The 221942-nt window shown below is 72.3% G+C and carries 213 protein-coding genes, 6 tRNA genes and 4 pseudogenes (1 of these 223 running past the window's edge); 79 read left to right on the top strand and 144 right to left on the bottom strand.

Features of this window, described 5'->3' with window-relative positions:
* Positions 1 to 1229 carry the 5' portion of a DAK2 domain-containing protein gene (locus tag K8Z49_RS42855; protein WP_412516847.1) on the bottom strand. 373 nt of this gene lie to the left of the window's left edge, so 1229 of the gene's 1602 nt are visible here — the first part of the coding sequence; the start codon lies at positions 1227 to 1229; the stop codon falls past the left edge of the window.
* Positions 1230 to 1429: 200 nt separating this feature from the next.
* On the opposite strand from K8Z49_RS42855, the gene rpmB reads away from it, so the two are divergent.
* Positions 1430 to 1624: a 50S ribosomal protein L28 gene (gene rpmB, locus K8Z49_RS42850; RefSeq protein WP_021600139.1), complete on the top strand. Its 195-nt coding sequence runs from the start codon at positions 1430 to 1432 to the stop codon at positions 1622 to 1624.
* Between the two features lie 112 nt (positions 1625 to 1736).
* Here rpmB and thiD read toward each other — a convergent pair whose 3' ends face one another.
* The 3 genes from thiD to K8Z49_RS42835 all read right to left on the bottom strand — a co-directional run bounded on the left by thiD (position 1737) and on the right by K8Z49_RS42835 (position 4467).
* The gene (gene thiD / locus K8Z49_RS42845; protein WP_024935321.1) at positions 1737 to 2540 is read right to left on the bottom strand and encodes a bifunctional hydroxymethylpyrimidine kinase/phosphomethylpyrimidine kinase; all 804 of its coding nucleotides are present in this window, start codon (positions 2538 to 2540) and stop codon (positions 1737 to 1739) included.
* Positions 2541 to 2578: 38 nt separating this feature from the next.
* Positions 2579 to 3448, bottom strand: a complete 870-nt coding sequence (locus K8Z49_RS42840; RefSeq protein ID WP_075019622.1) for a cellulose binding domain-containing protein — start codon at positions 3446 to 3448, stop codon at positions 2579 to 2581.
* A 101-nt stretch (positions 3449 to 3549) separates the two neighbouring features.
* Positions 3550 to 4467 (bottom strand): thiamine-phosphate kinase, encoded by a 918-nt coding sequence (locus K8Z49_RS42835; protein WP_075019621.1) that lies wholly within the window; start codon positions 4465 to 4467, stop codon positions 3550 to 3552.
* Between the two features lie 133 nt (positions 4468 to 4600).
* On the opposite strand from K8Z49_RS42835, the gene K8Z49_RS42830 reads away from it, so the two are divergent.
* The 3 genes from K8Z49_RS42830 (at position 4601) to K8Z49_RS42820 (ending at position 7493) form a co-directional block, all read left to right on the top strand.
* Positions 4601 to 4834, top strand: a complete 234-nt coding sequence (locus tag K8Z49_RS42830) for an Lrp/AsnC family transcriptional regulator (protein ID WP_021600577.1) — start codon at positions 4601 to 4603, stop codon at positions 4832 to 4834.
* Between the two features lie 46 nt (positions 4835 to 4880).
* On the top strand, positions 4881 to 5375 hold the full coding sequence (locus tag K8Z49_RS42825) for a DUF3515 domain-containing protein (RefSeq protein WP_024935323.1): 495 nt from the start codon (positions 4881 to 4883) through the stop codon (positions 5373 to 5375).
* A 207-nt stretch (positions 5376 to 5582) separates the two neighbouring features.
* The gene (locus tag K8Z49_RS42820) at positions 5583 to 7493 is read left to right on the top strand and encodes an AMP-dependent synthetase/ligase (RefSeq protein WP_412516846.1); all 1911 of its coding nucleotides are present in this window, start codon (positions 5583 to 5585) and stop codon (positions 7491 to 7493) included.
* A gap of 16 nt (positions 7494 to 7509) precedes the next feature.
* Here the strand turns inward: K8Z49_RS42820 and K8Z49_RS42815 are convergent, their stop codons facing one another.
* Positions 7510 to 8535: an AraC family transcriptional regulator gene (locus tag K8Z49_RS42815; RefSeq protein WP_075019619.1), complete on the bottom strand. Its 1026-nt coding sequence runs from the start codon at positions 8533 to 8535 to the stop codon at positions 7510 to 7512.
* 121 nt (positions 8536 to 8656) lie between these two features.
* Between K8Z49_RS42815 and K8Z49_RS42810 the strand changes: the two genes are divergently transcribed.
* From K8Z49_RS42810 to K8Z49_RS42790, 5 genes are read left to right on the top strand one after another with little or no spacing between them, the layout of a single operon-like run.
* Positions 8657 to 9496 (top strand): MaoC/PaaZ C-terminal domain-containing protein, encoded by an 840-nt coding sequence (locus K8Z49_RS42810; RefSeq protein ID WP_412516845.1) that lies wholly within the window; start codon positions 8657 to 8659, stop codon positions 9494 to 9496.
* 26 nt (positions 9497 to 9522) lie between these two features.
* Positions 9523 to 10725, top strand: coding sequence for a lipid-transfer protein (locus tag K8Z49_RS42805; RefSeq protein WP_412516844.1), 1203 nt, complete (start codon positions 9523 to 9525; stop codon positions 10723 to 10725).
* 23 nt (positions 10726 to 10748) lie between these two features.
* Positions 10749 to 12344 (top strand): nitrilase-related carbon-nitrogen hydrolase, encoded by a 1596-nt coding sequence (locus tag K8Z49_RS42800; RefSeq protein WP_412516843.1) that lies wholly within the window; start codon positions 10749 to 10751, stop codon positions 12342 to 12344.
* Between the two features lie 38 nt (positions 12345 to 12382).
* Positions 12383 to 13213, top strand: a complete 831-nt coding sequence (locus tag K8Z49_RS42795) for an SDR family NAD(P)-dependent oxidoreductase (RefSeq protein WP_412516842.1) — start codon at positions 12383 to 12385, stop codon at positions 13211 to 13213.
* A complete protein-coding gene (locus tag K8Z49_RS42790) occupies positions 13210 to 14352 on the top strand; it encodes a CaiB/BaiF CoA transferase family protein (protein WP_021595875.1) in 1143 nt (380 codons plus the stop codon). The genes K8Z49_RS42795 and K8Z49_RS42790 overlap by 4 nt, the downstream gene beginning before the upstream one ends.
* On the opposite strand, the gene K8Z49_RS42785 is transcribed toward K8Z49_RS42790, so the two are convergent.
* Genes K8Z49_RS42785 through K8Z49_RS42760 form a run of 6 tightly spaced genes read right to left on the bottom strand, consistent with a single transcriptional unit; the run spans position 14316 to position 19073 of the window.
* The gene (locus tag K8Z49_RS42785; protein WP_218163543.1) at positions 14316 to 14870 is read right to left on the bottom strand and encodes a nuclear transport factor 2 family protein; all 555 of its coding nucleotides are present in this window, start codon (positions 14868 to 14870) and stop codon (positions 14316 to 14318) included. The two genes, K8Z49_RS42790 and K8Z49_RS42785, sit on opposite strands and share 37 nt — an antisense overlap.
* Positions 14867 to 15061, bottom strand: a complete 195-nt coding sequence (locus K8Z49_RS42780; RefSeq protein WP_021595873.1) for a ferredoxin — start codon at positions 15059 to 15061, stop codon at positions 14867 to 14869. Before K8Z49_RS42780 ends, K8Z49_RS42785 begins: the two co-directional genes overlap by 4 nt.
* Positions 15058 to 16503: a cytochrome P450 gene (locus tag K8Z49_RS42775; protein ID WP_075019616.1), complete on the bottom strand. Its 1446-nt coding sequence runs from the start codon at positions 16501 to 16503 to the stop codon at positions 15058 to 15060. The genes K8Z49_RS42780 and K8Z49_RS42775 overlap by 4 nt, the downstream gene beginning before the upstream one ends.
* Positions 16500 to 17279: an SDR family oxidoreductase gene (locus tag K8Z49_RS42770; RefSeq protein ID WP_021595871.1), complete on the bottom strand. Its 780-nt coding sequence runs from the start codon at positions 17277 to 17279 to the stop codon at positions 16500 to 16502. The genes K8Z49_RS42775 and K8Z49_RS42770 overlap by 4 nt, the downstream gene beginning before the upstream one ends.
* On the bottom strand, positions 17279 to 18475 hold the full coding sequence (locus K8Z49_RS42765; protein WP_412516841.1) for a cytochrome P450: 1197 nt from the start codon (positions 18473 to 18475) through the stop codon (positions 17279 to 17281). Before K8Z49_RS42765 ends, K8Z49_RS42770 begins: the two co-directional genes overlap by 1 nt.
* A gap of 10 nt (positions 18476 to 18485) precedes the next feature.
* Complete coding sequence (locus tag K8Z49_RS42760; RefSeq protein ID WP_021595869.1) at positions 18486 to 19073, bottom strand: TetR/AcrR family transcriptional regulator; 588 nt, start codon at positions 19071 to 19073, stop codon at positions 18486 to 18488.
* 84 nt (positions 19074 to 19157) lie between these two features.
* On the opposite strand from K8Z49_RS42760, the gene K8Z49_RS42755 reads away from it, so the two are divergent.
* On the top strand, positions 19158 to 20801 hold the full coding sequence (locus tag K8Z49_RS42755) for a serine/threonine-protein kinase (RefSeq protein WP_412516840.1): 1644 nt from the start codon (positions 19158 to 19160) through the stop codon (positions 20799 to 20801).
* A gap of 8 nt (positions 20802 to 20809) precedes the next feature.
* Here the strand turns inward: K8Z49_RS42755 and K8Z49_RS42750 are convergent.
* From K8Z49_RS42750 to K8Z49_RS42730, 5 genes are all read right to left on the bottom strand, one after another.
* Positions 20810 to 20893 (bottom strand) — tRNA-Tyr (locus tag K8Z49_RS42750).
* 26 nt (positions 20894 to 20919) lie between these two features.
* Positions 20920 to 20992, bottom strand: a tRNA-Leu gene (locus K8Z49_RS42745).
* 5 nt (positions 20993 to 20997) lie between these two features.
* A tRNA-Leu gene (locus K8Z49_RS42740) sits at positions 20998 to 21071 on the bottom strand.
* A gap of 228 nt (positions 21072 to 21299) precedes the next feature.
* Positions 21300 to 22754, bottom strand: coding sequence for a protein kinase domain-containing protein (locus K8Z49_RS42735; protein WP_021595867.1), 1455 nt, complete (start codon positions 22752 to 22754; stop codon positions 21300 to 21302).
* A 127-nt stretch (positions 22755 to 22881) separates the two neighbouring features.
* Positions 22882 to 23457, bottom strand: coding sequence for a TetR/AcrR family transcriptional regulator (locus K8Z49_RS42730; RefSeq protein WP_111833535.1), 576 nt, complete (start codon positions 23455 to 23457; stop codon positions 22882 to 22884).
* Between the two features lie 77 nt (positions 23458 to 23534).
* Between K8Z49_RS42730 and K8Z49_RS42725 the strand changes: the two genes are divergently transcribed.
* The 5 genes from K8Z49_RS42725 to K8Z49_RS42705 all read left to right on the top strand — a co-directional run bounded on the left by K8Z49_RS42725 (position 23535) and on the right by K8Z49_RS42705 (position 27755).
* Positions 23535 to 24248, top strand: a complete 714-nt coding sequence (locus K8Z49_RS42725; protein ID WP_412516839.1) for an enoyl-CoA hydratase-related protein — start codon at positions 23535 to 23537, stop codon at positions 24246 to 24248.
* Positions 24249 to 24333: 85 nt separating this feature from the next.
* A complete protein-coding gene (locus tag K8Z49_RS42720) occupies positions 24334 to 25794 on the top strand; it encodes an aldehyde dehydrogenase (RefSeq protein ID WP_412516838.1) in 1461 nt (486 codons plus the stop codon).
* Positions 25791 to 26525, top strand: coding sequence for an SDR family oxidoreductase (locus tag K8Z49_RS42715; RefSeq protein ID WP_021595863.1), 735 nt, complete (start codon positions 25791 to 25793; stop codon positions 26523 to 26525). The genes K8Z49_RS42720 and K8Z49_RS42715 overlap by 4 nt, the downstream gene beginning before the upstream one ends.
* A complete protein-coding gene (locus tag K8Z49_RS42710) occupies positions 26522 to 27361 on the top strand; it encodes an NAD(P)-dependent oxidoreductase (RefSeq protein WP_412516837.1) in 840 nt (279 codons plus the stop codon). Before K8Z49_RS42715 ends, K8Z49_RS42710 begins: the two co-directional genes overlap by 4 nt.
* Positions 27354 to 27755 carry a carboxymuconolactone decarboxylase family protein gene (locus tag K8Z49_RS42705; protein WP_111833532.1) on the top strand — a complete coding sequence of 134 codons (402 nt, stop codon included), beginning with the start codon at positions 27354 to 27356 and terminating at the stop codon, positions 27753 to 27755. The genes K8Z49_RS42710 and K8Z49_RS42705 overlap by 8 nt, the downstream gene beginning before the upstream one ends.
* Here K8Z49_RS42705 and K8Z49_RS42700 read toward each other — a convergent pair.
* A complete protein-coding gene (locus K8Z49_RS42700) occupies positions 27752 to 28324 on the bottom strand; it encodes an acetamidase/formamidase family protein (RefSeq protein WP_111833531.1) in 573 nt (190 codons plus the stop codon). The two genes, K8Z49_RS42705 and K8Z49_RS42700, sit on opposite strands and share 4 nt — an antisense overlap.
* A gap of 162 nt (positions 28325 to 28486) precedes the next feature.
* On the opposite strand from K8Z49_RS42700, the gene K8Z49_RS42695 reads away from it, so the two are divergent.
* Positions 28487 to 30337: a beta-propeller domain-containing protein gene (locus K8Z49_RS42695; protein WP_412516836.1), complete on the top strand. Its 1851-nt coding sequence runs from the start codon at positions 28487 to 28489 to the stop codon at positions 30335 to 30337.
* Between the two features lie 28 nt (positions 30338 to 30365).
* Here K8Z49_RS42695 and K8Z49_RS42690 read toward each other — a convergent pair whose 3' ends face one another.
* Genes K8Z49_RS42690 through K8Z49_RS42680 form a run of 3 tightly spaced genes read right to left on the bottom strand, consistent with a single transcriptional unit; the run spans position 30366 to position 33399 of the window.
* A complete protein-coding gene (locus K8Z49_RS42690; RefSeq protein ID WP_075019608.1) occupies positions 30366 to 31487 on the bottom strand; it encodes a D-alanine--D-alanine ligase family protein in 1122 nt (373 codons plus the stop codon).
* A gap of 56 nt (positions 31488 to 31543) precedes the next feature.
* On the bottom strand, positions 31544 to 32533 hold the full coding sequence (locus K8Z49_RS42685) for an NAD(P)H-dependent glycerol-3-phosphate dehydrogenase (RefSeq protein ID WP_033331832.1): 990 nt from the start codon (positions 32531 to 32533) through the stop codon (positions 31544 to 31546).
* Between the two features lie 17 nt (positions 32534 to 32550).
* Positions 32551 to 33399 carry a lysophospholipid acyltransferase family protein gene (locus tag K8Z49_RS42680; RefSeq protein WP_024935332.1) on the bottom strand — a complete coding sequence of 283 codons (849 nt, stop codon included), beginning with the start codon at positions 33397 to 33399 and terminating at the stop codon, positions 32551 to 32553.
* A gap of 140 nt (positions 33400 to 33539) precedes the next feature.
* Here K8Z49_RS42680 and cofC point away from each other — a divergent pair, with 140 nt between their 5' ends.
* Positions 33540 to 34217, top strand: coding sequence for a 2-phospho-L-lactate guanylyltransferase (cofC, locus tag K8Z49_RS42675; RefSeq protein WP_083597140.1), 678 nt, complete (start codon positions 33540 to 33542; stop codon positions 34215 to 34217).
* A gap of 10 nt (positions 34218 to 34227) precedes the next feature.
* Positions 34228 to 34431, top strand: a complete 204-nt coding sequence (locus K8Z49_RS42670; RefSeq protein WP_021598707.1) for a hypothetical protein — start codon at positions 34228 to 34230, stop codon at positions 34429 to 34431.
* A 69-nt stretch (positions 34432 to 34500) separates the two neighbouring features.
* Here K8Z49_RS42670 and K8Z49_RS42665 read toward each other — a convergent pair whose 3' ends face one another.
* The 4 genes from K8Z49_RS42665 to leuC all read right to left on the bottom strand — a co-directional run bounded on the left by K8Z49_RS42665 (position 34501) and on the right by leuC (position 37349).
* Positions 34501 to 34779 (bottom strand): HU family DNA-binding protein, encoded by a 279-nt coding sequence (locus tag K8Z49_RS42665; RefSeq protein ID WP_021598708.1) that lies wholly within the window; start codon positions 34777 to 34779, stop codon positions 34501 to 34503.
* A 158-nt stretch (positions 34780 to 34937) separates the two neighbouring features.
* On the bottom strand, positions 34938 to 35162 hold the full coding sequence (locus tag K8Z49_RS42660; protein ID WP_235206418.1) for a hypothetical protein: 225 nt from the start codon (positions 35160 to 35162) through the stop codon (positions 34938 to 34940).
* A 143-nt stretch (positions 35163 to 35305) separates the two neighbouring features.
* Entirely contained in the window at positions 35306 to 35893 is a 588-nt protein-coding gene (leuD, locus tag K8Z49_RS42655; RefSeq protein WP_021598710.1) for a 3-isopropylmalate dehydratase small subunit, read from the bottom strand.
* Between the two features lie 10 nt (positions 35894 to 35903).
* Positions 35904 to 37349, bottom strand: coding sequence for a 3-isopropylmalate dehydratase large subunit (gene leuC / locus K8Z49_RS42650; protein WP_021598711.1), 1446 nt, complete (start codon positions 37347 to 37349; stop codon positions 35904 to 35906).
* A 115-nt stretch (positions 37350 to 37464) separates the two neighbouring features.
* Here leuC and K8Z49_RS42645 point away from each other — a divergent pair, with 115 nt between their 5' ends.
* The 5 genes from K8Z49_RS42645 (at position 37465) to K8Z49_RS42625 (ending at position 41999) form a co-directional block, all read left to right on the top strand.
* On the top strand, positions 37465 to 38184 hold the full coding sequence (locus K8Z49_RS42645; protein WP_021598712.1) for an IclR family transcriptional regulator: 720 nt from the start codon (positions 37465 to 37467) through the stop codon (positions 38182 to 38184).
* Between the two features lie 24 nt (positions 38185 to 38208).
* Complete coding sequence (locus K8Z49_RS42640; RefSeq protein WP_412516835.1) at positions 38209 to 40551, top strand: glycoside hydrolase family 3 protein; 2343 nt, start codon at positions 38209 to 38211, stop codon at positions 40549 to 40551.
* Positions 40552 to 40610: 59 nt separating this feature from the next.
* Positions 40611 to 41240, top strand: a complete 630-nt coding sequence (locus tag K8Z49_RS42635; protein WP_412516834.1) for a MerR family transcriptional regulator — start codon at positions 40611 to 40613, stop codon at positions 41238 to 41240.
* A 62-nt stretch (positions 41241 to 41302) separates the two neighbouring features.
* Positions 41303 to 41692 (top strand): YidH family protein, encoded by a 390-nt coding sequence (locus K8Z49_RS42630; RefSeq protein WP_021598715.1) that lies wholly within the window; start codon positions 41303 to 41305, stop codon positions 41690 to 41692.
* A gap of 7 nt (positions 41693 to 41699) precedes the next feature.
* Positions 41700 to 41999: a DUF202 domain-containing protein gene (locus K8Z49_RS42625; RefSeq protein WP_021598716.1), complete on the top strand. Its 300-nt coding sequence runs from the start codon at positions 41700 to 41702 to the stop codon at positions 41997 to 41999.
* Between the two features lie 31 nt (positions 42000 to 42030).
* Here K8Z49_RS42625 and K8Z49_RS42620 read toward each other — a convergent pair whose 3' ends face one another.
* Positions 42031 to 42942 (bottom strand): LysR family transcriptional regulator, encoded by a 912-nt coding sequence (locus K8Z49_RS42620; RefSeq protein WP_412516833.1) that lies wholly within the window; start codon positions 42940 to 42942, stop codon positions 42031 to 42033.
* Positions 42943 to 42979: 37 nt separating this feature from the next.
* Here K8Z49_RS42620 and K8Z49_RS42615 point away from each other — a divergent pair, with 37 nt between their 5' ends.
* The 4 genes from K8Z49_RS42615 (at position 42980) to K8Z49_RS42600 (ending at position 46065) form a co-directional block, all read left to right on the top strand.
* Entirely contained in the window at positions 42980 to 43801 is an 822-nt protein-coding gene (locus K8Z49_RS42615; RefSeq protein ID WP_412516832.1) for an S-adenosyl-l-methionine hydroxide adenosyltransferase family protein, read from the top strand.
* A gap of 26 nt (positions 43802 to 43827) precedes the next feature.
* Positions 43828 to 44226, top strand: a complete 399-nt coding sequence (locus K8Z49_RS42610; protein WP_177287600.1) for an NUDIX hydrolase — start codon at positions 43828 to 43830, stop codon at positions 44224 to 44226.
* 43 nt (positions 44227 to 44269) lie between these two features.
* Positions 44270 to 45202, top strand: coding sequence for a hypothetical protein (locus tag K8Z49_RS42605; protein ID WP_412516831.1), 933 nt, complete (start codon positions 44270 to 44272; stop codon positions 45200 to 45202).
* Between the two features lie 128 nt (positions 45203 to 45330).
* Positions 45331 to 46065 (top strand): alternative oxidase, encoded by a 735-nt coding sequence (locus tag K8Z49_RS42600; RefSeq protein ID WP_024935338.1) that lies wholly within the window; start codon positions 45331 to 45333, stop codon positions 46063 to 46065.
* On the opposite strand, the gene K8Z49_RS42595 is transcribed toward K8Z49_RS42600, so the two are convergent.
* The 10 genes from K8Z49_RS42595 to K8Z49_RS42550 form a co-directional block, all read right to left on the bottom strand.
* On the bottom strand, positions 46046 to 46456 hold the full coding sequence (locus tag K8Z49_RS42595) for a MarR family winged helix-turn-helix transcriptional regulator (protein ID WP_021596650.1): 411 nt from the start codon (positions 46454 to 46456) through the stop codon (positions 46046 to 46048). The genes K8Z49_RS42600 and K8Z49_RS42595 overlap by 20 nt on opposite strands.
* 46 nt (positions 46457 to 46502) lie before the next feature.
* Positions 46503 to 47867 (bottom strand): NADH-quinone oxidoreductase subunit N, encoded by a 1365-nt coding sequence (locus K8Z49_RS42590; protein WP_412516830.1) that lies wholly within the window; start codon positions 47865 to 47867, stop codon positions 46503 to 46505.
* A complete protein-coding gene (locus K8Z49_RS42585) occupies positions 47867 to 49354 on the bottom strand; it encodes a complex I subunit 4 family protein (protein ID WP_021596652.1) in 1488 nt (495 codons plus the stop codon). Before K8Z49_RS42585 ends, K8Z49_RS42590 begins: the two co-directional genes overlap by 1 nt.
* Before the next feature lie 5 nt (positions 49355 to 49359).
* Positions 49360 to 50946 carry a proton-conducting transporter membrane subunit gene (locus K8Z49_RS42580; protein WP_412516829.1) on the bottom strand — a complete coding sequence of 529 codons (1587 nt, stop codon included), beginning with the start codon at positions 50944 to 50946 and terminating at the stop codon, positions 49360 to 49362.
* A 52-nt stretch (positions 50947 to 50998) separates the two neighbouring features.
* On the bottom strand, positions 50999 to 51304 hold the full coding sequence (gene nuoK, locus K8Z49_RS42575) for an NADH-quinone oxidoreductase subunit NuoK (RefSeq protein ID WP_021596654.1): 306 nt from the start codon (positions 51302 to 51304) through the stop codon (positions 50999 to 51001).
* Positions 51294 to 51800, bottom strand: coding sequence for an NADH-quinone oxidoreductase subunit J (locus tag K8Z49_RS42570; RefSeq protein WP_111831777.1), 507 nt, complete (start codon positions 51798 to 51800; stop codon positions 51294 to 51296). The genes nuoK and K8Z49_RS42570 overlap by 11 nt, the downstream gene beginning before the upstream one ends.
* Positions 51801 to 51809: 9 nt before the next feature.
* On the bottom strand, positions 51810 to 52673 hold the full coding sequence (locus tag K8Z49_RS42565; RefSeq protein ID WP_021596656.1) for a complex I subunit 1 family protein: 864 nt from the start codon (positions 52671 to 52673) through the stop codon (positions 51810 to 51812).
* Complete coding sequence (locus tag K8Z49_RS42560) at positions 52666 to 53532, bottom strand: hypothetical protein (protein ID WP_111831779.1); 867 nt, start codon at positions 53530 to 53532, stop codon at positions 52666 to 52668. Before K8Z49_RS42560 ends, K8Z49_RS42565 begins: the two co-directional genes overlap by 8 nt.
* On the bottom strand, positions 53523 to 53867 hold the full coding sequence (locus K8Z49_RS42555) for an NADH-quinone oxidoreductase subunit A (protein ID WP_075019599.1): 345 nt from the start codon (positions 53865 to 53867) through the stop codon (positions 53523 to 53525). The genes K8Z49_RS42560 and K8Z49_RS42555 overlap by 10 nt, the downstream gene beginning before the upstream one ends.
* A gap of 80 nt (positions 53868 to 53947) precedes the next feature.
* On the bottom strand, positions 53948 to 54394 hold the full coding sequence (locus K8Z49_RS42550) for a helix-turn-helix transcriptional regulator (protein ID WP_021596659.1): 447 nt from the start codon (positions 54392 to 54394) through the stop codon (positions 53948 to 53950).
* Between the two features lie 192 nt (positions 54395 to 54586).
* On the opposite strand from K8Z49_RS42550, the gene K8Z49_RS42545 reads away from it, so the two are divergent.
* The 3 genes from K8Z49_RS42545 (at position 54587) to K8Z49_RS42535 (ending at position 57779) form a co-directional block, all read left to right on the top strand.
* A complete protein-coding gene (locus K8Z49_RS42545; RefSeq protein ID WP_021596660.1) occupies positions 54587 to 55147 on the top strand; it encodes an ArsR/SmtB family transcription factor in 561 nt (186 codons plus the stop codon).
* Positions 55148 to 55260: 113 nt separating this feature from the next.
* Positions 55261 to 57297: an MMPL family transporter gene (locus tag K8Z49_RS42540; protein ID WP_412516828.1), complete on the top strand. Its 2037-nt coding sequence runs from the start codon at positions 55261 to 55263 to the stop codon at positions 57295 to 57297.
* The gene (locus K8Z49_RS42535) at positions 57294 to 57779 is read left to right on the top strand and encodes a hypothetical protein (RefSeq protein ID WP_412516827.1); all 486 of its coding nucleotides are present in this window, start codon (positions 57294 to 57296) and stop codon (positions 57777 to 57779) included. The genes K8Z49_RS42540 and K8Z49_RS42535 overlap by 4 nt, the downstream gene beginning before the upstream one ends.
* A 45-nt stretch (positions 57780 to 57824) precedes the next feature.
* Here K8Z49_RS42535 and K8Z49_RS42530 read toward each other — a convergent pair.
* The 10 genes from K8Z49_RS42530 to K8Z49_RS42485 all read right to left on the bottom strand — a co-directional run bounded on the left by K8Z49_RS42530 (position 57825) and on the right by K8Z49_RS42485 (position 63208).
* Positions 57825 to 57900: transfer RNA gene (locus K8Z49_RS42530), tRNA-Glu, on the bottom strand.
* Positions 57901 to 58185: 285 nt separating this feature from the next.
* A tRNA-Glu gene (locus K8Z49_RS42525) sits at positions 58186 to 58258 on the bottom strand.
* A gap of 24 nt (positions 58259 to 58282) precedes the next feature.
* Positions 58283 to 58354, bottom strand: a tRNA-Gln gene (locus K8Z49_RS42520).
* Between the two features lie 103 nt (positions 58355 to 58457).
* Positions 58458 to 59093: a DUF2461 domain-containing protein gene (locus K8Z49_RS42515; protein ID WP_024935341.1), complete on the bottom strand. Its 636-nt coding sequence runs from the start codon at positions 59091 to 59093 to the stop codon at positions 58458 to 58460.
* Between the two features lie 11 nt (positions 59094 to 59104).
* Complete coding sequence (locus K8Z49_RS42510; RefSeq protein WP_024935342.1) at positions 59105 to 59872, bottom strand: fumarylacetoacetate hydrolase family protein; 768 nt, start codon at positions 59870 to 59872, stop codon at positions 59105 to 59107.
* Between the two features lie 22 nt (positions 59873 to 59894).
* Positions 59895 to 61409: a cellulose binding domain-containing protein gene (locus K8Z49_RS42505; RefSeq protein ID WP_412516826.1), complete on the bottom strand. Its 1515-nt coding sequence runs from the start codon at positions 61407 to 61409 to the stop codon at positions 59895 to 59897.
* Positions 61410 to 61490: 81 nt separating this feature from the next.
* A complete protein-coding gene (locus K8Z49_RS42500; protein ID WP_075019595.1) occupies positions 61491 to 61859 on the bottom strand; it encodes a hypothetical protein in 369 nt (122 codons plus the stop codon).
* 183 nt (positions 61860 to 62042) lie between these two features.
* Positions 62043 to 62432 (bottom strand): DUF6292 family protein, encoded by a 390-nt coding sequence (locus K8Z49_RS42495; protein ID WP_075019594.1) that lies wholly within the window; start codon positions 62430 to 62432, stop codon positions 62043 to 62045.
* 165 nt (positions 62433 to 62597) lie between these two features.
* Positions 62598 to 62951, bottom strand: a complete 354-nt coding sequence (locus K8Z49_RS42490; protein WP_111831785.1) for a hypothetical protein — start codon at positions 62949 to 62951, stop codon at positions 62598 to 62600.
* A 44-nt stretch (positions 62952 to 62995) separates the two neighbouring features.
* A complete protein-coding gene (locus tag K8Z49_RS42485; protein ID WP_021596766.1) occupies positions 62996 to 63208 on the bottom strand; it encodes a hypothetical protein in 213 nt (70 codons plus the stop codon).
* Between the two features lie 245 nt (positions 63209 to 63453).
* Here K8Z49_RS42485 and K8Z49_RS42480 point away from each other — a divergent pair, with 245 nt between their 5' ends.
* The 3 genes from K8Z49_RS42480 to K8Z49_RS42470 all read left to right on the top strand — a co-directional run bounded on the left by K8Z49_RS42480 (position 63454) and on the right by K8Z49_RS42470 (position 65956).
* Positions 63454 to 64341: a GntR family transcriptional regulator gene (locus K8Z49_RS42480; protein WP_021596765.1), complete on the top strand. Its 888-nt coding sequence runs from the start codon at positions 63454 to 63456 to the stop codon at positions 64339 to 64341.
* Between the two features lie 129 nt (positions 64342 to 64470).
* Positions 64471 to 65091, top strand: coding sequence for a GNAT family N-acetyltransferase (locus tag K8Z49_RS42475; protein ID WP_143118253.1), 621 nt, complete (start codon positions 64471 to 64473; stop codon positions 65089 to 65091).
* A 31-nt stretch (positions 65092 to 65122) separates the two neighbouring features.
* On the top strand, positions 65123 to 65956 hold the full coding sequence (locus K8Z49_RS42470; RefSeq protein WP_111831786.1) for a GntR family transcriptional regulator: 834 nt from the start codon (positions 65123 to 65125) through the stop codon (positions 65954 to 65956).
* A gap of 41 nt (positions 65957 to 65997) precedes the next feature.
* Here the strand turns inward: K8Z49_RS42470 and K8Z49_RS42465 are convergent, their stop codons facing one another.
* Positions 65998 to 66288 carry a hypothetical protein gene (locus K8Z49_RS42465; RefSeq protein ID WP_021596762.1) on the bottom strand — a complete coding sequence of 97 codons (291 nt, stop codon included), beginning with the start codon at positions 66286 to 66288 and terminating at the stop codon, positions 65998 to 66000.
* Between the two features lie 341 nt (positions 66289 to 66629).
* Here K8Z49_RS42465 and K8Z49_RS42460 point away from each other — a divergent pair, with 341 nt between their 5' ends.
* Positions 66630 to 67940: a cyclic nucleotide-binding domain-containing protein gene (locus K8Z49_RS42460; RefSeq protein ID WP_021596761.1), complete on the top strand. Its 1311-nt coding sequence runs from the start codon at positions 66630 to 66632 to the stop codon at positions 67938 to 67940.
* Positions 67941 to 67943: 3 nt separating this feature from the next.
* Here the strand turns inward: K8Z49_RS42460 and K8Z49_RS42455 are convergent, their stop codons facing one another.
* The 11 genes from K8Z49_RS42455 to K8Z49_RS42405 all read right to left on the bottom strand — a co-directional run bounded on the left by K8Z49_RS42455 (position 67944) and on the right by K8Z49_RS42405 (position 81662).
* Positions 67944 to 68225: a GNAT family N-acetyltransferase gene (locus K8Z49_RS42455; RefSeq protein ID WP_021596760.1), complete on the bottom strand. Its 282-nt coding sequence runs from the start codon at positions 68223 to 68225 to the stop codon at positions 67944 to 67946.
* 58 nt (positions 68226 to 68283) lie between these two features.
* The gene (gene cimA, locus K8Z49_RS42450; RefSeq protein WP_021596759.1) at positions 68284 to 69861 is read right to left on the bottom strand and encodes a citramalate synthase; all 1578 of its coding nucleotides are present in this window, start codon (positions 69859 to 69861) and stop codon (positions 68284 to 68286) included.
* 234 nt (positions 69862 to 70095) lie between these two features.
* Complete coding sequence (locus K8Z49_RS42445) at positions 70096 to 71199, bottom strand: branched-chain amino acid aminotransferase (protein WP_083597134.1); 1104 nt, start codon at positions 71197 to 71199, stop codon at positions 70096 to 70098.
* A 164-nt stretch (positions 71200 to 71363) separates the two neighbouring features.
* Complete coding sequence (locus K8Z49_RS42440; protein WP_021596757.1) at positions 71364 to 72413, bottom strand: 3-isopropylmalate dehydrogenase; 1050 nt, start codon at positions 72411 to 72413, stop codon at positions 71364 to 71366.
* Positions 72414 to 72451: 38 nt separating this feature from the next.
* On the bottom strand, positions 72452 to 73129 hold the full coding sequence (locus K8Z49_RS42435; protein ID WP_412516825.1) for a (2Fe-2S)-binding protein: 678 nt from the start codon (positions 73127 to 73129) through the stop codon (positions 72452 to 72454).
* Between the two features lie 898 nt (positions 73130 to 74027).
* A complete protein-coding gene (gene serA, locus K8Z49_RS42430) occupies positions 74028 to 75617 on the bottom strand; it encodes a phosphoglycerate dehydrogenase (RefSeq protein WP_021596753.1) in 1590 nt (529 codons plus the stop codon).
* A gap of 155 nt (positions 75618 to 75772) precedes the next feature.
* Positions 75773 to 76411: a hypothetical protein gene (locus K8Z49_RS42425; RefSeq protein ID WP_021596752.1), complete on the bottom strand. Its 639-nt coding sequence runs from the start codon at positions 76409 to 76411 to the stop codon at positions 75773 to 75775.
* Positions 76412 to 76767: 356 nt separating this feature from the next.
* Positions 76768 to 78294 (bottom strand): DUF2079 domain-containing protein, encoded by a 1527-nt coding sequence (locus tag K8Z49_RS42420; RefSeq protein WP_146877478.1) that lies wholly within the window; start codon positions 78292 to 78294, stop codon positions 76768 to 76770.
* 94 nt (positions 78295 to 78388) lie between these two features.
* Complete coding sequence (locus tag K8Z49_RS42415) at positions 78389 to 80365, bottom strand: ABC transporter permease (RefSeq protein ID WP_412516824.1); 1977 nt, start codon at positions 80363 to 80365, stop codon at positions 78389 to 78391.
* A complete protein-coding gene (locus K8Z49_RS42410) occupies positions 80362 to 81078 on the bottom strand; it encodes an ABC transporter ATP-binding protein (RefSeq protein ID WP_412516823.1) in 717 nt (238 codons plus the stop codon). Before K8Z49_RS42410 ends, K8Z49_RS42415 begins: the two co-directional genes overlap by 4 nt.
* Entirely contained in the window at positions 81075 to 81662 is a 588-nt protein-coding gene (locus K8Z49_RS42405) for a PadR family transcriptional regulator (protein ID WP_412516822.1), read from the bottom strand. The genes K8Z49_RS42410 and K8Z49_RS42405 overlap by 4 nt, the downstream gene beginning before the upstream one ends.
* A gap of 140 nt (positions 81663 to 81802) precedes the next feature.
* Here K8Z49_RS42405 and K8Z49_RS42400 point away from each other — a divergent pair, with 140 nt between their 5' ends.
* A complete protein-coding gene (locus K8Z49_RS42400) occupies positions 81803 to 82591 on the top strand; it encodes a hypothetical protein (RefSeq protein WP_021595478.1) in 789 nt (262 codons plus the stop codon).
* A gap of 115 nt (positions 82592 to 82706) precedes the next feature.
* On the opposite strand, the gene ilvC is transcribed toward K8Z49_RS42400, so the two are convergent.
* The 4 genes and pseudogenes from ilvC to K8Z49_RS42380 all read right to left on the bottom strand — a co-directional run bounded on the left by ilvC (position 82707) and on the right by K8Z49_RS42380 (position 89107).
* The gene (gene ilvC, locus K8Z49_RS42395; RefSeq protein WP_021595477.1) at positions 82707 to 83690 is read right to left on the bottom strand and encodes a ketol-acid reductoisomerase; all 984 of its coding nucleotides are present in this window, start codon (positions 83688 to 83690) and stop codon (positions 82707 to 82709) included.
* Between the two features lie 73 nt (positions 83691 to 83763).
* Positions 83764 to 84288, bottom strand: coding sequence for an acetolactate synthase small subunit (gene ilvN / locus K8Z49_RS42390; protein WP_021595476.1), 525 nt, complete (start codon positions 84286 to 84288; stop codon positions 83764 to 83766).
* Positions 84289 to 84293: 5 nt separating this feature from the next.
* Positions 84294 to 86060 (bottom strand): annotated as a pseudogene (locus tag K8Z49_RS42385) (acetolactate synthase large subunit); the annotation flags it as partial.
* A 218-nt stretch (positions 86061 to 86278) separates the two neighbouring features.
* On the bottom strand, positions 86279 to 89107 hold the full coding sequence (locus K8Z49_RS42380) for a putative bifunctional diguanylate cyclase/phosphodiesterase (protein ID WP_412516821.1): 2829 nt from the start codon (positions 89105 to 89107) through the stop codon (positions 86279 to 86281).
* Between the two features lie 408 nt (positions 89108 to 89515).
* Here K8Z49_RS42380 and K8Z49_RS42375 point away from each other — a divergent pair, with 408 nt between their 5' ends.
* On the top strand, positions 89516 to 90634 hold the full coding sequence (locus K8Z49_RS42375; RefSeq protein WP_021595473.1) for a PQQ-dependent sugar dehydrogenase: 1119 nt from the start codon (positions 89516 to 89518) through the stop codon (positions 90632 to 90634).
* A gap of 40 nt (positions 90635 to 90674) precedes the next feature.
* Here K8Z49_RS42375 and gatB read toward each other — a convergent pair whose 3' ends face one another.
* The 6 genes and pseudogenes from gatB to gatC form a co-directional block, all read right to left on the bottom strand.
* Positions 90675 to 92159 (bottom strand): Asp-tRNA(Asn)/Glu-tRNA(Gln) amidotransferase subunit GatB, encoded by a 1485-nt coding sequence (gene gatB / locus K8Z49_RS42370; protein ID WP_021595472.1) that lies wholly within the window; start codon positions 92157 to 92159, stop codon positions 90675 to 90677.
* Positions 92160 to 92173: 14 nt separating this feature from the next.
* Positions 92174 to 92776 carry a DUF4276 family protein gene (locus K8Z49_RS42365; protein WP_021595471.1) on the bottom strand — a complete coding sequence of 201 codons (603 nt, stop codon included), beginning with the start codon at positions 92774 to 92776 and terminating at the stop codon, positions 92174 to 92176.
* The gene (locus tag K8Z49_RS42360; RefSeq protein WP_412521279.1) at positions 92773 to 93504 is read right to left on the bottom strand and encodes an AAA family ATPase; all 732 of its coding nucleotides are present in this window, start codon (positions 93502 to 93504) and stop codon (positions 92773 to 92775) included. The genes K8Z49_RS42365 and K8Z49_RS42360 overlap by 4 nt, the downstream gene beginning before the upstream one ends.
* Positions 93505 to 93867: 363 nt before the next feature.
* Positions 93868 to 93939, bottom strand: a pseudogene (locus tag K8Z49_RS42355) (hypothetical protein); the annotation flags it as partial.
* A 25-nt stretch (positions 93940 to 93964) separates the two neighbouring features.
* Positions 93965 to 95443 carry an Asp-tRNA(Asn)/Glu-tRNA(Gln) amidotransferase subunit GatA gene (gatA, locus tag K8Z49_RS42350; protein WP_111832291.1) on the bottom strand — a complete coding sequence of 493 codons (1479 nt, stop codon included), beginning with the start codon at positions 95441 to 95443 and terminating at the stop codon, positions 93965 to 93967.
* A gap of 102 nt (positions 95444 to 95545) precedes the next feature.
* Positions 95546 to 95893 carry an Asp-tRNA(Asn)/Glu-tRNA(Gln) amidotransferase subunit GatC gene (gene gatC / locus K8Z49_RS42345; RefSeq protein WP_412516820.1) on the bottom strand — a complete coding sequence of 116 codons (348 nt, stop codon included), beginning with the start codon at positions 95891 to 95893 and terminating at the stop codon, positions 95546 to 95548.
* A gap of 198 nt (positions 95894 to 96091) precedes the next feature.
* On the opposite strand from gatC, the gene K8Z49_RS42340 reads away from it, so the two are divergent.
* Positions 96092 to 96343, top strand: a complete 252-nt coding sequence (locus tag K8Z49_RS42340; protein ID WP_021595467.1) for a DUF6458 family protein — start codon at positions 96092 to 96094, stop codon at positions 96341 to 96343.
* Positions 96344 to 96449: 106 nt separating this feature from the next.
* Here K8Z49_RS42340 and K8Z49_RS42335 read toward each other — a convergent pair whose 3' ends face one another.
* The 5 genes from K8Z49_RS42335 to mnmA all read right to left on the bottom strand — a co-directional run bounded on the left by K8Z49_RS42335 (position 96450) and on the right by mnmA (position 104157).
* Entirely contained in the window at positions 96450 to 98558 is a 2109-nt protein-coding gene (locus K8Z49_RS42335) for a putative bifunctional diguanylate cyclase/phosphodiesterase (protein ID WP_412516819.1), read from the bottom strand.
* Between the two features lie 257 nt (positions 98559 to 98815).
* Positions 98816 to 100975 carry an NAD-dependent DNA ligase LigA gene (gene ligA, locus K8Z49_RS42330; protein ID WP_372506062.1) on the bottom strand — a complete coding sequence of 720 codons (2160 nt, stop codon included), beginning with the start codon at positions 100973 to 100975 and terminating at the stop codon, positions 98816 to 98818.
* A gap of 58 nt (positions 100976 to 101033) precedes the next feature.
* Positions 101034 to 102035, bottom strand: a complete 1002-nt coding sequence (locus K8Z49_RS42325; protein WP_024935349.1) for a methionine synthase — start codon at positions 102033 to 102035, stop codon at positions 101034 to 101036.
* Between the two features lie 24 nt (positions 102036 to 102059).
* Positions 102060 to 102878 carry an LLM class F420-dependent oxidoreductase gene (locus K8Z49_RS42320; protein WP_024935350.1) on the bottom strand — a complete coding sequence of 273 codons (819 nt, stop codon included), beginning with the start codon at positions 102876 to 102878 and terminating at the stop codon, positions 102060 to 102062.
* A 148-nt stretch (positions 102879 to 103026) separates the two neighbouring features.
* On the bottom strand, positions 103027 to 104157 hold the full coding sequence (mnmA, locus tag K8Z49_RS42315) for a tRNA 2-thiouridine(34) synthase MnmA (RefSeq protein WP_024935351.1): 1131 nt from the start codon (positions 104155 to 104157) through the stop codon (positions 103027 to 103029).
* 67 nt (positions 104158 to 104224) lie between these two features.
* Between mnmA and K8Z49_RS42310 the strand changes: the two genes are divergently transcribed.
* Positions 104225 to 105328, top strand: a complete 1104-nt coding sequence (locus K8Z49_RS42310) for a DUF695 domain-containing protein (RefSeq protein ID WP_412516818.1) — start codon at positions 104225 to 104227, stop codon at positions 105326 to 105328.
* Here K8Z49_RS42310 and K8Z49_RS42305 read toward each other — a convergent pair.
* A complete protein-coding gene (locus tag K8Z49_RS42305; RefSeq protein ID WP_021599089.1) occupies positions 105316 to 106140 on the bottom strand; it encodes a DUF1206 domain-containing protein in 825 nt (274 codons plus the stop codon). The two genes, K8Z49_RS42310 and K8Z49_RS42305, sit on opposite strands and share 13 nt — an antisense overlap.
* A gap of 55 nt (positions 106141 to 106195) precedes the next feature.
* Entirely contained in the window at positions 106196 to 107371 is a 1176-nt protein-coding gene (locus K8Z49_RS42300; RefSeq protein WP_024935352.1) for a cysteine desulfurase family protein, read from the bottom strand.
* A gap of 165 nt (positions 107372 to 107536) precedes the next feature.
* On the opposite strand from K8Z49_RS42300, the gene K8Z49_RS42295 reads away from it, so the two are divergent.
* The 3 genes from K8Z49_RS42295 to K8Z49_RS42285 all read left to right on the top strand — a co-directional run bounded on the left by K8Z49_RS42295 (position 107537) and on the right by K8Z49_RS42285 (position 111272).
* The gene (locus K8Z49_RS42295) at positions 107537 to 108070 is read left to right on the top strand and encodes a TetR/AcrR family transcriptional regulator (protein WP_021599087.1); all 534 of its coding nucleotides are present in this window, start codon (positions 107537 to 107539) and stop codon (positions 108068 to 108070) included.
* A 120-nt stretch (positions 108071 to 108190) separates the two neighbouring features.
* Entirely contained in the window at positions 108191 to 109408 is a 1218-nt protein-coding gene (locus K8Z49_RS42290; protein WP_075019581.1) for an MFS transporter, read from the top strand.
* 55 nt (positions 109409 to 109463) lie between these two features.
* The gene (locus tag K8Z49_RS42285; protein WP_412516817.1) at positions 109464 to 111272 is read left to right on the top strand and encodes a serine/threonine-protein kinase; all 1809 of its coding nucleotides are present in this window, start codon (positions 109464 to 109466) and stop codon (positions 111270 to 111272) included.
* A gap of 48 nt (positions 111273 to 111320) precedes the next feature.
* Here the strand turns inward: K8Z49_RS42285 and K8Z49_RS42280 are convergent, their stop codons facing one another.
* The 8 genes from K8Z49_RS42280 to K8Z49_RS42245 all read right to left on the bottom strand — a co-directional run bounded on the left by K8Z49_RS42280 (position 111321) and on the right by K8Z49_RS42245 (position 120155).
* Positions 111321 to 112271, bottom strand: a complete 951-nt coding sequence (locus K8Z49_RS42280) for an electron transfer flavoprotein subunit alpha/FixB family protein (RefSeq protein WP_412516816.1) — start codon at positions 112269 to 112271, stop codon at positions 111321 to 111323.
* Between the two features lie 23 nt (positions 112272 to 112294).
* On the bottom strand, positions 112295 to 113074 hold the full coding sequence (locus tag K8Z49_RS42275) for an electron transfer flavoprotein subunit beta/FixA family protein (RefSeq protein ID WP_021599673.1): 780 nt from the start codon (positions 113072 to 113074) through the stop codon (positions 112295 to 112297).
* 196 nt (positions 113075 to 113270) lie between these two features.
* The gene (locus tag K8Z49_RS42270) at positions 113271 to 114599 is read right to left on the bottom strand and encodes a hypothetical protein (protein ID WP_412516815.1); all 1329 of its coding nucleotides are present in this window, start codon (positions 114597 to 114599) and stop codon (positions 113271 to 113273) included.
* 62 nt (positions 114600 to 114661) lie between these two features.
* Positions 114662 to 116572 (bottom strand): serine/threonine-protein kinase, encoded by a 1911-nt coding sequence (locus K8Z49_RS42265; RefSeq protein ID WP_412516814.1) that lies wholly within the window; start codon positions 116570 to 116572, stop codon positions 114662 to 114664.
* 52 nt (positions 116573 to 116624) lie between these two features.
* Positions 116625 to 117428, bottom strand: a complete 804-nt coding sequence (locus K8Z49_RS42260) for a serine/threonine-protein kinase (RefSeq protein WP_111831794.1) — start codon at positions 117426 to 117428, stop codon at positions 116625 to 116627.
* 65 nt (positions 117429 to 117493) lie between these two features.
* Positions 117494 to 118444, bottom strand: coding sequence for an acyl-ACP desaturase (locus tag K8Z49_RS42255; protein WP_021596127.1), 951 nt, complete (start codon positions 118442 to 118444; stop codon positions 117494 to 117496).
* Between the two features lie 211 nt (positions 118445 to 118655).
* Positions 118656 to 119423 (bottom strand): SDR family NAD(P)-dependent oxidoreductase, encoded by a 768-nt coding sequence (locus tag K8Z49_RS42250; protein ID WP_021596126.1) that lies wholly within the window; start codon positions 119421 to 119423, stop codon positions 118656 to 118658.
* Between the two features lie 66 nt (positions 119424 to 119489).
* Positions 119490 to 120155: an NADPH-dependent F420 reductase gene (locus K8Z49_RS42245; RefSeq protein ID WP_412516813.1), complete on the bottom strand. Its 666-nt coding sequence runs from the start codon at positions 120153 to 120155 to the stop codon at positions 119490 to 119492.
* 97 nt (positions 120156 to 120252) lie between these two features.
* On the opposite strand from K8Z49_RS42245, the gene K8Z49_RS42240 reads away from it, so the two are divergent.
* A complete protein-coding gene (locus K8Z49_RS42240) occupies positions 120253 to 120657 on the top strand; it encodes a winged helix-turn-helix transcriptional regulator (RefSeq protein WP_024936684.1) in 405 nt (134 codons plus the stop codon).
* A gap of 12 nt (positions 120658 to 120669) precedes the next feature.
* On the opposite strand, the gene K8Z49_RS42235 is transcribed toward K8Z49_RS42240, so the two are convergent.
* The gene (locus K8Z49_RS42235) at positions 120670 to 121452 is read right to left on the bottom strand and encodes an enoyl-CoA hydratase/isomerase family protein (RefSeq protein ID WP_021596123.1); all 783 of its coding nucleotides are present in this window, start codon (positions 121450 to 121452) and stop codon (positions 120670 to 120672) included.
* A 176-nt stretch (positions 121453 to 121628) separates the two neighbouring features.
* On the opposite strand from K8Z49_RS42235, the gene K8Z49_RS42230 reads away from it, so the two are divergent.
* Positions 121629 to 124658, top strand: coding sequence for a DEAD/DEAH box helicase (locus tag K8Z49_RS42230; RefSeq protein WP_412516812.1), 3030 nt, complete (start codon positions 121629 to 121631; stop codon positions 124656 to 124658).
* A complete protein-coding gene (locus K8Z49_RS42225) occupies positions 124658 to 125449 on the top strand; it encodes an SWIM zinc finger family protein (RefSeq protein ID WP_021596121.1) in 792 nt (263 codons plus the stop codon). The genes K8Z49_RS42230 and K8Z49_RS42225 overlap by 1 nt, the downstream gene beginning before the upstream one ends.
* Here the strand turns inward: K8Z49_RS42225 and K8Z49_RS42220 are convergent.
* Complete coding sequence (locus K8Z49_RS42220; protein ID WP_244938686.1) at positions 125446 to 126627, bottom strand: sensor histidine kinase; 1182 nt, start codon at positions 126625 to 126627, stop codon at positions 125446 to 125448. The two genes, K8Z49_RS42225 and K8Z49_RS42220, sit on opposite strands and share 4 nt — an antisense overlap.
* Before the next feature lie 156 nt (positions 126628 to 126783).
* Between K8Z49_RS42220 and K8Z49_RS42215 the strand changes: the two genes are divergently transcribed.
* Both K8Z49_RS42215 and K8Z49_RS42210 read left to right on the top strand, forming a co-directional pair.
* Positions 126784 to 127041 carry a helix-turn-helix transcriptional regulator gene (locus K8Z49_RS42215; protein WP_200871999.1) on the top strand — a complete coding sequence of 86 codons (258 nt, stop codon included), beginning with the start codon at positions 126784 to 126786 and terminating at the stop codon, positions 127039 to 127041.
* The gene (locus K8Z49_RS42210; RefSeq protein ID WP_021596118.1) at positions 127038 to 127631 is read left to right on the top strand and encodes a hypothetical protein; all 594 of its coding nucleotides are present in this window, start codon (positions 127038 to 127040) and stop codon (positions 127629 to 127631) included. The genes K8Z49_RS42215 and K8Z49_RS42210 overlap by 4 nt, the downstream gene beginning before the upstream one ends.
* Here the strand turns inward: K8Z49_RS42210 and glgP are convergent.
* On the bottom strand, positions 127628 to 130231 hold the full coding sequence (gene glgP / locus K8Z49_RS42205; RefSeq protein ID WP_021596117.1) for an alpha-glucan family phosphorylase: 2604 nt from the start codon (positions 130229 to 130231) through the stop codon (positions 127628 to 127630). The two genes, K8Z49_RS42210 and glgP, sit on opposite strands and share 4 nt — an antisense overlap.
* A gap of 309 nt (positions 130232 to 130540) precedes the next feature.
* Here glgP and K8Z49_RS42200 point away from each other — a divergent pair, with 309 nt between their 5' ends.
* From K8Z49_RS42200 to K8Z49_RS42190, 3 genes are all read left to right on the top strand, one after another.
* A complete protein-coding gene (locus tag K8Z49_RS42200; RefSeq protein ID WP_412516811.1) occupies positions 130541 to 132559 on the top strand; it encodes an alpha-1,4-glucan--maltose-1-phosphate maltosyltransferase in 2019 nt (672 codons plus the stop codon).
* 98 nt (positions 132560 to 132657) lie between these two features.
* A complete protein-coding gene (gene treS, locus K8Z49_RS42195) occupies positions 132658 to 134409 on the top strand; it encodes a maltose alpha-D-glucosyltransferase (protein WP_412521276.1) in 1752 nt (583 codons plus the stop codon).
* Positions 134406 to 135869: a maltokinase N-terminal cap-like domain-containing protein gene (locus K8Z49_RS42190; protein WP_412516810.1), complete on the top strand. Its 1464-nt coding sequence runs from the start codon at positions 134406 to 134408 to the stop codon at positions 135867 to 135869. Before treS ends, K8Z49_RS42190 begins: the two co-directional genes overlap by 4 nt.
* A gap of 12 nt (positions 135870 to 135881) precedes the next feature.
* On the opposite strand, the gene K8Z49_RS42185 is transcribed toward K8Z49_RS42190, so the two are convergent.
* Complete coding sequence (locus tag K8Z49_RS42185; RefSeq protein WP_024935902.1) at positions 135882 to 136640, bottom strand: GntR family transcriptional regulator; 759 nt, start codon at positions 136638 to 136640, stop codon at positions 135882 to 135884.
* Between the two features lie 224 nt (positions 136641 to 136864).
* Here K8Z49_RS42185 and K8Z49_RS42180 point away from each other — a divergent pair, with 224 nt between their 5' ends.
* The 3 genes from K8Z49_RS42180 (at position 136865) to K8Z49_RS42170 (ending at position 140059) form a co-directional block, all read left to right on the top strand.
* Positions 136865 to 137080, top strand: a complete 216-nt coding sequence (locus tag K8Z49_RS42180; RefSeq protein ID WP_075022077.1) for a hypothetical protein — start codon at positions 136865 to 136867, stop codon at positions 137078 to 137080.
* Positions 137081 to 137458: 378 nt separating this feature from the next.
* Positions 137459 to 139687: a 1,4-alpha-glucan branching protein GlgB gene (gene glgB, locus K8Z49_RS42175; protein WP_412516809.1), complete on the top strand. Its 2229-nt coding sequence runs from the start codon at positions 137459 to 137461 to the stop codon at positions 139685 to 139687.
* Positions 139688 to 139696: 9 nt separating this feature from the next.
* On the top strand, positions 139697 to 140059 hold the full coding sequence (locus K8Z49_RS42170; RefSeq protein WP_021598651.1) for an ACT domain-containing protein: 363 nt from the start codon (positions 139697 to 139699) through the stop codon (positions 140057 to 140059).
* A gap of 7 nt (positions 140060 to 140066) precedes the next feature.
* On the opposite strand, the gene K8Z49_RS42165 is transcribed toward K8Z49_RS42170, so the two are convergent.
* The gene (locus tag K8Z49_RS42165) at positions 140067 to 140924 is read right to left on the bottom strand and encodes an NUDIX domain-containing protein (protein WP_075022079.1); all 858 of its coding nucleotides are present in this window, start codon (positions 140922 to 140924) and stop codon (positions 140067 to 140069) included.
* 96 nt (positions 140925 to 141020) lie between these two features.
* Here K8Z49_RS42165 and sppA point away from each other — a divergent pair, with 96 nt between their 5' ends.
* Both sppA and K8Z49_RS42155 read left to right on the top strand, forming a co-directional pair.
* Positions 141021 to 142724 (top strand): signal peptide peptidase SppA, encoded by a 1704-nt coding sequence (gene sppA, locus K8Z49_RS42160; RefSeq protein WP_412516808.1) that lies wholly within the window; start codon positions 141021 to 141023, stop codon positions 142722 to 142724.
* Positions 142709 to 143203: a flavin reductase family protein gene (locus tag K8Z49_RS42155; protein WP_024935901.1), complete on the top strand. Its 495-nt coding sequence runs from the start codon at positions 142709 to 142711 to the stop codon at positions 143201 to 143203. Before sppA ends, K8Z49_RS42155 begins: the two co-directional genes overlap by 16 nt.
* Before the next feature lie 173 nt (positions 143204 to 143376).
* On the opposite strand, the gene K8Z49_RS42150 is transcribed toward K8Z49_RS42155, so the two are convergent.
* The gene (locus K8Z49_RS42150) at positions 143377 to 144207 is read right to left on the bottom strand and encodes an SDR family oxidoreductase (RefSeq protein WP_412516807.1); all 831 of its coding nucleotides are present in this window, start codon (positions 144205 to 144207) and stop codon (positions 143377 to 143379) included.
* 54 nt (positions 144208 to 144261) lie between these two features.
* Positions 144262 to 145881 (bottom strand): long-chain-fatty-acid--CoA ligase, encoded by a 1620-nt coding sequence (locus K8Z49_RS42145; protein WP_412516806.1) that lies wholly within the window; start codon positions 145879 to 145881, stop codon positions 144262 to 144264.
* A gap of 180 nt (positions 145882 to 146061) precedes the next feature.
* Here K8Z49_RS42145 and K8Z49_RS42140 point away from each other — a divergent pair, with 180 nt between their 5' ends.
* A complete protein-coding gene (locus K8Z49_RS42140; protein ID WP_412516805.1) occupies positions 146062 to 146952 on the top strand; it encodes a TIGR03619 family F420-dependent LLM class oxidoreductase in 891 nt (296 codons plus the stop codon).
* A gap of 68 nt (positions 146953 to 147020) precedes the next feature.
* On the opposite strand, the gene K8Z49_RS42135 is transcribed toward K8Z49_RS42140, so the two are convergent.
* Positions 147021 to 148397, bottom strand: coding sequence for an MFS transporter (locus K8Z49_RS42135; RefSeq protein ID WP_412516804.1), 1377 nt, complete (start codon positions 148395 to 148397; stop codon positions 147021 to 147023).
* Positions 148398 to 148729: 332 nt separating this feature from the next.
* Between K8Z49_RS42135 and K8Z49_RS42130 the strand changes: the two genes are divergently transcribed.
* Entirely contained in the window at positions 148730 to 149944 is a 1215-nt protein-coding gene (locus K8Z49_RS42130) for an MFS transporter (RefSeq protein WP_152564060.1), read from the top strand.
* 31 nt (positions 149945 to 149975) lie between these two features.
* Here the strand turns inward: K8Z49_RS42130 and K8Z49_RS42125 are convergent, their stop codons facing one another.
* Both K8Z49_RS42125 and K8Z49_RS42120 read right to left on the bottom strand, forming a co-directional pair.
* Positions 149976 to 150941: an LLM class F420-dependent oxidoreductase gene (locus K8Z49_RS42125; RefSeq protein ID WP_021595615.1), complete on the bottom strand. Its 966-nt coding sequence runs from the start codon at positions 150939 to 150941 to the stop codon at positions 149976 to 149978.
* Complete coding sequence (locus K8Z49_RS42120) at positions 150938 to 151477, bottom strand: nuclear transport factor 2 family protein (RefSeq protein WP_021595614.1); 540 nt, start codon at positions 151475 to 151477, stop codon at positions 150938 to 150940. The genes K8Z49_RS42125 and K8Z49_RS42120 overlap by 4 nt, the downstream gene beginning before the upstream one ends.
* A gap of 177 nt (positions 151478 to 151654) precedes the next feature.
* On the opposite strand from K8Z49_RS42120, the gene K8Z49_RS42115 reads away from it, so the two are divergent.
* From K8Z49_RS42115 to K8Z49_RS42100, 4 genes are all read left to right on the top strand, one after another.
* Positions 151655 to 152455 (top strand): SDR family NAD(P)-dependent oxidoreductase, encoded by an 801-nt coding sequence (locus K8Z49_RS42115; RefSeq protein WP_412516803.1) that lies wholly within the window; start codon positions 151655 to 151657, stop codon positions 152453 to 152455.
* Between the two features lie 73 nt (positions 152456 to 152528).
* Positions 152529 to 153491, top strand: a complete 963-nt coding sequence (locus tag K8Z49_RS42110; RefSeq protein WP_412516802.1) for an alpha/beta hydrolase — start codon at positions 152529 to 152531, stop codon at positions 153489 to 153491.
* A 34-nt stretch (positions 153492 to 153525) separates the two neighbouring features.
* Complete coding sequence (locus tag K8Z49_RS42105) at positions 153526 to 154290, top strand: SDR family oxidoreductase (protein WP_412516801.1); 765 nt, start codon at positions 153526 to 153528, stop codon at positions 154288 to 154290.
* A 292-nt stretch (positions 154291 to 154582) separates the two neighbouring features.
* On the top strand, positions 154583 to 155980 hold the full coding sequence (locus tag K8Z49_RS42100) for a mycothione reductase (RefSeq protein WP_412516800.1): 1398 nt from the start codon (positions 154583 to 154585) through the stop codon (positions 155978 to 155980).
* 64 nt (positions 155981 to 156044) lie between these two features.
* On the opposite strand, the gene K8Z49_RS42095 is transcribed toward K8Z49_RS42100, so the two are convergent.
* From K8Z49_RS42095 to K8Z49_RS42085, 3 genes are read right to left on the bottom strand one after another with little or no spacing between them, the layout of a single operon-like run.
* Entirely contained in the window at positions 156045 to 156875 is an 831-nt protein-coding gene (locus K8Z49_RS42095) for a maleylpyruvate isomerase family mycothiol-dependent enzyme (RefSeq protein WP_021595609.1), read from the bottom strand.
* Positions 156872 to 157663 (bottom strand): DsbA family oxidoreductase, encoded by a 792-nt coding sequence (locus tag K8Z49_RS42090; protein ID WP_021595608.1) that lies wholly within the window; start codon positions 157661 to 157663, stop codon positions 156872 to 156874. The genes K8Z49_RS42095 and K8Z49_RS42090 overlap by 4 nt, the downstream gene beginning before the upstream one ends.
* Positions 157660 to 158523: a fumarylacetoacetate hydrolase family protein gene (locus K8Z49_RS42085; protein WP_024935896.1), complete on the bottom strand. Its 864-nt coding sequence runs from the start codon at positions 158521 to 158523 to the stop codon at positions 157660 to 157662. Before K8Z49_RS42085 ends, K8Z49_RS42090 begins: the two co-directional genes overlap by 4 nt.
* 366 nt (positions 158524 to 158889) lie before the next feature.
* On the opposite strand from K8Z49_RS42085, the gene K8Z49_RS42080 reads away from it, so the two are divergent.
* Complete coding sequence (locus K8Z49_RS42080) at positions 158890 to 159669, top strand: GntR family transcriptional regulator (protein ID WP_412516799.1); 780 nt, start codon at positions 158890 to 158892, stop codon at positions 159667 to 159669.
* A 36-nt stretch (positions 159670 to 159705) separates the two neighbouring features.
* On the opposite strand, the gene K8Z49_RS42075 is transcribed toward K8Z49_RS42080, so the two are convergent.
* A complete protein-coding gene (locus K8Z49_RS42075) occupies positions 159706 to 160494 on the bottom strand; it encodes an SDR family NAD(P)-dependent oxidoreductase (RefSeq protein WP_021595605.1) in 789 nt (262 codons plus the stop codon).
* Positions 160495 to 160531: 37 nt separating this feature from the next.
* Positions 160532 to 161365 (bottom strand): SDR family NAD(P)-dependent oxidoreductase, encoded by an 834-nt coding sequence (locus K8Z49_RS42070; protein WP_412516798.1) that lies wholly within the window; start codon positions 161363 to 161365, stop codon positions 160532 to 160534.
* A 159-nt stretch (positions 161366 to 161524) separates the two neighbouring features.
* Here K8Z49_RS42070 and K8Z49_RS42065 point away from each other — a divergent pair, with 159 nt between their 5' ends.
* Both K8Z49_RS42065 and K8Z49_RS42060 read left to right on the top strand, forming a co-directional pair.
* A complete protein-coding gene (locus K8Z49_RS42065; RefSeq protein ID WP_412516797.1) occupies positions 161525 to 162055 on the top strand; it encodes a nuclear transport factor 2 family protein in 531 nt (176 codons plus the stop codon).
* 144 nt (positions 162056 to 162199) lie between these two features.
* On the top strand, positions 162200 to 162994 hold the full coding sequence (locus K8Z49_RS42060) for an alpha/beta fold hydrolase (RefSeq protein ID WP_024935894.1): 795 nt from the start codon (positions 162200 to 162202) through the stop codon (positions 162992 to 162994).
* 56 nt (positions 162995 to 163050) lie between these two features.
* Here the strand turns inward: K8Z49_RS42060 and K8Z49_RS42055 are convergent, their stop codons facing one another.
* The 14 genes and pseudogenes from K8Z49_RS42055 to hutH all read right to left on the bottom strand — a co-directional run bounded on the left by K8Z49_RS42055 (position 163051) and on the right by hutH (position 177174).
* Complete coding sequence (locus K8Z49_RS42055; protein ID WP_021595600.1) at positions 163051 to 163587, bottom strand: ferritin-like domain-containing protein; 537 nt, start codon at positions 163585 to 163587, stop codon at positions 163051 to 163053.
* 18 nt (positions 163588 to 163605) lie between these two features.
* On the bottom strand, positions 163606 to 164772 hold the full coding sequence (gene hutI / locus K8Z49_RS42050) for an imidazolonepropionase (RefSeq protein ID WP_412516796.1): 1167 nt from the start codon (positions 164770 to 164772) through the stop codon (positions 163606 to 163608).
* A gap of 34 nt (positions 164773 to 164806) precedes the next feature.
* The gene (locus K8Z49_RS42045) at positions 164807 to 165133 is read right to left on the bottom strand and encodes a hypothetical protein (RefSeq protein ID WP_024935893.1); all 327 of its coding nucleotides are present in this window, start codon (positions 165131 to 165133) and stop codon (positions 164807 to 164809) included.
* A 194-nt stretch (positions 165134 to 165327) separates the two neighbouring features.
* Positions 165328 to 165633 (bottom strand): hypothetical protein, encoded by a 306-nt coding sequence (locus K8Z49_RS42040; RefSeq protein WP_021600005.1) that lies wholly within the window; start codon positions 165631 to 165633, stop codon positions 165328 to 165330.
* A gap of 29 nt (positions 165634 to 165662) precedes the next feature.
* Positions 165663 to 166007 carry a hypothetical protein gene (locus K8Z49_RS42035; protein ID WP_021600004.1) on the bottom strand — a complete coding sequence of 115 codons (345 nt, stop codon included), beginning with the start codon at positions 166005 to 166007 and terminating at the stop codon, positions 165663 to 165665.
* 8 nt (positions 166008 to 166015) lie between these two features.
* Positions 166016 to 166591 (bottom strand): hypothetical protein, encoded by a 576-nt coding sequence (locus K8Z49_RS42030; protein WP_024935891.1) that lies wholly within the window; start codon positions 166589 to 166591, stop codon positions 166016 to 166018.
* Between the two features lie 79 nt (positions 166592 to 166670).
* Positions 166671 to 166979, bottom strand: a complete 309-nt coding sequence (locus K8Z49_RS42025) for a twin-arginine translocation signal domain-containing protein (protein ID WP_021600002.1) — start codon at positions 166977 to 166979, stop codon at positions 166671 to 166673.
* The gene (locus tag K8Z49_RS42020) at positions 166976 to 167536 is read right to left on the bottom strand and encodes a hypothetical protein (RefSeq protein ID WP_021600001.1); all 561 of its coding nucleotides are present in this window, start codon (positions 167534 to 167536) and stop codon (positions 166976 to 166978) included. Before K8Z49_RS42020 ends, K8Z49_RS42025 begins: the two co-directional genes overlap by 4 nt.
* 16 nt (positions 167537 to 167552) lie before the next feature.
* Positions 167553 to 168089 carry a MauE/DoxX family redox-associated membrane protein gene (locus K8Z49_RS42015; protein WP_021600000.1) on the bottom strand — a complete coding sequence of 179 codons (537 nt, stop codon included), beginning with the start codon at positions 168087 to 168089 and terminating at the stop codon, positions 167553 to 167555.
* 120 nt (positions 168090 to 168209) lie between these two features.
* Complete coding sequence (locus tag K8Z49_RS42010) at positions 168210 to 170933, bottom strand: AAA family ATPase (RefSeq protein WP_412516795.1); 2724 nt, start codon at positions 170931 to 170933, stop codon at positions 168210 to 168212.
* Positions 170934 to 171316: 383 nt separating this feature from the next.
* The gene (locus tag K8Z49_RS42005; protein ID WP_412516794.1) at positions 171317 to 172702 is read right to left on the bottom strand and encodes a formimidoylglutamate deiminase; all 1386 of its coding nucleotides are present in this window, start codon (positions 172700 to 172702) and stop codon (positions 171317 to 171319) included.
* A gap of 10 nt (positions 172703 to 172712) precedes the next feature.
* Positions 172713 to 173912: an allantoate amidohydrolase gene (locus tag K8Z49_RS42000; RefSeq protein WP_412516793.1), complete on the bottom strand. Its 1200-nt coding sequence runs from the start codon at positions 173910 to 173912 to the stop codon at positions 172713 to 172715.
* A 51-nt stretch (positions 173913 to 173963) separates the two neighbouring features.
* Positions 173964 to 175618: pseudogene (hutU, locus tag K8Z49_RS41995) on the bottom strand (urocanate hydratase).
* Positions 175619 to 175629: 11 nt separating this feature from the next.
* On the bottom strand, positions 175630 to 177174 hold the full coding sequence (gene hutH, locus K8Z49_RS41990; RefSeq protein ID WP_021596696.1) for a histidine ammonia-lyase: 1545 nt from the start codon (positions 177172 to 177174) through the stop codon (positions 175630 to 175632).
* Positions 177175 to 177266: 92 nt separating this feature from the next.
* On the opposite strand from hutH, the gene K8Z49_RS41985 reads away from it, so the two are divergent.
* Positions 177267 to 178031 carry an IclR family transcriptional regulator gene (locus K8Z49_RS41985; protein WP_075022086.1) on the top strand — a complete coding sequence of 255 codons (765 nt, stop codon included), beginning with the start codon at positions 177267 to 177269 and terminating at the stop codon, positions 178029 to 178031.
* Positions 178032 to 178148: 117 nt separating this feature from the next.
* Positions 178149 to 178727, top strand: a complete 579-nt coding sequence (locus tag K8Z49_RS41980; protein WP_021596698.1) for a dihydrofolate reductase family protein — start codon at positions 178149 to 178151, stop codon at positions 178725 to 178727.
* Here the strand turns inward: K8Z49_RS41980 and K8Z49_RS41975 are convergent.
* Positions 178703 to 179803, bottom strand: a complete 1101-nt coding sequence (locus K8Z49_RS41975; protein ID WP_412516792.1) for an SDR family oxidoreductase — start codon at positions 179801 to 179803, stop codon at positions 178703 to 178705. The genes K8Z49_RS41980 and K8Z49_RS41975 overlap by 25 nt on opposite strands.
* Positions 179804 to 179870: 67 nt before the next feature.
* On the opposite strand from K8Z49_RS41975, the gene K8Z49_RS41970 reads away from it, so the two are divergent.
* The gene (locus K8Z49_RS41970; RefSeq protein WP_111831815.1) at positions 179871 to 180443 is read left to right on the top strand and encodes a dihydrofolate reductase family protein; all 573 of its coding nucleotides are present in this window, start codon (positions 179871 to 179873) and stop codon (positions 180441 to 180443) included.
* 7 nt (positions 180444 to 180450) lie between these two features.
* Here the strand turns inward: K8Z49_RS41970 and K8Z49_RS41965 are convergent, their stop codons facing one another.
* Complete coding sequence (locus K8Z49_RS41965; RefSeq protein WP_412516791.1) at positions 180451 to 180879, bottom strand: ATP-binding protein; 429 nt, start codon at positions 180877 to 180879, stop codon at positions 180451 to 180453.
* A 333-nt stretch (positions 180880 to 181212) separates the two neighbouring features.
* On the opposite strand from K8Z49_RS41965, the gene K8Z49_RS41960 reads away from it, so the two are divergent.
* Positions 181213 to 181926 (top strand): helix-turn-helix domain-containing protein, encoded by a 714-nt coding sequence (locus K8Z49_RS41960; protein WP_412516790.1) that lies wholly within the window; start codon positions 181213 to 181215, stop codon positions 181924 to 181926.
* A 117-nt stretch (positions 181927 to 182043) separates the two neighbouring features.
* A complete protein-coding gene (locus K8Z49_RS41955) occupies positions 182044 to 183528 on the top strand; it encodes a recombinase family protein (RefSeq protein ID WP_412516789.1) in 1485 nt (494 codons plus the stop codon).
* Positions 183529 to 183583: 55 nt separating this feature from the next.
* Here K8Z49_RS41955 and K8Z49_RS41950 read toward each other — a convergent pair whose 3' ends face one another.
* The 8 genes from K8Z49_RS41950 to K8Z49_RS41915 all read right to left on the bottom strand — a co-directional run bounded on the left by K8Z49_RS41950 (position 183584) and on the right by K8Z49_RS41915 (position 187840).
* A complete protein-coding gene (locus tag K8Z49_RS41950) occupies positions 183584 to 183754 on the bottom strand; it encodes a helix-turn-helix domain-containing protein (protein WP_412516788.1) in 171 nt (56 codons plus the stop codon).
* Positions 183755 to 183877: 123 nt separating this feature from the next.
* On the bottom strand, positions 183878 to 184282 hold the full coding sequence (locus K8Z49_RS41945; RefSeq protein ID WP_412516787.1) for a hypothetical protein: 405 nt from the start codon (positions 184280 to 184282) through the stop codon (positions 183878 to 183880).
* The gene (locus K8Z49_RS41940) at positions 184279 to 185088 is read right to left on the bottom strand and encodes a phosphotransferase (RefSeq protein WP_412516786.1); all 810 of its coding nucleotides are present in this window, start codon (positions 185086 to 185088) and stop codon (positions 184279 to 184281) included. The genes K8Z49_RS41945 and K8Z49_RS41940 overlap by 4 nt, the downstream gene beginning before the upstream one ends.
* Positions 185089 to 185102: 14 nt before the next feature.
* Complete coding sequence (locus K8Z49_RS41935) at positions 185103 to 185639, bottom strand: hypothetical protein (RefSeq protein ID WP_412516785.1); 537 nt, start codon at positions 185637 to 185639, stop codon at positions 185103 to 185105.
* A 137-nt stretch (positions 185640 to 185776) separates the two neighbouring features.
* Complete coding sequence (locus K8Z49_RS41930) at positions 185777 to 186172, bottom strand: ATP-binding protein (protein ID WP_412516784.1); 396 nt, start codon at positions 186170 to 186172, stop codon at positions 185777 to 185779.
* 88 nt (positions 186173 to 186260) lie between these two features.
* A complete protein-coding gene (locus K8Z49_RS41925; RefSeq protein ID WP_412521274.1) occupies positions 186261 to 187142 on the bottom strand; it encodes a helix-turn-helix domain-containing protein in 882 nt (293 codons plus the stop codon).
* Positions 187111 to 187629, bottom strand: a complete 519-nt coding sequence (locus K8Z49_RS41920) for a DUF6879 family protein (protein WP_412516783.1) — start codon at positions 187627 to 187629, stop codon at positions 187111 to 187113. Before K8Z49_RS41920 ends, K8Z49_RS41925 begins: the two co-directional genes overlap by 32 nt.
* Complete coding sequence (locus K8Z49_RS41915) at positions 187604 to 187840, bottom strand: hypothetical protein (protein ID WP_412516782.1); 237 nt, start codon at positions 187838 to 187840, stop codon at positions 187604 to 187606. Before K8Z49_RS41915 ends, K8Z49_RS41920 begins: the two co-directional genes overlap by 26 nt.
* A gap of 1548 nt (positions 187841 to 189388) precedes the next feature.
* On the opposite strand from K8Z49_RS41915, the gene K8Z49_RS41910 reads away from it, so the two are divergent.
* From K8Z49_RS41910 to K8Z49_RS41895, 4 genes and pseudogenes are all read left to right on the top strand, one after another.
* A complete protein-coding gene (locus K8Z49_RS41910; RefSeq protein WP_412516781.1) occupies positions 189389 to 189685 on the top strand; it encodes a hypothetical protein in 297 nt (98 codons plus the stop codon).
* Between the two features lie 673 nt (positions 189686 to 190358).
* A pseudogene (locus K8Z49_RS41905) lies at positions 190359 to 190505 on the top strand (AAA family ATPase); the annotation flags it as partial.
* A gap of 328 nt (positions 190506 to 190833) precedes the next feature.
* Positions 190834 to 191028 carry a DUF397 domain-containing protein gene (locus tag K8Z49_RS41900; RefSeq protein ID WP_412516780.1) on the top strand — a complete coding sequence of 65 codons (195 nt, stop codon included), beginning with the start codon at positions 190834 to 190836 and terminating at the stop codon, positions 191026 to 191028.
* Positions 191029 to 191050: 22 nt separating this feature from the next.
* Complete coding sequence (locus K8Z49_RS41895) at positions 191051 to 191239, top strand: DUF397 domain-containing protein (protein WP_412516779.1); 189 nt, start codon at positions 191051 to 191053, stop codon at positions 191237 to 191239.
* Here the strand turns inward: K8Z49_RS41895 and K8Z49_RS41890 are convergent.
* The 10 genes from K8Z49_RS41890 to K8Z49_RS41845 all read right to left on the bottom strand — a co-directional run bounded on the left by K8Z49_RS41890 (position 191236) and on the right by K8Z49_RS41845 (position 201093).
* The gene (locus K8Z49_RS41890; RefSeq protein WP_021596704.1) at positions 191236 to 192012 is read right to left on the bottom strand and encodes a maleylpyruvate isomerase family mycothiol-dependent enzyme; all 777 of its coding nucleotides are present in this window, start codon (positions 192010 to 192012) and stop codon (positions 191236 to 191238) included. The two genes, K8Z49_RS41895 and K8Z49_RS41890, sit on opposite strands and share 4 nt — an antisense overlap.
* Before the next feature lie 156 nt (positions 192013 to 192168).
* Positions 192169 to 194709: an FtsX-like permease family protein gene (locus K8Z49_RS41885; RefSeq protein WP_412516778.1), complete on the bottom strand. Its 2541-nt coding sequence runs from the start codon at positions 194707 to 194709 to the stop codon at positions 192169 to 192171.
* A 3-nt stretch (positions 194710 to 194712) separates the two neighbouring features.
* The gene (locus K8Z49_RS41880; protein WP_220126752.1) at positions 194713 to 195462 is read right to left on the bottom strand and encodes an ABC transporter ATP-binding protein; all 750 of its coding nucleotides are present in this window, start codon (positions 195460 to 195462) and stop codon (positions 194713 to 194715) included.
* A 12-nt stretch (positions 195463 to 195474) separates the two neighbouring features.
* Complete coding sequence (locus tag K8Z49_RS41875; RefSeq protein ID WP_021598029.1) at positions 195475 to 195735, bottom strand: hypothetical protein; 261 nt, start codon at positions 195733 to 195735, stop codon at positions 195475 to 195477.
* The gene (locus K8Z49_RS41870) at positions 195728 to 196090 is read right to left on the bottom strand and encodes an ArsR/SmtB family transcription factor (RefSeq protein ID WP_235206483.1); all 363 of its coding nucleotides are present in this window, start codon (positions 196088 to 196090) and stop codon (positions 195728 to 195730) included. Before K8Z49_RS41870 ends, K8Z49_RS41875 begins: the two co-directional genes overlap by 8 nt.
* Before the next feature lie 84 nt (positions 196091 to 196174).
* Positions 196175 to 197605, bottom strand: coding sequence for a rifampin monooxygenase (rox, locus tag K8Z49_RS41865; RefSeq protein ID WP_412516777.1), 1431 nt, complete (start codon positions 197603 to 197605; stop codon positions 196175 to 196177).
* A gap of 171 nt (positions 197606 to 197776) precedes the next feature.
* On the bottom strand, positions 197777 to 198454 hold the full coding sequence (locus K8Z49_RS41860; RefSeq protein ID WP_412521272.1) for a serine hydrolase: 678 nt from the start codon (positions 198452 to 198454) through the stop codon (positions 197777 to 197779).
* 82 nt (positions 198455 to 198536) lie between these two features.
* Positions 198537 to 199133: a gamma carbonic anhydrase family protein gene (locus tag K8Z49_RS41855; RefSeq protein ID WP_024935885.1), complete on the bottom strand. Its 597-nt coding sequence runs from the start codon at positions 199131 to 199133 to the stop codon at positions 198537 to 198539.
* 42 nt (positions 199134 to 199175) lie between these two features.
* Positions 199176 to 200234 carry a class I SAM-dependent methyltransferase gene (locus K8Z49_RS41850; RefSeq protein WP_021598024.1) on the bottom strand — a complete coding sequence of 353 codons (1059 nt, stop codon included), beginning with the start codon at positions 200232 to 200234 and terminating at the stop codon, positions 199176 to 199178.
* 97 nt (positions 200235 to 200331) lie between these two features.
* The gene (locus K8Z49_RS41845) at positions 200332 to 201093 is read right to left on the bottom strand and encodes an AfsR/SARP family transcriptional regulator (protein ID WP_412516776.1); all 762 of its coding nucleotides are present in this window, start codon (positions 201091 to 201093) and stop codon (positions 200332 to 200334) included.
* 60 nt (positions 201094 to 201153) lie between these two features.
* Here K8Z49_RS41845 and K8Z49_RS41840 point away from each other — a divergent pair, with 60 nt between their 5' ends.
* The gene (locus K8Z49_RS41840) at positions 201154 to 201318 is read left to right on the top strand and encodes a DUF1059 domain-containing protein (protein WP_021598022.1); all 165 of its coding nucleotides are present in this window, start codon (positions 201154 to 201156) and stop codon (positions 201316 to 201318) included.
* Positions 201319 to 201616: 298 nt separating this feature from the next.
* Positions 201617 to 202504 carry an endonuclease/exonuclease/phosphatase family protein gene (locus K8Z49_RS41835; protein ID WP_181663320.1) on the top strand — a complete coding sequence of 296 codons (888 nt, stop codon included), beginning with the start codon at positions 201617 to 201619 and terminating at the stop codon, positions 202502 to 202504.
* Positions 202505 to 202507: 3 nt separating this feature from the next.
* On the opposite strand, the gene K8Z49_RS41830 is transcribed toward K8Z49_RS41835, so the two are convergent.
* The 5 genes from K8Z49_RS41830 to K8Z49_RS41810 form a co-directional block, all read right to left on the bottom strand.
* Positions 202508 to 203347, bottom strand: a complete 840-nt coding sequence (locus K8Z49_RS41830; RefSeq protein WP_075022099.1) for an alpha/beta fold hydrolase — start codon at positions 203345 to 203347, stop codon at positions 202508 to 202510.
* A 130-nt stretch (positions 203348 to 203477) separates the two neighbouring features.
* Positions 203478 to 204401: an ABC transporter substrate-binding protein gene (locus K8Z49_RS41825; protein ID WP_021598019.1), complete on the bottom strand. Its 924-nt coding sequence runs from the start codon at positions 204399 to 204401 to the stop codon at positions 203478 to 203480.
* 16 nt (positions 204402 to 204417) lie between these two features.
* Complete coding sequence (locus K8Z49_RS41820) at positions 204418 to 205104, bottom strand: ABC transporter permease (RefSeq protein ID WP_021598018.1); 687 nt, start codon at positions 205102 to 205104, stop codon at positions 204418 to 204420.
* The gene (locus K8Z49_RS41815) at positions 205101 to 205748 is read right to left on the bottom strand and encodes an ABC transporter permease (RefSeq protein ID WP_021598017.1); all 648 of its coding nucleotides are present in this window, start codon (positions 205746 to 205748) and stop codon (positions 205101 to 205103) included. The genes K8Z49_RS41820 and K8Z49_RS41815 overlap by 4 nt, the downstream gene beginning before the upstream one ends.
* Positions 205748 to 206932, bottom strand: coding sequence for an ABC transporter ATP-binding protein (locus tag K8Z49_RS41810; protein WP_412516775.1), 1185 nt, complete (start codon positions 206930 to 206932; stop codon positions 205748 to 205750). Before K8Z49_RS41810 ends, K8Z49_RS41815 begins: the two co-directional genes overlap by 1 nt.
* 159 nt (positions 206933 to 207091) lie before the next feature.
* On the opposite strand from K8Z49_RS41810, the gene K8Z49_RS41805 reads away from it, so the two are divergent.
* Positions 207092 to 208555 (top strand): aromatic amino acid ammonia-lyase, encoded by a 1464-nt coding sequence (locus tag K8Z49_RS41805; protein WP_024935882.1) that lies wholly within the window; start codon positions 207092 to 207094, stop codon positions 208553 to 208555.
* Positions 208556 to 208558: 3 nt separating this feature from the next.
* Here K8Z49_RS41805 and K8Z49_RS41800 read toward each other — a convergent pair whose 3' ends face one another.
* Positions 208559 to 209572: a LacI family DNA-binding transcriptional regulator gene (locus tag K8Z49_RS41800; protein ID WP_412516774.1), complete on the bottom strand. Its 1014-nt coding sequence runs from the start codon at positions 209570 to 209572 to the stop codon at positions 208559 to 208561.
* A gap of 180 nt (positions 209573 to 209752) precedes the next feature.
* On the opposite strand from K8Z49_RS41800, the gene K8Z49_RS41795 reads away from it, so the two are divergent.
* Positions 209753 to 210277, top strand: coding sequence for a cysteine dioxygenase (locus tag K8Z49_RS41795; RefSeq protein ID WP_412516773.1), 525 nt, complete (start codon positions 209753 to 209755; stop codon positions 210275 to 210277).
* Positions 210278 to 210386: 109 nt separating this feature from the next.
* On the opposite strand, the gene K8Z49_RS41790 is transcribed toward K8Z49_RS41795, so the two are convergent.
* On the bottom strand, positions 210387 to 211610 hold the full coding sequence (locus K8Z49_RS41790) for a hypothetical protein (RefSeq protein WP_146877482.1): 1224 nt from the start codon (positions 211608 to 211610) through the stop codon (positions 210387 to 210389).
* Positions 211525 to 212676 carry an acyltransferase family protein gene (locus K8Z49_RS41785; protein ID WP_412516772.1) on the bottom strand — a complete coding sequence of 384 codons (1152 nt, stop codon included), beginning with the start codon at positions 212674 to 212676 and terminating at the stop codon, positions 211525 to 211527. Before K8Z49_RS41785 ends, K8Z49_RS41790 begins: the two co-directional genes overlap by 86 nt.
* 146 nt (positions 212677 to 212822) lie before the next feature.
* Between K8Z49_RS41785 and K8Z49_RS41780 the strand changes: the two genes are divergently transcribed.
* Positions 212823 to 213590, top strand: coding sequence for an SGNH/GDSL hydrolase family protein (locus tag K8Z49_RS41780; RefSeq protein WP_412516771.1), 768 nt, complete (start codon positions 212823 to 212825; stop codon positions 213588 to 213590).
* 39 nt (positions 213591 to 213629) lie between these two features.
* On the opposite strand, the gene egtD is transcribed toward K8Z49_RS41780, so the two are convergent.
* From egtD to egtA, 4 genes are read right to left on the bottom strand one after another with little or no spacing between them, the layout of a single operon-like run.
* On the bottom strand, positions 213630 to 214586 hold the full coding sequence (gene egtD / locus K8Z49_RS41775; RefSeq protein ID WP_021598049.1) for an L-histidine N(alpha)-methyltransferase: 957 nt from the start codon (positions 214584 to 214586) through the stop codon (positions 213630 to 213632).
* 11 nt (positions 214587 to 214597) lie between these two features.
* On the bottom strand, positions 214598 to 215335 hold the full coding sequence (egtC, locus tag K8Z49_RS41770; RefSeq protein WP_412516770.1) for an ergothioneine biosynthesis protein EgtC: 738 nt from the start codon (positions 215333 to 215335) through the stop codon (positions 214598 to 214600).
* Positions 215336 to 216670, bottom strand: coding sequence for an ergothioneine biosynthesis protein EgtB (gene egtB, locus K8Z49_RS41765; RefSeq protein WP_250361043.1), 1335 nt, complete (start codon positions 216668 to 216670; stop codon positions 215336 to 215338).
* Positions 216667 to 217866: an ergothioneine biosynthesis glutamate--cysteine ligase EgtA gene (gene egtA, locus K8Z49_RS41760; protein ID WP_075022105.1), complete on the bottom strand. Its 1200-nt coding sequence runs from the start codon at positions 217864 to 217866 to the stop codon at positions 216667 to 216669. Before egtA ends, egtB begins: the two co-directional genes overlap by 4 nt.
* A 263-nt stretch (positions 217867 to 218129) precedes the next feature.
* On the opposite strand from egtA, the gene K8Z49_RS41755 reads away from it, so the two are divergent.
* Entirely contained in the window at positions 218130 to 219380 is a 1251-nt protein-coding gene (locus K8Z49_RS41755; protein ID WP_412516769.1) for an RNA polymerase sigma factor, read from the top strand.
* Positions 219381 to 219484: 104 nt separating this feature from the next.
* Here K8Z49_RS41755 and K8Z49_RS41750 read toward each other — a convergent pair whose 3' ends face one another.
* Positions 219485 to 221098, bottom strand: a complete 1614-nt coding sequence (locus K8Z49_RS41750; RefSeq protein WP_024935878.1) for an MFS transporter — start codon at positions 221096 to 221098, stop codon at positions 219485 to 219487.
* 150 nt (positions 221099 to 221248) lie between these two features.
* Between K8Z49_RS41750 and K8Z49_RS41745 the strand changes: the two genes are divergently transcribed.
* The gene (locus tag K8Z49_RS41745) at positions 221249 to 221920 is read left to right on the top strand and encodes a TetR family transcriptional regulator (RefSeq protein ID WP_021594231.1); all 672 of its coding nucleotides are present in this window, start codon (positions 221249 to 221251) and stop codon (positions 221918 to 221920) included.
* The last annotated feature ends 22 nt before the right edge of the window (positions 221921 to 221942 follow it).

The following is a 221942-nucleotide window of genomic DNA, read 5'->3' as shown; positions in this document are numbered from 1 at the left end:
TCGTGCACCGCGAGCGCCGCCATGCCCTGGACGGACGCCTTGGTCGGCACCACGGCGATCCGCGCCCCGCCGTCCCGCGCGCGCTCGGCGGCGGCCTCGGCGAGCGACAGGACCTCCGGCTCGTTCGGCAGGACGGCCACCTCGTCGCCCGCCGCGAGGATCGCCGCCGCCAGCACCGCGAGCGGCGGGACGCCGCCGGACTCGCGCCGCACGACCCGGGCGCCGCACTCCTCGAACAGCGCGGCCAGCCCGTCGGCGGCGGTCACGGCGATCACCGCGCGGCCGGTGTGCGGCGCGTGCGGCTCCCCGGCGCCGGCGTGCAGGCAGGTGACGCGGATCCGGTGCGGGCGCCCCGCCGCCATGCCCGCCTCGATCGCCGCGCCGGCGTCGTCCACGTGGACGTGGACGTTCCACAGCCCGTCGCCGCCGACCACGACGAGCGAGTCGCCGAGGCCGTCGAGGCTCTCCCGCAGCGGGTGGACGGCGTCGTCGGAGGCGTCCAGCAGGTACATGACCTCGTAGCCGGGGCCCGGCGGCTCGGGCCGCTCCTCCGCGGGGGCGGGCGCCGCGGCGGAGCGGGCCGGAACTTCGTACCGCTCGGGGTACTCCTCGGTGACCACGGCGGCGAGGGCGTCGAGCACCACGCAGAGCCCGGCCGCGCCCGCGTCGACGACGCCGCTGCGGGCGAGCACCTCCAGCTGGCCGGTGGTCATGCGCAGCGCCCGCCGGGCGCCCGCCGAGGCCTCCCGCGCGGCCCCGGCCAGCCCGGTGTTCCGCGCGCAGGACGAGGCGGCCTCGGCGAGCACGCTCAGGATCGTCCCCTCGACGGGGTGCTCGACGGCGCCGCGGGCCAGGCCGGAGGCGTGGCCCAGGGCCCGCGCGAGCGCGGCGCCGTCCGGCGGTTCCTCCAGCGGGCCGAGGACGTCCGCGAGCCCCCGGAACACCTGGCTGAGGATCACGCCCGAGTTGCCCCGGGCGCCGAGCAGCGCCCCCTGGGCGAGCGCCCGCCACGTCCGGTGGCCGGCCGCGCCCTCCGGCAGCTCGTCGAGCGCGTCCGCCGCCGCGACGACGGTCAGGTGCAGGTTGGTCCCCGTGTCGCCGTCCGGGACGGGGAACACGTTGAGGGCGTCGATCTCGGCCCGGGTGCGGCCGAGCGCGTCCGCCGCCAGCCTGCACCACCGCCGCACCGCACCGCCGTCGAGGACGGCGCTTCGATCAGAGTGGCCCACAGCGCTCCTTTCCCGCGGCGCAAGCTTCGCACGCCGCACGGGATGCCCGGTCGATTCGCCTAGCCGACGGGCTGTCGGCTACTCTGATCCATGCGCCTCGTCCGAGGCGCTCATCAGTGAGCGCCCATGATGCCCGGTTCGCCCGCGGCGGCACCGGGCGGCGCTCCGGTTCAGAGCATCGACACCACTTGGAGTTTCCCGTGGCTTCCGTCTGCGACGTCTGCGGCAAGGGACCCGGTTTCGGCATGCGCGTCTCCCACTCGCACCGCCGCACCCCGCGCCGCTGGAACCCCAACATCCAGCGCGTGCGCGCCGTCGTGAACGGCACCACCAAGCGGATCAACGCCTGCACCTCCTGCATCAAGGCCGGCAAGATCGTCAAGCCGACGGTCTGATCGCGCCGCCGAGCGGGTAGGGGTCACCCCCGGCACGGTCCACGAGGGCTTCGGCCGGCTCATCGGAGATGTCCGATGAGCCGGCTTTCTGCGTCCAGGGGCGATCGCGTTCTCAGGACCGGTGGCGCCAGGCGTGGTCGACGGGGCCGATGCCGGCGCCGAGCGGGAAGCCCGCCGCGATCGCGCCCGTCACGTACTCCTTCGCCTTCGCCACCGCGCCCGGGACGTCCTCGCCCAGCGCCAGGTGGGACGCGATGGCGGACGCGAGCGTGCAGCCCGTCCCGTGCGTGTGCCGGTTGTCGTGCCGGGGCGCGGTGAAGCGGTGCTCGCGCTCCCCGTCGAACAGCAGGTCGGTGGGATCGCCCGGCAGGTGGCCGCCCTTGATCAGGACCCAGGCGGGGCCGAGCGCCTTGACGGCCTCGGCGGCCTCGCGCAGCCCGGCCTCGTCCACCACCTTGACGCCGGTGAGCTGCTCGACCTCGTACAGGTTCGGCGTGACGACGGTCGCGGCCGGCAGCAGGGCCGTCCGGACGGCGTCCACGGCGTCCGGGGCGAGCAGCGAGTCGCCGTGCTTGGACACGCCCACCGGGTCGACGACGGCGGGGGCGTCCGACGCGGCCAGCGCCTCGGCGACGGTCTCGACCAGAACGGTGGACGCGAGCATGCCGGTCTTGAGCGCGTGGACGCCGATGTCGGACAGCACCGAGTCGAGCTGGGCGCGGACCGCCTCGGGCGGCAGCTCCCAGTAGCCCTGGACGCCGAGGGAGTTCTGCGCGGTGACGGCGGCGACGACGCTCATCCCGTGCACGCCCTGGGCGAGCATGGTCTTCAGGTCCGCCTGGATGCCGGCGCCGCCGCCGGAGTCGGAGCCCGCGATGGTGAGCACGAGGGGAGGGGCCTTCGGAGCGCGCGTCATGCCGTCCACTTTATGGCGATCCGGCGGGAGCGGCGATCTCAGACGAGCGTGCAGGGCAGCCGGTTCAGCACGCAGGCGGACGGCGTGGACGCCGTGCCGCGCGCGGTGAACACGATCCGCACCGTGGCACCGGGCGCGATGGCGGTACGGCCCCGGACGAAGGGGGTGGTCCCGCCCCGGACGACGGTGGCGCCGCTGACGGCGGTGACGGTGGCGTTCGGGATCTTGAAGGCGAGGGCCCACGCCGCGACGGGCTGGCGTCCCTTGTTGGCGATGGTGGCGGTGGCCTTGAAGCCGCCCGGTGTCCGGGACGCGACGCGGAAGGCGACGATGAGGCCGTCGGGGCGGTCGCCGCGGCTGGCGCGCTCGCCGGGGCCGCGCTGGGAGACCTGGCTGTCGCGCGGGTCGGTCTGCGTCGTGCGGGGGGAGCCGCCGGCGAAGTTGAGGGAGATCTGCTGGGTGCTCAGCGCGTAGGAGACGATCCCCACCGCGATGACGAGCGCGACGATCGGGAGCAGAGGGAGCGGGAGCACGGAGACGAACCTGGTCCAGCCGCGCCCGCCGGGGGCGCCGGGGGCGCCGGACGTGTCCGCCTGCTCCGGCGGATCGGGGGGTTCGCGCGGCTGCTCGGGGAGCGTCGTGCCCGGGGCGCCCGGGTAGTCGCCGGGATAGTCCCCCGGGAGCGGCTCGAACCGGAACGGGCCGGGCGGGTCGTGGCGGCGGTCGGCGACCGGTCGCGCTCCCCGGCGGGCCTGGTCGTTCGGCTCCACGACGACCCGGTCGTCGGTCGGTCCGGAGAAGGCGTCGTAGGTGGGGTCGACCGGAGCCCCGTAGTACGAACCCCGGGGCGTGCCGGCGCCCCGTGGGGGTTCGTCGTCCGGTTGCTCAAACCTGGAGTGTCGTCCCATCCCATCCCTCTTCGATCACAGGATGTATACCAAACCCGTACCAAACATGCCTACCGGATGCGTCAACGCACACGGCTGTACGCGCTGGGTGCACGACGCGTTCAGGTGGGGAAGTGGTCCCACGCGCCGGCGGGCGGCTCGCGGCCGTCCACCCGCACGCCGGCCCCTTTCACCACGTCACCGATCCGCGTCCACGACGCCGGCAGGGCGGACGGCGGGAACGTCGCGGCGAACGCGTGGTCCTCGCCGCCGGTGAGGACGTGCCGCAGCCCGTCCGGCCCGAGGATCTCCGGGACGGGCACGGCCGCCGAGTCTATGTCGATGCGGACACCGCTCGCGTCCGCGATGTGGCCGAGGTCCTGGACGAGCCCGTCGCTCACGTCGAGCAGCGCGGTGGCGCCGTGGGCCCGCGCCTCGTCCCCGGCCGCGTAGGGAGGCTCCGGACGGCGGTGGGCCGCCAGCAGCTCCTCCGGGACGTCCTCGCCGGCGCCGAGCAGCGCCAGCCCGGCGGAGGCGAACCCGAGCCGCCCCCGCAGCGCCACGACGTCGCCCGGACGCGCCCCGGACCGGGTCAGCGGCGCCGCGCCGCCAAGGTCGCCGAGCGCGGTGACGGCGAGGGTGATCTCCGGCGCCCCGGCGACGTCGCCGCCCGCGACGGACGCGCCCGCCGCGCGGCACTCGTCGGCGAGGCCGTCGTAGAGCCGCCCGGCCCAGGCGGCGCCGGTGCCGGGCGGCGCGGCGAACCCGACGAGCAGCGCGGTCGGTCGGGCGCCCATCGCGACGACGTCGGCGAGGTTCTGCGCGGCGGCCTTGCGCCCGATGTCGTAGGGGCCGGACCAGTCGCGGCGGAAGTGCCGGCCCTCCACGAGCAGGTCGGTGGTGGCGACGACGCGCCCGTCCGGCGCCGCGATCACCGCCGCGTCGTCGCCCGGCCCGAGAAGGACCTGCGGGCCCTGGGGCAGCCGCCGGGTCAGCAGGCCGATCAGCCCGAACTCGCCCAGCTCCCCGATGGTGCCCATCCGCCGCCTTCTCCCCGTTTCACATGTTTCCCACCGGTCTCACCGGGCACGCCGTACCCCGGCCGCCCGCGGCGGCGCGTAACACGATACGGTGAACCGTCCGACGGTTGATTCTCCGCCCGGGGAGGACGTGATGGTGCAGGCCTACATCCTCATCCAGACCGAAGTCGGGAAGGCCGCCGAGGTGGCCAGTCACATCTCCGGCATATCGGGCGTCACGCTGGCGGAGGACGTCACGGGGCCCTACGACGTGATCGTCCGGGCGGAGGCGCGCAACGTCGACGAGCTGGGCAAGCTCGTCGTGGCGCAGATCCAGGCGGTCGAGGGAATCACGCGCACGCTCACGTGCCCGATCGTCCACATCTGAGAGGCGCGCGGAGCGGAGCACGGGCGGAGTGGAGAGCGCCGTACAGATGCCCTCGAAGGGTCCGGGCCGGCGTCCCGGCAACGGGCGCGCGGCACGGCTCGCCCCGGCCCTGATCGGCGCCGCGCTGCTGGCCGCGGCCTGCGGCGACGGGGCGGTGCAGGTCCCGGTCCCGAGTCCGGACACCGCGACGAGCCGGCTGTGCGCGGGGCTGCGGTTGCCCGAGAAGGTGCACGGCGAGAAGCGCCGCGACACCTCCCCGAGCTCGCCGCTGACCGCGGCCTGGGGCTCTCCCGCGATCGCGCTGCGCTGCGGCGTGCCGCGGCCCGCCACGTTGAAGCCCACCTCGGAGCTGGTGACGATCAACGGGATCGACTGGTTCGGCATGCCCGCCGACCGGCCGGTCACGTTCACCGCGGTCGGCCGGCAGGCCTACGTCGAGGTGACGGTACCGCCCAAGTACAACCCGGCCGGCGACGTGCTCATCGAACTGGGCCCGGCGATCAGATCGACGATCCCGGCCAAGCCCGAGGGCCAGATCTGATCACGGCCCCGCCCGCCCTCCGGCCCTGCCCGTGCCCCGGTGGATGGCGCGCCGCCCGGCCGCCGTGCGCGCGAGGGTCCCGCGATCCGCGCGGCACGGTCCTCGGCAGGCCGGCGGCGGCCGATCCACGATGGCGGGCGTCCGGGCGGTCGAGGCGGGCCCCGGCAGGGAGCCAGGACAACCCGGGGATGAGGAGCCAGCTCGCCCATGGAATCCAGAGACGTCCCGGAGTCGGTGCGGAGCCTCGCCGAACTCTTCCAGCGCACGGCCGGAGCGCGGGCCGGGCAGGTCGCCCTTCGCTCTTCGGACGGCGCCGTGGAGCTCACCTGGCGGGAGTACGCCGAGCGTGTGCGGCGGATCGCCGGCGGCCTCGCCTCGCTCGGCGTCCGCCATGGGGACACGGTGGCGCTCATGCTCACCAACCGTCCCGAATTCCATCTCGTGGACACGGCCGCGCTGCACCTCGGCGCCACGCCCTTCTCGGTCTACAACACGAGCCCGCCGTCGCAGATCGCCCACCTGTTCTCCAACGCCGGCAACCGGGTCGTGGTGACCGAGCGGCAGTGGGTGCCGGCGGTCCGCGCCGCGGGCGGGGCGGTGGAGCACGTCGTCTGCGTCGACGGCGCGGCCGAGGGCGCGCTGACGCTGGCCGACCTCGAAGACCGGACTCCGGAGTCGTTCGACTTCGAGGCCCGCTGGCGGGCGGTGGGCCCCGAGGACCTGGTCACCCTGATCTACACCTCCGGGACGACGGGGCCGCCGAAGGGCGTCGAGGTGGAGCACCGCGCGATCCTCGCGTGCCTGCGCAGCGGCCTCGCGCTCCCCCACGTGGGTGCGGGCGCACGGGCCGGGCGCCTGGTCTCCTACCTTCCGGACGCGCACGTGGCCAACCGGTACTTCAGCCACTACCTGGCGATGGCCGGCGGCTCCTCGATCACCACCGTGGCCGACCTGAAGAGCGTGGCCCAGGTGCTGCCCGCGGTTCGGCCGACCGTCTTCCTCGGCGTCCCGGCCTTCTGGTACCGGATCCAGGCCGCGCTCACCCAGGCGATCGACGCGCAGGGCGGCCCGCGCCGGCGCCTCGCCGGCTGGGCCGTCCGCGTCGGCCGCGAGGCCGCGGACCGGCGGGCCTCCGGCCGCGCGCTCCCGGCCCGCCTGGCGGTCCGGCGGGCCGCCGCGGACCGGCTGGTGCTGCGGCGGCTCCGGGCCCGGATCGGCCTGGACGGGGCGGACGCGGTCATCACCGGTTCCGCCCCGATCGCCGCCGACGCCGTCCGGTTCTTCCAGTCGCTCGGCATCGAGCTGTGCGAGGGGTGGGCGATGTCGGAGTCATCCGCGGCCGGGGCGATCAACCTTCCGGGCGGAATACGGCCCGGGACGGTCGGCCGGCCGATGCGGGACGTCGAGGTGCGGGTGGCGGCCGACGGGGAGCTGCTGCTCCGCGCGCCGACGCTGATGCGGGGCTACCGCGGGGACAAGGAGCGGACGGCCGAGGCGATCGACGCGGACGGCTGGCTGCACACCGGCGACGTGGGCACGGTCGACGCCGACGGGTACGTCACGATCGTCGACCGCAAGAAGGACCTGATCGTCAACACCTCGGGCAAGAACATGTCGCCGGCCAACATCGAGAACGCCGTGCTGGCCTCCTGCCCGCCGGTCGGCTCGGTGATCGCGGTCGGCGACCGCCGCCCCTACGTGGTCGCGCTGATCACCCTCGACCCCGTCGCCGCGCGGGCCTTCGCCGACGCGCGCGGCATCGCCGGCGGCGAGGACGTCGCGGTGCTCGCCCGCGCCCCCGAGATGCGCGCGGCCGTCGAGGCGGGGGTCGCGCGCGCGAACGCGACGCTGTCGCGGGTCGAGCAGATCAAGGACTTCCAGATCCTGCCGGAGACGTGGACCCCGGGCGGCGCGGAACTGACTCCGACGAACAAGCTGCGGCGGCGGGCGATCGCCGACCGGTACGCGGAGGAGATCGAGGCCCTCTACCGGCGGGAACGGCGGCCGGACCGGTTCCCGGAGCGGAGCTCCAGCGGAGCGGAGGGAGCCGGACCGGCCTGCTCTTCCGGGGGGTGTGGGGGGTCGTCCCCCCACAGGAAACCGGACCGGACCCGCTGACGACGCCGGCCCGCCGTCACTCCGTGGCGGGCGTCCGCGGGCGCCCGCCACCGGGGCGGTACGCGCCGGGCGGCTGCCCGGTCCACCGGCGGAACGCGCGGCGGAACGCGCTCGCCTCCGAGAACCCCAGCCGCCTCGCCAGATCCTCGACGGACTCCTCGCCGCGGGTCAGGCTGGCGATGGCGGCCTCCCGCAGCAGGTCCTCCTTGAGCTGGCCGATCGAGGTGTGCTCGGCGCGCAGCAGCCTGCGCAGGTGCTGGGTGCTCACGTTGAGCCGCGCGGCGATGTCGTCCGGCGCCGGCCAGTGCCCGCTCAGCCCGCGGGCGAGGATCGCGCGCACCTGGTCCGCGGTGGACGATCCGTAGTCGCGGGTCGCGAGCCACACGTGCGGCTGGTCGGCGAGGTAGTCCGCGAGCTGCTGCTCGTCCCGCACCAGCGGCGCGGTCAGCAGCTCGCGGTCGAAGGCCAGCACCAGCCCGCCGGCGTCGAACCGCGGGTGCCGGCCGAACACGGTCTCGTAGTCCGCGGCGTACGCGGGGGACGGCCAGGGCAGGCGCAGCTCGCGCAGGGCGATCCGCCGCCCGACGAGCCAGCCGAGGACCCGGTGCACCACCGTGGCGAGGAGCTCGGCGCCCAGATGATCGGGATCGTCCAGCCGGCCGACGTCGATCTCCACCTCGACGAGCGCGGCACCGGCCGTCACCCGCAGCCGGGGCGTGCCCAGCACCTCGCCGGCCTCGGCCAGCCGCTGCAGCGCCGCCCGCAGGTCCGGGACGTGGATCACCGAGCGCATCATGAGCTGGAACGCGCCCAGGGGCACGGGCGGTCCCAGCCCGAACAGCTCGTCCCCGGTCAGGATCCACAGCTCCTGGGTCAGCTCCCCGACCTGGGAGATCGTCACGGCGGCACCGCCGGACGGGTCCGCGACGCTCGCGGGCAGGCCCGCGCGCCGCAGCAGCGACGCCGCGTCCAGGCCCTGCCGCTCGCCGACGCGCACCAGCCGCCGGGCCATGTCCCCCGCCGGCGCCGACCTGCTGCTCACGGACGCACCCTAGCGCCCGGACCGGCGGCCGCCGAGCCGCGGGCCGCGTGCGCGCGGCGGTCACGGAACGTGCGAGGCACGGTGCTCGGCCGGACGGGCGGAGATCCGTAGCTTCGCCGGTATGTTCCACACGCAGAAGGTCGGAGTCTGGAGCGACCCCGTCGAGTTCGCGGTGACGGCGGAGCGCACGGTCGCCTACGCCGAGGCCACCAACGACCCCATCGCCGCGCATCGTGACGGCACTCTGGCGCCTCCCGTGTTCGCCGTCGTCCCGGGCTTCTCCGTCATGGCGCGGCGGACGCTGGCCGCGGCACCGGAATCGGCGGCCGGCCGGATCCTGCACGGCCGGCACGATCTGCGGATCCACCGTCCGATCGTGCCCGGCGACGTGCTCAGCACTCGCGCGCAGGTCGTCGGCGTCCACGCGCGGAGCTCCGGTGTGGTGGTGACCACGCTGGTGGAGACGCGGGACGCGGCGGCGGAACCGGTCAACGAGCAGCACTTCACCGGCTTCTTCCGCGGCGCGCGGCACACCGGCGGGGACGCCGGGCGCACGGCTCCCGACCACGGCCCGGCCGGCGACGCGCCCGGCCGGACGCCCGACGCCACCGTGGTCCAGAAGTTCGACGACGACCAGACCTTCCGCTACGCGGAGGCGTCCGGGGACACCATGCCCGTCCACCTCGACGAGGATTTCGCCCGCCGGGCGGGCCTGCCGGGGATCATCGTCCACGGCCTCTGCACGATGGCCTTCACGTGCCACGCCCTGATCGGGCACGCCGCGCCCGGCGACCCGGCCCGGCTGCGGCGGCTGGCCGTGCGGTTCAGCGCTCCGGCGCGTCCCGGCCAGACGATCACCACGACCGTGTGGACGTCCGGGACCGACCGGTACTCCTTCGAGACGGCCGGCGACGACGGCACGCCCGTGATCACCGACGGCCACGCCGAGTTCACCGCCTGACGGACCGCACGCGGAAGGAGATTCCCATGTCACGCAAGGTCTTCGTCATCGGCGTCGGAATGACGAGGTTCGAGAAGCCCGGCCGCCGCGAGGGCTGGGACTACCCGGCGATGGTCGCCGAGTCCGGGTCGGCGGCGCTGGCGGACGCCGGCGTCACGTTCGCCGACGTCGGAGAGGTGTACGCCGGATACGTCTACGGCGACTCCACCAGCGGCCAGCGGGCCGTCTACGAGCTGGGCATGACCGGTGTGCCGGTCGTCAACGTGAACAACAACTGCGCCACCGGATCGTCGGCGCTGTGGCTGGCCGCCCGCGCCGTCGCCGGCGGGCTCGCCGGCTGCGCGCTCGCGGTCGGGTTCGAGCGGATGTCGCCGGGATCGCTCTCGGAGGTCTGGACGGACCGGGCCCGCCCGCTGGAGCGGCACATCGGCGCGCTGGCCGAGCTGCGCGGGCCGGGCGCTCCGATGGCGCCGTGGATGTTCGCCGCGGCCGGCCTGGAGCACATGGAGCGGTACGGCACGACCGCCGAGCAGTTCGCGCGGATCGCGCAGAAGAACCACAAGCATTCGGTGAACAACCCCTACGCCCAGTTCCGGCGCGAGTTCACCCTCGACGAGATCTTGAGCGCGCCGGCCGTCGTCGAGCCGCTCACCAGGCTTCAGTGCTCCCCGACTTCGGACGGGTCGGCGGCGGCGGTGCTGGCCGACGAGGAGTTCGTCGACCGCCACGGCCTCGCCGGCCGGGCGGTCGAGATCGTGGGGCAGTCCGTCGTGACCGACCTGGAGAGCACCTTCGACGGCACCGCCGCCGCGATCGTCGGGGCGCACATGAGCCGGGCCGCGGCCAGGCAGGTCTACGAGCAGGCGGGGATCGGCCCGGACGATGTGGACGTCATCGAGCTGCACGACTGCTTCTCCACCAACGAGCTGCTCACCTACGAGGCCCTCGGGCTGTGCGCGCCCGGCGAGGGCGGCAAGCTCGTCGACGCCGGGGAGACGACCTACGGCGGCACCTGGGTGGTCAACCCGTCCGGCGGCCTGATCTCCAAGGGCCACCCGCTGGGCGCGACGGGACTCGCGCAGTGCGCGGAGCTGACCTGGCAGCTGCGCGGCACGGCCGGCCTCCGCCAGGTCCCCGCGGCCGCGTCCCGGACGGGTGTCGCGCTCGCGCACAACATCGGCCTCGGCGGCGCCGCCGTCGTCACCGCGTACCGGCCCGCCGAGCGGTGAGCTCCGCACCCCCGGGAGGAATGATGAGCAGCAGCACGACCGGCACCGAGCCGGGACCCGGTGCCGCCGGGCAGCCGGCGCCATCGCGTCAGCACAAGGACCAGGGCTCCGGACGGCGAGGCTCCGGACACCGTCTCCCCCGGGAGCGCCGCCGGTACCTCTGGCTGGCCCTCGGGCTGCTCCTGCAGCTCTTCGCCGTCGGCGGCCGCTGGGATCTGGCCATGGCCGCCTGGGTCTTCCAGATCTTCCTGCTCAGGTTCCTGCGGACCGGCCGCCCGGCGACCGGCCTGCCGCTGATCTGGCTGGTGGGCGTCGCCGGAGGGCTGTTCTGGGTGGTGCAGCTCGCCGTGCCGCTGACCTTCCTGACGTTCATCGGCGTGCTCAGCCTCGCGTCCGGCTGCCTCGTTCCCTTCGCGGTGGACCGCTTCGTGTCGCCGAGGCTGGGACCGCTCGGGCGGCTGCTCGCGTTCCCGGCCGCGCTGACCGCGACCGCCTTCCTGCTCGGCACCTACAACCCGTTCGGCACCGCCTACGGGCTGCTCGCGGTCACGCAGCACGCGAACCTGGCGCTGCTCCAGGTGCTGTCCGCCGCCGGGCCGTACGCGATCTCGTTCCTCATCGGCGTCACCGCCACCGCCGCGAACCACCTGTGGGAGCACGGCGTGTCCTGGCACGCCGCGAGGCCCGCCTTCGCGGTGGCCGCCCTGCTCGGCCTGGTGCTCGTGGGCGGGCAGGCGCGGCTCGCGTTCTTCCCCGCCTCGACCGCGCCCACCGTCCGCGTCGCGGGGATCAACCCGAGCAAGGCGACGCTGGCGGAGGCCGAGCGGCGGATCGGCACGGACATCGGCGACCACGAGGCCGTCTCCCGGGTCGACGCGGCGAAGGTGCGCGCCGCGGCCGACGTGCTCACCGCGCAGCTGTTCGCCGACGCGCGGAGCGCGGCCCGGTCGGGCGCGAAGATCGTCTTCTGGTCGGAGAACGCGCAGCGGCTGCGGTCCGCCGACGAGCCGGCGTTCCTCGCCAAGGCCGCCGAGCTGGCCGGGCAGGAGCACATCTACCTCAGCGTCGCCGCGAACGTCTATCTGCCGGACGCCCCCTACGGCCGGGATCAGACGGTGCTCTTCGGCCCCGACGGCACCAGACTGTGGACGTACCAGAAGCGCCACCCCATCCCCGGGCTGGAACCCTACAAGGCCGGCACCGGGCCGGCTCCCGTGGTCGAGACGCCGTACGGCCGCCTGTCCAACGTCATCTGCTACGACGCGGACTTCCCGGCCATGATGCACGTCGACGCCGACATCATGCTCGTCCCCGGCGGCGACTGGCCGGAGATGGGCCGCATCCACACCCAGATGGCGAGCCTGCGGGCGATCGAGAACGGCTACGCCCTGGTCCGGCAGGACTTCAACGGCTCGTCCCAGGCGTTCGACCACCAGGGCAACGTCCTGGCGCAGCAGGACACCACGCCCGGCGACAACGCCCCCTGGATCGTGGACGTCCCCACGCGCGGCGCGACGACTCCGTACCGCCTCATCGGCGACGTCTTCGCCTGGCTGTGCGCGGCGGCGACCCTCGCCGCCATCGGATTCGCCGTCCGCCGCCCGCGCCCCCGCGGCTGAAGCCGGGCCCGCCACCTCATTACACGAAAAGGAACACCATGGGAAAGCTCGACGGGCGCACCGCGCTCGTGACCGGCGCCGGACGCGGGATCGGCCGGGAGATCGCGCTCAAGCTGGCCGCCGACGGGGCCGGCGTCGTCGTCAACGACCTGGACGGCGAGCCGGCCGCGCAGACCGTCAAGGAGGTGGAGGCGCGCGGCGGGGCCGCGGTCGCCTGCCCCGGCAGCGTCACCGGTACCGGCTTCGCCCAGCGGTTCGTGACCACGGCCGTCGACGCCTTCGGCGGGGTCGACATCATCGTCAACAACGCCGGCTACACGTGGGACTCGGTCATCCAGAAGATGACCGACGAGCAGTGGGACGCCATGCTCGGCGTGCACCTGACCGCGCCCTTCCGCATCCTGCGCGCGGCCCAGCCGGTCATCGCCGCGGCGGTGCGCCGGGAACGGGAGGCCGGGGAGACGGCCGCCTGCCGCAAGGTCGTCAACGTCTCGTCGGTCGCCGGTCTCGGCGGCAACGCCGGGCAGCTCAACTACGCGGCGGCCAAGGCCGGCGTCACCGGGATGACCAGGACGCTCGCCAAGGAGTGGGGCCGGTACAACGTCACGGTCAACACGGTGGCGTTCGGCTTCATCCGCACCCGGCTGACCGAGGCGGCGGCCGGCGAGGGCGGCACCATCGAGGTCGAGGGCCGCAGCGTCAAGGTCGGCGTCAACCCCGGGCTGCTGGCGGCGGCGGAGCAGATGATCCCCCTCGGCCGCACCGGAACGCCCGAGGAGGCCGCCGGCGCGGTGTACCTGCTCTGCACGCCCGAATCCGACTACGTCAGCGGCCAGACCCTCGTCTGCGGCGGCGGGATGACCCTGTGAGAGGGGACGGACCGCGCGGCCCGCTGGCCGGGATCCGGGTGGTCGAGCTGGCCGGCATCGGGCCGTGCCCGTTCGCCGGGATGATCCTGGCCGAGATGGGCGCCGACGTTATCCGCGTCGACCGTCCCGCCCGGGGCGTCCTGGACGCGGCCGAGCCGGCCGCCGACCTGCCGGGCCGGGGCAAGCGGTCGATCGTGCTCGATCTGAAGCGCCCGGAGGCCGTCGCGGCGCTGCTGGACCTCTGCGACACGGCCGACGTGCTGCTGGAGGGCTTCCGCCCCGGGGTGGCCGAGCGCCTCGGCCTCGGGCCGGACCGGCTGCGCGCCCGCAACGCCCGCCTCGTCTACGGCCGGATGACCGGCTGGGGGCAGGACGGCCCCGACGCCGCGACGGCGGGCCACGACATCGCCTACATCGCCCCGACGGGCGCGCTGCACGCCATCGGCGCGGCGGGCGGCGCGCCCGCGATCCCCCTCAACCTCGTCGGCGATCTCGGCGGCGGCGCGGCCTACCTGGTGATGGGCGTCCTCGCGGCCGTGCTCGAAGCGCGCTCCACCGGCCGCGGCCAGGTGGTGGACGCGGCCATCGTCGACGGGACGGTCCACCTGCTCGGGATCGTGCACGGCCTGCTGGCCGACGGCCGGTGGAGCGACGAGCGCGGGACGAACCTGCTCGACGGCGGCGCGCCCTTCTACGCCGTCTACCGGACGCTGGACGGGGAGCACATGGCCGTCGGGGCGCTGGAGCCGCAGTTCTTCGCCGCCTTCGTCCACCTGCTCGGCGTCGACGTCGACCCCGCCGACCAGGCGGACCGCGGCCGCTGGGGCGACATGCGCGCGGCGTTCGCCGCGGCCTTCGCCACCCGCACCCGGCGGGAGTGGACGGAGGTCTTCGCGGGCAGCGATGCCTGCGTGGCGCCGGTGCTGTCCCTGCGCGAGGCCGCCGGTCACCCGCACCTCGCCGAGCGGCGCTGCCTGGTCGAGGTCGACGGCGTCCTGCAGTCCATGCCGGCCCCGCGCTTCTCGCGCCATCCCCGCACGGCCCCCGCCCCGGCACCGGCGGTCGGGCAGCACACCGCGGAGGTGATCCCCGCGGATGCCGCTCACCAGATCGGGACGGGACTCTCCCCGCGCGGGTAGTAGCCGGGGACCGGCTCGCCGGCGGCGGCCCGCTCCAGCCGCCGCTTCATCCCGTCCGACAGCACGTCCGCCTTCATCATCTCGACGAACACCGACGTGACGTTGCCGAGGTCGAACCAGTCGCGCTGCCAGGACCACCGCCGGTTCCCCGCGTACCGGAACCACGAGCCGCCGATGCCGAGCACCTCGTACGGCGTCCCGTCGGGGCGGCGGGCGTCGGCGACCTGCTTCCAGAAGCCGACGACCTCGCCCTTGACCTCGTCGATCAGGATGCTCTGGTACGGGTAGGTCCAGCCGTCCAGGCCGCCCATCTCCGACCCGAGCGCGAGGTCGCGGATCTCGTCCCGGCCGACGGCCATGAAGTCCTGGTCGGGGCCGATGTTCCAGCCGTAGGTGGCGTCCTCGGTGTAGAGGTCGGCGAGCGGGCGCCAGTCGCCCGCCTCCTCGCAGCGGCGGTTCTCGGCCAGCCAGTGCTCGACCATCGCGTCGAGCTCTTCGCGCGGGAACGAGGGCATCATGTCTCCAGCAGTCTGAGGGCCCGGGTGGGGCAGTAGCGGACGGCGGCGGTCACCTCGGCGCGCAGGTCGTCCGCCGGCTCGGCGTCGAGGACCCGCACCTTGCCTCTGGGCGGCACCTCGAAGACGTCGGGCGCCTCCAGCTCGCACATGGCGTGTCCCTGGCACAGGTCCAGGTCGGCCTCGATCCTCACCGGCGCCCTTCCTTTCCGGGGGGCGCCCCCCAGGCCCCCGACCCGACGATCCTCGCTTCGCTGCGGTCATCGGTCCTCCGGCGGTACCTGGCCGCGCACGGCTGGGCGAGCTGGACGACCATCTTGGAGTGGTCGTTGCGGTAGGTCTCCGGCGGCTGCGCGGGCTCGAACTCCCAGTCCCGCAGCAGCACCGAGAAGATCGCCTTGAGCTGCATCATCGCGAAGTTCGCGCCGACGCAGCGGTGCCGCCCGGCGCCGAACGGCACCCACGTCCAGCGGTTGAGCAGGTCCTCCTCGCGGGGCGCGGCGTAGCGCTCGGGGTGGAAGGCGTCCGGGTCCGGGAAGTCGGACTCGATCCGGTTGGAGACGGCGAGGCTGCAGCCGACCATCGTGCCCGCCGGGATGCGGTGGCCGAGCACCTCCTGGTCGGACTGCGCGACCCGCAGCAGCAGGATCAGCGGCGGGTGCAGCCGCAGCGCCTCCTTGATCGCCGACTCCAGCTTCGGGATGGCGCGCAGCGCCTGGAACGACACCTCGCGGCCGTCGGCGTACAGCTCGTCCAGCTCGCGGACGACGCCGTCCAGCACGTCCGGGTGGCGGAGCAGCTCGATCAGCGTCCAGGCGGCGGTGCCGGACGTGGTGTGGTGACCGGCGAACATCATCGAGATGAACATGCCGGTGACCTGGTCGGCGTCGAACTTCAGCGTCCCGTCGGCGTCCTTGATCGACATCAGGACGTCGAGGAGGTCGCGGTCCTCCTTGGGCGGCTGTGTTTCACCCCCATGGCTACGCCCCGCCGCCCCCCGGGGCGGCCGGCCGTCCATGATGCCCTGGACGAGCCCGACGAGCGCCGCGCGGGCCGCGTCCCGCCGCCGGAAGCTCTCGATGTCGGCGTAGGGGTCGACGTAGGCGATGGCGTCGGTGCCGCGTTCGAGGTCGTGGTACAGGTCGGCGAACCGGCGGTCGAGCTGCTCGCGGAACTTGCGGCCGATCAGGCACGCGGACGAGGTGTAGATAGTCAGCTCGGCGAAGAAGTCGAGCAGGTCGATCTCGCCCTCGTCGCCCCAGCCGGCCACCATCCGGTCGACCTCGGCGGCGATCGTCGCGGCGTGCCCCTTCAGGTACGAGCCCTTGAGCGCCTGGTTGTGCAGGGCCTCGCGGCGCTGCTCGGGGGTGGCGTCGAACACCACGCCCTCCCCGAAGATCGGCGTCATGAAGGGGTAGGCCTCGGCCTGGTCGAGCTCCTCGTCGGGGGCGCGGAAGAAGAACTCGTTGGCCTCGGCGCCCGACAGCAGCACCACGCGCCGCCCGGCCAGGACGAACTCGCCGACGCCGCCGCACTCGTCCCGGACGCGGCGCATCAGCCCGATCGGATCGCGGCGCAGCTCCTCCAGGTGGTCGGGCCCGCCCGACACGACGCGCGGCTCCACCAGAGCGGTCATGATTCCTCCAAGGGGGCTTCGGGCTGTACTTCGACGAGCCGGAGATGGGCGCCGCGCGGGGTCGCGACGACCGCGGCGACGGCGGCGGCGACGTCGGACGGGCGCAGGAAGTACGGGTGCCGGGCGTGGCCCCACGTCACCCAGTCCTCCAGGACGGCCCCGGTCGTCTCGGCGTCCCAGGTCATGCCCATGCCGGTCGCGGTGGGTCCGGGCCGGACGATGGACGCCCGCACCCCCGTCCCCTCCAGCTCCATCTGCATGGTGCGGGCCATGCCCTCCACGCCGCTCTTGGCCGCGACGTAGGCGCCCGTCCAGGAGCGCGGGGCGGGGACGGTGTCGGAGGAGATGAACACGATGTCGCCGCGGCGCCGCGCCACCATCCGCGGGACGAAGTGCGACACGAGGCGGTGCGCGCCGACGAGGTGGACCTGCGTCTGCGCGAGGAAGTCTTCGGAGTCGATCTCGTGGAGGCGTCCGGCGGCCAGGTCGCCGGCGCTGGACACGACGACCTCGACCGGCCCGAGCGCGTCCTGCGCGGCGGAGGCGAACGCCTTGACCGAGTCGGAGTCGCCGACGTCCAGCGGGTGGGCGAACGCCTCTCCCCCGCCGGCCCGGATCGTCGCGGCCAGCTCCTCGCACTTCTCCAGGCGCCGCGCGCCGAGCGCGACCGGATGCCCGGCCATCGCCAGGGCGGTGGCGGTCGCGGCGCCGATCCCGGACGACGCGCCGGTCACCACGGCGGGCCGCCGCTCGGGATGGGGATCGAACCGGGGCACTAGCGCACCTCCACACGGACGGGCAGCGAGGCGAAACCGCGGACGTTCACCGAGTGCACCCGCTCGGCGCCGCCGTGGTCGACCTCGTAGGACGAGACGCGCCGCACCAGCTCGGCCAGCGCGATGCGGGCCTCCAGCCGGGCCAGGTTGGCGCCGAGGCAGAAGTGCCGCCCGCCGCCGAAGCTGACGAGCCGGGAGGTGTCGCGGTCGAGGTCGTAGGTGTCGGCGTCCTCGAAGGCGCGGGGGTCGCGGTTGGCCGACCCGACGAGCAGCAGCATCCGGTCGCCCGCGGGCACCCGCTTCCCGTGCAGCTCGACGTCCTTGACGACCTTGCGGGCGAGCATCTGGCTGGAGGTGTCGTAGCGGAGCGTCTCCTCCACCCAGTCGTCCACGCGGGCCGGGTCGCGGAGCGGCCTGGCGGCCTGGTCCGGGTTCAGCGACCCCCAGTACAGCGCGTTGGCCAGCAGCTTGGTGGTGGTCTCGTTCCCGGCGACCACCATCAGGAACAGGAACGCGATGACCTCGGTGTCGTCCAGCCGGTCGCCGCCGACCTCGGCCTCCAGCAGCGCGGACGTCAGGTCGTCCGCCGGCCTGCGGCGGCGTTCGGCCACCATGTCCTGGTAGTAGCCGGCGAGGGTGAGCGCCGCGTCCATCCCGGCGGGCGGGACGTCGTTCAGCCCCTCCTCCCGGTGGACGACGGTGTCGGCGAGCCGCCGCACCTCCGCCCGGTCCGCCTCGGGGACGCCCATCATCTCGGAGATGACGTCCATGGGCAGCAGCCCGGCGAAGTCGGCGACGAAGTCGAACTCGCGCTTGTCCAGAGCCGGTTCCAGGTGGCGCCGGGTCAGCACCAGGATGCCGTCGCCCATCTCCTTCACGCGCCGCGGGGTGAAGCCCTTGGACACCAGCGCCCGCATGCGCGTGTGGCGCGGCGGGTCGAGGGCCAGGAACGACATCGTCCGGCTCGCGTGCGGGCCCCAGGCGCTCGGTTCGACCGAGACGCCGTGGGAGTTGGAGAACGTGGCGTGGTCGCGGAACGCCGCCGCGACGTCGGCGTGCCGGGACAGCGCCCAGAAGCCGATCTCGTCGTTGCGGTACAGGGGCGCCTCCTCGCGGAGACGCGCGTAGAGGGGGTAGGGGTCCTCGTGGACCGCGTAGTCGAACGGGCTGTAGGAGACCTGCTCAGCAGGGTCCACGGCCGTCACCTCACTCGGGGGGTCCGGGCAGGATGAGCTCCGCCATCTCGGCGAGCCGGTCGGCCATGCGGGCATAGGACGTGTAGCCCATGCCCGCGTGCACCAGCGCGCCGGTGTAGGCCAGTTCCAGCGCGCCGAGGATCCTCGGGTCGTCGTGGTCGCGCAGCGCCGCGCGGAGCCGCTCGCGGATGGCGACGCCGATCCGCTCCCGCAGCTCCCGGACGTCGGGGTCGGTGCCGAGCAGCGCGGTGGTGCACGCCGCCGCCAGCTCCGGCTCGTCCGACACCAGCAGCGCGATCTCGCGCAGCGTCTCCACCACGCGTTCGAGCAGCGTCCCGTCCGCCTCCACCGGGGGCAGGGCGCTCAGCCGGCGCCAGAACACCTCGGTGATCAGGTGGTTCTTGGACGCGAAGTAGGTGTAGGCGGTGGCCGGGGCCACTCCGGCGCGCCGGGCCACGTTGCGGACGGTCAGCCCGTCGTAACCGGCCTCGCCGACCTCCACCACGGCGGCGTCGGTCAGCCGCCGCACCGTGTCGGCCTGCCGCTCGGTGAGGCGGCGGCGGGTGGGCTCGGTCGTCAGCTGCTGTTTCCCGGACACGTGTCCAGACATTAGTTCAGAAACGACCCGTTGGCAACAACCGGGGTGCTGGGCAAGGCTGTGCGCATGGAAAGGCTGTGCGGCATGGATCCGTTACTACCGGACGACCCGGACCAGGTCGGCGGCTACCGGCTGCTGGGCCGGCTCGGCGGCGGCGGCATGGGGCAGGTGTTCCTCGGCCGCTCCGCGGGCGGCCGTCCCGTCGCCGTGAAGATGGTGCGCCCCGAGTTCGGCGCCGACCCCGGCTTCCGGCGCCGTTTCAAGATCGAGGTTGAGGCCGCGCGCCGGGTGGGCGGCTTCTACACCGCCCAGGTCGTCGACGCCGATCCGGACGCCGAGCGGCCGTGGCTCGTCACCGCCTACGTCCCCGGCCCGTCGCTGGCGGCGGCGGTCAAGGCGCACGGCCCCCTGCCGGTCCCGGCGGTGCGGGTCCTCGGCGCCGGGCTGGCCGAGGGGCTCGCGGCCGTGCACGCGTGCGGGCTCGTGCACCGCGATCTCAAGCCGGCCAACGTGATCCTCGCGCCGGATGGACCGCGCGTCATCGACTTCGGCATCGCGCGCGCCCTGGAGTCGGCGCCCGTGACGGCGACGGGCGCGACCACCGGCACCCCGGCGTTCATGTCGCCGGAGCAGGCCCGCGGCGCCTCCGGCATCGGCCCGGCGAGCGATGTGTTCTCGCTCGGCGCCGTGCTGGCGTACGCCGCCGCGGGCCGCCCGCCGTTCGGGACGGGTCCGGCCCCCGCACTGCTGTACCGGATCGTCGGCGAGGAGCCCGACCTCGCGGCCGTGCCCGCACCGCTGCGCGACCTGGTCGCCGGATGCCTGGCCAAGGACCCGGCGGACCGTCCCGGTGTTGCGGAGGTGCTGAGCCGCTGCGCCGCCGGCGGTCCGGAGCGCGGCGGCGGCTGGCTTCCCGACGAGGTCGCCGCCATGGCCGCGACCGCGGCCGACCTCGACGCCGCCCCCGCCCCTGCCGCGCCCATGGGGCGGCCCGCTCCGCGGGAGTCCGCGGGCCGGGCCGGACGCGGATGGCTCCTCCCGGGCGCGAGCGCGCTGGCCCTCCTGGTGCTCCTCGCCGCCGGGGTGGCGGCGGCCCTCGTCCTGGACGGGCAGGGCGGGAAGGCCGCGTCGAAGTCCCCGGCGGCGGCATCCGCCGGCGGCACGCCCTCCTCTCCGGCGGGCGGCGCGTCCTCGCAGATGGTGGGACGGATCGACGACCCCGAGGCCGGGCTGTCGTACGCCCGGCTCGGCCGGCCGTGGGTGGCGGCCCCCGCGAACTGGCTCGGGGACGGCGGGTTCACCGCGGGGCAGATCGCCCCCGTGCAGGAACCGGTCAACGGGGCGAGCTTCAACGCCACGAGCCTCTCCCGGCCGGCGCTCCCCGACGAGAGCGAGGGCTATCCGGCGGCGGTGGAACCGCGGACGGTCGCCGACCGCGTCGAGGCGCGGATGCTCCGGGAGATGTTCACGGTCCAGCACTCGATCACCGCGCTGCCGTCGGGGCGGCGGCGGACGGCCGACGGGAGGGAGGCCTGGCTCCGGAAGATCCGGCTGGACTTCCCGCAGGCACGGGCGAACGGCTGGCGGGTCTCGTCCGCCGTCCTGGCGATCCTGGTCGTCCACCGCGGCGCCGGCGAGGAGCCGGGCGTGCTGATGGTGTCCCTGCCGGACGCGTTCACGGCGCAGGGCGACCTGGAGGCGGTGCTCGGCTCCGTCCGGACGCTCTGACGGCGAGGTGGGGCGGGTGGGATTCGAACCCACTCAGTCCGAGACACCTGGGTTACAGCCAGGCCCGACTCTCCGAGCGTCGGCGCCGCCCCTCGTGCGGGCCGGGCGGCCCGCGTCGTACCTCCGGAGGGATTCGAACCCCCATCACACGGCACCTCATGCCGCTGTCTCTACCGTTGGACTACGGAGGCAGGCGTGCGGCTCCCGGGATTCGAACCCGGATCATCCACTTCCTGAGAGTGGCCTCTCTACCGGTTGGAGTAGAGCCGCGAGAAGATCGCGAGGGTGGCGTCACTCGCGGCGGCTCGGCCGAGGGTCTCTAGGAGACGGGATACCGGCCGGGGCGGGCGTGCGACGCCGAGGGCAGTCGAAGTCGATACTGCTCCAGAGCCATGGCCGGTCCTCCTCTCACTGCTCCGTCTTGGACGGGCTGACGTCGTCTACGGTGCCATCGATCATGGGGCGCCGCAACGTGTTTTCCGATCAGGTGTTCTCCGATCAGGGCTCGTCCGGCAGCGCCGCGCCGAAGGCGATCAGCGCCCAGAGCGCGACCATGATCCAGCCGAGGGCGATGCCGGTCACCGCGAGCCCCAGCCCGCGTTCGCCGGACCGCCGCAGCCGGACCCACGCCATGTGCCCGGCGACGATCGCGGGGATGGACGGCAGCCCGCACGTGATCAGCCCCACCGCGCCCATGGAGACCGCGTAGATCGCCAGGCTGTTCACGGGCGGCTTGGCGTGCGGGTGGTACCCGCCCGCGTACTGGTGGTGCGCCGCCGGATGCCCCTGGTATGCCGCCGCCTGCTGCTGCGGGTAGGTGGACGGGCGGGCGGCGATCGCGTCGGCGTAGCGGTTCCAGGTCTCCGCCTCGGCGGTCCGCCCCTGCCCGTTGAGCAGCGCGGCGAGGTTGCGCATGGCGGCCGGGTCGCCGGCCTGCGCGGCCTGCCGGTACTGCCGCTCGACGAGCGCCTCCGCCTCCCCCGCGGCGAGCGGCGAGGCCGGAGGCGGGACGATCGAGGACGTCTGCGGGCCGCGGGACTGCGCGGACGGCCGGGCGGGCGCCTGCTGGGCGGACTGGGACTGCTGGGACGGCGCCTGCGCGCGCTCCCGGACGGGCTCCCGCGCGGACGTCCGGGACCGGTCGGGCTGCTGGCGGACGCCGCTGGAGATGAGGCCGTCCAGCAGCGACTGGGCGGACGGCCTGCGCGCCGGGTCCTTGGCCAGCGCCGCCCGGACGGCGCCGAGCAGCGTCCCGTCCAGGCCGCTCAGGTCGGGCTCGCCGCTGACGATCTGGTGGATGATCGCCGGGATCGAGTTGCCCCCGAAGCAGGGCCCGCCCTTCGCGGCGAACGCCACGGTCGCGCCCCAGGCGAACACGTCGGACGCCGGGGTCGCGCCGCGCCCGTCCAGCTGCTCGGGGGCCATGAAGGCGGGGGTGCCGACGATGCCGCCGGTCGCGGTGAGGCGCGTCCCGTCCAGGGAGCGGGCGATGCCGAAGTCGATGACGCGCGGGCCGAACGTGGACAGCAGCACGTTGGCGGGCTTCAGGTCGCGGTGCACGACGCCCGCGTCGTGGATGGCGGTCAGCGCGGTCGCGATGCCGACCGCGACGGCCTCCAGATCCGCGCCGCGCAGCGGCCCCTCCTTGACCACGTTGGCGTCGAGGCTCGGCCCGTTGACGAACTCGGTCACCAGGTAGGGCGGCTCGGCGGCGGGGTCGGCGTCCAGGACGGGCGCCGTGCAGAACGGCCGGACCCGCTGCGCCGCCGCGACCTCCGCCTGGAACCGCGCCCGGTACTGGCGGTCGGCGGCGAACTCCCGCCGGATCACCTTGATGGCGACCTTGCGCCCGGAGGTGTCCAGCCCCGCGTACACGGTGCCCATGCCGCCCTCGCCGAGGCGGTCCACGACCCGGTAGGGGCCGATGCGCTCCGGCAGGTCGGGGTGAGGCACGGACGCTCTCCTCGGGACGGGAAACAGGCTCCATAAGCCTGGCATATCCGGACGCCTCGCGCGGCCACCGGCGGCGATCATTCCGGCGCGGTGGACGGCGGCGACCTTGACCCGCTGGAACGGCATGTCAGGAGAGCTCGGCCCGCAGCGTCCCCGCCACGACCTCCGCGGTGACCTTCAGCGGACGGACGTCGTGCGCCGCCCGGCTGAGCACGAGCGCGCCCTCGAACGCGCTGAGCACGTACGTCGCCAGATCTCCGGCGCGCCGCTCGGCGATCCCGGCCCCGCGCAGCCGCCCCGCGACCGACGCCTCCCACGAGGCGAACACCTCCGCGCACGCGTGCCGCAGCGGCTCGCTCGTGCTGGCGGCCTCCAGCGCGACCGTCGCGATCGGGCACCCGTCCGCCCAGTCCGACTTCCGCAGCGCGTCCACGCTCAGCTGGAAGAAGTCGCGCACCGACTGCACGACGTCCTGCTCGGTGCGCTCGAAGACGAGGTCGAACAAGCGCAGGTACCGGTCACCCGAATGCCGGACGGCCTCGGCCCCCAGCTGCTCCTTCCCGCCCGGGAAGAAGTGGTACAGCGATCCCCACGGCGCCTCGCCCGCCGCGGTGATCTGCTTGAGCCCCGTCCCGGCGTACCCCTGCTCCCGGAACAGCTGCGCACCGGCCTCCAGCAGCCGGGTCCGTGTGTCGCGCGTCATCCCGCCACCCTAGCCATTGCCCTTACTAGATCGATCTATCTAGTCTATGACGACCGATCTAGATAGCGAGGACGCCCATGACCGTGCGCACCGAACGCCGAGGCCCCGTCGAGATCATCACGCTCGACCGCCCGTCCCGCCGCAACGCCGTGGACGCCCCCACGGCGCGCCGGCTGGCCGGGGCCGTCCGCGACTTCCTGTCGGGCGACGCCGCGGTCGCCGTCCTGACCGGCGCGGACGGTACGTTCTGCGCGGGCAACGACCTCAAGGCGATGGCCGCCGGCGAGTTCCCCGCCCCCAGCCTTGTCGGCCCGCCCCCGATGGCGGTGACGCGCACCCGCCCGTCCAAGCCGGTGATCGCCGCGATCGAGGGCTACTGCTTCGGCGGCGGGTTCGAGCTGGCCCTCTGGTGCGACCTCCGCGTCGCCTCCGAGACCGCCGAGTTCGGCCTGCTCAACTTCGAGCACGGACTCCCGTCCCTGGACGGCGCCACCGTCCGCCTTCCCCGCCTGATCGGCCAGTCCCGCGCCCTGGACGTCCTCCTGACGGCCCGCCGCGTCCCGGCCCGGGAAGCCGCCGCCTGGGGCCTGGTCACCACCCTCACCCCGCCCGGCGACGCCCTGGGAACGGCCCTGGCCCTGGCCGGACGGGTGGCGGCCCTCCCCCAGCCCGCCCTCCGGGCCGCCCGGACCTCGCTGCGAACCCAGTCCCCGCTGCCCGAACACGAAGCCCTGATGAACGAGGCGGTCCTCGCCCTGACGTCGCCGCCCCCGTCCGCCGAGCGCGCCTGAGTCGCCCGGCGAGCTCGCCCCCGACGTACGAATTCGCCTGATCGGTCCTTGCGCTCCACCCGGGCCTGAACTGTAGTCTGGACACGTGTCCAGAACAACCGATCGCTTGCTTCTGCTGGACGGGCGGCTCGTCCCCGGGACGGGCGGCGCCTTCGAGACGATCAATCCCGCCACCGAGGAGGTGCTCGGCACCGCCGCCGACGCCACCGCCGCCGACCTGGACCGCGCGATCGGGGCGGCCCGGCGCGCTTTCGACGAGACCTCGTGGTCGTGCGACCACGCCTTCCGGGCCCGGTGCCTGCGGCAGCTCCGGGACGGGCTGCGGCGCCGCGCGGACGAGCTGCGCGAACTCACGATCGAGGAGGTGGGCGCGCCCCGGTTCCTGACGTTCGGCGCCCAGCTCGACGCGCCCGTCGACGATCTGGGCTGGTTCGCCGACCTGGTCGAGGGCTACGCCTGGGAACGCGACCTCGGCCGCGCCGAGCCGATGGGGATGCCGAGCCACCGGCGGGTGCGGCGGGAGGCCGCGGGCGTCGTCGGCGCCATCACGCCGTGGAACTTCCCGCACCAGATCAACCTCGCCAAGCTGGGCCCCGCGCTCGCGGCGGGCAACACCGTGGTCCTGAAGCCGGCGCCCGACACGCCCTGGTGCGCGGCCGTCCTCGGTGAGGTCATCGCGGCGGAGACCGACATCCCGCCGGGCGTGGTGAACGTGGTGACCTCGTCCGATCACGAGCTGGGCGCGCGGCTCAGCCGGGACCCGCGGGTGGACCTGGTGTCGTTCACCGGGTCCACGGCGACCGGGCGGGACGTGATGGCGAGCGCCGCCGCGACGCTCAAGAGGGTGTTCCTGGAGCTCGGCGGCAAGTCGGCGTTCATCGTGCTGGACGACGCCGACCTGCGGTCCGCGTGCGCGTACGCGGCGTTCTCGGGCGTCGCCCACGCCGGGCAGGGCTGCGCGATCACGACCCGGATCCTCGTCCCGCGCGACCGGTACGACGAGGCCGTCGAGGTGACGGCGGGCACGCTGGCGAAGCTCGGCGTCGGCGACCCCCAGGACGACCGGACGATCTGCGGCCCGGTGATATCGGCGCGGCAGCGCATGCGCGTCGAGGGCTATCTGGAGCTGGCCGCGAAGGAGGGCGGCGCGTTCGCCTGCGGCGGCGGCCGTCCGGAGGGCCGCGACCGGGGCTTCTGGATCGAGCCGACGCTGATCACCGGGCTGGCCAACGACTGCCGGACCGCGCGCGAGGAGATCTTCGGGCCGGTGCTGGTGATCCTGCCGCACGACGGCGACGACGACGCCGTGCGGATCGCGAACGACTCGCCGTACGGGCTGTCGGGCGCGGTGCACGGCGGCGACGCCGAGCGGGCCCGCGGGGTCGCGCGGCGGCTCCGCACCGGCACCGTCAGCGTGAACGGCGGCGTCTGGTACGGCGCGGACGTCCCGTTCGGCGGCTACAAGCAGTCGGGCATCGGCCGCGAGATGGGCGTGGCCGGCTTCGAGGAGTATCTGGAGACCCAGGCGATCGCGGAGGGCTTGTGAGGTTCGAGGGAAGGGTCGCGGTCGTCACCGGGGCCGCGCAGGGGATCGGCGAGGCGTACGCGCGGGCGCTGGCGTCCGAGGGCGCGCGCGTGGTCGTCGCGGACGTGGACGAGCGCGGCCAGGGCGTCGCCGACGACATCAAGGGCCTGTTCGTGCGGACGGACGTCTCCGACCCCGCGTCCGTGGAGGCCATGGCGGCGGCGGCCAAGGAGCGGTTCGGCGGGATCGACCACCTCGTCAACAACGCCGCCATCTTCGGCACGATGAAACTGGACTTCCTCTTCACCGTCGCATGGGACTACTACAAGAAGTTCATGTCGGTGAACATGGACGGCGCGCTGCTGTGCGCGCGCGCCTGCTACCCGCACATGCAGGAGCGCGGGGGCGGCTCCATCGTCAACCAGTCGTCCACGGCTGCGTGGCAGTACTCCGGCTTTTACGGGCTGGCGAAGGTCGGGGTCAACGGGCTCACCCAGCAGCTCGCGCACGAGCTGGGCGGCATGAACATCCGCGTGAACGCGATCGCGCCCGGACCGATCGACACCGAGGCGAACCGCGCCGTCGTCCCGGGCGACATGTCGCAGAAGATCGTCCAGGACAAGATGGCCCTCAAGCGGATGGGCTCCCCCGAAGACCTGGTCGGCGCGTGCCTGTTCCTCCTGTCGGACGAGGCCGCATGGATAACGGGCCAGATCGTGAACGTGGACGGCGGCGAGGTGTTCCGCTCATGAGGGTGGGGTTCATCGGGCTCGGCCGGATGGGCGCGCCGATGGCCGGTCACCTGGCCGGCGGGGAGCTGGTCGTGTACGACGCGCGGGCCGAGGCGATGGCGCCGCTGGTGAAGGCGGGGGCGCGGGCGGCGAAGGGCGTCGCCGACGTGGCCGCGCACGCGGACCTGGTCTCGATCATGGTCCGGGACGACGCCCAGGTGACCGAGGTCGGCGAGGAGGCGATCGCGAGCGCCCGTCCGGGCACGGTCCTCGCGATCCACTCGACGATCCGCGCGGGGACCGCCGAGGATCTCGCCGCGCGGGCCCGGCGGTACGGGATCGAGGTGGTGGACGCGCCGGTCAGCGGCGGGTTCATGGGCGCGAGCGCGGGCAGCCTCGCGGTGATGGCCGGCGGCACGGACGAGGCGTTCGAGCGCTGCCGCGGACCGTTCGGCGCGTGGGCGGACCTCATCCTGCACATGGGCCCGGTCGGCGCGGGCACCCGGACGAAGCTGGCCCGCAACATGCTGCACTTCATCTCGTTCACGGCCGCCGCCGAGGCGCAGCGGCTGGCGGAGGCGTCCGGGGTGTCGCTGCGCAAGCTCGGCCGGGTCGTCCGGCACACCGACGCGATCACCGGCGGGGCGGGCTCGATCATGCTGCGTCCGACGACCGCGCCCCTGAAGCCGGACGACGACCTGTACGAGATCCTCAGCCACACCCGGGACCTCGGCGAGAAAGACCTGTCGCTCGCCCTGGAACTGGCCGAGGAGCTGGGGGTGGACGTTCCGCTGGCGCGCATCGCCCTCGAACGGTTCGGCGCCGGGCTCGGGCTGGAGGGTGAGGGCGATGAGTGAGGATGATCTCCCCGCGGAGGGCAGGGACGAGCGTCGCGAACGCGGGCTGGAGATGATGCGGCAGGTCTACGGCTGGGAGATCGGGGACGCGCCCGGCGAGTTCTTCGGCATCACCGTCGACCACCTCTTCGGCGACATCTGGACGCGTCCCGGCCTGACCATGCGCGACCGGCGGCTCCTCCTGCTCGGCGTCCTGGCCGGTCAGGGGCTGAACGACGTCCTCGACATCCAGATCCCGGCGGCGCTGGCCAACGGGGAGCTGGCACCGGACGAGCTGCGCGAGATCGGCATCTTCCTGACCCACTACATCGGCTGGCCCCTCGGTTCCCGGCTGAGCGTCCAGATCGACACGCTGATCGCCAAGCACGAGAGGCGCGCGCGGAAGGAGGGTTAGGCGACGCTCGGGGACGGGTCGGGCATCAGCATCGGCCCGGTCACGCGGAACCGCTCGACGCCGCGGCGGGTGAGGTTGACGCGCAGGTCGATCCAGCCGGGCGCCGCCGCGCCGTCGCAGCCGTCGCCGCCGCGCGCGGGGAAGTGCAGGTCGCCGGCGGACAGCTTGGCGCCGCGCACGCGCACCGGCAGCAGGACGCGCGAGCCGGCGGACAGCGGCGCGATGCGGCAGCCGCCGACGTCGCGTCCCCGGGCGCCGGCGGGCAGCGCGACGGGGTCGGACGGCGCGCAGCCGATGATGCCCGGGTGGCCGCCGGTGTCGTGCGCGCCGCCGGTCCGGCCGACGCCGAGCACGTCCACGACGATCACGTCGCCGGGCTCGGCGCCGACGACCACGAGCGGGCCGCACAGCAGGACGCCGTCGCCGGGACCGCGGCCGGGGCACTCCATCCGGACGGAGCCGCCGGTGATGACCTCCGCGACGCCCGGCAGGTCGGGGTGCCAGTGGTCGTGGCCGGGCACGTCCCGGCTGCCGGGGTCGTGGAGGTCGAACATGGCGGGTGAGGGCATGGGAGGGCGTTCCTTCCGGTCGGGTTCGGTCCGTGGTCCGATCGTGCCGGTCGGCTGTTTCCGGACGATTTCAGCGTTCTGACGGCCGCGTTAGCCAGAGATCACCGGAAAATCGGAGGGAATCCGCGGGAACCCGGGCGGCGATGCGAGCGTCTAAGGCCCATGCGTGGTCGCATCCTCGTACCGGCCGCGACGATGCTCCTGCTGGCCGGGTGCTCGGGTTCTCCGGAGCCCCCCGGACGGCCGGCCCCCGCATCGCCGGTACGCCTCGTCGCCTATGACGGCTGCGGCAAGCTCCTCGACGAGTTGCGCAAGGCCACGGTCGACAGGGTGGGCCCGACCGGGCTGGACGGCATGCCCGTCCTCCCCGCCGACGGGACCTGGGCGCTGGGGAAGGTCCCGGGCGGCGCCGAGTCGCGGGCCCAGGGCCAGGCTCCACCCCATTCCACCACCAACTCCCACGAGGCGGGCGCGGACGAGCCCGACCTCGTGAAGACGGACGGCCGCCGGATCATCGCGCTCGCGGACGGACGGCTCAGGGTCATCGACCCGGCGACCCGCAAGGTGGCGCACTCGCTGGAACTGCCGGGCGAGACCCGGTACGGCAACGGGCAACTGCTCCTCAGCGGCGATCGCGTGCTGGTGATGAGCCGGCAGCAGCGGGCCATCCCGCTCGACCGGCCGGGGCCGGGCGCCGGCCCGCTGCCCGTGCCGGAGCAGCTGATGCGGCTGACCCTGGTCGACGTGGCGGGCGCGCCGAAGATCATCGGTTCGATGACGTCCACCGCCGACTACCTGGACGCCCGCCAGAGCGGCTCGACGGTCCGGGTCGTGGTGCGGTCGCGCCCGCGCATCGACTTCCCCGGCAGGGGCGACGCGGACAAGGCCACCTCGGAGAACAGGAACGCCGTCTGGGCCGCCCCGCTGGAAGCCTGGCTGCCCGCCTTCGAAACGGACGCCGGCCAGACCTACCGGGCGCCGTGCGACCAGGTCAGCCGCCCGTCCGCGTATGCCGGTTCCTCGATGCTGACCATGCTGACGTTCGATCTGTCGAAGGGCCTGGGCGATCCGCAGCCGATCGCGGTGACCGCGGAGGGATCGACGGTCTACGGCAACGGCAAGAGCCTGTACGTCACCGGCACTCCCCCGCAGCCGTTCACGCGGTCGCCGCAGAAGAGAGTGCAGCCGCGCACGGACATCTACAAGTTCGACGTCAGTGGCGCGGGCCGTCCCCGCTACGTGGCGTCAGGCTCGGTGAAGGGCTCCCTGCTCAACCAGTACTCGATGTCGGAGCACGAGGGGAACCTGCGGATCGCCACGACGACCAGCCGGCCGGTGCCAGGCGACAGGTCGTCCCAGAGTTCGGTGTACGTCCTCGCACAGCGGAACGCGTCGCTCACCGAGATCGGGCGCGTCGACGGGCTCGGCAAGGGAGAGCGAATCCACTCGGTCCGGTTCATCGGCGCCGGGGCCTACGTCGTCACGTTCCGGCAGACCGACCCGCTGTACACGCTCGATCTGAAGGATCCGCGGCGCCCGCGCCTCACCGGCGAACTCAAGATCACCGGCTACTCGGCCTACCTGCACCCCACGGCGGACGGGAGACTCCTCGGCGTCGGGCAGGACGCGGACACCTCCGGCCGGACGAGCGGCCTCCAGATCTCCCTGTTCGACGTCTCCGGCGAACCGCGGCGGGTCGGAGCCCACAAGCTCCCCGGCACGAGCTCCCGGGCGGAGTTCGACCCGCACGCCTTCCTGTACTGGCCGGAGACCGGGCTGACGGTCGTCCCCGTGCTGCGGCCCGGCCGCGGGGCGGCCGAGGCCCTCGTCCTCAAGGTCGCCGGAACCCGCATCACCGAGACCGGCACGGTCCGCCATCCCGGGAAGACCGGCCGCAACGGCGTCGACCGCTCCCTGCTCGTGGGCGGAACCCTCTGGACGTTCTCCGACGGCGGAGCGCACGCCACCGACGCGTCCACCCTCAAGGGCGGCGACTGGCTGCCGTACGGCTGACGTTCAGCCTGCACTTTCAGCCCGACGTTCAGCGCAGCCCCGTGGACCGCCGCAGCGCCGTCTGGATCAGCCGGTCGACCAGCGCCGGGTAGTCCAGCCCGGTCGCCGCCCACATCTGCGGGAACGCCGACGCCGGGGTGAAGCCGGGCATCGTGTTGATCTCGTTGAGGATCCACCGGCCGTCGGGCGTGTGGAAGAAGTCGACCCGGGCGAGGCCCTCGCAGTCGAGCGCGTCGAACGCCTGCACCGCGATGCGGCGGACCTCCTCGATCGCGGCGGGCGGCAGGTCCGGCGGGATCGCCATGGTGGTGGAGCCGTCGAGGTACTTGGTCTCGAAGTCGTAGAAGTCGTGGCCGCCCGCCATCAGCACCTCGGCGGGCAGGCTCGCCTCGGCGGGGCCGTCGTCCACGCCCTGCAGGACGCCGCACTCGATCTCGCGGCCCTCGACCGCCGCCTCCACGATGACCTTGGGGTCGTGCTCGCGGGCCGCCTCGACCGCGGCCTCCAGCCCGGCCTCGTCGGTCACGCGGGTGATGCCCATGCTGGACCCGGCGCGGGCCGGCTTGACGAACACCGGGGTCCCGGCGGCCAGGCCCAGCTCCTTGATCTCGTCGATCTTGCGCTTGCGCTCGCGCCGCCACTCCCGGTCGCCGACCAGGACGTACGGGCCGACGGGCAGGCCGCGCGCCTGCCAGACGAGCTTCATGAACCCCTTGTCCATGCCGACCGCGCTGGCCAGCACCCCGGCGCCGACGTAGCGGATCCCGGCGAGGTCGAGCAGGCCCTGGATCGTGCCGTCCTCGCCGTAGGGGCCGTGCAGGAGCGGCAGGACGACGTCGACGTCGCCGAGGGTCGAGGGCACCTTGCCCGGCTCGACCACCATCAGGCCGCGGCTCTCGGGGTCGAACGGCAGCGCCAGGACGCCGCCCTCGCCGGTCACCTCCGGGAGCCGGCCGTCCTCGATCGCGAGCCGCAGGTCCGCGGGCGGGAGCACCCAGCGCCCGTCGCGGGCGATGCCGACCGGCACCACCTCGTACCGGTCCCGGTCGATGGCGGCCATGACGGCGCCCGCGGTGACGCAGGAGATCGCGTGCTCGGAGCTGCGCCCGCCGAAGACCACGGCCACGCGGATCCTAGAAACCTGGGACATGAGGCCCGACCCTACCGGTGATCAGCCCGCGCGGGCCACGAGCGCGGCGATCATGGTCACACTCCGTACCGCTCCGGCTTCGGGGACCGCGAGATCAGCGAGATCGCCGCCTCCTTGATCGGCATGCCGTGGTGCAGGACCGCGGTGACCGCCTCGGTGATCGGCATCTCGACGTTGTGCTTGCGGGCCAGCTCCAGCACCGCCTCGGACGACTTGACGCCCTCCGCGGTCTGCTTGGTGGCGGCGATGACCTCGTCGAGGGTCATCCCGCGGCCGAGGTTCTCGCCGAACGTCCGGTTCCGCGACAGCGGCGACATGCACGTCCCGACGAGGTCGCCCATCCCGGCGAGCCCGGCGAAGGTGTGCTCGTCCGCGCCGAGCGCGGCGCCCAGCCGGGCGATCTCGGCGAGCCCGCGCGTCATCAGCACCGCCTGGGTGCTCGCGCCGAACCCGAGCCCGACCGACATGCCCACGCACAGCGCGACGATGTTCTTCACCGCGCCGCCCAGCTCGCAGCCGACCACGTCGGTGGAGGTGTAGACGCGGAAGTACGGGGTCATGGTCGCGGCCTGCAGGCGCACCGCGGCGTCCTCGTCCACGCAGGCGGCGACGGCCGCGCCGGGCTCCCCGCCGGCGATCTCCCGGGCGAGGTTGGGGCCGCCGAAGACGGCGACGCGCTCCTCCGGGACGTCGGCGACCTCGCAGATCACCTCCGACATCCGCTTGGACGTCCCGATCTCGACGCCCTTCATCAGGCTGACGAGCACGGCCTCCGCGGGGAGCAGCGGCACCCAGCCGGCGAGGTTCTGCCGGAGCGTCTGCGCCGGGACGGCCAGCGCGACGAAGTCGGCGCCCTTGAGGGCCTCGGCCGGGTCCAGCGTGGCGCGGACGGCCTCCGGGATCGGGACCCCGGGCAGGTAGTCGGGGTTCTCGTGCCGCTCGTTGATCGACTCGACGACCTCGGGGCGGCGGCCCCACAGGACGACGTCGCCGCCCGCGTCGTGCAGCAGGCGGGTGACCGTCGTCCCCCAGGATCCGGCGCCCATCACCGCGGTACGGAAGGTCACGAGTCGGCCGCCTTCGGCTCCGCGGCCCGCCGCCCGCCGGACTCCGCCTCGGCCGGCGGCGCGGGCTCGGGGACCGCGGGCCCGGCGGCGGCGCCGCGGCGCTCTTCGAGCACCCTGTGGTGGTCGTAGCGCTCCGCGGGCGGCTCCTCGCCGCGCAGCTCGCCGAGCAGCCCGGTGATCGCGGTCATGATGTCGTCGGTGGCGGCCCGCAGCGTCTCCCGGTCGAGCGGGCGCCCCTCGTACTCCGACAGGTCGACCGGCGGCCCGGCGATCACCTTCATCGTCTTGCGGGGCAGCGGATGGAAGCCCTTCTTCAGGCTGCCCGCCAGCCCCTTCTGCTCGCCCTTCTTGTACGGCATGAGCTCGTGCGCGCCCCAGCTCGCCACGGGGACGACCTTGGCGCCGGTCGTCAGCGCCATCCGCGCGACCCCGGTCTGCCCGGTCATCGGCCACAGCTCGGGGTCACGGGTGCAGCTGCCCTCCGGGTAGAACATCAGGCACTCGCCGTCCAGCAGCGCCTTCTCGGCGTCCTCGAGGGCGAGGGCCGCGTCGGCGCGGTCGCGGTAGACGGGGATCTGGCCGGTGCCGCGCAGCACGCCGCCGATGAACCTCACGTCGAACAGCGTGGACTTGGCCAGGTAGACCGGGTAGCGGCCCGCCTCGTAGACGAAGTGCGCGAGCGCGAGAGGGTCGGATTCGGAGATGTGGTTGGCGGCGATGATGACGCCGCCCTTCCCGGGCACGTTGCCGCGCCCGCGCCAGTCCCGCTTGAGCAGCCCGAACAGCAGCGGGCGCAGGATGACGATCGTGAGCCTGCGCCATGCCGGCGAATACGCGTGGCCCATCCGCGCTCCCTGCGAGGTGACGGCCCCCCGCGCGCCCCGCTTCCCTTCGCTCATAAGACGCCCCCTCCTCTATCCGTCCCCCGGGTGAACGTGGGGTGTCCTCAAGTGTCGCGGTTGCGTGCGCATAGTGTCGAGTTGCCATGTCTACACCAGCACCGTCCATGCCGGCGCCCGGCACGCCCTCCCTCCGGTGGTCGCTCATCGTCCCCGTGAAGGTCCTCGCCAAGGCCAAGACCCGCATGTCCGCGGCCGCGGGCCCGCACCGGGAGGCGCTCGCGCTCGCGGTGGCGGCCGACACGGTCGCCGCGGCGCTGCGCTGCGACCGGGTCCGCGGCGTGATCGTCGTCACCGACGACCCCCTTCCCGCCGCCGAGCTGGCCGCGCTCGGCGCCACGATCGTGCCGGACGTCCCGGACGCGGGCCTGAACCCGGCCCTGGTCCACGGCGCGGGCCGGGGCCGCGAGCTGGCCCCCGACGCGGGGGTCGGGGCGCTGTCGGCCGACCTGCCCGCGCTGCGGCCGGGCGAGCTCGGCCGCGTCCTCGACGCCGCCGGGGCCGTGCCGGAGGCGTTCGTCCCGGACGCGGCCGGTGTCGGCACGACGCTGTACACGGCCCGGCCGGGCGTCCCGTTCTCCCCCGCGTTCGGCGGCGAGTCGCGGGCCGCGCACCGCGCCCGCGGCGCCCGCGAGATCGCGCTGCCCGGGACCGACAGCGTCCGCCGCGACGTCGACACCCCCGGCGACCTCCGCGCCGCCCTGGCCCTCGGCGCCGGCCCCCGCACCACCGAGGTCGCGTCCCGGCTGCCGTCGTTGGCCTAGAGTTCCGGTCATGCAGGGGACGGTGAAGGCGTTCGACGCGGAGACGCGGACCGGGAGCGTGCTGCTCGACGACGGGACGGAGCTGCCGTTCGACGCGGACGCGTTCGCCGCGGGCGGGCTGCGGCTGCTGCGGTTCGGCCAGCGGGTGAACCTCGCGACGGACGGGGACCGGGTCACGGTGGTGACCCTGTCGACCTTCCCGCTCCCGTCCTGACCGGCCCGAACAAAGCGGCAGCGCCCGGGACCGGCTTTTGGCACGGTCCCGAGCGCTGGCGCGGTGCGGCTACTTCTTGCCGGCCACCAGGTTCTTGAAGTCGGCGCCCGCCTTGAACTTCGGCACGGACGTCGCGGGAACCTCGATGGTCTTGCCCGTTGCGGGGTTGCGGGCCGTACGGGCAGGCCGGTCGGCCTTCTCGAACGAACCGAACCCGGTGATGGCGACCTTGTCGCCCTTGGCGACGGCGTTCTGGATCGCCTCCAGGATGGCGTCGACGGCCTCGGCTGCGGCCTTCTTGCTGCCCAGCCGGTCAGAGATGGCGTCGACCAGCTCACGCTTGTTCATGGGTTACTCCTCTAGTTCCCCCCTTGCCCGAACGAAACTAAGGGACCCTCAGCAAGGACACAATCACCTGCACGCACGAGTTGGCGTGTCGCTGGCGTTTTTGTCGGCCTCGCCCCCGTCTCGCCGGGCGACCGGACCGGATCCGGTCACTGCGCACGCTAACCGACGTCGGGGCCGTCTTGAAAATCGGCGAGGAACGCGTCCAGCCTGCGGGCGGCCAGTTCGGCGTCCCGTTTCGCCAGATCGGTGATCGCCAGCAGGTGCCGGATGAGCCGCTGCCGGTCCTGCGGAGGGAGCGGCGCCACGGCCCGGTGAGCGTCACGCAACTGCCGCGCGAGCCGAGTCAGAGCCGGATCGTCCCACTCCGGCCCGGCCCAAGGCACGGTGCCCAATTGGCTTCCCCCATACGGTCGGACGTCCCTGCACACTAAGGTAATTGTCCCTGTGTGGCGTCCACGTCCGCTTACCAGGGGTCGCCGAAGGCCCGGCCCACCGGTTCGGACGGGCCGGGCCTGGTGGGCGGCGCCTACGCGGTGGTGGGGAGGAGCGGGTTGCGGGCGGACTCGAACTCGGTGATGGCGTCGGCGTGGCGGAGGGTCAGGCCGATGTCGTCCAGGCCCTCCATGAGCCGCCAGCGGGTGTAGTCGTCGATCTCGAAGGAGGCGACGTCGGCGCCCCAGCGGACCTCGCGCTTCTCCAGGTCGACGGTGATCTCCAGGGCGGGGTCCTTCTCGGCCGCGTCCTGCAGCGCCTCGACCTGCTCGTCGGTGAGGACGACCGGCAGCAGCCCCATCTTGGTGGAGTTGTTGCGGAAGATGTCGCCGAAGCGCGAGGCGATCACGACGCGGAAGCCGTACTGCTGCAGCGCCCAGACGGCGTGCTCGCGGGACGATCCGGTGCCGAAGTCGGGTCCGGCCACGAGGATCCCGGCACCCTCGTACTGGGGCCGGTTGAGGACGAAGTCCGGGTCCTCCCGCCAGGCGGAGAACAGGCCCTTGTCGAACCCGGTGCGGCTGACCTGCTTCAGCCACACGGCGGGGATGATCTGGTCGGTGTCGACGTTGCTGCGGCGCAGCGGCACCGCGCGCCCGGTGTAGGTGGTGAACGCTTCCATCGCGATGTCCTTACAGGTCGGCGGGGGCAGTCAGGCGGCCGGTGACTGCGGTGGCGGCGGCGACGGCGGGCGACACCAGGTGGGTGCGGCCGCCGGGTCCCTGCCGGCCCTCGAAGTTGCGGTTGGACGTGGAGGCGCTGCGCTCGCCGGGCGTGAGCTTGTCGGGGTTCATCGCCAGGCACATCGAGCAGCCCGCCTCGCGCCACTCGGCGCCGGACGCGGAGATGACCGCGTCGAGGCCCTCCTCCTCGGCCTGCTTCTTGACCTTCATCGAGCCGGGGACGACGAGCATCCGGACGCCGTCGGCGACCCTGCGGCCCTTGAGGACGCCCGCGACGGCGCGCAGGTCCTCGATGCGGCCGTTGGTGCAGGAGCCGACGAAGACGGTGTCGACCTCGATGTCGCGCAGCCGCGTCCCGGCGGTGAGGCCCATGTACTCCAGCGCCCGCTCGGCGTTCTGCCGCTTGACCGGGTCGTCGATGGACGCCGGGTCCGGGACGGACTCGGCGAGCGGCAGCCCCTGGCCCGGGTTGGTGCCCCACGTGACGAACGGCGTCAGCTCGGACGCGTCGATCACGACCTCCTTGTCGAAGACCGCGTCGTCGTCGGTGCGCAGGGACGTCCAGTACTCGACGGCCTTGTCCCACTCCTCGGCGTTCTCATTCTGGGGGGACGACCCCCCAGACCCCCCGGCAACAGCGTGTGAGGGCGCGTGCGGACGGCCCTTGAGGTACTCGAACGTGGTCTCGTCCGGAGCGATCATCCCGGCGCGGGCGCCGGCCTCGATGGACATGTTGCAGACCGTCATGCGACCTTCCATCGACAGCGACCGCACGGCCTCGCCGCGGTACTCGATGATGTGGCCCTGGCCGCCGCCGGTGCCGATCCGCGCGATGATCGCCAGGATGAGGTCCTTGGCGGTGACGCCCTCGGGCAGCGCGCCGTTCACGGTCACGGCCATCGTCTTCGGCTGGATCTGCGGCAGCGTCTGGGTGGCGAGGACGTGCTCGACCTCGCTGGTGCCGATGCCGAAGGCGAGCGCGCCGAACGCGCCGTGCGTGGAGGTGTGCGAGTCGCCGCACACGACGGTCATGCCGGGCTGGGTGAGGCCGAGCTGCGGGCCGATGACGTGCACGATGCCCTGGCCGTCGTCGCCCATCGGGTGCAGCCGGATCCCGAAGTCGGAGCAGTTCTTGCGGAGCGTCTCGACCTGGGTGCGCGACACCGGGTCGGCGATCGGCTTGAGCAGGTCCGTGGTCGGGACGTTGTGGTCCTCGGTGGCGATCGTGAGGTCGGGGCGGCGGACCTGGCGGCCGGCCATCCGCAGCCCGTCGAACGCCTGCGGGCTGGTGACCTCGTGGACCAGGTGCAGGTCGATGTAGAGGAGGTCCGGCTCACCCTCGGCTCGCCGTACGACGTGCGCGTCGTACACCTTCTCGGCCAGTGTTCGGCCCATCACCTTCACCTCACCTGTAATGATCGTCGGCGCGCCGCCCGCGGTCCGGGCGGCGCACCCGTGGTCCCTGTGACCTCGACTTGCATCTCAAATTACGAGACGGCAATATCAAGACATGGACAACTCTAGCGGAGTCGGCGTACTTGACAAAGCGGTTCTCGTCCTGAACGCGCTGGAGGCCGGCCCGGCCTCGCTCGCCCAGCTCGTCCAGACGACCGGGCTGGCCCGCCCCACCGCCCACCGGCTGGCCGTCGCGCTGGAGCACCACCGCCTCGTGCACCGCGACACGCAGGGGCGGTTCATCCTCGGGCCCCGGCTCGCCGAGCTGGCGGTCGCGGCGGGCGAGGACCGGCTGCTCGCCATCGCGCAGCCCATCCTGGCCCAGCTGCGCGACCTGACCGGCGAGAGCGCGTCGCTGTTCCGCCGCCAGGGGGACGTCCGGGTCTGCGTGGCCGCCGCCGAGCGCACCAGCGGCCTGCGCGACACGATCCCGGTGGGCGCCGCGCTCCCGATGACGGCCGGCTCGGCCGCGCAGGTCCTGCTGGCCTGGGAGGAGCCCGACCGGCTGCACCGCGGGCTGCGCGGCGCCAAGTTCGAGGCCACGACGCTCGCCTCCGTCCGGCGCCGGGGCTGGGCGCAGAGCGTCGGGGAGCGCGAGCAGGGCGTCGGCTCGGTCTCGGCGCCGGTCCGCGGCGCCGGCGGGCGGGTGATCGCCGCCGTCTCGGTGTCGGGCCCCCTCGAACGCCTGACCCGCTCCCCCGGCCGCCTGCACGCCGGGCCCGTCGCCGCCGCGGCGGAGAAGATCTCCGAGGGGATGCGCCGCACGGCGTCCTGACCGCCCCCGGCATAGGCTCGGCGGATGGACGACTCCCGCCTGCGCGCCCGTCTCGCGGACCTCAGCCTTGAGGAGAAGGTCCACCTCCTCACCGGCGACGGATTCTGGACGCTGCGCCCGCTGCCGAAGATCGGGCTGCGGCGGATCGTGATGTCGGACGGTCCGAGCGGCGTCCGCGGCACCGCCTGGGACGAGCGCGCGCCGAGCCTGCTGTTCCCGAACCCGTCCGCGCTCGCGGCGACGTGGGACCCGGCGCTCGCGGAGCGCGTCGGGCGGCTCAACGGCGCCCAGGCGCGCGACAAGGGCGTGCACGTCCAGCTCGCGCCGACGGTCAACCTGCACCGGACGCCGCTCGGCGGGCGGCACTTCGAGAACTACTCCGAGGACCCGCTGCTCACCGCCCGCATCGGCGCAGCGTTCGTCCGGGGCGTCCAGTCGGCGGGCGTCGCGGCGACGGTCAAGCATTTCGTCGGCAACGACTCCGAGACCGCCCGGAGGTCCTACGACGCGCGCATCGGCGACGACGCGCTCGATGAGCTGTACCTGCGCCCGTTCGAGGAGGCGGTGCGGGCCGGCGCCTGGGCGGTGATGGCCGCGTACAACGGGGTCAACGGCGCGTCCATGACCGAGAACCGGCCGCTGCTGACCGGCGTGCTGAAGGAGCGCTGGGGGTTCGACGGCGTGGTCGTCTCGGACTGGACGGCGATCCGCTCGACCGCGCCGAGCGCGAACGCGGGCATGGACCTGGAGATGCCGGGCCTGCCGCGGAGCCCGTGGCGGGCCAGGCTCGTCGCCGCCGTCCGGGACGGCGAGGTCGCCGAAGCCCTGATCGACGACAAGGTCCTGCGGGTCCTGCGGCTGGCCGCGCGGGTCGGCGCGCTCGACGGGTTCCCCGAGCCGCCCCCGGTGACGACGCCTCCCGATGCCCGCGACCGGCTGCGTGAGGTGGCTGTCAGGGCGGCCGTGCTGCTTCGGAACGAAGACGGGGCGCTGCCTCTGAACTCGCCGCGCAGGATCGCCGTCCTCGGCCCGAACGCCGTCCGGTTCAGCGCCCAGGGCGGCGGCAGCGCGCACGTCGAACCCGCCCGCGTCGTGACCCCGGTCGAGGGCCTCCGGCGGGCGCTCGGGGACGGCACGGAGCTGGTGGTCCGGGCGGGCGTCCACTCGCATACGCGCCTGGCTCCCCTGCCGCTCGGCCTGACGGCCGATCCGGAGACGGGCGAACCCGGCGTCCGCCTGGACTTCCTCGACGGCGACGACGTGCTGCTCGTCTCCGAGCACCGCATGGCCACGCGCTTCGTGCTCCTCGGCGGTGTGCCCGAGGGCACGGCGCGGATCGTCCTCCGCGCGCGGGTGACGCCGGCCGCGGACGGCGTCCAGACGTTCGCGGTCACCGGGACCGGCGAGTACGAGCTGCGGGTGGGCGAGGCGACCACGGCGGTCACGCTGTCCCTCGACGGCGGCGATCCCGTGGAGGGGATGCTGCGCCCGCCGGAGCACCGCGTGGAGGCGGACCTGCCTGCGGGAGTGCCCGTGCCGGTGGAGCTGCGCCATTCCCGCGCCCCCAGCCGGTTCGGGGCGTCGTTCGGCCTCGGCTACCACGAGCCGCACCCGTCCGAGGACGAGGAACTCGCCGCGGCCGTGGCCGCCGCCCGGGACGCCGACGCCGCGGTCGTGGTCGTCGGGACGAACGACGAGGTGGAGAGCGAGGGCTTCGACCGGACGTCCCTCGCCCTCCCCGGCCGCCAGGACGAGCTGGTCTCCGCCGTCGCCGCCGCCAACCCCCGCACGATCGTCGTCGTCAACGCGGGCGCGCCGGTGCTGATGCCGTGGCGGGACGAGGTCGCGGCCGTCCTGTGGGCATGGCTGCCAGGGCAGGAGGGCGGCGACGCGATCGCCGACGTCCTCACCGGCGCCGCCGAGCCCGGCGGGCGGCTGCCGACGACGCTCCCCGCGTCCGAGGACGGCGTCCTGTCCCCGATCCCGTCCGAGGACGGCACTCTCGACTACGCGGAGGGCACCGTGATCGGCTACCGGCACTACACGCCCGCGCAGGTCGCCTACCCGTTCGGGCATGGGCTGGGCTACACGACGTGGGACTACGAGTCGCTCGCGTTCTCGGGCGATGTCGCGGAGGTGACGGTCCGCAACACAGGGAGCAGGGCCGGCCGGGAGGTCGTCCAGCTCTACGCGCTGTACGGCGGGGCGGTGCGGCTCGCGGGCTTCGCCGTCGCCGAGGCCGCGGCCGGCGCCTCGGTCACGGTCGCGATCACGCCGGACGAGCGGCTGCCCGCCCCGCGCGCCTTCCGGGCGGGCCGTTCGGCGGCGGACCTCCAAACCAGCACAACTTGGACAGACCTGGGATAACGCCGGTCGCAGGCGCTCTGACCTCGCTACCTTTGACCCCGCGTCAAGGGGGTGCCACGGTGCAGATCTCCGAGCTCAGCGATCGAAGCGGGCTCACGGTCCAGACGATCAAGTTCTACATCCGGGAGGGACTGCTGCCGAAGGGCTCGGCGGTGAGCGCGACCCGCGCCGAGTACGACGGCCGCCACCTGGAGCGGCTCCGGCTGATCAGCGCGCTGCGCGAGGTCGGCGACCTCCCGGTGGCGGCGATCCAGCAGATCATCGAGGCCGTCGAGGACGACCGCGCCGGCCTGCACGACCTCGTCGCCACCGCCCAGCACGCGATCGGCCCGCACGCCACCGCCCCGCACGACCCGCACTGGCGCGCCGCCCGCGAGGACGTGGACGCGCTCGTCCGCGAGCTCGGCTGGACGGTCGGCGAGCACGCCCCGGCCCGCGACCTGCTCGCGCACACGTTCGTGGCGCTGCGCCGCCTCGGCTTCCCGATCACGCTCAAGGACCTGCGCCCCTACGTGAGCGCCGCACGGGAGATCTCCGAGCACGAGGCCGGCCGGGTCGCCGAGGGCACGCCCCGGGCCCGGACCGTCCACACGCTGATCGTCTCCACCGTCCTGTACGAGCAGGTCTTCACCGCCCTGCACCGGCTCGCCCTGGAGGACGCCTCGGCCCGCCGCTTCGGCCGCCCCTGACCCCTTCCTACCAGGCATTTCCGAGGAATTGGGTGTGTTTTCGTCGCCTATGATGGACGGCGATGACCGCGACCCAGCCCCCGGACCCCGCCGGCGGCAGGTGGACCGACCGCCTGCTCGCCGAAGGCAGCGACCCCGATCCGCGCTTCACCCTCGCCAACGAGCGCACGTTCCTGGCGTGGATCCGGACGGCCCTGGCGCTGATCGCGGCGGGGGTCGGCCTCTCCCTCGCCGGTGACCTGATCGACGCGCCGCTGCGCGTCGGCGTCGCCGCCGGCTTCGCCGCGGCGGGCGCCGCCGTGGCGGCCCTGGCGTTCCGCCGCTGGCTGCGCACCGAACGCGCCCTGCGCCGGTCCGAGACCCTCCCGCCGCCGGTCCTGGCCCCGGTCATCTCCTACGGCCTGGCGGTCGCCGCGGTCGTCCTGCTCGGCGCCCTGCTGGCCACCCGGTGACCGGCCGGTGAGACTGCGGGACCCGGGAGCGCAGCCCGAGCGGACCTCGCTGGCCTGGTCCCGCACGACGCTCTCGCTGATCGCCGCGGGCCTGCTGTGCGTCCGGCTCGCCCCCTCGACGGCGGCGGCGGCCGGCGCGGCGGCCGTCGTCTGCGGCAGTGCCGCGCTGATGCTCCGCCGCAACCGGACCGGTTTCCGCGCCCGCCGCGGCCTTCCGGAGGGCGGCGCGGCCGACCCGGTCTCGGTCCTGATCGCGACGGGGCTGACGATCCTGCTGGCCGCGGTCGCCGTCCTCTTCACCCTCTGAGTTCACCCTCTGAGGCCGTGCCGCCGGGCCCCTACGGCCGCAGATCGCCCGCGACGTCCCCCAGGTCCGCCAGGAACGCGGTGACGGCCGGGGACCTGCGCGCGTGCCGTCCCACCGCCGCGTAGACCGTCCGCCGCGGCCGCCCGGCCGAGACGGCGCGCAGCACCACCCCGTCCCGCGCCATCGCGGTGGCGGCCAGCGCCGGGACGAGCGTGACGCCGAACCCCTCCGCGACCAGGCCCAGCTTGGAGACCCACGCGGCGACCCGCAGCGGCGTCTGCGGGACGAACCCGGCGGTCTCGCAGCGGGCGCGCAGCGCGGCGATCGCCGCCGGGTCGTCGGCCACGATCCACGGCTCGCCGGCCAGGTCGGCCAGCCGGATCCGCTCCCGCGCGGCGAGCCGGTGGCCGTCCGGCAGCGCGACGAGCAGGACGTCCTCCAGCAGGGTCACCAGGTCGTCGGCGGCGATCGAGGGGATCTTGTGCGTGCTGACCAGCGCGACGTCGAGGTCGCCGGCCTCCAGCATCGGCAGCAGCCGCTCCGTCGTGCCCTCGCGCAGCAGCGGCCGGACGCCCGGATGGCGGGCCCGGAACCGGGCGAGGGCGCGCGGGACGAGCACGACGTTCGCGGTGGGGAACGCGCCGAGCCGCAGCGTCCCGGTGTCGAGGCGGCGCAGCCCGTCGAGCGCGCGGGCGGTGTCGGCGAGCCGGTCGAGGAGGCCGCGCGCGTGCGGCAGCAGGTACTCCGCGGCCGGGGTCGGGCGGACGCCCCGGGCCCCGCGCGCGAACAGCTCCACCCCGCACACGTCCTCCAGCGCCGCGATCTGCCGGGAGACGGCCGACTGCGTGTACCCCTCGGCGGCAGCGGCGGCGGTGAACGAGCCGAGGTCGGCGACGGCGACGAACGTCCGCAGCAGGACGGGATCGAGGGCTTCGGCGCGCACGCTCCGGAGCATACGGGCACGTCGATAGCATCGCCGCATGCCCGGGAGCCGGCCCTTCGTCAGCCTCGCCACCGACTTCGGCGCGGCGTACACCGCGATCTGCGCGGGCGTCGTCCACACCATCGCCCCGGCGGCGACGGTGCTCGTGCTCAGCGACGAGATCACGCCGTTCGACGTCCGCGAGGGCGCGATGCTGCTGCGGCAGGCGCTGCCGTACTTCCCGGTGGGCGTGCACGTCGGCATCGTCGACCCGGGCGTCGGCACGCCGCGGCTGCCCCTCGCGATCGAGACCGGGCGCGGGGACGTCCTGGTCGGGCCCGACAACGGCCTGCTCGTCCCGGCCGCCGGGAGGCTCGGCGGCGTCGTGCGCGCGCACGCCCTGGAGAACCCCGCCTACCGGCTGCCGGAGGTGTCGGCCTCGTTCCACGGCCGCGATATCTTCTCCCCCGCCGCCGCGCACATCGCCGCCGGGGCCGACGTCGCCGAGCTCGGCGCGCGGGCGGAGCCGCTGCCGCTGGACGTCCCGCCGCCGGCGGTGGGCGACGGGGAGCTGACCGTCCCGGTGCTCTACACCGACCGCTTCGGCAGCCTCGTCCTCGGCGCCGAGCGCGGCGACCTGGCGGCGGCGTTCGGCGAGCTGCCGCCGGGAACCCCGCTGGACATCGCCTGGGACGACCCCGCCCCCGGAGGCGTCCGGGTCACGTTCGAGGAGACCTTCGGCGGCGTCGCGCCGGGCGACCCGCTGGTGTGGATCGACTCGTCCGGCTGGGTGGGCCTGGCCGTGAACCAGGGCTCGGCCGCCACCGCCCTCGGTCTCGGCGGTGTGCGGACCCTCACCCTGCGCGCGATCTCCCCATGACGCCCGCGTGGGGGACACTGATCACCGTGGAAGATCTCGATGTCGTCGCTTGGATCCAGGTGTCGGACGGCCGGATGCTCGCGGTCCGCGCGCGGGGACGCGACCTGCTCTACCTCCCCGGCGGTAAGCGCGAACCGGGCGAGGACGACTGGTCGGCACTGTCCCGGGAGATCCGCGAGGAGCTGGATCTCGAACTCGACCGGACGTCCTTCCGGGAGCTCGGCGTCGTCCGGGCCCCGGCGCACGACCAGCCCGACTTCGTCCACGTGCGCATGGCATGCTTCACGGCCGCTTTCCGGGGCGCGATGGCGGCGACCGGCGAGGTGGACGAGTACGTCTACGTGAGCCGGGGGGAGCGGCACCTGCTCGCCCCGGCGGCGCGGGCCGCGCTGGACCTCGCCGCGCGGCACGGCCTGCTCGCCTGACACCGACCTTCGGCGCGGCGTCGACTACGACACCGAGCGCGAGGTGTGGAAGCCCGCGTACGTCCGGCGCGAGATGCGGGCGATCCGCCGCGACCTGCACTGCAACGCGGTCATCATCCTCGGCTCCGACCTGCGGCGCCTCATGCTCGCGGCGCGCTGCGCGGCGGACGAGGGGATGTTCGTGTGGCTGGAGGCGCGCCAGTTCGACCGGGACGCCCGGACGACGCTGCGGTTCCTCGCGTCCGTCGCCCGCGAGGCCGAACGGCTCCGCCGCGCGCATCCCGGCGTCGGCATCTCGGTCGGCTGCGAGCTGACCATCTTCATGGCGGGGCTCGTGCCCGGCGAGGACTGGATGGAGCGGGGCGCGAACCTCGGCACTCCGGCGGCCGCCGGCTACAACGAGCGGCTGAACGCATTCCTCCGGCGGGCGCTCACGACCGTCCGGCCGCTGTTCGGCGGACGCCTGACCTACACGTCCGGCGAGTGGGAGGAGGTGGACTGGCGCGGCTTCGACGTGGTCGGCGTCGACCTCTACCGGGACGAGTCGAACGAGGCGACCTACGCCCGGAACGTCCGCGCCCTGCACCGGTTCGGCAAGCCCGTCGTCATCACCGAGTTCGGCTGCTGCACCTACCGGGGCGCGGGCGACCGCGGCGGCATGGGGTTCGACATCGTGGACTGGACGCGGAACCCGCCCGTCGTCCCGCCGGGGTACGTCCGGGACGAACAGGAGCAGGCCCGCTACATCTCCGAGCTGCTGGACCTCTACGAGGCCGAAAGGCTGCACGGCGCGTTCGCCTACAACTTCATCGACCCCGGTGCCCCGTACTCGCCCGACCCGGGCCAGGACCTCGACATGGCGGGGTTCTCCCTGGTCAAGGTGCTTCCGCCGGACTCGGGCCTCGGCTACGAGCAGACCGGGCACTTCGCGCCGAAACTCGCGTTCCGCACGCTCGCCCGCCGGTACGCCCCTTAGACGGTCTCAGGGTCGCCCTTACTCCCCGGGCGGTACCGGAGGCGCCGGCCGATGATCGGGGCGCTGTAGGGGAGGTGTCGCTCGGCGGCGGATGCCCGGGCACGGACCGTGCACCCAGCATCTTCCCCATGACGAACACGACGCAGACCCTCACCCGCCCCGACGCCCCCGTCCACGCCGGCCCGCCGAAGCTCACGCCGCTGGAGCTGCGCGCCGCCCAGATCGAGACCCTCGAAAGCCCGCGGCTGAAGTACGGGCTGCTCGCCCGGATGCTGTTCAAGCAGATGGACCTGGTCTACGGCCGCGAGCGCACGCTCGTGAAGTTCACGATGCTGGAGTTCATCGCCCGCGTCCCGTACCAGGCGTGGGAGCGCATGGGCTACCTCTCGCTGTCGCGGCACCGCCGCCGCTCGGCGCTCGCCAAGCGCGTGTACGAGCGGATCGTCGAGACGCGCGAGGAGCAGGACAACGAGCAGTGGCACCTGCTGATCCTGCAGGACCTCGTCCAGCGGGACGGCGTGAAGCAGTCGTTCCTGCTGCACCGGCTGGCACCGTGGCTCGTGGCGTTCTTCTACTACCACGTGTCGTGGCTGCTGTTCCTGGTGCGGCCCGAGCTGAGCTACCGGCTCAACGCCGACTTCGAGGACCACGCCGAGCACGAGTACATGTCCTACGTGGCGGAGCATCCCGAGCTGGAGCACGTGGCCGCCCCCACGACGTACGCCGGGGAGTACGGCCGGTACGACACCGTGGCGGACCTGCTCCGCCAGATCGGCCACGACGAGCGGATCCACAAGCTCGACAGCCTGGTGAACATGCGGGCGCCCCGCTTCCAGGACGCGCCTACGCCAGCTCCTCGATGATCTTCTCCAGGGCGGTGCGGACGTGACGCCGCTCCTCCTCCGACAGCGCGGCGGCGACTCGCTCCTCGAGCCGCCGCCGCGCCTCTTCGACGGGTTCCCGCGCCCGCAGGGCCTTGCCGGTGAGGTACAGCCGGACCAGCCGGGCGTCGGCCGGGTCGCGCCGCCGCACCACGAGGCCGGCGGCCTCCATCCGGGTGGCGGTGTTGACGATCGTCGGGGTGGTCAGGCCGAGCCGCGCGGCGACCTCGCCGGGCGTGAGGCCGTCCCGCTCCCACAGGGCCTCCAGGACGAGGTTCTGCCCGACGCGCACCCCGTGCTCGCTCATCGCCGCGTCCGAGGCGGCCCGCAGCAGCTTGTCCGCCCGGGCCAGCAGCCTCACCAGGTCGTCCATGCCGAATCCTCCAGGTCGTCCGGCTCCCCGGGGTCACCATTCCCGATCAGGGCAGAACAAGGCCGCTGCCGATGCCGAGGGCCACCGAGGCCAGGGCGGCGGTCACGGCGACCGCGGACGCCCCGCGCGCCGGGCGCGCCCGGCGCGCCGGCCGCCGGAACAGCGGGACGATCCAGCGCAGGTAGTAGAAGACGCTCGCGACCGTGTTCACGGCCGCGACCGCGGCGAGCCAGACGTGGCCGCCGTCGACGGCCGCGCCGAACATCAGGACCTTCCCGACGAACACGGCGGTCGGCGGCGTGCCGACGAACCCGAGGAGGCAGACGACGAGGGACAGGCCGAGGAGGGGGGAGCCGCGCATCAGCCCGGCGTAGCCGCCCAGGTCGTCCCGGCCGGTGGCCAGGACGACCGCGAAGGCGCCCACGTTCGTCACCGCGTAGGCGCCGAGGTAGTAGAGCAGCGCGGGCTGGGCCAGGTCGCTGCGGTCCGCCATGGCGACCGGGACGAGGAGGTAGCCCGCCTGGGCGACGGTCGAGTACGCCAGCAGCCGCCGGACGTTGTCCTGCGCGAAGGCGGCGAGGTTGCCGAGCGTCATCGTGGCCGCCGCGACGACCGCGAGGAGCACGGGCCGGCCGTCCGGCAGGGTCTCGGCTCCGAACCGGTAGAGGGCGGCCAGCGCGCCGATCTTCGGGACGGTCGTGACGTAGGCGGCGACGGCCGGCGGGGCGCCCTCGGTGACGTCCGGCACCCAGAAGTGGCCGGGGACGGCGCCCGCCTTGAACAGCAGCCCCGCGAGCAGCGCGACGAGACCCGCCGCGACCGCCGCCGGGGGCGCCTCCGCCAGCCCGGCCCGCAGCACCGGATACGCCGTGCCGCGCCCCACCCCGGACAGCAGCGTCACCCCGCCGAGCATGAGCACGCCGAGCAGCGCGCCCATCAGGTAGTACTTGAGCGCGGCCTCGGTCCCGGCCGCGTCCTTGCCGAACCCGGCGAGCGCGTAGGCGGGCAGGCTCGCCAGCAGGTACGCGGCGACCACCACGAGCAGGTCGGCCGAAGCGCCCAGCACCATCGTCCCGAGCGCCGACAGCAGGATCAGGACGTAGTGCTCGCTCTCCCTCGGATGCCCGCGCACCCGCCCGGCGGCGAGCACCACGACCGGCAGCGTCGAGCCGAGCACGGCGATCCGGGTGACGTGCGTGATCGGGTCGACGGCGAAGGAGCCGAAGGCCATCAGGTCGGCGCCGGCCACCGCGACCACGGAGGCGGCCAGGCCCGCGGCGAGCCCCGCCGCGCAGACGACCGCGACGCGCCGCTGCCGGGCGCGGGGCAGGAACATCCCGTAGACCAGCCCGAGGACGGCGGCGGCGAGCACGCACAGCTCGGGGGCGAGGTCGGCGGGGTTCTCGTTCATCACCGTCCCACCAGCGCGACGACGGCCGCCGACAGCGGCTCGATCGTGTCGAGCAGCACGCGCGGCGCGACGCCGATCAGCACCGAGAGGGCCAGCAGCGGGGCGAGCGCCGCCAGCTCGGGCCACCGCACGTCGCCGACCAGCGGGGTCAGCTCGCCGGGCGGCCCGAGGACGGCCCGGTGCAGGACGCGCAGGAACAGCGCGGCCGTGATCAGGATGCCGAGCACGGCGAGGGCGCCGGTGACCGCCGTCGCCGCCGCGCCGCCGCCGATCGTCCCGGCGAAGATCTGGAACTCGGCGATGAACCCGGACAGGCCCGGCAGCCCGAGCGAGGCGAACGCGGCCAGCCCGGTCAGCCAGGCGAGCACGGGGGCACCTCCGGCGATGCCGCCGAACTGTCCGAGGTCGTAGCTTCCGGCGCGGTCGTACAGCACCCCGCACAGCAGGAACAGCGCGCCGGTGACGAGGCCGTGGCTGACCATCTGCGTGACCGCGCCGGTCACGGCGAGCCGCCGGGCGTCCGCGCCGCCGGACGCGTACCCCGCCGCGCCCAGGGCCAGGACGATGTACCCCATGTGGTTCACGGACGTGTACGCGACGAGCCGCTTCACGTTCTCCTGCGCGAGCGCCACCAGCGCCCCGTACAGAACGCTCACCAGGCCGACGACCAGCGCCACGAGGGCGTAGCGCCGCCACGCGTCGGGGAGCATCGGCATGGCGATCCGGACGAGCCCGTACGTGCCCATCTTCAGCATGACCCCCGCGAGGATCGCCGACCCGGCGGCGGGCGCGTCGGTGTGCGCGGGAGGCAGCCAGGTGTGGAACGGGACGACCGGCGTCTTGATCCCGAGCCCGATGCCGATGGCGAGGAGCGTCAGGCCGGCCAGGCCCGGCGACCCCTCCAGGGGAGGCGTGCGGGCCAGCTCGACCATGTCGAACGTGTTCGGGTCGGCGCCCAGGTAGAGGCCGATGAAGCCCAGCAGCAGGACGAGTGAGCCCAGAAACGTGTACAGGAAGAACTTCAGCGCCGACCGTGATCGGTCGCCGTGCCCCCACAGCAGGATCACGAAGTACATGCCGGCGATCGACAGGTCGAAGAAGACGAAGAACAGCAGGAGGTCGAGCGCCGCGAACAACCCCAGGCACACCGTTTCCAGGAACAGGAAAAGGATCGCGAACGCCCGCACCCGGTGCTCCTGCCGCAGCGAGTACACCGCGCAGGCCGCGAACAGGACGGCGGTGAGCGCCAGCAGCGGCAGCGACAGGCCGTCCACGCCGACGTGGTAGCCGGCCCGGACGGACGGGATCCACCGCACGTCCGTCTCGGACGAGACCCCGGCGCGGGTCCCGTGCACCGCCCACAGGCCGGCGACGAGCGCGACCTCGACGACGCAGGCGCCGATCCATACCCAGGGCACCGCGCGTCGCGGGACGGCGGGGAGCGCGCACGCGACCGCCAGCGGCAGGAAGATGACCAGCGTCAGCATCCCGCTCACCCGGCCAGCAGCGCGACGACGACGAGCACCGCGAGCACCACCGCGGCCTGGGCGTAGTACAGGTGGACCTGCCCGGTCTGAGGCCGCCGTGCCAGCGCGGCCAGGACCCGGGCCGCGGACCCGACCGCGCCGACCAGCCCGTCCACGCGGAACTCGACGCGACGCCCGGCGAGCCCGGCCAGGACTCGCCCGCCCCGCGCGGTCCCGCGCACCGCGCCGTCCACGACGCGGTCGTCGAACCGGGCCAGCGCCCGCGCCGCCGCGAAAGCGGGACGGACCACGCCCACCGTGACGGCCCGCTCCAGATACAGCCAGTCCAGCGCCCATGCAGGTTCAGGAACCCGCCGGGCCGCCACCACCCCGGCGACCGTCACCAGCGCGAGCGCACCGGAGAGGACGACGACCCACGGTTCGGGCCCGGCCTCGCCCGCCGCCCCCAGCATGCGCCGCCAGCCGTCCGCCACGGCCGGAACACCGAGGACGCCCAGGGAGGCCGCCGCGACCGCCAGCGCCACCAGCGGCACCCGCTCCACGGTCCGCACCCGCGGACCCTCGGACGGACGCAGCAGCATCACCAGGGCCTTGCCCGCGTACACGGCCGACAGCACGGACGCCGCGAGGCCGGCCGCGAGCAGTCCACCCGACCGCTCCACGGCGCCGCCCAGCACCTCGTCCTTCGTCACCCACAACGACAGGGGCGGGACGCCGGCCAGCGCGAGCGCCCCCACGCCGAACGCGACATCGACCACCCGATCGCGCCGGGCCCACATACCGGCGCAGAGAAAGAGCAGGCTCTTCACGGCCGCGTGCGCGACGAGCTGGGCCGCGCCGGCCCCCACCGCCCCGGCACCGGCCGCCAGCACCATGAAGCCGATCTGCGCACACGTGGACGCCGCGAGGAGCTGCTTGAGGTCGCGCTCCGCCACCGCGACGGCCCCCAGGACCAGCGCGGTCAGCGCGCCCGCCCAGCTCACCAGGCCGGCGGCCCAGCCGGTCGCGGCCAGCAGCGGATGCAGCCGCATCAGCAGGTACGCGCCGGCGGCGACCATCGTGGCCGAGTGCAGCAGCGCCGACACCTGGCTCGGGCCCGCCATCGCCCGGGACAGCCAGAACGAGAAGGGCAGCTGCGCCGACTTCCCCAGCGCGGCGACGACGACACCGGCCGCGACGAGGTCCCGCCAGGGATCCCCGGCGCCGGCGAGGTCGCCGAACCGCAGCGAACGCGCTCCGGCCACGGCGAAACCCGCCGCCGCGTAGAGGCCGAGGTCGGCGGCCCGCGTGGTCAGGAAGGCGACGTTCGCGGACCGCACCCGGTCCGCCTCCGGCCACGCGTGGCCGATGAGCGCGTACGACGTCGCGCCCATGACCTCCCAGCCCATCAGCAACAGGAGCAGATCGGTCGCGGTGACCGTCACCGCCATCGCCGCCGCGAACAGCAGCATCAGCAGGTGGAACCGGGCCCCGAACCCCTCCCCCGCCGCGTGGACGAGCACCGCCGCCAGGACGACGGCCAGGGTCACCAACAGCACGGCGGAGAGCCCGTCCACCGCCAAGCCACCCGGCCACCCCGGAAGCACGTTCACCTCGAATCTCCCTGTGGGGGGACGACCCCCCACACCCCCCGGTTCGCTCCGCTCATCCCTGGAGATCCCCGGCGTCATCCGTCATATCGACGTCACGCGCCCGGAACAGGGCGGTGACGACGGCGAAGCCCATCGCCATCTCCAGGGCCATCACCGTGATCGCGACGAGCACCAGGACCTGCCCGTCCGCCCTGCCGGGCGACACCCAGTACCAGAACCCGGCCGCCGCGACCACCACGCCGTTGACCATGAGTTCGATGCCCATCATCAGCATCACGATCGACTGCTGGGACAGCGCCCCGAACAGCCCGACGCAGAACAGCGCGGCGGCGAGCAGCAGGAACGTCTCAAGCGTCATCGCCGTACCGTCCCCGGTGCGCGGCCAGCACCACGGTCGCGATCATGGTGGCCAGGATGGCGACGCCGATCACCATCATGACGAGCATCGCCGGCCCCATGATCGCCTCGCCGAGCGCGACGGCCGGATCGGGCGGCGGCCGTCCCTCCCGCTGCGGCCACGGCACCGTGAAAACCCCGGCCGCCAGCGCCGCGAACGCGGTCCCGGCGATGGCGAGGGCGCCGCGCGTGTTGTGCCGCATCGCCATCGGCATGAGCCCGGCCGGGTTCATCATGAACATGATCATGAAGACGGCCATCACCAGCATCTCCATGATCATCATGAGCACGACCAGCACGCCGAGATAGCGCAGGCCGATCAGCAGCAGCTCGCCCCCGGCGCACAGGAACGACGCCAGCAGCGCGAACGTCGCGCGGGCCATCGAGTCCACGACGAACACGGCGACGCCGGATCCCACGGCGGCGACGGCGAGCACCCAGAACGCGACGGCCTCCACGGCCCCTCCTCACACGACGACGATCGCGACGACGAGCATCTGCAGCACGGCGGCGGGGATCAGGACCGTCCAGGCCGCGGTCATCGCGCGGTCCATGCGCAGTACGGGCAGGTGCCTGCGCGTCCACACCAGGAGGGCGAGGACGGCGCACGCCTTCAGCAGCGACCACAGCCACGCCGGCAGCAGCGGACCGGACCCGCCGCCGAGGAACAGCGGCACGGCGACGGCCGCGGCCACCGTCAGCAGCCCGTACCGTCCCGCCAGGAAGACGAGCCGGTCGGGTCCGGACAGCTCGGCCAGGACGCCCCCGGCCACGTCGCCGCCGGCGGGGTGGCCGAACGGCCCCCAGAACGCCATCGCCGCCGCCGACACCAGGTAGACGGCGAACGCGACCGGCATCCACACCGCGAACCACAGCCCGTCCTGCGCGTCGCCGATCACCCGCAGGTCCAGCGAGTGGGCGCCGAGCGCCGCGGTGATGAGCGCGAACATGTGCGGCAGCTCGTACGCGAGCCCCTGCGCGAGGAACCGGTACCCGCCGACCAGCCCGAACGCCGCGTTGACGCCCCACCCCGCCAGCCACACCGACGCCCAGGCCACGACCTCCATCGCGTTGAACCAGACGACGCCGACGCTCGTCCCGACCGCCGCGCTCCCGCCGAGCGGCACGACGAGGGCCGCGAGCGCCGCCGCCACCGGCAGCGAGATCACCCCGATCCTGGTCAGCAGCACATCGGACTCGGCGGTGACACGCCGCTGCGAGGTCAGCAGGCGCGCCGCCTCGCGGAACGGCTCGGCAGGACGTCCCGCGAGCGCGCCGTTCAGCGAGGCCGCCGCGAGCGCGAGCACCCCGAGCACGAGGACCTCAGCCATCGGCGCCCGCCCCGAGATCCGGATCGAGGCTCGCGACGATCAGCCGTGCCTGAGCCAGCTCGGCCCCTTCCAGCAGCGACGGCATGGCCTCCAGCACCTCGCCCCAGGGAGCGCGAGGCGGGCAGGGGCGCCCTTCCAGGGACGCGCCGATCTCCCGCAGCCACCCGTCCAGCCGGCGCTGCACGTCGCCGACGCCTCGCGTCATCCACCGCAGGGCCCACGAGCGCCGGACCTTCCGCGCGAACGCGGCGAACCGCCTCGCCAGCGCATCGCCGGGCGCGCCCCTCAACGCCTCGTCCCGCAGGACGGCCGCGCGGTCCGCGGCCGCCTCCCATCCCGCGACGCGCAACAGCCGCGACACGCTGTCGAGACGCCCGGCCGCCTCCCGCTCCTCCGTCCAGAACGTCCCGCCGCCCGTGTCGACGGCGGTGACCTCGGCGGCCTGGACGACGTCCCCCTGCAACACCAGGTCGACCCGCAGCCCCGCGGGCCAGTACGGCAGGACGGGACCGAGCGGGACGTGCAGGACGTCCAGCCGTAACCCGTCCCGGTCGTCCGCCCGATCGGCCATGCCGGCGTCCAGGTCCAACGCCTCCCGAGAACCGCCGGCGACCCCCTCCAGGTCGGACGGCGAGGCGAGGACCCGCGGCTCGGGCATGTCCCGCCACACGACATCGATGGCGCCGGCCAGCGCGGGGCCGGGATTCCCGCACACCACGAGCATCCCCGTCTCCCCCGGCGACAGCGCGGGGCGCCACCCCCGCGACCGGAGCGCGCCCTCGGCCGCGAGCCGGTCCCGCGTCCCGTCCGCCGCCTGCACGACGAGGGGGCGCGGGGCCGCGAACCGGCTCAGGCCCACCGCAGCGCCCCCTCCCGCCAGGCGTACAGGACGCCGACCAGCAGCAGCGCCAGGAAGACGAACATCTCCACGACCGCCTTGACGCCGATCGACGCGACGACGAGCGCCCACGGGTACATGAAGACCATCTCCATGTCGAAGGCGAGGAAGATCATCGCGACCGTGTACCAGCGCACGTGGTACCGCGACAGCGCGTGCTCCGCCGGCCGCGCCCCCGACAGGAACGGCCCGCTCTCGAACTCCTTGGGCGCCGTCACGAACGAGACGGCGTAGACCCCCGCCACGACGGCCCCCACCAGCCCGAGGACCGAGAGGACGACGGCGTACGGAGGCATTGCCCCTCCGGGGTACGGGTGGACCGGGCGCTAGTCCGCCTCTACCTGATCAGCCCGTGATCGAAACATCGCCGGCGCGGTCAGGCGTGCCGCTCGCGGTCCGCCTCGGCGGCGGCGAGGATCATCTCGTCCACGACCCAGCGCGCCTCCGGGGACAGGTCCACGAGGGCGCGCAGCACCTCGGGCCGGATGATGCCGTGCTCGACGTCCCGGCGCAGCGCCTTCAGCGTCAGATCGTCGCCGATCGGGTCGGACTCGCTGGAGAAGCCGAAGTAGCCGATCGGCACGCCGAAGAACGTGGCGAGTGCCGTCAGCGTCTTCAGCTGCGGGTTCTCCTGCCGGCCGGTGCGCAGCTTCCACACGGTGGTGGACGAGATGTCCTCGCCGGTGGCCCGCGCGATGGCGGCGGCCGTCTCGACGTTGTTGCGCGGCGGCCGGTCCTCCGCCGGCCACAGGTTCTGGATCAGCCACTCGACCTTCTCGGCGAGCGACGCCCCGGGCGGCACTTCCTCGGCTCGGCGCTGCATTCGGCTCCCTCCCCCGTCACCAGTGATTTAAGTTGACCACATTCGCGTTCGTCAGCCAAGGACATGAACCGTGGCGCCGGGACCACAGGGGTAGTCCGGGTCCGGCTCTCAGGTCGCAGGCCCCTCATCCCCTGCGGTGAACTTTGCCATGAGGCATTGCAAAGAGGCTTTGCAACTCTTAGCGTCCCTCCCATGAAGGAGCAACCGGTCCCGGAGGTGATCACCGATCCGCGGCAGGTGCGGCTGCTCGCGCACCCGCTGCGGCAGCGGATCGCCGAGATCATGAGGCGCGGGCCCGTCTCGTCCACCACGCTCGCCCGCGAGCTGGGCGAGAGCACCGGCTCGACGAGCTACCACCTGCGGCAGCTCGCCAAGTACGGGTTCGTCGAGGAGGTCCCGGAGCTCGCGCGCGGACGGGAGCGCTGGTGGCGGGCGGTGCCCGGCGACCGGCGGCTGCCCCCGTACGGCGAGCAGTCACCGGGCATGCGCGAGGCGGTGGAGGAGCTGACCCGGCTGGAGTTCGCGAACGAGCTGGAGATGCTCACGCGCTACATGCGGGAACGCGACGGGATGGGCCCCTGGGCGGACGCCCTGCTCTTCTCGTTCTCCACCATCACGCTCACGCCGGAGCAGGTGCGCCCCTTCTTCGAGGAGTACATCGCGCTCCTCTACCGCTACAAGCGCGCCGACGGCGACCCGCCGCCGGACGCGCGGACCCTGCACGCCAGATTCCTGGCGTTCCCGGAGGTCTGAAGCCCGGACCGCCGAGTTGCCCCTCGGCGGCCCGGGCGGGCGGAAGCCCGCATCACCACGCCGAACGGCGTGTTCTCACGCAACGCGAACCCCCACGGAAAGGAGAGCACCTCATGCTGCTCTCACGCAAACGGCATCTGCTGAAATGGGCGGTGCTGCTGTTCTGGGTCGCGGTCACGGCCGTGGCCGTCCCGCTCGCGAGCCGGCTGCCGGACGTCGTCCAGGCGAACTCCTCCGCGGAGCTGCCGCGCGGCGCCCAGTCGACCCAGGCCGACGAGCTGGCGTCCCGGTTCCCGGACGGCGAGCTGGCGCCGGGCATCATCGCCTACGTCCGCCCGTCCGGCATCACCCCGGCCGACCGCGCCAAGGCCGAGGCCGACCGGCGGGCCCTCGCGCCGGTCGCCGCCGGGACGATCGCGCCGGCGGCCCCGTCCCGCGACGGCAGGGCGCTCATGCTGACCGTCCCGCTGCGGGACGGCGACACGCTGTCCGACCAGGCCGGCAAGCTCCGCGACCGGTCGCGCGTGGACGCGCCGCCGGGCCTCGACATCCACCTGACCGGCCGGGCCGGTGCCGCGCTGGACGTCGGGGACGCGTTCGAGAAGGTCGACAAGCGCGTCCTGCTCGCCACGATCGTCCTGGTCACCGCCGTCCTGCTGGTCACCTACCGCAGCCCCGTCCTGTGGCTGCTGCCCATCGTGAACGCGGCGATCGCGCTCCAGGTCAGCGGCGCCGCCGTCTACCTCCTCGGCGAGCACGCCGGGCTCTACGTCGCGGACGGGACGTCCACCATCCTCAACGCGCTCGTCTTCGGGATCTCCACCGACTACGCGCTGCTCCTGCTCGCCCGCTACCGGGAGGAGCTCCGCCGCCACGAGGACCGGCACCGGGCGATGGCGGCCGCCCTCCGCCGCGCGGCCGCCCCGATCACCGCGTCCGCCGCGACGGTGTCGCTCGGCCTGCTGTGCCTGCTCGCGGCCCGCATGGGCTTCAACTACGCGCTCGGCCCGATCGGCGCCCTGGGCGTCATCGGCGGCCTGGTCGTCGTGATGTCCCTGCTCCCCGCCCTGCTCGTCATCCTCGGCCGCTGGGTCTTCTGGCCCCGCATCCCCCGCCACGGCGACCCGGCCCCCACCCGCGGCCTGTGGGACCGGATCGGCCACCGCGTCGCCGCCCGCCCCCGCCTGGTCTGGGTCGGCGGCCTGGCCGTCCTCGCCGCCCTCGCCGCGGGCTGCCTCGGCATCAACACGGGCCTGGACCGCGCCCACTTCCTCACCACGACGCCCAGCTCGACGATCGGCGAACGCGTTCTCGCCGAGCACTACCCGGGCGGGCAGGGCCGCCCGCTCCAGGTCATCGCGGAGGACCCGGCACCCGTGGCCGCCGCCCTCCGGCAGCACCCCGGCGTCGCCCGCGTGGGAGAGCCTCAGCCCTCGACCGACGGCCGGCTGGCCAGGCTCGACGTCGTCCTGACCTCGCCACCCGACAGCGAGGCGGCGAAGGACACCGTCCGCGACCTCCGGCGCACCATCCCGGACGCGACGATCGGGGCGGGCACCGCCAGCGCGATCGACCTCGCCGACGCGCAGTCACATGACCGCCGCGTGGTGATCCCGCTGATCCTGGGAGTCGTCCTGCTCATCCTGGTCGCGCTGCTCCGCGCACTCGTCGCGCCCCTGCTGGTGATCGGCACGGTCGTCGCGTCCTACTTCGCCGCGCTCGGCACCGCCTGGCTGCTGTTCGAGTACGCCTTCGGGTTCCCCGCGGTCGACATCCAGGTCGCCCTCATGGGCTTCCTGTTCATGGTGGCGCTCGGGGTCGACTACAACCTGTTCCTCGTCTCACGCATCCGCGAGGAGGTCGCCGGTGCGGGCCACCACGCCGGCGTCCTGCGCGGCCTGGGCCTCACCGGCGGCGTGATCTCCAGCGCCGGCCTCGTCCTCGCCGCGACGTTCGGCGTCCTCGGCCTCATGCCGGTCACGATGATGGTGCAGATCGGCGTCCTGGTCTCCCTGGGCGTCCTGCTGGACACCTTCTTCGTCCGCTCGGTCATCGTCCCGGCCCTCGCCCTGGACACGGGCACCCGCTTCTGGTGGCCCGCCCGCCGCGGGACCGGTCCCGCGCGAAGCTGGGACACTGACGTCCCATGACCCACAACCCCACACGAACCCGGGCCGCCGTCGCCGGCCTCGCGCTGGCACTGGCCTGCGCCGGCTGCGGCGGCTCCGGCGGCTCCGGCGACTCCGGCGACTCCGGCGACTCCGCGGAGGCGACGTCACCGCCCGCCGGCACCACCGACGCCGCACAGAGCCCGGCACCGTCCCCGACCTTCCCGAAGGCCGCGGACGGGACGAAGGCGAGCGCCTGCCGCGATGGGCGGTGCGAGATCCTGGTCACCAAGCGGACGAAGATCCCCATCGACCGCCGTTTCGGCCTCGCCACCCTCTCCTTCGCCCCCACCGATCTGACCTGGCGGTACACCTATCCGAACGGTGGAAGCGGAAGCATGAAGTTCCTGGAGCCGCCCTACACCGGTTCGGTGGCGGGCCCGACCGCCAAGCAGGGCCTGAGCCTCCGCGTGGTCGCCAGCGACGGCTCCAAGGCCGTCATCTCCCTGTCCCCCGGCAGCTGAGCGACAAAAAAACCGCAGATCGCCGATGACGGCGTCTGCGGTGCGTGGTACCCCCGAGCGGATTCGAACCGCCGTTACCGCCTTGAGAGGGCGGCGTCCTAGGCCACTAGACGACGGGGGCCGGACTATGAACCCCAGCGATCTCCCGCCCGGGCGCCCCCCACCTTACCGGTCCCCGACCCCCACCTCGACCCGATTTTCGGAAGGCACACAAAACCCCAAAACCGGAAAGGAACAACGAAAAAACGAAACTCGGACGTCGCAGAGAAAGCCCTCTATGCGTACGCCTCAGCCCACGTTCGGGCGAAGCCCGAACAGCCGGGGGTTCCAGGGGGTCGCCCCCTGGGAAGACACTGCGGGCCCGGCGAAATCGAGCAAAGCTCGATAAGCACACCGACCCGCCCCGTACCCCCGAGCGGATTCGAACCGCCGTTACCGCCTTGAGAGGGCGGCGTCCTAGGCCACTAGACGACGGGGGCGTGGTCCGCGTGAGGCGGACGCAGCTGGGGTACCAGGACTCGAACCTAGACTAAGTGAACCAGAATCACTCGTGCTGCCGATTACACCATACCCCAGTGAGGTACGGGCTCCCGGGCCGTCTCCGGCCTGGTCGCTCGCGCCTCGATGAGAATACAGGACCTTGGGAGAAGGGCCAAAACGATTGGTGGCGCGGCGTGGTCACCGGGTGAAGTCGGGCGGCCCGATGTGCTCGCGGCCCCAGTCGACGAGGGGGCGCAGGCGCCGCCAGGACGTTCGCACCCGGGCGGCCACCTCCTCGGCGTCGGCCATCCAGGGGTCGGCGGGCCAGCCCTCGTGGGCGTAGAGGGAGCGGTGCCGGAGCAGGTCGAGCCGCGGATGGTCCGGAGGCGTGCCGCGGGGCCGGGTCTTGAGCCGGTCGCCCGCGATCTCCATGCCGGCGCCGCGGAGGTCGTCCACGATGGCCTGGAGCTCGGCCCCGTCGGTGTCGGAGCCGGCGGCTTCGCGGTAGCGGCGTAGCTGGTCCGGGGTCGGCGCGTACATGCCCCCGGCGACCATGAGGCCGTCCGCGTCGACCTGGAGGTAGAAGCCCTCACTCGTGTGGCCGCCCTGATGGGTCTTGTACGGCGACTTGTCCTTGCTGAACCGCACGTCCCGGTACGGGCGGAAGAGTTTGACCGCGCCGAACTCGTCCTCCAGCACGGCGCACAGCTCGATCAGCGGTTCGCGCACGTGCCGCTCGTAGACGTCCTTGTGGGACGTCCAGTAAGACTTGCTGTTGTCGGCCTGGAGGCCCTCGTAGAACGAGAACGCCTCGTCGGTGAAGCCGGCGGACACCACTGGCCTCCTCAGTCGCGGGCGATGACCCGGTTGGTGAGGCCGCCGATGCCCTCGACGGTGACCGTCACCTCGTCGCCGATCTCCAGCGGGCCGACGCCGGCCGGGGTGCCGGTGAGGATGACGTCGCCGGGCAGCAGCGTCATGACCTGGCTGACGTACTCGACCAGCGCCGGCACGTCGTGCAGCAGCAGGGACGTGCGGGCCTCCTGCCGGACCTCCCCGTTGACGGTCGTGGAGATCGCCAGGTCGCCGGGGTCGGCCTCGGTCTCGATCCACGGGCCGATCGGGCAGAACGTGTCGAAGCCCTTGGCCCGCGTCCACTGCCCGTCCTTCTTCTGCAGGTCGCGGGCGGTGACGTCGTTGGCGCAGGTGTAGCCGAGGATGACCTCGGCGGCGCGGGACGCCGGCACCTCGCGGCACATCCGGCCGATGACCACGGCGAGCTCGCCCTCGTGGTCGACGCGCTCGGTGAGCTTGCGCGGGTAGGTGATCGCCTCTCCCGGGCCGATCACGGCGGTGGACGGCTTGGAGAACAGCACCGGCTCCGCGGGCGGCTCGTCCCCGCCCATCTCGCGGACGTGGTCGGCGTAGTTCTTCCCGATCGCGATGATCTTGCTGGGCAGGATCGGGGCGAGCAGCCGGACGTCGGCGAGCGGGAGGCGCTGCCCGGTGAAGGTCAGCTCACCGAACGGGTGCGCCGCGATGACGGCGATGGTGTTCTCCTCCACCACTCCGAAGGACATGCCCTCGTCGGTGGAGAACCTGGCGATACGCATGGTCGAGAGCCTAGTACGGCGCTCAGAAGCCGCACGCCTTGCCGTTCAGCTTGCAGCTCTTCGGGGTGGACGCGGGACCGGCCGCGCCGAACTGGACGTCCCACGTGGCGCCCGGCGGGATCGCGGGCGCGCCCTCCAGGTTCCTGATCTCGACGGTCGAGCCGCCGTGCACCAGCCGCGCGCCCCAGATGTTCTTCACGTCCGCCCGCGGCGCCTGGAACGTCAGCTTCCACGTCTTCATGGGCTTGCTCGTGCGGTTCGTGATGACCATCTTGCCCTCGAAGTACCCCTCGTCCTGCTGGACGAGCTGGTAGGTGATGCCCTTGCCCTTGACCAGCGGGCCGATCGGCGCGGTGGTCACCGGGGGCGAACCGGGCTGCGGGGACCCGGGCCGGCCGGGCTGCTGCCCGCCGGGCGGCTGCGCGGACGGTCCGCCGCTCGGCGGCGCCGCGGGCGACCCGCTGGGCGCGGGCCCGCCGGGCGACGCCGGACCCGTGCCGCCGCCTTCGGACGCCGGGGTGCTCGCCGCCGGGGAGGTCTTCCCGCCGGCCTTCCCCTCGGTCTCCGAGCCCCGGTTGACCAGCAGCATCGCGACCGCGGCGATGGCGAGGACCACCACCGTGGCGACCAGCGCGATCACGATCAGCGTGCGGCCGGAGCGTGACGGGGACGACCCGCCGGGCAGTCCGCCGGACGGCGAGACGGCGGGCGTCGGCAGCGGCGGGACGGGCGGCTGGGGCGGCGGAGGCGTCCCCTGCGCGGACGGCGGGGTCCCGGGCATGGCGTAGGCGAACGCCGGGCCCTGCTCGCCGGGGTTCGTGCGCTCTCCCTCCGAGGAGAACTGCTCGGTCCAGGGCGCCTCGGCGGGCGCCGGCTGCTCGTGCGCCACCGGCTGCCCGACCGGCGGCTGCTCGGGCGCGGGCGCATGCCCGTGCGCGAACGCCTGGTCGGGGGCGGTCGCCTCCTCGGGGGCGGGCGCCTGCTCGGGTGCCGGCGCCTGCGCCTGCTCGGGGACGGGCGCCTGCGCGTACTCCGGCACCGGGATGGAGCTGAACTCGAACGCCACCGCCTCGCCGTGAAGCGGGACGTCAGGAGCCGGCACGGCGGGCTGCTCCACCGGGACATCGGCCACGGTGACGGGGGCCTCCTCCTCGGGCGCCTCGGGCTCGTCCGGCGTCACCTCGACGAACGTGACCTCCGCGCCACCGGACGGGAGGTCCTGGTAGGTCGCGTCCTCGACGGCGTCCTGGAAGGTCTCTTCGGGATCGTCGACCGGATCGTCCTGGTAGGTCGCCCCCGGGTCGCCCAGGTAGGCCGCCTCTGGGCCGTCCACGTAGGTCGTCTCCGGGTCGTCCTCGGGGTCGTCGGACGGAAGTTCCCGGAAGGTCACGCCGGCGAGGTCGTCCACGGGCCCGTCCACGACGGTCGCGTCGGCTCCCGGGGCCGTGTCCTCGGGCGCACCGGATTTGCCGGGAACGCGGAACTCGGCGGTCGTCTTGTGGTCCGGGGGAACGTACCCGGGCTCCTCGCCGCTCAACTCGGCCACCTTCCACTGTCGTCGATCTCATGGAGTCCGACGACGGGCGCGGCGGTTCGGTTCACGCCCGGCCGGAAGGCGTCATCCCGCCGGGGACGGTTCGAACCCGCGGCGCGCGGCCTGCCGCAGCTGCCGGTTGAGCATGTCGGTGATCAGCTCGATGGCGTCCGGGGTGGTGGCGGCCTGGGCGCCGCTGAGCCAGCGGGCGGCCTCGGCCAGCAGGTCGTCGGCGGAGTCGGCGGCGCCCGCGTCGGCCAGCCGGCCGAGCACGGCGCCGAGGCGGAGCGCGGCGTCGGCGCGGCCGGCCTCGGCGGCCCGCCGGTACCAGCCGGCGGCCTGCTCCAGATCGTCCTCGCGCTCGTACATCTCGCCGAGGCCGAAGGCGATGTCCGCCCAGGTCCCGTCCGTCGGACGCCCGAGGTCCTCGGGGCTCCAGGGGCGGACAGGCATAGGATCACTCCGGCAGGTCGGTTCGTCGGAACGCGGCACGCGGAAACCTCGCACGTGCCGTGCAGATCCTCATAGTGGATCCTCCACCAGAAATCCGCCACCCGTTTCGCCACTTTTGGCGGATTTTCTCCGTAGCAGCGCCGCTACGCACGGAAAGGTCCTCGTTCTTTCGAACGAACGACCTCAGACCGTGTACCGGACGAGCTCGTCCTCGAACCCGTCATGACCCGCGGCGAAGGACCGCAGAGAAGCCGGCGCGCCCTCGCCGCCCCGCTCCAGCAGCCCGGGAACGGACCTCGGGTCGGGCAGGACGGAGTCCCCGAGCCGGACGGGGTCGCGCAGTACGGTGCGGACGCCGGGTTCCCCGGAGACGAACTCGCCGAGCACGAAGCCCTCGGACTCGTTCCACACCAGGGCCCGCAGCCCGAGGACGAAGGTGGCGTCCCGCGGATCGGACGGATCGAGCCAGACGTTCGAGAGCGGCACCCCGCGCGCCTGCAGCGCGTCGCCGACGCGGGTGACGTACCCGCGGGTGACGTCGACGAAGGGGTCCGGGTGAGGCAGGGGTCGCATACGGCCGATCACTGGTCATCCCTCTCTTCGGTCACTAGAAGTATGAGGGAAAAGATCCGTTATGTCCCGTTTCTGGGCGGAGAAATCCGCCTGAAGGCAGGCCAAACTCCCCCTTTGGCCACATACCTCCCTTCAGTCTCCCCGGACTCCCCCGTCCTACGGTCGTCAGGGTGCCGCGCTCGCGGCGGCCGGCCGGAGCCGGAGACGTGGAAGCGGCGCGGCCGGCGCGTACCGGGGCACGATCACCGCGGCGCAGGCGCCCGCGCAGAAGATCGCGGTCAGCCGGGCCGGCGCGCCGGCCCGGCGGCCCAGCTCGGCCGTGAGCAGCAGGACCGCGATCCCGCCGACCACGGCGCCGGGCCGCGGCTCGCGCTCCGCACGGGGCTCGGCGGCCGGGGTGAGCACGAGACGCGGATGGGCACGCTCGGTCGGCTCCTCAACCGCGGCGGTGCGCTCCCGGCCGTCGGCGGCCGTCGGGTACGGGACGCCCGGCGCCGGGTCCATCAGGCTGTCTTCCACGTCGAACTCCTTGGGTCAGCGGCGCGCTCGGCGGCGACCGGAGATCATGCGCCCGTCCGCACGGGCCGGACCGGCGGCGTCCTGTCCGCCGGCACCGAGACGTTGACCAGCGGGCCCCGCCGGCCGACCGCCGGCGACGGCGCCGCCATCCGGCTGCGGAACTGCAGGTCCCTCGTGCGGTAGCCCATCAGGGCGACGTAGAGCGCCAGGGTCAGGAACAGTGCCGCGGGACCGAAGATCCACAGAGCGACCATCATGGTGAACCCTCCTCCGAGTGTTCGCGGTATCCCTTACATCCCGAACATCCTGCTGGTAGAGTTGTCCGAGTTCTCAACCGGTCGACTTGTACCAACAAGTTCCCTCACTCAACTTGTTACCATTCCTAGAGATTGCAAACACGTTGGGCGGGAACTACTTGTTCAAGAGTTAAGTCCGGTTCGATGTACGTTGCTTGTCCGGCTCAGCGGTACCAGTCGAGCGGACAGGGAGGGGAGCGGTTCGGATGGCTCGCACGACGCCCGCCCGGTGGCGCGACATAGCCGATGACCTGCTCCGCCGCATCGAGTCGGGCGACCTCGCCCCCGGCGAGGGGACGGCCGGCCGGCGGCGCCTCCCCGCCGAGAAGGAGCTCGAAGCGCACTACAAGGCGTCCCGCAACACCGTCCGCGACGCGCTGTCCTGGCTGCAGCAGCAGGGATACGTCGTGTCCCAGCAGGGCAAGGGGACCTTCGTCGTCGGCCGGCCCAACATCGTCCACGTGACGCTCTCCGCGGTGGCGCTGGGCCTCGCACCGGGCAGCGGTTCGGGCGAGTGGTACAACCGGGACGCCTTCATCCCCGTGCACCGCGACGTCACGGTGTCGCAGGTCAAGGTGGAGGTCCAGGAGGGCACCAAGGTCATCGCCCGGTACCTGCAGTCCGACCCCGGCGCCGAGCTCATCTCCCGGCACCAGGAGATCTTCCTCGACGACCGCCCGTGGGCGCTGCAGACCTCGTTCTACCCGCTCGACTTCGCCACCGGCGGCGCGTCGCGGCTCCTCTCGCCGCGCGACATCCCCGAGGGCGCGGTCGCCTACCTGGGCGAGACGCTCGGCTACAGCGAGGTCGGCTTCCACGACGAGATCAAGGTCCGCGTCCCGGACGAGAACGAGAAGCGGTTCTTCGGCCTCGGCGACTCCGCGGCCGACGTCGTCTTCGAGACGGTCCGGACCGCCTACTCCCCTGACGGCAAGGCGTTCCGCCTCACCGTGACGGTCTGGCCCGCCGACCGGACACGGCTCCACTACAACGACGGAAAGGTACCCGAAGACGTCCTCAGGGCGCCCGGTCTGGCGCCGGCCGAGGACACTCCGCACGAATCCCCACCGGACGACGGCGCCGGAAGCGGATAGATCGCCGCCGCCCCGACCACGGCGGCAGTCTCACACCTATCCACACGCCCCCCTTCCCGACCGGCTCGGAGCCTCGGCTCCCGGCGGCCAGGAGGCGGGGGCTCGGTTTTTTCTCGGAGTCAGGAGCACGTGGACACACCAACCATGGCCCGCCAGCGCAGCCGGGCCCGCCACGCCGGTCACCACATCCGCCTCGCTCGTCCGGACGAACTGCGGGACGTCCTCGACCTCATCGACCACGCCGCCCGCTGGCTGCGGGAGGAGAAGAACACCACGCAGTGGGCCCGCCCATGGCCGAGCGAGGACGACCGCACCAAACGCGTGTACGAGGCCCTCCTCAACAAGGAGACCTGGCTCCTGTTCGACGGCGAGCTCGCGATCGGCACCGTCTCCATCCGGCTGATCGGCCACGAGGAGCTCTGGACGCCGGAGGAACGCCGGACCGAGGCCGTCTACCTCCACCGCCTGGTCATCCACCGCGACTACGCCGGCCGCGGCCTCGGCGCCGAACTGATCGACTGGGCGGGACGCAAGGGCGCGTCCCGGCAGAAGAACGCGGAACTGATCAGGATCGACGTCTGGACCGACAACACCGAGCTCCACGCCTACTACCGCCGCCAGGGCTTCCAGGACGTCGCGATCCGCAAGACCAGCGACAACACCCCGTCAGGCGCCCTCTTCCAGAAACCCCTACCATCCCGGACACCCACAAGGCACCATCACATCATCGAACAGATCCACCTCCGCTGACCCCGCCCCCCGCCGCCGAGAAGGGAACGTCATGGCAGGCAGGGTCTCCAAGTACTCCGAGATCGCCTCCGACCTCAGAGCCAAGATCGACAACGGGACGCTCGGCCCTGGCGTCCAGCTGCCGACGGAGAAAGAACTGGCGGACAGCTGGGGGGTGTCACCCAACACGATCAAGAAGGCCGTCAACGAGCTCCGCCAGGAAGGCCTCGTCGAGACCGTCCCACAGAAGGGCAGCTTCGTCGCCGAGCCCGCCGCGCCCTTCGTCATCACCCTGAACCACACGGACCTGGGCGAGGGGAACGCGCTCGGACGCGGATTCGGCGGCGGCGAGGGCAAGGCGTTCGTGGCCGAGGCGCAGCGCCAGGGCCATCGGACGCATTCGTCGAAGCCCGAAGTCCAGGTCGAGGACGCCGACAGCGCGCAGATGGAGGCGCTCGGGATCAAGCCCGTCCCGCCGGACTCACCTCAGAAGCCGCAGGTGGTACGCCGCTCCCAGGAGCGGTTCGTGGACGGCAAGCCGAACTCGCTCCAGCACTCCTACTTCAAGCTCGAACTCGCGATCCAGGCTCAGGCGCTCCTCAAGTCCGTCGACATCGAAGAGGGGACCGTGGCCTATCTGCAGAGCCGCGGCCATGAGCAGACCGGCTACGAGGACGAGTTCGACGCGCGCCCTCCGAGGGACGAGGAGCTGAGGTTCTTCGGACTCTCCCGAGGCAGCCTCGCCGTCATCGAACACAAACGCACCGCATACGACCAGAACGGTGAGCCCTTCCGCCTCACCATCACCGTCTACAAGCCCGGCACCAACAAGATCCGATTCATAGCCGGAGACGTCCCCGAAACGGTCTGGCAACACGATTCCTGACCTCGTCTCACCAGCACCCACGTGCCCGGTCTCGGTGAGGGTCAGACGAAGCGGACGAGCATGAGGTCGGAGTCGGGGGTCTTGCGCCAGTAGACGGCGCCGGGTTCGCGGGACATGTTCTCGATCTCGCCGGCGATGATCAGGGCGCGGTTGATGCAGTCGGTCTTGTTGTAGCCGGTCTGCTCCTGGAGGCGCTGGAGGGCCTGGACGGCCTTGCCGGTCAGGTTGATGGTCACGCGCTCGTTCTGCGGAACGGCCTCGGCGCGGTGGCTCGGGGCGGCCGGGTCCCGGCCGGTGCCCGGCGCGTCGGAGGCTGCTCGGTTGTTCGTCATGAGCGCTTTCTCCCATCCCGGGGGGCGTGAAGCCCGGTCCGCCGTGCGGGCCGGGATCCGCCGGTCAGGCGATCGTGCGGTCCTTCGTCAGCAAACCCATGCCCCGCATACAGGGGGTACGGGGGAGGTTCCCTCGGTTCGTGCTCCGGAAACCTCCGATGCTCAGCATCGCATCACTCTCGCCATCAGGATACGTAATCGTCACCGTGTTTTGTACAGCCTTCGTATGGCTTTTATATGCATATCGTCCTACCTTGGTCGTGGGGAGACGTGGGGCATGACCAACGCCGGGAGCGGGACGGCGACAGATCGCCGTGCCTTCCCGGGGGAAGGACGACTCCGTGAGCACGAACCGCTGGGTGGCGCGGGCGCGGAGGCGGGTCGCCTCGAACGCCGGCACCGGCGCCATGGACGCCCGCGTCACCGTCCCCGTGACGCTCCTGTCGGTGACCCTGGGGTACGCGCTGGGCGGCTCGGTGAGCGCCGCGATCACCGGCTTCCTGACGTTCCTGTCCTGCCTCGCCGTGAGCGTGACGAACGCCCTCGTCCAGTACCTGCGGTCCGGGACGTTGCACGAGACGTCCGGTCCCCCGCCGGGGGCGGGGGCCGCACTGCCGGCGGTGCCGTTCGCCAGGGAAGTCGTACCGGACGGCGCGGAGACGTTCTGGGACGCGCTGACCGCCGGCGAGCGGCACGCCCTCATCGCGCGGGCGCGCGGGCACGTGTACCGGAAGGAGGAGGTGCTGTGCCGGGAGGGCGGCCGGGCGGGCGAGGTCGTCGTGATCCTGTCCGGCTGGACGCGGGTCTGGGTGCGGGAGGGCGCCGAGCAGCGGATCGTCGCGTTCCGGGGCGCCGGGGAGCTGGTCGGCGAGCGGGCGGCGCTGACCGTGCGGGACCGGTCCGCGACCGTGACGGCGGAGAGCGACGTCCAGGCGCTGAGGATCGGCGCGCAGGACTTCGCGGCCTTCCTGGACGGCAGCCCCCGGGTCCGGGCCGTCCTCGAACAGCAGGTCTACCGGCGGCAGGTCGAGCGGCTCGGCCCGCCCGAGCTGCCGCAGGGAGCGCTCGGAAACTGCTCGATCCTCATCACCGACATCACCGGGTTCAGCTCGCCGGTGCGCACCGACGCCGACCGCGGGTACGTGCTGGACGCCATGTACGACCTGATGGGCGAGGCGTTCGGGGCGTCCGCGCTCGACCTGTCGCACCTGTACCAGGAGGACCGCGGCGACGGGGCGCTGGTGATCGTGCCGGCGACGACGCCGACGGAGGCGGTCGTGGACCCGATGGTGGCGCACCTGGCGGCGGCGCTGCGGCGGCACAACCGGCGCGCCGCCGAGGCCACCCGGCTGCAGCTGCGGGCCGCGCTGCACGTCGGTCCCGTGCGGCGCGGCCCGAAGGGCGTGGCCGGCGGCGCCATCATCACCACCCGCCGGATGGTGGACGCGCCCGCGGTGAAGCGGCGGGTCGCCGAGACGGGCGCCGACCTGGCCTTCGTCGCGTCCGACTTCGTGTTCGACACGGTGATCACGCCCGCGCCGGGCCTGGTCGACCCGGCCCGCTACACGCGGGTCCGGGTGCGGGTGAAGGAGACCTCGGCGTGGGCGTGGCTGATGCTGGAGGGCGGCAAGTCGCGGCTCAGGGCGGTGTAGCCGTCAGGACCGGACGAGGTCCTGGTAGTCGGGGTGCCTGCCGATCCACTTCTTGATGAAGGGGCACAGCGGGACGGCCGACAGCCCCTTCGCGCGGACGTCGTCCAGCGCGCCCCGGGCCAGGGAGCCGCCCACGCCCTTGCCCTCGAACGCGGGGTCGACCTCGGTGTGGGTGAAGACGACGGCGCCCTCGCCCCGCTCGTACTCGGCGAACCCGGCGAGTTCCCCGTCGAGCCTGATCTCGTAGCGGCTCTTCCCGGCATTGTCGGTGATCTCGGTGCTCATGCCCCGATAATGCCCGGCGGCCCCGGGAGATTCCCGATGCGGGGGACGGGCCCGCCGGTCAGCCCGCCTCGTATCCGGCGCGCAGCAGGCAGTAGGTGACGGCCTCCTCCAGGGCCTGCCAGGACGCGGCGATGACGTTGTCCTCGACGCCGACCGTCCCCCATTCGCGCTCGCCGTCGCTGGACTCGACCAGCACCCTCGTCCGGGCGTCGGTGCCGTGCGCCCCCTCCAGGATGCGGACCTTGTAGTCGACCAGCTCCAGCCGCGCCAGCTCCGGGTAGAGGCGGCCGAGCGCGATCCGCAGCGCGTTGTCGAGCGCGTTGACGGGGCCGTTGCCCTCGCCGGTCGCGATGATCCGCTCGCCCTTGGCGTGCAGCTTGACGGTGGCCTCGCTGACCATGGAGCCGTCGGGACGGCGCTCCACGATCGACCGCCACGACTCGACCTCGAAGTGCCGCTGCCGGACGCCGGTCAGCTCCTCGCGCAGGAGCAGTTCGAAGGAGGCGTCCGCGGCCTCGAAGGTGTAGCCGGTGGACTCCAGCTCCTTCACCTTGCCGACGACCGCCTTGGCCTTCTCGCCGGACAGGTCGTAGCCGAGCTCGCGGCCCTTCAGCTCGACGGACGCCCGCCCGGCCATGCTCGACACCAGCATCCGCATGTCGTTGCCGACGGCGGCCGGGTCGATGTGCTGGTACAGGTCCGGGTCGACCTTGACGGCGGACGCGTGCAGCCCCGCCTTGTGCGCGAACGCCGACACGCCCACGTACGGCTGCTGCGAGCTGGGCGCGACGTTGGTGACCTCGGAGACGGCGTGCGCGATCCGGGTCATCTCGCCGAGCTGCGCGTCCGACACGAGGCTCATGCCCCGCTTGAGCTGCAGGTTCCCGACGACCGTGAACAGGTTGGCGTTGCCGCTGCGCTCGCCGTACCCGTTCGCGCAGCCCTGGACGTGGGTGGCCCCGGCCCTCACCGCGGCCAGCGTGTTCGCGACGGCGCAGCCGGAGTCGTCGTGGCAGTGGATCCCGACCCGGACCCCGTACCCGACGACCTCGTGGACGACCTCGGCCAGCTCGTCCGGCAGCATCCCGCCGTTGGTGTCGCAGAGCGCGACGACGTCCGCGCCCGCCTCGGCGGCGGTGCGGACGGCCTCCAGCGCGTAGGCGCGGTTGGCCTTGTGGCCGTCGAAGAAGTGCTCGGCGTCCAGGAAGACTCGTTGGCCCTCCGCACGCAGGTGGGAGACCGTGTCGCGGATCATCGCGAGGTTCTCCTCCAGCGTCGTGCGGAGGGCCAGCTCGACGTGCCTGTCGTGACTCTTGGCGACCAGGGTCACGACGGGCGCGCCGGAGTCGCGCAGGGCGGCCACCTGGGGGTCGTCGGCGGCCTTCACCCCGGCCCGGCGGGTCGCGCCGAACGCGGTGAGCTGCGCGTGCCTCAGGTCGAGCTCTGTTCGAGCCCGCCTGAAGAACTCGGTGTCCTTGGGGTTGGCGCCCGGCCAGCCGCCCTCGATGAAGCCGATGCCCAGGTCGTCCAGGTGCCGCGCGATGGCGAGCTTGTCGGGCACGGAGAGGTTCAGCCCCTCCTGCTGCGACCCGTCGCGCAGGGTGGTGTCGTAGACGTGGAACGCGTCGCCTTGCATGTGAGGAACCCCCAGAGGGATCAGCCAGGGCACAAAAAAGACCCCTCACGGACGTGAGAGGTCTGCGCGCCGGCGATGTCCCGTTAGCTGCCGGCGCGCCAGCCGATAATCACGAGGCTGTGGCGCATGATGCGCACAGTCTGCCACACGGTTCGCGGGCGTGGGACATCGGTCTCGGATGCTGAGACGGTGCGGCCCCGGCGCGGTCTGCGCCGGGGCCCGCGAACACCCAGGTCAGACGATTTTGTGGACCCATCCGTACGGGTCGGGACGCGTGCCGTACTGGATGCCGACCAGCTCCTGGCGGAGCCGCATCGACACCTCGCCGGGCTCGCCGTCCCCGATCGTCCACTCCCGGTCCCGGCCCCGGACCCGGCCGACCGGGCTGATGATCGCGGCGGTGCCGCAGCCGAACACCTCGGTGATCTCGCCGGACGTGCAGCCGGCCTGCCACTCGTCGATGCTGATCTTGCCCTCCTCGGCGGGGACGCCGAGGTCGGGCGCCAGCTTGAGCATGGAGTCGCGGGTCACGCCGGCGAGCAGCGTGCCGGTGAGCGCGGGCGTGAGCAGCCGGGCCCCCGCGCCGGACCCGTAGACGAACATCAGGTTCATCGAGCCGACCTCCTCGACCCAGCGGTGCTCCACCGCGTCGAGCCAGACGACCTGGTCGCAGCCCTGCGCGACGGCCTCGGCCTGGCCGGCGAAGGACGCGGCGTAGTTGCCGCCGAACTTGGCCTCGCCGGTGCCGCCGGGCGCGGCGCGCGTGTAGTCCTGCGACAGCCAGACCGAGACGGGCTTGACGCCGCGCGGGTAGTACAGGCCGGACGGGGACGCGATGACCATGAAGAGGAACTCGCTCGCCGGGCTGTTGACGCCGAGCGCCCGGGTCGTGGCGAACATGAAGGGCCGCAGGTAGAGGCTGTGCCCCTCGGCGTCGGGGACCCAGTCCTTGTCGGTCCGGACGAGGAGCTCGATCGCGTCGACGAACAACTGCTCGGGGATCTCCGGCATCGCCATCCGGTGCGCGGACCGGTTCATCCGCGCCGCGTTCATGTACGGCCTGAAGGTGACGATCGAGCCGTCCGGCTGCTTGTAGGCCTTGAGACCCTCGAAGAGCTCCTGGGCGTAGTGGAACACCTGGGAGGCCGGGTCCATCGGGATCGGCCCGTACGGTTCGAGCCTGGCCTCGTGCCAGCCCCGCTCCGCCGAGTACCTGATCGTGATCATGTGATCGGTGAAGTGCCGGCCGAAGCCGGGATCGGCCAGGATCCGCGCGCGCTCGGCGGCGGTCGCGGGCCGCTCGGTGCGCGTGATCTCGAACTCCAGGGTGTCGCTCATCGCGGTTCGTCCTCTCGCGGATCGCCCAGGCGGCCCCATCGCCGCATCGGCTTCCTAGTCCCTATTGTCATACTTCGTCTAGACCTGCTCCTCCGTGCGCGGCGCATACGGATGACCGGGCGCGCCGCGAGGGCACGCCCGGTCTGGCCGGAGGCGGCGTGCCCCTAGCCGGATACTCGCTTCGCGATCGCGTCGCCGATCTGGGACGTGGTCCGGGCGCCGAGGGCGGCGCGCTCGGCCAGGTCGTCGGAGACGGCCTGCTCGACGCGGCGGGCGGCCTCACCCTCGCCGACGTGATCGAGCAGCATGGCGACGGACAGGATCGTGGCGGTCGGGTCGGCCTTGCCCTGCCCGGCGATGTCGGGCGCGCTGCCGTGCACCGGCTCGAACATCGACGGCGCGGTGCGGTCTGGGTTGACGTTGCCGGACGCGGCGAGCCCGATACCGCCCGCGATCGCCGCGCCGATGTCGGTGATGATGTCGCCGAACAGGTTGTCGGTGACGATCACGTCGAACCGCCCCGGCTGGCTGACGAAGAACATCGTGGCCGCGTCGACATGCACATAGTCCGTCGTGACCTGCGGATACTCCGCTCCGACCCGCTTCAGCGTCCGCTGGTAGAGGTCACCGGCGAAGGTCAGGACGTTGTCCTTGTGGACGAGTGTGAGCTTCTTGCGGGGCCGGGACGCGGCGACGTCGAACGCGTACCGGATGACCCGCTCCACGCCGTAGGCGGTGTTGACGCTCTCCTGCGTGGCGACCTCGTGCGGCGTGCCCTTCCGCAGCACACCGCCGACGCCGGTGTACGGCCCCTCGGTGCCCTCCCGGACCACGACCATGTCGATGTCGTCGGTCGTCACCCCGGCCAGCGGCGTCGCGACACCCGGGAAGAGCTTCACCGGGCGCAGGTTGACGTAGTGGTCGAGCTCGAACCGGGCCCGCAGCAGCAGGCCCCGCTCCAGCGTCCCGCTCGGCACGCTGGGGTCGCCGACGGCGCCGAGCAGGATGACCTCCTGCTCGCGCAGCTCCTCCAGGACCGAGTCGGGCAGCGTCTCCCCCGTCCGGTGCCAGCGGGCGGCGCCCAGGTCGTAGGCGGTCTGCTCGAAGGCCAGGTCACCGGACACGGCGTCGAGGACCTTCAGTCCCTCGGCGACCACCTCGGGGCCGATCCCGTCCCCCGGGATGACGGCCAGACGAATGCTGCGCGAAGCCATGCGCGCACTCTACTGCAAACGTCTCAGTGCTTGGGCTCTCATCTCACATTTCGGGCAAGCCCGCAATCTCCGCACATTCCACCACCCGGCACCCGGTAGTACAGGCAGCAGTTGTTCCGGACGAACCCGCCGGCCCCGAACTCCCCCGCACCGGCGAGCGGCCCCCGCCCGAGCAGCTCACGCACCAGCGCCACACGACCATCGGGCCCGACGTTCAAACTCCCCGCGAGCGCCGACGCGGCGTTCCCCCACAACAAGCCGTCCGCAAGGCCGACGAACCCCAGCATCACCTCACGCAGAGGCCGCAACTGCCCGTCCACGACCACCCGCTCGACAAGCCCGACAGCCTCCCCCACAGACCCGACCCGCCACCCACGCGGCTCATCGAGCCCCAACTCGATCGCTTCCCCTGCCGCCCACCGCCAGCGCAGCCCACCCAAGTCGGGGACGATCCCCCGAGCCGCCGCCGCGACGACCGGCGACCACAATCGAGCCGCAAGCCCCTGGAACACCAGCGAAGCGGCCACCCGCCGCTCCCCCGTCCCCAGTTTCTCGGCGTAGTCGTCCGTCAACGCCGCCAGCAGCGCCCAGTCCCCAGGAAAAGCACCCCACCCAGCCCCGCCCGCCGGAGAAGTGCCGACATCAAAGTAAGGCCCGATCCGAGCAACGTCCCGCAAAACCCCCACGACCTCGGCCGCCCCGACCTCAAGCGCCATCCCCCCAGTCTCGCACCACGACCTCACCCACCCCGAACCAAACGGCCGCCGGGAACCGAGGTCGATCGCCCAGTCGGCGAACTTGACGACGTGCAGGTCGTGCTGCGGGAGATGCAAACATGACCCGCTCGCACGACAAGCGAGCCGCGAACGGGCCGCCGTAGGCCGCCGTAAGGAGACAGGAGGGCCCGCGACGGTCCGACGCGACGTTCTAGGGCGAGCTCGTGGCCCCACCAGTTCAGCATCGAAAACCGCGACGACCGGGAGGAGCCGTGCGCGCAGGCATCAGCCATTGCCGCAACCACGCAACGACCTCAACGGTCGCGATCGCGTCCGAAGGCAGGGGCGAGCGAAGCGAGACCCTGATCGCGCAGCGAGCCGCTAGGCGAGTCGGATGCGATGCCAGCGATCGCCCGCAGTGCCCGACGATGGAGGGCCGTCAAGGCCCGAAGGAGGAGGGCACTGCAATGAACACAGCAGGGCCGCTAGGCCCGAAGGAGGAGAAAAAAGCAATTCAGTCCGCCCGCCGGTCCAGGGCCGTTTGCAGGGCTCGGGCGGCTTCTTCCTGGGCGTCGTCGTCGGCGGGCGTGTTGGTCCAGGTGTCGTTCATGAGGTTGCTCCTGAGTCGCTGGGCTTCGGCCAGAGGGGCGCGGCCGGGATGCCGTGGTTCGCACGGTCCGGGCGCGGCATCGGACTCACGGCCAGGCAGGGCCTCCGCAGCGGGTGCCGGCCTGCCGATGATCAGGCCCCGCTGCGGCAGCGAAGGATTTCCACGAAGCGCCGCATGACTACCTGTGAGATTACCTCCGCCTCCGCGGGGTGTCCCGACCCGTGGCAGATAATCTCACTATCCGAGATGATCGCGGGCGGGCGTCCGGGACGCCCGCCCGGGTTCCGGTCAGCCTTCGAGGTCGACGCGGCGGCCCATGTCGGCACCGACCTCGCGGGTGATGGCGTCGACGAGCTGGGGCGGGATGGCCGAGTCGACGGTCAGCGCGATCAGCGCCTTGCCGCCCTTGGCGTCCCGGCCGACCTGCATGCCGGCGATGTTGACCTGCTCGTCGCCGAGCAGCTTGCCGACCGCGCCGACGATGCCGGGGCGGTCGACGTAGGAGAAGAACGCCATGTGCTCGGTCGGCACGAGCTCCATGTCGTAGCCGTTGATCTCGACGATCCGCTCGGCGTGCTTCGGGCCGGTGAGCGTGCCGGACACCGACACGACGCCGCCGTCGGCCATCGTGCCGCGGACCTGCACGACGTTGCGCCAGTCGGGGCTGTCCTCGCTGGTGGTGAGGGTGACCTCGACGCCGCGGTCGCGGGCCAGCAGCGGCGCGTTGACGAAGGTCACCGCCTCCTCGATGACGTCCACGAACACGCCCTTGAGGGCGGCGAGCTCCAGGACCTTCACGTCGTGCTCGGCGATCTCGCCGCGGACGACGACGTCGAGGCGCACGGGGACGCCCCCGGCGAGGGAGGTGAAGATGCGGCCGAGCTTCTCGGCGAGCGGCAGGCCGGGCTTGACGTCCTCGGCGACCGCGCCGCCCTGCACGTTCACGGCGTCCGGGACGAACTCGCCGGACAGCGCGAGCTTCACCGAGCGGGCGACCTGGGTGCCCGCCTTCTCCTGCGCCTCGTGGGTGCTGGCGCCGAGGTGCGGGGTGACGACGACGCTGTCGTGGTGGAACAGGGGGCTCTCGGTGCACGGCTCGGTGCTGAACACGTCGATGCCGGCGCCGGCGACGCGGCCGTCCTTGAGCGCGAGGTCGAGGGCCGCCTCGTCGACGATCCCGCCGCGGGCGGCGTTGACGATCCGCACCGTGGGCTTGACCTGCTGGAGCTCGCGGTCGCCGATGAGGCCGAGGGTCTCGGGCGTCTTCGGCAGGTGGACGGTGATGAAGTCGCTCTCGCGGAGCAGCTCCTCCAGCGTGACGAGCTTCACGCCGAGCTGCGCGGCGCGGGCGGCCTGCACGTAGGGGTCGAACGCGATGACGTTCATGTCGAAGGCGGCGAGGCGCTGGGCGACGAGGACGCCGATCCGGCCGAGGCCGAGGACGCCGACGGTCTTGCCCTGCAGCTCGACGCCGGTGTACTTGGACCGCTTCCACTCGCCCTGCTTGAGGGCGGCGTGGCCCTGCGGAACGTTCCGCGCGGTGGCGAGGAGCAGCGCGATCGCGTGCTCGGCGGCGGTGACGATGTTGGACGTGGGCGCGTTGACGACCATGACGCCGGCCTTGGTGGCGGCCTCCACGTCGACGTTGTCGAGGCCGACGCCGGCGCGGGCGACGACGCGGAGCCTCCCGGCGTGCCGGAACACCTCCGCGGTGACCTTGGTGGCGCTGCGCACGATCAGCGCGTCGACGTCGGCGACGGCGGGCAGCAGCCGCTCTTTGTCTCCGCCGTCGACGTGGCGGACATCGAAGTCGGCTTCCAGCACGGCGATGCCGGCCGGGGAGAGTTCTTCTGCGACGAGGACGACGGGCTTGCTCAAGGAAACAGTCCTTCGGAAGTGGATGTTCGTGTGATCTGCAGGTGAAGTCGCGAGTCACCTCGTCGTGCCCTCGCCCCGTCGGCGAGTCTATAACCCGCAGGCGACCGGGGTTCGCGGCGGGGAAACACCCACCGGTAACTCCGATATGTCGTGTGTCACGCGGCGTTCGGCTCGGGCACCGACGCCAGCACGGACGCGACCCGCTCGGCGTCGCGGACGTGCACGTGCGGGACGTCCACGAACACCCGCAGCGGCCCCGCCGGCAGCCCCAGCTCGTCCGCGACCTGCGTCTGCACCTCGCGCAGCGGGATGTACATCAGGTAGGCCCGGTGGACGTTCTGCGACCGGAACATCGCGGTCATGATGAGCCGGTAGCCGCGGATGCGGAACGACAGCGCGGTGAGGGCCGGCAGCCCGTCGGCCGGCTCCCCCGGGATCGTCAGTGAGATCCAGGCGCTCGTCGTCCACGGCCGGGCGCGCAGCAGGTCCACCACCCAGCGGACCTGGTCGTGGCCGTCCAGGTCGTGCAGCCGCGGCCAGTACCGCCCGCGGACGACGCTGCGGGTGCGCTCCTGCGCGCGCCGGACGAGCCGCGCCCGGTCACCGTGCTCGCGCAGGATCGGGTCCTCCCAGCTGAGCGAGGCGACCTCGAACAGCAGCGGCGGGCCCTCGATGATGGGCCCGCCGTCCTCCAGCCCGGCCTCGCCGGCCGTCCAGACGTGCCGCAGCACGCCGATCCACGCCTGCCCGCACGTCTCCCAGCGCCGGACGTCCTTGTCCTCTCCCGCCGGCATGTCACGGCTCCTCGCAATTCGTTCCCCGGCCCGCCGCCCGGACCCGGGAATTACCTGCCCGCCGCATTGCCGCCCCGGCAATGAATTCCCGCCCGTCTCCGGCCGGTGACCTTCCGTTGTCGTCGATCGGCCTCACACCGTCCATGCGCTCGCCCCAAGGCCCGCTCCGGCGGCGGCAACGTGAGTGTTCGCGCAGGTTCTCCCGCACCTGCCGCGGCCGTCACGGCTTTCTTCAAGTATCCGCTAAAGTACCCGAAAACGACAGGGATATTTATCCCCGGGGCATCTTCACCGGCATTCTGACCTGTGCGCCGATGATCGGTCACTGGACATTGTCCAAACGATCGCGATAAGTCTCACCAGGGGTCGGGGACGTCCCGGTAGAGCACGATGTACCCGTCCTGCCGGAAGACCTCCGCGTAGCCCTCCGCCTTCAGCTCCGCCACCCGCAGGCGCTGCTCGGCGGGCGAGCCGAAGGGGAACTCCAGCCGTCCGATGTAGGCGATCACCCAGGGCGCGCCGTGCGACCGGTCGTCCCAGAGCAGCACGCGGGCGCGGGACGTCAGCGCCGGGCCGACGCCGTTGGCCGCCTCGACGAGCGCGCCGTCCGGGATCTTCGAGGCCGCCGCCGAGGCCGCCCGCGCCCGCTCGTTCTGCCGCCACAGCGCCGGGTCGGCCAGGTGCCGGTAGGCGAAGAACGGCACGCAGGCGAGCACCGCGGCGAGCACCCCGGCCATCGGCAGCACGGACGGGAGCCGCCCCGCGGCCGGGACCCTGCCGCGCAGCCGGGCCGCGCCGTCGGCCGCCGCCAGGACGAGCACCCCGATGATGAACGCGTTGTAGTGGTAGTGCGGCTCCCACCAGTTGCTGAAGCCGCTGGCGAGCATCCGCTCGGCGAGGAGCGGGACGGCGGTCAGGGTCAGCGGGGAGGCCAGCGGCAGCAGGAGCAGCGGCAGGACGACCAGGGCCATCGTGAGGAGCTTCCGCGGCGGGGTGCCGAGGACGGTCACGACGTCCCACGGGTGGGTGAGCGCGTGCGCGGCGGCGTGCGGCAGGTCGGGGCCGAGGGAGCCGTACGCCCAGTAGTAGTCGTTGTCCCCGCCTAGCGCGGCGATGAGCAGGCGGGAGCAGACCCAGGTGGCGGCCAGGCCGACCGCGAGGTAGGCGAGGCCCTCCCGGCGGTCGGCGGGAGCCAGCAGGTCGCGCAGGGTCCGGCGCTCCCGCAGGTCGGGACGGGCCAGCAGGTAGAGGCCGAAGCCGGCGAGCAGCAGCCCCATGTCCTCCTTGACCAGCAGCAGGAGGCACGCGGCCAGCGCGGCCTGCCCCCGCCGTCCCGCGTCGTGCCGCTCGACCATCAGCGCAGACAGCAGCGGCACGAAGGCGACCTCGTGGAAGTCGAACGCGAGCGCCTCCGCGATCGGCCACGACAGCGCGTAGGCGCCGGCGGCGCAGTACGCGGCGCCGGCGCCGAGCCTCCGCTCGGTGTAGCGCCAGATCGGCGGGACGGCGAGCGCCAGCAGGACGGCCTGCGCGACGAGCAGGGTCTCCGGGCCGTCGTGGATCCAGTAGAGGGGCGCGAGGAGCGCCAGGATCGGGGAGAAGTGGTCGCCGAGGATGGAGAAGTCCGGGCCGAAGTCGTTGTGGACGCCCTTGACCATGGCGACCGGCAGGTCGAACCGGCTGTAGGAGCGGATCGCCTGGTCGAAGATCACCAGGTCGTAGCTGCCGCTCCGGAAGGCGTGCAGCCGCATCAGCGAGTACGCCGCGTACAGCAGCGCGCTCGCCGCGACCAGCGCCGCGAGCGCGGCGCCGCGCCGGTCCGGACCCTCGTGGTCCGCGGGGGCCGCGCCCGCCGGCCCCTCCACCGCAACCGCCTCAGCCACGCGCCGGACGCTACCACCGGCGCCGGCGCGCGGCCGATCCGCCCGCCGCGCGTTTACCAAGATCCGCCGCGGGTTTCGTCGGGCGGGGCGGGTCTCAGGACAGGACGCGGCGCCCCATGGGGAGCCGGGAGCGGGTCACGGCCCCCGCGAAGCAGGCCGCGACGAGCGGGATCCCGAGGCCGATCGCCAGCAGGAGCAGCCAGGGGACGTCGACGATCGCCCCGTGGGCCGGGATGCCGACGTCCCCCGCGCTCTCGGTGAGCGGCCGCGTCACCGCGAGGCCGGGCACGAGCCCGCCCGCGAGGCCGAGCCAGCAGCCGAGCACCGTGATGAACGCGGCCTGGCCCATCGTCAGCAGCCGGCGGGTGCGCGGCCGGGCGCCGACCGCCGCGAGCGTCGCGACGTCGGGACGCGCGTCCGCGGCCGCCAGGCTCGTCGCGATCAGCGAGGCGCCGAGGGCGAGGACGGCCGCGGCCGCGCCGAGCAGCAGGGTGGGCTTGTCGTAGGAGTCGGTGAAGCCCCGCTCGACGTAGACCAGGTCGTCGTAAGGGGTGGAGGCGGCCAGCGTCTTCTCCAGCTTCGCCTGCTCGGCCGGGGTGACGCGGTGGTCGGCGCGGTCGATGCCGTACGCCTCCGTCCGGACGGTGGTGTCCGCCCGCTCGGCGACCCGCTCCGCGACCTCGGGCGGCACGATCGCCGCCACGTGGGGGTCGCCCTCGACCGCGACGGCCGGGAGGTCCTTGACCGTTCCCGCCGTGTGCTCCTGGTCGTCGGCCCAGTAGCTGATCGTGGCGGTGACCTTCCCGCCGGCGGGCGGACGCGTCCCGAACAGGACGATCTTTCCCTCGGCCAGCGCCGCCGCCACCGCGGGATCGTCGCGGCCGAGCAGCATCCGGGCCTCCCGCGCACCGCCGACCACGTTGTCCACGATGTTGAAGCCGGACATCTCGTCCTCGTCGGGGGTGAAGGCCACGCTCTTGCACCGCGACGGGTCGGGGTCCATGCAGGTGGAGCCCTCCCCGGGCAGCGCGCGCAGCGTGACGAGGGGCACGCCGGGCAGGGCGTCCCGGAGCGCCGGGGCGACCGCGTCCGCCTTCTCGACCGGAGGCCTGATCATCGTCGCTCCCATGGGCAGCTCCGCCCGGTAGTCCAACTGCTCCTGCCGGAAGTCGCTGGCGCCCCCGATGGCCAGCGCGGTGATCCCGGCGACGGCCGCGGTGATCGCGGCGATGGCGGGTGCGGTGCGGGCCCGGTTGCGGGCCCCGTCCCGGACCGCGAGACGCAGCGGCAGCGGGAGCCGGTGCGCGAGCCGCCCGGTCGCCCCGACGAGCCACGGGCAGGCGACGACGAGCCCGATGATGATCGCGGCGGCGCCGAACGCGGCGCCGAACTCGTGCAGCACACGGACGCCCGCCAGCGACCCCGCGACGCCCGCGACGACGAGCAGGCCGCCGACGACGGGCCAGCCCCGGCGGGCGCGGCCGGGCGGCTCGCGGCGCCCGGCGAGGGCGGCGACGACGTCCATCCGGGCGGCCTGCCGGGCGGGGATCAGGGCGGCGAGCAGCCCGGTGACCAGGCCGAGCAGCGCCGTCACGGCGACCGCGGACCACGGCACCCGGAACGGGCCGAACGGCTCGGCGCCGTTCGCCTCGGCGACCCGTATGATGACCGCCGCGGCGGCGACCCCGAGTGCGGTCCCGGCGACGGCGGCGATGCCGCCGAGCAGCAGGCCGCTCGCCAGGACGACGGCGCGCAGATGCCGGCCGGCGCCGCCCGACGCCGCGACGAGCGCGAGCTCGCGGCGCCGCCGCCGCACGTCGACGACGAGCGCGGGGCCGGCGAGCAGGACGACCTGGAGGACGGCCATCGCGACGATCATCGCCAGGATCGCCGACTCGGCGGGGGCGGACGTCGCCTCGACGCCGGTCTCGCTCGCGGTCTTCCTGATCACGGCCAGGGCGACCACGACGCAGACCGGCAGCCCGATCATGCACAGCACCAGCGCGGTGCGGCCCTTCGCGCGCAGCGCGTCCTGCCGGGCCATGCGCAGTGCGAAGGCGTAGCGGTTCACGTCGTCTCCTGGAGAAGGGTCTCGGGGCCGGACGGGGCCGGCGTGGCGTCGACGATCCGGCCGTCGCGCAGGAAGACGATCCGGTCGGCCCAGGCGGCGTGCCGGGACTCGTGCGTGACCATCAGGCAGGACGCGCCCGCGTCGCAGCGGCCGCGCAGGACGCGCATGACGTCCTCGCCGGTGTGGCTGTCGAGCGCCCCGGTCGGCTCGTCGGCGAGGACGAGCCGGCGTTCGCCGACCAGCGCGCGGGCGATGGCGACGCGCTGCTGCTGGCCGCCGGACATCTCGTCCGGGAACCGCCCGGCCAGGTCCTCGACGCCGACCTCGGAGAGCGCCCGCCGCGCCTCCTGGCGGGCCTGCCGCGCGCGGACGCCGTCCAGCTCGCGCGGCAGCATGACGTTCTCGGCCGCGGTGAGGCTCGGGATGAGGTTGAGGTCCTGGAAGACGTAGCCGACGTGGCCGCGGCGCAGGGCCGACCGGCCGGCGGGTCCGAGCGGGCCGAGGTCGGTCCCGGCCACGACGATCTGGCCGGAGGTGGGGGTGTCCAGGCCCCCGGCGAGCGTCAGCAGGGTCGACTTGCCGGAGCCGGACGGGCCCATCACGGCGACGAACTCGCCCGCGGCGACGTCCAGGCTCACCTCGCGGAGCGCGTGGACGAGGGACGGGCCGGAGCCGTGGTCGCGGGAGACGTCCCGCATGGACAGGGCGTTCATCGGCGCGCCTCCTCGTCGGTCCGCGCCGGTGCCTCCGCGGGCGCGGCGGGGGCGGCGGGCATGGCGCGGGTGACGTAGGACTCGCAGTGGTCCAGCCAGCGCACCTCGGCCTCCGCCTGGAAGATCATCGATTCCAGGACCAGCCGCCAGGCGCGGTCGCCCTGGTCGGCGGGGACGGCGGGGCCGTCGGCCTTGAGCCGGGTGAGGTCCTGGAGGGCGCGCAGCGTGGCGGTCCGCTGGGTCTGCACGACCTGCGCGACGTCCACGCCGGGGGTGGTGACGGCCATCGCCAGCTTGATCGCCAGCTCGTCGCGGGGGCGGTCGGACCGGGCGATCGGGGTGGCGAACCACCGCCGGACGTCCGCCTCCCCCGCCGGGGTGATCCGGTAGACGAAGCGGCCCTCGTCGTCGGCGCCGACGCGGGTGACGAGGTCGTCGCGTTCGAGCCGGGAGAGCGTGGAGTAGACCTGCCCGATGTTGAGCGGCCAGGTGGCGCCGGTGGACGACTCGAACTCGGCGCGCAGCTGGTAGCCGTAGCGGGGCCCCTGGGACAGCAGTGCCAGCAGGCCGTGACGTATTGACATACCTACCAAGTATGCATACCGAGTATGGGTAGGGCAATACCGAGTATGCATCCAGGAGGACACACCGCCGGGATTTCACTGTGCGCGACCGTCCGGAGCCTTAACGTGACCGATGTCCCCGGCCGATCAGGAGATGACCCGTGACCTCGGACAGCACCATCAGCGTCCTGCATGACGTCCTGCGCGTGTACGACCACCGCTACCTGAGCCTCGACCGGCTCCAGCGGGAACGGCTCGTCGAGGGCACCCGCCGCGTCATCGGCGAGGAGGGCCTGAGCGACGCCGCCCGCGCCGCCATGCCCGCGTCCGCGCGGCTCCGGGCGTTCTGCATCCAGCACGGCCTGCGCGAGGAGCTGGAGCGGCTGATCCGCGACGAGGTCGAGGGCAGCCCGGCGGGCGCGGTCGTGGTCGGCGGCCGGATCTACGCGATGTACCCCTACCTGCGCGGCGTCCCGCGCCAGGACGCCGACATCACCACCGAGGTCGGCGTCGAGCACCGGCTGGAGTCGGTCGCCTGGCAGGGCAGGAAGGTGCGGATCCGCGGCTTCGCCAAGCTCCAGCGCGTCGAGACGAACCGCACGGCCGTCGACGTCATCCTGCGGGAACGGACGTCCGGGAAGGAGCACGGCTTCCCCGCCGACCCCCGCGACGACGGCGCCGGGCGGTTCGAGGCCGTCGCCGACCCCGCCGCCATCGAGCCGGGACGCTGGGACGTGCACGTGGCCGCGACCGCCCTCGGCGTGACCCGCGAGGCCCGCTTCGGCTCCGTGCGCGCCGCCGGGGTGCGGACGGCGCCGCAGCGGCGGAAGGCCGGGCCCAAGGACGTCGGCGTCTACTTCACCAAGGGCGGGCACCTGGCCCTCGTCGTCGCCGAGCCGCCGCCCCCCGCCTCACTCGGCGCCCGGATCCGCCGCGCCCTCCGCCGCTGACAGCGCACGACGGACACTCCAGAACACAACAGACACGCCACAGCACAACAGACACGACAGAGCACGACGGCGCGGGACCCGCCCTCGGGCCCCGCGCCGCCTGGAAGAACGGGCCTCAGTCGTTGAGCCAGCTCATCATCGGGCGCAGCTCGGCGCCCGTCTTCTCGATCGGGTGCGCGGCCAGCTCCTCGCGGTACTGCTGGAACTGCTTCTGGCCGCCCTCGAACTCGTCCACCAGCTCCTTGGCGTACTGGCCGGACTGGATCTCGCCGAGGATCTTCTTCATCGCGGCCTTGGTCTCCGGCGTGATCACGCGCGGGCCGCGGCTGTAGCCGCCGTACTCGGCGTTGTCGGACACCGACCAGTACATCTTGGAGACGCCGCCCTCGTACATCAGGTCGACGATCAGCTTCATCTCGTGGAGGACCTCGAAGTAGGCCACCTCCGGCTGGTAGCCGGCCTCGGTCAGCACCTCGAACCCGGTCTTGATGAGCTCGGAGACGCCGCCGCACAGCACCGACTGCTCGCCGAACAGGTCGGTCTCGGTCTCCTCGGTGAAGGTGGTCTTGATGCCGCCCGCGCGCAGGCCGCCGATGGCCTTGGCGTAGGACAGGGCCAGTGGCCAGGCGCTGCCGGACGGGTCCTTCTCCACGGCCACGATCACCGGCACGCCGCGCCCGGCGACGAACTGGCGCCGGACGAGGTGCCCCGGGCCCTTCGGCGCGACCATCGCCACGTCCACGCCCTCCGGCGGCTGGACGAGGTCGTAGCGGATGCTGAACCCGTGCCCGAAGAACAGCGCGTCGCCCTCGACGAGCGCGGGCTTGATGTCCTTCTCGAAGATCTCCCGGTGGTGGTGGTCGGGGGCCAGCAGCATGATGAGGTCGGCCTCCTCGGCCGCCTCCGCCGGGGTGACCACGCGCAGGCCCTCGGACTCCGCCTTCTCCCGGCTGGCCGACCCCTCGCGGAGCCCGACCCGCACGTCGACGCCGGAGTCGCGCAGCGAGAGCGCGTGCGCGTGCCCCTGGCTGCCGTAGCCGATGACCGCCACGTGCCGGCCCTGGATGACGCTCAGGTCGGCGGCGTCGTCGTAGAACATCTCAGCCACAGTGCTGTTGCCTTTCGTTGATGTGGGTTTCGTGTCGCCCGCGGGGCGGCCGTACGTCGCGGGGTCAGGCGCTGCGCTCGATGGCCCGCAGCGAGCGGTCGGTGATGGACCGGGCGCCGCGGCCGATGGCCACCATGCCCGACTGCACCAGCTCCTTGATGCCGAACGGCTCCAGGACCCTGATGAACGCGTCCAGCTTGTCGCGGTTGCCGGTCGCCTCGATGGTGACGGCGTCCGGCGCGACGTCCACCACCTTGGCACGGAACAGCGTCACCGTCTCCAGGACCTGCGACCGCGTCTCCGCGTCGGCGCGCACCTTGACCAGCACCAGCTCGCGCTGGACGGACGCCGACGGGTCCAGCTCGACGATCTTCAGCACGTTGATCAGCTTGTTGAGCTGCTTGGTGACCTGCTCCAGGGGCAGGTCGGCGACGTTCACCACGATCGTCATCCGGGAGATCTCCGGATGCTCGGTGGTGCCGACCGCGAGGGACTCGATGTTGAAACCGCGCCGGGAGAACAGCGCCGCGACCCGAGCCAGGATGCCGGGCTTGTTCTCCACCAGCACCGAGAGGGTGTGCAGGCTCATCGGGGTCAGTCTCCGTTCTCCCAGTCGGGCGCCATGTCCCGGGCGATCTTGATGTCGTCGTTGGTGGTGCCGGCCGCGACCATCGGCCAGACCATGGCGTCCTGGTGCACGACGAAGTCGATCACGACGGGCGCGTCGTTGATCTCCATGGCCTTGGCGATGACCTCGTCGACGTCCTCGGCCTTCTCGCAGCGCAGCCCGACACAACCGTACGCCTCGGCGAGCTTGACGAAGTCGGGGATCCGCTTGGCCGAGTGCAGATCGGTGTTGGAGTAGCGCTCGTTGTAGAAGAGCGTCTGCCACTGCCGGACCATGCCGAGGTTGCCGTTGTTGATCACGGCGATCTTGACCGGGATGCCCTCGATCGCGCAGGTCGCGAGCTCCTGGTTGGTCATCTGGAAGCAGCCGTCGCCGTCGATCGCCCAGACCGTGGTGTCGGCCGCGCCGACCTTGGCGCCCATCGCCGCCGGGACGGCGTACCCCATCGTGCCGGCGCCGCCGGAGTTCAGGAACGCGCCGGGCCGCTCGTACTTGATGAACTGCGCGGCCCACATCTGGTGCTGGCCGACGCCCGCGACGTAGTAGGCGTCCGGCCCGGCGATCTTCCCGATCCGCTCGATGACGTACTCCGGGGACAGCGAGCCGTCGCCGGGCGTGTCGTAGCCCAGCGGATACGTCTTGCGCCACGCGTCGAGCTGCCGCCACCAGTCGGTGTAGTCGCCCCTGCGGCCCGCCTCGTGCTCGTTCTGGACGGCGACGATCAGGTCGGCGATGACCTCCCGCGCGTCCCCGACGATCGGGACGTCCGCGTGCCGGTTCTTGGAGATCTCCGCCGGGTCGATGTCGGCGTGCACGACCTTGGCGCCCGGCGCGAACCCGTCCAGCTTGCCGGTGACGCGGTCGTCGAACCGGGCGCCGAGCGCGACCAGCAGGTCGGCGCGCTGCAGGGCGCCGACCGCGCCGACCGCGCCGTGCATGCCCGGCATGCCCATGTGCTGCGGGTGGCTGTCGGGGAGCGCGCCCTTGGCCATCAGCGTGGTGACGACGGGCGCGCCGGTCAGCTCGGTCAGCACCTTCAGCTCGGCGGACGCGCCGGCCTTCAGCACGCCGCCGCCGACGTAGAGCACCGGGCGCTCCGCCTGGACGATCAGCCGTGCCGCCTCGCGGACCTGCTTGGAGTGCGGCCGGGTGACGGGACGGTACCCGGGGAGCTGCAGCGGCACGGGCCACTCGAACGCGACCGTGGCCTGCAGGGCGTCCTTGGCGATGTCGACCAGCACGGGGCCCGGCCGCCCGGTGCCGGCGATGTGGAACGCCTCGGCGATCGTGCGGGCGATGTCCCCCGCCTTGGTGACCAGGAAGTTGTGCTTGGTGATCGGCATCGTGATGCCGGCGATGTCGGCCTCCTGGAAGCCGTCGGTCCCGATGAGGGAGGACGCGACCTGCCCGGTGATCGCGACCATCGGCACCGAGTCCATGTAGGCGTCGGAGATCGCGGTGACGAGGTTGGTCGCGCCGGGCCCGCTGGTGGCCATGCACACGCCCACCTTGCCGGTCACCATCGCGTAGCCCTGGGCGGCGTGGCCGGCGCCCTGCTCGTGCCGGACGAGGATGTGGCGCAGCTTCGCGGAGTCGAACAGCGGGTCGTAGGCCGGGAGGATCGCGCCACCCGGGATGCCGAACACCGTGTCGACGCCGACGTTCTCCAAGGCGCGGACCAGCGCCTGGGCTCCCGTCATCTGTTCGGTCGTCATGATTCTGCGGTTCCTTGGGGAGTGAGTCTGGCTCGCCGGGCAACAAAAAACCCCCGCCGCCGGGAGGCGGTCGAGGGGAGGCGCGCAGGACGGAAAGCTTGGTCAGCCTGCGCGCCGACCAAGTACTACGAGGATGGTGAAGGTGCTCTGCACGAGCCTTACTTTCGCCGATGTCCGCCCGCCGGTCAAATCCTTGGACGCTTTGTCTCAGATGTCGAGACGCCGTGTCCGGGCGGTCAGCCGGGCAGCGGCAGCGCGACATCGCCCGGACGGTCCTGCTCGGCGAGGTTCGTCCGGACCAGCGACTCGACCCGCCTCGCCTCCATCGGGCGCGCCACGAGGAACCCCTGGCCGCGCGGGCAGCCCATCTCGCGCAGCAGCTCCAGCTGCTCGGGCCGCTCGATGCCCTCCGCCACCACGGTCAGCCCGAGGTCGCTGCCGAGCCGCACGATCGTCCGGGTGAGCAGCGTCAGCGTGTCGTCCGAGCCGAGCCCCGCCACGAACGACGGGTCGATCTTGATGACGTCGACGGGCAGCTGCCCGAGGTAGGCGAGCGAGGCGTACCCGGTGCCGAAGTCGTCGATGGCGAGCCGGACGCCGAGGTCGCGCAGCTCCGACAGCCGGGCCACGTTCTGGCCCGCGTCCTCGACCAGGACCTCCTCGCGCACCTCCAGCGTGAGCGCCTGCGGCGGCAGCCCGGTCTCGGCCAGCGCCGCCGCGACCGACTCCACGAACCGCGGCGCGGCGATCTGCCGGGCGGTGAAGTTGACCGACAGGCCGACGTCCCACGCGTCGCCGCGCCACCGGGCGACCTCCCGGCACGCCTCCCGCAGCACCCAGTCGCCGAGCGGGATCATCAGGCCGGACTCCTCCGCCGGGCCGATGAACTCCTCCGGCGGCACCGCCTCGTTCTCCCGCCGCCAGCGCAGCAGCGCCTCCACCCCGGTGACCCGGGACGTCGACAGGTCCACCACCGGCTGGAACTCGACGGAGAACTGCTCCTCGGCGAGCGCGGCCTGCAGGTCGCTGCCCAGTTCCAGGCGCCGGACGACGTCGGCGTGCATGTGCGGCGCGAACACCTCGACCCGCCCGCCGCCGAGCTCCTTGGCGCGGGCCATGGCGAGGTCGCCGTTGCGCATCAGGTCGGCGGCGCTGCGGCGGACCCGGCGCCCCGCGTCGGCCCCGGCGCCGTCCGGCTGCTCCTCGTCCCCGGCGAAGGCGATGCCGACACTCGCCGTCAGCACGATGTGCTTGCTGCCGACCTGGTAAGGGTCGACCGAAAGCACGCGCAGGAGCCGACCGGCCAGTTCGACTGTGGCGCGCGTCTCACCGTCGTCCGGCGGCAGCTGGACGAGGACGGCGAACTCGTCGCCGCCCCACCGCGCCACCGTGTCGTCGGACTGGACGGTCGCGCGCAGCCGCCGGGCCGCCTGCGCGAGCACCTGGTCGCCCGCCGCGTGCCCGTCGGAGTCGTTCACCGCGGTGAACCCGTCCAGGTCGACGAACACCACCGCGGCCCGGCCGCCGGACGGCTGCCGCGACAGCACCTCGCGGGTGCGCTCCTCGAAGTAGGACCGGTTCGGCAGGCCCGTGAGCCCGTCGTGGAACGTCAGATGCGCGACCTGCCGCTGCAGCGCCGCCTGCTCGCTCAGGTCGCGGGTCGTCACCAGCAGCCGGGACGGCGCCCCGTCCGACCCGCTGTACCGGGAGATCGTCGACTCGGTCGGCACCCACGTCCCGTCCGCCGCGCGCAGCCGGCACGACACGCGCAGCACGTCCTGGGGGCCGACGTCGTCGGCCTGCTCGTCCAGGAACTCGGTGAACACGTCCTGGACGCGCGGCAGGTCCTCCGGGTGGATGATCTCGTTCAGCGGGCGGCCGAGCAGCTCGTCGGCCGTGTAGTGGTAGGTCCGCAGGGCGCCCGCGCTCGCGTACCGCACGGTGGCGTCCAGGTCGCAGATCAGCACCGCGTCGTTGATGCTCTCCGACAGCGCGCGGAAGTGCTCCTCGCCGGTGCCGACGGCCCGGCGCAGCGCGTCGTTCTCCCGCAGCAGCCCGGCGAGCCGCCCGATCAGCACCAGCGCCGCCGAGCCCGCGGCGATCGAGATGCCGGGCTCCAGGCCGTTGTGGCCGGTGAGCGAGTGGCCCGCGATGAACAGCGCCGCCGCGGCGGCCACCGCGGCGGGCGCGATGCCGGGCCCGATCATCCGGCCGCACTGCTCGCCGTCGACCTCGACGTCGGGCGGGATGTCGTCGACGGGCAGGTCCGGCTCGGCGGCCGGGCCCGTCCACGGCACCAGCAGCAGGAGCAGCAGCCCGGCGAGGCGCAGGATGTCGGACGGGTCGTCGGACGGGCCGCCGCCGTCCAGCCGGACGAACGTGGTCACGAGGTCGGCGACCGCGATGGCGGTCAGCGCGCCGTATCCCATCCAGGCGAGGCGGCGGTGCCCGCGGGCGGCGCCGAGGACGAACGGCAGCGCGCCGCAGACGAACACGATGTCGATCAGCGGGTACAGCAGTTCCAGCAGGAACTCCGAGGGCGCCTCCCCCGACCGGTGGTAGAGGCCTCCGAACAGCGCGACCCAGCCGAGCACGAACAGCGCGCAGGCGCAGACATAGGTGTCGGCGGCGTAGCGCAGCCACGTCCCCGCGTCCCGGGGCAGCCTGATCGGGGCGACCAGGCCGGTGACCAGCGCGACCAGCGCGAACAGGTAGAACAGGTCGGGCACCGACAGCGACAGGGCGCTGCGGACGTGCCCGTCGGACAGGGCGCTGCCGAGGGCGCCGACGAACCAGGACGCGGCGGCGATCCCGAACCACCGCCAGGAGGCGCGCCAGATCCCGCTTCGGCTCCCGGCGCCGTCCGCCGGGACGCCGTCGGGCATCCGCGACGACAGCAGCAGCGAGACCGCGGCGGCGCCGGCGGCGCCCACCTCGGCCCAGGCGATGAAGGCACGGCCGCCCCAGCCGAGCAGCGAGCCGGTGGCGTACAGCACCCCGACGACCGCGGCCATGGCGACCGGCAGCGCACGCGGCGGTATCCGCCTCGCGTAGTCGCCGCTCATCTCGCCGTGTCCCTTCCTGCCCCGGTGGAGCGAATCGGCCCCGCGGACGCCACGTCACGCCGGGGGAAAGAGTCGGGCCGAGGACCCTCGCCGTGTGGGTAACGGCCGGAAGGTCACGGACCGTGCCCGCGCGGGATCGGCGCGGGCCGGCGGCGGGCGCGCGGGCCTCGCCTGCCGAAGATCAGCGACACTGCTGCACAACGGGATCACCGTGTCGCTCACTGTACGTTCGGTAGGTCACGGAGCGATTGAGGCTCAGCGTCCTCCCGGCGACGAACGACCTAGTCGCGAATCCGTTTTGGGACGTCCGAAAGTGGATCGTCACGGAATCGGCGCCGCGCCCCGGGTTACGCTCGGTGACCGGGAACGGGGAGCCTCCCGGATCCGTACTACCTACGGGAGGCGCTCATGCGACAGCACACGACCATCCTCGTCCCGGCCGCCCTGGCCTCGGCCGCACTGCTCCTCGCGGCCTGCTCGTCCTCGACGTCCGGCGGCGACGGCGGCGAGGGGGGCCGCACCCCGCCGCCGCTCTCGTCCAGCACATCGCCGGCGACGGGGACCGGCGGGGCCGGGAAGCCCCGCACCATCGCGGGCGATCTGAAGGTGCCATGGGCGGTGGCGTTCCTGCCCGGTGGCGACGCCCTGGTGACCGAGCGCGACACCGCCCGGCTGGTGCGCGTATCTCCGTCCGGGCGGAAGACCGCCGTCGGGACGGTGCCCGGTGTGGAAGCGCAGGGTGAGGGCGGCCTGCTCGGCGTGGCGGTGTCCCCGTCGTACTCCACCGACCGTCTCATCTACCTGTACTTCACGGCGTCGTCCGACAACCGTGTCGTCCGCGCCACCTATGACGGCCGTCTCGGCACCCCGGACCCGATCGTCACCGGCATCCCGAAGGGCGGCATCCACAACGGCGGGCGGCTCGCGTTCGGCCCGGACAAGATGCTGTACATCACCACCGGCGAGACCGGAGAGCCCGGCCAGGCGCAGGACAAGGGCTCCCTCGGCGGCAAGATCCTCCGCGTCACTCCCGGCGGCGAGCCCGCGCCCGGCAACCCGTTCGGCTCCCGCGTCTGGACCTACGGGCACCGCAACGTCCAGGGCCTCGCCTGGGACGGCAAGGGCCGCCTCTACGCCACCGAGTTCGGCCAGAACCGGTTCGACGAGGTCAACCTGATCCAGAAGGGCGAGAACTACGGCTGGCCGGAGGTCGAGGGCATCGGCGACGAGGAGGGCTTCACCGACCCGCTCCTGACCTGGACGACCGACGAGGCGTCCCCGTCCGGCCTCGCCTACGCGGGCGGCTCGCTGTGGGCGGCCGGCCTGCGCGGCGAACGGCTCTGGGAGGTCCCCCTCGACGGCGGCAAGGCGGGACGTCCCGTCGCCCACTTCGAGTCCGAGTACGGGCGGCTGCGCGCCGTCGTCCAGGCGCCGGACAAGTCCCTCTGGTTCACCACCAGCAACGAGGACGGCCGCGGCGACCCCGCCGAGGACGACGACCGCATCCTCAGCGTCCAGCCCCGCTGACCCGCCGTCCCGTGGCCGCGCCACGGGACGGCGGCACGCGTCACGACGCGCCGAGCTTCTCCAGGATGAGCTCGCGGGCCCGCCCGGCGTCGGCCTGGCCGCGGGTGGCCTTCATCACGGCCCCGACCAGCGCCCCGGCGGCGGCGACCTTCCCGGCGCGGACCTTGTCGGCCACGTCCGCGTTGCCGGCGATCACCTCGTCGATGATCGAGTTCAGCTCGCCCTCGTCGCTGACGATCTTCAGGCCCCGCTTCGCGACGACCTCGTCCGGGGTGCCCTCCCCGGCGAGCACGCCCTCGAACACCGTGCGGGCCAGCTTGTCGTTCAGCTCCCCGGCGGTGATCATCGCCTGCACCCGGGCCACCTGCTCCGGCGTGATCGGCAGGTCGGCCAGCTCCACGCCCTGCTCGGTGGCGCGGCGGGACAGCTCGTTCATCCACCACTTCCGGGCCGCCGCCGCGTCGGTGCCCTGCGCGACCGTCGCCTCGATGAGGTCGACGGCGCCGGCGTTGACGACGTCCCGCAGTTCCAGGTCGGACAGGTTCCACTCCGCCTGGATGCGGCGGCGCCGCGCGGCCGGCAGCTCCGGCAGCGACGCGCGCAGCTCCTCCACCCACTCCCGCGACGGCGCCATCGGCACCAGGTCGGGCTCGGGGAAGTAGCGGTAGTCCTGCGCCTCCTCCTTGCTGCGCCCGCTCGTGGTGCGGCCGGTGTCCTCGTGGAAGTGGCGGGTCTCCTGGACCACGCGCTCACCGGCGGCCAGCACGCCCGCCTGCCGCTCGATCTCCGACCGGACGGCCCGCTCGATCGACCGCAGCGAGTTGACGTTCTTGGTCTCCGTCCGGGTGCCCCACTCCCCCGCACCGCGCGGCATCAGCGACACGTTCACGTCGCAGCGCATCGAGCCCTGCTCCATGCGGACGTCCGACACGCCGAGCGAGCGGACCAGCTCGCGCAGCTCCGTCGCGTACGCCCGCGCCACCAGCGGCGCCCGGTCACCGGTCGCCGCGATGGGCCTGGTGACGATCTCCACCAGCGGAATGCCGGCCCGGTTGTAGTCGACCAGCGAGTACTCGGCGCCGTGGATGCGCCCGGTCGCGCCGCCGACGTGCAGCGACTTGCCGGTGTCCTCCTCCATGTGCACGCGCTCGATCTCGATCCGGTACGTCTCGCCGTCGACCTCGACGTCCAGGCGGCCGTCCACGCACAGCGGCTCGTCGTACTGCGAGATCTGGAAGTTCTTCGGCATGTCCGGATAGAAGTAGTTCTTCCGGGCGAACCTGCACCAGTCCACGATGTCGCAGTTCAGCGCGAGGCCGATCTTGATGATGCCCTCGATCGCGGCGCGGTTGGTGACGGGCAGCGCCCCCGGCAGCCCCAGGCACACCGGGCACACCTGCGTGTTCGGCTCCGCCCCGAACTCCGTCCGGCACCCGCAGAACATCTTCGACGCCGTGCCGAGCTCGATGTGCGTCTCGATCCCCAGCACCGGCTCGAATCGCGCCAGCGCCTCGTCGTACTTCATCGGCGTTTCCACGCTCACAGGTATCCCAGTCCCTTCAACGCCTCATCCGTCTCGGCCACCCATGCGGCGTACGCCGGTATCTGCGCGAGCACGTCGAGGTCGACGTTCTGTCCTATGTAATCGAAGTAGTCGACCCGCGAGCGGCGACCGCTCCCGGGACGCACCGCGTCCAGCACGGGCTTCGGATCGAGGATCTTCTCCACGTCCCTCGGACGCTCGGGCAGGCCGGAGATGTCGCTTCCCCGAAGCCCCGCCCATACCTTCCGGTCGGCGAGCAGCCAGGCCTCGGTCTCCCGCACCGGCACAAGCGGGACCACCGGGATCGTCAGGCCCTGTGCACGCAGCACCTCCACGACCTTCTCGGCCTTGCCGCGCTCGTTGTGGTCGTTGTGGACGCAGATCAGGTGGCAGTCCTTTGCCAACTCCACCACTGCCCGGCAGACCCGGTCGGCGTCCTTGATCGTCCAGCACTCGCCGATCTCGGTCTTACCGACGTCCACGACGTGCCGGGTTCCCTTTTCCGTCAACGCCCGCAGCTGCCTGAACACCACGGCGCCGAGGAACCGCTCGTCGGTGGTGTTCTCGGCCACGAGCCCGGGGACCAGCGGACGGCTCACAACTCGTCCTGCCGAACAGTGCCCAGGTACTTGCGAACCTGCCTGGGCGACACGAATGTTCCCGGTTCGCCCTCGTCCCGGACGGGCTTGGCCACGGTGACCCGGGAGACCCGCTCCTTGTCCGGGTCGACGCGGACGGCCGTGTCCAGGAACACCAGCGACTCGGGACGCGTCCGGTACAGCTCGGAAACCACCACGGGCGAGTGGCTGGTGATGATGACCTGCCGCAACGGCCGTTCCAGCGACTCGAGGTCGTTGAGGTCGGTCACCCGCTCCTGGATCCGCCGCAGCAACTCGGCCAGCCGCCCCGGATGCAACCCGTTCTCGATCTCCTCCACCAGCAGGACCCCGGAGTGATCCGGGTCGTGCAGCGCGGCGAGGAGGCCGAGGACGCGCAGCGTCCCGTCCGACAGCAGGGTGCTGGGGACGCTCCCCTGCCCCTCGAAGACGAGATCGAACGACCACTCCTGGCGCTTCTCGTCCAGTTCGGTCCTGATCTCCCGCGCATCCGGTACCAGAGCCGCGAGATCGACCATGAGATCGTCCAGCGCCTCGGACGAGCTCATCCGGCCGAGCACGGCGGCGAGGTTACCGCCATCGGTCCGCAGCGGCCGCCTGTCCGCCAGGTTCGCGAGTGTCCGCATCGCCCGGGGGTCGGGCACGTACTCGCGGACCTGCTGCATCTCTTCTTCGACGGTGACCATGAGCCCGGCGGGCAAGCGGTCCACGTCACTACCGAGAGCCACACGAACCGTCCGAGACTCGTGATCTCGGACGGCATCCGGCAGGCCTGCCTCCTTCACGTCAAGAAACTCGAAGTGGGAGAGCTTGGCCACGGGGATCCCGTCTCGCAGCCCGACACCCTCCGCTGACTCGACGGCGACCAAGCCGTCTGGCAGTCGCAGAAGGAACCGGGCAACAACCCTCAGCTCGGCCACCGGATGGCCGTCGCGGGCTCGGTGAAGGTTCTCCTGCGGACGTCCCCGGCGGGCATTCAGCAGAGCCTCAGATGGAGAGATCCAGGCGTCCTGGTGGTACTCGATCGCGTCGAAAAGGTTGGATTTGCCGCTGGCATTGGGGCCGACGAGGGCGAGGAACGGCGGAACGTCCAGCTCGAAGTCCAGGAAGGACTTGAAGCCGTCGATCTCGATCCGGGTGATCACTGACGCACCGCCGTTCCGTGGTCGCCTAGAGGGCCGGGGCCTTCGCCAGCAGGGGACCGCCCCAGCGGTCTTCGAGGGCGCGTTCGACGGCGGCGCCGACGCGGTAGGCGCGGTCGTCGCCGAGGACGGGGGCCATGATCTGCAGCCCGACGGGCAGGCCGTCGGACAGCCCGCACGGCACGGAGATCGCGGCGTTGCCGGTGAGGTTGGCCGGGATCGTGCACAGGTCGGCGAGGTACATCGCGATCGGATCGTCGGCGCGCTCGCCGATGGGGAACGCCGTGGTCGGCGTGGTCGGCGAGACCAGTACGTCGACCTGCTCGAACGCGGCCTCGAAGTCGCGCTTGATCAGGGTGCGGACCTGCTGCGCCTTGCCGTAGTAGGCGTCGTAGTAGCCGGACGACAGCGCGTACGTGCCGAGCATGATGCGCCGCTTGACCTCGGGGCCGAAGCCCTCCGCGCGGGTCAGCGCCATGACCTCCTCGGCGCTGCGGGTGCCGTCGTCGCCCACGCGCATGCCGTAGCGCATCGCGTCGAAGCGGGCCAGGTTGGACGAGCACTCCGACGGCGCGATCAGGTAGTAGGCGGGCAGCGCGTAGGTGAAGTGCGGGCAGGAGACCTCGACGACCTTCGCGCCGAGCGACTCCAGCAGCTCGACCGCCTCGGTGAAGCGGGCGGAGACGCCCGCCTCGTAGCCCTCGCCGGCGAACTCCTTCACGACGCCGACGCGCAGGCCGTTGACGTCGGCGTGGCGGGCGGCCTCCACGACCGGCGGGACGGCCTCGGGCACCGAGGTGGAGTCCATCGGGTCGTGGCCGCTGAACGCCTCGTGCAGCAGCGCCGCGTCGAGCACGGTCCGGGCGAACGGGCCGGGCGTGTCGAGCGACGACGCGAAGGCGATCACCCCGTAGCGGGACGAACCGCCGTAGGTCGGCTTCATCCCGACGATGCCGGTGACGGCGGCGGGCTGCCTGATGGAGCCTCCGGTGTCGGTGCCCGTGGACAGCGGCGCCTGGTACGAGGCCACCGCCGCCGACGACCCGCCGGACGAGCCGCCCGGGACCCGCTCCAGGTCCCACGGGTTGCGGGACGTGAAGTAGGCGCTGTTCTCCGTGGACGAGCCCATCGCGAACTCGTCCATGTTCGTCTTGCCGAGGATCACCAGCCCGGCCGCCCGCAGCCGCGCCGTGACGGTCGCGTCGTACGGGGGGCGCCACCCCTCCAGGATCTTCGATCCGGCGGTGGTGGGCATGTCCGTCGTGGTGAACACGTCCTTGTGCGCGATGGGGACGCCGGCCAGCGGGCCGAGCTCCTCCCCCGCCGCGCGCCGCTCGTCCACCGTCCGCGCCTGCGCCAGCGTCGTCTCGCGGTCGACGTGCAGGAACGCGTTGACCTGCCCGTCCACCGCGGCGATGCGGTCCAGATGCGCCTCGGCGACCTCGACCGCCGACACCTCGCCGCCGCCGAGCAGCTCCCCGAGCTCCGCCGCGCTCTTCCCGACCAGCTCGCTCGCTGCGACCTGCTGGGGGGACGACCCCCCAGACCCCCCGCCACGTGCCGCCTGACCGGTGCCCTGCACTCCGCTGCGCTCCGTTCCGGTCACCGGTCAGGCCTCCTCGTCCAGGATCCGCGGGACGCGGAAGCGCTGCTCCTCCGCGGCGGGCGCGCCGGAGAGGGCCTGCTCCGGGGTGAGGCACGACCGTACCTCGTCCGCGCGGTAGACGTTGGTCAGCGGCAGGGCGTGCGAGGTCGGCGGGATGTCCTCCGCAGCGACCTCCTGCACCCGCGCGACCGCGGAGATGATCTGGTCGAGCTGGGCGGCGAGATGGTCGAGCTCATCGTCGCCGAGCGCCAGCCGGGACAGCCGGGCGAGGTGCGACACCTCGTCACGGGTGATGGCTCCGCCGGGAACTTCGTCCGCGGCGGAGCCATGAGAGGCGGCGTGCTCACTCATGGGATGAGAAACCGTTCCTGCGATGAAGTGGGTTCCCGGCCATCCTATGGGCCGCACCCGCTCCGCCCGACCGATTTACCACCCCGGCAAGCCGGTGCCGCGGCCAGGCGTACCTCCCGAAACATCCAAGGATTGTTTAGCTTCACCTGGTGGGGAACGCTCTCGTCGTCCAACCGGGGACGACGAGAGGAGACCGCCATGACCATCGGCGGCAGCATCGCCCTGATCATCGTCGGCGCGATCCTGGCCTACGCGGTCGACTACGACCTGAGCGGCATCGACATCCGGCTGGTCGGTGTGATCCTGATGGTCGGCGGCCTGATCGGCCTCGTCATCGGCCTCATCCGGATCATGTCCGCCCGCCGCACCGTGGAGCGCCGTCCCCCGCCCCCGCACGTTCGCGAAGAGCACTACTACGAGGACGACTACCAGCCGCGCCGCCCCTATTGACCCAGGGGGCGACCCCCTGGAACCCCCGTCACGACGGGCATGCGTGCTGCGCTCGCTCCGCGCGCCTGCCCGTGACCCCGGCTGAGCTTCAAAACCCGGTGGGAGTTCAGGCGGCTGGTTCGGGGGCCTTGCGGGCCTGGCGGCGGAGCCATTGGGTGGCGGTGTCGGCGTCCATGGGGCGGCCGAAGTGCCAGCCCTGGGCGGCGTCGCAGCCCATCTCGCGGAGGGCGTCGGCGGTGGAGGGGTCCTCGACGCCCTCGGCGACCGAGCGGAGGCCGAGGGTGCGGACGAGGTCGACGATGGAGCGGACGATGACGGCGTCGTCGGGGGACTCGCCGAGCCGCTGGACGAACGACGCGTCGATCTTGATCTCCTCGACCGGGAGGCGTTTGAGCCGGACGAGCGAGGAGTAGCCGGTGCCGAAGTCGTCCAGGCTGAGCGGGATGCCGAGGTCGGCGAGGGCGCCGACGGTGTCGGAGGCGTAGGCGGGCTCGTTCATCAGGATCCGCTCGGTGATCTCCAGCTGGAGGGCGGCGGCGGGCAGGCCGCGGGCGAGCAGGCCCTCCTCGATCGTCTCGGTGAGGCCGGTGTCGAGCAGGTCGCGGCCGGAGGCGTTCACCGCGACCTGGACGGCGAGGTTCTCGCGCCACCAGGCGGCGGTCTGGGTGAGCGCGGCGTCGACGACGTAGTGGGTGATCGAGCGCATGAGGTAGGTCTGTTCGGCGATCGACAGGAACGCCTCGGGTTCGAGCACGCCCTTGTCGGGGTGTCGCCAGCGCAGCAGAGCCTCCATGCCGACGAGGTGGCCGTCCCGCAGCGCGACCTTGGGCTGGTAGAACAGCTCCAGCTCGGAGCGGTCGATGGCGCGGCGCAGGTCGCCGAGCATGGTGAGGCGGGCCGGGGAGTTGCGGTCCTTGGTGGGCGAGTAGATCTCGACGCCGGAGCGGGCCTCCTTGGCGTTGTACATGGCGACGTCGGCGCGCTGGAGGAGCAGCTCGAAGTCGGGGGCGTGGTCGGGGAACAGCGCGATGCCGACGCTGCCCTCCAGGTCGAAGGACATGCCGTCCAGCCGGACGGGTTCGCTGAGCGCGGCGCGCAGCCGGGCGGCGACCTCGCGGGCGGCGGCCTCGTCCCGGACGGTGGGCAGCAGCACCGCGAACTCGTCGCCGCCGAGCCGCGCCACGAGGTCGCCGGGGCGGACGCTGTGGGTGAGCCGGTGCGCGACGAGTTGCAGCAGCCGGTCGCCGGTGGGGTGCCCGAGGGTGTCGTTGACCTCCTTGAACCGGTCGAGGTCGAGCAGGAACAGCCCGGCCCGGTGGCTCGGCGGCTCGGCGGTCTTGCGGCGGCGGGAGGCCAGGCCGGCGGCGCGCGGGAGGCGCCGGTCGGCGCCGCGGGCCTCGGCGAGCGCCTCCTCGGTGCGGACGATCAGCAGCTTGCGGTTCGGCAGGCCGGTCAGCCCGTCGTGCAGGGCCTGGTGCTCGCGCCGGACGGAGACGGACGCGTTCATGTAGACGGCGATGAACGGCAGGACGATCAGCGGCACGAAGAGGGCCGACCGGTCCATCGCGACGACCATGAGGGGGGCGAGGCCGAGCAGCGCCAGGTGGACGAGGACCTGGTAGGCGAGGTCCCAACGGAGCGCCTTGAGGAGGGGCACGCGGGCGTGCAGGGCGACGGCGGCGCCGACGAGGGTGTCGTTGCAGGCGAAGTAGACGGCGCCGGCGAGCGCGATCGCGGGCAGGTCGGAGCCGTCCGGCACCCAGCGGTCGGACGGGGTGGCGAGGTCGCCGAAGAGCGCGAGGACGAGCTGGGCGGCGGCGAGGCTGAGGGTGTACTGCGCGGCGTTGAAGGCGATGCGGTGCGGGGCGCGGGCGCGCAGGATCCCGCAGGTGATCACGGCGACGGCCTGCAGGGCGGCGGCGACGGGCAGCCCGGCGTACAGCAGCGCGGCGAACGAGAAGGTGGTGGAGGTGGTGGCGCCGTTGTTCTCGGTGGAGCCGGGCGTGATGATCGGGCGCAGCTCGCCGAAGATGATGAAGCCGCCGAGGATCCAGAAGACCGGCGTGCTGACGAGCGCGTCGAGGTCGGCGCGGCTCAGCCCGGAGAAGGCGGTGGCGCCGACTGCGACGCCGAGCAGGATGACGACGAGGAAGTACGTCCACAACGGGGAGCCACGGCGTGGCGCCGTGTTCCGCGTGTTGTTCGGGTCCTTCATCACATCCTCGGGGGGTTCGGGGGGCCGTCCCCCGGCACCGGACGCCCCCGACCTCGGGGGACGCCCCCCCGGGTGCGACGTCCGGAGATTCAGGTGTGGGTCGTGATGAGAGGGAGGGTACGGCCTTTGCTCAACTTCGCGAAACCGGTTGCGTACGTTCCGTTATGCCCATTCCGCACCCATCCCTCGCCGTTGGGTAGTTGAAGTGTACCCCTGAGTAACGCAACCCTGGTCGCAACCCCCGAAAACACACCGTGTTATCCGTCGGCGCGCATAGTCACGTTTTTGGCCGCATCCGGCCCATCGGCCAGCAGGACGCGGAAGCCGTCCTCCTCCAGGACCGGTACGCCCAGTTTGACGGCCTTGTCGTATTTGGACCCGGGGCTGTCGCCCACTACCACGAAGCCCGTCTTCTTCGACACCGACCCGGACACCTTGCCGCCGAGGCGCTGCACCGCCTCGGTCGCCGAGTCCCGGCTGAACCCCTCCAGGGAGCCGGTGATCACCACGCTGACGCCCTCCAGCGGGCGCGGGCCCGCGGCGCCCTCGTCCTCCATCCGGACGCCCGCGGCCCGCCACTTGTCGACGATCTCCCGGTGCCAGTCGACGGCGAACCAGTTCTTGATCGACGCGGCGATGGTCGGCCCGACGCCGTCGACCGCCGCGAGCTCCTCCTCGGTCGCCTCCGCGATCGCGTCCATCGAGCGCATCTCGCGGGCGAGGTCGCGCGCGGCGGACGGCCCCACGTGCCGGATCGACAGCGCCACCAGCACCCGCCACAGCGGCTGCCGCTTGGCCTTCTCCAGCTCGTCGAAGAGGATCTCGACCGTCTTCTTCGGCTCGCCCTCCTTGTTCGCGAAGAAGGAGACGATCTTCGGCTCGCCGGTCTTCGGATCGGTCTTGGCGGTCCCGGTCTTGGGGTCGAGCACGACGCTGCGGATGGGCAAGAGCCGGTCGACGGTCAGGTGGAACAGGTCGCCCTCGTTCTTGACCGGCGGGTCGGACGGTTCCAGCGGCTGCGTGAGCGCGGTCGCCCCGACGTAGCCGAGCGCCTCGATGTCGAGCGCGTTGCGGCTCGCCACGAAGAACACCCGCTCGCGCAGCTGCCCGGGGCAGTACTGCGCGTTCGGGCACCGGATGTCGGCGTCGCCCTCCTTCTCGTACGCCAGCTCGGTGCCGCACTCGGGGCAGTGCGAGGGCATCTGGAACTCGCGCTCGGAGCCGTCCCGCAGCGCGGTGACCGGCGCGACGATCTCCGGGATGACGTCGCCGGCCTTGCGCAGGACGACCGTGTCGCCGACCAGCACGCCCTTGCGCTTGACCTCGCCCGCGTTGTGCAGCGTGGCCCGGTCGACCGTCGACCCGGCGACCTTCACCGGCTCCATCACGCCGTACGGGGTGATGCGCCCGGTGCGCCCCACACCGACCTTGATGTCGAGGAGCTTGGTGTTGACCTCCTCGGGCGGGTACTTCCACGCGATCGCCCAGCGCGGCGCCCGGCTGGTCGAGCCGAGCCGCCGCTGCAGCGAGAACTGGTCGACCTTGACGACGACGCCGTCGATCTCGTAGGCGGTGGCGTGCCGGTTCTCGCCGTACTCGGCGATGTACTCCCGGACGGCGTCCAGCCCGCCGACGACCTTGTAGCGGTCGCTCACCGGCAGGCCCCAGCCGCGCATCAGCTCGTACGCGCCGGACTGGCTCTCCGGCTGCGTCCCGCCCCGCCACGCGCCGAACCCGTGGACGAGCATGCCGAGCGGCCGGTGCGCGGTGACCCGCGGGTCCTTCTGCCGCAGCGACCCGGCCGCGGCGTTGCGCGGGTTGGCGAACGGGTCCTTGCCCGCCTCGACCTGCGCCGCGTTGACCTGCTCGAACCCCTCGACCGGCAGAAAGACCTCGCCGCGGACCTCCAGCACGTCCGGCCAGCCGTCGCCGGACAGCCGGTCCGGGACGTCGGAGATCGTGCGGATGTTGTTGGTGACGTCCTCGCCGGTGCGCCCGTCGCCGCGGGTGACCCCGCGGACCAGCCGCCCCTTCTCGTACGTCAGCGCGATCGCCAGCCCGTCGATCTTCAGCTCGCACAGGTAGCCGGCGACCGTGCCGACCTCCTTGACCACCCGCTCGTCCCACGCCAGGAGCTCGTCGGCGCTCATCGCGTTGTCGAGGCTCTGCATCCGCTCCAGGTGCTGGACGGTCGCGAAGTCGGTGACGATCGGGGCGCCGACCTTCTGCGTCGGCGAGTCGGGGGTGACGAGCTCTGGGTGCCGCTCCTCCAGCTCGCGGATCTCCCGCATCCGCCGGTCGTACTCGGCGTCGGTGAGCGTCGGCTGATCGAGGACGTAGTACCGGTAGTTGGCGTCCTCGAGCTCCTCGCTCAGCTCCAGGTGCCGCTGCCGCGCCTCCGCGGGTACGTCGCTCATGGTCATGCCCCTATTGTCGCCAACACCGCCGACAATACGAGCGCCCGCCACACCCCGCTCAGTCGGCCGCTTCGTAAAGCATCCGGGCCGTCTCGCGGCACCGTTCCAGCGCCGCGCGGACGTACCGCGGCGACGCCCCCGCCATCCCGCACGCGGGTGTGATCACGACCTGCCGCCCCAGTTGCGCGGCCGGGAACCCGAGCCGCCGCCACAGCTCCTTCACCGGCCCGGCGGTCGCCTGGAGGGACGGCAGGGCGGCGTCGGTCGCCGGCACCGCGCCGAGGAACAGGCCCGTGCCCGCGTCGATCGCCTCCCCCACCGCGTCGTCGTCGCGTTTCGGCACCAGCCGCAGATCGACGGAGATGGCCTTCGCGCCCGCGCCGCGCAGCAGCCCGTACGGGACGTTCCGGGCGCAGCAGTGGACGACGGGGTAGGCCTCCGCCGCCTCGATGACCCCGCGCAGCGTCTCCTCGGCGACCGGTTCCTCGATCGCCCGGAGCCGGGAGAAGCCGCTGGCGGTCGGGACCGTCCCGGCGAGGGCGGCGGGCAGGCCCGGCTCGTCCAGCTGCAGGACGATCCGCGCGGCGGGCAGCCGGCGCCGGACGTCGGCGACGTGCGCGGCGACGCCCTCGGCGAGGGACGCGGCCAGGTCGCGGACGGCGCCCGGGTCCTTGAGCGCCCGGTCGCCGTGCCGCAGCTCGATGGACGCGGCCAGCGTCCACGGCCCGCACACCTGGATCTTGAACGGCCCGTCGTGGCCGCCCGCGGCCTCCTCCAGGACGTCCAGGTCCCGGGCCAGGTGGTCGCGGGAGCGGAGGGTGTCGCGCCCCGGGCGGTCGGAGAACCGCCAGCCCGACGGCTCCAGGTGCACCGGCATGTCGATCAGCAGCCCGGCCGTGCGGCCCGCGAGGTCTGCGCCGGGGCCGCGCGCGGGCAGTTCCGGCAGGTGCGGCAGGTCGGGCAGCTCGCCGAGGACGATCCGCAGCGCCTCGGCCGGGTCCTCGCCCGGATAGGACCCGACGCCGGTCGCCGTCCCGGCCTGCCAGGGGTAGTCGGTCACGCACAGAACCCTATCGGCGCGAGATCACACCAGTTCCGCGAGCCGGTCCAGGGCGCGGAGCGTGTCGTCCTCGGGCTCGGTCGGCAGGTTGAACAGCACCTCGTCGACGCCGGCCTCCTCCAGGCCGGCGACGACCTCCCCCTTCGGCGGCGTCCCGAACACCGTGACGGGCAGGCGCCGGCCGGCGCGCTCGCGCAGCTCGGCGATCTGCTCCGCGAGCCGGTCGGTGCCGCGCCCGTAGATCGGCATCCAGCCGTCGCCGAACTCCACGACCCGGTCGAACGTCGTCGGGCCCGCCCCGCCGACCAGCACGGGAGGATGCGGATCCTGGACGGGCTTGGGGTAGGAGAACACCGGGTCGAAGTCGACGAACTCGCCGTGGAACTCCGCCTCGTCCTTCGTCCACAGCTCCTTGACGGCCAGCACGCGCTCGCGGAGCAGGCGCATCCGCGTGGTGGGCTCGGTGCCGTGGTTGCGCATCTCCTCCCGGTTCCAGCCGGCGCCGACGCCGAGCGCGGCCCGCCCGCCGGAGACCAGGTCGAGCGAGGCGACCTCCTTGGCCAGCAGGATCGGGTCGCGCTGGACGACCAGCGCGATGCCCGTACCGACGCGCAGCCGCTCGGTCGCCGCCGCGGCGGCGGTCAGCGCGACGAACGGGTCGAGGGTCCGGTAGTAGTGCCGCGGCAGCTCGGCCCCGCCCGGCCACGGCGTCTCCCGCTTCACCGGGATGTGCGTGTGCTCGGCCAGGTACAGCGATTCGAACCCGCGCTCCTCCAGCGCCCGCCCGAGCACCCCCGGAGCGATCCCGTCATCCGTCACAAAGGTCGAAATACCGAACTGCACAGCACGCCTCCCATGATCCGCCGGTGCAACGACCTCGGCCACCGGCTCAGCCACCGACTTGCCCGAGCCGGTCGATCGCGTGCGAAGCCAGTTTCGAGCCTGCGAGAAACTGATCGCGCAGCGAGCCGCCAGGCGAGTCGTAGCGATGCTAGCGATCGCCGCGGTGCCCGTTGAAGGAAGGCGCTCCAGCGCCTGACGCCGAGGGCGACGCAGTAAGAATCGTGGAGGACGCTAGGACGCGGTCGCCGCTGTAGAGGACGGCCGCCTGCCCCGGCGCGACGCCGCGGGCGGGGGCGGACAAGGTGATGCGGAGCTCGTCGCCCGCCTGCTCGGCCGTGCAGTCGTAGACCTCGCCGTGCGCGCGGAGCTGGACCTGGCAGCCGAACGGGCCGCCGGGCGCCTCGCTCAGCCAGACCGGACGCCCGCCGGTGATCTCGTGGACGTCCAGCGACTCCCGCGGCCCCACCGTCACGGTGTTCGACACCGGCGAGATGTCGAGGACGTAGCGGGGGCGCCCGTCCGGCGCGGGGGTGCCGAGCCGCAGGCCCTTGCGCTGGCCGATCGTGTAGGCGTAGGCGCCGTCGTGCTCGCCGACCTCGTTGCCGTCGGTGTCGACGATGGGGCCGGGCGCCGAGCCGAGCCGGTCGGCCAGGAAGCCGCGGGTGTCGCCGTCGGCGATGAAGCAGATGTCGTGGCTGTCGGGCTTGTCGGCGACCTGGAGGCCCCGCCGCTCCGCCTCCCGCCGGATGTCGGCCTTGGCGGTGTCGCCGAGCGGGAACAGCGCGTGCGCGAGCTGCTCGGGCGTGCACACGGCGAGGACGTACGACTGGTCCTTGCCCGCGTCGACGCCACGCCGCAGGACCGGGACCGCACCGGAGGAGTCCAGCCGCGCGTAGTGGCCGGTGCAGACGGCGTCGAAGCCGAGCGCCATCGCCCGGTCCAGCAGCGCCGCGAACTTGATCTTCTCGTTGCAGCGCAGGCACGGGTTCGGGGTGCGGCCCGCCGCGTACTCGCTGACGAAGTCCTCCACCACGTCCCGGTGGAAGCGCTCGGCGAGGTCCCACACGTAGAACGGGATGCCGATCACGTCGGCGGCGCGGCGCGCGTCCCGGGAGTCCTCCAGGGTGCAGCACCCTCGCGCGCCCGTCCGGTACGACTGGGGATTCCTGGACAGGGCCATGTGGACGCCGGTGACGTCGTGCCCGGCCTCGGCGGCGCGGGCGGCGGCCACGGCGGAGTCGACGCCGCCGGACATGGCGGCTAGAACGCGCAGAGTCATAGTCCTTCGAGCGTACGCGGCGTGGCCCGGTCCCCCGGCGTCATTTCCGCGTACGATTGGGGCCGCTATGGGAATCTTCCGCCGTCCGCGCGAGGCGTCCGCCGTCGTACCGCCCGCCATCAGCGAATTCTGGGAGTGGTGGGCGCAGGCCCGCCCGACGATCGAGGCGTCGCTGGCCGCCGCTCCGGAGGAGGCCGCGCCCGGCGAGGGCTCCGCGCCGGGCGAGGCCGCCGTGCCGGGCGAGGGCCTGTCCGCGGACACGATCGGGGAGCTGTCCCGCCGCGTCCACAAGATCCACCCCGGGCTGCAGTGGGAGATCGGCGGTGCCGAGGACCGGTCCCCGTCGCTGACCGTGACCGGCGGCGGCGACCCCGAGCTGCGCGGCCTGACCGAGCGCTGGGCGCGGTCCGCGCCGGCCGGGGCGGCGGCGGGCGGCTGGAGCTTCCACCCGGCGCGCCAGCCCGACCCGGAGATGCTCTCCCAGGACCTCGTCCTCGGCGACCACGAGTTCGACCTGGAGTACGTCCGCCTCGGCATGCGCGCCGACGCCGACCGCGCCCGCGTGCACATCACCGCCTACCACCCCGACTTCCTGTTCGTCTCCGAGGAGCAGCAGCTCCAGGTGGCGCTGAACGTCCTGCACTGGGCGCTCGGCGAGGACGACGTGGCCCGCTGGGTGGGCGAGGTGACGATCGCGACGGAGGCGCCGATCGACGCGCTGCCGCCGTCGATGCTCGCCGCGGTCGTCGAGCAGGTGGCCGAGCCGTTCGCCGAGCCCGCCTGGCTGACCGGCGAGGGCCGCACCCCGCGCGGCCATCCCGCCCGGCTCGGCGCCCGGTTCCCGCTGCACCGGCAGGACTACCCGCTCTGCGACCTGCATGTGGCGATCACCGTCCCGTACGCCAACAGCAACCCCGACCGGCTCCCCGTCGAGCCGTCGGCGGGCGCCCTGCGCGCCTTCGAGAAGAAGCTCACGAAGCTGGGTGACCGCGCGGTCCTCGCCGTCCGCGAGACGGGCGACGGCCTGCGCGTCTTCCACCTGTACGCCGACCCCGACTCCGGCGTCATCTCCGAGCTCGACCAGCTCGCCGCGGCATGGTCGGAGGGCAAGGCCAAGGTCGCCTCGACCAGCGACCCCGGCTGGAAGGCCCTCGCGCCCTACCAGCCCTGACGGGTCGTGTCGACCTTGCGGTAGCGGGCCTCGCAGAAGCTGTAGAGGCCGAAGGTGAGGACGCCGAAGGCCACCGCGACCAGGCCCCAGGGGCCCGCGGGCGTGTCGGCGAACTCGCGCAGGGTGCCGTCCAGGCCCTGGGCCTTGTCCGGCTGGAAGGTGACGGCCGCGTAGGCGAGGAAGGCGCCGACGGCGGCGCCGACGAGGCCGCGGGCGCCGTTGCCGACGATCCCGAGCGGCTGGACGGAGCGGCGCGCGAGGCGGCCCATCTCGCCCCTCCGGAGCTCCTCCATGAACGTGCGGCGGACGGCGTGCGCGATCACGACGCCGCCCCACACCACGAAGCCCGCCGCGACCGCCAGGACGAGCCATCGGCCGCCGGGCTCGCCCATCAGCCGTGCCGTGATGGTCTTGGACTGCTGGTCGCTCGACCGGCCCTGGTAGCCGAACGCGAACGCGAGGGTCGCCGCGAAGCCGGCCGTGTAGACGACGCCGCGCGCGGCGGAGGCGAGGCGCTTGGTGGGCTTGTCGCCGTCCGGGACGGGGCGCCCGTACAGGGCCTCGGCGTACTGCCACAGAGCGAGGGCGGCGAAGCCCACCGCCATCAGCCAGAGGATCGCGTCGCCGCCGGGTTTCTCGGCGACCTCCTGGAGGGCGCCCTTCCGGTCGGCCTCCTGCCCGCCGCCGCCGAAGGCGACCTGCAGGGCCAGCCAGCCGATCAGCAGGTAGAGGAGGCCGCGCGCGACCAGCCCCACGCGCGACATGTGGTGGAACCAGGGATGTCCCGCCGCCTGCTTGATTCCGTCGCTCACGTCCGTTGCCACGGGCACGCTGTCCCCGTTCAAGGGACGGTCAAACCAGGACAGATCAGCTGAGACCGGCGCGGCGGGCGCGCTCGACGACCGGGCCGATCGCGTCCGCGAGGGCCTTGACGTCGGCCTCGGTGCTGGTGTGGCCGAGCGAGAAGCGCAGCGAGCCGCGGGCCCGCTCGGGGCTCGCGGCCATGGCGGTCAGGACGTGGCTCGGCTGCGACACGCCCGCCGAGCACGCCGAGCCGGTCGAGCAGGCGATGCCGCGCGCGTCCAGCAGCATGAGCAGGGCGTCGCCCTCGCAGCCGGGGAAGGAGAAGTGCGCGTTGCCGGGCAGCCGGTCGTCGGGGTCGCCGTTCAGGACGGCCTCGGGCACCGCGGCGCGGACGGCGTCGATCAGCTGGTCGCGCAGCTCGGTGAGGCGGCGCGCCTCCGACTCGCGGCGCGCGACCGTGGCCTGGACGGCGGCGGCGAACCCGGCGATGGCGGGGGTGTCGAGCGTCCCGGACCGCACGTCGCGCTCCTGGCCGCCGCCGTGCAGCAGCGGCACCGGCTCCAGGAACACCGGCGGCTTCGGCTTGGCCAGCAGCAGCGCGCCGACGCCGAGGGGGCCGCCGAGCTTGTGGCCGGTGACGGTGAGGGCCTGCGCCCCGCTCGCCGCGAACCCGACGGGCAACTGCGCGGCGGCCTGGACGGCGTCGGTGTGCAGCGGGACACCGCGCTCGCGGGCGGCGGCGGCCAGTTCGGCGACGGGCTGGACGGTGCCGACCTCGTTGTTCGCCCACATCACGGTGGCGAGCGCCACGTCGTCGCCGGAGCCGAGCGCCGCGGCGAGCGCCTCCGGAGTCACCCGGCCGAGCCCGTCCACCGGGACCCACTCGATCTTGGCGCCCTCGTGGTCGGCGAGCCACTGCACCGCGTCGAGGACGGCGTGGTGCTCGACGGCGCCGGCCAGCACGCGGGTGCGGGACGGGTCGGCGGCGCGGCGCGACCAGTACAGGCCCTTGACGGCGAGGTTGTCGGCCTCGGTGCCGCCGGAGGTGAACACGACCTCGCTCGGCCGGGCGTCGAACGCCTCGGCGATGATCTCGCGGGACTCCTCGACGACGCGGCGCGCCCGCCGTCCGACCGCGTGCAGCGAGGACGGGTTCCCGAGTTCGTGCAGTTCTGCGGTCATCGCCTCGATGGCCTCGGGCAGCATCGGGGTCGTCGCCGCATGGTCGAGGTAGGTCACCACGCGCTCAACATTAGCCGCGCGCCGCCTGTTCCCTCCGGGCGCCCGGAGGGTTGGCCCGGGGGCGCCCGGCCGATGGCCCGGCACCCGCCGCACCCCCGCGGAATACCTCGCCTTGACCTGCGGTTGGCCTCTATACCGTCCAGCCGGTACAGTGGAGTCGCCATGAAGAGACAAGCCCTCCTGGACGCCGCCGAATCCGTGCTCTCGGAGCAGGGGACGCAGGCGCTGACGCTCACCGCGGTCGCCGAGCGCGCCGGCGTGAGCAAGGGCGGGCTGCTCTACCACTTCCCCACCAAGGAAGCGCTCGTCCGGGCGATGGTGGCGCGGGTCATCGAGGAGTTCGACGACCTGATCGCCTCCTACATAGACTCCTACGGGGAGGGCGCCACGGGCGCCTACACCCGGGCGTACGTCGAGGCCACCTTCGAGATCCTCACCGGGGAGGCCCGCGCGTACCGGCGATGGTCGGCCATCACGGCCGCCGCCGCCGACCCGGAGCAGGCCGAGCCGCTGAACGAGGCCATGCGGCGCTGGCACGGCCGAACCCCCGAGGACGACCCCGACCCGGGCATCGCGATGATCGTCCGGCTGGCGGCCGAAGGCCTCTGGGAGGTGGTCAGCCATGATCCCGGGCTGTACGACGCCGACCGGCTCGACGCGCTGAAGCAGCGGCTGCTGAGCCTGCTGGAGCGCTGACACCGGGGCTCGCGCCCCCTCACCGCACCGTCCGTCCGGACCCGCACGCGTCTGGACCGTTCCATGACGTCCGTCACACGATCGGGGCGCCGCCCCGCCGAGCCTGGAGAGAGGTGAACGATGCTGTCGCGTGCCCGCTGGGGGACGTCCCTGACCTTCGCGCTGGCAGGCCTGCTGACCGGAGTGTGGGTGGCCCGCATGCCCGCGCTGGCCGGCAAGTTCGGGACGAGCGAGGGCGAGATCGGCATCGTCGTCCTCGTCTGGGGCATCGGCGCGATCGCGGCCATGCAGGCGCTGCGCGCCCTGATGGCGCGTGCCGGCAGCCGCGCCGCCCTGCGCGCGGCGCTGCCGCTGACGGCGCTGTCCTACGCGGCCGTCGCCCTCGCCCCGTCCTACGGCCTGCTCCTCGCCGCCGTCGCGCTGTTCGGCATGACGTTCGGGATCACCGACATCGCCATGAACGCGCAGGGCAGTGTCGTCGAGCAGGCGTACCGGCGGCCCGTCCTGAGCGGCATGCACGCCGGCTGGTGCGCGGGCGCGATGAGCGGCGGCCTGTTCGGCGTCCTCACGGCCGCGGCCGGGCTCGGGTTCACCGGGACCGTGCTGGCCGCCGCGCTGCTGTCGCTGCCGGCGGCCCTCGCGCTCGGCCGCACCTACCTGCCCGACCCGCCGGCGCCCGCCGCGGCCGGGACCGGGCGCGGGGCGCGCCGCCTGCCCGCCGCCGTCTACCTGATCGGCGCCCTCGGGTTCATCGCGTTCATGACCGAGGGGTCGATCGCCGACTGGAGCGGGCTGCTCCTGCACGAGGAGCTGGGCGCCACCGAGGCCGTCGCCGCGGCCGGCTACCCGGTGTTCGAGCTGGCGATGCTGCTCGGGCGGCTGGCCGGCGACCGGATCCGGATGCACGTCGGCACCCGCCGGCTGATGATCGGCGCGGGGCTCGGCACCGCGGCCGGCATGACGGTCGTCGTGCTGGCGCCGGCCCCGCCGGTCGCGATCGCCGGGTTCTTCGTGACGGGCCTCGTGGTCTGCACGATCGTCCCGACGACGATCTCGCTGGCGGGCACCGCCGCGCCGGACCGCCCGGCCGCGGCCGTCGCCCAGGTCGGCGCGATGGGCTACGGCGGGCTGCTGCTCGGCCCGGTGGTGGTCGGCTTCCTCGCGGACGCCACCTCCCTCCGCGTCGGCGTGGGCACCGTCGTCGTGCTCGCCCTGGTCATCGCCGCCGGCGCCCGCTTCGTCCCGCTGCGCCCGGCCAGGGCCGCCGCCGTCCCGGCACCGGCCGAGGCCCCGGCCGGGGATCCAGGCGATACCCGCCCCGCGCCGGTCGCCGCCTGACGCCCGATCCGATATAACCCCTTCTGATCATCGGTTCGGCGCTGGGGGCGGATTCATGAGCGGGTGGCGGGTTCCGGGGTACAGCGAGCTGAGGCTGCTCGGCGAGGGCGCGCAGGGCCGGGTCGTCCTCGCCCGGCACGACGCCACCGGGCGTCCCGCGGCGATCAAGTACCTCGCCGGCGCGCTGCTCGGGGACGAGGGGTTCCGGGAGCGGTTCCGCGGCGAGGCCGACCTGCTCAGCCGGCTCCGCAACCCGTTCGTCGCCCAGTTGTTCGGGCTGGTCGAGACGCCGGACGGCGCCGCGATCGTCATGGAGGCCGTGGACGGGGCGCCGCTGAAGGCGGTGCTCGCCGAGCGGGGCCCGCTGGCGCCGGAGGCGGCGCTGGCGCTGCTCAAGGGCTCGCTGCTCGGGCTGGCCGCCGCGCACGGCCTCGGCATCGTCCACCGCGACTACAAGCCGGCGAACGTGATCGTGCGCGGCGACGGGCTGAGCAAGCTGATCGACTTCGGCATCGCGGTGGACGCGGGCGCGTCGGGGCGCGCCGGAACGCCCGTCTATATGGCGCCCGAGCAGTGGCGGGACGAGCCCGCCTCCCCCGCGACCGACGTCTACGCGGCGGCGTGCGTGTTCTACGAGTGCGTGACCGGGCGCCGCCCCTACACGGCCGAGGACCCCGCCGGGCTGATGGGCCGCCATCTCACGGCGCCGATCCCGGTGGAGGACGTCCCGGAGCCGCTCCGGCCGCTGATCCAGAGCGGGCTGGCCAAGAACCCCTGGGACCGCCCGATGGGCGCCGCCGCCTTCGTCACCGAGCTGGAGTCGGTCGCGGCGGGCGCGTACGGGGCCGACTGGGAGGGACGCGGCGTCCGCACGCTCGCCGGGACGGTCGCCGCGCTGTCCGTGCTGTTCCCGCTGACCGCGCTCGGCCTCGGCTCGGGCGGCGCGTCGGCGAGCGCCGCCGGGGCCGCGGGCGCCGCCGGGGCGGGCGGAGCCGCCGGGGCCGGTGGCACGGGCGGCGCGGGCACGGCGGCGGGTGCGGCGGGCAAGGGCGTCATCGGCACGCTCGGGGCGAAGGGGGCGGCGGCCGTCGCGGGCGGCGCCGCCGCGGTGGCCGTGGGCGGCGGCGCGGCGGTCTACGTGGCCACGGCGGACGAGGCCCCCAAGCCGGTCGTGGCGCGGCTCGCCGCGCTCAGCGAGCCGGCGCGGAGCATCGGCGGCGGGAAGACGTTCCAGGCGCAGGGCCGCATCGTGCGCGTCTCGGGCGGGGACCCCGCGGTCACCAGGAAGATCAACCAGGCCCTGCGGGCGCCGCTCGAACAGCGCTGGGAGAAGACCCGCGGCGGGCTGCGGGACATCGGGTCGGGCGCCTACACCGACGTCGTGACCCCGCAGATCCTCATGCGCAACGACCGGCTGCTGTCGGTCTGGTACAAGGTCGAGCTGCGGGGCGAGCGCGGGTCCGGCTGGGACCAGTCGCAGGCCGCGACCGTCGACCTGCGGACCGGCGCGTCCTACCGGCCGCTCGACCTGTTCCGCGTCCCGACCGACCAGGGCCTCAAGCCGCTGGACACGAAGATCAAGGCGCATCTGCCGGAGGGCTCCTACTGCTACGGCGACCGGAGCCCCTCGCCCGGCGCGGTGGTCCCGCGCGGCACCGACGACCCGTCCAGGTTCGTCAAGTCCGGCGAGGTCACCATGGCCCTCACCCCCGCGGGCCTGCGCGTGGCCTTCTACGGCGCGATCCTGGGCTACGAGTCCGCGTGCGGCCTGCTCGACACGGTCGTCCCCTACGCCGAGGTGCGCGACATGGTGAAGCCCGCGCTGCTCAAGGCCGTCCCGTACCCGTCGCCGAAGCGCTCGTAGCGCGCGGCGGCCCCGGCGACGGGCGTCGCCGGGGCCGCGCGCGGAAGATCACTTGCGCTTGTTGATCTCCTCGGTGAGCTGCGGCGCGACCTGGAAGAGGTCGCCCACGATGCCGTAGTCGACGAGCTCGAAGATCGGCGCCTCGGGGTCCTTGTTGATGGCGACGATGGTCTTCGAGGTCTGCATGCCGGCCCGGTGCTGGATGGCACCGGAGATGCCGACCGCGATGTACAGCTGCGGCGACACGGTCTTGCCGGTCTGGCCGACCTGGAACGAGTGCGGGTACCAGCCGGCGTCGGTCGCGGCGCGGGAGGCGCCGACGGCCGCGCCGAGCGAGTCGGCCAGCCCCTCGATGATCGTGAAGTTCTCGGCGCCGCCGACGCCGCGGCCGCCGGAGACCACGATCGCGGCCTCGGTCAGGTCGGGGCGCTCGCCCTTCTCCTGGACGACCTTCTCCACGATCTTCGCGCCCTTGTCGGCGTCGGACAGCGTCACCGACACCTGCTCCTCGGCCGGGGCGGCCGCGGACGCCTCAGGGGCGACCGAGTTCGGCCGGACGGCGATGATCGGCGTGCCGGTCCGCACCTTGGCGTGCGCGATGATCCCGCCGCCGAAGATGGAGTGCTCGCCGACGAACCCGTCGGCGACGTCCACCACGTCGGTGAGCACGCCGGAGCCGGTCTTGACCGCCAGCCGGCCGGCGATCTCCTTGCCCTCGGCGGTCGCGGCGACGAGCACCGCGCCCGGGGACTTCTCGCTCACCAGCTGGGCGAGCAGCGCGGCCTTGGGGGCGACGACGTAGGCGGTCAGCTCCTCGTCGGCGGCCACGTAGACCTTGCCGGCGCCGTACTCGCCGAGCCGGTCCCTGGCGTTCTCGTAGCCGGGCCCGACCCACACGGCGGCGGCCTCGCCGAGCCGGTTCGCCAGCGTCAGCAGTTCGAGCGTGACCTTCTTGACCTCACCGTCGACGTGGTCGACGAGGACGAGAATCTCAGCCATCGGTTCCTAATCCCCTTCCCCGCTCAGACGAACTTCTTCGACGCGAGGAACTCGGCGATCTTCGCGCCGCCGTCGCCCTCGTCGGTGACGATCTCGCCCTTGGCGCGCGGCGGCGCCTCGGCGAAGTCGACCACCTCGGTCGCGGCGTTCGCCAGGCCGACCTGGGCGGCGTCGATCCCGGCGTCGCCGAGGCCGAGCGTCTCGACCGGCTTCTTCTTGGCCGCCATGATCCCCTTGAAGGAGGGGTAGCGCGGCTCGTTGATCTTCTCCACGACGGACACGACCGCGGGCAGGCTCGCCTCGACCCGGTCGAAGCCGTAGTCGGTCTGCCGCTGCACCTTGATGGACGTCCCGTCGATCTCGACCTTGTTGGCGAGCGACAGCTGCGCGACGCCGAGGCGCTCGGCGAGCATCGCGGCGAGCACGCCGGTGCGCGCGTCGGTGGACTCCGAGCCGAGGACCACCAGGTCGAACCCGGTGCGGCCGAGCGCCTGCTGGATCGCGTAGGAGGTCTGCAGCGCGTCGGAGCCGGCGAGGCCCTCGTCGTTGAGGTGCACGGCCTTGTCGGCGCCCATGGCCAGCGACTTGCGGATGGAGTCGGTGGCCTTGTCGGGACCCATGGTCAGGACGGTCACCTCGCCGCCGTGGGCCTCCTTGATGCGCAGCGCCTCTTCGATCGCGTACTCATCGAGCTCGTTGATCACACCGTCCGCCGCGGCGCGGTCCAGCGTGCTGTCATCGGACTTCAGCTTGCGCGGGCTCTCCGTATCGGGAACCTGCTTCACCAGGACGACGATGTTCATGGCCGGTGGCCGACCTCCCTGCACTCAGTTGGCCGCTGAGGTAAGCGGCAGAGGGGCGCCGCCCATGACGGGTCGACGCGGACATGCGCTTTCGTGGTCACAGCCTGCCAAACACCCGAACGTGCTTCGGAGCCGGGTCCCTGATTCGGCCGTGCGCCCTCATGTTACTTGCGAGTAGCCTCATGGCAAAATCGCCTCACCACCGGTCGACGGCGTGCTGGAAGCGGTCGACCGCGCTCTCCAGCGTCTGCTGGAGCCCGTACATCGGGGAGAAGCTCGGCGTCAGCGTCATGGCGCCGACGCCCGCGAGCAGGCACAGCACGCCGAGCCCCAGGGCCGCGGCGGCGACGGCCCGCGGCCGCCGCGCCACGGGCAGGAACATCAGCTCCAGCCGCCGCCTCGGGGCGCTCACGCCCGGCGCCGTCCACAGCGCCGCGGCACCGGCCCCGGCCCCGAACGCGCAGGCGGCGAGCGGGTCGACGTCACCGCCGACCACCGACGCCGCCGCGAGGCACAGCGGGACCGCGACCGCGAACACCGCCGCGTAGGGGACGGTCAGCAGCGTCCGCCCGAACGCCCACCCCCAGCCGCGCGCCGCCGTGCCGGCCACGCGCAGCAGCGTCACCGCGCCGAGCGTCAGGACCAGCCCCCCGATCGGCACCATGATCACCACCCCGACGCCGATCACCACCACCATGGCCGCCAGCAGCCGAGCCCACCCCCGCACCACCGCGCTCTCCCGCGCGGGCTCGGCACCCGGCGCACCAGCGGACCCCGTGGGCGCGGCGGACCCCGTGGGCGCGGCGGAATCTGGGGGCGCCACGGAATCCGAAGTCGGGGGCGGGGTCGGGGTGCGGTGGGGTGGGGGCGTGGCGGGCGCGGGGCCGGGCGGGAGGTCTAGGACGGACGCCGCTTCAGCCAGGTCCGCTGCCGCTGGGCGTGCCTGCGGGTCGGGGTGCGCGGCGGCGGTCACCAGCGGGCGCAGAGCAGCCGGCAGTGACTCGGCGGGGGCGTCCGGGCGGCCGGTCGCCGCGAACGTCACCGTCGCGGCCCACGCCCGGACGTCGTCCGCGGGTCCGGCGCCGGTGGTCAGTGCGAAGTCGACGACCACGGGCGCGTCGTCCACGACCAGGACCGTCTCGGGCCCGAGCCCGCCGTGCGCGAGACCGGCCCGGTGGATGGCGGCGAGCGCCCTGGCCAGCCCGGCGGCCATCAGGCGCAGCGCGTCCCCCGCCATCGGCCCCCGGGCGGCGATCGTCTCCCCGAGCGGCCTGCCGGGCACGAACCGGGTCACGACGAACGGGCGGGGGCCGGCGGGCTCGCCGTCCAGGACGTCCACCGCGTAGGGGCTGAGCACCTCGCGCATGCGCTCCACGTCGGGCGCGGCGCCCTCCGGGAGCATCCTGATCGCCACGTCGCCGCCGTCGGGCCCCGTGGCGCGATGGACGCCACCGGTGCCGCCGCCCGGCCTGGACAGCAGCCGGTACGGGCCGATGTACGCCTGGTGGCTCGTCTCACCGCTCATATGGGTCGCCACCCTACCGAGCGGAGGCGTCCGGCCGGGCCCGTCCGGAAGGGACGGGTCCGTCAGGTACCGGGGACGCTCGAGACGAGGTCGCGGACGTCGTTGCGCAGCCCCTCCAGGCTCTGGCTCATGCCGTCCACCGGAGTCGTGTCGGGCGGCTGCTTCTGCGACATCACCACCAGCACCGTGGCGAAGATGCCGAGGATCAGCGCGCCCGCGAGGGCCGCCTCGGCGCGCGGCAGCAGCGCGCCCCAGATGCGGGCGAGCTGGCGGCGGGGCGCGCCGCTGCCCGGCGCGAGGCACAGCAGCCCGATCACCGCCATGGCCGAGTACGCGATGGCCTTCGAGGCGGTCATGTCGGGCTTGGCGAAGATCAGCACGCCGAGCAGGATCACGCCCGCGACGCCGCTGAGCGACGTCCACAGGGCGGTGGACATCAGCGCACCCGGCAGGTGCAGCGGCGTCCGGAACGCGGCGGCGACCGCGTCGCCCGAGCGGGGGCCGCGCCGCGTCTGCCGGCCCTCCATCCCCTTGGCCGCCTTGTCGCCCATGCGCAGCACGAGCACCCCGGCGACGGTGACGCCGAGCGCGAGCAGCGGCGCGATGTTGGCGAACCCGAGCAGCGCGACCAGGACGAGGAGGCTGAGCACCCGGTACCAGCCGTACGGCTTGCGGCGCTCCCGGTCGGCGCGCTCGCGGTCGGCGCGGGCCTGGTCGGCGACGCGCCGCTGCGCGTCCTGCGTCTGCGGGTCGTAGGGGCCGCGCTGCAGCGCGCCCGGCGGGGGCTGACTCGGCGGGGGCGCGTACTGCGGCGGGTACCCGCCCTGCTGGTACGGGCCCTGCTGCTGCGGGCCCTGCTGCTGCGGCTGGGCGTAGCCGCGCTGCGCGAACTGCTCCCCGGCCTTGAACGGCGCCGGCGCGGGCGGCGGGACGGGCGGCGGCGCGGCGGGCGGCAGCTGCCCCACGAAGTCCTTCGGCTGCGCCGGGACGGGCGCGGGCGCCGGGATCGCCGACCCGCCGGGCGCCGTCGGCCGGGCCGCGGAGTCCTGCGGGTCCGGCAGCGGCATCGAGAACTGCCGGGAGTGGTCGGCGGCGGGGTCGTCCACCGGCTGCGACGTGCCCGGCGACGGGTAGTGCTGGTCGACGCGGGTCTGGTCGGTGATCGTCGCTTCGAGGTGGATCCGCCGGGTGAGCTGCACCAGGTTGACCGCGGTCGGGCGCTCGGCCGGGTGCCGCGCCATCGCCGACCGCAGCACGGGCAGCAGCGCGTCGGGCACGCCGTCCAGGTCCGGCGTGCCCTGCATGATCTTGTAGAAGATCGACTCGAAGGTGCCGGAGCCGAACGGCGGGCGGCCGGTCGCGGCGTAGGCGACCGTCCCGGCCCAGGCGTGCACGTCCGAGGGCGGGCCCGCGTCCTCACCCTCGATGATCTCGGGGGCGAGGTAGCCGGGGGTGCCGATGACCATGCCGGTCGCGGTGAGCCGGGTGGCGTCGGCGGCCTGCGCGATGCCGAAGTCGATCACGACGGGCTCGCCGTCCACCAGCATCACGTTGCCGGGCTTCATGTCGCGGTGCACGATCCCGGCGCCGTGGATCGCCGACAGCGCCGCCGCCAGCCCCACGCCGAGCCGCTGCAGGCCGGGCCCGTAGATCGGCCCGGACTCCTCGACGATCTCCTCCAGCGTCCGGCCGGGGACGTACTGGGTCACGATGTAGGGGCGGTCGGCGGTCACGTCGGCGTCGAGGATCTCCGCGACGTGCGGGCTGTGCACCCTGCGCATCGAGTCGACCTCGCGGGCCAGCCGGCGGCGCGCCGTGGCGTCGCCCGCGACCGCGGGCCGCAGCACCTTGATGGCCACGTTGCGCCCCTCGGGGTCGGCGCCGAGGTAGACGACGCCCATGCCCCCTTCCCCCAGGGTCTGGAGCACGCTGTAATGGCCGATTCGGTCCCCGGACGTGACAGCTCCCTTCATCGTTTCCGAAACCCTACCCTCGCTGATCGAGCCGGGGCGGATCCGGCCGGCATCAGGCCGCCACTCCGTCGCGCGGCGTGGCGAGGGCGCCGGCGAACCACCGCGCGGGCGGCCGCTCGGACGGGACGCGGGCGAACGCCGCCCGCAGGAGCCCGGCCAGCGGGGCCGGGACCCCGTCGATGTCGGCCTGGCCGCGCAGGATCCGGAAGCACACCCCGTGCAGCGAGCCCCGCCCGAACGGGGGCCGCCCCGTCGCCGCGTACGCGACCGTGGCCGCCCACGAGAACACGTCCGACGCGGTGGTGGCGCGCTCCCCCTCGATCAGCTCGGGCGCCAGGTAGGCGGGCGTCCCCACGACCAGCCCGCGCTTGGTGAGCTGGTCGGCGCCCGACTCGTGCGCGATGCCGAAGTCGATCAGCGTCGGCCGGTCGCCCATGACCATCACGTTGCCGGGCGACACGTCGCGGTGCAGCACGCCGGCGTCGTGGACGTCGCCGAGCGCGAGCGCCAGCCGCCGCGCGAACCGGACGAGCCGGTCGGCGCGCAGCGGGCCGTACGCCGGCACCAGGTCGCTCAGCGGGCAGCCCGGCACGTACTGCATGACCACGTGCGGCCGCTCCGCCGAGACGGCGCCGTCCAGCAGCCGGGCGACGTAGGCGCTGCGCACCCGCGCCTGCGCCGACATCTCCCGCGCCAGCCGGCTGATCGCCTCCGGCTCCCCCGCCAGCTCCGGTACCAGTTCCTTGACCGCGACCTCGCGGCCGTGGGCGTCCATCGCCAGGTACACCACGGCCGTGCTCCCCCGGCCGATCTCGTCCAGCAACCGATACCCGCCCAGTCGCCGATGCGTCCCCATGCTCCCTTTGACGCCGGAAAACGACCTCGCGTTCCCGCCCTTCGGCGTGCGGAGGGGGCCGGCGCTCAGCCCTTGCGGGCGGCCTGGCGGGCGCGGCGCTCCTCCCGGCGGGTCTCGAACTTGGTGGCGGAGGCGTCGAGCTGCTCCAGGTACTCCACGAGTTCCTCGCGGGCCTTCTCGCCGTCACCGGTCAGGTCGGTGCGGTCGAACACGCCCCACTTGCGCAGCACCGGGACGAGCACGTCGTCGTGGTGCAGGCGCAGGTCGTAGATGCCGGCGTTGGCGATGACGACGGACTTGCGCATGAACCCGTCGATGCTGTGCCCGGGCATGTGGAACGTCGTCACCACGTCGGTGATCGCCCGCATCGTCTCGTTCGGGCTGGCCTCCAGCGCGGCGGCCATCAGGTTCCGGTAGAAGATCATGTGGAGGTTCTCGTCGGCGGCGATGCGGGCCATCATCTGCTCGCAGACGGGGTCGCCGGACGCCTTGCCGGTGTTGCGGTGCGACACGCGGGTGGCGAGCTCCTGGAACGACACGTACGCCGTCCCGTGCAGGAACGAGTCGCCGTGGTCGGCCTCGTAGCCGGCCTCCATGTGGTGCATGCGGGCGCGCTCCAGCGCGATCGGATCGACCGCGCGGGTCACCGTCAGGTAGTCGCGCAGGACGATGCCGTGCCGGTTCTCCTCCGCCGTCCACCGGTTGACCCAGGTGCCCCAGGCGCCCTCGCGGCCGAACACGGTGGCGATGGCGCGGTGGTAGCCGGGGAGGTTGTCCTCGGTGAGGAGGTTGACGATGAGCGACTCGCGCGCCTCCAGGCTCAGCTTCGACTGCTCCAGCGACCACGCCTCGCCGCCGAGCGGGCCGTCGAAGTCGGTCCCCTGGCTCCAGGGGACGTACTGGTGCGGGAACCATTCCTTGGCCATGGACAGGTGCCGGTTCAGTTCCTTCTCGACCACAGGCTCCAGGTCGAGCATGAGGCCGGTCTGGAACTTCTCTTCGGGGGTCACGGACATGCGGTTCCTTCACTGGACGACGTGGTCTGCCGGACGGTTCTCCGCCGCGAGGGCGGGCTCGGAAAGGCGCCCAGCAGGCCGTACCCACAACCTACTCAAGCGTAGGTTCGATCGTCGCCACTCCGCGTGACCCCCGTCAAGTAACCCCCGTTACAAGCAACCCGCGGGAACTTTTGTAGACCGGAGCACAAAGACGTGTGGTGCCCCTTTGTCACCGGGTTTCCGCCGCCTGTTGCCACATGCGGTTCACCGCGGCTCTGAGCAGCGGCCTCGGCACGAGCTTCAGCGCGGGGAACGCGGCCTTGTACTGCGCGCCCGGTACGCAGAGCGCGCGTCCGGCCGACACCGCCTCCAGGCCCGCCCGCGCCACATCGTCGCGGCGCAGCCACAGGAGGCTGGGCGGGACGTCGTCCTCCGTGCGGGTGAACCCCGGGCACAGTGCCGTGACATGGACGCCCCGGCCCGCGACCTCGGAGTGCAGGCTCTCGGAGAAGGACGCGACGTACGCCTTCGTCGCGCCGTAGGTCGCGCTGCCCGGCGACGGCGCGAAACCCGACATGGACGCGACGTTCAGCACCCCGCCCCGGCCGCGCGCGACCATCCCCGGCAGGACCGCGTGGGTGAGCCGCACCAGCGCGGCGACGTTCAGCTCGATCTGCGCGAGGTGGTCGTCGAGCGGGAGGTCGGCGAACGCTCCGAAGGCGCCGTGGCCGGCGTTGTTGACCAGCAGCTCCACGGGCTCGGTGCGCAGCCGCCCCTCGACCTCGGCGCGCTGCCCGGGGTCGGTGAGGTCGGCCGCCAGCACCTCCACGGCGACCCGGTACCGCTCGACCAGCTCGCGGGCCAGCCCGTCCAGCAGCTCGGCCCGGCGCGCCACGATCACCAGGTCGGTGCCGCGGGCGGCCAGGAGGCGGGCGAAGCTCTCCCCGATGCCGCTGGACGCGCCCGTCACGAGCGCGGTCCGGTATGCGTGTCGCATGGCGGGAGATGCTATCCGTCGTTCTTCACAACCCCGGGCAGCACACTCAAAAACATGAATAACGGTTTAGTGCGCAAGTTCCGACGTGCGCCGCGGTTCGCCGGCGGCGGCCTCGGGCGGCGGCAGCATCGCCGCCGGGTCCTCGCCCGCGACCCACAGCCCGACCACGAACGCGGTGGCCGCCTCCAGGAGGCCGGCCCTCGCCAGGCGGCCGCCGTCCATCGGCACGCAGCCGAGGTCGGTCACGAGCGCCCGGACCACCGCCAGCGCCTCCTCGTCGTCCCCGCACAGCGGGACGCCCAGCGGGCGCCCGCCGAACACCGGCGGCGTCATGCGCCACACGCTCTCGTGGCACATGGTGAACGCCTTGACGACCCGCGCTCCGGTCGCGTCCGCTATCCGGCGCGCGGCCGACGGCCCGCCCCCGGTCTTGAGCCGCTCGAACGGCGGCTCCATCGGGTTGGTGCAGTCGATCAGCACCCGTCCCTCCAGCGGACCCGCCCGGCGCAGCGCGTCCGGGACGCCCTCGTGCCAGACGGCGAGGAGCACCGCGTCCCCGGACTCCGCCGCCTCCCGCAGCGTGCCGCCGGACGCGCCGTGCCCGATCCGCTCGGCCAGCGCGACCGCCTTCGCCGGCGTCCGCGCCCCGATCCGCACCTCGTGCCCCTTGCGCGCCCACTGCGTGGCGAGCGCGTCCGCCATGGCGCCCGCGCCCAAGACTCCGATCCGCATGCCGTCCTCCCGTTCGATTACCTTCGGACGGGACGCTAGGCGAGCCGTCGCGCACCATCCGGTGCGTATCGGAAGAGGCAGGATGGCGGGCGGATCCATGGACGAACACGAATTCATCGCCGACTGCCGGACGCGGCTCGGCCTCGACCTGCTGTCCGGCACCTGGACGGGCGTCGTGGTCTGGACGCTGCGGCACGGCCCGCTGAGGCCGAGCGAGATCCGGGAGCGGATCGGCGGCATCAGCCACAAGGTGCTGACCGGGACGCTGCGCCACCTCGAGCGGAACGGGCTGGTCACCCGCCGCCGCTACGCCGAGGCGCCGCCGCGCGTCGAGTACGCGCTGACCGGCCCGGGACGCGGGCTGCTGGAACCCCTGGCCGCCCTGGGCCGCTGGACCGAGCGCCACGCCGACGAGGTGCTGGACGCGCAGGACCGCGCGGACGGCCCGCCCGTCGACCCCGCGCTCCGGCCGGTGAACCCCACCGCGGTCAGCGGCCGGTGAACCCCACCGCGGTTAGCGGCCGGTGAACTTCGCCTTGCCGGGGCCTTCCTCCATGAAGCTCTTCATGCCGGCCGCCTGGTCCTCGGTGGCGAACAGGGCGGCGAACTGCGTCCGCTCGATCTCCAGCCCGGTGTCGAGGTCGGCCTCCATGCCGCGGTCGACGGCCTGCTTGGCGGCGCGCAGCGCGATCGCGGGGCCGCCGACGAACGTGGCCGCCCACTCCTTGGCGGCGGTGTAGACGGCGTCGTCCGGGACGACCCGGTCGACCAGCCCCATCGCGAGCGCCTCCGGCGCGGCGACGTGCCGGCCGGAGAAGATCAGGTCCTTGGCCCGCGCCGGGCCGATCAGCCGGACCAGCCGCTGCGTGCCGCCCGCGCCGGGGATGATGCCGAGCTGGATCTCCGGCTGCCCCACCTTCGCGCCCTCGCCGGCGACGCGGAAGTCGGCGGTCAGCGCCACCTCCAGCCCCCCGCCGAGCGCGTACCCGGTGATCGCGGCGATGACCGGCTTCGGGATCCCGGCGAGCGCCTTGGCGAAGTCCTGCAGGAGCCGCGAGTGCCCCGCCGACATCTCGGCGTACGACATCGGGGCCATCTCCTTGATGTCCGCGCCCGCCGCGAAGACCCGCTCGCCCCCGTACAGCACGACGGCGGCGACCGCCTCGTCCTGCGTGACCTCCCGGGCGGCGTCGATCAGCTCGCGCTGCATCTGGGCGTTCAGGGCGTTCATCTTCGGACGGTCCAGCCTGATCGTCGCGACCCCGTCCTCGACCTCGACCCGTACGAACTCGCCCACGGCGATCCTCCTGTGCACACTCGGCTGCGGACGTCCCGAGCCTAACCAGAGGGCAAGGGCACACCGGCGGCCGGGCGCGGTGAGTGCGGCGCGGAGCCGTCCGAGTGGCCGGTGTCGGGCAGCGCGACCGCTGTGATGCCCGGGAACGTCAGGGGCTGCTGGTAGCTTCGGGGACCATGCTCGTCGCCCACGCCACCTGGCATGGCGGTGCGCTCTGCCTGTGGGCCGAACGCACCGGCCCGCACGAGCCGTCACCGGACGTCCACCCCTTCGCGACCTGCGACTTCACGGGGACGTCCTACGAGCCGCTCGTCCGCACGGCGTTCCGCGTCGAGCTGGCGATGTCGCTGCCGACCCTGGACGGCCGCCCGCTGCCGTCCGCCGAGCTGGGCCCGCAGCCGGTGCCGGACGAGCCCGAGCTGCGCCCGTGGCGGGTGCCGGCGCTCGTCCTCGAACCGTTCCCCGCGATGGCGCTGCTCCAGGCCGCCGAGCACAGCGCAGACGTGGTCCCGGGCACCGACCTGCGGTTCCTGTGCATGCTCGCGGACGAGGCGGTGAGCCTCACCGGGCGCGGCCACGTCCTCCCGGCCCTCCTGCGCGAGGACGGCGACCTCGTCGCCCGCTGGCGCCCGGTGATCGACGACCCCGCGCGCTTCCGGGCGCTGGCCCGCGCGATGCCCGCCGCGTGCCGCGCCGCCGGCGGCGGGCGTCCCGCCGCCGAGGTGCTGCGGGAGGCGCTGTCCGGACTGGTCGACACGGCCGTCCGGGGCGTGGTGCCGCATCCGCTGCTGGTGTCGCGGCGCAAGGAGCCCGACCGGCTGCCGCTCGCGGAACGCTGGGTGAGGGCGCTGACCGGCCCGTCCGCCGCGGTCGCCCGCGAGCCTCGCGACGACCCGGACGACCTGATCGCCGAGCTGGACGCCTGGGCCGCCGCCGCGCGCCGCCCGTCCGGCCCGCTGCGCGTCTGCTTCCGCCTCGCCGAACCGGGGGCCGAGGAATTCGGGGACGGGGAATTCGGGGACGGGAAGCTCGAAGACGGAGAGCGGGAGGCGGAGGACGACTCCTGGCGGGTCGAGTTCGCCCTCCAGGGCACCGACGACCCGAGCCTCTACGTCCCGGCGTCCATGGTCTGGGGCGGTGAGGCGACGTCGATCCCGGACGCCGAGGAGACCCTCCTCGGCGGGCTCGGCCGCGCGCTGCGCCTGTTCCCCGACCTGGCGCCCGCGCTGGACGGCCCGGCGCCCGCCGAGCTGCTCCTCGACACCGCGGGGGCGTTCCGGTTCCTCCGCCAGACGGCCGCGATGCTCGCCGCCGCCGGGTTCGGCGTCCTGCTCCCCCAGTGGGCGGGCAAGGCGAAGCTCGGCATGAAGCTGACGGCAAGCCCCGAAGACCCCGAGGCGTCCTCCGGCGCCGCCGCGCCGTCGGGCTTCGACCTGAAGGCCATGGTCGACTTCCGCTGGGACCTGGCCATCGGCGACGACAGCATCGACGAGGCCGAGCTCGAAGAGCTGGCCCGCCTGAAGACCCCGCTCGTCCGGCTGCGCGGCCGGTGGGTCGAGCTGGACGAGGAGCAGCTCGAAGCCGCGCTCGACTTCCTGCGCCACCCGCGCCGGGGGCGCATGACCGCCGCCGAGGCGATCCGCGCGATCGTCCACGCGGGCGACGACGCCCTCCCGCTCACCGGCGTCGACGCGGGCGGCCCCCTCGGCGACCTGCTGTCCGGCGAGGCCGACCGCCGCCTCACCCCCATGCGCACCCCGGACGAGCTGGACGCCGAGCTGCGCCCCTACCAGGAGCGTGGCCTGGCCTGGCTGACCTTCATGAACGACCTGGGGCTGGGGGCGCTGCTGGCGGACGACATGGGGCTCGGGAAGACGATCTCCGTCCTGTCGCTGCTGGTCCACGAGCGGGAGGACGGCGCGCGCCCGGCCCCGACCCTCGCGATCCTGCCGATGTCGCTGGTGGGGAGCTGGCAGCGGGAGGCGGCGCGGTTCACGCCGAAGCTGCGCGTCTACGTCCACCACGGGACGGGGCGGCATCGCGGCGAGGACCTCGTCGCGGCCGTGGCGGGCGCCGATCTGGTGCTGACCACCTACGGGACGGCGACGCGGGACGCCGAGACGCTCGCGCCGATCGAGTGGGGGCGGGTCGTCTGCGACGAGGCGCAGGCGCTGAAGAACAGCGGGACGCGGCAGGCCAGGGCGGTGCGGAGCATCCCGGCGCGGAGCCGGATCGCGCTCACGGGCACGCCGGTGGAGAACCATCTGACCGAGCTGTGGTCGATCATGGAGTTCGCGAACCCGGGGCTGCTCGGGCCGCGCGGCGAGTTCCGGCGGCGGTTCGCGATCCCGATCGAGCGGGAGGGCGACGAGCAGGCGGCGCTGGCGCTGAAGCGGGCGACGCAGCCGTTCATCCTGCGCCGTCTCAAGACCGACCGGTCGATCATCTCCGACCTGCCGGAGAAGCAGGAGATCAAGGTCTACTACAACCTCACCACCGAGCAGGCGTCGCTCTACCAGGCGACCGTGGACGACATGCTCCGGCAGATCGCCGAGGCCGACGAGACGCAGCGGCGCGGGCTCGTCCTGGCGACGATGGCCAAGCTCAAGCAGGTCTGCAACCACCCGGCGCAGCTGCTCAAGGACGGCTCGCGCCTCCCCGGCCGCTCCGGCAAGCTCGAACGGCTGGAGGAGATCTGCGCCGAGGTCCTGGAGCAGGGCGAGAAGGCGCTGGTCTTCACCCAGTACGCCGAGTTCGGCTCGATGCTCCGGCCCTATCTCGCGGCGCGGCTCGAAAGTCCGGTGCTGTGGCTGCACGGCGGGACGTCCAAGCAGCAGCGCGACGACCTGGTCCAGCGGTTCCAGGAGGACGACGAGCCCTCGGTCTTCCTGCTGTCCCTCAAGGCGGCCGGGACGGGCCTGACGCTGACGGCCGCGAACCACGTCGTGCACGTCGACCGCTGGTGGAACCCGGCCGTCGAGGACCAGGCGACCGACCGCGCGTTCCGCATCGGCCAGACCCGCAACGTCCAGGTCCGCAAGTTCATCTGCGTCGGGACGATGGAGGAGCGCGTCGACGAGATGATCGAACGCAAGAAGGCCCTCGCCGAGTCGATCGTCGGAACCGGCGAGGACTGGCTGACCGAGCTGTCGGTCGCCGAGCTGCGCGACGTCCTGCGGCTGTCGCCCGAGGCGGTGAGCGACTGATGTCCGAGCGACCGATGGGCGAGCGCATCCGGGCACGCACCAAGCGCGGCTCGATCGGCACCCAATGGTGGTCGCGGCGCTTCATCGACCTCGTCGAGTCGTTCGCCGACCCGGGCCGCCTCCAGCGCGGCCGGACCTACGCCCGCAAGGGCACCGTGGTCGGCCTGAAGGTCGAGCCGTACGAGGTGACCGCGAAGGTGCACGGCTCGGCGCCCGAGCCGTACGAGGTGGCGCTCACCATCGACGCGATCGGCGCGGACGACTGGCGCGCCGTGGAGAAGGAGCTGGCGTCGCGCGCGGTGTTCCGGGCGCGGCTGCTCGCCGGGGAGATGCCCCCGGAGATCGAGTGGGTGTTCGCCGAGATGGGCCTCGCCCTGTTCCCGGGATCGGCGTCCGACCTGCACCTGATGTGCGACTGCCCCGACTGGGGCGATCCGTGCAAGCACGCCGCGGCCGTCCTGTACCTGCTGGCCGAGGCGTTCGACGACGACCCGTTCCTCATCCTCCGGTGGAACGGGCGGGGGCGCGAGCAGTTGCTGGCCGCGCTGCGCCGCGGAACCGCGACCGAACCCGACCCCTTCGACATCGAGGACGAGCCCCTCACCGCCGCCGGTTTCTGGACGCCGCCGACCGGCCTGGCCCGCCTGCGCGACCGTCCGCCCGCTCCGCCCGTCCCGCCCGGCTTCGTCCTCCAGGTGGCCGCTCCCCCGCCGGTCAGGATCCGCCGCCGCCCCCTCCCGGACGTCCTGGCCCCCGCCTACGAGGCCCTCGCCGGAGACGACGACGGCTAGAGCGGCAGGTGGGCGCGGACCTTGAAGCCGCCGTCCGGGCGCGGGGCCGCGTCGAGGGTGCCGCCCAGGGCCTTGGCCCGGTCGCGCATGCCGCGGATGCCGCTGCCGTCCGCCGACGGCGGCGGGGAGGCGGCGCCCCTGTCGTCCACCCCGTCGTTCTCCACGCTGACGGTCACGGCGCCGTCGTCGTACTCGATGCGGACGAGCACGGAGCTCGCCTCGGAGTGCCGGGTCACATTGGTGAGGGCCTCCTGGACGATGCGGTAGGCGGCCAGGTCGGCCTCGGCGGGCAGCGGGCGCGGGTCGCCCTCGACCTCGGTGCGGATCTCGATCCCGGCCGCCGCGATCCGGCCGGTGAGCTCGTCCAGGCGGGCGAGGCCGGGGGCGGGCGCGACCGGGGCGGCCTCGTCGACCTGGCGCAGGACGCCGAGGGTGGCGCGCATCTCGCGGAGGGTGTCCTTGCTGGCCTGCTTGATCGCGGTGAGGGCGTCCTCGGCGCGTTCCGGCTCGCGGCGCAGCCCGTGCAGCGCGGCGGTGGCCTGCACGTTGATCAGCGAGATGTTGTGGCCGAGGACGTCGTGCAGCTCGCGGGCGATGCGCAGCCGCTCCTCGATGGCGCGGCGGCGGGCCTCGGCCTCGCGCCCGCGCTCGGCGATCCGGGCGCGCTCCTCGGCCTCGCGCAGGTAGGCGCGGCGGTTGCGGACGACGCCGCCGATCGCGACGACCGCGACGAACCATCCGACGAGCAGGAACCCGGCGGCGTCCGCGAGATGGTTGACGTCGTCGCGGCTGTCGGCGACCACGGTCGCCACCACCGAGACGCCCGCGAGCGCGGCGGCGGCCGCGAGGTGGCCCTCGGCCGCCGCCGTGTACAGGGCGATGACGAACGTGATCAGGGCGGGGCCGTCGGGATCGGTGACCGGGTAGTAGACGGCGCAGGCGGCGAGGGTGACGGCCGCCACCACGACGGGATGGGAGCGGCGGAAGTACAGCGCCCCGCAGGTGACGGCGAGCAGCGCCCAGCTGTAGAGCGGCATCCGCGTGGGCGGGCCGGTGTGCGTCGAGACGAGCGTCATCGCGGCCAGGGCGGCGAAGAAGCCGCCGGCCAGGAGCGCGTCCGCCGTGCGCCCTTGCGGCAGCCGCGGGACCGGCCGCTCGCGTCGGTCTCCTAGTCGCACGTGCCCATCCTGCCAGGGCCCGTCCACTTGCATGTCTGTGATGAGATGTAGTACTTCTACTATTACCCGAGGCAAGGATACGACGAAATATGCAAGAGCCCGTACAAGGGCAGGGTGACGGGTGAGAGCGCCGACGACGCGGAGGGCCGGGCGGTGATCCGGAAGAGCGACCCGGTGCCCGCCGGCAAGGAGCACGTCCACAACCGGATCACGGTGCTGCGGGCCGAACGCGGCATCTCGCGCCGCGACCTGGCCGCCGCCCTCGGAGTGCACTACCAGACGGTCGGCTACCTGGAGCGCGGCGAGTACAGCCCCAGCCTGCACCTCGCCCTCCGGATCGCCGAGTACTTCGAGGTGCCGGTCGAGGTCGTCTTCTCCCTCGAACCGTTCCCGAGGATCGGAGACACGCCATGACGAACGACGCAGGATGGCTGGAGCGGTCCCGCCGCAAGCGGGCGGACCGCCTGGCGGCCCTGGACGACGAGCTGGAGCGTCGGCTGCCCGCCCGCTACGCCCGCCGGCGCCCCCGCCGGGTGCTGGCGGGGGCGGGCGCGGTCACGCTGGGCCTGTTCTGGGTGGACGCCGCGGTGTCGTGGGCGCTGGCGCCCAGCGACACCGCGATGATCAGCAACTTCGTGATCCTGGGCGTGCTCGTGGTGGTCGGCTTCCCGCTGGCCGGCCAGTTGATCGCGGTGACCCGCGGGCTGACGTCCAAGCGCGAGCGGGAACTCGACGAGCGCCAGCTCACCGCGCGGCTCCGCGCGTTCGCCACCGCGCACCGGGCCACGACGTACGTGATGATCGCCGTGGTGCTGGCGGTGTCGGTCGCGGACCGTGACGGCCGCGATTCGCAGATCCCCGGCGCCGCGCTCTTCCTGATCCTGTTCGCCCTGCTCGTGACGCACGCCCTCCTCCCCCTCGTCGTCGCGGCCTGGCAGGCGGCCGACCCGCCGGCCGACGAGGACGAGGACGAGGACGGCGAGACCGGAGAGGCCGCGGCCTAGCGCAGGTCGCCGTTCGTCATGCCCTGCGGTGCCGGCGGCAGCGCGACCAGGCCCAGCTCGGCGAGCCCCGGCAGCATCGGGTGGCTCGGAACCACGCGGACGCTGTAGCCGAAGGCGCCGCTGCGCCCGAGGGGGACCTCGCCGGTGTAGCGGCGCCGCCCGTTCTCCACGGGCGCGCTCTCCTCCAGCTCCAGGTAGGACGGCTCGACGAGCGCGTCGCTGTCGTCCACCCGGCCGTAGGCGACCTCCACGGCCACGTCCTCCGGGTCGAGGCCGCCGAGGTCGACGACGACGCGGACCGCCAGCCGCGTCCCCACCTGCGGGCTCTCCTCCCCGTTGGACTCGACGTGCTCGACGGCGACGCGCGGCCACGCCGCGCGGACCCGCCGCTTCCACGCCGCCAGCTCCCGGGCGCCCGCGAACTTGTCGGCCACCATCGCCCGCTCGGACGCGGCGGCCGGGGCGTAGAGGTCCTCGACGTAGTCGCGCAGCATCCGGGACGCGAGCACCTTCGGGCCGAGGGTGGCGATGGTGTGCTTCACCATCTCCAGCCAGCGGCGCGGGAGATCGGCCGAGTCCCGGTCGTAGAACGTGACGGACACGTGGTCCTCGACCAGCTCGTACAGGGCGGCGGCCTCCAGCTCGTCCCGCCGGTCGGGGGTCGCGAGGCCGTCGGCGGACGGGATCGCCCAGCCGTTCTGGCCGTCGTACCACTCGTCCCACCAGCCGTCGCGGATCGACAGGTTCAGCCCGCCGTTCAGCGCCGCCTTCATCCCGGACGTGCCGCACGCCTCCAGCGGGCGCAGCGGGTTGTTCATCCACACGTCGCAGCCCTGCACCATCAGCTGCCCGAGCGCCATGTCGTAGTCGGGCAGGAAGACGATCCGGTGCCGGACGTCCTCGGACCCGGCGAACCGCACGATGTCCTGGATGAGCCGCTTGCCGCCCTCGTCCGCGGGGTGCGCCTTCCCCGCGATGACGATCTGCACGGGCCGCTCGGGGTTCAGCAGGATCGAGCGGAGCCGGTCCTCGTCGGACATCATCAGCGTGAGCCGCTTGTAGGACGGGACGCGCCGCGCGAACCCGATCGTCAGGACGTCGGGGTCGAGGGCGTCGTCGATCCAGGAGATCTCCGCCTCGCTGGCGCCGCGCTGCCGCCACGACTCGCGCAGGCGGCGCCGCGCGTCCAGCACGAGGCGGCGGCGCAGCAGGCCGCGCATCCGCCAGATCTCGGCTCCGGAGACGTTCCGCACGCCCTCCCAGCCGCGCCCCGACTCCATCACCGACGGCAGCTCCCGCGCGGTGAACTCCAGCACCTCGCGGGCGACCCACGTCCCGGCGTGCACCCCGTTGGTGATGGAGCCGATCGGGACCTCGGAGGTGTCGAACCCGCCCCACAGCCCGCCGAACATCTCCCGGCTGACCTCGCCGTGCAGCTCGCTGACGCCGTTGACGCGCTGCGCGAGCCGCATCCCCATCACGGCCATGTTGAACACGGTGCGGTCGCCGCCGGGGTAGTCCTCGGTGCCGAGCGCGAGGACCCGGTCCAGGGGGACCTGCTCCTCCTCGTTCGCGCCGCCGAAGTACCGGCTGATCAGGTCGCGGGGGAACCGGTCGATCCCGGCCGGGACGGGGGTGTGCGTGGTGAACACGGTGCCCGCCCGGGTCGCCTCCAGGGCCTCGTCGAACGTCAGGCCGGCCTCCGACACGAGCTCGCGGATGCGTTCGAGGCCGAGGAAGCCGGCGTGGCCCTCGTTGGTGTGGAAGACCTCCGGCCCGGGGTGCCCGGTGATGCGGCAGTACGCGCGGATCGCCCGGACGCCGCCGATGCCGAGCAGCATCTCCTGGAGCAGCCGGTGGTCGCCGCCGCCGCCGTACAGCCGGTCGGTGACGTCCCGCGCGGACTGGTCGTTGTCCTCGACGTCGGAGTCGAGCAGCAGCTGCGGGACGCGGCCGACGTGCGCGATCCACACCTGCGCGCGCAGCTCGTTCCCCTTGGGGAGGCCGATGGCGACGCGGACCGGCGAGCCGTCCCGCTCGCGGAGCAGGGTGAGCGGGAGCCCGTTCGGGTCGATCGGCGGGTAGCGCTCCAGCTGCCAGCCGTCCGGCGACAGCGACTGGGAGAAGTAGCCGTGCCGGTACAGCAGCCCGACGCCGAGGATGGGGACGCCGAGGTCGCTCGCGGTCTTCAGGTGGTCGCCGGCGAGGATGCCGAGGCCGCCGGAGTACTGCGGCAGCGCGGCGGTGATCCCGTACTCGGGTGAGAAGTAGGCGATGCACGCCGGCGCGTTCTGGCCAGTAGAGCGCTTCTGGTACCAGCGGGGCGCCGTCAGGTACTCGTGCAGGTCCTCCGCGGTGTCCTGGAGGCGGCGCAGGAACCGCCGGTCCTCCGCCAGGCGCGCCAGCCGCTCCGGTGCGACCTCGCCGAGCAGCCGGACCGGGTCGTGGTGGACGGCCTTCCACAGCGCCGGGTCCACTGCGCGGAACAGGTCGAGCGTCTCGTGGTGCCAGGACCAGCGCAGGTTGAGGACGAGCTCCTCGAGCTGCCGCAGCGGCTCGGGAAGGACGGTGCGGACCGTGAATCGTCGGATTGCCTTCACGCAACGTCACGGTATGCGGTGCGGGGCCGTGCGCGCGACGGCGGGGGACCACACCCTCACCTCGCGGACCGGCCGCCGTCGCGCCGGGGGAACCGCGAAAACCCCGTCCCCGCACGGGCTCCCGCCACCCCGCCGGGCACCTCCGCGCAGGCCGGGCCGGGTGCTACGGCAGAGCGTTTGCCCAAACTCGACCATCCCCAGACCGGCGGTAACCGGCGCGCAGCGCAAAGTTACGGGCGGCCGGACGACGGCGGCCGCCCGATCCCGGGCATGGACGTTTTGTATGTCTCGAACGGGTAGGGGTGGCACATGCACGTCGAGTCCGGAACGTCCAGTTCGACCGGCATTCCGAGGCTCGGTCGCATTCCGATCCTGGATGTGGCGCCGGTGGTGGGGTGTGGCCGGTGGCCGGCCAAGGCGGTGGTGGGTGAGACCGTCGAGGTGTCGGCGACGGTGTTCCGTGAGGGGCACGAGATGCTGGGCGCGGCGGTGGTGCTGCGGACGCCGGACGGGGAGGAGCTGCCGCCGCGGCGGATGGCCGAGGTCGGGGCGGGGCTGGACCGGTGGTCGGCCCAGGTGACGCCGACCGAGATGGGGTCGTGGTCGTTCCGGGTGGAGGCGTGGGGCGACCCGATCGCGCACTGGTGGCACGACGCGCAGATCAAGGTCCCCCGCGGCCAGGACGCCGAGCTCATGCTCGCCGAGGGCGCGCTGCTGTTCGCGCGCGCGGCCGAGGCCGTCCCGAGCAAGGACCGCCCGACGCTGGGGCGGCTGGCGAAGCGGCTCGGGGACGAGACGATCCCGGTCACCGACCGGATGGAGGCCGTGGCAGATCCGACCGTGGAGGACGTCCTCGAACGTCATCCGTTGCGGGATTTGTTGACGGTGAGTGACTGGTATCCGCTGGTGGTGCACCGCCAGCGTGCCTTGTACGGCGCCTGGTACGAGTTCTTCCCCCGCTCCGAGGGCGCCTCCTTCGACCCGATGGGCCGCCGCGGCCCCACCTCCGGCACCTTCCGCACCGCGATGAAACGCCTGCCCGCCATCGCCGACATGGGCTTCGACGTCCTCTACCTCCCACCCATCCACCCCATCGGCACCAGCCACCGCAAAGGCCCCAACAACACCCTGGACGCCGGCCCCTACGACCCCGGCTCCCCCTGGGCCATCGGCTCACCCGACGGCGGCCACGACACCATCCACCCCGACCTGGGCACCCTGGCCGACTTCGACGCCTTCGTCGACTACGCCGGCACCTGCGGCCTGGAAATCGCCCTCGACCTGGCCCTGCAATGCTCCCCCGACCACCCCTGGGTCCACCAGCACCCCGAATGGTTCACCACCCGCGCCGACGGCACCATCGCCCACGCCGAAAACCCGCCCAAGAAATACCAGGACATCTACCCCCTCAACTTCGACAACGACCCCGACGGCCTGTATGACGCCGTCAAAACCCTGCTGCACCACTGGATGAACCACGGCGTCCGGATCTTCCGCGTCGACAACCCCCACACCAAACCCGTCGCGTTCTGGGAACGGCTACTGGCCGACATCCACACCACCGACCCCGACGTCCTGTTCTTGGCCGAGGCCTTCACCCGACCCGCCATGATGCACACCCTGGCCAAAATCGGGTTCCACCAGTCCTACACCTACTTCACCTGGCGCAACAACGCCGAAGAACTACGCGACTACCTCACCGAACTCACCGGCCCCGCCGCCACCTACATGCGCCCCAACCTGTTCACCAACACCCCCGACATCCTCAACCAATACCTCCAGCACGGCGGCCGCGCCGCCTTCGAAATCCGCGCCGTACTGGCCGCGCTGCTCTCCCCCACCTGGGGGATCTACAGCGGCTACGAACTGTGCGAGAACACCCCCGTACGGCCCGGCAGCGAGGAATACCGCGACTCAGAGAAATACCAGTACCGCCCCCGCGACTGGGACACCGCCCACCACACCGGCGCCACCCTCGCCCCGCTGATCACCCGCCTGAACACCCTGCGCAACACCCACCCCGCCCTCCAGCAACTCCGCAACCTGCACTTCCACCACATCGACCAACCCGAACTCCTGGCCTTCTCCAAACGCCACCTCCACGACACCGTCCTGACCATCGTCAACCTCAACCCCCACCAACCCCGCGAAGCCACCGTGCACCTCGACCTGCCCGCCCTCGGCCTGCCCGACGACCCCACCCACCCCCACACCGTCACCGACCAACTCGACGGCGCCACCTACACCTGGACCCAGTCCAACTACGTCTACCTCGATCCACAGATCCGACCCGCACACGTCCTGACGTTCGGGAGCAGCGAGAGTTGAGCGGACCTCACGAGCCACAGCATCCGGCCGTGACGCCGGACGCCCCGCCGGGCCTGGTGCCCAGGGACGAGCCCATCACCGAAATCCCGCCCGACGCCGTGCCGGCCACGTCCGAGCCCGTCCCGGACGCGTTCAGCCCGGAGACGCCGCGCGACCCGCACTGGTTCAAGACGGCGGTGTTCTACGAGGTGTCGGTCCGCGGGTACGCCGACAGCAACAACGACGGCTACGGCGACCTGCGCGGCCTGATCTCCAAACTCGACCACCTGCAATGGCTCGGCGTCGACTGCCTCTGGCTCCTGCCCATCTACCAATCCCCCCTCAAAGACGGCGGCTACGACATCGCCGAATACACCCGCATCCTCCCCGAATTCGGCGAACTCGGAGACTTCGTCGACCTCATCGAACAAGCCCACGCCCGCGGCATCCGCGTCATCGCCGACCTGGTCATGAACCACACCTCCGACCAACACCCCTGGTTCCAGGCCTCACGCACCGACCCCCACGGCCCCTTCGGCGACTTCTACATGTGGGCCGACGACGACACCGGCTACCCCGACGCCCGCATCATCTTCATCGACACCGAATCCTCCAACTGGACCTACGACCCTGTGCGCGGCCAGTACTACTGGCACCGCTTCTTCACCCACCAACCCGACCTCAACTACGACAACCCCGCCGTCCAAGACGCCATGCTGGAAAACCTCCGCTTCTGGCTCGACCTGGGCATCGACGGCTTCCGCCTGGACGCCGTCCCCTACCTGTACGCCCGCGAAGGCACCAACTGCGAAAACCTCCCCCAAACCCACACCTACCTCAAACGCGTCCGCGCCGAAGTCGACCGCCTCTACCCCGACCGCGTCCTGCTCGCCGAAGCCAACCAATGGCCCGCCGACGTCGTCGAATACTTCGGCGACCCCGCCGCCGGCGGCGACGAATGCCACATGGCCTTCCACTTCCCCGTCATGCCCCGCATCTTCATGGCCGTCCGCCGCGAACAGCGCTACCCCATCTCCGAAATCATGGCCCAAACCCCCAAAATCCCCGACTCCTGCCAATGGGGCATCTTCCTCCGCAACCACGACGAACTCACCCTGGAGATGGTCACCGACGAAGAACGCGACTACATGTACACCGAATACGCCAAAGACCCCCGCATGAAAGCCAACATCGGCATCCGCCGCCGCCTGGCACCCCTCCTGGACAACGACCGCAACCAACTCGAACTCTTCACCGCCCTCCTGCTCTCCCTCCCCGGCTCACCCGTCCTGTACTACGGCGACGAAATCGGCATGGGCGACAACATCTGGCTCGGCGACCGCGACGCCGTCCGCACCCCCATGCAATGGACCCCCGACCGCAACGCCGGCTTCTCCCACTGCGACCCCGCCCGCCTCTACCTGCCCGTCATCATGGACCCCATCTACGGCTACCAAGCCGTCAACGTCGAAGCCCAGGCCAACAACCCCGGATCCCTCCTGCACTGGACCCGCAAAATGATCGAGATCCGCCAACGCCACCCCGTCTTCGGCGTCGGCTCCTACGTCGAACTGTCCGCCTCCAACCCCTCCGTCCTGGCCTTCACCCGCGAGATCAACGGCGCGGACGCCAACCAGTGGGGCGGCATGGACACGGTCCTGTGCGTGAACAACCTGTCCAGGTTCCCGCAGCCCGTCGAACTGGACCTGCGGCGCTTCCGGGGGTCGGCCCCGATCGAGTGCATGGGCGGCGTCCAGTTCCCGGCCATCGGCGACCTGCCCTATCTGCTGACGCTTCCCGGGCACGGCTTCTACTGGTTCCTGCTCGCGCCTCCGCCCGAGGAGACCGAACCGGGAGAAGGTGTGACGTGACCGTGCAGCCGTCCTACCCGCCGTCCGACACCTCGCTCGCCCGGCTCCTCGCCGGCTGGCTGCCCCGGCAGCGGTGGTTCGGCGGCAAGGACGGCCCCATCGACGACCTGGCCATCACCACCGCCACCGAACTCCTCCCCGGCGACCCCGCCCTGCACCACCTCGTCATCGACGTCCGCCAGAACACCGGCACCGACCACTACCAGGTCCTCCTCGGCGTCCGCCGCGACCTGCCCGAGGCGCTGGAGCCGCACGCGATCGGCCGGCTGGACGGGCGCGAGCACGGGATCACCGGGCACGTCTACGACGGCGCGCACGATCCGCGGCTGACCCGCCCGCTCCTGGCGCACATGGCGGACGAGCGGACGATCGGGCCGCTGCGCTTCCACCGCGCGCCCGGGACCGGCATCCGGACGGACCTGGACGCCGCGCCGGCCGCCGCCGAGCAGAGCAACACCTCGCTGATCTTCGGCGACGCCTACATCTGCAAGCTGTTCCGCCGCCTGTCCCCCGGCGTCAACCCCGATCTGGAGATCAACCTCGCGCTGTCCCGGGAGGGCTGCGAGCACGTCCCGGCCGTGCACGGCTGGATCGAGCTGGAACCGGGCGCGCACGCGGTCTCCGGCCCGGCCGGGGACGAGCCCGTCACGCTCGCGCTGCTGTCGGAGTTCCTGCGCACCGCGACGGACGGCTGGCACCTCGCGCTGACCAGCGTCCGGGACTGGCTCGCCCAGCCGTGGCCGCCCACGGCGGACGGCGGCCCGACCGCGGCCGACGCGGGCGAGGCCGGCGGCGACTTCGCCGCGGAGGCCGAGCGGCTCGGCGCCGCCACCGCCGCGGTGCACCGCGCGCTCGCGGACGCGTTCGGCGTGACGCAGGCGCCGCCCGGGCTGCTGCGGGAGATCGTGTTCGCGATGAACGAGCAGCTCGACCAGGTCAGCGCCGCCGTGCCGCAGCTGCGCCCGTACGCGCACGCGATCCGCGCGGTGTTCGACGAGGTCGCCGCCGACGCGGGGCCGCTGACGGTCCAGCGCGTCCACGGCGACTACCACCTCGGCCAGGTCCTGCGGACCGAGTCCGGCTGGACGCTGCTGGACTTCGAGGGCGAGCCGGCCCGCACGCCCGACGAGCGCCGGGCCCCCGCGCACCCGCTGCGCGACGTCGCCGGCATGCTCCGCTCGTTCGAGTACGCGGCGCGCTTCCTGCTGGTGCGCGACGCCGACCTCCCGTCCCACACCGCCGACGTCCTCGAACAGCGCGCCCAGGCGTGGGCGGAGCGGAACCGGGCGGCGTTCTGCGCCGGCTACGCGGCGGCGGGCGGGCCCGACCCGGCGGCGCACGCCGCGCTCGTCCGGGCGTTCGAGTTCGACAAGGCGGTCTACGAGATCCGCTACGAGGCCGCGAACCGGCCGGCCTGGCTGCCCGTCCCGCTGCGGTCCCTGGCCCGGCTGGCCGGCTGACCCGCCGCGGCGTCACAGGTCGATGGAGTAGTCGAGGACGACCCGGTCGGCGGGCAGCACGATGTCGCGGCAGACCTCCATGACGTCGGCGCGCGACAGCATCCTGCGGGTGATGGCGAGGACCGGCACCCCGCCGGTCATCCGGAGCGTCTCGGCCTCCTCGGGCGTCGGCATCCGGGAGCGGACCGACTCCTCGACGCGGGTCGGCGGGTGGCCGAGATAGGCCAGCTGCGCGAGGGTCCCGCCGGGCCACGGCTCGCGCGCCGGGTCGGAGACGGGCGTGTCGCCGACGAGGTCCCACGGCAGGTAGTTGACGGAGATCTGCTGCGGCTCGCCGCGCGCATAGAAGACGAACCGGCGGCGCAGCAGCTCGATCCCGGTCGGCCGCTCGAACAGCGCGCCCAGCTCGTCGTCCGCCCGCACGCGGGTGAACTCCCTGTCGAGCCGGTACTCCGCCCAGCCGATGTTCTGGTCGCGGGTGAACGTCGTCTCGGGGACCGCCATCGGGCGGGTCACCGCGCGGTACCGGTCCATCGCCACCCGGCGCGCCGGCGGGACGACCCGGACGAGCGTGCCGCCCCCGCGGCGGGTCTCCACGAGGCCCTCGCCGCGCAGCAGCGCGATGGCCTGCCGCACGACGATCTCCGAGACGCCGTGGGCGTCGCACAGCTCGGCGATGGTCGGCAACCGCGTCCCGGGCGGAAGGCTGCCGTCCCGGATCCCCTCCCGAAGCGTGTCGGCGATGCGCAGGTAGGCGGGACGATCCGGCACCGGCGTCACCTCCCTTCTTCCGCCGTGCCCCACCCTCGTCCGGCTCGGCGCCGCGTTCGAACCCGGCTCGACTCGGCGTTCGATCCTGGCTCCGCCCTCCGGTCATCCATACCTTTCACGCGCTATCCGCGGGGGCACGGTCCGCTTACGGACAGCTTGACACCTCTTAGACCGAGTAAGACTTTTGTATACAGAAGAGCGGCCTCGGGGAAGGGACGACCTTGATGGGCGACTTCGAGGATCTGAAGGCGGCCATCGAGGGGGACTTTCCGGGCTGGCAGGTGTGGCGCAGCGACGCGGGCCGGTGGTATGCGACGCGCAGCGGCGACCTCACCGACGCCCAGCTACAGGCGGGATGTGCGATGACGGTGGCCGCCGACGACCCGGAGGGGCTTCGCCGGCTCCTGCTCGACCAGACGCGCGGGGAGCACGGCGAGTGACGAAAGGACCACATGGGGAACGGCGCGGCCCGGTCCGCGAGCGGGGGCGGACCGGGCCGGGACGTTCCGGTACGGCAGGTACCTGTGTCGCTCAGGTGACACAGGAGTGGAGCCCAGGGCGGTGGGGTCGATGTCACCCCTGGGGCGAGAAGACGTGACCGCACGGACGGCGCATTCGGCGCGACCCCACGACGAAGAGTCGTGCCGCCCGTGCGGTCGCAACCCCTTCCTCCGGACCCTCCCGCCGCCTCCCGATCGACGATCTTCGCTCGCGGTCCCGTTCAAGCTCGCGGAAACAGGTGGGCGCGCCATGTGAGACCGCCGCTTCTCGGGGCACCCCATTGGGTAAAGGACTCAGTGACGGGAGGCCATGAGCTCATGGCACGGGTGACGCGCGCGGAGATCGACCGGCTCGTCGGCGGCGACCACCACGATCCGCACGGCGTCCTCGGGGCGCATCCCGGCCGGGACGGCGCGCAGGTCCGGGCGCTGCGGCCGATGGCGGAGAAGGTCGAGGTCGTCCTGCCGAACGGCGACCGGCATCCGCTGCGCCACTTCCACCAGGGCCTGTTCACCGGGACGCTGCCGGCCGGCTCGTCCCTCGCCGGCGACGACGACCGCGCGGCGCCGCTCGCCGTCCCGGACTACCGCCTCGCCGTCACCTACGGGGACGGCGTCGAGACGGTCCAGGACGACCCGTACCGGCATCTGCCGACGCTCGGCGAGCTCGACCTGCACCTGATCGGCGAGGGGCGCCACGAGGAGCTGTGGCGGGCGCTCGGCGCCCGCGTCCGCTCCTACGCGTCCGCGTTCGGCACGGTGCACGGGACGGCCTTCGCGGTGTGGGCGCCGACGGCGCGCGGCGTCCGGGTCGTCGGCGACTTCAACCACTGGGACGGCCGCGCCCACCCGATGCGCTCGCTCGGCTCCACCGGCGTCTGGGAGGTGTTCGTCCCCGGCATCGGCGACGGCATGTGCTACAAGTACGAGATCCTCGGCGCGGACGGGGTGTGGCGCACCAAGGCCGACCCGATGGCGCAGGCGACCGAGCGCCCGCCGGCGACCGCGTCGCGCGTCTTCACCTCGTCCCACGAGTGGGCCGACGGCGAGTGGATGGACGCCCGGAAGGACCACGACTGGCTGCACGAGCCGATGAGCGTGTACGAGGTGCATCTCGGGTCGTGGCGTCCCGGGCTCGGCTACCGGCAACTGGCCGAGGAGCTGACCGAGTACGTGCGCGACATGGGTTTCACGCACGTGGAGCTGCTGCCGGTCGCCGAACACCCCTACGGCCCGTCCTGGGGCTACCAGGTGACGTCCTATTACGCGCCCACGGCACGGTTCGGGAACCCGGACGACTTCCGGCATCTCGTCGACCGCCTCCACCAGGCGGGTATCGGCGTCATCATCGACTGGGTGCCGGCCCACTTCCCCAAGGACGAGTGGGCCCTGGCCCGTTTCGACGGCACCGCGCTGTACGAGCACGACGATCCGGCGCGCGGGGAGCATCCCGACTGGGGCACGCTCGTCTTCAACTTCGGCCGCGCGGAGGTCCGCAACTTCCTGGTGGCGAACGCGTCGTTCTGGCTGGAGGAGTTCCACATCGACGGGCTGCGCGTGGACGCCGTCGCCTCGATGCTGTACCTGGACTACTCGCGCAAGGAGGGCGAGTGGTCGCCCAACATCTACGGCGGGCGCGAGAACCTGGAGGCCATCTCCTTCCTCCAGGAGATGAACGCGACCGTCTACAAGCGCAACCCCGGGATCATGACGATCGCGGAGGAGTCGACGGCATGGCCCGGGGTGTCCCGCCCGACCCATCTCGGCGGGCTCGGGTTCGGGTTCAAGTGGAACATGGGCTGGATGCACGACACGCTCGAATACCTGCGCCACGAGCCGGTGTTCCGGCACTACCACCACAACGAGATCACCTTCTCGCTGGTGTACGCGTTCTCGGAGAACTACGTCCTGCCCCTGTCGCACGACGAGGTCGTCCACGGCAAGGGGTCGCTGCTCAGCAAGATGCCCGGCGACGCCTGGCAGCAGTTCGCCGGGCTGCGGGCCCTGCTCGCCTACATGTGGTCGCATCCCGGCAAGCAGCTGCTGTTCATGGGGCAGGAGTTCGGGCAGGGCGCCGAATGGGCCGAGGAGCGCCCGCTCGACTGGTGGCTGCTGGAGAACGCCGCCGAGGGCGCCCACCACCTCGGGCTGCAGCGGCTCGTCCGCGAGCTGAACCACGCCTACCAGGCCGAACCCGCGCTGTGGACGCGCGACAGCGACCACGACGGGTTCCGCTGGATCGACGGCAACGACGCGGGCGGCAACACGCTCTCCTACCTGCGCTACGGGACGTCCCAGGGCGGCGACCCGCCGGTCATGGCGTGCGTCGTCAACTTCTCGGGCGCCCCGCACGAGGACTACCGGCTGGGGCTTCCCCGCGAGGGCGGCTGGCACGAGGTCGTCAACACCGACGCCTTCGAGTACGGCGGCAGCGGCGTCGGCAACCTCGGCCGGGTCGAGGCGTCCGGTGAACCGTGGCACGGGCTTCCCGCGTCCACGGTGATGCGCGTCCCGCCGCTCGGAGCGGTGTGGCTCGTCCCTGAATAGGGTGACGGGATGACCGTCGCGCAGCGCCTGAACATCGTCCCCGGCCAGTTCACCGTCGAGCATCTGCCGCACGCGACGCTCCCGGAGGACGACGAGTGGATCGCCATGGTGCGCGCGCCCGAGGGCCTCACCGTCGTCCGGGACGCGTCACCCTTCTCCGAGGCGGAACGGTGGGTCGGCTTCTACGGCGAGACGGAGCACAGCCTGGACACTCCGGGCATGCTCGCCGCCATCGTCGGCCCGCTCGCCGAGGCGGGGGTGTCCGTCTTCGTCGCCTCGACCTACCACGCCGACCTGGTTCTCGTCCCGGAGCACCGGTTGAAGGAGGCCACGGCGGCGCTGCGCGACGCCGGGCACCGCGTCGGGGACTGACCGGGGACTAGAGGCGTCCGAGGAGCCAGCGCGGGCCGGTGACGGCGGCCCCGGCGGCCTCGCAGCGGGCGCGCAGTTCCCGGTCGGCCGTCACCACGAGGTGGTGCGCGCCGGGGCCGGCCCGCTCGACGAGGTCGACGATCTGGTCGTCCCCGCTGCCGGGCGCGGCGACGACCCGCACCCCGCCGGACGGCTCGTCCGCGACGCGCCGCGCCGCGCCCTCGACCACCAGCACGACCTCGGGAAAGCAGCGGTCGAACGGGAACAGCCCGTCCGGCAGCCCCCGCACGCCGCCGTCCAGCTTCTTCAGGTCGTCGCGGAGCCGCGCGTTCGCCCCCACCCTGTCCTTCCACCAGCCGTCGGCGCGGGCTCCGACGACGTTGGCCGCGTCCACGACCAGGACGACGTTCGTCATGGCGCCCTGGAGGCGGGGCCATGAGCGCGCGAACGGCTCGAACAGCTTGCGGTCGGTGACCTCTTCCACGCGCACCCATTCCGCTCTGCGCGTCTCCCTCGACGCGGCCCTCACATCGGCGCGCTTCGTCAGCGACCCCATCACGGACGTGAACGACCAGCCGCCATGGTCTTCGACGCTCGTGCCGTGCACCGTCACCGTTCCGGTGTCGAGCGTGCACTCCTCGGACGTCTCCCGGAGCGCGCCCGTGACGGCGTCCTCGTGGCTGTGCAGGGCGCCGCCGAACATGCCCCACGTCCCGCCGCCGAGCCCCCACCACGCGCGCTGCTGGAGCAGGATCCACACCTGGCCGCCGGCGTCGCGGTGGTAGGCCAGCAGGCCGGCCGCGCCGAACCGTCCCCAGTGCGTGTGCCCCTGCCCGCAGTTCGCCCAGCCGTCCCCGTCACCCATGGGTCCGACGATAGCGCCGGACGCGCGCGACGGACGGGGCACCGCCGTCCCGTCGCGCCCTGGGGCCGCCGCCGGCGAGCGCATAGGCTGGGGCGCATGGTTGATCCCGGCACAGTCGTCAACGCGATCAAACAGGCCCGCGACCGGCGGACCGCCCCGCTGATCCTCGAACTGGACCTCACCGAGGGCATCGTGGAGACCGCGCCGTCCGACCCGATCTCGGCGATCCTGTCGATGCGGCGGACGAGCCTGCGCGACGTCCTGGACGGGCTGCGCCGCGCCCGCTCCGACGACCGGGTGCGCGCCCTCGTCGTGAAGGTCACCGGCACCGTCGGCCTCGCCCTCGCCCAGGAGCTGCGCGAGGCCGTCCAGGCCATGCGGGACGCCGGCAAGCTCACCGTCGCGTGGGCGGAGACGTTCGGCGAGGGCGGCCGCGGCACCGTCCCGTTCTACCTGGCCACCGGGTTCGACAAGATCTACCTGCAGCCCACCGGCGAGGTCGGCCTCACCGGCGTCGCGCTGGAGGAGCCGTTCTTCGCGGGCGCCCTGGAGAAGGCGGGCGTCCGGCCGCGGTTCGCCAAGCGGTACGAGTACAAGACCATGGCGAACACGTTCATGGAGAAGACGTACACGCCGGAACACGAGGAGTCGTCGCAGCGGCTCGTCACCTCGCTCGGCGAGCAGATCACCGCCGGCATCGCCGCCGCCCGCGGCCTGCCGGAGGACAAGGTCCGCGAGCTCACCGACCGCGGCCCCCTCCTCGCCGCCGAGGCCCGGGAGGAGAACCTCGTCGACCGCCTCGGCTACCGCGACGAGGTGTACGGCGACCTGCGCGAGGAGTTCGGCGAGGAGGCGCAGCTGCGCTTCGTGTCCCGCTACAACCGCGCGCACGGCCTCGCGAGCCGCATCCCGCAGCCCGGCAGGCAGGACGTCGTCGCCTACATCAACGGGCAGGGCCCGATCCGGCTCGGCCGCAGCGGGCGCGGCGGGCCGCTGCCGAACTCCGGCCCCGCGATGGGGGCGGACACGATCGGCGCCGCGTTCCGCGCCGCCGTGAAGGACGACCGCGTCAAGGCGATCGTCTTCCGGGTGAACAGCCCCGGCGGCTCCGCGGTCGCGTCCGACGCCATCTGGCGCGAGGTGGTGCTCGCGCGCCGCGCCGGCAAGCCGGTGGTCGTCTCCATGGGCAACGTCGCCGCGTCCGGCGGCTACTACGTCTCGATGGCCGCGGACACGATCGTCGCGCAGCCCGGCACCATCACCGGCTCGATCGGCGTCGTCGTCGGCAAGGCCGTGGTGAACGACCTGCTGGAGCGCGTCGGCATCGGCCTCGGCTCCGTCGCCGACGGCGACCACGCCCGCATGTTCAGCGCCACCAAGGACTTCAGCGACTCCGAGTGGGAGCGCGTCAACGCCTCCCTCGACCGGATCTACGACGACTTCACCGCGAAGGTCGCCGAGGGCCGCGAGCTGTCCCGCGAGCGCGTCCACGAGCTGGCCCGGGGCCGCGTCTGGACGGGCGCGGACGCCAGGGACCGCGGCCTGGTCGACGAGCTGGGCGGGGTCGACACGGCCCTGGAGATCGCCCGCAAGAAGGCGGGCCTGGCCGCCGACGCCCCGGTCCGCGTGTACCCGCACAGCTCGCCGCTGGAGCGGCTGCGCCCGCCGGAGTCCAGCGAGGACCGCGCCGCCGCGTCCGCGCGCTTCGACGCGTGGGGCTCGCTGTCCGGCCTCGCCGCCCGCCTCGGCCTCCCCTCCGCCGGCCCCCTCACCCTGCCGGGCACCTGGGAGATCCGCTGAGCGGCGAGTTCGCGGAGGCCGTCGCGGGCTTCGCCACGGGCGTGGTCGTGCTGACCGTCCGCGACGGCCGCGACGACCTCGGCACGACGATCTCCTCGTTCATGTCGCTCTCCCTGGACCCCCCGATGGTCCTGGCGAGCGTGGCGACGGTCTCCTACCTCACCGAGGTCCTGACCCGCCAGAGCCGCTGGGCGGCGACGATCCTGTCCACCTCCCAGCGCGCCCTCGCCGGCCGCTTCGCCAGCGAGGGCCGCCCGAGCGCCCGCATCCTCCTGGCCGCCGAACCCCACCACCGCGGCCCCCGCACGGACGCCCTGATCCCCGAAACGGGCGTCACCGCCCTCGAATGCGAAACCCGCCAGACGCTGGAGGCGGGCGACCACACCCTCTTCGCCGCCGAGGTCCTCTCCACGGACTACACCGCCGGGGATCGGAAGCCCCTGATAAGAGTCAACCGCCGCTACGTCACATCGGCGTGAGCCCTCGATCGCGCGGCGCTCGCCGAACAGCTGGAGCACCCAGCCGGCGTCGGCGAGTGGTGCGGTCGAGAGCTCTCCATGGCCACGGCGACATCGATGGGCGCGGCGCCGGCCGGCGGGCGCCACGGTGTCGCTTCCTCCACTACCCGCAGGGCACGGGTCCAGCATCGGCGTCAGGGCGTCGAGGCGTTGAGCGTTGCCGCGACGGCCTCGTTGAAGGTCGAGGAGCCCACGAGCCCCTGCCCGCCGTCCACGACGACGTGGGCGCCGGTGACGAAGCCGCCGAGCGGTGACGCGAGCACCGAGGCCATCACGCCGATCTCCTCGGCGGCACCGTAGCGGCCGAGGGGGATCATCTTGAGCCAGGTGTCCTTGTCGGCGGCCTGTTCGAGGCGGCGCATCCCCTCGGTGCCGGCGATCGGCCCAGGGGCGATGGAGTTGCAGCGGATGCCGTAGCGGCTCCACTCGAGGGCGAGGTTTCGCATCAGGTGGTCGACACCGGCCTTCGCGGCGCCGACATGCGCCTGGTACGCGAAGGGCACGGACGCCTGCGCGGCCGAGATGAACAACAGGGTGCCCCGGGTCTCGCGCAGCTGCTCGAACGCGGCGGCGGCGGTGTGGAAGCTGCCGAGGAGGTCGATGTCGACGACGGTCCGGAAGCCGTTCGGGCTGATCTTCTCGGCCGGCGCGACGAAGTTGCCGGCGGCCCCGGCGACCACGACCGACGCCGGCCCCAGCTCGTCGGCGCTCCTGGCGAACGCGTCGGTCACGGCGGCGGGGTCGCGAACGTCGGCGGCCACGGCACACACCTTCGCACCGAGCCCCCGCAGCTTTCCGGCGGCTCCGTCGAGCCGCTCCTGCGACCGCCCGCAGATCGCGACCGCGGCGCCGAGTCGCGCGAACGTGGCGGCGATTCCCAAGTTGATTCCGCTGCCGCCGCCGGTGAGAAAAGCGGTCTTTCCGGAGAACAGCGTGGGCGAGAGCAGATCTGTCGGGTCAGCCATGGGATACCCTCCGTCGCGTTCGATCAACGTACAAATGATTGCCAATGCGCATGGTCACGGCAGGACCACTCCGGCGAACATTTCGCGCAGCTCGCGCTTCGAGTATTTGCCGACATTGGTCTTGGGGATTTCTTCGACGAAGACGATGCGGTCCGGGATCTTCCATCTGGGCAGCGACGCGCCGAGGAAATTGCTCAGCTCGGCGGCGTCCGCGGTGGCCCCGGGCTTGAGCACGACACACGCCAGCGGCCGCTCCGACCATTTGGCCGACGCCACGCCGATCACTGCGGCCTCCGAGATCTGCGGATGCGTGAGGAGCTCGTTCTCGATCTCCGCCGAGCCGATCCACTCGCCGCCGGACTTGATCATGTCCTTGGCGCGGTCGACGAGCCAGACCCGCCCGTCCGGGTCGATCTTGGCCACGTCGCCCGTGCGAAGCCAGCCGTCGGGGGTGAACCCGTCGCGGCCCCGGGGGTCGTTGTAGTACCCGGCCGTCACCCAGGGGCCCCGGCACTGCAGCTCGCCGGTGCTCTCCCCGTCCCAGGGGAGCACTTTCCCGGCGTCGTCGGCGATGCGGGCGTCGACGCCGAACATCGTGCGCCCCGCCGACGTGCGCAGCCGCGCCCGCTCCTCCTCGGAGCGAGTCCGCTCTTCGCGGCGCAGTGTGCTGACCGGCCCGCTCGCGGAGGTCTCGGTCATCCCCCAGGCGTTCGTGAGCGGAACGCCCGTGGTGCGCCGGTAGCCTTCGCTGAGCGCTGTCGGGACCGGGGCGCCGCCGCTCATCACGACCCGCAGCGACGAGGCGTCCCGGCCGGACAGGTGCGGCAGCGCCGCGGTCCAGATGGTCGGCACCCCGGCGGTGACACTGACTCCCTCCTGGACGATCAGGTCGGCCAGCGCCGGACCGGACAGGTCGGCGCCCGGCAGGACGAGTGCGGCGCCCGTGGCGAGCGGGGCGTGGACGAGCCCCCAGGTGTTGGCGTGGAACATGGGGACGACGGGCATCACCACGTCGTCCTCACCGATCCCGATCGAGTCCCTCGCCATCAGGGACATCTGCTGGAGGAAGATCGACCGGTGGCTGTACACCACGGCCTTCGGGTTTCCGGTGGTTCCGCTGGTGTAGCAGACCGCCGCCGCGTGCCTTTCGTCCACTATGGACAATTCTCCGGCAGATGCCGCGTCCAGCAACGAGTCGTACGCGTGGACGTCGATCCAGCCCAGGTCACCGATACCCGGGTCGCCCGGCTGGGGCCCGTCCCCGTCGAAGAGCACGAGGTGCTTGACGCTGGAAGCCGTCGCCAGCGCCGGGAGCAGGCGAGACAGCAGGGCACGGTCGGCGAAGACGACCTCGTCCGAGGAGTGGTTCATCAGGTACGAGAGCTCGTCGGCCTCGAGCCGCGGGTTGAGTGCGTGGATCACCCGGCCCGAGCACGGCGCCGCGTAGTACACCTCGAGGTGGCAGGCTGTGTTCGAGCCGAACGTCGCCACCCTCCCCCCGGCGCTGACCCCCAGGGCGTCCAGCACCGAGACGACGCGGCGGACCCGGCCGGCCCAGTCCGAGTAGCCGATCCGCTCCCTCGCCCGCCCGACGGCGGTGGTGATCATCTTGTGGCCGTGGTGCCGTTCCGCGCGCTCGAGGATGGTGACGACACTGAGCGGCTGTTCCGACATCGTTGTTCTCATGGACCACCTCCGGCTCACTGTTCGTTGTCGACACTACCTCAAGTGTCAACACCTTGGAAGAGATCACTCAGATACTGCCTGGTCTCTTGGTCCCACCGGCGTGAACGGCGGTCAGTCACCTCCCGAAAGAGTTGACACTTACCCGATGACGTGGCTACCTTCGGTGAGGTGAAATTTGGAGTTGTCTCGTATACGACCGACTACACGATCAGCCCCGTGGAGCTCGGCAAGGAGATCATGAGCCGCGGCCTGCAGGCTCTCTTCGTGCCCGAGCACAGCCACATTCCGGTGAAACGGGAAACTCCGTGGGCCGGGCTTTCGCATGCGGACCAGGCCACCACCGACGATCCGATGTTCGTGCCGGACTGGTACGAGAACGCGCTCGACCCGTTCATCAGCCTGGCCGCGGCGGCCACGGCCTCCCCCGGGCTCGTGGTCGGGACCGGGGTGGCGCTGGCGTCGCAGCGACACGCCATCAGCTTCGCGAAGGCCGTGTCCAGCCTGGAGGCGGTGATCGGCCCCGACCGGTTCATCTGCGGCGTGGCGCCGGGGTGGAACGTCGAGGAGATGCGCAACCACGGCGTCGGTGGCAGGCAGCGGTGGCTCGCGATGCGCGAGACGGTCGAGGCGGCCATCCAGATCTGGACCCACGAAGAGGCCGAGTACCACGGCAAAGTGGTGGACTTCGACCCGGTTCGCAGCTTCCCCAAGCCCGCGACCCGGCCCCATCCGCCGGTGCTGTTCGGCGGACACTCAGAGGCCACGCTCGACCGCATCGTCGCCGTCGGCGACGGCTGGATGCCGGTGGCGGGCCGAGGAGCCCGCCCCACCATCGACGACATCGAGGCCGGAATCATGTTCCTCGCGAGCAAGTCCGAAGAGGTCGGTCGCACGTTCATCACCAACGTCCTCGACGTCCGCGTCGACCTGGGCACCATCGAGCGTTACCGGGACATGGGCGTCGAGCGGTTCCTGTTCGGCGGCCCCCCGGTGGCCGAGGACGAGGTGCTCCGCAGACTCGACACCTGGGCCGACGTCGTGGCCCGCCTCGGTTCCTGACCGCCGCGAAGCCGAGCTCGGGGCGAACGCGTGAATCGCGTTCGCCCCGAGCTCTTTTCGTCAGCGGGTCAGCGGGCCGGGCGCGAGCCGCCGTCGGCCTGCACGGTCACCGGGACGGGCGTGCCGGCCTCGGGCAGCCGCCGCTCGGGCCGCCGGGCCCGGGTCACCGCCAGCACCGCGAGGGCGGCCACCACCGCCGGGGCGGTGAACAGCACCAGCAGGTTGCCCGCGGTCCAGTGCCGGTCGAGCAGCATTCCGGCCAGGAGCGGCGCGAGGATGGCCCCGAGCCGACCGGCGCCGATCGCCCAGCCCACCGCGGTGGTCCGGATCAGCGCCGGGTAGAGGTCCGGGACGATGGCGTAGATCCCGGCCATCGAGGCGTTGATGCACAGGCCCAGCGGGATGGCCACCATGAGCACTCCGCTGAGGTTCCCGAAGACCACGTTCATCAGCAGCAGCGAACCGGCGGCCCCGAACAGCGCCGCGGCACTGAGCAGCCTGGTGCTGAGCTTGAGCGCGAACGCGGCGAAGAGAAGCGTCGCGATGATGCCGCCGACGTTGAGCAGGATGCCGGACTGCGCGGCCTGCCCCGCGGACGCACCGCTCGACTGGAGCAGCTTGGGGGTCCAGGAGTTGGCGAAGAAGTACACCGCCTGGGTGCAGAAGAAGACGATCCAGATGAGCAGCGTCTTCGTGATCGCCCGGCGGCCGAGCACGGCGGCCCGGATGTTTCCGGCCGACTCGCGGGCGGTCGCCCGGGCGGGCAGCTCGGAAAGCTCCGGCTGGTGGATCCGCGCCAGCAGCCGGTTCGCGTCGGCCAGCGCGTTGCGCGGGCGGCGGGCGAGCAGGAACGTGATCGACTCCGGCATGCTCGCGACCACGACCGCGATGAGCACGAGCGTCGCGACCGCGCCGACGACGAACGGCGAGCGCCAGCCGTATGCGCTGATCAGAAACGCCGAGGCCACCCCGCCGATCACGCCGCCGCACGAGGGCCCCGCGGCGTACAACGCGATGACCGTCCCTCGGCGCCGCTGCGGCGTGTACTCCGCGAGAATCACGGGCAAGCCCGCGGAGACGCCTCCGATGCCGAGGCCGGTCAGCAGCCTCGCGACGAGCAGGACACCGTAGCCCGGCGCCACCACCGCCAGAACCATCCCGGCTCCGCAGAGCACGAGACACCAGATCACGAAGGGCCGCCTGCCCACGCGGTCGGCGAGCGGCGCCAGGAAGAGGGCTCCGATCGCCATGCCCACAGGTGTGGCGCTCAGCAGCATCCCGAGCTGCGAGCCGGTGAGGCCCCACTCCGTGGTCACACCCGCCGCCGAGAAGGCCATGACGAAGATGTCGAAGCCTTCCACGGCATTGATCACAAAGCACAGACCGACGATGAACAGCTGCCGTCTCGAGAACGGGGACCGATCGATGGATTCCTGGACCGACATCGTGCGTCTCGCCTCCTTTGGTCGTGGCGCCAGGCGACCCCACGCTGGGTGGCCGGCATGGTCGAGCAGCGATCGCCCCCGAGGCGGATAAGTTGCTACACTTGGCTCTGTCGAGATAGGCAAGATGTAGACACTTTGAGTCTGAGAGCGACTCTAGCAGGCATGAACAACGTCACATAGAAATCTGAGCGAGAAAATGTTGACACTTTTGGATGATGTCGGCGAGAGCGAGGCGTCGGTCCGGAAGAGGGGCGATGCAGTGACGAACAGCCGGTGCCAGCGATCCACCGGCCCGGTGTGACGTGGGGCCGATCCGGCGGATCGACCGCCCCGTGCCTGAATCCACACTCGGTCGGCGGGTCGGCGCCGGGCCCGCCGGCGGATGGTGGGCCTTCGCGGCGGCGGCGTCGGTCCTGACCATCGTGACCATCGGCGTCAACATGCCTCCGGTGTTGTTCCCGAGGTATGTGGACGCGTTCGACCTCTCCCCGCTCACCGTGACCGGCGTCTTCGCCACCTACACCCTCTGCATCGCGCCCGCGCTCCTGGTGTTCGGACCGCTCTCGGACGCCATCGGGCGCAAGCGGGTCCTTCTCATCGCGATCGTCGCCGCCGTGGCCGCCGCGGTCATGCTCGCCGCGGCACGGAACGTCTGGTGGCTCTTCGCCGGGCGCGCTCTCCAGGGATTGGCCGTCGGAGCCGCCCAGGGCCCGGCGGCGGCCGCCCTCGCGGACGCGCATCCGCGTTCCGACATCGCACAAGCCGCACTGGCGGCGACCTTGGCGACGTGCGTCGGGACCGCGGTGGGGCCGATGAGCGTGGGCGTGCTCGCGCAGTACGGCCCGGCACCGCTCCGGCTGTCCTACCTGGTGGAGGTGGCGCTCCTCCTCGTCGCTCTGGCGGGGCTCTCCGCCGGCTTCCCGGCGGCGAAGACGGCACGCGGGCGGCGTGTCAAGATCAGCTGGCCGTCGGTTCCCACGAGCATCCGGGCGGCCTTCGTCCGAGCCGGCGGCTCGGCGGTGCTCGCCTGGGTCGTCGCGGCCCTTTTCCTCGCCCTGGCGCCATCCTTGCTCAGGACGTACCTCCACACGGACAACAGCGTGGTGTCCGGCGGCATCCAGGCCCTGATGCTGGCCTCCTCCGCCCTTGCCCAGCTCGGCGGACGCAGGCGTCAGTCGCGGCCCCTGCAGATCTCCGGACTCGTCCTGCTCGCCGCCGGGCTGGGCATCCTCGCGGGCGCGGCCGCGGCCACCTCCGCGGTGCTCTGCGCGCTGGCGGCCGCCGTCGCCGGAGTCGGCCACGGCCTGGTGTTCAGCGGAGCCGCCCGCGAGGTCGGCACCATGGCGCCGAGTGACAGCCGCGGAAACATCATGTCGATGTTCTTCGTGGCGATCTATCTCGGCGTCACGGTGGCGGTCGTCGGGGTCGGCGCCCTCTCGTCGGGCGTCGGCCTGATCCTCGCGGTGCAGCTCTTCTCACTGGCAGTGGGCCTTGCCTGCGCGGTGAGCGTCGTCAGCCACGCTCGATCGTCCCGTGCCCAGGACTGAGCGGCCGACCTCGAGCTCGCATTCCGATGAGTCAGCTTCGGAAATGCGGGAGCACGTCTTCGGCGTACCGCTGCATCTGTTCCAGCGTCTCGTCGAGATCGTCGCTCTGCAGATGGAGCGTCAGACCGGTCATCCCGTGGTCGGCGTAGCGGCCGATGTCGTCGATCGCGGACGCGGTGCCGCCGTAGAACGGCACCCGGGTGTCCGGCGACCCGTCGCGCGGGAAGCGCCCCGGCCACAGCACGATGTCGAGGTCGTCGGGGTCCCGGCCTTCCTCGTCGCACGCTCGTCGCAGCGAGCCCATGGCGGTCGTGAACCCTTCCAACGTGTCCAGTGGAACCCGAGGTGACGTGGTCGCGGGACACCACCCGTCGGCGTACTTCGCCACCCGGCGGATGGAACGCCTGCTCTCACCGCCGATCCAGACCGGGATCCTCCTGTTCACCGGCTTCGGCTCGAAAGCGATGCCGCCGAAGTCGACGAACTCCCCGGCGAACTTCGGCTCGTCTTCGCCGAACAGAACCCGGAACGCCGCGAGGTACTCGTCGAGCACCTTGCCGCGAGCCGCGTAATGCGGGTTCTGGAGCGCGTCGTACTCCTCTTTCAGCCAGCCCGGACCGACCCCCGCGATCACCCGCCCGCCCGAGAGGACGTCAGCGGTCGCCAGCATCTTCGCGGCCAGCACGGGCGGGCGGTACGGCAGGACGAGCACCATCGTCGCGAGGCCGATCTTCTCGGTGCAGCCGGCGAGGAAGGACAACGACGCCAGCGTCTCGAGCGAGTTCGCGATCACCTCGCCGTCCTTCTTCAGCCAGTGCGGGCCGACCTCGCCTGACTCGGTGTACGGGTAGCGCGACTCGACCCGCGCGGGGTGGACCACCCTGTCGTTGAGTCCGACCCAGTCGTAGCCGAGGGACTCCGCGGTCTGGGCGATCCGTTGAAGCGCTTCGCGGCTCGCGACCGGCGACTTCAGCAGCACAGCGATTCCGAACTTCACTTTTCCTCGACTCTCGCTTGGTCTCGCACCTGCGTGAACAGCGCGGCCGACGGATCCTTCTCGCGACGGCCACCCGGGGCGTACGGCAGCGCGCCGGTCAGATCCGGTCCGAAGAGGGCGGAACGCGCCACGTCCACGACGATCTGCCGGGCGGCGATCCGCCACTCGCCGTTCCGGCGCTCGAACCGGTCCAGGTAGCGCCCGCCGACCAGGTCGTGCTCCCCGCCCCGCTCTTCGGGCTGCGCGTTGAACAGCAGGAAGTAGCTCTCCACCGCGGCGACGTCGCCGTCGACCACGGCGTGGACGTTGGTGATGTGGTGCTGGCCCACGCGTGGGGTCTCGTCGAAGCGTCGCACCAGCATCGGGACGATCCGCTCCGGGCCCCCTGGGCCGTGGCTGTCGGTCGCGCCGGGATGGAACGCGCTGAACATGGCTTGCGCGTCACCCCGGTCGACGCCTCGGCAGAACCGGTACAGGACGTCCCTGATCGCCAGCTGTGCGACGACCTCGGTCAGTGCATCCCCCGGTTCACCCACGGTTCGACCTCCGTTCGATCAACTCAGACAACTGTAAGTGTCAACACATATACAGAGCAACCACGAGTTACAGGACAGCGATCACTCTTATGGACATCTAAGTGTTGACACTATCTCATAGGTCGTGGCAGTGTCCTCCGATCGAGGCGCCGCATGCGCGGCTCGGAGGGACTTCTCATGGCGGAACGTCTGGCAGGCAAGGCCGCACTGGTCTTCGGAGCGGGCTCGGTAGGTCCGGGCTGGGGCAACGGCAAGGCGGCAGCGGTCGCATTCGCACGCGAGGGCGCCGCGGTGTTCTGCGTGGACGTGAACCGCGACGCCGCCGAGGAGACGGCGTCCCTCGCCCGCGTGGAGGGCGTCAAGGCCTACGCCGCGGCCGCGGATGCGACCAGGGCCGAGGACGTCGCTCGCGTGGTCGCCGAATGCGAGCGGGCGACCGGCACCATCGACATCCTGCACAACAACGTCGGCATCGCCGAGTTCGGTGCGGTGCAGGATCTTGACGAGTCCGTGTGGGACCGGGTCATGAGCGTGAACGTGAAGTCCGCTTTCCTCACGATGAAGCACGTGGTTCCGGTAATGACCAAGCAGCACAGCGGCGCGATCGTGAATATCGCGTCGATCTCCGGAATCCGCTACATGGGCATGCCGTATTCCGCGTACTACGCGTCGAAGGCCGCCGTGCTGCACCTGACCAGGACCACCGCCGTGGAGGTCGCTCCGCTGGGAATCCGCGTCAACGCGATCCTGCCGGGCATGATGCAGACCCCGCTCATCGAGAAGCTCGCCCGGGAGAACGGTCTCTACTCCGGCGATACCGAGCAGATGTGGCGGACGCGCGCGGCCGAGGTGCCTTTGAGTGTGGGAGGCACGGGCTGGGACATCGCCTGGGCGGCCGTATTCCTCGCAAGCGAAGAAGCCCGGTACATCACGGGCGCGGACCTCGTCGTCGACGGCGGGGTCTCGCTGAAATGGTAACCGATTCGACGGCTATTCGGGAGTTCACATGAGGAAGCCGGACCGGAGACACAAGCAACAACTGGGAATCGAAATGCGGGAGCTGCGCATTCCCGTGAGCCTGACGCCGGGAGAGCCGGCGGAGCACGAGGTCTACACCGAACTGTCCGTGCCGCCCGGCGGCAGCCCCACCGCCGTCCAGGTGCTCTTGCACGGCGCGATGTACAACGGCACCTACTGGGACTTCCCGTACCAGCCGGAGCGCTACTCCTACGTCGACCACATGGTCTCCCACGGGTACGCGACGCTGAACGTCGACCGCGTCGGCAACGGGCGCAGCACGCGGCCGCACAGCACGCAGGTCGACCTGGACTCCAACGTCTTCGTGATCCACCAGCTCGTGACCGCGCTGCGCGACGGGAGCCTCGGCCGGTCCTTCGAGCGGGTCGTCCTCGCCGGCCACTCCTACGGAACGCTCGTGGCGTCCCGCATGGCCGCCGTCCACGGCGACGTCGACGCCCTGATCCTCACCTCCGCCCTGCACACCACCAGCGCGGCCGGCGCCGCCGCGATGGGCGGGAACATCGCCGCGTACGCGGCTTCGCAGGAGCCGAAGTTCGCGCACCTCGACGACGGCTACAAGACCAGCAAACCCGGTACCCGCGCGGAGATGCTCTACCTGGCCGAGAACGCCGATCCCGCCGTCATCGCGCTCGACGAGGAGCTGAAGGAGACGGTGTCGATCAGCGAGATGGCCCACCTGGAACGGTGGCAGACGGACGACACGACCCGCGGCGTCACCGTGCCCGTCCTCTTGGCCGTCGGTGACCACGACATCGTCTGGTGTGGACCCGACGCGGTCGACTGCTCCACCGCGGAGTCGGTGTGCGCCGCCGAGGCCAAGTACTACGCGCCGGAAGCGCAGCTCGAGGTGTTCGTGCTCCGAGACTCGGGCCACGACCTGAACCTGCAGCTCAACTCGGCCGTCTGGTTCGCCGCGGCGACGGACTGGCTCGCCGCCCGTGCGCGAGCCTGGGCGCCCGCAAGCGAACACTGACGCCGGCATCGACGAGAACCGAGGGTGAGCACACGTGAGCCGACGGCTGGAAGGCAAGAAGGCGGTCATCACCGGGGCGGCGCTCGGCATCGGTCGCGCATCGGCCGAAGCGTTCGCCCGGGAGGGCGCCACCGTGATCGCCACCGACGTCAACGCGGGGGCGCTCGCCGGGCTCGACGGCCTCGACCGGGTGACCACGATGGTTCTCGACGTCACGGACACCAGCGCCATCAGGGAGATCGCCGAATCCGTGGGCCCGGTGGACGTGCTGTTCAACGTCGCGGCCATCGTGCACCACGGTTCGGTCCTGGACTGCTCGGACGAAGACTGGGACACATCCTTCGCGGTGAACGCGAAGTCGGTGCATCGCACCGTGCGGGCGTTCTTGCCCGGCATGCTCGAATCGGGGGGCGGGTCGATCATCAACGTGGCCTCCACCCACGGACTGGCCCGTGGCGGCGTCAACAGGTACGCCTACACGGCGACCAAAGGTGCCATCGCGGCCCTGACCCGGGCGATCGCCCTGGACTTCGTCCGGCAGAACATCCGATGCAACTGCATCGCACCCGGGCCGATCCTCTCCCCGTCGTTGCTGGCCCGGTTGGAGTCCGGCGCCGCGCCCGCCGAAGCGAGCGGGTCTTCGGCGTCGGAGGCGCTGCAGCACCTCAAGGAAGCCCACCCGATGGGACGGCTGGGGGAAACCGCCGAAGTGGCGTCCCTTGCCGTGTTCCTCGCGAGTGACGAAAGCTCGTTCATCACCGGGACGGCGCAGCTCGTCGACGGAGGATGGTCACTGTAGCTGTCACCTGGATTCGTCCTATGTAGGACATCTGCGCGCCGACGCCGCGCACCACGTCCGCCGGGCCGGGTGCTCTCCGATCTCCGCCGCCGGCCCCGCCGGCTCGTGCAGCCGTCGACGAGGACACGGAAAGTGTTGACAATTACTGCGGACGCACTCGCCACGACGGCTCCAGTTTGGGTGGCCGGCCTCGGGGATCAGCTGCTCACCGCCGACAGTCCAGGGATCTCACCCGAAAAAGTGTCTACACATAACTAGCGCAGGTCGACGCGACAGCAGTACCGTGCTCCGTGTGACACCTACCGAACCAGAGCCCGAACGCTTCGATGTCGCGATCATCGGCACGGGCTCCGGCAACTCCCTGCTGACCCCCGACCACGACGGCCTGAAAGTCGCGATCGTCGAACGTGACGTCTTCGGCGGCACCTGCCTGAACCGGGGCTGCATCCCGACGAAGATGTTCGTGTACGCGGCGGACATCGCCGAGACCGTCCGGCACTCGTCGCGGTACGGCGTCGACGCGCGGCTCGACACCGTCCGCTGGAACGACATCGCCGACCGGGTCTTCGGGCGCATCGACCCCATCGCGGACGGCGGCGAGGACTACCGCAAGAGCTTGGACAACGTCACGGTCTTCAACGGGGAAGCCCGGTTCACCGGCGAACGCACGCTCGGGATCCGTTCCGCCGACGGCTCCGCACGCCACATCGCCGCCGACGACATCGTGCTCGCGGCCGGCGCCTCCCCCAGGATCCCGCCGATCCCCGGCCTGGCGGAGGTCCCCTACCACACCAGCGACACCATCCTCCGGATCCGCGAGCTGCCGCGGTCGCTCATCGTGCTCGGCGGCGGGTTCATCGCGGCGGAGATGGCGCACATCTTCGGCAGCTTCGGCGTCGACGTCACGATCATCAGCCGCGGCCCGCTGCTGGCGCGCGAGGACGAGGACATCAGCCGCGAGTTCACGCGGCAGTACAGCGACAGGTTCACGACGTACCTGAACGCCGGCATCCTCGAAGCGGCGCCCGGCGGCGACGGCTCGGTCCGGGTCGAAGCGAGCGTTGACGGCGAACGGGTTTCCGTCGCCGCGCAAGCACTCCTGGTCGCGACCGGGCGCACCCCGGCCGGCGAGGCCCTCGCGCTGAACGTGGCGGGCGTCGAGGTCGACGCGGCGGGCTACGTCGTGACCGACAAGTTCCTGCGCACGACCGCCCCCGGTGTCTGGGCCCTCGGCGACATCGCCAACCCCGCACAGCTCAAGCACACCGCCAACGCCGAGGCCCGGATCGTGGCGCACAACCTCGTCCACCCGGACGACCTGCGGGCAATCGACCTCTGGCCCGTGCCCCACGCCGTGTTCGCCGGCCCCCAGATCGCCTCGGTCGGTCTCACCGAACAGGAGCTGCGCCGTGCGGGAACGCGCGCCTACGTGACCGCCACGCAGCACTACCGCGACATCGCCTACGGCTGGGCCATGGAGGACACCCGGAACTTCTGCAAGCTCATCGCAGACGCGGAGACCCGGGTGCTGCTCGGGGCTCACATCATCGGGCCGAACGCGAGCACGTTGATCCAGCAGCTGATCCAGGGAATGCGGTTCGGCCAGACCGTGGACGAGATGGCCCGCGGGATGCTCTACATCCACCCGGCGCTGAGCGAGCTGGTCGAGAACGCCTTGCTCAAGCTGTGAACCGCGTCCGGCCCGCTCCGCTCCCTCGGCCGCAGCGGAGCGGAGCGGGCCATCGTGCGCTCGGTCAGACCGTGAAGGCGAGCTTCTCCAGCACCTTCGTGCCGAGGGCCAGGTCCCCCTCGACCGTGACCCGGGACTTCGCCGCGTGCGGTTCGATCCGGCCACCGGCCAGGCGCATGAACAGCGCCGAGGACAGCCGCAGCGTGACCGTCGCCGGCCCGTCGAGCGCCTCCTTGACCTTCGCGCGGCCTTCGACGGCGACGTGGATCTGCGCGGTCACCGGGCCGTCGAGCACGATCGTCACCGAGGAACCGTCCGGCGCGCCCGCCTGCTTGCCGATGACGAACCCGAGCGCGGCCTTCACCTCCGCCAGGCACTCCTCGGCGACGGGTCCGCCTTCACCGCCCGGCCTGCCGATCGCGTGCCGGATGTCCTGCTCGTGCATCCAGCAGTCGAAGATCCGGATCCGCATGAACCCGCCGTAGGGGCGCTGCCCGCCCGGCGTCCAGCTCTCGGCCTCGAACTCCTCGTCGGACATGGCGCGCAGGAACGCGGAGCGGCGAGCGGTGACCGCACGGAACTCGGCGAGGAGCTCCTCGTGGGTCAGCGGGCGCAGTGCGTCGACCCAGGCCTCGTTGGTCTGGCCGATCACGTTGCGCACGTGCGACTTGGCGCCTTCGCCCAGCGTCGCGGCGGCCACGCGTTCCCTGATGGAGTCCGGGCCCTGCTCCAGCATCCGCTCGGTGCCGACGATGTGTGCGAGCGTGTCGTGCACATCCCAGCCGGGGAGCACGGTGGTGTCCCACTCGCGGGCCGGCAGCGGGGTGAGCAACTTGTCGAGGTCGGCCCACACGGTGCCGAGCAGACCGGCTACTTCCAGGCGCCTGCTGCTCATCGGTCCCCCTTCTTGGCGTGCTCGGTGTTCTTCGGGTCGTGTTCGCCGAAGTCGATGACCTCGCCCCGGTTGATGCTCGTCCAGTCCCTGGCTTCCAGGTACGGGCGGATGGTACGGGCGATGTACTCGTCGTCGTCCTTGGTCTTCGGGCGCTGCGTCTCGTAGAGATGCGGGAACTCCAGCCATGCCGTGGTGGCGTACCAGAGGCGGAGTGCCGCCACGCCGGTCGGCGGGTCCATCACGACCGGCCCGAAGAGCAGCTGGTCGCCGAAGAACATCGACGGGACACCGAAACCGCCGGCGTCGAGCACCCGCTGGTGGTCGGCCTTGACCTCGTCGTGGGTGGTCGGGTCGGCGATCGCCTTGTCGACCACCTCCGCGTCGACGCCGATCCGGGTGAGCAGATGACGGGCGACCTCCGGGTCGTGGGGCCGGCGGCCGTCCACGTGCAGGGCCCAGCCCGCGGTCTCGAACCACCTGTCCACCAGGGACATGTCGGTCCGCCGCAGGTAGGCACCGATGCGCATCATCGACCACCCGTAGGACCACTCGCGCTCCCACGGGTGCTTCTTGCCTTCGACGCGGTTGACTTCTTCGAGGCTGAAGAAGCGCCAGTTGACGGTCAGGCCGATCTGCTCGCGGACGTTGCGCAGCCATCGCGCGGTCTGGAACGCGAAGGGACACAGCACATCCATGTGGAAGTCGACCGTCGCCGGCGCCCTGCTCACGAGCTCGGCCGCCGCAGCCGCCGCGAGGGCGGTGGACGTCTCTGTCACTGTGCCGGTCATGCTGCCGCTCCCCTCCTGGCTTCTCCGGCCGTGGACGATGATTCGCGGACGCACGTGTTCGTCAGCGTCCCGATGGACTCGACGGTCGTGACCACCACGTCCTGCGCTTCGAGCGCCACGGGAGGTTTGCGGGCGTGGCCGACCCCGTCGGGGGTGCCGCCCAGGATCAGGTCCCCGGGCTTGAGCGTGAGGATGCGGCTCAGGTAGGACACGACCGCGGCGGGCGAGAACACCATGTCCGAGGTCCGGCCCGACTGCATCACCTCGCCGTTGACGGTGCAGGTGACCGCCAGGTCGTCCGCGTGGTCGACCTCGCCGGGGGTGACGAGCACGGGACCGAGCGGGTTCGTGCCCTCGAACGTCTTCCCCTGAAGCCACTGCATGGTCCGGAACTGGACGTCGCGGGCGGTGACGTCGTTGGTGACGGTGTATCCGGCGATCGCGTCTCGCGCCTCCGCCTCCGAGCCGCGCCTGATCTCGGTGCCGATCACATAAGCGAGCTCCGCTTCCCAGTCCATCGCCTGCGACATCGCGGGCAGGGTGATGTCGTCGTCGGGGCCGATCAGCGATTCGGTGTACTTCGCGAACAGCGTCGGGTAGTCCGGTGCCTCGACCCCCATCTCCGCGAGGTGCGCCCGGTAGTTGGCGCCCACGCAGATGATCTTGCCCGGTGCCGTGACGACCGGAGCGAGATCGAGGCCGTTCGCGTCCAGCTCACCGGTGCCGGCGATGTCGCGTCCCTGGGCCTTGAGCCTGATCAGCGCGCCGACATCGGGGGCGTCGAAGAGCTTCGCCGCACCGTCGACGAGTTCGGCGGCCGACGTGGTCCCGTCAGGCCGCCGCACAGTCACAAATCGCATGCTTTCGTCCGTTCCGAGAGGCCGCCTGGGCCGCTGGCGTACGCGCGGCTTACTCGGCGGGATGGAGTGAAGTCCCGGGGCGACGTGCATCGGGTGCCGCTCCACTTTCGCCCCACCGTACCACGAAGTGTCAACACTATGAGGCGGCTCGACCGGGTCCAGGGCACAAAATGCCTGGGCAGACGGCAAAAGTGATGACAGTAGTCGTGTTCTCAGCAAGCTCCTTGCGTCGTAGATTGCTCCACTGGGCTACCTATGTGTTAGCATCTACCTGCTGGCGCGGCGGCACGCTGTTCTAGGGACAGCGCCGAATGCGTAGCCTCCGGGACGAAGATGACTGCCGCGAAGCGAGATCGGAGGCCCGACTTGGCCGAGGACCGGTTTCCGCGCTCTGGCGCCACCCCGCAGGCGGCGGACTCGGCTTCTCCCGAGAACGAGACGACGGACAGCTGGCGTGATTCGAGCACGGTCGCGTACCTCAAGATTCGCAAGGACATCCTCGCCGGCCGCGCGGTGCCCGGCAGCTACCTGAACCAGGTCCACCTCGCTCGCGAGCTCGCGATCAGCCGCGGCCCACTGCGTGAGGCACTGCGCCGGCTCGAGAACGAAGGCCTCGTGGTCTCGGAGAAGAACCGCCGCAGCCGCGTGGCGGAGCTGTCCGCGTCCGACGCCGAGCAGCTCTACGCGCTGCGGTGCGTGAACGAGAGGCTCGCGATCGAACTCAGCGTTCCGCTCCTGACCGAGGACGACCTGCGGGAGATGGCGGAAGCGTTCGCGGCCATGCATGCCTCCGACAAGACGGACGAGGACGCCTGGGAAGCGGCGCACGAACGATTCCACGAACTCGCCTTCACTCGCGCGCCCAGCCGGATCTACGGGGTGGTGCGCGAGCTGCGGGAACACAGCGGCCGGTACATCAGGCTTCTGCACGTGAGGGGAGCGCACGCGCTCGCTCTCCAGGAGCACGAGCAGCTGCTCACCGCATGCCAGGAGGCCGACGCCGTGCGCGCCGCGCAGATCGTGACAGGCCATCTGGCGCGCACGGCGTTGGGGGTGCTCACCATCGTCGACCCGCTCTACGAACCGGCTGCGCTGAGGCAGCTCATGCGCCGGGCGCTGGGCGGCTCGGTGGCCCACTCCCGGTGAGCCGACTTCCGCGGCCGGTCGAGCTGCGCGAAGCCGTCAGATCAGCGCCGAGGTGGCGCCGCCGTCGACGAAGACGGTGGCGCCACTGATGAACGACGCGTCGGCGGCGGAGAGCATGAGAACGGCCGCGGCGACCTCGTCCGACGTGCCCATTCGCCGCATTCCCGCCATGTGGGTTCGAACCCACTCGTCGTGCACCTCGGCGAACCGTGCCTCGTCGTTCTCGGCACCGAGCGACTTCCGGACCATGGGGGTGTCGATGGTCCCGGGGCTGACCACGTTGACCCGGATGCCCCTCGTCCCGTAGTCGAGGGTCGCCGCACGGGCCAGCCCGTCCAGCGCGAGCTTGCTGGCCGAGTACGCGGCCGTCCCGGGTCGTGACCCGCGCTGGATGATCGACCCGGTCAGCACGATCGATCCGCCGCGGTCGAGCAGATGGGGAATCTGGTACTTCATGCTCAGGAACACGCCACGGGTGTTGACGGCGAAAATGTGGTCCCAGTCCTCGACGGACATCTCGTGAATGGTGGCGTATCCATTGACGCCGGCGTTGTTGTGCACGATGTGCAGGTCGCCGAGGTGACCGACGGCCTGCTCGGTGGCGGTGCGCACCGACTCCGCATCGCGCACGTCGACCGGGAAGAAGGCGGCCGATCCGCCGGCTGCGCGAATGATGCCGACGGTCTCCTCGGCGCCCACCGTGTCGACGTCCAGACAGGCGACACGCGCCCCTTCACGCGCGAACGCCACGGCGCTGGCTCGCCCGATTCCCGATGCGGACCCGGACACGATGACGGCCTTGTTCTGGAATCGGTCAGCACTCATGGGCGGCTCCCCGGTCGTCTGTTCGCTCTGGATCTGGTCACCACTTGAGGGACAGCCCGCCGTCGACGACGAGGTCGATTCCCGTGACGTACCTGGATTCATCGCTGGCGAGGTACACCGCGGCCCATGCCACGTCCCAGCCCTCACCCCCGACTCCCATGGGCACGAGCGCGGCACGTTTGGCCCACATGTCCTCCACGTTCGCACTGTCCACACCGGAGATGCCCGCGTCCCGCTCGACCATCGGGGTCTGCATGGCGCCGGGCGAGACGGCGTTGACCCGCACCCCTTGGCGCGCGTACTCGACCGCGGAGGTGCGGGTGAGGTGCAGCAAGGCGGCCTTCGACGCGTAGTACGCGGCATAGGACACGCCGAGCCAGCGGGTCCCGGCGACCGAAGCGATGTTGACGATCGTTCCGCCGCCGCGGGAAGCCATGTACGGAATGGTGTGCTTCATGGCCAGCAGCGCCGCTTTGACGTTGACGTCCATGACGCGGTCCCAGTTCGACATCTGCATGTCGACGACTCCGCCGACTTCCGCGATCCCGACGTTGTTGTCGAGGATGTCGATCTGGCCCCACTGCTCGACACAGGCGGCCACCATGTCGCGTGACTCGCGCTCGTCGGTCGCGTCGGCGGCGTAAGCGCGGGCACACCCGCCCTCATCGGTGATGATCTCGGCCGTCTCCTCCGCCGCCGCCGCGTCGCGATCGACGCAGAACACGGCGGCGCCCTCACGAGCGAACGTCACCGCGGTCGCCTTGCCGTTGCCCCACCCCGGGCCGACCGAACCCGCTCCTACGACGAGCGCGGTCTTGCCCGCCAGGCGGCCGGCCACCTGACGGTCCTGTTCGGACGACGTTCGGGTCATGGCAGTACCTGCTCTCCGCAGCTCGGCGCGGCTGCAGTCACAGCCTGAAACCAGAGGTCGCTAATGTCAACACTTTTCGATGTCAGAGTTTCCTGATCTGCACGATGTTCGCCGGGCCGGCGACTAGACTGGGGTAAAGTGTCAACACAAGGAGCAGCTATGACTTCGCGCTTCCCGACCTTCCTCGACGAACTCGAAGCGAGGACTCGGATCCACGACACCTTGCTGCGCTTCTGCAGGGGCATCGACCGGAAGGACTGGCGGCTACTGCTGTCCGCGTTCCACGAAGACGCCGTCGATGACCATGGCTGGGTGGCCGGCAACCCGCGGCGCGACCTGGTGCCGGGGCTTCAGGCTCGACACGAGACTGTCGAGCACTCCGCACACGTGCTGACCAACGTCGCCTACACCTTCCTCTCATCGACGGATGCCAGGGTCGAGTCCTACGTGACAGTCGCCCAGCGCGAGCGCCCCGGCTCGGCGGGACAGGTGCGGCGGACGCAGGCCCTCGTGCGCTACGTCGACCTGTTCCAGCGCCGCGACGACGGCGCCTGGCTGATCGCGGACCGGACGCTCGTGTACGGCGACATGATCGTCGCCGCCGACGGCTCGCCGTTCGACCCGCCGGCCGCCTTCACCGTGCAACGCCGGGACGGGAACGACCCACTGGAGCAGCAGAATGCCTCCTAACTGTCGACAATCGATGTACTCACAGGAGAAAACTGTCTACACATAGCTCTACCAGGTATTGACGGTGCGCCAACCCGGCGAGTAGCTTCACCTCAGCCGCCGCCCCTCGCCCGGGGAGCGGCGCTCCAGTAGAAAGGTGTCCTCATGCGATTCCTCGCTGTTCATGGCGGCTGCCACGGAGCATGGGCCTGGGATTTCGTCAAACCGGAGATGGTGAAGCTGGGCCACGAGCTCGTCGCAGTGGAGCTCCCCGGTCATGGAACCCGGCGCGACGAAGTGGCGACACTTGATGGCTACCGCGACGCCGTCGTCGAGCTCATACAGCCTGGCGACGTGCTCGTCGGGCATTCGTCCGGGTCCGTGGTCGCCACCATCGCCGCGAACGAGCGCCCCGACCTCGTCTCGCACATCTGTTACGTGGCGGGAATTCTCCCGGTGGAGGGCGAGCCTCTCCCCTACGAGACAACGTCAACGAGCCTCGGCGCCAGCTCGGAGTCGCCCGTCGACGACGAGTCGCCTTTGGACACTTACATCAAGATGACCGAAGGCAACGAGGCGTTCTACTTCGAGCGTCCGGGTGCGGTGATGGCCTTCTTCAACGACTGCTCCGACGAGCAGGTCGACTGGGCCTACTCGAAGTTCGTCCCGGAGCCGTTGGCGCCCTTGTCCGTTCCGGTCTCCGTCCCGGACTTCTGGAAGCGGGACGACCTTTCCCGGAGCTTCATCATGGGCTCGCGGGACGCGACCTGCTTCCCCGCGCTCGCGCACCTGCAGGCGAAGCGCCTGGGAGTCGTCCCGCTGGAGATCGACACGGGGCACTCGCCGTGGCTGAGCAAACCGGCCGAGTTCGCAGCCCTCCTGGTCGAGGCGACGAAGACCGAGCCGGTCGGACCGCTCATCCCGACGTCCTTGCATGTCACGGCGGAGCACGCCGGCTGAGGTGGCCGCGGCCGACACCATCCCAGCGACCGGCCAGGACGTTCGTCAGGCACACCCTAGGCCTTGGGGAGGCGTTCGAGGAGACCGCGGAGGTCGTCGGCGTGCTCCTCCTCCTGCGCGAGGATCTGCTCGAAGACGCGCTTGGTCGTGGGGTCGCCGTCGCCGAGCCACTGCACGATCTCGGTGTAGGACGCGATGGCGATGCGCTCGGCCACCAGGTCCTCCTTGATCATCTCGACGAGGTCGAGGCTGGCGTCGTACTCGGCGTGGGCCCGGGTGGTGAGGGTGTCGGGCGAGAAGTCGGGCTCGCCGCCGAGCTGGACGATCCGCTCCGCCAGCATGTCGGCGTGCTGCTGCTCCTCGGCGGCGTGCTGGAGGAACTCGCCCGCGACGGCCTCGGCGTGGATGCCGGTGGCCGTGTAGTAGTGCCGCTTGTACCGCAGCGTGCACACGATCTCGGTGGCCAGCGCCTCGTTGCAGACCTGGATGACGCGGGCGACGTCCGCACCGTACGCCTCGGTGATCGGCCCCTTGTCGATCTCCTGCCGCGCCCGCTCCCGCAGGGTCTTGATGTCCGTCAGAAACTCCGCCACTTCGGGCCTCCCGGTCGGCTACTGGCGAACCTCTACCCGCCGGCCCGCCTTCCACACGGCGTGGGTCTGGGGGACGCCGGGGCGGTAGGCGAGGTGGATGTGGGACGGGGCGTCGAGCACGTGGACGTCCGCGCGGGCGCCCGGGGCGAGGTGGCCCACGTCGGTGCGGCGGAGGGCGCGGGCGCCGCCGGCGGTGGCGGACCAGACGGCCTCGGCCGGGGTCATGCGCATGTCGCGGACGGCCACGGCGATGCAGAAGGCCATGCTGGAGCTGTAGCAGGAGCCCGGATTGCAGTCGGTGGCGAGGGCGACGGTGGCTCCGGCGTCCAGGAGGCGGCGGGCGTCCGGGTAGGGCTGGCGGGTGGAGAACTCGACGCCGGGCAGGAGGGTCGCGACCGTCCGGGACGAGGCCAGGGCGTCCACGTCGGCGTCGCCGAGGAAGGTGCAGTGGTCGGCCGACGCGGCGTCCAGCTCGACGGCCAGCCGCACGGCCGGGCCCTGGGTGAGCTGGTTCGCGTGGAGGCGGGGCGCCAGGCCCGCCTCGATGCCGGCCTGGAGGACCTCGCGGGCCTGGTCGGCGTCGAAGGCGCCCCGCTCGCAGAAGACGTCCACCCAGCGGGCGTGCGGGGCGCAGGCGGCGAGCATGTCGGTCGCCGCGAGCCGGGTGTAGGACGCGGCGTCGTGGCCGGCGGGGACGACGTGGGCGCCCAGGTAGGTGACCTCGTCGGCCTGCTCGGCGGCGATGCGGACGGCGCGTTCCTCCTGCTCGACCGTGAGGCCGTAGCCGGACTTGCACTCGACGGTCGTGGTGCCCTGGCGGGCCATCTCGCCGATGAGGCGGCGCAGGTTGGCGCGCAGGTCGTCGTCGGACGCGGCGCGGGTGCGCTCGACGGTGGTGCGGATGCCGCCCGCGGCGTACTTCTCGCCGCTCATCCGGGCGGCGAACTCCTCGGCGCGCTCGCCGGCGAAGACGAGATGGGCGTGCGAGTCGACGAAGCCCGGGAGGACGGCGCGCCCTTGCGCGTCGAACGCCTCGTCGGCGGCGGGCGCGTCCCGGGACGGGCCGGTCCAGGCGACCGTGCCGTCCTCGATCACCAGGGCGGCGTCGCGGACGACGGCCAGGCCGTCGCCGACGGCGGGATCGTTGGTGACCAGTTCCCCGATGTTCGTGATGACCGTGCTCACCCGGGCAGGATCTCACGCGGCCCCGGGCAGGTCTTCAAGTGGCAACGCGCAACCAGACGTCCGCGGTTGCCGCGCCGCGGGCCAGCCGCAGCCGCCAGCAGCCGGGCTCGCCGAGCCGGTAGCCGGCGCCCCACTCGTCGCCGGGGCGCTTGAAACTACTGCCGCCGTGCGCTTCCGGCCCCCAGACGACGTCGTGTTCGGCGCCGCCGGGATCGAACGCCGTGAGCCGGAGCGGCCCCGAGCCGGTCACCCGCCACACGATCTTGAGGTCCTGGCCGGCGCGGAGCGGCGGGTACCGCTCCCGCGTCATCATCAGCCCCCACGCCTGGAGGCCGCGGCCCGTGCCGCGCACCTCGGGCATGCCGTCCGCGAAGTCGGCGGCGCCGTACGGGGCGACCGGTGACGCGGGGCGGCATCCGGGCGCCCCGTCCGGACCGGCGGGGCCGGCGGTGCCCGCGGGGGACGCCGGCGGGCGGGCGGACGGTGCGGCGCCGTCGTCCCGCCCTCCGGTGGAGCATCCGGCGACGGCGAGCAGGAGCGCCGTCGCGGCGACGGTCAGCGGCGCCGGGCCGCCTCCTCCAGGATCGGGCTCGTGCCGCGCTTCATGGCCCGCAGATGCACGACGCCGCGCCGCTCGGCGAAGACCTCGACGACCTGGCGGGTGTGGCTGCCCGTCGACGCGTGCTCCATCCGCACGCCCGGCCCGACGCGCAGCGACGTGCACTTGAAGTGGATGGCGTAGACGTTCTGCGGGACGCCGGCGACGACGGAGTCGCACACCATCACCTTCTTCGTGCCGTCCTCCATGTCCTCCACGACCGCGTAACCGTGGTCGGTGGGCAGATAGTAGTCCGAACTCATGTGACCGTCCTTTCCTTGGTGTGTGGTGGTCAGAGCGGGCGGACCGGCGAGTCGCCGTCGCAGTCGATCCCGAACATCACCTGCCTCCAGTCGCCGGCGAACGCGAAGACGCCGCCGGAGGTCGCGACCCCGAGCCGGGACGGGACCCGGGTCGCGTCCACGTGCCGGCGCACCCGCCCCATCGAGTGGACGCCGTCCATGTCCTGCCAGAGCGAGACGTTGAGCAGCGTCCGGGTGCGCCAGCCGACCATGAGGGACGTCCCGAGGAACCCGGTGGCGTCCCGCCGCACGTCCCGCGCCAGCCGCTTGTGCAGGACGAGCAGGACGAGCAGCGCCCACAGGCCGGGGCACTCGAACCGCGTCACGACGATCACGCCGTCCTTCACAGCGCCTGGACGGCCGTCACGGCGGCCAGCGTCACCAGGGCCGTCCCGGACAGGGCGCGCACCGATCTCAGCCACAGCCGTTCCCTTCTCGTGCCCATGTCGATCAGCGCCGGCGTGAAGCGCACGCTGGCCAGCGCGACGCTGAGGTTGGACAGCAGCGCCAGGCCGACCATGACCGGCGCGGCCGCCCACGGGTCCAGCAGGACCACCGCGGCGACCCCGGCCCAGACCAGCGACGCCGCCTTCTGCGTCGTCACGAGCAGGCCCAGGTCGAAGCCCCAGACCACGCCGAGGAACCCGGGCCTCAGCCGGTGCACGAGCACCTGCGGGACCTGCCGCCACGCGTGCGGCGTGCGGCCGGCGAGGTCGGCGATCCCGAACCCGAGCGCCACGGCCGCCAGGGCGAGCGTCCGCGGGGTCTCGGGCAGCGCCGCGTGCAGCCCGCGTCCCGCCACGTACAGCAGCAGTGCCACGAGCAACCCGGACAGGACCCCGCCCGCGGCGAGGCCGGCCAGGAAGCGCGCGCCGTCCGCCGGACGGCGGCGCATCATGGGGCCGGAGACTCCGGCCATCGACCGGCCTCATGGGCTCAGGACGTGCAGGACCGCGCCGATCCCGCCGATGACCACCCAGGTGACCATCCGGATCCCGTCAGTTGTAGCGGCACTCGAACGCGGAGTGCTGCTTGCCGCTGTAGTAGGCCTCGCAGCAGGAGCAGTGCAGGGTGCCGCTCATGGAGCAGCCCCAGAGGTAGTCCATGTTGTTCCTGCACGTGGTCATGGAGACGTTGGGGCACACCGCGAGGTTGCAGCAGTTCTTCTTGCAGATGGCGTAGGCGGGTTCGGACCGGCCGAACACCGCCGACGCGGCGGTCAGGCCGCCCGCGCCGAGGGCGCCGAGGAAGCCGCGCCGGGCGAACCTCCCCGTGGCCTTTCCGACCCGTCCGGTCTTCGTGGTCATGACACTCCCTTCGGTTCGTTGACCTTCGTCCTGAGCGCCTGGACGTCCTGGAAGACGAGGGCGGATTCGAGCCGCCCGCCCCGCATGACGAGCGCGGTCGGGCTCATCCGGACGTTGAACTCGTCCGCCACCCAGCTGCCGCCCTCGTCGACGTAGTGCGTGAGCCTCTCCAGCCCGTACTGCTGGACGAACCGCTCCCCGCGGGCCCGCTCGCCGGTCGAGACGACGACCGCCATGCCGTTCCCGGCGCCGCGGTCCAGCTCGTCCGACAGCTGCTGGGCGACGTCCTTGCAGGTCGAGCAGGCGGTGCTGAGCACGAGGACGGTCTGGGCCGCGTCCAGGCCGGCGGACCCGGCGGCGAGGCCGGTCAGCTCGGCGGGCCACCGGCCGGGTTCCGCGCCGAGCCGCGCGTCGTCCAGCGGCCAGATCTCGGTGTCGCGGGCGGCGGCGGTCTCCCGCTCGGTCGGCAGCCGGGAGCCGAGCTCGCCGAGCATCGCGAAGAGCAGCACGACCGCGGCGACGAGGATCAGCAGCACGGCACCGAAGAAGATCTCCATCAGGGTGTTCCTCCGTCTATCGCGAGGCCGGCAGGGGGCGGGTGAGGTCCTTGACGAGGCCGCGGTGCGCCCACAGGCACAGCAGCAGCGCACCGCAGGCCAGCCCGGTGCTGACCTGGAAGAAGTAGGCGGCGGGCTCCGCGGTCCCGGCCGCCCGGTTCAGCACCGGGACGGTCATGAGCAGGGACCCGGCGAGCACGTTGGGCCAGCCGAGGGGACGGCCGCCGGCGGCGCCGAGGCAGCCGCAGGCGGTGCCGCCGCCGCGCACCAGGCCGAGGACGCCGGCCAGCGCGAAGCTCGCGCCGAGGACGCCCGCGGCCCAGGCACCGGCCGGGCGCGTGGCGGTGCCGGCCAGCGCCAGGGCGGCGAGGATCTCCACCCCGGCGAAGAGGCGGACATGGCCCCGGGTGAAGCCTTTTCCGGATCTCCGGAAGAGCGCGTTCAGCGCGCGGCTCAGCCGCGCCGGGGAAACGGTTTTGGCGACGCCCGCGACGAACAGCACGGAAGCGGCCGCGGAGTTGACGGCGACGAGGACAGAATCGTGAACAGCCATGGCGTGGCCGACCTCGCGGAAATGATTCGATCAGGGCAGGGGGTCGATGTGATCTTTCTAACCCGGCTTGATCAAGTAGTCAATACACATTTTCCGCAGGCGTGCTCTGAGTCGTATTGCTCAACCGGGCCGCCCGGGTTGCTCAATCGGCGGCCCGGCACTCCCCGTCCCGGCCGCGGCGCCGAGGTCGAGCCGCCGGAGTTCGACGCGGGTCCGCACGCCCAGCTTGGGATACGCGCGGTAGAGGTGGTTCCCGACGGTCCGCGGGCTGAGGAAGAGCCGGGCCGCGATCTCGCGGTTGCTCGCGCCCGCCGCGGCGAGCCGCACGATCTGGAGTTCCTGGTGGGTGAGCCGGCCGAGCCCGCCGTCCTTTTCCGGCCGCTCCGCGGTGCGCGCACCGGTCGCGAACAGTTCCGCTTTCGCTCGTTCGCCCCAGGCCCGCGCGCCGAGTTCCTCGAAGGTCTTCAACGCGAGACCTAAATGCCTTCCGGCCTCCGCGCGACGCCGCGTCCGCCGCAGCCACTCGCCGTAAAGCAATTCTGTGCGCGCCCGCTCATAAACGTTCGCCTCGTTCCGGCGGAACAGTTCGACCGCGTCCGCGAAATGGCGTTCGGCCGTGGCGGGATCGGCCAGGAGCGCACGGCAGCGCGCGGCGAGCCCGCGTATGCCCGGGGACGACGTCCGCCGCGCCCACCCTTCGAGCCGGGCCAGGGGAGGTTCCGCCCGCTCGGGGCGTCCGGACCGCACCGCCGCCTCGGCCCGGTCGGCCGCCTGGCGGGCGAGGCTCGCGACCGGGCCGCCCTCCGGCGCGTCCTCGGGCAGCTCCTCCAGCCGGGCCAGCGCGCCCGCGTGCCGCCCGGCGCCGAGGTCGAGCAGCGCGAGGGCCCACGTGCCGAGCGAGACGGTCGGGGCGATGCCCTCCGCGCGGGCGTGCTCCAGCCCCTCCGCGACGAGGGCCGCGCATCGCCCCTCGTCCCCCTCGACCGCGGCGAGCCAGCCGAGGAGGCAGCTCAGGTGGGCGGCCCGGTACCGCGCGCCGGCCTCGCCGGCCAGCCGCAGCCCCTCCTCGGCGGCCGCCCGCGCCTCGCGGTGCCGGCCCCGGCCGATCAGGGCGCGGGCGAGCGCCTGCAGCGCGTACGGCAGCCGTCCGGGCACGTCACGGCAGTCCCGCGCGAACCGCGAGACCGTCTCGCAGGAGTCGGTGAAGGGGATGAGGGACGCCGCGAGCCGGCGGTCCGGCTCGTGCGGGAGCGGGGGCCGCGGCCCGGCGGGCGCCCTCGTACCGCGGGCGGCGCTCACCGCCGCGTCGACGACCCGCGGCAGCTCCGCCGGGACGGGCCCCGCGGGGAGCGGGACGGCCCGCAGCGCGCCGGCCGCCTCCCGCACGAGCCGCGGGTCGCCGGCGTGCCAGCCGCACCGGACGGCCTCGGCGAGCATCAGCGCCGCCTCCGCCGGATCCCGCCCGCGGATCGGGGCCGCGCCGTCGATCAGGGTCCGGGCGGCGCGCCGCGGCGACCCGCGCTCGAACTCCACCGCAGCCTCGGCCTGCGCGAGCTCGGCGCGGGTCAGCGGGTCGGCCGCGAGCGGCGCGGCACGCGCGACCAGGTCGGCCGCGCCGTCCAGCAGGCCCGCCTGGCTCGCCGCGCGGGCGGCCGCCGCGAGCCGGTGGGCCCGGGTGCGGCCGTCGGCGGTCAGCTCGGCGGCGCGGGCGTAGCAGATGTGGGCCCGCCGGTCGCCCGACCACTCCCCGGCACGTTCCAGTTCCGCCGCGACGTACGCGCGGTGCCCCACGGCGGCGGCCGCCAGATGCCAGGCCCGCAGTTCGGGCTCGCCGTCCCCGGCGCTGTCGGCGAGCGCGCGGTGGACGGCCCGGCGCTCGGACGTGGTCGCGTGGTGGTAGGCGACGGCCTTGACCAGCGGGTGCGCGAACCCGATGGTCAGGCCGGTCGTCTCGAGCAGCCCGGCGCGCTCGGCGGGCGCGAGGTCGGCGACCGTCGAGCCGAGGCGTCCGGCCGCCGCCGTGATGCGGGCGGCGTCCCGGGTGTCGTCGGCGGCGGCGACGAGCAGGAGGGTCCGCGCGGCGGGCGGCAGCGCGGCGAGCCGCGCGCCCGCCTCGGCCTGGACCGTTCCGCCGAGGGGCGAGGTGCCGTCGTGGAAGGTGAACGGGTTGATGCGCCCCGCCCGCTGGCCCGAGGACAGGCAGGACGCGAGGAGCCGCAGCGCGGCCGGGTTCCCGTCCGCCTCGGCGCGGACGCGGTCCCGCGCGGGCGGCGGGAGCAGCGCGCGCAGGAGCGCGGCGGCGTCGTCCGGGCCGAGGCGCGCGGGCCGGATCTCGGCCAGCCCGGACGACCCGAACGTCGCGTCGTCGCGGGCCGCCGCCAGCAGCGCGACCGGCTCGGCGCCGAACCTGCGGGCCGCGTAGACGAGCGCGTCCGCCGAGGCGGCGTCCAGCCATTGCGCGTCGTCGACGAGGCAGAGCACGGGACGTCCGGCGCCCGCCCGGCGCAGCAGCGACAGAACGGCCCGGCGCGCGGTGAAGACGTCCTCGCGGCCGGCCCCGCCGGACTCGCTCACGGCGCGCAGCCGCTCGGCGTCGGGGCCGCCGAGGTCGCGCACCGGCCGCAGCATCAGGTCAAGGGCGGCGAACGGCTGCTCGGCCTCGGGCCGGTAGCCGGAGCAGCGCAGGACGAGAGCGCCGTCCGCCAGGCCGGCCGCGTGGTCGAGCAGGGCGCTCTTGCCGATGCCCTGCTCGCCGCGGATGACGGCGGCCCCGCCGGCGCCGGCTCGCGCCCCGGCGACCAGCCGTTCGATCTCCGCGCACTCGGCGGCCCTGCCCTGCAACATCGGCGCCCCACACGCGTTCGGAATGCGGCACTCAAGATCAACCACCGCATGATCGCATGGGCGCGCGGCGCCGCCCCCTAACCGGAGGGCACCGACAGTGTCACCGTTCCCGGCGGCCCCACCGGACGCACGGCCGCGTCGTCCGAGGTCACCGCGGCGGGGCGCCCCTCCCCGCACGCCGAGGCCGGGCGTCCGGGTCCGGTCACTCGGGCCCGATCAGCCGGGACCGATCAGACGGGGCCGATCAGGCGGGCCCGATCAGACGGGGCCGATCAGGCGGGCCCGATCAGACGGGGCCGATCAGGCGGGCCCGATCAGACGGGGCCGATCAGGCGGGCCCGATCAGACGGGCCCGGTCAGGCGGGGCCAATCAGGCGGGCCGGTCAAGCGGGGCCCGGCCGGTCCTGGTCGGGGCGGTCCTGGTCGGGCGCCGTCGCGGCGGTGACGGCCGCGGTGAGCGCGCCGGGCACGTCGTCGATCAGCAGGTGCCGCCCGTCGTGGACGATCTGCCGGCCGGAGACGACGACGTGCCGGACGTCGGCCGCGGTCGCGGCGAAGACGGCGGCCTCGGCGGTGTGGTCCGGGCCGGCGCCCGCCGTCCGGACCGAGTCGAGGGAGACGGTGACGAGGTCGGCGTACGCGCCGGGCTCCAGGCGTCCCGCCTCGGGCCAGCCGAGCGCGTAGTGGCCGTCGCAGGTGGCGGCGGCGAGCAGCTCCCCGGCCGTCCAGTGCCCCCGGACCCGGGTGCGGAGCCGCTCGTCCAGCTCGACCGCGCGGGCCTCCTCGAACAGGTCGATGAACGCGTGCTGGTCGGTGCCGAGGCAGATGGGGGAGCCGGCGTCCGCGAGGGCGCGGGCCGGGCCGATGCCGTCGGCGAGGTCTCGCTCGGTCGTCGGGCACATGCACACGCCGGTCATCGTCGCCCCGAGCAGGCCGATGTCCTCCTCGGTGAGGTGCGTCGCGTGCACGGCCGTGGTGAGCGCCCCGAGCGCCCCCGCCTCGGCGAGCAGCCGCGTCGGCGTCATTCCGTAGGCGTCCCGGCAGTCCTGGTTCTCGGCGGGCTGCTCGGACAGGTGGAGGTGCAGCGGCGCGCGGTGCTCCCTCGCCCAGGACGCGACGGCCCGCAGCTGCTCGCGCGGCACGGCCCGGACGGAGTGGATCGCGGCGCCGACGCGGGCGTGCAGCCGCCCCGCCTTGTCGGTCCGCTCGTGCAGGGACTCGACGCGGCGCACCCAGTTGCCGGCGGTGCCGTCGCCGAAGCGCAGCTGCGGGCCCTTCAGCGGGCGGCCGATGCCGCCGGCGAGGTAGCAGGCGTCGAGGAGGGTGATCCGGATGCCCGCGTCGGCCGCGGCGGCGATCAGCGCCTCGCCCATCGCGTTCGGGTCGCCGTAGGGGCTGCCGCCCGGCCGGTGGTGCAGGTAGTGGAACTCGCCGACGCAGCTGACCCCGGCGAGGGCCATCTCGGCGAACACGGCGGCGGCGAGGGCGCGGTAGGAGTCGGGGTCGAGCCGGTCGGCGACCGTGTACATCTGCTCGCGCCACGTCCAGAACGTCCCGGCATGGGCCTGGACGCGGGAGCGGAGGGCGCGGTGGAACGCGTGGGAGTGCGCGTTCGCCAGGCCCGGCATGGTCAGGCCGGGGAGCCGCTGGGCGTTCGGTGCGGAGGGGACGCCGGCCTGGAGCCTGGTGATCCGCTCGCCGTCGGCCTCGATGAGCACGTCGGCCGCGACACCGTCACCGAGCCAGGCGAACTGGGCATGCCACTGCATATCGGAAGTCCTACCCGCGGGCCAGGTCGCCCAGTACCGCGGCGAGGGCCTCCACTCCGGCGAGGCAGTCCGCCGGCTCGGCGTACTCGGCGGGCGCGTGCGAGATCCCGGTCGGGTTCCGGACGAACAGCATCGCGGCCGGCAGCCGCGCCGCGAGGACGCCCGCGTCGTGTCCGGCCCCCGTCGGCAGGACGGGCACCCCGCCGAGCGTCCGGCCGATCCGGTCCCGCAGCGCCCGGTCGAAGTCGACGATCTCGGAGTAGGACTCCTCGGCGAGGTCGACGCTCACCCGGTGCGGGCGCGCGGCGACGCGGGCGGCCTCGTCGACTTCCTGCACGGTCCGCCGGACGTCCTCGTCGGCCGGTCCCCGCGCGTCCAGCCAGGCGGTGACCGACGAGGGGACGGCGTTCACCCCGCCCGGCACGACCCGGACCTTCCCGACCGTCGCCACGGTGCCGTGGCGCTCCGCCGCCGCGCGCGCGGCGGTCACCATGTGCGCGAACGGCAGCATCGGGTCGCGCCGGTCGGGCAGCCGGGTCGTCCCCGCGTGGTCGCCCTCGCCGGTGAACTCGAACCGCCACCGGCCGTGCGGGACGATCGTGCTCGCGACCCCGACGGGCTCCGCCAGGGCCCTCCCCTGCTCGACGTGCAGCTCGACGTGGCAGGCGATCCGCCCGAGGAGGTCCTCGTCCGGGCCGATCGAGTCCGGGTCGAAGCCGGCGTTGTGCATCACCTCGGCGAACGTGTGGCCGTCGCCGTCGGTCAGGCCGCGCGCCCGCGCCGGGTCGATCGCCCCGGTCAGCAGCCGCGACCCCAGGCACGCCACGCCGAACCGCGCGCCCTCCTCCTCGGCGAACGCCCCGACCCCGATCGGCCGCGCGGGGGTGACGCCGCGTTCCCTGAGCAGGTCGATCGCGGCGAACGCCGACACGATGCCGAGCGGCCCGTCGAACGCGCCCCCGCCCGGGACGGAGTCGAGATGGCTGCCGGTCAGGACGGCGTCACCGCGCGAGCCGTCCGGCGGGAGCCACCAGGCGAACAGGTTGCCGTTGGGATCGTGCTCGACCGCCAGGTCGCGGCGGCGCGCCTCGTCCAGGAACCAGGCACGGCATTCCATCTCGGGCGGCGTCCACGCGAACCGGTGGTAGCCGCCCGTCGCCTCGTCCCGCCCGACCGGCAGCAGCGCCGCCCACATCTCCTCGAAGCTCATTGCCCCTCTCCCTGTGGGGGGCGACCCCCCACACCCCCTGGTTCGCTTCGCTCATTTCATCGGGATACGGACCCCGCGCTCGGCCGCGACCTCGGCGGCGCGGTCGTAGCCGGCGTCGACGTGGCGCATGACGCCGGTGCCGGGGTCGTTGGTCAGGACGCGCCGCAGCTTCTCGCCCGCGAGCGCCGTCCCGTCCGCGACGCAGACCTGGCCGGCGTGGATGGAGCGGCCGATGCCGACCCCGCCGCCGTGGTGGATCGACACCCACGTCGCGCCGGACGCGGTGTTGAGCATGGCGTTGAGCAGCGGCCAGTCGGCGATCGCGTCCGACCCGTCCTTCATGCCCTCGGTCTCCCGGTACGGGCTGGCGACGGACCCGCAGTCGAGATGGTCGCGGCCGAGGACGATCGGGCGCGCTGATCTCGCCGCGCGCGACCAGGTCGTTGAACGCCTCGCCCGCCCTGTCGCGCTCGCCGTAGCCGAGCCAGCAGATCCGGGACGGCAGGCCCTGGAAGTGGACCTTCTCCCCCGCCATCCGGATCCAGCGGGTCAGCGGCTCGTTGTCCGGGGAACAGGTCGAGGATCGCCCGGTCGGTGCGGGCGATGTCCTTCGGGTCGCCGGAGAGCGCCGCCCACCGGAACGGCCCCTTGCCCTCGCAGAACAGCGGCCTGATGTAGGCGGGCACGAAGCCGGGGAACTCGAAGGCGCGCGCGTAGCCGGCGAGCTGCGCCTCGCCGCGGATGGAGTTGCCGTAGTCGAACACCTCGGCGCCCGCGTCCTGGAAGCCGACCATCGCCTCGACGTGGACGGCCATGGATTCGCGGGCCTTGGCGATGAAGCCGTCCCGGTCCTTGTCGCGTTCGGCGGCCATGTCCTCGAACGCGACGCCGCGCGGCAGGTAGGCGAGCGGGTCGTGCGCGCTGGTCTGGTCGGTGACGATGTCGATCGGGGCGCCGCGCCGCAGCAGCTCGGGGACGATGTCGGCGGCGTTGCCGAGGACCGCGATCGACAGGGGGCGCCGCTCGTCCCGCGCCTCCCCGGCGAGGCGCAGCGCCTCGTCCAGGGAGTCGGCGCGGACGTCGCAGTACCGGTGCGCGACGCGCCGCTCGATGCGGGACGGGTCGCACTCGACGCAGATCGCGACGCCGCCGTTCATGGTGACGGCGAGCGGCTGCGCGCCGCCCATCCCGCCGAGCCCCGCGGTCAGCGTGATCGTCCCGGCCAGGGTGCCGCCGAACCGCTTCTCGGCGACGGCGGCGAACGTCTCGTAGGTGCCCTGGAGGATGCCCTGCGTCCCGATGTAGATCCACGACCCGGCGGTCATCTGGCCGAACATCGTCAGGCCGAGCGACTCCAGCCTCCGGAACTCCTCCCACGTCGCCCACTGCGGGACGAGGTTGGAGTTCGCGATCAGCACGCGCGGCGCCCACTCGTGCGTGCGGAAGATCCCGACCGGCTTGCCGGACTGGACGAGCAGCGTCTCGTCGCCCTCCAGATCGGCCAGCGAGCGGAGGATGCCGTCGAAGGCGTCCCAGTTCCGGGCGGCCTTGCCGGAGCCGCCGTAGACGACCAGCTCGTCCGGATGCTCGGCCACCTCGGCGTCGAGGTTGTTCTGGATCATGCGCAGGGCCGCCTCCTGCGGCCAGCCCTTGGCGGCGGTGAGCGAGGTGCCGCGCGGCGCGCGGACGGGACGGGGTTCGGACATGTCGGGCTCCTTCAGGAGAGCGGGCCGGTGACGGCCTCGGCGGCGGCGACCAGTGAGCCGTCCCGGACCAGCGCGGTCGCGGCGGCGATCTCGGGGGCGAGGTAGCGGTCCGGGCCGGGCGGCGGGACGGCCTCGCGCAGCTTCGCGACCACGGCGGCGGTCGCCGGGCCGGGCCGCAGCGGGGTGCGCAGGTCCAGCGCCCGCGCGGCGGTGAGGATCTCGATGGCGACCACCTGCGCCAGCCCGTCCACGGCCCGGCGCAGCTTGCGGGCCGCGGTCCACCCCATCGAGACGTGGTCCTCCTGCATGGCCGAGCTCGGGATCGAGTCGGCGCTGGCGGGCGCGGCCAGCCGCTTCAGCTCGGACACGATGCCCGCCTGCGTGTACTGGGCGATCATGTGGCCGGAGTCGACGCCGGGGTCGTCGGCGAGGAAGGCGGGCAGGCCCCCGGACCGTCCCCGGTCGAGCATCCGGTCGGTGCGCCGCTCCGACATCGACGCGACGTCCGCCACGGGCACCGCGAGGAAGTCGAGCACGTAGGCGACGGGCGCGCCGTGGAAGTTCCCGTTCGACTCGACGCGCCCGTCCGGCAGCACGACGGGGTTGTCGATCGCGGACGCCAGCTCCCGGCCGGCCACCAGTTCGGCGTGCGCGAGCGTGTCGCGGGCGGCGCCGTTGACCTGCGGGGCGCAGCGCAGCGAGTACGCGTCCTGGACGCGGGTGCAGTCGGGCCCGCGGTGCGACTCCATGATCTCCGAGGCGTCCAGCAGCGCCCGCAGGTTCGCGGCCGACGCGGCCTGCCCCGGATGCGGCCGCAGGGCTTGCAGGTCGGCGGCGAAGACCCGGTCGGTGCCGAGCAGCGCCTCGACCGTCATCGCGGCGGCCACGTCCGCGGCGACGAGCAGCCTGCGCAGGTCGTGGATGGCCAGCACGAGCATGCCGAGCATGCCGTCCGTCCCGTTCAGGAGGGCGAGCCCCTCCTTGGCGCCGAGCATGACCGGCGCGATCCCGGCCTCGCTCAACGCCTCCGCCGCCGGTTTGAGGTTCCCGCCGGCGTCCCTGACCGATCCTTCGCCGATGAGCGCGAGGGCGACGTGCGCGAGCGGCGCGAGGTCGCCGGAGCACCCGAGGCTCCCGTACTCGAAGACCTGCGGGGTGATGCCCGCGTTGAGCAGCTCGGCCAGCGTGCGCGCCGTCGTCGGCTGCACGCCGGTCCGGCCGGTGGCGAGCGTCCGCAGCCTGAGCAGCATCAGCGCCCGGACGACCTCCCGCTCGACCTCCGGCCCCGACCCCGCCGCGTGCGACCGGACGATGTTGAGCTGCAACTGCGCGCGCATCTCGGGGGCGATGTGCCGCGTGGCGAGCGCCCCGAAGCCCGTCGACACCCCGTACACGGGGGTGGGACGGGCCGACAGCTCCTCGATGTGCGCGCGCGCCTCGCCGATCAGCTTCAGCGCCCCGTCCGACAGCGCGACGCGGGCGCCGTCCCGGGCCACCGCGACCACCTGCTCGAACGCCAGCGGTTCCGGCCCGACCTCGACGCCTGCGTCCCCCATACCAAGACCCATACCCACCATTGGAACGCCTTCCGGGCCGTGCCCCCAGGCCCGGACAGGCCGCTGTGTCTCACATACGAGACAATCGGAGCATGAGCCAGGTGCCCGCCGCCCGCCGCGCCCTCGCGGTGCTCCGCCTGCTGGCGGGCGCGCCCGGCCCGCTCCCCGCGTCCGCGATCGCCCGCGCCCTGGACCTGCCGCGCTCCAGCACCTACCACCTCCTGACGGCGATGGCCGAGGACGGCTTCGTCACCTCCATCCCCGAGGAGCGCCGCTGGGGCCTCGGCGTCGCCGCCTTCGAGATCGGCTCCGCCTACCTGCGCCACGAGCCCCTGGAGCGCCTGGCCCGGCCCCTCCTGCGGCGCCTCGTCGACCGGGTGGGCGAGATCGCGCAGCTGGGCGTCCTGCACGGCGCCGAGACGCTGTACCTGCTCAAGGAGCAGCCGCCCCGGCACGCCACCCTGGTCACCGACGTGGGCGTCCGGATGCCCGCCCACCTCACCGCCAGCGGCCGCTCGATGCTCGCCCACCTGCCGCCCGCGCAGGTCAGGGCCCTGTTCCCGGGCCGTTTCGTGGACCGCACCGGCCGGGGCCCGGCGTCCCTGCGCGAGCTGCGCCGCACCCTCGCGCAGGACGCGCGCCGCGGCTGGTCGGCCGAGGACGGCCATGTCACCGAGGGATTCGCCAGCATCGCCGCCTGCGCCTTCGACCACACCGGCCACCCCACCGCGGCGATCACCGTGACGTTCCGCCGCGAGGACCACCCGCCGGAGACGTGGCCCTCCCTCGCCGCCCCGATCCGCACCACCGCCGCCGCGCTGACCACCCGCCTGACCGGCCGCCCCCCGGCCCGCTGAACCCCGGAAAGAAATCTTTGAATTCGTCGTGCCGGGGTGTCGAATGCCGCCGAGCCCGTTCGTAGCCAGGGTGAGAGACCGGAACAGAGCCGGTCGCAGACTCGCAGGGAGCACATCATGACCGCCACCTACACCTTCGACGTCTTCTCCAGCCTCGACGGCTTCGGCGCCGCCACCGGGGACTGGACGGGCTACTGGGGCAAGCAGGGTCCCGAACTTCTCGACCACCGCCTCGCCGTCTACAACCAGGAGCAGCGGCTGATCCTCGGGGCCACCACCTACCGGGCGTTCGCGCAGATGGTGGCGGAGAGCACCGAGGACTCCGACGTGCGCGACCCGTGGGTCACGCGGATGAGGAACCTGCCGACGACGGTCGTGTCGAGCACCCTGGAGGGCCCCCTGGACTGGCCGGACGCCGAGATCGCGAGCGGGGACGCCGTCGACGTCGTCGCCCGGCTCAAGGAGGAGTCCGCGGTGCCGCTGCGCTCGCACGGCAGCCTCTCGCTGAACCGGGCCCTGATGGCCGCCGGCCTGGTCGACCGCGTCCAGGTGACGCTGTTCCCGGTCATCACCGGCCAGAGCGGAGCCGACCCGGTCTTCGAGAACGCGGCCGACTTCGACCTCGAACTGATCGAGCACCGCACGCTCGACAACCACATCCAGGAGCTCGTCTACCGGCCCACTTTGCACACGTGAGCACCCGGCCGGAGCGGCGGCGCCTCACCGAACCGCTCCGCGGCGAGCCGGTCGGCCCAGCGGCGCAGCGCGTCCTCCACCGGCGGATGGCCCAGCCCCAGGGCGTCGGCGGAGGACGTGTCGTACCGCTCCTCGGACAGGAAGGGCAGCGTCTCGGGCGAGACGCCGACGATCGCCCCCGGCAGCCGCCGCACCAGGCCGACCGGCACCAGGACCAGCGGCGGGCGCCGCCCGAAGTGCCGCGCGAGGAGGCCGATCAGGTCGGGCAGGTTCGGCGTCGCGTCGTCCAGGACCCAGTGCGCCCGGTACGGCCCCGCGTCATGCGCGGGAACGGCGGCCATGAACCGGGAGAGGTGATCGACGGTCACCACGGGGACGAACGTGCGCCGCGTCCCGGCCAGCGCGGGCAGCCGCCCCTGCCAGAGGTTCCTCACCAGCTCGGCCAGCCCGATGTACTGACCGGCCTCGCCGGTCACCGAGTGCCCGATCACGGTGGCCGGATTGACGACGGTGAGGGGGACGCCCCCCTTCGCGGCGACGGCCCGCACCGCCGCGTCCCCCTCACGCTTGGACGCCTCGTACACGCCGTACTTCCGGTAGAGCGCGTCCAGCTCCGCCTCCGGCACCGGATAGGAGAGCGCGCCGTCCGCCCCTACCCGGTAGCCGGAGACGTGGACCAGGCGCCGCAGCCGCGGGAGCCCGGCGGCCCACCGCACGACGTTCACGGCCCCGTCCACGTTCACCCGCCGCCCCTCCTCGCGCTCCAGCCCGAACCGGTACAGCGCGGCGGTGCTGAAGACGTCCCGCACGTTCTCCCACCGCTCGTGGTCGGCAGCACCGATCGCGAGATCGGGCCGGGTGATGTCGGCGTCGACGACGGTGAGCCCGCGAACGTCGGCGCCATGCTCGCGCAACCAGGACCGCAGCTCGCCACCACGCGCGTCCCCTCCCCGGACGGTCACCGCGACCGCCCGCCCTTGACCGAGCAGCTCCGCCACCAGCCACCGCCCGATGAACCCCGTCGCCCCCACCACCAGGCAGTCAGCCCGCACGGCCTCGTCCTCCATGACATCCATGAAGGAAAATCTAGACCGGTCTACCTAGTTTGTCGATACACCGGTTATCACTCTCAAGGAGCGCATCATGACCGCGACCTACACGTTCGACGTCTTCTCCACCCTCGACGGCTACGGCTCCTACACCAGCGAAGGCGACTGGGGCGGCTACTGGGGCAAGCAGGGCCCCGAGTTCCTCGACCGCCGCCTCGCCCTCTACAGCGAGGAGCAGCGGTTGGTCCTCGGAGCCACCACCTTCCGGCAGTTCGTGGAGGCGCTGGACCCGGCCAAGGTGACCGACCCGGTGAACACCCGGATGAGGAACCTGCCGACGACGGTCGTGTCGACCACCCTGGAGGGACCCCAGGACTGGCCGGACGCCGAGATCGCAAGCGGCGACGCGGTCGACGTCGTCGCCCGGCTCAAGGAGGAGTCCGCGGTGCCGCTGCGCTCGCACGGCAGCCTGTCACTGAACCGGGCCCTGATGGCCGCCGGCCTGGTCGACCGCGTCCAGCTGACGATCTTCCCGGTGATCAGCGGCCGGACGGGCGCGGACCCGATCTTCCGCGGCGCCGCCGACTTCGACCTCGAACTGATCGAGCACCGAACCCTCGACGGCCACACCCAGGAGCTCATCTACCGCCCCACCCTGCGCGCCTGAGCCCGGTTCACCTCCCTGGCCGGGCCGGGAAGGTGGCGCGGATCGTGCGGCCCTGAGATGTGCCCGTCCAGGACCAGGTTGCGGCGAGGGCGTCCACCGTGAGCAGGCCGCGACCGCCCTCCGCCAGCTCGGCGAGGTCGCGCAGGCGTGGCTCGTTAGGACCGCCCTGGTCGGTGACGTAGGCGATGACACCGGCGACGTCCATGCTGAGGTCCACGGTGAACCGGCCGCCGTCCTCCCCGGAGCGGGTGTGCCGGATCGCGTTGACGGCCAGCTCGTCCAGGACGAGGAGCACGTCGTCCAGGGCCGGGAAGTCGGCAAGCAGATGCGCCGCGAACGCCCGGACGAGCCGGACCTGGCCGGGCCTGCCCTGGAACTCGCGCCGCCAGTACATCGGGGACTCGTGCTCGGCGGGAATGGGAACGGCGAGCAGCATTGATCACCTCTCGTGAACGCTGTGTGTCGGCCGCCCCATCCTCCGTGACCATGCGGCTTCGCTGTGCCGAAAGGCCAGGCCAGCGCCCTTTCCGGTGGTTGAGCACGCCTTCCCCGCGAACGTTCACCTCCGTTTACGTAAACGAAGCGAACGGTTCGCGCGGCGAACGTTCATTTCCGGAACGCCACCGAGACGAACAGCCCGGCGGCTTTCACGTGTTCGAACAGCGCGTCTATCGATGACACGCTCGGAGATCGCGTGATAACACAGAGTGGACATGCCGCCCCCGGCCAGCGGCGCCCCCACCCGCCGACCCGCCCCTGGAGGTCCTCGGTGACCAGCCCGTTCGTCCGGCGCCGCCGCCTCGGCGCCGAACTCCGGACCCTCCGCGAGCAGAGCGGCATGACCGCCGACGAGCTGGCCCGCCGCATCTACCGCTCCCGCATGACCATCTCGAAACTGGAGAACGCCCGCTGCCGCCCCGACATCGGCGACATCGTGAAGATCATGAAGATCCTCGGCGTCACCGGCGACAGGTTCGACGCCCTCTTCAAGATCGCATGCGACGCCGCCGAACGCGGCTGGTGGGACAACTACGGCGACGCCATGGGCCCCCGCCAGCGCATGTACGCCGACCTGGAGTCAGGCGCGGCCTCTATTCACGGCTATTACCAAATCGCCATCCCTGGGATCTTGCAGACTCCTGACTTCATCTGGGCGCTCGTGGACCTCGATCGTGCTGACGGACCGTTGCCGTACCAGCCGGAACGTATGGTTCAGGCACGTCTTCAGCGCCAAGAGGTGGCATTTAGCCCGGACGGCCCGAAATGCCAGCTCATCCTGGATGAATTCCTGCTTCGACGCCTAGCGGTGCCCAGGGACGTGATGCGCGCCCAACTGCTGCACTTGATCGAAGAGGCATCATCCCAACCCCGGCTTCGCCTTCGCGTACTGGACATTGACGCTCGTATCGAAGGTGGCTTCTCAGCCAAGTCGCCCTTCTCGATCTACAACTTCCCGACGCCGATGACGCGGCGATGGCCGTAGCCGACACCGTCAACACCGACATCGTGCACGCAAACAGGAAGGAATGACAACTGCCCTGCCAAGCCGATTCATACCAGGCCAGAGGGTCCAGTACCCTCCACGCGAAAGGTAGGGATCATGACCGGGAAGCGGCGGGCAGTCGGGGGAATCCGGCTCTCCAGCATGACCGAGGAGACGACGAGCCCCCAACGTCAGAAGTCGCTCATCCAAGCATGGGCCGACGGCAACAACGCAACGATGATCGGCTGGGCGACGGACCTCGACGTGAGCGCCAGCATCGAACCGTGGGACCGTCCCGAACTCGGGCCGTGGCTCAACCGAGCCGACGAGTACGACCTCCTCATCTTCGCCAAGCTCGATCGAGCCGTCCGAAGCCTTCGGGACTTCGTCAATCTGACGGCGTGGTCCGAGGACCACAAGGTTGGACTCGTGATCCTCGATCCCCCGATCGACCTGACCGACCTCTGGGGCAAGGCAATGGCCGGCGTCCTGGCCGTCTTCGCCGAACTCGAACGCGGCATGATCGCCAAGAGGACCCGGGAAGGGTACGAGGAACTTCTCGCCAAGGGCCGATGGCCCGGAGGCCGGGTGCCCTACGGGTACAGGGCGGTGAAGCGTCCCGGGGTCGACGGCTGGTGGCTCGTCGTCAACGAGGAACAGGCCGAGGTACTCCGTAAGATCGCCGGGCGCATCATCGGCGGTGCGTCGACCCTGTCACAGGCCAAATGGCTCAACGAGGAGAAGGTCCCGACTGCCCGGGGCGCGAAGTCGTGGGGCTACACGGCGCTCTATGACATGCTCCGGTCTCCGGCGCTGATGGGACAGAGGCTCACGGCGGACGGCGATGTTGTCCGGGACGAGAGCGGGATGCCTGTGCAGAGGGCAGACCCGATCCTCAACCGGGCCGACTGGGAGCGGCTTCAGGCCGCCCTCGATGCCAACGCGCACAACAGGACAGGCAACCGACAGGACGCCGCCCCGCTCCTTCGTGTGGCCTTCTGCTACCGCTGCCAGCGCCCGCTCTACCGGCGCGGTACCAAGAAGAAGAACGCGAAGGGGGAGAAGGTCCCGTACTTCTACTACCGGTGCGCTTCGGCGAATGACACGACGGTGGACATCTGCCCAGACCGCCCGTACCGGTCCCGAGAGCTGGAACAGATCGTCTTCGACGAGTTCCTCGCCGAAGTCGGGGGTGTCGAGATCCAACGCGAGGTGTACGTCCCCGGCGAGGACCACTCAGAGGATCTAGAGACCGCTCAGGCGGCCTACAGCGACCTCACGCAACAGCTCACGGACGAGGTCAACCTCCGGGCGACAGAGGATCACAGAGCAACTGAGCGTCCTCGACGGCCGTATCGCGGACCTGGACTTGATGCCCAATCGGCCAGCCCGGTGGGAGTACGAAGGAACCGGGTAGACGTACGAGAAACTCTGGGAAGAGTTGAGCGACGCCGAACGCGGAGCGCTGCTCAGGGAAGCAGGCGTTCAGGTGCTGGTCATGAGACTGCCGGACGACATGCCCGTCGCCGGGATCGTCCTCCCGCCGGACCTCGCCGAACGTGCCAAACAGTGGGCCGCCGACCGAGAGTAGGACTTACTTAGTTCGTCCGTCGATGTACGGCTGCGGGGCCCCGGACCACTCCGGGGCCCACTCGTCCTACAGGAGAGCCAGCGGGCTTCCGTTCCGGTACGCCTCCAGCCACAGATCAACCTCACGCCGACGAAACCGCCGTTTGTTCCCGAGCTTGAAGTTCGGGATGGTGTTTACACGGTCGTAGACCCACGATCGGGACATCCCGATGTACTCGGCGGTCTGGTCAACGTCCATGAGGTCGGCTCCGCCGTCCCAGCGTCCACAATCGGGGCAACACATGATGGCAGGTTAGGGCTGGTCAGAGCCCCGCGAGCGGGGTTGGGGAGCGGCTTCCTACCCGTTGACGGCCTCTTGGACTTACTTAGTTCGTAGCAACGTCACGGCTTGGGTGATCTGGTGTCGTGGGAAGGTGATTGAGATCCAGGAATCGGGATGCTCGTCCTTCACTACCGGGAAGAGCTTCCATTCGCCCTTCGTGTTCAGGTCCTCCAAGCTGGCGAGTAGCCTGGTTCCCTGCTCGGCTCGGACAATGAGCCATGCTCGTTCCATGCTCGCCGCGGCGATGCGTGGGCGGTCTGCCTCGGCCGCCCGAGTTCCGCCCTCCAGGACGGCTTCGCCAGCGTTCTGACACGCCACCTTGGTCACGTACTCGAGTCGCCAAAGTTCGGCGACGAGCGGAACCATCTCGACATCGATGTTCACGATCTCGCCGTCCGGCGTCGTCATGGGCTGCGTCGGGTGGAACTGCGTCCAGTCGGTCACTCCTCAACTCCCAGTCGGTATGTCGCCCACTGCTTGGTCAGTGCCGCGTGCTCGGCGACCCAGACAGCCGAGTTGGTCTCGCTGTGCGTCTGCCACTTCTCGGCGAAGACTTGTGAGAACAGGTCGACATGGGTCGGTTCGGCATCAGTCCATGAGGCGAACTGTGAAGCCCATTTGTCGGCTTCTCGCGGGCTATGGCCAGCCTTGAGCAACCAGGGGATCAGAAGACCCAGCTCGACCCATGCCTGCCCACGACTGACGAACGCCCAGTCGACCACGTAGGCACGTCCGTCTGGCGTGATGATCAGGTTGTCCTCGTTGAGGTCGGTGTGGAGTAGGGCGGAGCCGGCCATGGGGGAGACGTCCCCGGCAACGGACTGCCAGCGCCGTTCGACCACCATCCGGACCACGTCGGGGCAAGGACTGGCCTGGATCGCGTGAATGGTCTTGGTGAGCACGGCCAGGTCTGGCGAGCCCGGTGTGAAGTCGGCACGTCGGCCGCTCACGTGCTCAAAGCCGAGGGCGACCCACTCCCCGACCTCGGCCTGAAACCGAAGCCGGGGAGCGAACTCCGAGACGTACGGGTTGACCGCGGCCTCGCGGCGCAGCGACATGACCTCGGGACCGTCCCTGTCCGCCAGCTTCCGGGCGGCCTTGATGAACGTGGGGCCGTCCGGACCGTGCAGCGTCGAGGCGATGTCCGCGTGGTTGCCCGTGGGCGCCGGGTCGATGGAGCTAATCGGGCCGGCCTTGGCCTCGATCTCGACCCGAAGCTCTTCGGGCAGGTCGGTCCAGTCGCTACGCATCGGGCTCCTTCAGGTCAGAACTGGATGGTCAGCGGTCCGCTGGGCACCAGGTCTCCCCAGCTCCCCAGGAACTCACGGCCGCCCTGGTCGTTGCACTCCGGCGGGCAGCAGGAGGACCCGGACTCGTCGTCCCAGAACTCGGGGTCGACGTACATGCCGGTGGCCTTGAGGTACGGGATCGTGCGGGCGAGCGCGGCCCCGGACCGGATGTCGTCGTCCATCACGGGCCGGTGGTGGATCATCGAGTCCGCGAACGCCAGGCTCATCGGAAGGTACACCTCGGTCCTTTGGAGCGCCTCGTGCCACGCCTCGTCGACGGGCCTGGTCGGGACGATCCTGACGTAGGCCCGCGGGTCCTGCTGGGACTCGCGTCGGATCTTGCCAGCGGCCTTCAGGAAGACGAGGTTCTGTCCGACGACACGTTCGGTGTACTGGTGCGAGCTGTGGTGCTTCTTGCGGAAGTCCTTCACGAGCAGGTCGTACGCCCACGCGGGGATCAGCTCGCGTGGGTCTCGGCCGATCTGCTCTACCCGTTCGATCGTGACGGTCATCGACTCCTCCTCTGGAGTCCAGGCGAGGCCGGACGCCTCGCGCCGACTTACTTCGTTCGTTCGGGAAGCTGAAACCTCCGGACGTGCAGGAGGCGGGACCGCCCCGGCGCTGGCCATCGCCGCACGTCCGGAGGGGCTCAAAGCACGGCGAAGACGACCTTCCGGCCGTGGTCCCAGTGCACGCCGCACCTGACGGAGAGAATCTCGACAATCATGAGACCCCGGCCCTGCTCGTCGAGGAGGCCGGGCCTCATCACGGTCGGGACGTTCGGGGACTGGTCCCGAACCTCAATCGCGATCCGCCCTTGGCCGCCGGCGGAGAGGGTCACCTGGATCTCCCCGTGACCCGCGGCCTCGACGGCATTGGTCACCAGCTCGGAGACGACCAGTTCGACGTTCTCGGCCTTGCTAGCCCCGAGCCCCCAGGCCAGGGCGGTCCGACCGGCAGCCTTCCGGGCGATCCCCACAGAAGCCGGGGTGCCCAGATAGAAGAAGGTCAGGATTGCTCGCTCTGGGGTAGCCAAGGGTGTCATCGCCTGTCCTCGGGGCGCCGGTCAGTGGTTATGCGGTGACCGTAGGAGGACCTCGACGTCGAGCCCAATGAGTTTGCTCGACTTTGCTTCAACTCGTTAGCGTTTGGCGGGCCTCTTCGATCAGTGCCCTGGCCCCAGAACCATAGATGGCATTGCCGGCGAACCGGGCAAACGCCCGGAGATAGAGCCCAACCTCCCTGGGCTGGGTGAGCTTCAGCTCTGCTGAGATCGTCTCCACTGTCACCATGCGCTCGTCGTGAATCCAGAAGGAGCACATCGGGGCGTAGCCGTGCGCAGCTCGGGTCGGGATGATCCCGAGATGAAGGCGTGGGAGTGAGGAGACGGCGAGCAAACGGTCTAGCTGACCTAGCATGATTCCGACATCCGCCATGCCGGCGGTAAGGGCGACCTCGCAGACCACGATGTGTATTCGGTGGTCTCCTCGGTAGAGAAGTTGCTGTCGTTCCATACGGGCCTGCACGGCACTCTCAACGTCACCCCGCAGGCCGAGGAGGTCGACGCCTTCAGCGAGCCTTGCGTGCGCGTACTCGGCCGTCTGGAGCAGGCCGGGGACGAGGAACATTTGAAAGCCTCGGAGGAGCTTCGTCTGCTGTTCCTCTTCGATGATCTTTCGTTGCTGCTTGGCTGTGCCGGCTCGGTGGAGCCGACGCAGCTCGACGTACATCGTCTCGATACTGCGCATCGTGGCGACAAGGTCGCCGAGCTGGTCATCCGCGGTGCAGAGTCGACACCACGTCCGGAGGTCGTCCTCGGTTGGGTTCTGCTTGCCGTGCTCTATCTTGCTGACCTTGGACGAGTGCCAGCCCGCTAGGTCAGCCAGCCCCACGCCCGTTAGGGCGGCATCCTTGCGGATGTCCCTGAGTCGGGCACCTAGCGCTTCTCGGGCTTGACGGGCTGGAGTGGACAACGGACTCAGGTCAGACCGTGTAGTGGGCCGAAGGGATAGCACGAGGCCAAGCAGCCTCACGGACGCGACGGTACGTCTCCAGCAAGTTCAAGTCGTCCGACAGGGCGAAGCCCCCTGAACGGCCGTCCGGCTGGAAGAGGCTCAACACCAAGGTGTCGTCGTCGAACAGCCAGCAATCCTCGTCCGGAAACTCGATGTCCTTGGCCAGGTGGCGGGGGAAGTAGCGGACATCTTCCCCGGCCTCGATGTTGGCCGGGTCCATGGCGATCTCCCAACGGACGTAGTCCGTGTGAGGCTCGCTGACAACCCGCAACCGCTGGACGGACACTCCGGAGGATGTGACCTCCCGGACGTGGTCCAACCACGACGTACGCCACTGGTAGTCGTCCGGCTCGCCGTTCAGCCAGGCCCGGAAGGGGCCGTTCTCGTCATCGACTCCGTAGGAGTCCCTCAACTCCAGGTGGAACGCCCGGCTAGACGAACGGAAGAGGGCGCGGAAGTCCTCACGGCTGATCGGTGTCGGCCCCATCGGTCGCCTTCGGTAGGTACTTCATCAGTGCTTTGGGCACGATGATGGCAGTCTCGTGCTTGGGCATGTCGAGCTGGGCGAGGGTCTCGGCGTCCGCGACCTTCCACCCTTGGATCACGTACACCTCCTTGCCGTTGTACGTCTCGTCGGTGTCGTACAGCGTGGGGGACTGGTCGTTCGTGGTGTCCTTGCCCAGGAACCGTAGCTCCATGATCCTGCCTCCATAGTCGGGTTTGCCGGACTTTGCTCGCTTCCGAACAGAGAGTCGAACGAGGGTTAGCAATCTGTCAAGGGCTTCGCGGCTTGTGGAGCCCGGCAGCGAAGCAAGGCTCGCTTGGGGTGGATTGCCTGGCAGACGGTGGGTAAAATGGACCCCGTCCGCGACCACAACCGAGCCACCTCGCTGGATTCATGAGCGCTCCATTCATGAACGAGAGGGAGGTGGTTCCCTAAGGCCGGATGAGGGCGCACGTTTGTTTTAGAGCCCCGCCGGACTCACCCAGTCAACCCGTACTGAACTGCGGGAAGTGGCTATAGGTGGCTGTAGGCCGCTGCAAGCCGGGCCAGCGCCCTACACTCAGAGAGTCATGCTGACTTCTAAAGCGCGACAGAGAGGACGAAAGAGCACTTCTCGTTCTGAGTTGCCTCCCGGCAAGGCGGACTCAGTTCCACCAGGTATAAACCTGGTCGAGCTGAGGCACGCCTAATGCCCCTTCCTCGACCAGGGGAAGGGACAGAGCTTCGATGCTCTCCGGAACAGAGTGGGCTTACGCCGCTCTCTTCGTCTCCGCCCCTGTGGCCATCCGGTACGCCTTCGTGTGCATCCGTGACGTCTTGATCGCTCGCATGGCCCTGAAGGACGTACCGCCGGCGGAGAAGCCCCGAGCCATCCAAGCCCTGACGGGCTTGGCCGGCGCGTTCTACCGGCGTCCGGAGCCGACGGGCTCGCAACTTGCCGCCCCCATGCCCGTAGACCCCGCTCCGGCCGACCAGCAGCCGCCGTCGGCCGACAGGACCGCTCTGCCGTGAGAGCGGTTAGTGATCCTGAAGCCGGTTTGCGAAGGCTGGCGATCTTCGCCCGACGCGGGACAAACCCGAGCTAACGCCGTCGACCTCAGAGATGCGCCCTAGCACGCGCAAGCGAACAAGATAGGGGACTCTTCCCGCTAGGTAAGGAAGCTCTAACTCTACCGCGCGACCGCCGATCTAACGGCTGTCCGAAATTCCCTGGAAACGTGTCCAGTCGACGGAAGGGCGCCGTAGGTGTCGCCTCTGGAACGTCGCAGGTCGCTTGTACTTGGAACGGCTCGGCGAGGTAGGTGTGCAGGGAGTCACGAAAAGTGTCGCGATCAAGATCGTAGGCCATAACGGAAGTAGTTACTAAACGGTAACCTAGCGCCGTTTTTACCATCTCAGTGACTGAGTTTATGAGTTGGAGACATGTCCGTGATCGATCGTTCACTTTCGGATCGAGACATGCCCCGTACTTGGCTGTATCTTGCGAAGCGTGTCAGTCAGATGACGATCGGATGACGCCCACTTTTCTTCCAGGTGAAGTAATGCGCTGTGTCTGGGCAGTATGTGGCGCGTGATTCGACCACCGAGCAGATCCAATCCGAAAGGTGACGACTCGCCCGCTCCAATCAGCGGCGAGCCGCTGATTCTAGGAGGTGCCTCAACCAGACTTGCTCTGTCCGCATAATTAGTTGAGAAGCGGCGGTGAGCGGCTCTCAATTGACATAAGAGGAACTTCACGAAGGTGAACAACAGAAAAGCAATTCCTCATATCGTCAATGCGGTTCTGGGTGGTGTCATAGTCGGCCAAACACTTGGATTTATGAAGTGGGTCGACGACGGCTCCGTTTCGGGCGCGTGCGTTGCCGGGATCATGGCCTTCCTGGGAACCACGGCCACGATCCTGACGATCATGGGTGCTTGTGGCGCCTTCACGGATGGCTCGCGCGATCGGGTCGACAAGTTGGAGGAGTCCAAGCAAGACGGTATCGAGGCCAAGAAGTCCGACGCGACTAGCGGTCCCGATTCGGCGCAAACTTAGTCCCCCCAATGAGCCGGGCCTTGTGGGTGGGGAGGCCCTGCCAACTCGGCCCGACGGTGGAAGACACGGGTGGGACCGGTTCTCCCCGAGGGCTCATGTCCTAGAAGTCATGTGCCGGGCCTTCCGAGGCCCGGCACCCGACCGGCAGTCAGACGTCGAAGCTCACTCCTTATGACGATGACTACATAAAGAGCAAGTACCCGCTCCTGGAGTGAACCCTTCCGAATGACTTCCGCCCCTGTGGGCGGTGGTTCGCTTCCAGACGATCTCGCTGCGAAAGCGGGTGGGACCGAAGATGGCGTCGAGAAGCACCTTGAGATAGTGGCTCGCAGTTGGGTCACAATGCAGGTAGAGGGTCCCGTCGTCTTCAGCACGCGATGCAGTTCGATCAGTCGAGCGGTCATCATGACCAGGTACGCAAGGACATCGTTGTCCCCGAGGAGCTTGCGCATCGCCTCCAAGGCGTCCTTGATCGCCAGAGAAGCTGACCCCTTCAGAAGCTCGATGTAGAGGGCCTCGGTCTCCTGGCTCCACGTCCAGGTGTCGCCAAAGGCTTCCATCTGGGCCGGCGAGTCGTCGCCGCTCTTTTCTTTAAACAGGATGTTGTACGAGCGGTTCGAGTTGAACGGCGGGTCCAGATAGACGAGGTCTGAGCTATGAGGATGCGTTAAAGATGGCCGACAAGACCGATGTGTGGGTAGTGGACGAGACGATCAGCTCATCCACGACCCTCTTGTACGGAGAGGCCAAGGTCGGAAAGTCGTTCCTGGTCTCGGCTCTGATCACGAGCCTGACGACAGGGCGGAACTTCCTCGACCGACCCGCTCCGGTAGATCGCGATTTCTCCGTCGCGGAATACGGTCTCGGCTCGTGTGCGACGGGCTCGGGAAGCCGGCCTGCTCGACCAGACCGGAACAGGGGCGAAGCTCACCGCGCAGCTCACGGCCAAGGCCATCGAGCTGCTCAACGAGAGATAGGAGGAAGAGAGTGTTCAACATTGGTTCTGGTAGGGCCACACCGAGGCCAAAGACGTTCAGCGCTACATCGAGCTGCACCGAAGGTTGGGGGACGCCTCTCTCAGAGGTCAGAAGCCTGGATCTCCTCGAAGCAACGGCTAACCGGCTGACCAAGCTGGCAGGATCGTAGCCATGACCCCCCAGTACAGCAGCTGGCGCAAATCAAGCCACAGCACACCCAACGGCGACTGCGTCGAGGTCGCGCGCTCTGCCCACGGCACGATCAACGTCCGGGACAGCAAGCAGGCACAGAACAGCCCAATCCTTGAATTCTCTCCCCACGAGTGGACTGCTTTCACACAGGCACTCCGCTCTCTGAACTCCTAGGCAACCAGGTAGGGCGGGTGCAATGAAATCCCGATACAGCGACTGGCGTAAGTCCAGCCACAGCACACCCGACGGTGAGTGCGTGGAGGTGGGCCGCTCCCCTGAAGGCACCGTCGGCGTTCGCGATACCAAGCAAGGCGACAGCGCCCCCATCCTGGAATTTTCGGGGCGGGAGTGGGCCTCGTTCCTCCAAGCCGTTCGGTCCGCCTAGTCGGTGACCCAGTCCATGTGGTCGATCCAGTGGACGAACAAGTCCCGGTCGCCCAGGATCTCCAGCGCGGGGGCGGCGTCCAGCGGGCGGCGCCTGCTGAGCACGAGCAGGAGATCGGTGGCCGGGCCCCGTACCGCGACGTCCGCCTTGATGTGCGTGTGCTCCAGGGCGACCTTGTCCGGTTCCCGGCGCGCCACCCACTCTCCGGACGCGTCGGTGGCGTGGAAGTGCAGGGTCTGGCCGCTGCCCGCCATCGCCTTGGCGAAGTCCGGCCTGTTCTCCCAGTAGCCGCGGGAGGTCAGCGTGTCCAGCCAGTCCTCGATGGCCGCGACGGCGTGCTCCGGGGCCAGTTCGTACTGCGTCCCGAGCGCCGAGGCCGCGTCCGCGCGGTGCACGCTGGCCTCGCCGAACAGCCGGCGGGACCAGAAGGGCACGCCCGCGGCGGCGCCGGACGGGTCCCACACCGGCGTGTCGTCATCGACCGAGTCGAACGCCTGCTTCGCCTGGGCCGCGCCCTCGGTCAGCCAGGCGCGCCACTGGGTCGAGTCGGCCGGAGCCGGAACATAGCGTTCGTACGCCTTGCTCGGCTCGCTCATCCGCTCACCCACGAGCATCGCCACCATCCGCTGCGTCGCGCCGACATGGTCGACGAGATCGGCCAGCGTCCACTTCGGGCAGGTCGGCACCGGGGTCGCCGCGTCCCGGCCGTCCACCCAGTCGGCGAACGTGTTCGTCTGCTCCACGACGGCATTCAGATATGCGGACGTGTCCATCACTGCGCCTCCAGACTCGACTCTTTTCCTATGCCCGCGACGCTAGGAGCGGGCCAGCCGCGCTCGCATCGGTCGAATGACTGTTGCTGCGAGCGACTGGGCCGGCTTGCGGTACGCGTCGATCCCGCGGATCTGGTCCGGGGCGCGGATGGCGGGTCAGTCCGCGGAGAGGGCGCGGAGCATGGGGATGCGGGCGGCGCGGCGGGCCGGGAGGGCGGCGGCGACCGCGGTCATCGCGATCGCGACGGCGGTGAACAGCGCGAGGTTCGCGACGGGCACGGCCGTTTCGGGCAGGCCGAGGGCGACGGTGGTGGCCCAGCCGAGGAAGGCGCCGAGGACCGGCCCCGTGACGGCGGCGATCCCGGCGATGATGATCGCCTCCCAGCGGATCAGCGACCGCACCTGCCGCCGGTCCATCCCGACGGCGCGGAGCAGCCCCAGCTCGCGCACCCGTTCCAGGATGGAGAGCGACAGCGTGTTGGCGACCCCGAACAGGGCGATCACGATGACCAGCCCGAGCAGGCTGTAGTACACCCGCAGGGCCGGATCGAGCTCCGCCGCCACCTCGCGGCGCATTTCGCCCCGGTCGGTGACCTCCACGCCGGGGTGGGCGGCGAGGGCCTGGGCGGCGGCGGCCCGCGCGGCGTCCTGGCCGACCCCGTCCCGTGCCGTCGCGTAGATCTCGGTCACGCCCCGGTCCTCGGTGAGGTTCGCGTAGTCGGAAGAAGTGAGGAAGTAGTCGCCGTACGGAAGGGCGAAGTAGCCCCTGGGGGCATCGAAGATCGTTCGGACGGTGTAGGCGCGCTCGCCGCGCGCGGTCCGCACGGTGACCGGGGAGCCCACCGCGAGGTGCCGGTCATCGGCCGCCTCCCGGCTCACGGCCATGCCACCGGGGCCGAGATCGGACAGCGCGGCCCCGGTCACCTTCGGCGCCAGCATCCGTCCCGCCAGCGCGGGGTCGGCGCCGGTGACCGTGCCTTCGCGGCCGGCGACGGTGGCCTCCGTGCTGCGGAAGGGGCTCACGGCGTCGAGTTCGGGGACCGCGGCCAGCCGGTCCAGTGCCGCCGGGCTCATCCGGGGCCGGTGCGGGCCCAAGCCGGCGGCCGCGACGTGCAGGTCCGCGTGGATCGTCCTGTCGAAGTCGTCCAGGGAGGACGCCTCGGTGCCGGCGGCCAGGGTGACGAGGAAACCCGTCAGGGCGAGTCCGATCGTGAGCGGCAGCAGGGTCGCCGCCGTACGGACCGGGTTGCGCGCCGCGTTGCCGCGCGCCAGTTCGCCCACGATTCCCCGGGCCCGTCCGGCGGGAGCGCCGATGACGTGCGACAGGGTCCGCGCCAGTACCGGGCCGAGTATCAGCACGCCTAACGCGGTCGCGATGGCACCGGCCTGCAGAAAGGACGATCGCGCCGGGTCGCTCGACACTCCCGCGAGCACGGCCGCGACCCCGCCGGCGGTCGCCACCGCCCCCACCGCGGTCCGGATCCGGCTCGCACGACGATCGAGGGTGAACACGTCCGCGCGCAGGGCGGCGACGGGCGGCACCCGCGTCGCGCGTCGCGCCGGCCCCCATGCCGACGCCGCCGCGGCGATCACGCCGACCGCCATCGCGGTGGCGACGGTGCGCGGCAGGATCCGCGGCGCGGCACCGGACACGTCCGTGACGATCGCGCCCCCGGCGTGCAGCAGCCCGCCGAGGACCCAGGCGACCCCGACGCCGGCCACGAGGCCGAGCGCCGCGGCGACGGCCCCGACGATCGCCGCCTCCAGCAGGATCGAGCGGCGCAGCTGACCGCGACCGGCACCGACGCAGCGCAGCAGCGCCAGTTCGCGGGTGCGCGCGGCAAGGGTGATCGAGAACGTGTTGCGGATGAGGAACGCCCCCGTGAACAGCGCCACGGCACTCGCGACCAGCAGGATCTGCCTGATCAGGTCGTCCGGCCTGGTCCGTTCCGACGCCAGGGCGGCCCCGGTGAACGCCTGGTGGTCGCCGCCGAGGGCGGACGCGACGCCGTCCCGCAAACGCCGCTCACCGATGCCGGGAGCGGCGTGCACCTCGATGAAGCCGACCGTGCCGGACGGGCCGAGCAGCCGGCGGGCGGTGGCCGGGTCGAAGCCGACCAGGGCGACCTCGTCGGTGAACTCCGGGGAGTCCAGGACGCCGACGACCGCGACGTCCCGCGGCTCGCCGCCCGAGACCAGGATCCGGACGCGGTCCCCGACGCCGATCCCCTCGTCGTCGGCCGTGGCCCGGTCGACCACGATCTCGCCCGCCCGGCCCGGCACCCGCCCGGCGCGCAGATCCGGGACGAAGGAGGCGTCGATCGAGCGCCCGAGCGGTGCCCTGCCGCCGTCCACGTGGCCGTCCCGCGCGATGAGCCGGGCGTCCCCGACGGTCACGCCGACCGCGGAGGCGACCCCGGCGATCCGCGCCGCCCGTTCCACGGTCGAGAGCGGCATCGGCGGTCCGGGGACGAACTCGCCGGTCTCGTCCGAGAAGACCTCCTCCTCGCTCGGGACGGCCCGGACCGTGACGTCGACCCGGTGACGGCCCTGAGCGAGGTCCCGGCCGCCGGCCTCGGCGGTGTCGAGGAGGATGAACGTTCCCGCCACCATGGCGACGCCGAGCACGATCGCCGCCGCCGTGAGCAGCAGCCGCGCCTTGTGCGCGAGGACGCTCCGCACCGTGTAGCGCAGCACGGCTCAGCCCCCCAGCGCCTTCATCCGGTCCAGGACGCGGTCCGCGGTCGGGCGGGGCATGGTGTCGGCGACCCGGCCGTCCGCCAGGAAGACGACCTCGTCGGCGTACCCGGCCGCGATCGGATCGTGCGTGACCATCACGATGGTCTGCCCGAGCTCGTCCACCGACCGGCGCAGGAAGCCCAGCAGCCCGGCGCCCGACCTGGAGTCGAGGTTCCCGGTCGGCTCGTCCGCGAAGACGATCTCCGGCCGGCCCGCCAGCGCCCGCGCCGCGGCGACCCGCTGCCGCTGCCCGCCGGACAGCTCGGACGGCCGGTGCCCGAGCCGGTCGCCGAGCCCGACGGCGCCGATCAGCCGGTCGAGCCACGCCGGGTCGACCGCGCGCCCGGCGAGCCGCGACGGCAGCGCGATGTTCTCCGCGGCGGTCAGCGTGGGCAGCAGGTTGAAGGACTGGAACACGAACCCGACGCGTTCCCGGCGCACCCGGGTCAGCCGGCGGTCACCGAGCCTCGTCAGGTCGGTGCCGCCGAGGAGGACGGTGCCCTCGTCGACGGCGTCCAGGCCCGCCAAGCAGTGCATGAGGGTCGACTTGCCGGACCCGGACGGCCCCATCACGGCGCTGAGCCGCCCGCGCCCGAACTCCACCGACACGCGGTCCAAGGCGGTCACGCCGCTCGGATCGGTGCCGTACCTCTTGCTGATCTCAACGGCACGGGAGGCGATGCCGGTGCTCTGACCGGCGGATGCCGTCATCGCGGCCATGACTCACCCCACGTCCCGGAGGAGCTTCTCGATCGCGCCGACCCGTTCGGCGAGTTTCGCGAGCTCCGCCGCCACCCGCTGCTCCCCCGCCGCACACCGCTCGGCGAGTTCCTGGTAGCGCAGGCCGTTCTCGGCGTCGGCCTGCGCCTGCGCCTTGATCGCGTTCGCCCTCATCGCGGCCCTCCCCACGAGACCTCCCATGACGGCGATCACAATGATCACGACCGCCGAGACCACCAGGAGCGGGATCCAGTTCTCATCCATCGCCTTCTCCGTTGTCGTCCACCGCGGCCGCCGCGGCTTCGGCCACCACCTCGGGCGTCAGCCGGATGTCGAACGACTGGAGCTCGTACCACTTGACGGCCTTGCCGTCCTCGCCGAGCTCCAGCGTCCCGGTCACCAGACCGGCCTTCTCGAGTTTCTCCAGGTGCAGGTAGAGCAGCGGCCGGCTGATCCGCAGCTCGCGGGCGAGCGCGCTCACGTACTGGCGGCCGGGCCGCAGCGCGGCGATCACCCTGAGCCGCAGCGGATGGTCCAGCGCGGCCATCACGAGCGGCAACCGCAGCGGATCCAGCCGCTCCCCGTCCGCACGCATCGTCCCGGCGCTCCTGTAAGCCACATCCTTCACCTGTCAGAAAATTATTACACGTAACGCGTGAGGTGGCCAGTGCCGGCGGTGGCATGCGAGGGCGGGCCTCGTGACTCAGGGGTGGTCGGCGGGGGCGCCGAACCATGTGGGGAGGTGGGTGAGCAGGTCCTGCTGGTCGTCGCCGGCCCAGGCGACGTGGCCGTCCGGACGCAGGAGTACCGCGGGTACGTCCAGCTCCTCGCTGACGTCGACGACGTGGTCCACGCGGTCCGCCCATCCGGCGACCGAGAGGGTGCCGGTCTGGTCGAGCAGCAGCCCGCGGCCGTCGTGCATCAGCTCGTAGAGGCGCCCCCGCTCCAGTCGCAGATCCCGCATGTGCCGGCCCAGGAGGTCGTGGCCCTCGCCGAAGTCGTAGCGGACGCCGATCGCGGTGACCTTCTCGATCAGGTACCGGTTCACGTTCTCGAAGTCCATGAGCTCCGTCATCAGCCGGCGCAGCGCCCGCGGGCCCGGCGCCTCCGACAGCAGCTCGGACTGGGCGCGGATGTTGTCCAGCACGTCGGCGGCGACCGGGCGCCGCTCGGCCTGGTAGCCGTCCAGCAGTCCGTCCGGGGCCCAGCCGTTGATCTCGGCGGCCAGCTTCCAGCCCAGGTTGAACGCGTCCTGGAGGCCGACGTTGAGGCCCTGCCCGCTCAGCGGCGGATGGACGTGCGCGGCGTCGCCGGCCAGGAAGACCCTGCCGGCCCGGTACCGATCGGCCAGCCGGGTGGCGTCGCCGAACCGGGAGAGCCAGCGCGGCGAGTGCACGCCGAAGTCGGTGGCGGCGAACGCCCGCAACCGCTGCCTGAGCTCGTCCAGCGTGGGCGGGACCCTTGGGTCCTCGGCCACCCCCTCGGCGGGCACGACGACGCGGTACGCGTCCCCCATGGGCCCGACGCCGAAGCCGCGGTGGGTCTTGCGGACCTCGGCCACCACCGCCGCCAGCTCCTCCAGCGGCATGGTCACCTGCACCTCGCCCAGCAACCACTCGTTCTCGGCGGGCTCGCCGGGGAAGCCGACGCCGAGCAGCTTGCGCACCGTGCTGCGGCCGCCGTCGCAGCCGACCAGGTAGCGCGCTTGCAGCCGGGTGCCGTCGGCCAGCTCGGCGGTCACCCCGTCCTCGTCCTGGCTCAGGCCGGCCACTTCGCATCCGCGCCGGATCTCGGCGCCCACCGCGGTCGCGTGCTCGGTCAGCAGGCGCTCGGTGACGGGCTGCGGGATGCCGAGGATGTAGGAGTGCGCGGTGTCCATCCGCTCGGGCCACGGCTTGCCGATGCCGGCGAAGTAGCCGCCCATGGCGAACGTCTTGCCACTGGCGAGGAACCGTTCCAGCAGGCCGCGCTGGGCCATCACCTCGATGCTGCGCGCGTGCAGCCCGAGCGATCGGACGACCTTGGCCGGTTCCGGATCCCTCTCCAGCACGAGCACCCGAACGCCGTGCAGCCGCAGCTCGCCGGCCAGCATCAGGCCGGTGGGCCCGCCGCCCACGATGATCACGTCGATCACGAAACCCCCAAGTGCGCAGGCCGCGTTTCGGCCGTGCGTCGAAAGCGCGCCTGATTTCCGCGGACCGCGCCTTCGGGCGGAGATTCTGCAGCACGCCCCGGGTCTTGCCGCAAGCCCCCAGGTGCGCTATAGATTGAAAGTGGCAGGGAGCGCGACTCCCTGCCTTTCTCGTTACCGCTGGACGATCACCCCTCGGGCGAGCGTGGCCAGGGGGTTGCTCGCCCTGTCCGCGTAGCCGCTGAGGACGACGACCACCCAGTCACTGTCCGGGAAGATGTCGATGTTGGCGGACAGTCCGATGCTGCTCCCACCGCCGTGTCCGTGTATCCATTGGCCGTGGTCGAGAATGGCGAGCGAGCCGTATCCGATGAAGCCGAGCGGGCTCCGTTCCGGCGCATCGCCGCCCGACCTGGTCTCCGGACCACTGGGTGGAAGCTTCGCGCCCAGCATGAGCTGGGTATAGGGGGCCTCCATCAGCTTGTTCTCCAGCAGCACGCGCGCGAAGCGTTCCAGGTCCGCGCACGTCGCGAAGGAATTGGCCGCCGGAAGCCCGATATATGCGTGCTCTTCGAGACCGTCGGTCCACTCCGTATGCCCCTTCTTCTTGAAGTAGGGGCGGGCGATCCGCGGGTCGGTCCGCCATTCGGGCTTGGTGTGAAAGGCGCTGTCGTGCATATCGGCGGTCTTGAAGACGCGCTCGGCGATGTAGTCGTAATACGAATGGTCCGATACCGCGGCCACGATCGCTCCGAGAAGGAGCTGCCCGCCATGACCGCGCCACCGGCGGCGACGGCGCCGCCTAGGGACTTGAGCGCGGTCCGGCGCGAGGGCCGCGCCCCTCCTGTCGATGAGGTGTTTTCGACCATGGGGGAAGGAGACCGCGGAGCGGGTTTCCTCCCCGTTTCCCGGAAGCCCAGGTGATCGTCCTTGGTCAGCCGTCGAGGCGGCGGTCGTCCTTGTGGGCGGCGTAGAACTCGGCCTGGCGGGCCATGAGGGTGCGCATCGAGGTGCCGCGCTGGACGCCGTAGACCGTGCCGGGGAAGTCCAGGGCCCGCTGCTTCTCCCACAGGTCGTCGTGCCGGTCCGGCGAGAACAGTTCCGCCGGATCGCCGGCCGCGATCCAGCCGATCGGGACGACCGTGCCGGGCTCCAGGCGCGAGTTGACGTGCAGGACGCTGTTGACGCGGAGTTCGGAGCCGGCGCCGGCCACCGCCCCCGGGAACAGCGACACCCCGGTCGCCACGAAGACCTCGTCCTCGACGGTCGCGCCGTTGACGTGCGCGTGCGGGCCGACCAGCACCGCGTCCCCGAGCGTCACCGGATGACCGGCCCGGCCGCGGATCAGCGCGTTCTCCATCACCACCACGTCCGCACCCGTCGTCACGGTGCCGTCCTCCGCCGTGAGGACGGCACCGTGCAGGACCCGGGCCCCCTCCCCCAGGGTGACCGCACCGCACAACACGGCCGAAGGCGCGACGTACGCGGACTCGGGGACGACGGGACGCATTCCTCGATGCTCAAGCAGCATGCCACGAGCGTAGATCTCACGGCGCGGCACACGGGCGCGGGCTCAGGGGCGGGCCTCGTAGACCAGGTTGAACGGGGTCTCCGCCACCCGGCGGAACGTCCGGAACCCGGCCGCTTGCACCACGGGCCTGATGCCGGCTTCCCCGGCCTGGTTGCCCAGCGCGTCGTCGGCGCCCTCGGAGATGGCGTGCGGCACGCACAGGAACGTGGAGGCCGAGTAGTAGACCCGCCCGACCGGAGTGAGGTTGTCCTCCGGGACGTCGCCCGCGAACGGCTCGACGATCAGCCAGACACCGTCGTCGGACAGCGCCGACCGGATGTGCCGCGCGGCGGCGACCGGGTCGCCCATGTCGTGCAGGCAGTCGAACGTGGCGACCAGCCCGTACGCGGTGCCCGGGAAGTCCTGCGCCCGCGCCACCGCGAAGTCGCACCGGCCGTCCAGCCCGGCCTCGGCCGCCGCCTTGCGGGCCAGCTCGACGGACTCCGCGTGCGAGTCGAACCCGCGCACCGACGAGGCCGGGTAGGCGTCGGCGAGGATGCGGGTCGAGGCGCCGAGCCCGCATCCCACATCGGCCACCGCGATGCCGGCGCCGAGCCGGCCGGCCAGCCCGTCCACCGCCGGGACCCAGGAGCTCAGCAGGTTCGCGACGTACCCCGGGCGGAAGAAGCGCTCGCACCCGGTGAACACGCCCGGGTGATGCTCGCCCCAGGCCATCCCCCGGCCGGTCCGGAACGCCTCGGCGATCTTCGGCTCGGCGGCCAGGCTCGACAGCGCCAGTTGGAAGGCGCCGGGGAGTCCCGGCCCGCCGGGGTCGGCGAAGGCCAGCGCCTGCTCGGGGGTCATCCGGTAGCGCCCGCTACCGGCGTCGTAGGTGATGTAGCGGCTCGCCGCCTGCCCGGGCAGCCACTCCCGGACGTACCGTTCGGACGTGCCGGTGCGCCCGGCCAGTTCGGCGGCGGTCAGCGGTCCCGCCTCCGCCAGCGCGCGGTACAGCCCCAGCTTGTCGCCGATGAGCACGTTCCCGGCCGACATCGTCGCGCCGAGGTCGTTGACGAAGCGGTCCAGCAGCTCGGCGAGCCGGGATTCGTCGATGGTGGTCATGGCATCCTCCCGCAGATGCGGCGAATCTGATGCCCCCACCCTGCGCCGGCGACATTGGGCCGCCGTTGCGCCGACCTTGGCGCGACCTTAACGCGCGCTATCCGAGCAGGTCGGTGTAGGCGTCCTGGACGTCACGGCACGGGTCGACGCCCAGTTCCTCCCGCAGCAGGACGCGCAGGCGTTCGTACACCGTGAGCGCCTCGGCGACGTTGCCCCTGGTCGCGAGCGTGCGCATCAGCAGCAGATGCCCGGTCTCCCGCAACGGCGCCACCTCCAGCAGGTCCCGCGCCGCCCGCTCGGCTCCCGGCAGCTCCGGGCCGCCCAGCTCCAGGCACGCCGTGGCGTAGCACTCCAGGGCCCGGACATGCATGGTCTCCAGGCGTCGGCGCCACGATTCCGCCCACGGGCGGTCGGCCTCCGGCAGGAACGGACGGCGCGCCACGAACTGGGCGGTCAACGATAGGGTCCACGCCCGCCGCCATTCGCGCAGAGCGACCGCGGACTCGGCCGTGTGCAGCGCCGAGGCCGCCACCTCGACGTCGACGTACGCCGGTTCGGGCAGCCGGAGTGACAGCGTCCCCCTGCCCCGGAGCACCTCCGGCCCCACCACCGCGCGGACCTTCGAGACCAGGACGCTGAGCGCGGCGGGCGCCCCCGGCGGCGGCGAGTCGCCCCACAACGCCTCGATGAGCGCCTCTCGGGGCACCTGCCGCGGCCGGGACAGGACCAGAAAGCCCAGCAGCAGCAGCCCCTGCCGGCCCGGCAGGGCGTGATCGACGCGCCGGCCGCGCACCTCCGCCGCGAACGCGCCGCAGAGCTGCACACGCGTGGCGCCCGCCGGCTCCGCTGATCCGTCCATCCGACACCTCGACCTGCCGCATTGACCCTGGAGGCTACCCTGCTGGGAAAGGAGCACCCCATGACCCGCCAGGTTCGATGCGAATGCGGCTACGTCGCCCGCGGCGACACCGACGACGCCGTGATCTCCCAGGTGCTCGCGCACCTCGCGGCCGACCACCCCGAGCTCGTCGGCATCGAGACCGCCGACGACATCCGCGGCTGGATCGAGCTGCTCCCCGACTGACGGGCCGTCCCGTGGACGGCCGTTCTCCGGTGATCGAGCAGCGGCGTGCCACGAGCGCGGATCTCGCGCCCCGGCAATTCGAACGACTTTCTCCGAACGAGAAATACAAAGGCCATCCGAATTCGTCGTGACCGCGAGAAGACGGCCAAATTAACTATTAAGAATGGACAAAAAAGATAAGACGATCTATGCTCAATGTGGCAGCAGGGACGGCGGGTGGCGACATGACGACGGCGCAAGGCGGCCTGCCCCGGCACCGGACGGCGCCGCGGGCCTCCGGGGGACGGTGAGCGGGGGGATGCTCGGACGCGTCCTCCGCCGCAGGTGGTTCTGGCCGGTGGTCGCGGCGGCGGCGATCGTCCTCATCTCCGGGTTCGTGCTGGCCGAGCCGAGGGCGGACGGCGACGGGACGATCCGCGTGATGACCTACAACCTGCGCGGCGTGAACGAACCGCCCCCGAGGGACTGGAAGACCCGGCAGCCGCTTGTCGAGCACCTCCTGGACGAGCACGACCCGGACCTGCTCGGCGTCCAGGAGGGGCGATGGCGGCAGATCCGCGACCTCACCCGCCTCCTGCCGGACTACGGGTGGATCGGGCTGGGCAGCCAGGGCGGCACCCGCGACCAGTTCCTGTCGATCTTCTACCGGAAGCAGCGGTTCGAGGTGCTGGACTTCGACCACTTCTGGCTGTCCGACACCCCCGCCGTGATCGGCTCGGCCACCTGGGGCAACCGGTACGTCCGGATGGTGACGTGGGCCAAGTTCCGCGACCGGCGCACCGGGAAGGTGCTCTACCAGGCCAACACGCATCTGGACAACCTGTCCGCGGAGTCCCGGGTGAAGAGCGCCCGCCTGATCCTCGACCGCGTGCGCGACTTCCAGGCGGGCGCGCCCGTCATCCTCACCGGCGACTTCAACGCGGCGGCCGGGGCGTCGCCGGTGTACTCGATCCTCACCGGGCCGGACGCCTTCCGCGACACCTGGACGGCGGCCGAGCGGCGCGGCCCGCTGTACGGCACCGAGAACCACTACCTGCCCCCGCGGCGCGACGGCGAGCGGATCGACTGGATCCTCGCGCGGGGACCGGTCAGGACGGTCTGGTCCGAGGTCGACCCGTACCGGGCCGGCGCGATCTACGCCTCCGACCACCATCCGGTGATCGCCCGGGTCAAGATCTCCCCCTGACCGTCACGAGGCCAGGAAGCCGAGCAGGGCCGCGGTCAGCTGGGCCGGGCGGTCCTCGGGCAGCAGGTGCCCGGCCTCCCCGATGACGCGCAGGCCCGCGCCGGGGATGAGGGCGGCGAGTTCCCGGCCGCGGTCGGCGGGGACCCACCCGTCGTCGGCGCCCCAGCACACCAGGACCGGCAGGTCGATGGCGGCGTAGCCGGCCCGGATGCGGTCGATGTAGGACGGGTCGTCGCGGCGCTGGACGAGCTGCCGGTAGAAGGCGTCCTGACCGTCCGCGCCCAGCCACGGGGCCGTCAGGGCGTCCAGCACGTCCGGGTGCAGGCCGGGCGAGCTGGCCGTGGCGACGTACTCGCGGAGCAGGGCCCGGTGCAGCGGCCCCGGCAGCGACCGGAACACGCCGGCATGCTCGCCGACCACGGCGAAGAACCCGCTCCCCCACGGCGGCAGCGACACCGCGTCGACGAGGGCCAGCCGCCGGTAGGCGACGCCGCGGTCCACGTGCGCGCCGAGCGCGACCGCACCGCCGGAGTCGTGCGCGACGACGTCCGGACGCGCCAGTCCCCAGTGCTCCAGGAGTTCGGCGAAGGCACCGGCCAGGGCGTCCAGGGAGAGATCCTGCCCGTCGGCCATGGACGAGGCGCCGTAGCCGGGCATGTCGAAGACGTACACCGAGCGGGCGGCCGCCAGCGCGCGGGCGACGTCACGCCAGATGAACGAGGAGAACGGCGTGCCGTGCACCAGGACGACGGGCTCGGCGTCCGGATCGCCCAGGCGCTCCCATCGGATCTCCCCCAGCGTGCCGCCGAAGCCCTTGCCCAACGTCCACTCGTCCGGTGACATGCCCTCTCCCTGTGCCGTGCGGATCCGCCATCCGTGTCCCTGCCCGCCTCGCCTACGGATCAACGCCGGAGTGGCGAGCATGCGAAAGCCCGCCGCACGGGCGTGCGGCGGGCTTTCCCGAGCATGCGCGTCAGACGAGGCCGGCCTTCTTGAGCCAATCCTCGGCGACCTTCTCCTGGTCGTCCTTGTCGATGGCGACCCGCTTCATCATGTCGAGGAGGTCCTGGGTGGTGAGCTTGGCGGAGACGGCGTTCAGAGCCGCCTTCGCCTCCTCGTTCACCGCGGACTTGTTGATGAGCGGCGTGACGTTCTGGGCGCTGAAGACGTTCTCCGGGTCTTCGAGGACGACCAGCTTGTTCTCCTGGATCGTCGGGTCGGTGGTGAACAGGTCGGCGGCCTGGATCTTGTTCTCGGTGAGGAGCTTCACCAGGGTCGCCTGGGCGCCGGCGTCGAACGGCTGGAACTTCTTGAACTCGAGGCCGTAGACCTTCTTCAGGCCGACGAGGCCCTGCTGCCGCGTCTTGAACTCGGACGGGCCGGCGATGGTGAGGTCCTTCGCGACCGGCTTCAGGTCGGCGATGGACTTCAGGTTGTACTTCGCGGCCGTCTGCGGGTTGACGGTGACCGAGTCCTTGTCCTCGGCCTGCGCCGAGTTCAGGATCTCGACGGAGGGCGGCAGCTTCGCCTTCAGCTCCGTGTTGATCGCGTCGGTGGTGGCGGCGGTGCTGTTCTCGTCGACCGACGTGGTCAGCAGGGCGCCGTTGTACTCGGGCATCACGCTGATGCCGCCCTTGACGACCTGGTCGTAGTAGATCTCGCGGGCGCCGATGTTGAACTTGCGGGTGACCTTGACGCCCTTGGCCTCCAGGGCCTGCGCGTACAGCTCGGCGAGCAGGTTGCTCTCGGGGAAGTTGGCGCCGCCGACGGTGACGGTGCCGTTCCCGCCGCCCCCGGCGAGCGGGTTCTCGTCGTCGCCGGAGTCCCCGCCGCCGCAGGCGGACAGCGTCAGTGCGGCCACCAGGCCGACGACCGCGCCACGGATGAGTTTCTTCATTGTTCTATTCCTTAGATCAGGAGGAACGGGGGGAACCGAGCAGGCCCGGCGAGACGACGACGCGGCGCAGCGCCGCGAAGGCCAGCTGGACGATGACCGCGAGCAGCACCACCAGGACCGTGCCGCCGACGACGAGCTGGTAGTCGTTGCGGGCCAGGCCGTCGATGATGTAGCGGCCGAGGCCGCCGAACCCGGGGTAGGCGGCGATGGTGGCGGTGGCGACGACCTGGATCGCCGACGTGCGGAGCCCGAGCAGGATCAGCGGCAGCGCCATCGGCAGCTCGACCCGCCCCAGCACGCCCCAGCCGGTCATGCCCATGCCGCGGGCCGCGTCCTTGGCGTCGGCGTCGACGCCCCGGACGCCCTCGAACGTGTTGACCAGGATCGGCGGGACGGCCAGCGCCACGAGCGCGACCAGCACCGGCGTGATGCTGTACTCGATCACGACGACGAACAGGATGAGCCCGAAGGTGGGGATCGCGCGGGCGAAGTTCGCGAGCGTGATCGCCAGGAAGCCGCCGCGGCCGGTGTGGCCGATGAGCAGGCCGACCGCCAGCCCGATGACGGCGGCGCAGAGCAGCGACACGCCGCTGTAGTAGACGTGCTGGAGCAGGCGGTGCGGGATGCCGTCGCCGCCGTGCCACTGCGACGACGCGGTCAGCCACGTCCAGAACAGGTCGATCTGGTGCCACACGTCGTTCATGAGGTCTTCCTCGCCCTGGCCCAGGGGGTGAGCAGGCGCTGGACGGCGACCAGGATCGCGTCCGTGACCAGGGCCAGCAGGATGATCAGGACCGTCGCGGCGACGATCTGCGTCTGGAACTGGAGCTGGTAGCCGCGGATGATGTCGGCGCCGAGCCCGCCCTGGCCGATCAGCTGGCCGACGGCCACGAGGCTGATGGACGAGACGGCGGCGACGCGCGTCCCGGCGATGACGATCGGCACGGCGATCGGCAGCTCGACCCGCAGGAGCCGCCGCAGCGGCCCGAAGCCCATCGCGGTGGCCGCCTGCCGGACGGGCTCGGACACCGACGCGAGGCCGTCCACCACGTTCGGCACCAGCACCGACAGGCTGTAGAGGGTCAGCGGGATCATGACCGTGGCCGCCGTGAGGCCGGTGTAGTCGATGAAGAGCATGAACAGCGCGAGCGACGGGATCGCGTACAGCACGTTCGAGATCGTCAGCGTCGGCGGGTAGAGCCAGCCCCAGCGGCGGCACAGCACGCCGAGCGGCAGCGAGATGAGCAGCCCGAAGACGACCGGCAGCAGCGCGAGCCGCAGGTGGATGAGGGCGTGCTCGGTGAGGGTGTCGGTGTGCTCGCCGATCCAGCCCCAGTCGATGTCCATCAGCCGCGGTCCTTCGACAACGACGGCGCCTCCGCGCCGTCGTCGTCCTCGGCAACCGCGTCGTCCTCGGCAACCGCGTCGTCCCCGGCGGCTCCGTTCGCGGTCCGGGCGCCGTGGGTGGGGACGGCGAGCAGGTCGGTGCCCGCGGCGGTGCCGGCCACCGCGCCGGTGGCGTCGACGCCGACCGCCAGCCCGGACGGGGACAGGACGGCCGCGTCCAGCGCGACCCGCACCGAGTCGGCGCCGACCTGGAAGGTGGGGCCGACCGGGCTGAGCGGCGCCTCCCCGAGCGGCCCGGCGGCCTCCGCCGGGCGGACCCAGCCGAGGGGCCTGCGCTCGCCGTCGACGACCAGCACCCACTCCAGTCCGGCGGCCTCCGCCGCGCCGGCGCTCGCCGGGCGGATCGCGTGGTCGCTCAGCCGGAGCCCGTCCGTGCCCGCGAAGGACAGGGTTCGGATCCCGCGGTTCTGGCCGATGAAGCCGGCGACGAAGTCGTCGGCGGGGTGGGCGAGGATGTTCTCGGGGCTGTCCAGCTGCACGAGCCTGCCGCCGGTCTGGAACACCGCGATCCGGTCGCCGAGCTTGATGGCCTCGTCGATGTCGTGGGTGACGAACACGATCGTCTTGTGCAGCTCGTCCTGGAGGCGCAGGAACTCGTCCTGCAGCTCCGCGCGGACGACGGGGTCGACGGCGCTGAACGGCTCGTCCATCAGCATGATCGGCGGGTCGGCCGCGAGCGCGCGGGCGACGCCGACGCGCTGCTGCTGGCCGCCGGACAGCTGGAACGGGTACCGCTTGCCCATGGACGGGTCGAGCCCGACCCGCTTCATGAGCTCCGCCGCCCGGTCCCGCGCCTCCTTCTTGTTCCAGGACAGCAGGTAGGGGACGGTCGCGATGTTGTCGATGATGGTGCGGTGCGGGAACAGCCCGGCGTGCTGGATGACGTAGCCGATGCCGCGCCGCAGCTCCGCGGGCTTGCGCTCCCGCACGTCCCGCCCGTCGATGAGCACGCGCCCGGACGTGGGCTCCACCATCCGGTTGACGGTCCGCAGCGCCGTGGTCTTGCCGCCGCCGGACGTGCCGACGAACACGGTGATGCGCCCGGTGGGGCATTCGAGGCTGACGTCGTCGAGCGCGACGGTGCCGCCCGGGTAGCGCTTGGTGACGCCCTCAAAGGTGATCAACGATTCACGTCCTCGTCGGGCGCCCGCGACGCCGGTGATCGATTCGGCCTTCTCCCCAACCGTAACCAGTGGGTACCGTCATTTCAGCATCCCGGCATGTCCGGAAACTTCCGATCTGGAGCATAACTACCGGGAAACCCGGGAAAGTAGCGTTGCGGCGTGGAGAACAGCCGAATCGTTATCGATGGGACGAATCTCACCTGCGCGCTGGTCGTGCGCGCGGCCCGCGAGGACGTGACGGTCCTCACCGCGCCCGAGGGCGTCGAGCGGGCCCGCGCCGCGTGGCGGGTCGCCCGCGAGGTCGCGGCGTCGCAGCCGGTGTACGGGCGGACGACCGGTGTCGGCGCCAACCGCGTCGTCGACGTGGAGTGGGAGGACGCCGACGCGCACGGCCTGCGGCTCCTGCGCAGCCACGCGGCGGGCGCCGGGCCGCTGGTCGCGCCGGAGATCGTCCGGGCGATGCTCACCGTCCGGCTGAACCAGATCGCGGCGGGCGGCTCGGGGGTGGAACCGGGCGTGCTGCGCGCCCTCGCGGACGTCCTCAACCTGGGCCTGCTGCCCCCGGTCCCCGTGTACGGGGCGATCGGCACCGGCGACCTGACGGCGCTGGCCTCCACGGCGCTGTGCCTGCTCGGCGAGCGGTCGTGGCTGGCCGGGCCGGACGGCGTCCAGGAGCGCGGCCCCGGCTACCGGCTCCGCTCCGCCGACGCGCTGGCGTTCATCAGCTCCAACGCGGCCACGCTCGGGGAGTCGGCGCTCGCGGTCGCCGACCTGCGGGAGGCGCTCCGCGCGTCCACGGTCGTCGCGGCGCTGTCGCACTTCGCCGTCAGGGGCTCGGAGGAGCCGTACGCGCAGCCGGTGCAGGACGCGTGCCCGCACCCGGGCCAGCAGGAGGCCGCGGCGGCGATGCGGGCGCTGCTCGCCTTCGACCGGCCGGCCCCGATGCGCATCCAGGACCCCTACGGGTACCGGGCGTTCCCGCAGGTGCACGGGCCGGCGCTGGAGGCGGCGGGATACGCCGAGGAGGTCGTCACCCGCGAGATCAACGCCGCCGCCGAGAACCCCCTCGTCGACGTCCCCGGCAGGACGGTCTGGCACAACGGCAACTTCCACACCGCCTACGCCGGCCTCGCCCTCGACGCGGCCCGCGCCGCCCTGTTCCAGACGATGGCGCTCGCCGCCGCCCGCCTCGGGACGCTCGCCGAGCCGTCGTTCACCGGCCTCTACCCGTTCCAGGGGGAGACCGAGGCGTCCTCCGGGATCATGATCCTGGAGTACGTGGCGCACTCGTGCCTCGCCGACGTCCGGCGCCTCGCGACCCCGGCGGCGCTCGGCAGCGCGGTGCTGTCGCGCGGCGTCGAGGAGCACGCGGGCTTCTCCACCCAGTCGGCCCGCGCGACGACCGACGCCGTCGCCGCCTACCGGCTCGGGCTGGGCTGCGAGCTGGTCGCCGCCGTCCGGGCGCTGCGGATGCAGGGGCGCGCGCCGTCCGGCGGGCCGCTCCGGTCGGCGGCCGACCTCGCGGAGTCGGTCCTCGACCCGCGCATCGAGGACCGGCCGCTGGACGCCGACATCGCCGCCGCCGCGGACCTGCTCCCCCACCTGGCCCGGCTCCATCCCTGACCCTCAGCCCGCCGGCTCGGGCTCGCCGGTGGACGCGCGCACGCGCAGGGACGGCTCGCGGACGACGCGGCGCTTGCGGGGCTTGCCGTCGATGACGTCGACGACGAGCCGGACGGCGGAGTGCACGATGCCGTCCATGTCCCAGTCGACGCTGGTCAGCGGCGGGGTGAGCAGCTCCGACATCGGGTGGTTGTCGTACCCGCAGACGGCGATGTCACCGGGGACGGCCAGGCCGAGCTCGCGGGTGGCGGCGTAGACGCCGTAGGCGATCGAGTCGGCGAAGCAGAACACGGCCGAGGGGCGGTCGGATCCGCCGAGCACGCCCAGGGCGACCTCGGTGGCCTCGCCGAGCGACTGCGGCACCACGACCACGTCGACCCGCAGGCCGAGCCGCTCGGCCTCCGCGTTGACGTGCACGTCGGCGGGACGGTCGGGGGTGCTGGCACGGGTCGGCGTGAAGACGGTGACGCGGCGGTGGCCGAGGTCGCGCAGGTGCTCCAGCGCGAGCGTGACGCCGCGCCGGTTGTCGAACACGACCTCGCCCTGCGACTGGCCGCCGTGCAGGGCGTCGCCGATGGACACCACGGGGATCGTCCCGGCGAGCTCGGTCCACAGCGCGGCGGACGGGTCGAGCGGCTGGACGATGAGCCCGTCCACCCGCTGGTCGCGCAGCCGCCGGGCGAGGGCCAGCTCCCGCTCGGGATCGCCGCCGGCGTCCACGATCAGGGCGTACCGGTCGCGGGCGAGCAGCGCCCGGCCGATGCCGACCGCGAGGGACTGCTGCCAGTAGTCCTCCAGGGAGCCGCACAGCAGCCCGACCTGGTCGGTGCGGCCGCTGGCGAGGGCGCGGGCGATCGGATGGGCCTCGTACCCGAGCTCCTCGGCCGCCGCGCGGACGCGCTCCTGCGTCTCCTCCGAGGTCTGGATGCCGCGCAGCGCGTACGACACCGCCGCGGGCGACAGCCCGGTCGCCTGCGCCACTTCGCGGATGGTCGCGCGCTTGCGCTTCTCCGACATCCCTCCAACCCTAGAGGTCGCCACCGACGAACCAGGGGACCCGTACTTGACTAATGATCGCTGAACCGGTTCACTGAAACGGTTAACTGATGCGGTTCAGTACCCCTGCCGGCGATGTCGCAGGGGATTCACGAGCGAAGCGGACCGCGACCGACGACCGTTTCGGAGAGGAGCGAACCCGTGTCTTCCGAGGTCCTGCCCCGCGCCACCGGCTTCGAGAGCCTGCCCGGCCGCCCCCTCGACAAGCGGGAGTTGCGCGAGCTGGTGGACGCCCTGGCCGAGCAGCCCGGCCTGTGGCGGCAGCACGTCGCGTTCCCGGAGGGGCGGCGCCACTACGCCTCCCTGTACCGGGACGAGCACGTGGACGTCTGGCTGCTGTGCTGGACGCCTCAGAACGACACCGGCTGGCACGACCACGACGTCTCGTCCGGGGCCGTCCGCGTCGTCGCCGGGGCCATCGAGGAGGACAACCCGCGCATCGGCGGCGAGCCCGTGCGGACCGTCGTCAATGAGGGGCGGTCGTTCTGCTTCGGCCCCGAGCACATCCACCGGCTCACAGGGGTGGACGAAACCAGCGTCTCGATCCACGCCTACTCGCCGCCGCTCGTCCGGCTCGGCCAGTACTCCATCGACGCGTCGGGCGTGATGCGCCGGATGCCGGTCAGCTACACCGACGAGCTGCAGCCACCGGCGGACCCGGCCTGAGAGTGGAGCCCCCGGCGGGCCCGACCGGGGGAGATGGGCCCGCCGGGGGAAGCACGCCCGGCCGAAGCCCGCTCACATCGGCCGGACGCCCATACCCACTCAGCGCCCCTCACTTCGGATGTGTCACACCGCCCCGAGAGCGGGGAGCGGTCACCGGGGCGGCGGCCGGAGCCGTGCGAGCGCACCACCGGTCGGTGACGGCCGCCACGGCGATGACGACGGCGAAGCTTGTGGCGGCGCCTCGCAGGAGACCCGCCTCGTAGTAGGTGTCGGTCACCAGGCGCACGGCCGCGTAGCCGGTGGCCGCTCCGGCGAAAACGGCGACGAGGGCTTGGACGGCCCAGAGCGCGATGCGGGTCCTCGCTTCACCGGCGAGCGCGTCCCGGAGAGCGCACACCGCGGCGACCAGTGCGATGACCAGTCCGGCCGCCGCGGCGATGAGCGGGGTGCCGAAGTTCACGCCGTACCGGACGGCGAGCGCCGGGACGAAGAAGAGCAGCAGCGCCCAGCGCACCCCGAAGACAACGGACGACAGGGCCGCACCGCACTCGCTAGCGCTCACCCTGGACGACGCCCAGCGCGCTCCCACAAGAACGCACAAGGCGCTCGCCGCACCCGGCAGGCGTCCGCTCGTATGGCCGAGGTTGTAGAGCAAGGCGGTGTCGTACACGGTCAGCACCAGGTGCCCCAAGGCCCAGACGGAGACCGCGAAGAGCAGCATCTGCGCGAACGACAGGGTTCTGGAATCGGCGCCCTCCTGCCTGGCCAGCCACTGAAGAAGCAGTGGGGTCGCTATGGCGGAGCACACCCGGATGACGATGTCGTCCACCGTGTAGGGGTTGTGCAGATCCCACTCGACCGTGCAGAAGACGAAGGTGTACGAGATCGACGCCGTCCACACCAGCCACGAGCCGGCCAGGCGCCGGTAGAGCCCCCGATCCAGCCACCGCAGCACCGTGCAATAAGCCAGCAGGACGAGGGGCAGTTCAAGGAACGCCTGCACCCGCAGTACGGACGGCGCCAGCAACTCCGGCAGCGGAAAGTGGTCTGCCAGGCCGCGCATGGCAGGGCCGTCCTCAAGCGCGAACCAGCCCTCCGGCAGGTATCTGGCGATGAACGAGGAGTCACCGCCGTGCACGCGCAGCACGTACACGGTGAACAGCACCTGGTTCACATAGACCAGCAGCACCACCAGGCCAAGGAAGACCTCTGGGCGAGCCCAGCCACGGGTGGAGCCGGGCGGAGGGTCAGTGGTGGCCCGCGTCAACCGGGGTGCGAGCGCGAGGCTCAGCGCCGTCGACACCAGGACCGCCCCGTCCACCCCGATCGCCATGGCCGACCAAGGTAGACGCTTGCGCGGGCGGGCGCATCGGCTCCAGCGACGCCTTGAGGCGCGCGCGCATCCACGCCGCGCCGGGACGCTCGACCAGGCGATGCACCGCGTAGGCGGCCAGCAGCGAGACCCCGACGGTCACCGCGAGCGCGGCCCACCTGCCGAGTTCCGGGTAGACCGCGTCCAGCAGCGGAAGCGCGAGCTGCGAGTGGACCAGATACAGCGGGTACGTGAGCGCCCCCAGCACGGTGAGGCCCCGCCAGCGCAGCCGGTGCAGCCGGCCGGTCGCGACGAGGATCATCACCGCGAAGATCGCCGTGATGACGGCGCCGGCCGCCGTCTCGTTCGCGCCGCGGAAGACGTGCTCGGCGCGCCAGGCGCCCCAGTGCAACGCGATCAGGTAGCACACGGCCACGTAGCCCCAGAGCAGCAGCGTCGGCCCGAACCGGTGGATCATGTAGAGCGCCATGCCCGCGATGAAGTAGCAGCTCCAGGTCGGGATCAGCATCACCTGGAGCAGATCGCTGCCGGCCTCGTCGGCGAAGATCCCGCCGAGCAGCCAGGCCGCCATGAAGACCAGGCAGGAGCGGTAGGTGATGCCGATGGCGGCGAGGACGGCGGCGAGGACGTAGAAGTGCAGCTCGACCCAGAGCGTCCAGTAGACGGCGTCGACGTTCTTCAGGCCGAGCCCGCCCTGCAGCATGGTCAGGTTCGGGACGACCAGCCCCGGAACGCCGTGCCCCAGCCGGAACACCGCGTACACGGCGCCGCCGAGCAGGACGCTCACCCAGTACGCGGGCATCAGCCGGACCAGCCTGGACACGCCGAACTCCCCTGGGCCGCGCCCCCACGCGCTCATCAGGATCACGAACCCGCTGATCATGAAGAACAGGTCGACGCCGAGGTAGCCGAACCGTGTGACCGGGGCGATCTCGGGGAACACCTCCCGTGCGGGGGCCGGCCACGCGCCGGCGCCGCCGAATCCCGTGAAGTGATAGAGCACCACCGCCAGCGCCGCCAAGAAGCGCAGCAGATCGAGTTCGCGCAGCCGTTCCCGTCGGGTCACCGCGGAACCCTCTCGCCGCCGGGTGGCCCGTCCCGGGCCGCGAAGTGAACGGCGGATGTCGTCCAGGCCGCGATCGCACATCGCCCACGGCGGCGGCGGAGGGTCAGTAAGATGCGGATGGTCTCCCGAATATTTGGTGGTTCTCCATGACATCTCGCCGCACCCGACGCGGCGCGGCGACCCTGGTGCTGTGCCTGAGCCTGGTGGCGGTCTCCGCGCTCGCGGGCTGCTCGCTGCTCGCGGAGTCGGTGCACGAGCGGGCGGCGGCGGACGGGCCGAAGAAGGACGGCGCGTCCCGCAGGGCCCCCTCGGTGGTGATGTTCCTCGGCGACAGCTACACGGTCGGGGACCGGGGCGTCGAGCCGGAGTCGACGTACGCGTCCGCGACGGCGCGGCTGCTCGGCTGGCAGGTCGTGGTGGGCGGGAGGTCCGGCACCGGCTTCGTCGTCCGGGGCCGCACGCCGTACGCGTTCCTCGGCCAGTTCGAGAGCCAGCTCGGCTGGCGTCCGGCGCCCGACATGCTGATCGTGTCCGGCGGCCACAACGACTGGCGGACCCCGGCGCCGCAGGTCGCCGCGGCGGCGCACCTGCTGCTCCAGCGCGCGAGGCAGCGCTGGCCCGGCACGCACATCGTGCTGATGGGCCCGCTCTGGGGGACGGGCACGCCGGTGCCGGGCGCGGTCGCGGTCCGGGACGCGCTGAAGAACCTGGCCGGGCAGGTCGGCGTCCCGTTCGTCGACCCGATCGGCGAGCAGTGGATCACCGGCGACCTGGTGACCGGGCAGGGCAACGCGCCGCGGCTCATCAAGAAGGACCGCACCCATCCGACGCCGGCGGGCCACCTGTACGTGGCGACCCGCCTGGCGGCGGACCTCAAGCGGATGGGCCTCGCGCACCCCGTCCGCAAGGGCTGACCCTCGGCCGGACGCGCCGACTCGGCCGGACGGGCGACCTCAGCCGGACGCGGGCCGCGCGAGGGTGAGGGAGAAGTCGCCGGCCTCGTCGGTCCAGAACCGGGCGAGCTCCATGCCCGCGGCGCCGAGCTCGGCCGCCATCCGCTCCCGCCGGAACTTGGCGGAGATCTCGGTGCGCATCTCCTCCCCCGCCGCGAACGACACCTCCAGGTCGAGGCCGCCGACGCGGACGTCCTGGTCGCGGACGGACCGCAGCCGCATCTCGATCCACTCCTCGGCCGCGTCCCAGACCGCGACATGCTCGAACGCCTCCGGGTCGAAGTCGGCGCCGAGCTCCCGGTTGATGACGTACAGGACGTTGCGGTTGAACTCGGCGGTGACGCCGGCCGCGTCGTCGTAGGCGCGGACGAGCCGTCCCGGGTCCTTGACGAGGTCGGCGCCGAGCAGCAGGAAGTCGCCGCCGGCCATGGTGGCGCGCAGCCCGCCGAGGAACCCGATCCGCTCGGCGGCCGGCATGTTGCCGATGGTCCCGCCGAGGAAGGCGATGAGGCGGCGGTCCCCGCCGGGCAGCAGGTGCAGGTGCTGCTCGTAGTCGGCGACGACCGTCCGGACGGTCAGGTCCGGGTGGTCGGCGGCGATCCCCGCGGCGGCCTCCTCCAGGAAGTCGCCGCTCACGTCCACCGGCACGTAGGCGCGGAGCGTGCCGGCCAGGGCGCCGAGGAGGAGCCGGGTCTTCTCCCCCGACCCGGCGCCGAGCTCCAGCAGCGTCCGGGCGCCGGTGACCGCGGCGATGTCGGGCGCCCGGGCGACGAGGATCTCCCGCTCCCGCCGGGTCGGGTAGTACTCCTCCAGCTTCGTGATCTCCTCGAAGAGCGCGCTGCCGCGCTCGTCGTAGAACCACTTGGGCGGCAGGGTCTTGGGCGTGCCGGTGAGCCCGTCCCGGACGTCCTGGCGGAGCGTCTTGGCGAGGTCGTCGGCGGTCAGGAACCGGTCCACGTGGTTCTCCTTCACAGCGGGTCCAGGCGCACGCCGGCGGCGAGCCCTGCGGTGACGAGCGTGCGGTCGGGGACGGGGCGCCAGCCCGGGCCGTCGTCGAGCGGCTCGGACGCGATCTGGATCGCGTCCCCGTCCTCGCGCACGAACAGGGAGTCGCCCCAGGTCGTGGCGGCCAGGGACGTCCCGTCGGAGGCGAGCAGGTTGTAGCGGCCGGGGGCGAGCGCGGTGACCGCGGCGACGGCGGCGGCGAGGCCGTCGCCGAGCGGGAGCCCCTCCCGCCAGTGCCGGACGGCGAGCGCGAACAGCGGCGCCGAGTCGACCGGGGCGCGGGCGTCGGGCACGCCGGCGACGTCCCCGGCCAGGTCCCGGAGCTTCGCCTCGACACCGTCGTAGCCCTCGATCCTCCCGTTGTGGCTGAACAGCCACGGCCCGGCGCGGAACGGCTGGGCGCACGACTCGTCCACCGGGAACCCGACCGTCGCCGACCTGATCGCCGCGACCGCGCAGGACGCCCGGACGGCCCCGGCGACCTCGCGGAACGACTGGTCCGTCCAGATCGGCTGGGCGCGGCGGAACCGCACCGGAGCCGCCTCGTCCTGGTACCAGCCGACGCCGTACCCGTCGGCGTTGAGGAAGTTCCCCTGGGTCATGCGCGGTGCGTACGCCTGGGTCTCCAGCGAGTACTTCCCCTCGTAGACGAGCGAGTGCAGCGTCCGTTCAGGCCCGAGGTAGCCCAGATGGCGGCACATCTAGCGCGCCTCCCCAGGAGTGCGGGCACACCTGAAGCCGGAGAAGATCTGCCGCCGGATGGGGTAGTCCCAGTTGCGGAACGATCCGCGTATGGCGAGGGGGTGCGTCGCCCAGGAGCCGCCCCTGAGCACCTTGTAGTCGGGCCCGAAGAAGACTTCCGAGTACTCCTTGTAAGGGAACGAACGGAAGCCGGGATAGCCGTGGAAGTCCGACGACGTCCACTCCCACACGTCCCCTAGGAGACGCCTCACCCCGTACGCGGAAGCACCCGACGCGTAGGAGCCGGTCTCCGACGGTCGCAGCGCCTTCTGCCCGAGGTTGGCGCGCCCCTCCTCGAACACGTCGCCCCACGGGTAGCGGCGTGACCGCTCCGTGGCGGGGTCCCAGCGGGCGGCCTTCTCCCACTCGGCCTCGGTCGGGAGCCTCTTCCCGGCCCACCGCGCGTAGGCGTCCGCCTCGTACCAGCACACGTGCTGGACGGGCTCGCCGGGCGGGACGGTTTCCGTCCGTCCGAACCGGCGCCGCACCCACTGCCCCCCTTCGCGGTCCCAGAAGGCGGGGGCGCGCTTGCCGCTGCGGTTGCGCCACTCCCATCCGGCGGGGTCCCACCAGCGCGGCTCGTCGTATCCGCCTGCCTCGATGAACGCGATGTAGGCCGCGTTGGTCACCGGCTCGACGTCGATGTAGTACGCGGGCAGGTCGACGATGTGCACGGGACGCTCGTTGTCGTACGCCCACGGTTCGTCCGAGGTGCCCATCTGAAACGGGCCCGCTTCGATCAGCGCCTCGTCCGCTCCGGTGCCCTCGCCCGGCGTCCGCAAAGGTTCCGCGACGGGGTCGAGCAGGGCGGGGGCGCCCTTGCGGAGCTGGTGCGTGGCCAGCATGGTCTCGTCGTGCATGTGCTCGTGCTGGACGACCATCCCGTACACGAACCCGCCCGACGTCAGCGGGTTCGCCGTGTCGAACCGCACGGACGACAGGGAGTCGAGCACCTTGGAGCGGACCGTCCCGATGTAGGCGCGAGCCTCCTCCGGCGGCAGGAGCGGCAGGGTCGGCCGTTCCGAGCGCGGATGCTCGAACGCGTCGTACAGGTCGTCGATCTCCGGGCGCATCGCCTCCTGGCCGGTGGCCGCGCGGAGCAGCCACAGCTCTTCGTAGTTGCCGACGTGCGCGAGGTCCCACACGAGCGGCGACATCAGCGGCGACACCTGCGCGGTGAGGTCGTCCTCGGCGAGGACGTCGGTGGTGAGGCCGAAGCTGCGATCCCGGACGGCGCCGAGCTCGCCCGCGATCAGTTCTTTCAAGGCCGCCTCGTCGGCGGTCGGCGAGCTCATGTCGGATCCTCCAAGGAGAGAGACGGGCGGTCGTCGGCGGGGCAGCGTCCCCGCTCGACGTACCGGTGGGCGTACTCCTCGACCAGCGGGACGAGGCCGGGCGCGCCGAGCCGCGGCAGCGCCTCCAGCGCCGCCGCGAAGCACGCCGCCGCGGCGGCGGCCAGCGACGCGTCGGACAGCCCGCACCGGGCCGCCTCCGCCCACAGGTGCGCCACCGGTTCGGCGGCGGCCTCGGCGGCGCGCGACGCGGCCGGGTCCTCCAGCAGGGCGGTGGCGACCGCGACGGGGACCGGCCAGTACGGGCCGGGCAGCGCGTCGATCATGCGCAGCTCCAGCCAGCCGCGCGGGCGGACGGGCGGGAACAGCGTGGACAGGTGGTAGGTCAGGTCGTCCTCGCCGGGCTCGCCCTTGTCGAGCCACTCCAGGAACGACATCCCGGGGTCCGACACCCACTCGCCCTCGGCGGTGTGGACGAGCATGACCTGGGCGTCGAGCGCGTACCGCGTCCACGCCTCGGCCGGGTCGCCGTCCGCCCCGTCCCGCAGGACGGGCAGGGTGCGGCACGGGTCCAGCTCGGTCCAGATGGCCTGCCGGGACGAGCGCATCCCGGTGCGGCGGCCGGCCCGCAGCGGCGAGTTGGCGAACGCGGCGACGAGCACCGGCCCGAGCGCGTGCACGAGCCGCCAGCGGCGGGCCGCGTCCCGGGCGTCGGCGCCGATGTCCAGGTTCACCTGGACCGACGCGGTCGAGCACATCATCGCCAGGCCCGCGTCGCGAAAGCCCCCCGCGCGGAAGTAGTCGCGCATGCAGGCGTAGCGGGGATGGTCGGCCTGGAACCGGGGCCGCCGGACGGGGTCGACGCCGTGCCCGGCGAGCGCGAGCCCGGCCGGTGCGAGGGCGTCCTGGACGTGGGCGATGTCGCCGCCGAGCGCGGCGTGCAGGGCGCCCAGCGTGCCGAACGGGGCGGAGCTGAGTTCGAGCTGCCCGCCCGGCTCGTAGGTGATCCTGCTTCCGCCGGACGGCGGCCCGGCCTCGTCCACGAGCGTGCGCACCCGCTCGCGCGGCACGTACGCGGCGGGGTCGGCGGTATCGACCACGAACCACTCGGTCTCGGCGCCGACCGTCCCGGGTGGGCCCGTCTTGAAGCAGACACCGCGAATGTGCTGGTAGACGCCGTCCACCGTCAGCCGGGTCACCGTTGACTCCTCACGTGAATCGATCACGGGTTCGAATCCTTCCCTGCTGAACCGGATCAGATATCCGCCGCTTTTCGTGAACTTTCTTAAATCTCCGTGAACGTCACTGTCCGCCCTTGTCTCGGCTACCTTCCGTGCTATTCGACGTCACGTCCGATCCCAGACTTCTCACCGGTTGATCCGAGGCGCTAGAGTCCCGACAGCCAGCGGTATGCACCATTTGTCGGACTGCTGGCGAACCCGGACGGGGAACGGGAGGTCACATGCGCGGGGACCTGGACTCGCTCTACGACGCCCACGCCGACCGCCTCTACGCGTACTGCTGGTCGCTCGTCGGAGACCGGCACGCGGCGGCGGCCGTCGCCGACACCTTCAGCGCGGCCGTGCACCAGCCGCCGCGCGGCGACAGCGTGCTGTGGCTCTACTCGCTCGCCCGGACGACGTGCGCCGAGCGCGGCGCGTTCACCGGCGAGCTCGGCGGGCCCACGGTCGACGGCCGCGGCGGCCCGCTGTTCGCCGGCTCCGACCCGCTGCTGCGCGCCGCCGCCGCCCTGCGCTCCGACCACCGCGAGGTCCTGCTGCTGTGGGCGGGCGAGTGGCTCGAACCGCACGACATCGCCCGCGTCCTCGGCGTCGCGCCCGACACCGTGGCGCAGCTGCTCAACGCCGCCCGCACGCGGCTGGAGCGGGCCGTCCTCGACATCCTGATGCGCGGCACCGCGCAGCCGCGGCTCGACCTCATCACCGCGTTCGAGAAGGGCAGGCTGCCGCGGCTGCTCGCCGGGACGGCCCCGTCCCGCGCGCCGCGCTGGCTGCGCGCGCAGGTCCTCGCCGCCTGCGAGGCGGAGGCCACCCGGCCGCTGCCGAGCGTCTCCGCGCCGAGCCCGCTCGTCGTGATCGGCCCGCGGGCCGAGGACCGCCCGAAGCGCGGGCTGTCCGCCGGGGTGTCCAAGGGCTTCGGCGCCGCCGCGGGCGTCGCCGCGTCCGCCGCCGCCGTCATCGGGCTGCTGGTGTCCTGGCCCGCGGCCAAGGGCGGCGGCGCCTCGTCGCTGGTCCCGACCGCGAGCAAGGGGCAGACGCAGCCGGCGTCGACGCAGACCCACGGCGTCCCGCAGAGCCCGCTGCCCGGCCTGCCCGGATCCGTAACCCCGGAGAGCGGGCCGAAGAACCCGGTCGCGGGCGCGTACGAGAGCCCGCCGCAGGAGGCCGGCGGCGCGCCGGGCGGCGGCACGGCCGCGGCGCCGCCCGCGACGTCCCCGCCGCCCGCGCGGGAGAGGCCGCCGGCGTCCACCACGCCGTCGAAGCCGCAGCCGCCGACCACGCCGCCGGACGAGACGCCGACCACGCCCCCGGACTCGCCCTCGGACCCGACCACCCCGCCGCCGGACGACGGCTCGGCCGACCCGACGACGCCGCCGCCGAGCGGCACCCCGACCGACCCGCCCCCCGGCGACCCGGGGACACCGAGCCCGAGCCCCACGTCCAACCCGGCGCCGCAGCCGGGCCAGGGCTGACCGGGCCGGCGCGCCGAAGCGCGAGGCGCCGCCGCGGACGGCTTCCGCGACGGCGCCACGCGCGCCATGAGGTCGGCGTCTTCCGAGGCGGACGCCCGGGGAGGTCAGACGGCGGCGCCGCCCTCGACCGGGGACGTCCCGCGCCGGACCAGGAGCGCGGCGAGGATCGCGGCGAGCGCGACGGCCCCGGCGACGGTCAGGGACGTCTGGAAGCCGTCCATGAACGCCAGGTGGCTTCCGGTCGTGATGGCGTCGGCCGCCTCGGGCGGGGTGCCCGGCGGGACCGGCGCGACGCCCTGCGAGACGAGCCCGCCCTGGCCTTCGAGCTGGCGCGCGGCGGCCCCGGGGAGCCCGGCGTCGGTCAGCCGCCCGAAGAGGACGTCCCCCACCTTGGTGGACAGCAGCACGCCCAGCACCGACGTGCCGAGGACGCCGCCGACCTGCGCGGCGGTCTGCTGGAGGCCGCCCGCGACGCCCGCGAGGTGCGCGGGCGCGTTGCCGACGATGGCCTCCGTCCCGGCGACGATGACCAGCCCGAACGCCAGGCCGACCAGCACGAACCACGGCCACAGCTCGATGTAGGGGGCGTCCACCCCGATGCGCGACAGGCCGAACAGCGCGGCCGCGGTGAAGGCCATGCCGAGGGCCAGCGGGACCCGCGGCCCGAACCGGGAGGTCAGCGCGCCCGCCACCGGGGACGCGACGATGAACACGCCGGTCATCGGCAGCATCCGGACGCCGGCGTCCACCGGGCTCATGCCGTGCACCTGCTGCAGGTACAGGGTGATGAAGAAGATCGTCCCGAACATCGCGAAGAAGCCGAGCACGATGAGGCCGGTCGCCGCCGACAGCGACACCGAGCGGAACAGCCCGAGCGGCAGCAGCGGACGCTCGACCCGCAGCTCGTTCCAGACGAACCCGGCGAACAGCACCACGGACGCGGCGAACGACACGAGCGGGACGGTGTCGTCGAACCCGTTCTCGCCGGCCTTGATGAGGCCCCAGACGAGGGCGAACAGCGCGCCGGTGAGCAGGGCGACGCCGGGCAGGTCGAACGAGCCGGCGGCCTCCTCGTCCTTGGACTCGCGGATCACCCACAGGCCCACGGCCAGCGCGATCAGCCCGAGGGGCGCGTTCAGGAAGAAGACCGACTCCCAGCTGACGTTCTCCACGAGCAGCCCGGCGACGATCGGGCCGCCCGCGATCGAGATGCCGACCGTGGAGCCCCAGATGCCGATCGCGGCGTTGAGCCGCTCGGGCGGGAACGTGTTGCGCAGGAGGGCGAGGCTGGCGGGCTGCAGGAGCGCGCCGGCGAAGCCCTGCACGACGCGCCAGAAGATCACCATGCCGAGCCCGCCGGAGAGGCCGATCAGCACCGACGACACGGCGAACCCGATCACGCCGGCCAGGAACGTCCGCTTGCGCCCGAAGCGGTCGGCGATCTTGCCGGCCGGGATCAGCGTGACGGCGAGCGCGAGCAGGTAGGCGTTGGTGACCCACTGCAGGCCGGACAGGCTCGCACCGAGGTCCTTGGCGATCGCGGGGTTGGCGATGGACACGACGGTCGCGTCCAGGCCGACCATCATCACGCCGAGCGCGACGGCGATGAGCGTGAGCCAGGGATGCCCGTGCCCCGGTCTGCCGGGGCGTCCGCGCGCTTGGCCGCGCGGCGGGATCTTGACGGCGTCGAGGGTCTCGGCGCCCGTGGGGTGAGTCATCTTCGACCTCCGGATAGGCAGAGCCCCAAAGTGTCATGAGATGACACTTGTCGTCAAATGCCGATAGTCGTGCCAAGACATGATTCATATCACGACATTGGTCGCGCTCTGTCGCTTGGCGGGCGCCCGCCGGCTGGTTACACTTCGCCCATGACCGCGACCGCCCCCGAGACCGGCTCCACCGGCCCCGGTCCCCAGCCCCCGGGCAGGCGCGAACGCAAGAAGCAGCGCACCCGAGAGGCGCTCGTCGACGCCGCGTTCACCCTCTTCGCCGAGAAGGGGTTCGACGCGACCACCGTCGAGGAGATCGCCGACGCCGTGGACGTCTCGTCCCGTACGTTCTTCCGCTACTTCGCCTCGAAGGAGGACGTCGCGCTCACCTTCCAGGAGGAGCAGACCCGCGCCGTCATGGCGGCGCTGGCCGAGCGCCCCCCGGACGAGCCGATCATGACCGCGCTGCGGCACACCGTGGTGGAGATCGCCCGCGCCTGCGAGGCCGGCGAGCTGGGCTTCGAGCCCGGCCGCTTCGAGTGCATGCTGACGATGATGAGCGACAGCCCGTCGCTGATGGCGGGCAGCCTGGAGCACGCGCAGCGCAAGCAGGCGCTGCTCGTCGAGATCATCGGCCGGCGGATGGGCCTCGACCCGGACGAGGACCTGCGCCCGCACGTCGTCGCCGCCGCCACGACCTGCGCGTTCCAGGCGTCCGCCGACGTCGCTTCCCGCCTCGGCGGGAAGTTCTCCACGCTCTCCGAGACGGTCGACCAGGCCTTCGCGATCCTGGAGAACGGCCTGAACGAACCGTCCCGTCCGGCCGGCTGACCCGGCGCTGACCAGCGGCGGT

It is taken from the genome of Actinomadura madurae, from assembly GCF_047130825.1.
Lineage (GTDB): Bacteria > Actinomycetota > Actinomycetes > Streptosporangiales > Streptosporangiaceae > Spirillospora > Spirillospora madurae.
This window is presented reverse-complemented; position numbering and strand designations above follow the sequence as displayed.

What these genes read in the sequence shown, in the direction of transcription:
- K8Z49_RS42260 (WP_111831794.1), bottom strand. Translation starts at nt 117,428, where the DNA reads ATGGGGACGCATCGGCGACTGGGCGGGTATCGGTTGCTGGACGAGATC.
- K8Z49_RS41890 (WP_021596704.1), bottom strand. Translation starts at nt 192,012, where the DNA reads ATGGACACGTCCGCATATCTGAATGCCGTCGTGGAGCAGACGAACACG.
- K8Z49_RS42180 (WP_075022077.1), top strand. Translation starts at nt 136,865, where the DNA reads ATGGGCGACTTCGAGGATCTGAAGGCGGCCATCGAGGGGGACTTTCCG.
- K8Z49_RS42630 (WP_021598715.1), top strand. Translation starts at nt 41,303, where the DNA reads ATGACCGCGACCCAGCCCCCGGACCCCGCCGGCGGCAGGTGGACCGAC.
- K8Z49_RS42225 (WP_021596121.1), top strand. Translation starts at nt 124,658, where the DNA reads ATGTCCGAGCGACCGATGGGCGAGCGCATCCGGGCACGCACCAAGCGC.
- K8Z49_RS41895 (WP_412516779.1), top strand. Translation starts at nt 191,051, where the DNA reads ATGAAATCCCGATACAGCGACTGGCGTAAGTCCAGCCACAGCACACCC.
- K8Z49_RS41745 (WP_021594231.1), top strand. Translation starts at nt 221,249, where the DNA reads ATGACCGCGACCGCCCCCGAGACCGGCTCCACCGGCCCCGGTCCCCAG.
- K8Z49_RS41900 (WP_412516780.1), top strand. Translation starts at nt 190,834, where the DNA reads ATGACCCCCCAGTACAGCAGCTGGCGCAAATCAAGCCACAGCACACCC.
- K8Z49_RS41975 (WP_412516792.1), bottom strand. Translation starts at nt 179,803, where the DNA reads ATGGATGTCATGGAGGACGAGGCCGTGCGGGCTGACTGCCTGGTGGTG.
- K8Z49_RS42075 (WP_021595605.1), bottom strand. Translation starts at nt 160,494, where the DNA reads ATGAGTGCTGACCGATTCCAGAACAAGGCCGTCATCGTGTCCGGGTCC.
- K8Z49_RS42380 (WP_412516821.1), bottom strand. Translation starts at nt 89,107, where the DNA reads ATGAGCGGCGACTACGCGAGGCGGATACCGCCGCGTGCGCTGCCGGTC.
- K8Z49_RS42020 (WP_021600001.1), bottom strand. Translation starts at nt 167,536, where the DNA reads ATGGAGATCTTCTTCGGTGCCGTGCTGCTGATCCTCGTCGCCGCGGTC.
- K8Z49_RS41825 (WP_021598019.1), bottom strand. Translation starts at nt 204,401, where the DNA reads ATGAAGAAACTCATCCGTGGCGCGGTCGTCGGCCTGGTGGCCGCACTG.
- K8Z49_RS41920 (WP_412516783.1), bottom strand. Translation starts at nt 187,629, where the DNA reads ATGGGGCCGACACCGATCAGCCGTGAGGACTTCCGCGCCCTCTTCCGT.
- K8Z49_RS42095 (WP_021595609.1), bottom strand. Translation starts at nt 156,875, where the DNA reads ATGAGCAGCAGGCGCCTGGAAGTAGCCGGTCTGCTCGGCACCGTGTGG.
- K8Z49_RS42705 (WP_111833532.1), top strand. Translation starts at nt 27,354, where the DNA reads ATGAGTGAGGATGATCTCCCCGCGGAGGGCAGGGACGAGCGTCGCGAA.
- K8Z49_RS41780 (WP_412516771.1), top strand. Translation starts at nt 212,823, where the DNA reads ATGACATCTCGCCGCACCCGACGCGGCGCGGCGACCCTGGTGCTGTGC.
- K8Z49_RS42710 (WP_412516837.1), top strand. Translation starts at nt 26,522, where the DNA reads ATGAGGGTGGGGTTCATCGGGCTCGGCCGGATGGGCGCGCCGATGGCC.
- K8Z49_RS41800 (WP_412516774.1), bottom strand. Translation starts at nt 209,572, where the DNA reads ATGTCGGAGAAGCGCAAGCGCGCGACCATCCGCGAAGTGGCGCAGGCG.
- K8Z49_RS42135 (WP_412516804.1), bottom strand. Translation starts at nt 148,397, where the DNA reads ATGTCGGTCCAGGAATCCATCGATCGGTCCCCGTTCTCGAGACGGCAG.
- K8Z49_RS41850 (WP_021598024.1), bottom strand. Translation starts at nt 200,234, where the DNA reads ATGACCACCATCGACGAATCCCGGCTCGCCGAGCTGCTGGACCGCTTC.
- K8Z49_RS41955 (WP_412516789.1), top strand. Translation starts at nt 182,044, where the DNA reads ATGACCGGGAAGCGGCGGGCAGTCGGGGGAATCCGGCTCTCCAGCATG.
- K8Z49_RS42265 (WP_412516814.1), bottom strand. Translation starts at nt 116,572, where the DNA reads ATGAAGGGAGCTGTCACGTCCGGGGACCGAATCGGCCATTACAGCGTG.
- K8Z49_RS42495 (WP_075019594.1), bottom strand. Translation starts at nt 62,432, where the DNA reads ATGCGACCCCTGCCTCACCCGGACCCCTTCGTCGACGTCACCCGCGGG.
- sppA (WP_412516808.1), top strand. Translation starts at nt 141,021, where the DNA reads ATGGTTGATCCCGGCACAGTCGTCAACGCGATCAAACAGGCCCGCGAC.
- K8Z49_RS41985 (WP_075022086.1), top strand. Translation starts at nt 177,267, where the DNA reads ATGAGCCAGGTGCCCGCCGCCCGCCGCGCCCTCGCGGTGCTCCGCCTG.
- K8Z49_RS42240 (WP_024936684.1), top strand. Translation starts at nt 120,253, where the DNA reads ATGGACGAACACGAATTCATCGCCGACTGCCGGACGCGGCTCGGCCTC.
- K8Z49_RS42510 (WP_024935342.1), bottom strand. Translation starts at nt 59,872, where the DNA reads ATGCGTATCGCCAGGTTCTCCACCGACGAGGGCATGTCCTTCGGAGTG.
- K8Z49_RS42405 (WP_412516822.1), bottom strand. Translation starts at nt 81,662, where the DNA reads ATGTCAATACGTCACGGCCTGCTGGCACTGCTGTCCCAGGGGCCCCGC.
- K8Z49_RS42730 (WP_111833535.1), bottom strand. Translation starts at nt 23,457, where the DNA reads ATGACGCGCGACACACGGACCCGGCTGCTGGAGGCCGGTGCGCAGCTG.
- K8Z49_RS42280 (WP_412516816.1), bottom strand. Translation starts at nt 112,271, where the DNA reads ATGGCTGAGATTCTCGTCCTCGTCGACCACGTCGACGGTGAGGTCAAG.
- K8Z49_RS41965 (WP_412516791.1), bottom strand. Translation starts at nt 180,879, where the DNA reads ATGCTGCTCGCCGTTCCCATTCCCGCCGAGCACGAGTCCCCGATGTAC.
- K8Z49_RS42270 (WP_412516815.1), bottom strand. Translation starts at nt 114,599, where the DNA reads ATGAGCGGTGAGACGAGCCACCAGGCGTACATCGGCCCGTACCGGCTG.
- K8Z49_RS41980 (WP_021596698.1), top strand. Translation starts at nt 178,149, where the DNA reads ATGACCGCCACCTACACCTTCGACGTCTTCTCCAGCCTCGACGGCTTC.
- K8Z49_RS42680 (WP_024935332.1), bottom strand. Translation starts at nt 33,399, where the DNA reads ATGGGCCACGCGTATTCGCCGGCATGGCGCAGGCTCACGATCGTCATC.
- K8Z49_RS42785 (WP_218163543.1), bottom strand. Translation starts at nt 14,870, where the DNA reads ATGATGCCCTCGTTCCCGCGCGAAGAGCTCGACGCGATGGTCGAGCAC.
- K8Z49_RS41835 (WP_181663320.1), top strand. Translation starts at nt 201,617, where the DNA reads ATGCTCGGACGCGTCCTCCGCCGCAGGTGGTTCTGGCCGGTGGTCGCG.
- K8Z49_RS42725 (WP_412516839.1), top strand. Translation starts at nt 23,535, where the DNA reads ATGACCGTGCGCACCGAACGCCGAGGCCCCGTCGAGATCATCACGCTC.
- K8Z49_RS42470 (WP_111831786.1), top strand. Translation starts at nt 65,123, where the DNA reads ATGGCAGGCAGGGTCTCCAAGTACTCCGAGATCGCCTCCGACCTCAGA.
- K8Z49_RS42340 (WP_021595467.1), top strand. Translation starts at nt 96,092, where the DNA reads ATGACCATCGGCGGCAGCATCGCCCTGATCATCGTCGGCGCGATCCTG.
- K8Z49_RS42830 (WP_021600577.1), top strand. Translation starts at nt 4,601, where the DNA reads ATGGTGCAGGCCTACATCCTCATCCAGACCGAAGTCGGGAAGGCCGCC.
- K8Z49_RS42310 (WP_412516818.1), top strand. Translation starts at nt 104,225, where the DNA reads ATGGGAATCTTCCGCCGTCCGCGCGAGGCGTCCGCCGTCGTACCGCCC.
- K8Z49_RS41855 (WP_024935885.1), bottom strand. Translation starts at nt 199,133, where the DNA reads ATGCTGCTTGAGCATCGAGGAATGCGTCCCGTCGTCCCCGAGTCCGCG.
- K8Z49_RS42500 (WP_075019595.1), bottom strand. Translation starts at nt 61,859, where the DNA reads ATGCCTGTCCGCCCCTGGAGCCCCGAGGACCTCGGGCGTCCGACGGAC.
- gatC (WP_412516820.1), bottom strand. Translation starts at nt 95,893, where the DNA reads ATGAGTGAGCACGCCGCCTCTCATGGCTCCGCCGCGGACGAAGTTCCC.
- K8Z49_RS41830 (WP_075022099.1), bottom strand. Translation starts at nt 203,347, where the DNA reads ATGTCACCGGACGAGTGGACGTTGGGCAAGGGCTTCGGCGGCACGCTG.
- K8Z49_RS42040 (WP_021600005.1), bottom strand. Translation starts at nt 165,633, where the DNA reads ATGAGTTCGGACTACTATCTGCCCACCGACCACGGTTACGCGGTCGTG.
- K8Z49_RS42545 (WP_021596660.1), top strand. Translation starts at nt 54,587, where the DNA reads ATGAAGGAGCAACCGGTCCCGGAGGTGATCACCGATCCGCGGCAGGTG.
- K8Z49_RS41755 (WP_412516769.1), top strand. Translation starts at nt 218,130, where the DNA reads ATGCGCGGGGACCTGGACTCGCTCTACGACGCCCACGCCGACCGCCTC.
- K8Z49_RS42775 (WP_075019616.1), bottom strand. Translation starts at nt 16,503, where the DNA reads ATGACCGCTCTGGTGGAGCCGCGCGTCGTGTCGGGCGGGCCCGACCAC.
- K8Z49_RS42410 (WP_412516823.1), bottom strand. Translation starts at nt 81,078, where the DNA reads ATGAACGCCCTGTCCATGCGGGACGTCTCCCGCGACCACGGCTCCGGC.
- K8Z49_RS42485 (WP_021596766.1), bottom strand. Translation starts at nt 63,208, where the DNA reads ATGATGGTCGCTCTGTGGATCTTCGGTCCCGCGGCACTGTTCCTGACC.
- K8Z49_RS42585 (WP_021596652.1), bottom strand. Translation starts at nt 49,354, where the DNA reads ATGCTGACGCTGGTCATCTTCCTGCCGCTGGCGGTCGCGTGCGCGCTC.
- K8Z49_RS42230 (WP_412516812.1), top strand. Translation starts at nt 121,629, where the DNA reads ATGCTCGTCGCCCACGCCACCTGGCATGGCGGTGCGCTCTGCCTGTGG.
- cimA (WP_021596759.1), bottom strand. Translation starts at nt 69,861, where the DNA reads ATGCAAGGCGACGCGTTCCACGTCTACGACACCACCCTGCGCGACGGG.
- K8Z49_RS42805 (WP_412516844.1), top strand. Translation starts at nt 9,523, where the DNA reads ATGTCACGCAAGGTCTTCGTCATCGGCGTCGGAATGACGAGGTTCGAG.
- K8Z49_RS42425 (WP_021596752.1), bottom strand. Translation starts at nt 76,411, where the DNA reads ATGCCGGCGGGAGAGGACAAGGACGTCCGGCGCTGGGAGACGTGCGGG.
- K8Z49_RS42005 (WP_412516794.1), bottom strand. Translation starts at nt 172,702, where the DNA reads ATGCAGTGGCATGCCCAGTTCGCCTGGCTCGGTGACGGTGTCGCGGCC.
- K8Z49_RS42615 (WP_412516832.1), top strand. Translation starts at nt 42,980, where the DNA reads ATGCCCGGGAGCCGGCCCTTCGTCAGCCTCGCCACCGACTTCGGCGCG.
- mnmA (WP_024935351.1), bottom strand. Translation starts at nt 104,157, where the DNA reads ATGACTCTGCGCGTTCTAGCCGCCATGTCCGGCGGCGTCGACTCCGCC.
- thiD (WP_024935321.1), bottom strand. Translation starts at nt 2,540, where the DNA reads ATGACGCGCGCTCCGAAGGCCCCTCCCCTCGTGCTCACCATCGCGGGC.
- leuC (WP_021598711.1), bottom strand. Translation starts at nt 37,349, where the DNA reads ATGGGCCGAACACTGGCCGAGAAGGTGTACGACGCGCACGTCGTACGG.
- K8Z49_RS42335 (WP_412516819.1), bottom strand. Translation starts at nt 98,558, where the DNA reads ATGAAGGACCCGAACAACACGCGGAACACGGCGCCACGCCGTGGCTCC.
- K8Z49_RS42645 (WP_021598712.1), top strand. Translation starts at nt 37,465, where the DNA reads ATGGACAACTCTAGCGGAGTCGGCGTACTTGACAAAGCGGTTCTCGTC.
- K8Z49_RS41815 (WP_021598017.1), bottom strand. Translation starts at nt 205,748, where the DNA reads ATGGACATCGACTGGGGCTGGATCGGCGAGCACACCGACACCCTCACC.
- K8Z49_RS41930 (WP_412516784.1), bottom strand. Translation starts at nt 186,172, where the DNA reads ATGACACCCTTGGCTACCCCAGAGCGAGCAATCCTGACCTTCTTCTAT.
- K8Z49_RS42440 (WP_021596757.1), bottom strand. Translation starts at nt 72,413, where the DNA reads ATGGCTTCGCGCAGCATTCGTCTGGCCGTCATCCCGGGGGACGGGATC.
- K8Z49_RS42245 (WP_412516813.1), bottom strand. Translation starts at nt 120,155, where the DNA reads ATGCGGATCGGAGTCTTGGGCGCGGGCGCCATGGCGGACGCGCTCGCC.
- K8Z49_RS42840 (WP_075019622.1), bottom strand. Translation starts at nt 3,448, where the DNA reads ATGGGACGACACTCCAGGTTTGAGCAACCGGACGACGAACCCCCACGG.
- K8Z49_RS42480 (WP_021596765.1), top strand. Translation starts at nt 63,454, where the DNA reads ATGGCTCGCACGACGCCCGCCCGGTGGCGCGACATAGCCGATGACCTG.
- K8Z49_RS42070 (WP_412516798.1), bottom strand. Translation starts at nt 161,365, where the DNA reads ATGACCCGAACGTCGTCCGAACAGGACCGTCAGGTGGCCGGCCGCCTG.
- K8Z49_RS42375 (WP_021595473.1), top strand. Translation starts at nt 89,516, where the DNA reads ATGCGACAGCACACGACCATCCTCGTCCCGGCCGCCCTGGCCTCGGCC.
- K8Z49_RS41940 (WP_412516786.1), bottom strand. Translation starts at nt 185,088, where the DNA reads ATGCGTAGCGACTGGACCGACCTGCCCGAAGAGCTTCGGGTCGAGATC.
- K8Z49_RS42690 (WP_075019608.1), bottom strand. Translation starts at nt 31,487, where the DNA reads ATGTCCCAGGTTTCTAGGATCCGCGTGGCCGTGGTCTTCGGCGGGCGC.
- K8Z49_RS42595 (WP_021596650.1), bottom strand. Translation starts at nt 46,456, where the DNA reads ATGGACGACCTGGTGAGGCTGCTGGCCCGGGCGGACAAGCTGCTGCGG.
- K8Z49_RS42600 (WP_024935338.1), top strand. Translation starts at nt 45,331, where the DNA reads ATGACGAACACGACGCAGACCCTCACCCGCCCCGACGCCCCCGTCCAC.
- K8Z49_RS42795 (WP_412516842.1), top strand. Translation starts at nt 12,383, where the DNA reads ATGGGAAAGCTCGACGGGCGCACCGCGCTCGTGACCGGCGCCGGACGC.
- K8Z49_RS42025 (WP_021600002.1), bottom strand. Translation starts at nt 166,979, where the DNA reads ATGACCACGAAGACCGGACGGGTCGGAAAGGCCACGGGGAGGTTCGCC.
- K8Z49_RS42590 (WP_412516830.1), bottom strand. Translation starts at nt 47,867, where the DNA reads ATGAACGAGAACCCCGCCGACCTCGCCCCCGAGCTGTGCGTGCTCGCC.
- K8Z49_RS42535 (WP_412516827.1), top strand. Translation starts at nt 57,294, where the DNA reads ATGACCCACAACCCCACACGAACCCGGGCCGCCGTCGCCGGCCTCGCG.
- K8Z49_RS42065 (WP_412516797.1), top strand. Translation starts at nt 161,525, where the DNA reads ATGACTTCGCGCTTCCCGACCTTCCTCGACGAACTCGAAGCGAGGACT.
- K8Z49_RS42700 (WP_111833531.1), bottom strand. Translation starts at nt 28,324, where the DNA reads ATGCCCTCACCCGCCATGTTCGACCTCCACGACCCCGGCAGCCGGGAC.
- K8Z49_RS42115 (WP_412516803.1), top strand. Translation starts at nt 151,655, where the DNA reads ATGGCGGAACGTCTGGCAGGCAAGGCCGCACTGGTCTTCGGAGCGGGC.
- K8Z49_RS42045 (WP_024935893.1), bottom strand. Translation starts at nt 165,133, where the DNA reads ATGCCCGAGGTGCGCGGCACGGGCCGCGGCCTCCAGGCGTGGGGGCTG.
- K8Z49_RS42540 (WP_412516828.1), top strand. Translation starts at nt 55,261, where the DNA reads ATGCTGCTCTCACGCAAACGGCATCTGCTGAAATGGGCGGTGCTGCTG.
- K8Z49_RS42110 (WP_412516802.1), top strand. Translation starts at nt 152,529, where the DNA reads ATGCGGGAGCTGCGCATTCCCGTGAGCCTGACGCCGGGAGAGCCGGCG.
- egtB (WP_250361043.1), bottom strand. Translation starts at nt 216,670, where the DNA reads ATGAGCTCGCCGACCGCCGACGAGGCGGCCTTGAAAGAACTGATCGCG.
- K8Z49_RS42445 (WP_083597134.1), bottom strand. Translation starts at nt 71,199, where the DNA reads ATGAGCGACACCCTGGAGTTCGAGATCACGCGCACCGAGCGGCCCGCG.
- K8Z49_RS42145 (WP_412516806.1), bottom strand. Translation starts at nt 145,881, where the DNA reads ATGTCGGAACAGCCGCTCAGTGTCGTCACCATCCTCGAGCGCGCGGAA.
- K8Z49_RS41935 (WP_412516785.1), bottom strand. Translation starts at nt 185,639, where the DNA reads ATGACCGTCACGATCGAACGGGTAGAGCAGATCGGCCGAGACCCACGC.
- K8Z49_RS42670 (WP_021598707.1), top strand. Translation starts at nt 34,228, where the DNA reads ATGCAGGGGACGGTGAAGGCGTTCGACGCGGAGACGCGGACCGGGAGC.
- K8Z49_RS41915 (WP_412516782.1), bottom strand. Translation starts at nt 187,840, where the DNA reads ATGGAGCTACGGTTCCTGGGCAAGGACACCACGAACGACCAGTCCCCC.
- hutH (WP_021596696.1), bottom strand. Translation starts at nt 177,174, where the DNA reads ATGGGGGACGCAGGCGTCGAGGTCGGGCCGGAACCGCTGGCGTTCGAG.
- K8Z49_RS42555 (WP_075019599.1), bottom strand. Translation starts at nt 53,867, where the DNA reads ATGCCTCCGTACGCCGTCGTCCTCTCGGTCCTCGGGCTGGTGGGGGCC.
- K8Z49_RS42800 (WP_412516843.1), top strand. Translation starts at nt 10,749, where the DNA reads ATGAGCAGCAGCACGACCGGCACCGAGCCGGGACCCGGTGCCGCCGGG.
- K8Z49_RS42275 (WP_021599673.1), bottom strand. Translation starts at nt 113,074, where the DNA reads ATGAACATCGTCGTCCTGGTGAAGCAGGTTCCCGATACGGAGAGCCCG.
- K8Z49_RS42825 (WP_024935323.1), top strand. Translation starts at nt 4,881, where the DNA reads ATGCCCTCGAAGGGTCCGGGCCGGCGTCCCGGCAACGGGCGCGCGGCA.
- K8Z49_RS42755 (WP_412516840.1), top strand. Translation starts at nt 19,158, where the DNA reads ATGGATCCGTTACTACCGGACGACCCGGACCAGGTCGGCGGCTACCGG.
- K8Z49_RS42835 (WP_075019621.1), bottom strand. Translation starts at nt 4,467, where the DNA reads ATGGGCACCATCGGGGAGCTGGGCGAGTTCGGGCTGATCGGCCTGCTG.
- K8Z49_RS42695 (WP_412516836.1), top strand. Translation starts at nt 28,487, where the DNA reads ATGCGTGGTCGCATCCTCGTACCGGCCGCGACGATGCTCCTGCTGGCC.
- K8Z49_RS42640 (WP_412516835.1), top strand. Translation starts at nt 38,209, where the DNA reads ATGGACGACTCCCGCCTGCGCGCCCGTCTCGCGGACCTCAGCCTTGAG.
- cofC (WP_083597140.1), top strand. Translation starts at nt 33,540, where the DNA reads ATGTCTACACCAGCACCGTCCATGCCGGCGCCCGGCACGCCCTCCCTC.
- K8Z49_RS42150 (WP_412516807.1), bottom strand. Translation starts at nt 144,207, where the DNA reads ATGGCTGACCCGACAGATCTGCTCTCGCCCACGCTGTTCTCCGGAAAG.
- K8Z49_RS41790 (WP_146877482.1), bottom strand. Translation starts at nt 211,610, where the DNA reads ATGGCGATCGGGGTGGACGGGGCGGTCCTGGTGTCGACGGCGCTGAGC.
- K8Z49_RS41970 (WP_111831815.1), top strand. Translation starts at nt 179,871, where the DNA reads ATGACCGCGACCTACACGTTCGACGTCTTCTCCACCCTCGACGGCTAC.
- K8Z49_RS41950 (WP_412516788.1), bottom strand. Translation starts at nt 183,754, where the DNA reads ATGGACGTTGACCAGACCGCCGAGTACATCGGGATGTCCCGATCGTGG.
- K8Z49_RS42030 (WP_024935891.1), bottom strand. Translation starts at nt 166,591, where the DNA reads ATGGCCGGAGTCTCCGGCCCCATGATGCGCCGCCGTCCGGCGGACGGC.
- K8Z49_RS42685 (WP_033331832.1), bottom strand. Translation starts at nt 32,533, where the DNA reads ATGGGCGCCGGATCCTGGGGGACGACGGTCACCCGCCTGCTGCACGAC.
- K8Z49_RS42250 (WP_021596126.1), bottom strand. Translation starts at nt 119,423, where the DNA reads ATGCGACACGCATACCGGACCGCGCTCGTGACGGGCGCGTCCAGCGGC.
- K8Z49_RS42810 (WP_412516845.1), top strand. Translation starts at nt 8,657, where the DNA reads ATGTTCCACACGCAGAAGGTCGGAGTCTGGAGCGACCCCGTCGAGTTC.
- K8Z49_RS42465 (WP_021596762.1), bottom strand. Translation starts at nt 66,288, where the DNA reads ATGACGAACAACCGAGCAGCCTCCGACGCGCCGGGCACCGGCCGGGAC.
- K8Z49_RS41875 (WP_021598029.1), bottom strand. Translation starts at nt 195,735, where the DNA reads ATGGATGAGAACTGGATCCCGCTCCTGGTGGTCTCGGCGGTCGTGATC.
- K8Z49_RS42285 (WP_412516817.1), top strand. Translation starts at nt 109,464, where the DNA reads ATGAGCGGGTGGCGGGTTCCGGGGTACAGCGAGCTGAGGCTGCTCGGC.
- K8Z49_RS41750 (WP_024935878.1), bottom strand. Translation starts at nt 221,098, where the DNA reads ATGACTCACCCCACGGGCGCCGAGACCCTCGACGCCGTCAAGATCCCG.
- K8Z49_RS42255 (WP_021596127.1), bottom strand. Translation starts at nt 118,444, where the DNA reads ATGTCCGTGACCCCCGAAGAGAAGTTCCAGACCGGCCTCATGCTCGAC.
- K8Z49_RS42000 (WP_412516793.1), bottom strand. Translation starts at nt 173,912, where the DNA reads ATGAGCTTCGAGGAGATGTGGGCGGCGCTGCTGCCGGTCGGGCGGGAC.
- K8Z49_RS41880 (WP_220126752.1), bottom strand. Translation starts at nt 195,462, where the DNA reads ATGACGGCATCCGCCGGTCAGAGCACCGGCATCGCCTCCCGTGCCGTT.
- nuoK (WP_021596654.1), bottom strand. Translation starts at nt 51,304, where the DNA reads ATGACGCTTGAGACGTTCCTGCTGCTCGCCGCCGCGCTGTTCTGCGTC.
- K8Z49_RS42085 (WP_024935896.1), bottom strand. Translation starts at nt 158,523, where the DNA reads ATGCGATTTGTGACTGTGCGGCGGCCTGACGGGACCACGTCGGCCGCC.
- K8Z49_RS42010 (WP_412516795.1), bottom strand. Translation starts at nt 170,933, where the DNA reads ATGTTGCAGGGCAGGGCCGCCGAGTGCGCGGAGATCGAACGGCTGGTC.
- K8Z49_RS42820 (WP_412516846.1), top strand. Translation starts at nt 5,583, where the DNA reads ATGGAATCCAGAGACGTCCCGGAGTCGGTGCGGAGCCTCGCCGAACTC.
- K8Z49_RS42170 (WP_021598651.1), top strand. Translation starts at nt 139,697, where the DNA reads ATGACCGTCGCGCAGCGCCTGAACATCGTCCCCGGCCAGTTCACCGTC.
- glgB (WP_412516809.1), top strand. Translation starts at nt 137,459, where the DNA reads ATGGCACGGGTGACGCGCGCGGAGATCGACCGGCTCGTCGGCGGCGAC.
- K8Z49_RS41840 (WP_021598022.1), top strand. Translation starts at nt 201,154, where the DNA reads ATGACCCGCCAGGTTCGATGCGAATGCGGCTACGTCGCCCGCGGCGAC.
- leuD (WP_021598710.1), bottom strand. Translation starts at nt 35,893, where the DNA reads ATGGAAGCGTTCACCACCTACACCGGGCGCGCGGTGCCGCTGCGCCGC.
- gatB (WP_021595472.1), bottom strand. Translation starts at nt 92,159, where the DNA reads ATGAAGTACGACGAGGCGCTGGCGCGATTCGAGCCGGTGCTGGGGATC.
- K8Z49_RS42455 (WP_021596760.1), bottom strand. Translation starts at nt 68,225, where the DNA reads ATGAGCACCGAGATCACCGACAATGCCGGGAAGAGCCGCTACGAGATC.
- K8Z49_RS42210 (WP_021596118.1), top strand. Translation starts at nt 127,038, where the DNA reads ATGACGAACGACGCAGGATGGCTGGAGCGGTCCCGCCGCAAGCGGGCG.
- K8Z49_RS42295 (WP_021599087.1), top strand. Translation starts at nt 107,537, where the DNA reads ATGAAGAGACAAGCCCTCCTGGACGCCGCCGAATCCGTGCTCTCGGAG.
- K8Z49_RS42665 (WP_021598708.1), bottom strand. Translation starts at nt 34,779, where the DNA reads ATGAACAAGCGTGAGCTGGTCGACGCCATCTCTGACCGGCTGGGCAGC.
- K8Z49_RS41820 (WP_021598018.1), bottom strand. Translation starts at nt 205,104, where the DNA reads ATGAACGACGTGTGGCACCAGATCGACCTGTTCTGGACGTGGCTGACC.
- K8Z49_RS42090 (WP_021595608.1), bottom strand. Translation starts at nt 157,663, where the DNA reads ATGACCGGCACAGTGACAGAGACGTCCACCGCCCTCGCGGCGGCTGCG.
- K8Z49_RS42060 (WP_024935894.1), top strand. Translation starts at nt 162,200, where the DNA reads ATGCGATTCCTCGCTGTTCATGGCGGCTGCCACGGAGCATGGGCCTGG.
- ilvC (WP_021595477.1), bottom strand. Translation starts at nt 83,690, where the DNA reads ATGTTCTACGACGACGCCGCCGACCTGAGCGTCATCCAGGGCCGGCAC.
- egtC (WP_412516770.1), bottom strand. Translation starts at nt 215,335, where the DNA reads ATGTGCCGCCATCTGGGCTACCTCGGGCCTGAACGGACGCTGCACTCG.
- K8Z49_RS42165 (WP_075022079.1), bottom strand. Translation starts at nt 140,924, where the DNA reads ATGGGTGACGGGGACGGCTGGGCGAACTGCGGGCAGGGGCACACGCAC.
- ilvN (WP_021595476.1), bottom strand. Translation starts at nt 84,288, where the DNA reads ATGAGCCTGCACACCCTCTCGGTGCTGGTGGAGAACAAGCCCGGCATC.
- K8Z49_RS42200 (WP_412516811.1), top strand. Translation starts at nt 130,541, where the DNA reads ATGCACGTCGAGTCCGGAACGTCCAGTTCGACCGGCATTCCGAGGCTC.
- K8Z49_RS42290 (WP_075019581.1), top strand. Translation starts at nt 108,191, where the DNA reads ATGCTGTCGCGTGCCCGCTGGGGGACGTCCCTGACCTTCGCGCTGGCA.
- K8Z49_RS42565 (WP_021596656.1), bottom strand. Translation starts at nt 52,673, where the DNA reads ATGGCTGAGGTCCTCGTGCTCGGGGTGCTCGCGCTCGCGGCGGCCTCG.
- K8Z49_RS42550 (WP_021596659.1), bottom strand. Translation starts at nt 54,394, where the DNA reads ATGCAGCGCCGAGCCGAGGAAGTGCCGCCCGGGGCGTCGCTCGCCGAG.
- K8Z49_RS41845 (WP_412516776.1), bottom strand. Translation starts at nt 201,093, where the DNA reads ATGGACGGATCAGCGGAGCCGGCGGGCGCCACGCGTGTGCAGCTCTGC.
- K8Z49_RS42015 (WP_021600000.1), bottom strand. Translation starts at nt 168,089, where the DNA reads ATGGCTGTTCACGATTCTGTCCTCGTCGCCGTCAACTCCGCGGCCGCT.
- K8Z49_RS42435 (WP_412516825.1), bottom strand. Translation starts at nt 73,129, where the DNA reads ATGGCGCTTGAGGTCGGGGCGGCCGAGGTCGTGGGGGTTTTGCGGGAC.
- ligA (WP_372506062.1), bottom strand. Translation starts at nt 100,975, where the DNA reads ATGAGCGACGTACCCGCGGAGGCGCGGCAGCGGCACCTGGAGCTGAGC.